Below are 224,715 nucleotides of genomic sequence, written 5' to 3' on the forward strand. Positions count from 1 at the left end.
TGGAGGCTGAAATACCTAGCCGAGTTGTTCGTAAAAGCTTAACCAATCGAAAAAGCACCAACTTCTGAGGGTTGCCCGAGGCGCGTTTGCGCACAATCTTCTTTGCGCAGCCAGAGCCATGGACAGAGCTGGGACTGCGCTCTGGCGTTTGTCGTGCTCGGCAACGTAGTGAGTGGGAACGGTTGGCATGCTCCTGAACCATCGCATCACGCGCATCACCGTCGGCATCCTGCTTCTGACGCTTGCTGTCGTCGTGGTCCTGCCTGGACTGACCGGCTTTACCAGCCTCGACGGCACCGTGAATGCCCGCTTTGCCGTCATCAACGCACCGATTGACGGGGAAATCGGACAAGCGCCGCCACGCATCGGCACGCCGGTCGCCGAAAACGAGACGCTTCTGACCATCCGCAACGAACGGGTTAATCGGGCGATCCTTGCTTCGCTTCAGGCGGAAGGAAAGACGGCCGCCGATCGCGTCACGGCGCTGGAGCGTGAACGGGACGAACTCGTCGCCTTGCGCAACCAACTCGCCCATCGGCTGGAGAAATTCAAGAACGCCACCATTGCCAGTCTGGAGCGCGAACTTCGCATAATGCAGAAGCGGGTGGAGGTGTCGCGTGCCCAGGACGTCGTTGCAAGGGTAGACCTAGATAGACGGCAGGAACTGGAATCTAAGGGGATATTCACGCGCAAGATGGTCGAGGCGGCAGCCGCCGCCGGCGCGGCCACGGGCGGCGAGGTCGAGATCAGCAATTTGTCGCTCGATCTTCTCGAACAACGGCTGATGGCCCTGCGTGAGGGGATATTCATCGTCGGCGATGGTCAAAACGACGTGCCCTATTCGCGCCAGCGTCAGGACGAGGTGATCGTTCGCATAAACGACATCAACACCCGCATTGTCGAAAACAGCACGCGCGCCGACCAGATTGAACGGCAGCTGGAGGAAGAGGGGAAGCGCGTTCGCAGTCTCGAACAGGCAGAAATAGCGTCGCCGTTCAGCGGGGTGGTGTGGACCCGCAACGTCGTCAACGGCTCCAATGTCATCCTCAACAACGAGCTGTTGCGTATCCTCGATTGCCGCGAACTGTTCGTCGATATTCTCGTTCCCGAAGTCGATTACGACGAGATCTATCCGGGCCGCGAAGCGGAAATCCGGCTTCTCGGCCGGAGCGAAGTCTTCAAGGGGAAGGTGCAGGCCGTAAAAGGCTCATCCGCCGTCGTCGAGAAAGACAATCTCGCCGCCAAGGAGCCGGAGGCCAAGGAGCGCGACGCGAGAATCCGCGTTCAACTCCTCCCCTCGGCTCTCAACACCGATTTCGGCAATTTTTGCCAGGTGGGGCGGTCCGCCCAGGTCCGCATCTCTCGGCACAATCTGCAATTGACACAGTGGATCAAAGGGCTGTGGTTCAACCTCTTCTAGCGCTCGCGCCCACATTGCTGGTGATCGCCTTCTTCCTGCTTGGGCCATCGAACTGGTCGCGGCATCAAAGCTGGGCGCGCACCATCACTTGCGCGGTCGTTGGGGCGGTCGCATTGCGCTACATGGTCTGGCGCCTCTTCGAAACCGTCCTTCCCTATCCCGCTGATGGCGCGAACGTCTGGTGGGTTTGGATCGTCTTTGTCATCGAGCTCCTTGCCTTCACGGAGGTCGTTCTTTTCCTCATCCTGATGAGCCGATACGTCGACCGCAGTCGCGAGGCGGACCGTTTGGGAAAGACGTTCTTCGCGCGCGAGGCGCAGGATCTGCCGACAGTCGATGTTTTCATTCCGACCTACAACGAGCCGCTCGATGTTCTGGAGCGCACGATTGTCGGGGCTTTGGCGCTCGACTATCCGAAGGACAAGTTCAACGTCTATGTCCTCGACGACGGCCGGCGTGATTGGCTGAAGACCTTTTGCGCAGAGCGGGGCGCGGTCCACCTGACCCGGACGGACAATGCGCACGCGAAAGCCGGGAACATGAACAATGGGCTGCGCGCAAGTTCGGGCGATTTCATCGCCATCTTCGACGCAGACTTTGTTCCCTATCGCCATTTTCTCAAGCGCACCTTGCCGTTCTTTTCGGACGAGGGGATCGGGATTGTCCAGACCCCGCAGCACTTCTTCAACGTCGATCCGGTGCAATCGAACCTGGGCCTGGAGAACATCTGGCCGGACGAGCAGCGCCTGTTCTTCGACGAGATCGCGCCCAGCCGCGACGTCTGGGACGTCAGCTTCTGCTGCGGTTCGTGCTCGATCGCCCGCCGCAAGGCCGTCGATGCGATCGGAGGCTTCCCGACGGAGTCGATCACCGAAGACCTGTTGACGACGCTGTCGATGCTGAACAAGGGATACAAGACCCGCTACCTCAACGAACGGCTGTCGATGGGATTGGCAGCCGAGAACCTGACGGGCTATTTTGTTCAGCGGGAACGATGGTGCCAGGGCGGCATCCAGACGCTCTATCTCCACAACGGTCCGTTGCGTGGACCGGGCCTGTCGTTGTTCCAGCGGATCATGTTTCTCCCCATGTCCTGGCTGGTTCAGTACGTGGTGCGCCTGATCGTGTTGATCGTGCCGATCGCCTATCTCTGGTTCGGCGCCTTGCCGCTGCACTTCACGGGCGTTGCCGACTATGTTTCAAATCAGCTTCCGGTGCTCGCGGCCTATTTCCTCCTGATGCTCTGGATAACGCCGACACGTTATCTGCCCGTGGTCTCCAGCGCGGTCGGGACCTTCGCGACGTTCCGCATGCTGCCGACGGTTCTCTCCAGCCTCGTGCGGCCCTTCGGCAAGCCGTTCAAGGTAACCCCGAAAGGCACCGGCAACGAGGCGAACAGTTTCGACGCCTACACGTTTACATGGATTGGCGCATTCATCGCCGTCACGGCGCTCGGACTTCTGATCAACCTCGTGCCGGAAACGGCGCAGGTCCAAGGGTCGTTCTCGGCGATCGGAGCCGTCTGGTCGGGGATCAACATCGTCGTCCTCGTCATCGCGTCGCTGATCTGTTTCGAAAAGCCGCGTCGACTTTTCCAGGCTTTCAAGCTCGATGAGCCCGCCAATGTCGACGGGACGCCGGGGCGCGTGGTCAGCCTCTCGCTCGACAAGGCGGTGGTCGCGGTTCCGCCGGAGGTGCGCTTCGAGTCTGCGCAGGTAATCCTCAGGCTCGACGGTTTCGAGCCGCTGCAGGCTGATCTGAGGCAAGTGACGCAGCGGCGCGGCGACATATCGCGTACCGGCGACAAGCGGCGCTTCTATCTTCACCTTTACTACGACCTCAACGGCAAGGAACGCGACAAGATGATCGTCAAGCTCTATACCGGCCGCTATTCCCAAGACATTCCTGATATCGATAAGGTCGCGGTTTCCGTGAACCTGTTGCTGCGTGCCTTCGGTCGCACCCGTACCGTTTCGTAACCGCAGCTCAATCGGTGCTTATGACTCGCGAATTGCGAAAGCCTCATCGGGCGGAAATGGCGCAGTGTTCATGTATGCGCTCGAATGATCGTATATTGTATCGACTGGCACCTGCCAGCTTCCCCGGGTCTCGCCGCTCTTTTGATGACTGAGTGTTGGTCGTTTAGCGCTAAGAATGGTGGTATGGTGGGCCCGGCCCGGCCCGACTCGAATCTGAAAGAACGAATTCGATCGTCCGGGGTTGAATGATTCGGGTCGTAATCGAGCGCATCAACGACGTTGCTCGCCTTGTCGATCGGGCTAATGGGGCGAGCTTAGACGGAATACCTTAGGCCGCCACTTCGCCGATCAGTGAACCAGCCGGGATGTTCCATTCTTTGCTGAGCTTTCTAATCTGATCCAGATTAATTTCCCGTTTTCCGTTCAGAAGATCGGCCGCCCGCGCTTTCGAACCAATGACCGCCACGAGATCGGCGCGCGTGTAGTTGTTCGCAGCCATCACGGACTTGACCACCTCAACAGGGCTCGCCGTCGGGATTGGATAATGCTTGCCCTCGTACTGTTCGATCAGAAGGACGAGCGCGTCAAAGTGCGCAGCTTCCTCAGAGCCTTCTTCGGGTTCGTCTTCGAAATATGGCCGGACTTCCTTCAGTGCGGCGTTGTACTCGGCCTCACTCTGAAGCGTCCGAAACCCTTTCAAATCCAACATGTCGACTTCCTTTCACGTCAGAATTCTTTGACGTCGATCGCATCGTACTGGGCGTGCGTCCCGACAAACAGGACGAAAATCCGCTTGGAACGAAATGCGACCAGCCCCACAATGCGGTACTTGTTGCCGCCGACGTCGAAGATAACCTTGTTGCCGGCCACCAGATCAGCTGAGTTAAATGTCTTCTTTAACTCGCTAAAATTACTCCAGCTTGCCTTCGATGCGGTAGTATACCATTCCGTCATTGCGGCTCGCGCGGTCTCTCTGGGGACGCCTTTCGGCAAGCTATTCCAAAAGCTGACCAGCGCAGATTTAGCGATAACGTTCACTTGAGTCCCTATTTTACGAATTCCCAATTTGGAAACAAGCACAAAGTTTCCATTTTGGGAATTTTGTTGCGAGTCATTTTTTGATAAGATCCAGTCAACGCTGAATGCAAATCTCGGCAGCACGTCTGGCATACCTCCGAATGCGGGTCCAACTCGGAAAACCCGCCATCCCTTTGGCCGCCAGCGATCAAGTTCACTTATGGGGCTTGGTCGCCTTCACCATCTTTGGGACCTTCCGCGAAACCTCCTCAAGCGTCGTCATAACCCGGTTCACCTGCGAGAGCGTGGACGTCAGCTCAGGAGCATATCGGACAATGAGATACTCTTGAGCTGAGGAGAGCGTTGCCACGTGCGCCAGCGTGCGCTTGCGCAAGACAAGTCCTGCGGCCCCCGCTCTTCGGGCCGGCTCGCCAAGGTCATGTTGTAAGTTGTGGATCGGCTCGTCATCGAGGCCTTTCGCCTGAAGAAGAGCATCGAGATAAAGCTCGATGGCATGAAGAGCCAGCAGCCTTTGCGGAAGATGGTTAGGACTGGATGGGTTCTCACCCAGCTTGACGGCGGCGGCTTTGTATTGCGTCGCCAGGTCCAAAACGTCTCGCACGCCCGTTGATTTGCCGAGGTCCATGTTGCTAGATCTCCCCCTCAGAGTGAAACTGCGGGCTGGGTTCCGACCGCGTCGGCAGTCGTTCGTGACGGTACTGATCGTCTCGCGCACCGTTGATCCGGATGAGGTCCTTCAACAGGGTTCGCAGCTGTGGCCAGGGGGCATCCTCAAGTTTGAGGTCCGGGTCGTGCGTAACGATCAGGCAGTGAAGCTTCGCGGCGACTTCGATCACCGAGGAGACCGGTGCAATCAACAGCACCCGCCCCACGACCCCGGTCTGCTCTGCCAGCTCCTGTTCTAGGGCGGCGACTGCGCTGTAGCCAAGGCGCTGATCAGCGTCCTTCCACCGTTTCCGACGCTCGTTCAGTTCCGACTGTCCGGCTACGACATTCAGCCGCGCGATACGATGGATGGCGGCCAACGAGCGGATCGCGACGGCGCCGTCGTCTCCAACGCTTTCAAATTCAGAAATCGGCAAAGCGCCGGCGGCATGCAGCATATTCGAAGCAAGCCGTTTCCTGAGACGACCGGATCGGATGCAGTGATGATGGTAGGCGTACCAGCGAGGCCACAGTTCCCGAACTGGCGTCGGACCGCTCTCCCTTCGCCCGTCAAGTTCTCCGATACGCGCGCTCAGCAGCTGTCCGGCAACAGGCAGAAGGTTGCGACGATTGATCCGGTAGGGCAGGTTTTTGGGGGCACCATCGTCCGCGTATCTATTTCTACGCGTAATTGCAGGCAAAGTTCTGCTAATCTCAGAATCAGCCATGATCCAAGCTCCAACAAGCTAGATTGTGGTTAGGCTGGTCTCGCGTGCTCCAACACGTGGGCCAGCCGATTGCAGCTTAGGAGGGTATCGTTGCCGAGCGAGATGATCAAGCCAAATCACAGCAGTGCTGTGAAATGAATGCTGTTCAGTGCAGACTCGCTCGAGTCGCCATGGGGTGGGGTATTCGGGATCTGGCCGCTGCTGCCGGCGTTTCGAGCCAGACAGTAAGTCGCTTTGAACGCGGTGAACAGCTGCGAACGCGCACTTTAGACCGGATGCGACAGGTGTTTGAAGCGGCTGGGATAGACTTCATCTGCGACGGAGATGGCTTTGGCATAATGATCAGGAGGCCGCACTTGCTGCCGCTGACGGACCCAGAAACGCGCTGACACGATCGGGGGCGCATGTCGCGCCTAGCCGCGCCGATGCCGGCCCAGTGGTTGGCGGCTCAGACCGTCCTGCCGTTTTCGGCTTGCGATTTTCCAGTGACGCCGTGGTCTGAGCTCGTCCCCCCCCCCCCGGCCAGCCGCTTCGGTACGCTCGGTAGACTGGTTGGTTGGCGAGAGAACCCCGGGCTTTCTCAAACCGGGCTTTTCGGAATAGAATCGCTAGCGCAACTCGAGGGGAAGTCCATGCTGGTTGAGTACGACGATCTGGATAGCTTCGGATTGGCGGAACTGGTGAAGGCGGGGGGCGTGTCAGCTCTTGAGCTGGTAGAGACAGCAATCGCAAGGATCGAAACTCGCAATCCGGCTTTAAACGCCGTTGTTCTCACAATGTTTAATCAGGCCCGGAGCGCAGCATCCACTGTGGATATCACTGCGCCGTTCGCGGGCGTTCCATTTTTGATGAAAGACCTGCTGTCAGCGGTTGAGAGTGTGCCCACATCTCATGGCAACCGCCATTGGGCGCAGCTTGCCGCCGGCGGCGATTCCGAAATCGTAAAGCGCTGGAAGAAGGCGGGGTTGATCATCCTCGGCAAGACCAACACCCCTGAGTTCGGGCTGACGCCTTATACAGAATCCGAAACCTTTGGGGCCGCTCGGAACCCATGGGACCTCGAGCGCACGCCGGGCGGCTCCAGCGGCGGATCAGGAGCGGCGGTCGCAGCTCGCATCGTGCCGCTCGCCTCCGGGGGTGACGGTGGCGGCTCGATCAGGATCCCGGCATCGGCCTGTGGGGTGTTCGGGATGAAGCCAACGCGCGGCCGCACCCCGTCTGGCCCCTATATCGGAGAGCCCTGGGCGGGCTTTGCCGTCGAGCATGTACTGACCCGGTCGGTGCGCGACTCGGCCGCTCTGCTCGACTATGTGCAGGGGGCCGACGTGGGTGCGCCTCACTATCTCCCCCCTTACTCGGGCTCATTCCTCGACGCCGTCAGAGGGCCGTCCCGAATACTACGTATCGCGGTTTCCTCAGCGCCGATGCTCGGTGGTAAAGTCGAACCGGAGGTCCTTGCCGCATTCGCCGATGCGACAAAGCTGCTCTCAGATCTTGGTCACGAAGTCGTCGAGGCAGCGCCCCAAGTCGACGCGGAGGCATTCTCACTATCGTTTCTCACCGTGCTCGCCGCGGAACTGCGTGTGGACATGGAAGACGCGGCTTATGCGGCCGGTGTTCCGATCAGGGTCGAGGATTTCGACGCTTCCACGATCGGCATGGGCCTGCTCGGACAGGCTTTCTCCGCAAGCGATCTTGCAAAGGCCCTGCGCTACCTCAAGCTGGCGGCGCGCGGCGTCAGTTCCTTCTTCGAGACCCGTGACGTGCTGATGACGCCAGTGCTTTCGCGCTTACCCCCGCCGATCGGGGCGCTCCAGCCTTCCCCTCAAGAGAAGACGATCATCCGTGCGATCGGCCGCGCCGAGGCCGGTTGGTTGCTTCGAAAGCTTGGGATTGCCGAACGACTTGCCGCAGACACGTTCGCCTTTATGCCCTGGACGCCGGTGTTCAACGTGACCGGACAGCCTGCAATGTCGGTACCGCTTTTCTGGACGGACGGCGGTTTGCCGATCGGCACGCATTTCGTCGGACGCTTCGGCGATGAGGCAACATTGTTCCAACTCGCTGGCGAACTTGAACGGGCGCGACCATGGTCTGACCGAAAGCCGCCTCTTTGCAGGTGAAGGATGACACGACCGCTCGACGAGATTGAAGGCGTATAATCGCATAAAATATCGTCTGGAGCACCTTTGCTAGCAGCGAGCGCGGCCAAGAGGCTCGATGCACCCGCATGTCGCTCGCCAAGAGGCTCGCATCGACGACCTATCAAGCCTCATTCAACTAAGTTGCAGACAATATTCTTGTGAAAAACCGTTCCTTGGGGCACAATTTATAAACGCAACTGAAACTGCGGCGCTCCCTGAATTCCGGCCATCAAGCGCCGCGGAATAGTTCGCGCGGGAGAGGCTGCGTCATGGGCCAGGGGTTCTTCCTTCTGTTTGCTGCGGGGGCCGTCGTTACCGCCCTTACGGTCGTCCTGGCACGGAACCCTGTTCATAGCGCATTGGCGCTGATGGCGTGTTTCTTGCAAATCTCGGCAATTTTCGTCCTGCTCGAAGCGCCGCTCCTCGCAGTCGTGCAGATCTTCGTCTATGTCGGCGCCATCATGGTCCTCTTCCTGTTCGTGATCATGATGATCGACGTGCGCGAAGCGGTACTGCAGCGTTTTGTGCCGGGGCGAAATCTGCCCGCACTGACCCTCCTCGTCCTGCTTGGGGTCGAGATGCTTGCGCTTGTGCTCTGGAGCGGTCGCTTTTCGGCGGTTGAGCCCGTCGCGTCGCGCGGCGGTGACCAGGTGAGGCAGCTGAGCACGGTCCTTTTCGCCGATTATCTCCTGCCGTTCGAAGTCGCTTCGATCATCCTTCTAGCGGCACTCGTTGGTGCCATCGTGCTCGCCCGGAAGGAGACCGGGTGATGGTTCCGCTCTGGTGGTACATTTCGCTCGCCGTGATCCTCTTCGTGATCGGAGCCGCGGGTGTGCTGCTGAGGCGCAACATCCTGGTCGTGCTGATGTCGCTGGAGCTTATGCTCAACTCGGTCAACATCAATTTCATCGCCTTTGGACGGTACTACGGTGACTTTCGCGGGCAGATCTTCGCGATCTTCGTCATCGCCATCACCGCGGCGGAAGTTGCCGTCGCCCTCGGCATTCTGGTCGCCCTCGTGAGGAACAAGCCCACCCTCAAGGTCGACGACGTGACGACGATGAAAGGATAGCGGCTTGGATCCGGTGCTTTCAATCCGGCCGCTACTTGCCGTCGCCGTCGCAGGGCTGGCGGCACTGGCAGTTCTCGTTTTGAACAAGCACGACAAAATCCGGGATGCCGTCTCGCCGCTTGCTGCGGTCGTCATGTTCGCGATCGTCATCTCGATGGCACCCACGGTGCTTTCGGGTGGTACGCTCGATCTCCGCCTGTTCGAGATCCTGCCGGGCATCGCCTTCGCCTTCCGCGTCGATGCGCTCGGCATGGTGTTTGCCACCGTTTCCTCGCTCCTTTGGATCGTCGCAGCGGTCTATTCCATCGGCTACATGCGGCACCTGAACGAGCACGCGCAGACCCGCTTCTTCGCCTGCTTTGCCACCAGTCTCGCCGCCGCCGTCGGGGGTGCTTTCGCGGCCAATCTGTTCACACTGGTGATCTTCTACGAGGTGCTGAGCCTCGTGACCTATCCGCTCGTCTACCACCACGAGGACGAAGAGGCCTGGGCAGGCAGCCGAAAGTATCTCGTCTACCTGATGGGCGCATCGAAAAGCGTGCTTCTTGCCGCGCTGGCGCTGACCTACCAGATTGCCGGATCGCTCGACTTTGTGCCCGGGGGCCTGATGGCGAGGGTGGACGCCTCGGCGCCGCTGCTGACGATTGTCTATTTCTGCTACCTTTTCGGCTTCGCCAAGGCCGCCGTGATGCCGATGCACGCCTGGCTGCCCGCCGCAATGGTTGCACCGACGCCGGTGAGCGCGCTCTTGCATGCAGTGGCCGTGGTCAAGATGGGCGTGTTTTGCGTGTTGCGCTTGGTGTTCGATGTCTTCGGCGTGGATCTGGTCGCAAGGCTGGGGCTCGGCATCGCAACGGCCTATCTCGTCTCCTTCACCATCCTTATGGCGTCGATCTATGCTCTGACCCGCGACGACCTGAAGGCGCGGCTTGCCTATTCGACGGTGAGCCAACTCTCCTACGTGGTGCTGGGTGCTGTGCTTTTGTCTCCGGTCGCGATGATCGGCGGCATCATTCATATCGCCGTGCACGCCTTCTCCAAGATCACGCTGTTCTTCTGCGCCGGATCGATCTACTGCGCCTCGGGAAAACGAAACATCAGCGACATGGCCGGCATCGGCCGCCGGCTGCCCTGGACGATGGGAGCCTTTTTCGTCGCTTCGCTGAGCATGATCGGCGTGCCGCCAACAGCGGGGTTCGTCAGCAAGTGGTATCTTGCGCTCGGCTCGGTCGAAGCCGGCGAGATGGCTTTCCTCGTCGTCCTCCTGGCAAGCTCGGTCCTCAACGCTGCCTACTTCCTGCCGGTGAGTTATATCGCCTTTTTCGGAACAGAGGCGCCGGGAGAGGCAGAACCTGTCCGGGAAATTCCGCTGGTAACGATCCCGCTGGTGGCGACCGCTGCCCTGTCGCTGCTGATGGGCATCTTCCCCGGTTATTTCATCGCCTTGGCGGAAGGAGTGGTCAGATGATCAGGAACATCGTCGATTTCTTTGGCGACGAGCGCTATGCGCGGTCTCGCCGCCGGTTGTTCTATCTCGTGCTCGTTCTGATCGTCGTCGCCGATTCCCTGGTTCCGCGCGACCACGCCGAATATCTGTGGGACCGCTTGCCCGGCTGGTCGGCGGCTTATGGTTTCGGCTCCTGCGCGCTCATCATTTTCGTCTCAAAGTTCCTCGGCCACCAAGTCGGCCTCATGCGGCGCGAGGACTACTATGATTGACTTCGTCCATCCCGGCATCCTGTTCATTCTCGGCGCCGTGCCAATCCCGTTCCTGAAGGGATCGGTCCGCAAGGTCTTTCTGGTGCTCGTTCCTGCTCTGGTCATCGTCGCGGTGTTGACGATGGAGCCAGGCAGTTATGGCGCGGCGCGCGTCTTCGGGCAGGAAATCCTGTTTGCAAAGGTCGACAAGCTCAGCATCGTCTTTGCCACCGTCTTCACCATCATGGCGCTGATCGGCATGGTTTACGCGCTGCATCTGCCGCGGGCAGGTCAGCATGTGGCGGCCTTCGTCTATGTCGGCAGTGCGCTCGGTGTGGTGTTTGCCGGTGACTATCTGACCCTCTACCTCTTCTGGGAGGGCATGGCGTTCGCCTCTGCCTATATGGTCTTTGCGCAAGGGGGCGAACGCGCGATCCGTGCGGCCTTCCGCTATCTGATGGTGCACGTCACGGGCGGCGTCGCTCTGCTTGGTGGCATCGTGCTCCACGGGTTCGCCGCCGGTTCATTGCTCTTCGGTCCGATCGCCGGAGGCGGTGCCGCGGGAGCAATGGATATTGGCGGCTATCTGATCCTTGCGGGCTTTTTGTTGAATGCCGCGGTGCCGCCGCTGAACGCCTGGCTGACGGACGCCTATCCCGAAGCGACCGTCACAGGGGCGGTGTTCATGAGCGCCTTCACCACCAAGACGGCCGTCTACGTGCTGGCGCGCGCATTCCCGGGGACCGAGCTTCTCGTCTGGCTCGGTGCTGTGATGGCACTCTACGGCGTCATCTACGCGGTGTTGGAAAACGACTGTCGGCGGCTGCTTGCCTATCACATCGTCAGCCAGGTGGGTTACATGGTGGCGGGCATCGGGATCGGCACTGAAATGGCGGTAAATGGAGCCACCAGCCATGCCTTCGCACACATCCTTTATAAGGCGCTTCTCTTCATGGGGGCAGGGGCGGTGATTGAGGTCACCGGACGGCGGAAACTGACCGAGCTCGGCGGGCTCTACAAAACCATGCCGCTGACGGTGGCGCTCTATATGGTTGGCGCCTTCGCGATCTCAGCCTTTCCGTTCTTCTCGGGTTTCGTCACCAAGTCGATGGTGATCGCCGCCGCCGGTCAGGATCACAGGGCACTCGTGGTTCTGGTACTCACGATGGCATCGGCAGGCACGTTCCTGCACACGGGCCTCAAGCTACCGTACTACATGTTTTTCGGGCCTGATCGAAAGCTGGAGGCGCGCGAGCCCCCCAGTAACATGCTGGTTGCGATGGGTATGGCGGCAGTGCTCTGCATCGCGATTGGCGTGTTCCCGGGACCGCTCTATGCGCTCCTTCCCTATCCGGTCGCCTTCGAGCCCTATACGGGCGCGCATGTCACCGAGAGCCTCGGTCTGCTGATGTTTACCGCACTGGGCTTCGTGCTGTTCCTGAAAGCGCTCGATCCGGAAAATACCATCAGCATCGATACGGACTGGTTCTACCGCAAGGGGGCGCGAGCCTTCCTGTGGTTCGCCGAGAGACCGCTGGCGCGATACGAAAAGGCAGTGAGCAATGTGTCCGACGCTCTGGTCCTGCCGCTCCTGCACGGGACGGCGCGCGCCGGACTGCGGGTGGATCTTAACGGCGTCGATGCGGCGGTGAACGGGCTTGCCCGCGCCATCCTTGCTGGCGGCGGCGCGTTGCGGCGGTTGCAGACCGGCATGGTCACCCACTACGCGTTGGCGATGATCGCCGGCGTGATCGCGGCGATCACTGTTTTTGCCGTCGTGTGGCAGTAGGGGGTGTGATGGCGTTCCCGCTCCTCAGCCTGATCGTCTTCATACCGGCCGCCGGGGCGGCGGTCTTGATGCTTCTGCGCAGCGACGAGGCGGTGCGGTGGGCAGCGCTCGCCTTCACCTTGCTCGACGTGGCGCTCGCCATTGCGATGCTGTCCGGTTTTAATACCGGGAGCCCAGAGATGCAGTTTGTCGAGAAGCACCCGTGGGTGCCGGCGCTCGGCATATCCTTTGCGCTCGGCGTCGACGGCATCAGTGCGCTCTTCGTGTTCCTGACCGCGCTTTTGGGCTCTGTCTCGGTGCTCGCCTCATGGGTCGCCATCGACCGCAAAGTGAAGCAGTTCATGGTCTGCCTGCTCGCCATGCAGACCCTGATGTTGGTCGTATTCACGGCCCTCGACCTGTTTCTGTTCTATGTCTGCTGGGAGGCGATGCTGATCCCGATGTATCTGATCATCGGGGTCTGGGGCGGCAATGGCCGGGTCTATGCGGCGTTCAAGTTCTTCCTCTACACCCTGGCGGGCAGCCTCCTGTTCCTGATCGGCGTCATCGTTCTTTACTTCGAGGGCGGCAGGACGTTCGACATCCTTGCCTTGATGGCACTCGACCTGCCGTTCGACATTCAATCCTGGCTGTTTTTTGCCTTCCTCGTCGCATTCGCGGTCAAGGTGCCGATGGTCCCGCTCCATACCTGGCTGCCGGACGCCCATGTGCAGGCTCCGACGGCCGGCAGCATCATCCTTGCCGGCGTACTCCTGAAGATGGGGGCCTATGGATTCCTGAGGTTCTCGCTGCCGATGCTGCCGGAGGCTTCAGTCTATTATTCGACCTTGATGATGGCGCTCTCGGCACTCGCGATCGTTTATGGCGGGCTGCTTGCCTTGGCGCAGGACGATTTGAAGAAGCTGGTGGCCTATTCCAGTATCAGCCATATGGGCTTCGTGACGCTTGGGATTTTTGCCCTCAACCCGCTCGGGCTTCAAGGCAGCATCCTGCAGATGTTCAATCACGGCGTGACGACCGGCGCGCTCTTTCTGTTCGTCGGCCTGATCTACGAGCGCACCCACACCCGCAGCATCGCCGACTATGGCGGCTTGATGAAGGTGGCTCCCGTTTACACCGGATTTCTGGCGCTGTTCGTGCTGTCGTCGATGGCGTTGCCGGGAACGAACGCGTTCGTGGGCGAGTTGCTGGTGCTGTCGGGCGGGTTTGCGGCCAACCTCACCCTTGGCGCAGTCGCCGTATCGGGCGCATTGCTGAGCGCGGCCTATCTGCTTGGCATGTACCGGAAAGTGGCGCTCGGTCCGGCAACCGTCGGCGCGCGGTTCAAGGTTCGTGACGTCAATGGCCGCGAACTGGTGGCGATCCTGCCGCTTGCCGTCTTCGTGCTTTGGGTCGGGTTCTACCCCAAGCCCTTTCTCGCCATCATCGACAGCTCGGTCACGCATCTTTTGCAGCAGGTCCACGACAGGGGGAACGGCCCATGACCGCCGCAACGCTCCTTGCGTCGATCCTTGTAAGCCTGCCCGAAATCATCGTGATTGTCGGGTCCTCAATCCTGTTGATTGGCGGGCAACTCTTGCCGAAGGGAAAGGACGCTCTTCTTGTCTGGGCGTCGGTCGCGGTCGTGCTGCTTGCCGTCCTGGCGACATTCACGCTGTCAGGAGAGGCGCAGCCGGCCTATGCGGGCATGTTCGTCACCGACCCCTTCTCCATCTTCTTCAAATCGCTGTTCTACCTGTCGATCCTGCTCACGTTCCTGCTCTCGCGAAACTATGCCAATATCGAAGGGATCGGCGGCAGCGAATACTATGTGCTGCTGCTGCTTGCGCTCGCCGGCATGATGATCATGGCGTCTGCGACCGATCTCCTGTCGATCTATGTCGGCCTCGAACTGATGGTGCTGTGCACCTACGTGCTGACCGGCTTCCTTCGGCGTGAACAACGCTCAAACGAGGCGGCGCTCAAATACGTCATCCTCGGCGCCGTCTCGACCGGGATTTTTCTTTACGGCGTCTCGCTGGTCTACGGCCTTACCGGCACGACGCAACTGGATCGGATGGCGGCGGCAGTCAGCAATGATCCGCTCGATCCGGGCTTGCTGCTTGCGGTGGTCTTCATCGTCGCGGGGCTGGTCTTCAAGATTGGCGCGGTGCCGTTCCACATGTGGGTGCCGGATGTCTACGAGGGTGCCCCGACGACGGTTACCGCCTTCATGTCCGTCGGGCCCAAGGCGGCAGGCTTTGCGGTAATCCTCAGGGTGTTCCTCAACCCGTTGGTCGCAAGCTCCAACGTCTGGATCATACTGGCCGTTATCGCGGTGGTGACGATGGCGCTCGGCAGCTTCGTGGCGCTGGTGCAGGATAACTTCAAGCGCCTGCTCGCCTATTCCAGCATCGCCCATGCCGGCTTTGCCATTTTGGGCATCGTTGCCGGCGGTGCAGACGGGATCGCCAGCGTAATGCTCTACCTTCTGATTTACACCTTCATGAACCTCGGCATCTTCGGCGCCGTCATCATGATGCGCAACGGCAATTTCTCGGGCGAAGTCATTGAGGACTATTCCGGCTTCGCCAAGCGGCATCCGGGGCTGGCGCTGTTGATGTTGCTCTATCTGTTTTCGCTGGCTGGCATTCCGCCGACGGCAGGCTTCTTTGCAAAGTTCTACGTTCTGGTCGCGCTCGTCGAGCGTGGTTTCGTCCTTTTGGCGGTGATCGCGGTGCTCCTGAGCGCCGTCGCCGCCTATTTTTACATTCGCATCGTCATGGTGATGTTCATGCGCGAACCGGAGCGGGCGTTCGAGCCGGCCCTGACGCCCCTCGTCGGTGCCGCACTCGCCGTCACCGCCGCCGGCACGATTGGCATCGGCCTGTTTCCGGCGTGGTTTCTGAAGCTCGCCCAGCAGTCGGCCTTCGGCGGCTGAGCGATCGCATTTGCATTGGCCTATCCGACAGAATAAACTAGCAGTTTAGGAAAGGAATGCCCTTAGCCGCCTACTGGGCGGCCGCGTTACCGGCCCGAAGGAGCCGATCGCGGCTTGACCAACGCCCCGATGGGTGACCGGGCTGCGCGATATGTCTGCAGCGGATTTCCTGCCGGTTCTTTTCATGATCGCCGGAATTGTTCTGGTGGTGGGGGCGACGCTTTTTGTTTCCTCGCTGTTGCGGCCGTCCAATCCCTATCCCGAAAAGAACATGCCCTATGAATGCGGAATGGACCCGGCAGGCGAGGCAGCCGGGGGACGCTTCAGGGTGCAGTTCTTCATCCTTGCGATCCTCCTGGTCGTCTTTGATGTCGAGGCGATGTTTCTCTTCCCCTGGGCAGTCGTCCTCAAAGAGATTGGTCTTGTCGCTTATCTCGAAATGTTCGTCTTCATCGTGCTGCTTCTCGTGGGTTTTGCCTACGCCTGGCTGAAGGGAGCGCTGGAATGGGAGGAGTAGGAAACACGATCCAAGACAGCGTGCTGTTCACCACGGCCGAGAGCGTCATCAATTGGAGCCGGAGATCGGCCTTGTGGCCCGAGACCTTTGGCATCGCCTGCTGTGCCATCGAAATGATCTCGGCCGGTTGCGCGCGCTACGATCTCGACCGGTTCGGCGTGGTGTTTCGCCCTTCGCCGCGGCAGTCCGACGTGATGATCATCGCCGGCACGGTGACCCGGAAGTTCGCCCCCGTCGTGCGCCGGCTCTATGACCAGATGCCGGAGCCGCGCTGGGTGATCGCCATGGGCACCTGCGCTATTTCGGGCGGCGTCTACAACACCTATGCCGTGGTGCAAGGGTCTGAAACCTTTGTGCCGGTCGATGTGCACGTGCCCGGCTGTCCGCCACGGCCCGAGGCGCTGATGCATGGCTTCCTGCTATTGCAAGAAAAGATCAAGAAGTCCCGCGCACTGGCCGGAACGCCTCTCGATCGGGTGGCGACATCATGAGTGTCGAGCCGTCTCTCAATCGCGCTTTGATCCTGGAGCGCTTCGGGGAAGCGATCGAGGATCTCGGAACTGCGCATGGCATCGATGTCTTCGTGGCTCCGCCCGAAAAGATCGTCGAATTCTGCCGGTTCCTGAAGGACCAACCCGAGTTCAGGTTCAACTTCCTTTCCGACATCTGCGGCGTTGACCATTATCCCGAAACGCCGCGCTTTGAGGCGGTGTACCATCTCTATTCGCTGCCCAACCGCTGGCGTGTCCGCATCAAGTGTCGACTTGGCGATCCGCCTGAGATTCCTTCGGTCACCGGAGTCTGGCGCACCGCCAACTGGCACGAGCGCGAAGCCTGGGACATGTATGGCATCCGGTTCCAGGGGCATCCCGACTTGCGCCGGATCTATATGTGGGAGGGCTTCGAGGGCTTTCCCCAGCGCAAGGACTTCCCGCTTAAGGGGTACAAGGACAAGCTGAACCCGTTTGGTGCCGAAGGGCCGCCGCCGACCCAGCCCGACCTCGCCACGCGGAACATTCCATAGGGGGGAGGGAGGAAGTGCGGGCGGTTTCCTTTTGGACCGACCCGAAACCACATGAACCACGGAGACCGATCGATACCGGAAAGTTGAGATGACCGAAGTCACCGAGCTCACGAGGCCGGAAGGAGAAGCGCTCAACAGCAAGGAAGTGCTTCTCAATCTCGGACCCCAACACCCCAGCACCCATGGGGTCCTCCGGCTCGTGCTCGAACTGGACGGCGAGTATGTCAAGCGGGTGGACCCCCATATCGGCTACCTGCATCGCGGCACGGAAAAACTGGCAGAAAGCTTTACCTATACGCAGATCTTCCCGCTGACCGACAGGCTCGACTATCTCTGCCCGCCATCGAACAACCTGGCCTTCGCGCTTGCAGTCGAGAAGCTGCTCGGCATCGAGGCCCCGATCCGGGCACAATATATCCGCGTGATGATGGCGGAACTCGCGCGCATCTCCGGTCATCTTTTGATCACCGGCGCGCTGCCGATGGATCTCGGCGCCATGACCGCGCTGCTTTATGTCATGCGCGAGCGCGAAATGATCATGGATCTCCTCGAAATGGTCACCGGTGCACGCATGCACACCTCCTTCTGCCGGGTCGGTGGGGTGCGCGAGGACCTGCCTGATGGGTTCTTCCCAAAGATCAGGGAGTTCTGCGACATCTTCCCAAACCGCATCCGCGACTATGAGCGGCTCCTCGAAGACAACAGGGTGTTCCTGAAACGCACCCAAGGGATCGGCGTCATCACTGCCGACGACGCCGTTGATCTCGGCCTCAGCGGTCCGAACCTGCGTGCTTCCGGCGTCGACTGGGACATCCGTCGTGACGAGCCCTACGAAATTTACGACCGGCTCGATTTCAATGTCATCACGCGCGACGAAGGCGATTGTTATGCGCGCTGGCGATGCCGGGTCGATGAGATGCGTGAAAGCATGCGCATCATCGAACAATGCATCGACCAGATGCCCGAGGGGCCGTTCCAGGTCGACATGCCGACGATTGCCTTCCCCGTCGACAAGGAACGGGTGCATTGCTCGATGGAGGCATTGATCCAGCATTTCGACCTGTCGGCCTATGGCTTCAGCGTGCCGAAGGGCGAGGTCTATTCGGCAATCGAAGCGCCCAAGGGGGAGCTCGGCTTCTACATCATCAGCGACGGATCGCCGAAACCGTTCCGCATGAAGGTCAGGGCACCCTCGTTCGTCAACCTTCAAGGCGTCTTCGGCGTCACGAACGCCCGCTATCTGGCGGACATGATCGCCGTGCTCGGCAGCCTCGATCCTGTGATGGCGGAGGTCGACAAGTAGCGGAGATTTGGACGTGATGGCGATGCGCGAGAAGATCGAACAGGCGGCGGCGCGGTATCCCGACCAGCGCTCGGCGATCATGCCCGCACTTTTGATCGCGCAGCGCGAACATGGCCATCTGCCCGGCCCGGTGCTGGAAGAGGTCGCCGAAATCCTCGGCGTCGAGCGGATCTGGGTCTACGAGCTCGCAACTTTCTACACGCTCTTCCATACCGAGCCGGTGGGCAAGTTCCACCTACAGCTCTGCGACAATGTCTCCTGCATGCTGCGGCGATCCGAGGATCTGCTGACGCATCTGGAGAACGTGCTCGGGATCAAGAAGGGAGGCACGACCGGGGATGGGCTGTTCACGCTCTCGACGGTCGAATGCCTAGGCGCCTGTGAAATGGCTCCGGTCATGCAGGTCGGCGACGACTATCACGGCAATCTCGACATCGAGCGGATCGACACACTCCTTGCCCGGCTGCGCGCCATGGTTCCGCACGCGGCCGGCGCCGATCTCGCTGCCGTCGAACCGCCGGGGGAATAACCATGTACGAACCGGTTCTTTTGAAGAATGTGAACGTGCAGGATGGGCATCTTCTTTCCACCTATGAGGCCGGCGGCGGCTACCGAGGGCTTCACAAAGCCCTCAAGGAACATACGCCCGACGACATCATCGATCTTATCAAGCGGTCGAACCTGCGTGGCCGCGGCGGAGCCGGGTTTCCGACCGGCATGAAGTGGAGTTTCGTCCCCAAGCGGGCCGACAAGCCGAAGTATCTCTGCTGTAACGCCGACGAAGGGGAGCCTGGCACCTTCAAGGACCGGATCGTCATGGAGCGCGACCCGCACCAATTGGTCGAAGGCATGGCGATCAGCGCCTATGCGATCGGAGCCGAGGTCGCCTATGTCTACATTCGCGGCGAGTATGTGCTGGCGATCAGGCGGCTGGAACAGGCGATTGCCGAGGCCAAAGCCAAAGGCTATCTCGGAACACGGATACTGGGCTCGGACTTCAATTTCGTCGTCCACGTCCATTGTGGTGCTGGTGCCTATATCTGTGGCGAAGAGACCGCCATGCTCGACTCGCTCGAGGGCAAGAGGGCGCAGCCGCGCCTGAAGCCGCCGTTCCCGGCGGTTGCGGGGCTCTATGCCAGCCCGACCGTCATCAACAATGTCGAGACGCTGGTCTGCGTGCCGCATATCGTGGCGCGGGGCCCTGACTGGTTCCGCGGTATCGGACCCGAAAAGAGCCCAGGCCCGAAGCTCTATTGCGTCAGCGGGCAAGTGCGCATGCCCGGCCTCTACGAGCTGCCGATGGGGATCCCGCTTCGAGAACTGGTCGAGGACCATGCCGGCGGGCCGCCGGCCGGTCGCAAGATCAAGGCGGTAATACCAGGTGGTGTTTCCGCCCCGGTGATCCCGGAGCCGGGCCTGGACGTCGGAATGGACTTTGACTCGCTTGCTGCTGCCGGCACGATGCTGGGTTCGGCAGGCGTGATCGTCGTCGACGACACGACCTGCATGGTCAAGGTCGCCACCCGCATCATCGAGTTCTTTCACCACGAGTCCTGCGGCAAGTGCACGCCTTGCCGTGAGGGGTTGAACTGGGTTGTGAAAGTGCTGCGCCGGATCGAGGCGGGCGAGGGCGCCCCCGGCGACATGGAGCAGCTGGATATGCTCTGCAAGGGCATTTTCGGCAATACGTTTTGTGCTTTGGGTGACGGTGCTGCGATGGGGTTGCGGGCCTCGCTTGCGCATTTCCGCGACGAATTCGTCGCCCATATCGAGGAGCGGAAGTGTCCATTCCACTGAGGAGCGCTCTAGCGCGGGCGAGTAAGTCATGGTGAGCGTTACGATCAATGGGCAAACACTGGAAGTTGCGGCCGGCTCCACTGTGTTGCAGGCCGCTCAGCGCTTGGGCATCGAAATTCCGACCTTCTGCTACCTGAAGCGCCTGCCGCCGCTTGCCTCCTGCCGCATGTGTCTCATCGAGATCGAGGGACTGCGGCGGCTACAGCCGTCCTGCGCCACAGCCGTCACTGAAGGCATGGTCGTGCGAACGGACACGCCGCTGATTGATGAAACACGTTCGTCCATGCTCGACATGCTGCTTGCCAACCACCCGCTCGATTGCCCGATCTGCGACAAGGGCGGCGAGTGTGAGCTTCAGGACATGGTGATGGCCTATGGCCCGGGGAGAAGTCGCTTTCACGATCCCAAGCGCGTCTTCCATTCTCGCGACATTCGCCTGAGCCCGGTCGTCATCATGAACGTCAACCGTTGTATCCAGTGCCAGCGCTGCGTGCGCATGTGCGAGGAGGTCGTCGGCGCGGTCGCCCTTGGCACTGTCGAGAAAGGCATGGATACGGCCGTCACCGGCTTTGAGGGCAGTCTTGCCAGTTGCGACCAGTGTGGCAACTGCATCGAAGTTTGTCCGGTCGGCGCGCTGATGAGCTTTCCCTATCGCTATAAGGCTCGGCCCTGGGATCTCGCCGAGGTCGACACGATCTGTCCGCATTGCGGCACGGGATGTCAGCTGACCGTCGGCGCGCGCAAGGGCGAATTCATGCGTGTCCGGTCCAAGGAGGAACACGGCGTCAACCGCGAAACGCTCTGCGCACGCGGCCGTTTCGGCCTAGACTTCATCGAAGGGCATGATCGGATCAAACGACCGATGATCCGCCGCGACGGCACTCTTGTGCCGGTCTCCTGGGACGAAGCAGGAGACTATCTGCGCCGGCGGCTAGCAGCGGTCGAAAGCAAGGCTTCCGGCGGACTTGTCTCGCCGCGCCTGCCCAATGAAGTTCTCTATCAATTCCAGAAGCTCATGCGCACGGTCTTTGCGACCAACAATATCGACTGCTCGTCGCGCTGGTCCACACCCTTCGACGCGCTTGCCCCGCTGATGGCGAGCTACAGTCGTGCACCTTTGACGGACGTGATCGGCGTCGACCACGTGCTTGTCATCGGCGGCAACGTGACCGAGGAAAACCCGGTTACCGAATATCTTCTAAGGGATGCCGCCAGGCGGCGCGGGACTGGATTACTGATGCTCTCGACGCGACCGTCCCGCCTCGACGCCGATGCTAAGGCTCTGGTTCGTGTGCCGCCCGGGGGAGAGGTCGCGAGCCTTGCAGCCGTGGTTGCCGGACTTGCTGCGGCCGCCGGTGACAAACTGTCAGGTGACGCTCTTGCGGAGATCGCACTGATAACCGCCGGTCCGGTAGCCAGCAATGGCGGCGATGGACCGGATCGTCTGGCCGCAGCACTCAACGAAGGCGGCACTGTCACCGTGCTTGTCAGTGTCGACCTCCTGAGATCGTCAGACGCGCGGGGAGCGTTGCAACAACTCACCAATCTCTTGCAACTGCTTCGCCTCCTCGGCAAGACCCCAGCATTGCAGGTCCTCTTCGACCGCGCCAACCAGCTGGGCGCCTTTGATATGGGGGCCCTGGCGGGCGGCTTGCCGGGGCTGCAGCCGGTTGTCGACGAGACGGCGCGCGCCGCTCTTGCCCGGAACTGGGGCGCCGAAATCCCTGATGGGCCGGGTGCTGATCTCGACGCGATGCTGGATCTCTGCGTGGCTGGGCAAATGGGGGCGCTCTACCTTGTCGGAACTGACCCCCTGATCGCCTATCCGGACAGGGAGTTCATGGCGCGGGCCCTTGGTGCTGCTGGCCTGTTGATCGTCCAGGACAGTTTCCTTACGGAGACGGCCGCACTGGCCGAGGTCGTCTTGCCAGCGGCGGGCTACGGTGAAGAGCCCGGCAGCTTTACCAACAACGAGGGTCGCATCCAGCAGGTCGCCAAGTTCCGGGAACCAGTCTTTGAGGCGCGGGGCAATCTCGCTATCTTCGATTTTGTCGCAGCTGAGCGCGGCCAAATATTGCAGCCTTCGACGCATGTCGCGATTTTCGATGAGATCGCCCGGCTGATACCGGCCTATCAGGTGCTCACCTGGACCGGACTTGGTGCCGACGGTGCCTTCACGAAAGAAGGCCCGACGCCACCGGCGGAAGCCTTCCATGCACCGCCGACCGTTTCGCAACCGCACGACGGGCTCGTGCTCGTCACCGGCAACTGTCTGTTCCACAATGGCTATCTGACCGAGCGTTCGGAGATCTTGAACACGGTCGCCAACGATCCTTATGTCGCGATGAGCGCTGAGGATGCGGCTAAGCTTGGCCTTTCGGACGGCGACCAGGTGGTCGTTTGTTCAACCCGCGGTGAACTGGTAGCGCAGCTCAAGGTCGAAAAGCCGTTTCCCAAGGGGCTCGTCTTTGTTCCCGAAAACTATCGGTCTCTTCGCCTCAACAGCTTGATGAGGCGAGGTGAATACCCGTGTCCGGTTAAGGTTCACAAGGCAGAAACAGCGCACGCAATCGAGGGCACGAACCGGGTCTGGCGAGGAGCATGAGGATCTGCGCGCGAGACGCCTGCACGGTCTCTTGTCCCCGCCAGTGGGTGCAAAGCCACTCTCAGTGGTAGCCGGCCCCGGCAATGTATTCGTGCAGGTGCCGCTCCGTGCGCTGCGCCTCGTCGAGCCGGTGCTTGACCACGTCGCCGATGCTGACGACGCCGACAATGGCCTCCTCCTCAATGACCAGCACATGACGTGTGCGTCTCTGGGTCATGATCGACATCACCAGGGGCAGCCCATCGACAGCCGCGCAAATCGCCACGTTGCGGTTCATGATGTCGGCGACCGGCATCAGCGCTGCCTCTGGCCCGTATTCCGCAAGCGCGTTGCAGCAATCCCGCTCCGATAGCGTGCCCAGATACCTTCCGGGCGCGTGGCTGACGACCACGAAGCCGATATTGTTGTCACGAAAGAGCCGCAGGATCTCCACCATCGTCTGGTCGGGAGCGACTGCGATCACCCCAGCACCCTTATCCTTCACGATTTCACCGACAAGCATTTGAGCCTCCTATCTGCGCGCCCCGGTTTGCTGCTCCTCACGTTCGCCGGATATTGCGCCACCAGTTGTATCCATGCGGCTCGCTCGTTTCGACCAGCACGCCCTCATCCGTATTCAGGCGTGCGGTGACGACACCACCGCCGGTCATTGCCTTTCCAGGTTTTTCGAGCAGATCGTCGCGTCCGATCACGAGGTCGCGTGACGAAAAACTCGAGAATTCGTACTGCTGGCCAAGTGCGATGGCGTCCGCAGGGCAGGCGTCTTCACAGAGGCCGCAGAACAGGCACCGGGCCGTGTCGATCTCGAATTTTGCCGGGTGTCGGTTGCCGTTTTCGTCCTCGTAGGGAACGACTTCGATGCAGTCGCAGGGGCAGATGCGAGCGCAAAGCTCGCACGCAACACACTTGATCTCGCCCTCTTCGTCGCGTTTGAGGAAGTGATGGCCGCGATAGCGAGAGTAGGGGAGCCATTTCTCCTTGTCCGGATACTGCATGGTCACCGGCTTGGAGAACATATAGCCAAAGGTCAGCGCAAAGGCGCTCGCCAGATCCGCAAAAAGCGCCCAGCCGATCCATGTTCCAGCTCTGTCGACTACGCGTGACATCGTCGCGCCGTTCTACAGCGGCGTGCGTCTCTTCCGACGCAGGAGGGTCGCTGTAGTCCCTTCGATTGCTGCACGCATCTTCATCAGATCGACATCGAACCTAGAAGGCGCGTGGAGAAGCCGCCCTGGCTCCTAAGTGAAAGCAATACCAGTGATAATTATGTTCGCCATTGACAGAGGAAGCAAGACTTTCCATCCGATCGCCATCAGTTGGTCATAGCGATAGCGGGGCAAGGTGAAACGGAACCACATAAACACATAAATGAAGAATGCCACTTTGAGCGCAAACCAGAGAAGCGGCGGCAGCGGAATGAGAATACCGTTCCAGCCGCCGAAAAACAGGATGACGGAGAGGACCGATACCAGGAGCACGATGACGTATTCGCTGACCATGAAGAACGCGAAACGGATACCGCTGTACTCGGTATGGAACCCTGCACCGAGATCCCCTTCCGCTTCGGCCAGGTCGAAGGGAATGCGCTGCGCTTCGGCCAATCCGGCAACGAAGAAGACGAAGAACCCGATCGGCTGATAGACGATGTTCCAGAGATCACTCTGGGCGCGCACGATGTCCACCAGGCTCATCGACTGTGCGAGCATCACGACGCCGACGACTGCGAAACCCATCGGGATTTCGTAGCTGATCATCTGTGCGCAGGTCCTCAGACTGCCGAGAACGGCGTATTTGCTGTTGGCGGCCCAGCCGCCGAAGATGACGCCATAGACCTCCAGACCGATCACCGCGAAGACGAAGAGCAATGCCACATTCAGGTTGGAAACGTAGAGCGTGATCTCTGCATTGAGCACTGAGACGGTCTCGCCGAAGGGGATTGCGACAAAAACCACAAAGGGCGGAGCGAGCGCCAGGATTGGCGCCAGCTTGAATAGGAAGCGATCTGCCTCTGCAGGGATATGATCTTCTTTCGTCAGGAGCTTGATACCGTCAGCCACCGGCTGCAGCAGGCCGTGCCACCCCACGCGCATCGGACCCATGCGCTGCTGCATGTGACCGGCAATCTTTCGTTCCAGCCAGGTCAGCGGCAAAGGCAAGAGTAGAAGCATTGCGATCAGCAATGCGATCTTGAGGGCGATAAGGCCAAGGGCGACGAGAAGTTCCATGATCCGCGGCCATCTATTCGACAGGCAGAAACGTGACTGGGCCCGACCTGGCTTACTCTTTAAGCGGGTCCTTCCAGCTTTCTCCATTTTCTCACGAAACGGCGGCCGTGGACAGGCTGCCGTTTCCTATTCTGGGCTTGGCGGCCAATGCCGAGTTCGTCAACGCGCCGACTGCGGGCAGGTATCGACATTCTCGTTGGACAGCAGGAATTGATCGTTCACGTTCGTGAAGCATTCATCGCCAGAAGCCGGGCATTGGGTCCGACGCCTGTATTCAAAGTTTGTCTGCCCCCATCAAACGGGATGCTGTGTAAGAATTCCCCAACTCGCACCGGGCGGATCACCGCTTTTACGGCCGCGCCGGTGACCTTCGTTTCGTGGGGAAAACAATGGATCTGCAAAAGATCAAGACGCTTCTCGATTTTGTCGGGCGATCGTGTGTCTCGGAGCTGACAGTCAGCGATGCAGACACGACTGTCGTCATTCGCAATCCGGCCCGTCAAGCCGCGGCCAGTCTGGAAATCTCGGCCCCGGTGCCCGCAAAGCCTTCGACCGCCGAGCCGGCAAAGTTGGATGATCAGGCGCAAGGGCAGCTTGTTCGCGCTTCGACCTCGGGCATCGTGCATCAGTCAAGCAGCCCGGGATCCGCTCCAATCGTGACGGAAGGCAACCAGGTGGAGGTGGGCCAGGCTCTGTGTATCGTGGAGGCGATGAAGGTCTTCACGACCATCTCGACCCCGTTCGGCGGTATCGTCAAACGCATCTTCTTCGAGGACGGTCAGGAGGTTGCCTTCGGCGACCCGCTCGTGGAGATCGGCTGATGGACGCGTCTTACGAAGCCGCCCGGAAAGTCGGCCGTCCATTCCAGTCCGTCCTCGTCGCCAACCGCGGAGAAATCGCCGTCCGGATCGAACGGGCCTGCAAGGAACTCGGCCTTCGTGCGATCCTTGTTGCCTCCGAGGCAGATAGGGCCGGCGCTGCGGCGGCGAGCGAAGGTGGTCCACTGTCGATCGGACCGCCGGCAGCAACAAGGAGCTACCTCAACCAGGCTGCAATCCTTCTTGCTGCACGCGTGACCGGGGCAGAGGCCATCCATCCGGGCTACGGGTTTCTCTCGGAGAATGCCGATTTCGCCGAAGCAGTTGAAAAGGCCGGCCTGGTTTTCGTCGGTCCACCGGCCTCGGCGATCCGCACTATGGGCGACAAGATCGCTGCGAAGCGCGCGATGATGATAGCCGGCGTCCCTTGCGTGCCAGGGCCAGGCGAACCTCTGCCTGACGATGTTGAAGCCGTCCGTGCCATCGCCGAGGCCATTGGCTACCCGGTCATCGTCAAGGCGGCCGGTGGCGGCGGCGGGCGGGGCATGCGGGTCGTGCGTGACGGCGCCGATATAGGCGATGCGGTTGCGATAACGCGAGAGGAGGCGCGCCGCGCCTTCGGCAACCCAGATCTCTACATGGAGAAGTTTCTGGAGCATCCGCGCCATGTCGAGTTCCAGGTGCTCTGCGACAATCATGGCCATGCCGTCTGGGTTGGTCATCGCGATTGCTCCGTCCAGCGGCGGCACCAGAAGGTCGTCGAGGAGGCGCCGGCACCCGGTATTGCGCCGGAACTCGCTGAGAGGATCGGCGCGCGTTGCGCGGAGGCCTGCCGGCAGATCGGCTATCGCGGGGTTGGAACCTTCGAGTTCCTTTACGAGCACGGCGAATTCTACTTCATCGAAATGAACACCCGACTGCAGGTCGAACATCCGGTTACAGAGACAACAACCGGTGTCGATCTCGTGCACGAGCAGTTGCGTTTGGCCCAGGGCGACGTCCTCGATACGGGCCGTTTTCGCGGCGAGGCGCGGGGGCACGCCTTCGAATGCCGCATCAATGCGGAGGATCCGACCACTTTCGTGGCCTCTCCCGGGCGCATCTCAGCGGTTCGTTTTCCAAGCGGACCAGGCATTCGCGTCGATACCCATGTCTCGGCTGGTTACCGCGTTTCCGCGTACTATGATTCCCTGATCGCCAAATTGATCGTCCATGCACCGACCCGCGACGAGGCGGTCCGGCGCATGCAGGTCGCCCTTTCGGAAACCAGGATCGAGGGCATCTCTACGAACCTTCCGCTGCACGAAAGGATCTTTGCCGATCCAGACTTCATCGAGGGCTGCGTCGATATCCATCATCTTGAAAAGCGTTTGAGGGAGGAAGCCGATGCCAAGGCGTGACCGCTCGTTGGGCAGATCCGATATCGGCGACTTCTCCGATCCGGCGCTCATCTCTACGTTGACCAAATGGCTTGGCGCATCTGGCGCGAGCGAGCTCGAGATTAGCACGAAGGACGGCCACACCCTGAAGATCGTGCTGCCCCTCGACGCGAGCCCGGCGAGGCCTCGTGAAGCGGCCAAGGACGTCACCTCTTCGGCGATGGAGGGATGGACGGTCAAGGCGCCGCTCGCCGGCGTTTTTCGTGATCGCCATCCCGGTGACGTCGATGCTTCACCACTCGCCTCCGAGGGCAGCACGGTTGAGGCGGGAAATGTCGTCGGTTTTGTCGAGGTCGGCCCCATCCTGATGCCGGTGATCGCGCCGGTGACCGCGAACGTGGCAGGCGTCCATGCCCGTGCCGGAGAACTGATCGGCTACGGCGATCCCGTTTTGACGATGGAAAACGCCCGATGACCCTCCTGCAACAGACCCCATTGCCGTTGCCTGCCTCGATCGTCCCGAACACCGACGGGCAGGCCAAGATCTCCTTCATCGGCACGCGGGCGTTTCTGCTCGAGGCGCCCGGCGCCTTCGACCTGCCAAGCCAGAGGCGCATCTGGGCGCTCTCCAGCGCGCTCGAGGCGCACGAAGACGTAGCCGAGATCGTTCCTGGTATGACGAACCTGCTGGTGATCTTGAAGCAGACCCCGGATGATCCCGAAGAGGTCGTCCGGCAGCTGCAGGACGAATGGCACCGAGCCCAGGGCATCGATCTGGCCGGTCGGCAAATTGAAGTCTCCGTCACCTATGGTGGCGAACACGCCAGCGACCTGCCGGCTCTGTGTGATCTCAGTGGTCTCAGCGATCGGGAAGTCGTGCGCATTCACTATGAAGGCATCTACCGCGTCTTCGCCCTCGGCAGCGCGCCGGGCTTCGGATACCTGCACGGGCTTGATCCCCGCATTCACATGCCTCGAAAAAACGTGCCCTCGCTCAAGATGGCGCGGGGCTGCGTCACGATCGGCGGCATGCAGACCGGTGTGGCTGTTCTGACCGGCCCGAACGGATGGAATTCCATCGGCTTTGCCGAACTTCAGATGTTTGATCCTGAGGCCGCAGCGCCAGCCTTGATGGCGCCCGGCGACACCGTGCGCTTCCGCCCCGAAAGGATCGAGCTTTGATCGAGATCGTCGAAACCGGCCCGCTGAACACTATTCAGGATCTGGGGCGTCCGGGCTATCGCAACATCGGGGTAACGGCCTCAGGCGCGATGGACCCTCTGGCCATGAAGATCGGCAACACTCTTCTCGGCAATCCCCAGGGTGCTGCCGTCCTCGAGGTCCAGACTTTTCCCTTCCGGCTGGTCTTTGCCAAAGGAGGCGCATTCGCGCTTACCGGCGCCGATTGCCGGGCGAAGCTCGACGGCGTCGCCCTGCCGCCCTGGTGGGCTGCGCAGGCCACGGCCGGTCAGGTGTTGGAGCTCTTCCCGCCGCTTCGCGATGCACGGGCCTATGTGAGCCTGGCTGGTGGGGTCGATGTGGCAGAGGTGATGGGATCGCGCAGCACATCGCTGCGTGGAAGCTTCGGCGGGCTCTCGGGCCGGACCCTTGCCGTCGGCGATGCCATTGTGACCGGCCCGGTAGAGCCTGCTTGCCTGCCGAAGGGCGGCTTCGGCGTTGTGCCGCCAGCGGCTGCCCTGAAGGATGTGTTTCCTGTCGATAAAGGCGGGGCGCTTCTCATTCGCGCACTGCCGGCCGGCGAACACGATCTCTTCGGGGCTGACGCGGACCGGTTCTGGCGCCAGCCGTGGAAGATCTCGGCGCGCAGCGACCGCACCGGATACCGCCTCAGCGGAGATCCGATCCATCCGGCGGAGGTGGTGGAGATGCGCTCGCACGGCGTCGTGCCCGGCGTCATCCAGGTGCCGCCTGCTGGCGAACCGATCGTCCAGATGAGCGATGCCAACACGGCCGGAGGATACCCGAAGATCGCCGGCGTCATCGAGGCGGATCTCTGGCGGATGGGACAGGCGCGCATTGGGTCGACTGTGCGCTTCGTGCCGGCCACGCACGCCGAGGCCAGAGCCATCGAGAAGGCGCTCGCTGCCTATGTCGAAGATATCAGAAATACCGCGCGCCTCGTAAGCAAGGCGCTCGCCGCCATGGCCTAGGAGACATTCATGAAGGTGGATCTCAATTCCGACATGGGCGAGGGTTTCGGACCCTATTCGCTCTGTGATGACGAGGCGATGATGGATGTGGTGACCTCCGCCAACGTCGCCTGCGGCTTTCATGCCGGCGACCCCGAGACGATGGCCCGGATGGTGCGTCTCGCGCGGACAAGGGGAGTGGACGTCGGTGCGCATCCGGGCTTGCCGGACCGGCAAGGTTTCGGGCGCCGGGAACTGCCCTTTGGCGCAGACGAACTGCGCCAGCAGATGCTCTACCAGCTGGGCGCGTTGATTGCGATCGCACGCGCAGAAGACGTGCGCGTCTCCCATGTCAGTTTTCATGCTGCAATGGGCAACATGGTCAATCGCGACCCGACGCTTGCGGCTGCGATGATGGCAGCGATCCGTACCGTCGATCCCGAACTGATCGTTTTCGCTACGGCTGACAGCATCATTGAACGGGCGGCAATTGCTGCCGGGCTGAAGACGTTGACCCTCTTCTTGGCAGACCGTGCCTATGATGCCGACGGCAAACTCGTGCCGCGTGGAAAGCCCGGTGCCCTCGTCAAGGAGGAGCCTCGGTTGCGTCAAAGGGTGCGGCAGTTCCTGATCGACGGCACAGTCACCGCCATCGACGGGACCGTCATCCCCATGCGAGCCCGTTCCATCCTCGTGCACAGCGATACGCCCGGCTCGCTTGAACTTGCCCGTACCGTCCGCAGCGAAATCGAGGCGGCCGGCGGCGTGGTCACGCCCGTCTCCAAGCTTCCGGCTTGAGCCCTCGCACCCTGCAAAACCTTATCCGTTCCTATCGAAAGCAACGATCATGCCCGCTATCGCCGACCGCCTGAAGAACGTTTCCGTTTCCGCTTCTGCCACGATGAGCCAGCGCGCCCGCGATCTCGCGGCAAGCGGCGTCAAAGTCATAAGCCTCTCCTCCGGCGAGCCGGATTTTCCGACGCCCGCCAACGCCGTCGAGGCGGCACATGCCGCAGCCCTTGCAGGCGACACGAAGTATCCCCCGCTCGATGGCACGCCGGCACTCCGCCAGGCGATCGCCCGCAAGTTCAAGCGGGACAATAACCTCGACTACGATCCTTCCGAGATCGTCGTTGCCGGCGGCGGCAAGCAGATCATCTTCAACGCGGTCCTTGCCACCTGCAATCCCGGCGATGAAGTCGTTATCCCGGCGCCCTCATGGATCAGCTATGCGGATATCGTGAAGTTCGCCGGTGCGGTGCCGGTACCGGTCGATTGCCCGCAACAGAACGGTTTCAAGCTCAGGGCCGAAGACCTCGAAGCGGCGATCACGCCGCGCACCAAGTGGCTGTTTTTGAACTTCCCGAACAACCCAACCGGTGCTGCCTGCTCGCGCGCCGAAATGAAGGCGATTGCCGAGGTGATGCTGCGACACCCGGATGTCTGGATCATGACCGACGACATGTACGAGCACCTGATCTACGACGACTTCGAATTCTGCACGATTGCCGAGGTCGAGCCGCGCCTTAAGGATCGCGTGCTGACGGTCAACGGTGCATCGAAGGCCTATGCGATGACGGGCTGGCGTCTCGGCTTCTGCGGCGGTCCGAAGGACCTGATCAAGGCGATCAGCAACGTCAACGGTCAAAACAGCGGCGGCACCTCAACCATCACCCAGGCCGCTGTTGCCGCCGTGCTCGACGGCCCACAGGACATTCTCAAGGAGCGGGCGGCGATTTACAGGAAGCGGCGCGACTTCGTGGTCGAGCGGCTGAGTTCAATCGAGGGCATCCGCTGCCATAAGCCGGAAGGCGCATTCTACGTTTTCCCGAACATTGCCAAACTCATCGGCCGGACCACGAAGAAGGGTCGCAGGATCGAGAACGACACCGATTTCGTGTTGGCGCTGCTCGACGAACATTATGTGACGACCGTGCAAGGCGCGGCCTACGGCATGAGCCCGTTCTTTCGTATTTCCTATGCAACCGGCATGGAACAGCTGAGCGAGGCTTGCGACCGCATTGCCGAATTCTGCGCCGGGCTGCGATAAGGCTCAGCCCTTAAACCTTCAGGCGGGCGGTGAGCTCCATGAGAATGGATTTCACCGCCAGTGCCGGCTCAGACAGTTCGCTCTGATCGGAAACGCAGAGCGACAGCGTCTCTTCGATTTTTGGCGTGACCATGCGCGAGACAAGAGGCTCGGAGGTCTCAGCGACGATCCTTTGCGCGATCGCGCGCGGCATGATGGTCGCGCCGACGCCACTTGAGACGGCGCGACCAAGTGTGCGGACGATCTCGACCTCGGCCACGACATTCAGGGACAGGCGTGCGCGTGTGAAAGAAAGGTCGATCGCCCGACGCACGAAGTTGTAGGGCGGCGGAAGAAGCAGCGGAACATCGTTTAGCGCGCTCAGCGGAAGCGGCGTATCGGAGGGTTCGATCCCGAAATCGCGATGCGCCACCAGGTGAAACTCTTCCACGAACACCGGCTCGAACCGAACACCCTTGATCGGGCCAGTGCCATGGATCAGCGCCATTTCCAGCCTGCCGTTCATGATCATCTGGCTGTAGGTCTGGCCGACGCTTTCGGTCAGATGCAGCAGGATGCCCGGATGCCGCTTGCGCGTCTCTGTCAACAGGTCGACCGAGAGCGTGGCAGCACTTGAAAATGGCACAAGACCGACCGAGACGCGCCCGACAAGGGAGGCGCCGGCTGCCTTCACGTCTGCCTGCGCCTGGTCCATCTGGCGAAGGACGATCTGGGCATGGCGGTAGACCGCCTTGCCGGCCTCCGTCATCGAGACCCCTTGCTGGCTGCGGATCAGGAGCTTCTGTCCGAAATGGTCCTCCAGGGCGGCAAGTTGCTGGCTGAGGGCCGGCTGGGCGATGTGAAGAACGTCGGCCGCACGGGTGATGCTGCCGGTGTCGACGATGACGATGAAGGATTTGAGACGCCTGGTATCCATGTGCCCTGCCTGCTGTTCCTCCCGAATGTTGCAGCCCGGCGGGTTCGCCGCAAGTCATAAGCCTTCGTTATCCATCCAGATTCAAACGGTCTTATTCAGAGCTGAAAACCTTCGCTACTCTCTCTTTCAACAACAGGGGAACCAAAATGTCCTTTTCCGATTACAGAACCGCACTGGTGACGGGCGCATCCTCCGGGATCGGTGCTGCGGTCGTCGAGCGGCTCCGCCGCGAGGGCCTTGAGGTGCACGCGGTTGCCCGTAGCGCCGATGCGCTGAAAGCCCTTGCCGAGCGCACGGGCTGTATTTCCCACGCTATCGATGTCACGGATCGCACCGCCCTTTCAAAGCTTGCAGGCGATGTCGAGTTCGACATTCTGGTGAACAATGCCGGCGTTGACCGTCCGAAGAAATTCCTTGAGGCGGAGGATGGCGACATCGATCTCCTCATCGACGTCAACCTGCGCGCGGTTCTCCATCTTTGCCGGCTGATCGTGCCAGGCATGGCCGAGCGTGACCGCGGCCATGTCATCAACATCTCCTCGATTGCCGGCAACTACAACTTCAACGGCAACTCCACCTATCACGCGACCAAGGCCGGCGTCAGCATGCTGTCCAACCAGCTGCGCATCGATACCTTCGGCAAGCGCGTGCGCGTCACCGAGATCTGCCCGGGCCGGGTCGCGACCGACATCTTCAACCATGTGCACGGCAACGACCCTTCCATCCGCGAGCGCTTCATCGACGGTTTTGAACTGCCGCAGGCGAGCGACATCGCCGATGCGATCGCTTTTGCGATCGCCGCACCCGTCGCCGTCAATATTGGGCACATGGAAATCACCCCGACGCTTCAGGTGATGGGCGGCCTGCAGACGGCCAAGCCGCAGACGGCAGGCAAACCGAAGGAACCACGGTCGTGAAGGGCTTCGAACTCGCCGCGATCCTCGGGAACCCGGAATACGTGGCCATGCTGGTGCATGGCATCGAAATGACCTTCATCATCGCCGTGTGCTCGTGGACCCTGGCGATGGCGCTCGCGGTCGTTCTGCTCGCCGTGCGTTTTTCTCCCGGCCGCATCGGCAATGCGGTGGTCGCAGCTTACGTTTCCTACCACCGGAATGTGCCGACGCTCGTGCAGCTCATGCTCTGGTATTTCGGGATCTACACCATCCTGCCGACCGGGCTTTCCGACTGGCTTTCCGCGCATTCGGCGGAAATGATCTTTGCGGTCGTCGGGCTCGGCCTCTGCCAGGCGGCCTACTTCAGCGAGGATCTGCGCTCCGGCCTGCGCTCGGTCAATCCGGGCCAGATGGAGGCCGCACGCGCCCTTGGGCACGGTTATCTCTCGGCGATGCGCTTCGTGCTGATCCCGCAGGGTGTTCGCAATGCCTTGCCGGCCCTCGTCAACCACAGCGTCTCGCTCTTCAAGAACAGCAGCCTTGCCATCGTGATCGGCGCTCCGGAGCTCACCCACGCCGTCAAGGAGATCGAGAACCTTTCCTTCCGAACCTTCGAAATCTACCTGATCGGTACGGTCCTCTATCTCTTCTTCACCCTGATAATCATGGCTGCTGGTGCCTACCTCACTTGGCGTGCTGATCCGGCGAATGGAGCGAGACGATGATCCATGACCTGATCGCCATCGTCGACCAATACTGGTTGCTGCTCCTGATCGGACAGTACCCGAACGGACCGCTCGGCGGCCTTGCCAACACGCTGATCCTTTCGGCGCTGAGCATCGCGATTGCCTTCCCGTTCGCGATCCTTCTGGCCTTTGCAAGGCTGTCGAAATACCGGATCCTGCGTTGGCCGGTGACCGTGCTCGTCTATGTGACGCGCGGCGTGCCGCTGCTGATGCTGGTGCTGTGGAGCTATTTCCTCGTGCCGCTTCTGACCGGCGCCGACGTGCCGAGCTTTCTCACCATGCTGACGACCCTGGTCGTCTACCAGGGTGCGTTCTTAAGCGAGATCATCCGCGCAGGCATTGTTGCCTTGGGGCAAGGGCAGATGGATGCGGCTCGCGCGCTCGGTCACAGCTACTTCAGCGCGATGCGCTATGTGATCCTGCCGCAGGCGCTTTACAACATGATCCCGAGCATGCTGTCGACCTTCGTCGCCACCATCAAGGACACGACGCTCGGCTATGTCATCAACGTGCCGGACCTGACCTTCGCTGCCAGCCAGGTCAACAACCAGCTCTTAACGCAGCCCTTCCAGGTCTTCCTCATCCTGGCGCTGACCTACTATGTGATCTGCTGGTCGCTCACCTGGCTCACCAACGTCGTCGAGCGGCGCATTACACGCCGGCGCGCTGGCCTTGTTGCCCCTAAGCGCCGCGGGCAGTTGCCGATTTCCCTGACACCGAACGCCACGGAGCAGCCATGACCGCGTCAACCTCCCCTATCGCAAAGGACCAGGCGATCCGGCTTGCCGATGTCCGCAAGAGCTATGGCGACTATGACGTCCTGAAAGGGATCGACGCGACCGTGGCGCGCGGGGAAGTGGTCGTCATCTGCGGTCCTTCCGGCTCGGGCAAATCAACCTTGATCCGCACGGTTAACCGGCTCGAGGAGATCAACAGTGGTTCGATCTTCTTCGAAGGGCAGGACGTGCACGCACAGATGAGCGGGCGAGATCTCAATCGACTGCGCAGCCGCATCGGCTTCGTCTTCCAGAGCTTCAACCTCTTTCCGCACTTGTCCGCGGTCGACAATGTCGCGATGTCGCCGATCCGGGTGAAGGGGGTGGCGCCGGCGGAGGCGCACGAGAAGGCTCTGAAGCTGCTCGATCGCGTGGGCCTTCGAGAAAAGGCAAATTCCTATCCGGGCCAATTGTCCGGCGGGCAGCAGCAGCGTGTCGCGATCGCGCGCGCGCTCGCCATGGAACCGCCCGTGATGCTGTTTGATGAGCCGACCAGCGCACTCGACCCTGAAATGGTCGGCGAAGTGCTGAACGTCATGAAGTCGCTCGCCGCCGAAGGCATGACCATGATGTGCGTCACCCACGAAATGGGTTTTGCCCGCGATGTCGCTGACCGCATCTGGTTCATCGATGCAGGCGAGATCATCGAGACCGCGACGCCTGAGGAGTTTTTCAAGAACCCCAGGCATCCGCGCGCTCAGCGCTTCCTCGCGGACCTGCGCCACTAGTGCATCCTGCCATCAAGTCGATCACTTGGGGGGCAGAAAGGTGCTCTGAAATCAAAGTGCTGGAGCGTCCTTTGTGCGTTCACGTGAACGCACAGCACTCTAGAGCAAGCAATGACCAACAACGAAGGAGAACAGCAATGAAGTGCAGGCATCTTATCCTCGGAATGACGGTTGCGGCAGCGGCGCTCGCAGGTCCGGCCAAGGCCGATCAGCTTGAAGACATCATCGCGAACAAGACATTGCGTTGTGCGACCTTCGCGGACGTACCGCCTTTTGCCGCTCCGGACGCAAAGACGCGCGAGATGGCCGGCTTCGACGTCGATCTTTGCGGCGCGATCGCCCGCGAACTTGGCGTGAAGGCAGAGATTAAGCCCGTTTCGGTCGAAGCTCGCGTGCCGGAGGTCAAACTCGGCCGGGTCGACATCACCGTTGCAAATCTTGCCTACACCCAGAGCCGTGCCGAACAGATCCAGTTCAGCGATCCCTATTATCTGGCCAAGGAAATGCTGATCGTGCCAGCGGACGATGCCGGTAAGGCAAAGACCGACTATGTCGGCCAGCGCCTGGCCTCCACCAAGGGCTCGACTTCAGAGATGTCGATCAAGCTCAACAAGTCTGATCCGCTCACCTTCCAGGACACGGCATCGGCCTATCTCGCCGTGCAGCAGGGCAAGGCGCGCGGCATGGTCGCCAACACGATGACGACCACCAAGCTGGTCAACGAATCGAAGACCCGCGGCAAGGCAATGCGCATGATCCCGGAGCCGATGCTGTTTCAGCCGATCGGTATCGGCATGGCAAAGGATCAGCCGGCACTGACGTCCAAGATCAACGAAGTGCTGCGCAAGCTCGACGATAGCGGCGAGATCAACAAGATCTGGGACAAGTGGCTCGGCCCGAACACCGAATACAAGATGGCTCGCACCGACAAGGTTGCACCGCTTTCCGAATTGAAGTTCGACCCGATCCCCTGATGGGGCCGGGCCGCGCCTAAGCGGCCCCGTTTTTTTCGAATGTCTTGAACAACACAAACGGCGGGCGTTGCGCCCGCCGCGACCACCCATGGGAAAAATCATGACGCATATCAAGAAAATGCCCATTCGCCCGAGTGCCGCCGAAGTGGACGCGGTGGCGAAGTTTTCGCCAGCAACGATCCATGAGGCGCAGGGGCGCCGCGGGGCACTGTCCTCCCGCATCAAGCCTGTTGACTACCGCATGAAGCTTTGCGGTCCGGCCTTCACGGTCCGTTGCGCGCCCCGCGACAACATCATGCTGCAGCTTGCGATCAATTACGCGCAGCCGGGCGACATCATCGTCGTTTCGGCGGGCGAATACGAAGAGGCCGGATCGTTCGGCGACGTGCTGGCCAACGCGTGCCTTGCCAAGGGCATCGGCGGTCTTGTGACTGACAGCGGCGTGCGCGACACGATGCAATTGCGCGAACTCGGCTTCCCGGTGTTTTCGCTCAGCGTCTGCATCAAGGGCACGGTCAAGGAAACCCTGACCGCAACCAACGACGCGATCATCATCGGTGGAGAGGTTGTCCATCCCGGCGACATCATCGTCGGCGACGCCGATGGCCTGGTCGTGGTGCGGCGCGAAGAAGCATTTGAGGTCGCCAAGCTGTCGCAAGCGCGAGAAGATGCTGAAGCCGAGTACATCGCCGCATACAAGGCAGGAAAATCGGTCATCGAAGTCAGCAATCTCGAGCCGGTGCTGAAGGCAAAGGGGCTCTTGGTCGAAGGCTGACCAAAGGCCGGGGCGTCTCCTTCGAGGCGCCCGGCGGTGAAGGAGAACAGGTTTGTCATTTCCACTTTTCGACCTCAAGGGCCGTCGCGCCCTGGTGACGGGCTCGTCGCAGGGTATCGGGCTTGCGCTGGCGCGCGGTCTCGCTGAACACGGAGCAGCACTCGTCCTCAACGGTCGCGACCGTTTAAAGCTCGAGGCGGCCGCCGCCGCATTGAAGGACGCTGGCCACCTGGTCGATGTCGCCGATTTCGATGTGACGGACGCGGAAGCCGTAAAACGTGGCGTCGATCAGATCGAGCAGGATATCGGCGCCATCGACATCCTCGTCAACAATGCCGGCATGCAGTTCCGCGCGCCGCTTGAGGATTTCCCGGTCGACCGCTTCGAACAACTGCTGAAGACCAATGTTTCGAGCGTCTTTTATGTCGGCCAGGCGGTCGCCCGGCACATGATCGGGCGCGGTTCTGGCAAGATCATCAACATCGCCTCGGTGCAGAGCGAGCTCGCCCGACCGTCGATCGCGCCTTACACAGCGACCAAGGGCGCGGTGAAGAACCTGACGCGCGGCATGTGCACCGACTGGGCAAAGTATGGCTTGCAAGTGAATGCGATTGCGCCCGGCTACTTCAAGACGCCGTTGAACCAGGCCTTGGTTGATAGCGCCGAGTTCTCATCCTGGCTGGAAAAGCGCACGCCGGCGGCCCGCTGGGGCGATGTCGAGGAACTCGTGGGGGCCGCGGTCTTCCTGGCGAGCAACGCCTCCTCTTTTGTTAACGGACACACGCTCTATGTCGATGGCGGCATCACCACAAGTCTCTGAGGTCTGCCGCGGCTTTGGCCCGGTCGTTGTCATGGGTGTGTCCGGCTGCGGCAAGTCCGCGGTCGGCGAGCGGCTCGCCAGCTATCTCGGCGCGCGCTTCATCGAGGGCGACAGCCTGCATTCGGTCGCCAATGTCGAAAAGATGCGCAGCGGCATTCCACTGACCGACGCCGATCGCTGGCCCTGGCTCGACGAGGTCGGCGGCCGGCTGGCCAGTCCGACGGCGACCGTAGTGTCGTGCTCGGCCCTGAAGCGCACTTACCGCGAACGCCTGCGGGAGGTCGCCTGGCAGCCGATCACCTTCGTCTTTCTGCAGGGAAGCCGGGCGCTGCTTGCGGCGCGGCTCGGTGAGCGAAAGGGCCATTACATGCCGCTGTCGCTGCTCGACAGCCAGCTTGCCACCCTCGAACTGCCATCGGGGGAGGCGGACGTCGTGACCATCGAAATCGATCAGTCGCTGGAGCGCATCGTTGCGCTGGCGATGAACACGCTGGCGATCCGCGCGGGTCGCGCCGCCAGTGAACCAACCACGGGAGGAAACTGATGACGAGACCGGACATTCTGCTGATGGGTCCTTATCCGGACTGGGACCTGGTGGAACTCGAAGCGCGCTATGCGGTCCACAAGATCTACGAGGCTGAAGATCGGGATGCCTTCCTGAGAGCGCATGGGCCAAAGATCCAGGCGATCGCCACCAGAGGCGAAATTGGCGCATCGGCGGATCTGATCGGCAGACTGCCGCAGGTCAAGATCGTCTCCGTCTATGGGGTCGGTTATGACGCCGTCGATCTTGCCGCCTGCCGCGAGCGCGGCATTCGCGTTACCAACACCCCGGACGTGCTGACCAATGACGTTGCCGATCTCGGCGTCGCGATGATGCTCTGCCAGTCGCGCGGCATGATCGGCGCGGAAAGCTGGGTCAAGGACGGAAGCTGGGCGGTGAAGGGCCTCTATCCGCTGAAGCGGCGGGTCTGGGGGCAGAAGGCCGGCGTGCTCGGCCTCGGCCGCATCGGTTTTGAGGTCGCCAAGCGCCTCAAGGGCTTCGACATGGATATCGCCTATAGCGACGTCTCCGAGAAACCCTATGCCGACGGCATGACCTTTGTCGCCGATCCGGTCGCATTGGCAGAACGCTCCGACGTGCTGTTCGTGACGCTCGCAGCCTCTGCCGCGACACGCTACATTGTCTCGAAGCAAGTGATCGAGGCACTCGGTCCGCAAGGCATGCTGATCAACATCTCGCGCGCCTCCAACATCGACGAGGATGCGCTGCTCGATGCGCTCGAAAGCGGCGCGCTGGGGTCGGCGGGGCTCGATGTCTTTGAAGGCGAGCCGAAGCTCAATCCCCGCTTCCTGAAGCTCGACAATGTCCTGCTGCAGCCGCACCACGCCTCCGGCACGATCGAAACCCGCAAGGCGATGGGCAAGCTGGTGCGTGACAATCTCGCCGCGCATTTTGCCGGCCAAGTTCTGCCCACCCCTGTCGTCTGAGGCCATAAGATGAAAGCCGTTGTCATTCACGCCGCCAAGGATCTTCGGATCGAGGATCGCGAGCCGGAGGCGCCGGGAACGAACCAGGTCGAAGTTCAGATCGAAGCTGGCGGTATCTGCGGGTCGGATCTCCACTATTATAACCATGGCGGCTTCGGCACGGTGCGGCTGCGCGAGCCGATGATCCTCGGCCACGAGGTCGCCGGCACGATCAAGGCGCTCGGATCAGGTGTCTCGGCCTTGGCTGTCGGCGACCGGGTGTCGGTGTCACCGAGCCGTCCTTGCGGGGCCTGCGACTATTGCCAGCGCGGTCAGCAGAACCATTGCCTCGACATGCGCTTTTACGGCAGCGCCATGCCGATGCCGCATATTCAGGGAGCGTTCCGGCAGCGGCTGGTTGCCGAGGCGTGGCAGTGCCACAAGATCGCTGACGGCGTCTCGATGAACGAGGCGGCGATGGCCGAGCCCTTCGCCGTCACCCTTCATGCCGTCTCGCGCGCGGGCTCTTTGCTCGGCAAGCGGGTTCTGGTCACCGGCTGCGGGCCGATCGGGGCGTTGGCGATCATCGCCGCGCGTGTTCACGGCGCGCGCGAGATCGTCGCTACAGACGTGATGGACGGAGTGCTCAACAAGGCACTCTCGATCGGTGCGGACAGGGTGATCAATGTTGCCAACAATCCCGATCAGCTCTCAGCCTACGCCGCCAACAAAGGCTATTTCGACGTTCAGTTCGAGGCCTCGGGAAATGCGCAGGCGGTGCGCTCGGGCCTCGACGTCCTGAAGCCGAGGTCAGTGCTCGTCCAGCTCGGGCTTGGAGGTGACGTTGCCATCCCGCAAAACCTTGTGGTGGCGAAAGAGATCGAGATGCGCGGGACGTTCCGGTTCCATGAGGAGTTTGGCCTGGCCGTCGATCTCATCAATGCGGGCCGGGTGGACCTGACCCAGCTGTTGACCGGGATCTTCCCGCTGGAGGATGCGGTGCGCGCCTTCGAGACCGCCGGCGACCGCAGTCGTTCGATGAAGGTGCAACTTGCCTTCTAGCCCAATCGCCCGCGCTGAATAACATCAAGCCCGCGTCCATTTCATCACGGAGGCAATCACGCGTCACAGGCGGAAATCGGCCTCGGCGTCATGGGCTCGAGCCCTCCGGGGATTGAAAGCGCGCCGTGGCGTCATCATTGGTGACGCCAGGTGGACTCGTCACGCGCATACAGCGAGGCCTTTTTGTGTGCCCAGATCGCAACTCTTCCGGTAGGGGAATGCCATGAAAAAAGTTGCACCAATGATCACGTAGAATGGCTCTCGAACCCCACGTCTGGGCCGGGTCTCTGCCCACTACGTCACAGATTTTCTGCCACGATTTTGCGCCCATTCCCTTCATCCGCAACGCGTCTGTCGTGGAAACATGCTTCATTTCGTCCACGGACTCGTACCCTCGCCGCTCGAGTTCAGCGAGAAGCTTTGGATTTCTCAAGTTCAAGTCTGAAACTTTCGTGAATGTTGAGCAGGTCTGCTCGCCATGCGCGATTATAAGAATCTACAATAATGGAAGGCAGGGGACCCTCGGTCGCCCGATTCATCCACCCCCGCGAAATTGTCCCCGGAAGGGATTGGCATTATGCCCGCCCTCCAGGCCCCGCTCTCCCGGACATGGGGGCGTTTTCTTTGAGCGGCTGCGCCTCGGACTTAGGTCCGGCGTGGTCGCGCAAAGGCCCGGGTTCCATTGCCGAATCCTAATTGCTCCGCCAATTGCCGGTTAAGCACCAGCGGTATCAGGAGCCGCTGCCGTTGCAGCCAGAGATCACCGAGCGCAGCTCCGCAAGCGTCGAGCCGGGACGGTTCAGCTGAGGTTCAGGCTTGAGGAGCCAAGCTGATGATAGAAAGGATGCGTCAAATGAAAATTCTAACATCCACCCTTGGCGCCGCCGTCCTGGCGGCATCCTTCGCGTTACCGGTAAACGCCGCGCCTATTTACGTGCCGAAACCGCAACAAGTGCAGACCGGCGATGTCGAACAGGTAAAGCACCGGAAACATCGTCATGAGCATGCGGATCGCCACTGGAAGCGGAAGTACGCCCACCGTCACTGCGGCTACTACGACAGGTGCTACCCCCGCTATTCCCGGTATTACGGCTATCGTGACCATTACCGATACGGCTATCGAGACTACTACCAGCGGCGGCAAGGCGTGACAGTCTATTTTAACTTTTAGCCGGCGACTCTCGCTTAACACCGCCCTTGGGAGACCCTGGGGCGGGCGTTCTCCTCGGCGGCGTTAATCGCCTTTTGGGGTCATCTTTTTTGGGGAGGACCGGGAACCCATTTGCGGTATCGGCGTTCCTGGCTTTGTGGAACCCTTTCCCCGATCAGGGTGACACCTTCACAATCCCTCCGGAAGTGAAGTCCGATAAGTGCCCATGGCCTCGTCGCTGCCCGACGGGGCCATTCCTTTCTGATAGCTTCGTGGTCATGCCCGCATCAGATAGGGCTTCCGCAAGCCGCGCAATTTGTAGGATTCTCAATGTAAGCGCGGAGCCAGTCGCCGCATATAAGCGGGCAGAGCTCTATCGGTCGCTCGTTGTTTTCTCACTTTAAATCGCGAGTGAAAGGAATTATATAGCTAGACAGTCTAGCCAACTTGGAGTGAAGCTATGGAATGGCAACTGCAGGACGCCAAGAACCAATTCTCGAAGGTGGTGCAGAAGGCGCGCCATGAGGGGCCGCAGATTGTCACGCTGCGCGGCGAGCGCGCAGCCGTTGTACTGTCCGCTCATGACTACGACGCCCTACGCGCTGGCCGGCCGACGTTGGTCGATGACCTGCTTGGAGGTCCCGCTTGGGACGACCAACTCGCTGATGCGGTGAATGTACGCATCAAGACGCCAAGCCGCGATGTGGCCTTCTAATGTATCTGGTTGACACAAACATTGTCTCAGAGGCGCGACGTGGTACGTCGCAAGCCGTGTCCTGGCTGCGCTCCGTCGATCCGCTCAGCATCCATTTGAGTGCGCTCACCCTCGGCGAAATCATGCGCGGCATTGCCCTCAAACAGAAGTCGGATCCGAAGACTGCCGCGCACCTAACCGAATGGCTGAGAAAACTGCGCCACGACCATGGCGACCGCATTTTGCCTATAACTGACCAAATCGCGGTCGAATGGGGCCGCATCGCCGCAATCCGGCCACGTGGCGATGTCGACGGGTTGATCGCCGCGACTGCCATCGTCCACGATCTCATCCTCGTCACACGCAACGTCAAGGATTTCGAAGACACAGATGCCTCCGTAATCAATCCTTGGGAAACGTCGGCGTGGGGATAGGTGGGCGACGAGCGTGTTATGAGAGGGCCTCGCGAGAGGAACGTTGCCTAATCCGTCTTGGACAGTGCGTGCAGGCCCAGCCTTTTTCGAAAGCCACTTCGGCCGGTAGTCCACAGAAATCACGTGATTTTAGCTAGATCTGACCCTCATTGGTCAAGACCGGGCTTTCTGTCCGTCGCACCCAGACGCAAAGCCGACCTGAGGTCGGCACTGTTAAGGTTCGTTCACGGCGAGATCCGACCGCCACCAGATCTTGCTTTGACAATCCACGGCAGAACCGCGGGAGCTTTCACGAGTATACCCTTCTTCTTCGCGAAGGCGCGGAGTGCGTCTCGAGCCACCTGAAGGGGCTTATGTCCGTCGTGGGCCAGGTAGCACGCCTTCAGGGTGGCGTCGTGAATGATGTCGCGGTCTCCTTTGGACCACTCCTCAAGGAAATCGATCGCATCGTCCAGGTTTGTGATTTCGAGGACCAGATCCTTCCTTTCACGCAGGTAAACTGGCCGGTCAAACATCTTCGAGTGCATTTCTACCTCACTGAATAGCTGCGGCACCAACACCAACCTGGGAGCTAGGAAGCCTACCCAGTCGGCGGGCTCGATCGGTCTCGGTCAGGCCCGCCCTTGAGGGAGCGAGCCTGAACCATCACGTTAGAAGTCCATGCCAGGTCCGGCGGGCAGAGGCGGAGCCATATCCTTCTTCGGCTTCTCGGCGATCATGGCTTCGGTCGTCACCAGGAGACCTGCGACGGAGGCCGCATCCTGAAGTGCGGTGCGCACGACCTTGGCCGGGTCGATTACCCCTTGAGCATAGAGGTCACCGTATTCTCCCGTCTGGGCGTTCCAGCCGTAGGAGAAGTCCGTCTTCTCGCGAAGTTTGCCGACAATGATCGAGCCTTCGGCACCAGCATTCTCGGCAATCTGGCGAACCGGGGCCTCGACCGCACGTCGCACGATCTCGATGCCAACCTTTTGGTCTCGATTGGCCGAAGGGAGATGGTCGAGCGCCTTGACGGCCCTTAGCAGCGCGACACCGCCGCCCGGAAGAATACCTTCCTCAACGGCCGCGCGGGTGGCGTGCAGCGCATCGTCGACGCGGTCTTTCTTTTCCTTCACCTCTACCTCAGTCGACCCGCCCACTCGAATGACAGCAACACCGCCGGCGAGTTTGGCCAGGCGCTCCTGGAGCTTCTCGCGATCGTAGTCGGACGTGGTTTCTTCGATCTGGGCGCGGATCTGTGCGACACGGCCGTCGATATCGGCTTTGGCGCCAACGCCGTCGATGATCATTGTGTTCTCCTTCTCGATCGCAACTTTCTTTGCCCGACCGAGCATGTCGAGGGTGACGTTCTCGAGCTTGATACCGACGTCGTCGGAGACAACCGTGCCGCCGGTGAGAACGGCGATATCTTCAAGCATGGCCTTGCGGCGATCGCCGAAGCCCGGAGCTTTGACCGCTGCAATCTTCAGGCCGCCGCGCAACTTGTTGACGACAAGTGTCGCAAGCGCTTCGCCCTCCACATCTTCAGCGATGATCAGCAACGGCTTGCTGGATTGCACTACCGCTTCGAGAACTGGCAGCATGGCCTGAAGGTTGGAAAGCTTCTTTTCGTGGATCAGGATGTAGGGATCGTCAAACTCAGTCCGCATCTTGTCCGCATTGGTTACGAAATACGGGCTGAGATAGCCGCGGTCGAACTGCATGCCTTCAACGACTTCGAGTTCGGTCTCTGCAGTCTTGGCCTCCTCGACGGTGATGACACCTTCATTGCCCACCTTCTGCATCGCCTCAGCCAGGTAGCGGCCGATCTCCTCGTCGCCGTTGGCCGAGATGGTGCCGACCTGGGCGATCTCCGAGTTGTTGGAGATCCTGCGGGCGTTGGTCTTGAGTTCCTTCACGATCGCGTCAACAGCAATGTCGATGCCCCGCTTAAGATCCATAGGGTTCATGCCCGATGCAACGGCCTTCGCGCCTTCCTTGACGATCGCTTGCGCAAGCACAGTGGCCGTGGTCGTCCCGTCACCGGCGAGATCGTTGGTTTTGGAGGCGACTTCGCGCAGCATCTGCGCGCCCATATTCTCGAACTTGTCTTCCAGCTCGATTTCCTTGGCGACCGAGACACCGTCCTTGGTGATGCGAGGGGCGCCAAAAGACTTGTCGATAACGACATTGCGCCCCTTTGGGCCGAGCGTCACCTTGACGGCATTGGCAAGAACATCGACCCCACGCAGCATGCGTTCACGGGCATCGATATGAAACTTGACTTCTTTCGCAGCCATTTCCTTAACTCCTCAATAGGCAGCTATTTGACTGATGGATTTATGGTGTCGTTGGCTCAAGCTGCCTGCTTGCGCTCGACCTGGGCTTCGAGGACACCGAGGACATCGCTTTCTTTCATGATAAGCAGATCTTCCCCATTTATCTTGATCTCGGTGCCTGACCACTTGCCGAACAGAATACGGTCGCCTGCCTTGACGTCCAGCGCCTGGACCTGGCCCGCTTCATTGCGTGCGCCAGGTCCGACGGCAACGACTTCGCCCTCCTGGGGTTTCTCCTTTGCCGTATCAGGAATGATGATACCGCCCCTGGTTTTCTCTTCTGAATCAACCCGGCGGACGAGAATGCGATCATGCAGCGGTCGGAAAGACATGTTTTCCTCCAATGGACAAACACTAGTGACGTTGTTCCCCCATCACGAGACCGGACAGTCCGGACGGGTGCAAAACCTCGAATGAGCGTCTTGCGGAAAATCATCTGGTTTCACAATTTTTCAAATTCAAGGGGTGAACTCAAAAAAATCAGCACTCGCATCGTGTGGCTGCTAACTTGCTGTAAAGTAACAAGAAAGCCTTCCTTGACGTTCAGAATTTCGTTGATGACCGCGAACAATTGCGCCAACTTGGTGCTTGTTGAGCAACGGAGATGAAACATGCGATATTCATCGGATCTCGAGCGTCAAATAAACGGCTACGGACTGACCACCGCGCATATCCTTTACCGCATTCCCGATTTCAGGTCCGTTCTGCAGACCTATATCTGGCAGGATTACGATCTTGCTCCCGACTTTCCTGAAATGCAGAAATTCCTCGATTTCTGGCAAGCCAATCTCGACGGTCCGCTGCATTCCGTTCGCTATACGCATCACCATCTGATCGGCCCAAATGAGTGGCGACGCGTGGATGGCGAGTTCCGACTGAACTGAGCCTTCGGCCGGGCTTTTGAGCCTGCAGATGCAGCCGTTTACGAACGTCGAAAAGCGCACGTGATTTTTTTGTTATGGGCCCTTGAAACTGAAGTCCACCCTAACCAAATCGCTTGCCGCCAGCCGCTCGTGTCAGGGTTGGCCTTGCTGGAAGCGTCGTCTTTCGGCGCTTCCATACCCATGTTGCTCAAGGAGGATATGGCTATGGCAACAACTTACGACTACGCACCCCTTTTCCGTTCGACCGTCGGGTTCGACCGGCTCTTCAATTTACTCGAAAACGCGCAGCGCGCTCGTTCGATGAGTGATTGGCCCCCCTACGACATTGCCAAGACAGGTGACGATAGCTATCGGATCTCGATTGCGGTGGCCGGCTTTACTCGCGACGATCTCGACATCACGTTTCAGACCAATCTTCTGACGGTCGTCGGCAAGAAGCAGGAGACCTCTTCCGAAGCCTATCTGCATCGCGGGATCGCCGGCCGACCGTTCGAGCATCGGTTCGAGCTTGCCGACCACGTCCGGGTGATGGGCGCGGATCTGAACAACGGCCTTCTAGAGATCGATCTCGTGCGGGAAATCCCGGAGGAGATGAAGCCACGCAAAATCGCGATCGAAACAGCTGCGGCGGTTGAGCAGTCAAAAGCTCAGATGCAAATCGAAGCATCGAATGCCGCGTAGCTGACGTAAATTGGGCGCCGGTTTCAAGGCGCCCATCGGCATTGCGGGTTGGAAAGGAGAGCACGATGAAACCCGATATGTTCGAGCGGCCTGTTAGCATCCTTGTTGGCATTGGTTTCCCCGGTGAAATCCGCTCCGTGATGGACGCTTATCGTCTCCTCGTCGATTGGCCAGCCCCGTCGGGGGATGCGGCGCATTCGGTGGCGATCAAGGCATGTCTGGCTGCATTACGGGGAGAGGTTGAAGCCGAGACGGTGCGGGGTCTTTTCGTCGCCTTCGCCGAAAGGCATCATCTTCTAGCGCCGGCGATGGACGCAAGCATCCCATTTGCGCAGCAGGCTTTTGAGACCGGCCCCGTGCCTGGCACGGCCGTTGGAGAGTCTTCGTATGGCATCAATGCGAAGGGAGGTCACCATGCTTAATCCCGAAATACTACTCATGGCACCCATCTCGGTTCAGATGAAGGACGGCACACGGCAGGTATTTGCGTCTGTCAACGACGCTCTCGATTTCCTGGAAGGCGAGTGGACTATTTATAGAGGCCGCAAGCACAGTAGGGCGGTTCAAACTTGTCGCCGGGCGCTTAACCGAATGACGCCGGTTGCCATCGCACGCGAAGCGTTCGTTGAAGCCTGTCGAGACGCTGGAATGTCGACAGATGCCGAGAGGCCGTTCGGCGCCAAACCTGATGCTGGTGGCCACCATTCCCCAATTTAGAATGCTATAATCCGAGAAACCCGAAGCGCCCGACTCCCCACTTCTCGAGGCCGCTCGTGCGCCAGATTGCTTTAGCCGCAGGGGCATGTGAGAGACGAGGGTCATCGACCCGGTCGCCGGCGCGACCGGGTAGGAGACGAGAAATCAACCTCCGTAGAAACCAGTCAGAACCCTCGTACGAGCGGAGTGGCTTGTGGGTACCTCTGCACGATCCCTTACCTCGCCCCTACAGCAGCTGGACGGGGCGACTTCGGTTGCAGAGCAGAGGCGTATCCGTCGCCGCTTGTCAAACCGCGTTGCGGAATAACTGGTTCCAGCCCTCGGCAAGCGACAGGTCGTTCGAGCAGAGAGGGGCGGCGAGGGTGGGCGGCGACCGCACCCTTCTTACATCGATTGACGACTCTGTTTGATCGACAGGTGAGGCCCAAGCAAGGAGCCTTTGGAGTTTGAGCCACGCATCCGTCATGTACGGTCGACGAATGCCGCTGGCTCAGACCCGAACCGCGTCGGTTCGAAATGAAACTGGCTGGATCGTCGCGTGGCTCGGAACGTCGACCGACGTCCACGAGATGCGGGAGTTGCAGGAACATCAGAAGGTCCTCGTCGCTGAGCTGCAACACGGTAATCACCTGGATGTGGTGCTTGCGATGTCAAGAAGACGTCAGGCCCCAGAGCGGACCTGCATACCTCCCGGGCTCGCTTCCGTGACCAGCTGTGTGGCCGTCCAAAATCTACTCTCTCAATTGATCTGACCGCGTTACATTTGATGAAATGAGCCATGCTGAACCTGCCGCGATGGATGGTTCGACGGACCGAGCGACGGAAGCGGCCGGGTGTTAGACAAGCACTTGGTTGTCGAAGCCATCGGCCTTTCAGCCGAGGGACGACCGATGAAAGCGTCAGCGAAGACTCTTTGAGAGGATTATCTTGTGCAAGCCTCAGCACTTCCTATCTCAGATTCCACCCTCGACATGGAGCCTCGAGATGGACCAGATGGCACGAAAAATCCCTACCGATCGCGTGATCGAAATCATCCCGCCTGCGCCCGTAAAGCGGGACGCGCGGAGCACTTTGACGTGTCAGTGTTGTCAAAAGCAGTTCCCAGCCTCACGTATGGACGTCGACGGTTGTGGCATATGCGAGGAATGTCTCGCCCCGTAGGCATCTGCAGGGCGAGTGGCGCGTTCAAACTGGCCTGACGTTTGCGGCTCGTACCAGACTACGTCCAAGCGAAGCGCAGGCCCGCGTTCCGCGGCTCGGATAAGACTGCATAAGAGCCAGTTCGGCCGGCAGAACGTTCCGGCGGTGCAGTAGGGGTCTGAGCGGGCGAGCGGCGCTGTCGCCGAAACGCACCAGCTGCTTGGCACTTGAGATGGGCACAGGCATGCGATCAGAGCAAGTGGTGTGAGATAATCGACGGCGCCGGTGCTACTCCGGAGATGCTTTATTGAAAGATTGTGAGGCTTGAGGGAGGTGGTGGCAGATCCTCTCCAGATAACACCGCCCGCAGATACGACAGAGCGTTTTGTAGGCCGTTGGCCGAGTAAGGTTTCTCGATAGCGCCGAGTGCACCCGCGAAGTCCGCCGGAATTCGTTTAAGGTTGCCTGAGACAAAAACGAAGGGGATGCCCCTCGAGGCCAAGTATCGACCGATATCAATACCAGTCGGACCATCGCGCAGGTGGATATCGACGAAAGCGAACTCTGGTTGTTCTCGCTCGACGAGCGCAATCGCTTCGCTTGCATCGCTTGCCAGGCCGATAACCCTGTAACCGCTGGACTCGACCTCATGTTCAAGTTCCAGGGCCAGGAGCATTTCGTCTTCGACAATCAGGGTTCGCAAATATCGGCCCTTCCTAATCTCCTACCGGCAGCGTTACACGAACTTCCGTGCGGTGACCGGAAACCTCTCGCTCGCTCGTTGCCCTTAGCTGCCTGATCGAGGCGTCAAGCATGGCGCGGCTGAAGGACTCTTGTTCTGAGTCGACCTCGACGGGAGTGACCGTATCCAGCACTCGTATGAGCAAGTGTCCGTTGAGCCTTCGGACTTCGAGGTGTATTTCGCCTCCGCCATCACTCAGGCCGCGTCGGACTGCATCACCAACGAGTTCGTTAACGATAAGGGCGAGCGCCGAAGCTTTCGACGCCGAGACTGTCACAGAATGAAGGTCGGTAGTTAAGATGATGTCCGGCTTTTTTAAAGAACCCACGATTTCGGTAACTAGGTCTCGACCGAAATCGGCCACATCGAACTGACCAACGCGGTTATCATTGAGAAGCTTCCTTTGCGCGGCACTCAGAGCCTCGACGCGGTCGAGTATTGATCTAAGTGTCTGTGCGACCGTAGGGTTGCTGGTCATCCGCATTTGCAATCTGATGATCGAGGCGATTGTCAGAAGGTTGTTTTTAACCCTGTGATCGACCTCGTGGACAAGGGCAGTTTTCACGCGCAGCGCTTCCATGAGCTCCGCAGTGCGACTTGAGACTTCCTCCTCCGCAAGCTGGCGCGCCTTGGCCAGCTCGGCTTCTTTGCTTTTGGTGCTCGTGAAGTCGAGTTGTGACGCGAAGAAGTAGATCACTGCGCCGCCCTGATCGCGGACGGGGCTGACAAACAGCGCGTTCCAGAAGCTGCCCCCGTCCTTACGGTAATTGAGGATATCGACCGAGACATCGCGCGCTTCTGAAATGGCATCCCTGATCTTAGCGATCGCCGCTTTGTCGGTGTCCGGCCCTTGGAGAAGGCGACAGTTCCGGCCGACCAACTCATTCTGACTGTAGCCGGTCAACTCCGTGAAGGCTCGGTTTGCAAAGATGATGGGATTATCGTCCTGCCTTGGATCGGTAATTAGCATCGGCATGCGTGTGGCCTTGAACGCAGCCGCGAATGGGTCTTCAGATGGGTGTGAAGCTAAGAGGCGGTCGCCCGCGTCACGGGCGTCACGAAGGTGGTTTTCGTCGGCCATTTTGCTCATCCAGGTCGGCTGTTGCGGGCCACCCAAACAACTGATTGCAGATGATAGGTATCTATCCGCGCGTTTTGTGTTTTCAAGGTTTTCCGAAATGGGCGCGCACACGGCATCTTATGAGGCCACGCAAACAGTCTTGGCGAGATTGCTCCTCAGTCTGTTAGACCGAGCTCGACTTGCGCGATAAAGTGCGTGCCTTCTGTTGACTTGTACTCAAATGAACCGCGCAACTGACTTACGACCCCTCGAATGATGCGGCTGCCCATGCCTTTGCGCACAGTCGAGGCATCAAAGCCAACGCCGTTGTCGCAGATGGTAAGCAGGGAGCGGCGCGAAGACACTTTGTGGAACGCTATTTCGAGCTTCCCTGGGCGGCCGTCCGGAAACGCGTATTTAAGACTGTTTGTCACGACCTCGTTCACAAGGAGCGCGACGGCCGTGGCCTGTTCGGGTGTCAGGTCAAACTCACCGATATCGTACCGTACGGATACGTTGTCAGAATAGGCGCTGACGAGTTTGTCCACGATCGACGGGATAAGATCACGGGCGGACAGGGCGTTGAACTGGTCGCGATCATATATTTGCTCATGGACCGCGATCATGGCGCCGATCCGGTCAAAGAGCGACTTCTGTGCCTCGGGCGGCAGTAGCTGCATGCGGATGACGCCCTGCACAGCCTGAAAGTTGTTTTTGACCCGATGATGGATTTCGCGCAGCAGAAGGCGATTGTCCTCAAGTGCGGCCTCAAGTTCGGCGGATTTCTTCACATCGCGCTTAACAAGGTGCCTGACCCATCCTCCTGCGGCAAGCGATGAAGCGGCAGCAAGTGCCATAACGGCGATCGCGATGAAGACGTCATTGCGGAAGGGGACCAGCCCGACACGGTAGTCAGCCGACGCGAGCGCAACGATGTCCGTTCCCTCAACAACCCGATAGGCGACCATACGGTGCTCGCCGTCCGCTGGAGATATTGCCTCGTAAGTCCCGTTGGGCGAGGAGGGAAGGTAGTCTGTAAACAGAACGTACTTGCTCATGTTCAACGGACCGTCGGGGGCGGGGTAGCGTGCGACGAGTTCTCCGTCCTTGCGGATCATGCTGATAGTCGAATTCGTGCCGAGAGAGACGGCCTCCCAAACATCTTTCAGCAGGTCGCTCCCTTGGAACGACACCATTGCAGCGCCGACGAACACGCCGTTCCGTTCCAGGCGCCGGCTGAACACGAATATCTGCTGATTGTTGAGTCTGCTGACCAGGAGTCCGGAAACGAAAGTTTTCGCTCCCTTCTCGACGGCGGCGAAGTATTCGCGGTCCCTTATGTCGATGGGCTTTATATCGGGATCGGTGGACAGAAGTGTCCGGCCGTTCCGGTCGACGACGTAGGCCTGAACCTGACCCGGAAGATTAGAAACCGCCTCGTTGATGTTCTTGACGTCATCCGTGGCAATGCCCAGCGTCGGTCCAAGAGCGTCATCAATTCGTTGAAGTGTCTGTGCCGAGAGCGCGCTTATCCATGAGGCGTTCGTGGATACAATTTTCGAGGCGGCAATTGCGCGCTCTTCGGTCCGCCGTATCGCGGCATGATAGCTCTCGTATAACCACAGGCTCAGTAGTACGACAAGCGCCGCAAACATTGCCGCAATGACAAACGTCGCGGCTCTGGACACCGTAACCGTCAGACTTCTCACCATGCCCCAGTCCCTAAAACCTGAGTACATATTAGAAGGCTTCTAATCCAATGCAAGAAACTCCACCCCTCGATCGGACGCCTTTCAGTCCTGGTCACCAAGCACCTGGGCATCATGGAAGCTCCGGCCGATAGATCCTCAAGAGTAGGGTAGGCTGGGAAGCGCCAAGCGACCAAGCAGTACGTGCCTCTCTCACTCTCGCCATTCCCTTGTACGGCCGGAGGATGCATATTCGGTAACTCCGTACGGGCTCTGGTTGAGTTGCTACACTCCTCTTTCATAGATAACTGCTATGGCCTTAGCCAGGTCACGCGCCAAATCATCTCGGGCGATCGTGGCGGCTGCTGGGTCGCCTGCACGCAGAATATAGGAAGGATGCCATGTCACGAGGACGGGGCCGCCGTGAAGACCGGTTTCAATCTCCCCCCGCCGCTCCCCCATTTGACGGTTGTCGCCTGTGAGGGCGAAGGCCGCGGAGGCGCCAAGCGCCACCGTCAACTTCGGTTTGACAAGGGTCAGTTCCAGTCCCAGCCACCAGCGACAATGAGCAATTTCGCCGCGGTCCGGATTGCGGTGCAGGCGCCGCTTGCCACGTGGGCTGAACTTGAAATGCTTGACGGCGTTCGTCAGCCACAGCGTCCTTGCGTCTATACCGGCGTCGGAAAGCAATGCCCGAAGCAACTGCCCGGCCGGCCCTGTAAACGGGCGGCCCTCGATATCTTCCCGGTCGCCAGGCTGTTCGCCGACGATCATGAGCTGCGCGTCAGCGGCACCTTCACCCCAGACGGTCTGCGTCGCGGATTCGCACAGGTCGCAACGCCGACATTGTGCCGCGGCCTTTGATGCCTGCTCCAGGGTGTCAATTTGCTCGGGCGGCTGCGGCATTGAAGCCCGATAGCGCTCGGACACCGGGGCTGCGCCCGTTCGCGGCGCGGAGATGCCGGTCTTGTGCATCTTTTGCACGCGTGCTTCAGCTCCGGCGAGCATCTCGGGGATCAGGCGCGTTTCCGGCAGGTTGTGCCAGTATTTCTTCGGCATTTCGGACTGCATGGCGTTGAGCTTGATGCGGGCCGGATTGAAGATGTTGACGAAATAGGCCGCCCAGAGGCTTTCCGCCGCATCGTCGGGCAGCGTAGGTTTTGTGCCGCCAGGGCCGAAGCTCAGCGTGCCGTCGACGAACCGCGCGGTCAGGCGAGGCGTTGCGATCATCCAATCCATGTCGCCGAAGCGCCTAGCGAAGAAAGCGCTTCCCGGCTCCAGGGTGTTGTGTGTCGGCTCGAACCATGCTGCGAAGCGACGGCGAGGTCCCTCTACCGGCATTTCCCGGAAGCGTACAAATGCATGCATCTTGTGAATGTCTCGCCCGACGGATTTCTGCATCAGCGACAGCCTTCGACCGAGTGGATCGACGGGCGAGAGCGGGTTGCCCTCGCGCCTGTCAAGGCGCCAAAGCGCGCGATAAAGAAGCGCCAGACGTTCTGGTGCCGAATGCCAAATCACCGACTGGGCGAGGTTCATGAAAGCTTGAGGGACGCGCGCGGCGTGATCGCCTGAAGTCTCCGGGAGAAAGGATGCGTCGAACAGGCCGGCCGAGCAATTCCAGTCGATCTGCTCGGGGGCGATCTGGTGGCTTATCGCGCGCCTGGCGGCATCGCGCCAGGCATCAAATGTTCCCTGCTCCGGAAGCGCGACCGCGTAAATCATAGGAGCTGAAGTTGCTTCGGGGGAGGCGCGAGGCGCGCGCGCAAATCGCCGCTGTCCGTCAAGCCGCCTGGGCTCCAGCCGGGCAGAACGATGAAAGGGCGGGCCTTGCGTGTCAGCGCTCCCATTCGCGCGAGATCCTCGACCCGCAGGTGGTGGTCGCGTCGCGCGATGATGATGCGGTCGACCACGCGCGTGCCGAATCCCGGCACACGCAAAAGCGTGTCGCGGGAGGCAACGTTGACGTCGACCGGGAAGATTTGCCGATTTTGCAGCGCCCAGGCTGTCTTCGGATCAAGCTCGAGATCCAGAAAGCCCCCTTGCGTGCCGGTCGCGATCTCGTCGGTCGTGAAACCATAAAACCGTAGCAGCCAATCAGCTTGATAAAGCCTGTGCTCCCGAACAAGCGGCGGCTGAACCAAGGGAAGCGCCGCGGAGGCGTCCGGGATCGGTGAGAAGGCCGAGTAATAAACGCGGCGCAGCTTATAGCCGCTATAAAGCCGCGTTGCGCAGGACAGGATGGCGGTATCGTCGGCGCCATCAGCGCCGACAATCATTTGCGTGCTCTGGCCGGCAGGGGCAAAGCGTTGCGGCTTGCGACCGGTGTGGGTCTTGTCTTGCGCGGCTTCCCCCTCGAGCCGAACCTGCGCCATGGCGGCGCGAATGGTTTCCGGCCGCTTCTCCGGCGCGAACTTCCTTACGCTCGAATCCCTTGGCAGTTCGACATTTATTGACAACCGGTCGGCCCAAAGGCCGGCCTCACGGATCAGCTCAGCCTGTGCGTCGGGGATGGTCTTGAGGTGAATATAGCCTTTGAAGCCGTGGACCTCTCTCAGCGTCCGGGCAATGCGGACCATATCGGCCATGGTCTGATCCGGCGAGCGGATAATGCCGGAGGAGAGAAACAAACCCTCGATGTAGTTGCGCCGATAAAACTCGAGCGTCAACGATACCACTTCTTCGACGCTAAACCGCGCGCGCTCGACATTGGAACTGACGCGATTGATGCAATAGGCACAGTCGAAGATGCAGAAGTTCGTCATCAGGATCTTTAATAGCGATATGCATCGCCCATCTGGCGTGTAGGCATGGCAAATACCGCTCCCACCGGAAGACCCGATTCCTCCTTTGCGTGAATCTCGCTTATCGCCGCCGCTCGAGGCGCATGAGGCGTCGTACTTGGCTGCGTCCGATAGGATCGCCAGCTTCTTTCCAAGTGCCGTAGGTGTCATGACGCGACTTTAAATGTTCACGTTATGTTCGTCAAGGTTTCGCGGAGAGCCGCAGGCGAATGTCGAAAGATGAACGGTCGCTTTGTTCCGTATCGGAGCTTTCAATGAAGAACGCTTTCCCTGGTCGCTTCAGGATTTTTCAGTCGCCGCTGATCCATCCCGCATTCCATGCGTATTTGATTGGGTTGATAAATGAAGAAGGATGCGATGCTCAAAAAACCTGCCAGTCACCCCAATATTAAACACGGCGGCATTGGAGTGCTGCTGGTCAATCTCGGCACGCCTGATGGCACCGATTACACCTCGATGCGCCGCTACCTGAAGGAGTTTCTGACCGACCGCCGGGTGATCGAGTGGTCACGACTGTTCTGGTACCCGATCCTGTTCGGCATCGTGCTCAGCACCCGCCCCGGCAAGGTCGGCAAGGCCTATGAGACGATCTGGAACAAGGATCTGAACGAGAGCTACCTGCGCACCTATACCCGCAACCAGTCCGAACTGATGGCGAAGTCCTTCGCCGACCAGCCTAACGTCATCGTCGACTGGGGCATGCGCTACGGCCAGCCGTCGATCGCCTCGCGCATGGACGCACTGCAGAAGGCCGGCTGTGAACGCATTCTCGTCTTCCCGCTCTATCCGCAATATGCCGCCGCCACCACCGCCACCGTTAATGACAAGGCCTTCGAGGCGCTTCTGAAGATGCGCTGGCAGCCGGCACTGCGCACCGTTCCGCCCTACCACGACGATCCCGTCTACATCGACGCTCTGGCAACCTCGATCGAGCGTCACCTGGCGACGCTCGGCTGGGAGCCGGAGGTGGTTCTGACCTCCTTCCACGGCATTCCGAAGAGCTATTTCGACAAGGGCGATCCCTACTACTGCCAGTGCCAGAAGACCGCGCGGCTTTTGCGCGAAAAGCTCGGCTGGTCGAAGGAGAAGCTGCAGGTCACCTTCCAGTCGCGCTTCGGGCCTGAGGAATGGCTGCAGCCCTATACCGACAAGACGGTCGAAAAACTTGCGCAGGACGGTGTCAAGCGCATTGCCGTCCTCAACCCGGGCTTCGTCTCCGACTGTCTGGAAACGTTGGAAGAGATCGCCGAGCAGGCGGCCGAAAGCTTCCATCACAATGGCGGCGAGAAGTTCACCCACATCCCCTGTCTGAACGACAGCGCCGAAGGCATGGCCGTGCTCGAACACGTCGTGCGCCGGGAGCTTGCCGGCTGGCTTTAAGCGGAACCGGCAAGAATAGCGGATAGGGCAATCCAAATTCATTTGGCCAAATTCATTCGGATTGCCTTTGCAGACGTCCAAGCAGCAACGCGATGTCTTCCTGGATGTCCAGGCATATTTCGCGATACTCGTCTACAAGGTCTTGCTCAGGAGACCGTTTCCTCAAAAGTTCGTCGACCCTCATCGCGGCAAGCGCGTAGGTCTCGAAAAGAAGATCGAATTGCTCGGCTTCCAGGGCGCGTAGCTGTTCACGTTGACGAGGCAACGCAAGGGCGACGCGAGCTCGCCCGATCTTAGCCAAAGACGTCTTCATGGAGCTAGCCGCCGAGCACATTTGAGCTGTCCAGAGCGTTGCATGCGTTAAAGCGAAAACACTTATGCCCTGCGCGCCAACGCCATCAATTGAGGAACCAGATTGCGAAATTCAGTACGGCCGCAAAGGAGACCCACGCTGCCAGCGGCACGAGGCAAAGTGCCGCTTTCTTGTCGACGCGCCAGGCCTGCACGATCGTTGTGAGGATAATCCCGATTTGAACGATGATGTTCACCAGGCCGGCGGCCGGACTTTGCATGGCGAAAAACATCCAGGACCACAACGCATTGAGGGCGAGCTGAACGTAAAATAGGGTCAGTGCAGCCAGCCTGCCCGGTGTCCTAGTTGGGAGGATTAAGAGCCGGAAGGCAGCGTAAGCCATGAGGATGTAAAGCGTTGTCCAGACTGGAGCAAACACCCAGTTCGGGGGATTAAAACTCGGCTTATCTAGCGCTGAATACCAGCTTGCGATGTTTGGATAGGTAGCCATTTGTCCTAGTATGGATGTTGCGGCGACCGGTACAATCGCAAGTGCCAGCGCTCGGACCCAATTCATTTTGTCATTGGAAGTTTGTTGCAACATTCTTCTACCCCTTAAGGCCGTGCCCTTCGTTGACCAGACCCGTCTCATTCGGTGAGGACTGCAGACCCGCGGGCGGCGCTGGCGAGTGGTTGCCGTCGAAGCGCCAGCCGACGCCTTATTTTCCCTTTTTACGTATGACCTTGCTGATTGGATCAGCGAATTGGAGATGGGATCTTGCGCGGCCCGGCGAGCACCAATCCAGCTCTCACTCGTTCACTACGGCAGCGACCCTGCATTGAGGCGGTTCGCCGCAACGTCCGGTCATATCGGACGCGACGGTGATCCAGATTGATGAAGGCGACGTATCGATGGTGCTGGACAACTCTGGCGAACATCGGTTGGGAACGCCCGCATGGCGCGGGCCATCAAGGAGGAATGCACGAATGAAACGGTCCCTAAGACGTACCGCCGCGATCGCGTCTATTTTCGCTCTCGTAGCCTTCGCTGCTAGTGCCGACAACCCCATGGTCGGTGGAGCGGCCATGTCCGAAAGTAAGAACATCGTCGAAAACGCTGCGAATTCGAAGGACCACACGACACTCGTTGCAGCAGTCAAAGCGGCCGGTCTCGTGGATACGCTCTCCGGTGATGGCCCGTTCACCGTGTTTGCGCCGACGAACGCAGCTTTCGATGCATTGCCTGCCGGCACTGTCGACACACTCCTGAAACCCGAGAACAAAGAAAAGCTAGCCAAAGTGCTGACTTGTCATGTCGTTGCTGCCAATGCGCTTTCCGATGCGGTCGGCAAGATGATTGCCGATGACGGAGGGAACCATTCAGTCAAGACCGTGGGCGGTTGCACGCTTTCGGCAAAGATGGATGGCGACAAGATCACACTCACTGACGAAACGGGTGGCATTGCCACCGTGACTATCGCCGACGTCAAGCAGTCGAACGGTGTCATTCATGTGATCGACAAAGTGCTGCTTCCGAAAGCGTAGAAAAACATAAGAACGGGTCGCGTTGACCACATGCGTTTGCCGCCGGATAGGTCGGCGGCAAACTAGCAACATTCTCTGCCGCCTAACAATGCTCACCACTCAACGGGCAGGCCATCATAGGCGAAGAACCCTCCGGTGTTTTCCGGCGTCAACCGATCAATAACCCGCAGCATTGCACATGCGCTCTCACTGGGATCCAACTTGCGATGATGGGTGGAATAGCTGGCGGTCATTTTCGTCGCCACGGTTCCTGGATGGAGCGCGACGACCACCGCGCGCGGATGGGTGCGGCTCAGTTCTACGGAAGCTGTGCGGACGATCTGGTTGAGCGCAGCCTTCGACGCCCGGTAGGAAATCCAGCCCCCCAGGCGATTGTCTCCGATCGACCCGACCCGGGCAGACAGGAAGGCGACTATGCTGCGGTCGCTGCGGGCGAGCTTCGGCGCGAAGTGTTTGAGAACGAGTGCCGGTCCAATCGCGTTCAGCGCGAATTGCCGCATCATCATATCGGGGTCGACTTGCTTGAGTGATTTTTCTGGACCCGCGCCGTCGACAACAAGTCCGCCGGTCGCACAAAATACAAGATGTAGCCCATCTCCAGTCTCCGCTGCTCCTGCTGCGACAGTCTCTTCGTCTGTGATATCGAAGGCATTGTCCCTACGCGAGAGCGTTACAAGCTGCAGGCAATTGGGATCGGACCGGAGTTCGCCGGCGATTGCGGATCCGATGCCGCCGCTGGCCCCCAAAACAACCGCGCGGTATCCTTTAGCAAGTGACGCGAGTGGCATCTTCCAATCCTCCTCTAAACATCAAGACCCTCGTCCAGACGCTGCAGGAAAGCCCTGGCGCTTTGCCGATACTCATTTCTCCGGTCCTGCGTCATGCGCCGCCAGGTGGCGTAGGAGTGTTGAAGCCTTCGGTTTGCCGAAAGGTCCTGCACATGGCGGTCCAAAAAGTCCCAATAGAGAAAATTGAAAGGGCAGGCGAATTTCCCCGTCTTGCTTCGCACATCGTATCTGCAGCCCTCGCAATAATCCGACATCCGGGAAATGTATGAGCCACTGGCGCAGTATGGCTTTGACCCCAGTGAGCCTCCGTCCGCGAATTGGCTCATGCCGATCACGTTTGGAAGCTCTACCCATTCTATGGCGTCCGCATACACTTCCAGGTACCATTCGTGGAGCGCAAATGGGTCGAGGCCCGCAAGCATTGCGAAGTTCCCGGTCACCATCAGGCGCTGTATGTGGTGCGCGTAGGCGTTGTCGATGGTGTCGCTGATCGTCGTCGCAAGGCACGCCATGGCCGTCTTTCCCGTCCAGAAAAAATCGGGAAGGGGACGCGATGCTTTGAAGAAGTTCGAGCTGGCGTATTCGGGCATGAAGCGCCAATACATTCCACGCACATATTCCCGCCATCCAATGATCTGCCTGATGAAGCCCTCAGCGGCATTGAGCGGCGCGTCGCCGTCGAGGTAAGCGCGTTCCGCAGATTTGCAAAGCTCGAGAGGGTCGAGCAAACCAAGGTTCAAGTACGGTGAAAGCACGGAATGATTGAGAAGGGCGTCGTCTCTGAGCATCGCATCCTGCGTCTCGCCAAAAAACGGCAGAAAATCACGATTGAAAACTTCAGCCGCATCTCGAGCATCAGAGCTAGTTACCGCGAAATTGAAATCTTTTGCCGTACCCATATGTCCAGCAAACCGTTGCTCCACGAGATCGATGACTTCGCGGGTGGTCGTGTCGGGTTTGAATTTCAGTCGAGCAGGGCGAAATAGATCCGGTTTGGCGGGGGCTCGGTTTTCTGAATCGAAGTTCCACCGGCCGCCGACGGGATCGTCTCCCCGCATGAGAAGCTTGGTTTTACGACGCATGCGCCGATAGAAGAACTCCATCGTAAGTGTGCGTCGTTCATCTGCCCAAGCCGTAAACTCCTCACGGGAGCATAAAAAACGGCGGTCCGGACGAATGCTCACCGGGACCCCGAACATAGATTGCCAGCGTGATACGTCCTGGCCGACGCGCCACTCTCCCGGCTCGGTCACGACGACACAGTCCGGTGAAAGAATAGCCACGGCCGCGCTCAGTTCCCCGGTGAATGATCCTGAATTATCCGCATCGTCGAGCTGCACGTAACGCACTGAAAATCCGCGGATACGCAATTCATCCGCGAAATGCCGCATGGCTGATAAGATCAGCACGATCTTCTTTTTATGATGCTTTACGTAGGTGGTTTCTTCGGCGACCTCGCACATCAAGACTATATCTCTCTGCGGATCAGCCCCATCCAGGCTTGAGATCCTGTGGGATAGATGGTCGCCAAAAATATAAATCAGTCTGCGACAACGTTTCATGGGAGAACACCGGTTGAAAACCCAAGAGCGTTTACGAGGGGAACGGCTCGTTGGATTATCGCATAGTGTGGCCGCGAAGGCTTTTCGGCGCAGCAGAGGGAGTTCGGCCTCGACAGAAGACCCACGCTTAGCATCGCCAAAAGTTTCCTCAGGCGACGGATATGCCCTGTCCAGCGGTCGCGACGGGAGGGAGGGCGTATTAGATAGGGCAAGGACGCGTGAGTGGACCCTCGGCAAGTTGACCTATGAGCGAGAGCACCGATGGCTACCCTTCGATCCTTCGTGGTTTAAGGGATGGTGGGCTCGTCAATCGCCTTCGGTCAGGTATGACGAAATAGCCTTTGCAAGCTGCTCTGCTCGCCTGACATTGTCAGGATCCGCCAGCATGAAGTCGGACGACAGGGCTTCGATGATTGCCATGGCCGGGACGTTTGTGGCCGAAAGAACCGGGTGTCTGGATGGCGCGAGAAGCAATCGGTCGGCGAATTGAGCCAGCGGAGCGGCTGGAGAATCTGTTATGGCGACAATTTTCGCCTTTTTGTCACGCGCATATCTGACGATCTCGACAACATCCCTGGAATACCTGGGCAAAGACATTGCCACCAGTACGTCGCCTTCTCCAATCGACATCACACGCGCGGCAGCGGACTCCGTTCCTCCGTATTGAGCGACATCTATAACTTCGTCGCGATAAGGTTGCAACGAAAGGACCAGCATTGCCGCGAGGTGCGCAGAAAGGCCAAAGCCTATCACGAATACCCTTCGAGCCGCTCTTATGTCACCGCAAGCTAGGCGTATGTATTCGGCGGTCTGCGGGCTCTTGAGTGCGTCGATGTTGGAGCCCGTCATCTCGATGCTGAGTTCAACACCCTGGCTACGTTTATCGAGGTCTCTTATCGAGGCATCGAGCTTGGCGACAGGTGCTATCAATTCGCTCACCATAGCGGCGATGGACGACCGAAACTCAGAAAAGCCCGCCAATCCGAGGTCTCGAACAAAACGGCTGACGCTCGAAGCCGAAGTTCCCGTTGCGGAAGCGAGTTCCTCGATACCGTGCGTTGCCACGAACATCGGGTCCCGGAGCACAAAACCGGCCAGTGCCCGCTGCGAAGCCGATCCGTCCCGCAGCAGCCTGCTGAGTTCGAGACCTAAAGCAGAGGTCGCGAAGCGTCGGTCGGCTTCTGCGTTCCAGGTGAGGGGTGTATGAAAATTATCTTTCATTTGTTGACTCTATGAAAATATCCTGCCATTGAGAAGCCAGCTTAGCTGATTTTGGGAGGAAATCGCATGCGAATGAAATTTCTCGCTTCAATCGTTGCCACAACGATGCTCGCCGGCACTGCGTTTGCGGAGGATCTGCGCATAGGCGTGGAAGGAAACTATCCGCCCTTCTCAGTAGTTGCGCCCGATGGAACGCTCTCCGGCTTCGATATCGACATCGCAAATGCGATCTGTGCGAAGATGAACAAGAACTGCGTGATGGTGCAGCAGGAATGGGATGGGATGATCCCGGCGCTCAATGCCAAGAAGTTCGATATCATCGTGGCTTCGATGACGATCAACGAAAAGCGCAAGAAGGTCGTCGACTTTTCCAACCCTTACTATGACGTCCCGTCGCGATGGGTGGCGCGCAAGGGTGACTACAAGAGCTGGTCGCCGGAAGAGCTAAAGGGCAAGACGATCATCGTCCTGCGCAACTCTCCGCGTGCCGAGTATGTTGCCAAGAACTACCCTGACAGCACCGTCCTGGCGGTGGACAAAGAGCCGGCCGTCTACCTGGAGCTGGCGGCGGGTCGCGGCGACATCGCCTTCGGATCGTCGGTAGTTTCGGCCGAATCTTTCCTGAAGAAGCCCGAAGGGAAGGATTTTGAGCAAGTCGGCGACACCCTCTTCTTGGGCGAGGACGCCGACGGCGGCGTCGGGATCGCCGTGCGTAAGTCGGAGGGCGCTCTGCGCGAGGAAGTAAATACCGCTCTGTCTTCCATCATGACCGACGGTACCTACAAGCAGCTGTCAGGCAAATACTTCGACTTCGACGTGACGCCGCAATCGGCAAAGAAGTAGTTCTTTTCCCGCGACCGGCGCCTGGGTGGCGCCGGTCGCAAGGGGTGCTGTTCCATGTTCCAAGGTTATCTACCGATGATTCTGGAGGGGCTTCGTGTGACCCTCAGCGTGGCGTCGGTCTCACTGGCGATCGCCTGTGTTATCGGCCTGATTGGCGCGTCCGCAAAGGTCTACGGCGGGAAGGCGGCAAGATTGTCGGCTGTCGCGTACACAACGACGGTGCGCGCTTTGCCGGATTTGCTTGTCATGCTCGTAGTCTTCTACGGCGGCCAAATCCTGCTCAATTCCATTTCTGAAACCTATGGGTGGGGTTATCTCGATGTCGATCCCTACATAGCCGGCGTTAGCACGATCGGCTTTGTATTCGGAGCTTACCTGACCGAGACGTTCAGGGGAGCGATCCTGAGCGTGCCGGCGGGGCAAATCGAGGCTGGCTTTGCATACGGTCTTTCACGCTGGCAGGTGGCCTCCTACATTCTGCTACCGCAGATGATACGGCATGCCGTGCCCGGCCTGACGAATACGTGGCTGGTCATGTTGAAGGCGACAGCGCTGGTGTCGATCATCGGACTCGACGATATGGTCCACCGGGCCGGGCTTGCGTCAGCGGCGACGCGGGAGCCATTTACCTTCTACGCGCTTATCGGCCTCATCTATCTCGCGGTCACCACATTTTCGGTTCTCCTCTTCGGAGCGCTTGAGAAGCTTTCTTCACGCGGCGTTCGCAGCGGAGGTGCTGCATGATCGACTGGGAAATCGTTGCCGATAACCTGCCGGCATTTGCGGGCGGTCTGGTAAACACTTTGATCCTGTTGGCAACCGTCGTCGTCAGCGGTTTTGCGGTCTCGGTGCCACTGGCGCTCGTGCGCTCAATGCGGTCGCCCTATTTTTCTCGCGCGGTTTGGCTGTTCACCTATATCATCCGTGGCACGCCGCTTCTTGTTCAGCTGTTTGTCATTTACTACGGAATGGCCCAGTTCGAATTCGTGCGCAGCAGCGCGATATGGCCGCTATTCCGCTCTCCGTGGTTTTGCGCGTGGCTTGCGCTGACGATCAACACTATCGCCTATACGACCGAGATATTCGCCGGCGCGATCCGAACCACGGCGCCAGGCGAAATCGAAGCGGCACGATCGATCGGCTTGAGCCGCGCCGCGGTTCTCAGGTACGTGATCTGGCCATCGGCCTGGCGTCGCGCACTGCCGCAATACGGCAACGAGGTGGTAATGATGATGCATGCCACCGCCCTTGCGAGCACGGTGACGATTGTCGAGGTGATGCGGGTCGCGCGCGACGTCTACACCAATTACCTCGTGCTGGCAGAATCCTTCGGCGTCGCCGCCGCGATTTATCTGTGTCTGACCATCGGTCTCACCACTTTGTTCCGCTGGCTCGAGACGCACTTTCTGCGGCATCTCTCCCGCTCGGACACCAGAGAGAAGCCAGCCGAGCATCTCAACCCGAAAGTTGCATGATGAAAGAGACAATCTTTGATATCGAAGGTCAGGGACCCGGCACGCGGCATAGCTTGAAATGTGTCGAATTCGGGCGGCCCGCAGACACGCCACTCGTCTATATCCAAGGTGGTCTCCATGCCGACGAGGCGCCCGGCATCATCGTCGCGCATGCGCTTTGCGAGACGTTGGCGGAGCTTGAGGCGGCCGACGCGATCATCGGCTGCGTTCGGGTCGTTCCGGTTGCCAATCCGGTCGGGCTGTCTCAGTTTTCCCTTGGTCAGCAGGAAGGCCGTTTCGATCTTTATGACGGACGGAACTTCAACCGGCATTATCCGGATTTCGGCCCCAAGCTGTCCGCCCGACTTTCCAACCGCTTGGGCAAAGATGCCGTCGCTAACGCGGCCGTCATCCGCGCCGAGTTGATGGCCCTGGTTGAGGAATGGGACGTCGTCACCCCCTCGGACAATGTTCGAAAATGCCTCATGAAACTTGCGATTGATGCCGATTATGTGCTGGATCTTCATTGTGATGGAGAGGCTGAGGTTCATCTCTACACGCAACCGCATTTCGCACGGAGATTCTCGTCGCTGGCGACGCGCCTTCACGCCCGAGCAGTGCTGCTTGCTGAGATCTCAGGACTCAATCCGTTCGACGAGGCCCTCGTGCGCCCATGGTTGGACCTGTCAAGAGCGCTGCCCGACGCGAACATCCCGCTTGGCTGCGCTTCGACCACCGTTGAGTTGCGCGGTCGTAGCGATGTGGATCGGCGACGCGCCCGGGGCGACGCCGAGGCGATCGTCGAGTTCCTACGCGATCTAGGGGTCGTCAAGGGTTCGGCCGCGCAGGCGCCGGCCAAGCTGTGCGAGCCCACCCCGCTCGCAGGTTCAGAAGCTGTCATTTCACCGTCTGCGGGGGTCGTGAGCTACGCACTCGACCTTGGCCATCAGGTAAGGGCTGGTGATGTGATAGCTGAGATCATCGACCCGCTTTCAGGAACGGTTACGGCCGTGAAGGCGCAGACATCAGGCGTGTTCTACGCACGCGCTGACAGCCGCATCGCCGAGCGCGGTAAACGCCTTGGCAAGATCGCCGGCAACGACGTGTTCCGCAACGGTCCACTTTTAAGCCCATGAGCGCCAAGGCGCGGAGACAGACTATGACAGCGATGCTCGAAGTGACCAACATCCGAAAGAGGTTCGGCACCGTTGAGGTGCTCAAAGGCATCTCGCTCAGCGCGAGGCGCGGAGATGTGATTTCCATGATCGGCGCGTCCGGGTCTGGAAAAAGCACGTTCTTGCGATGCCTCAATTTTCTGGAGCACCCGTGTGAGGGCAGCTATCGGTTTCGGGGAGAAAAACTTGACCTGAGAAAGGCGTCGAGCGGAGACCTGACGGTACATGACCCCAAGAAGCTCGCTTCGATGCGCTCGCGGTTATCAATGGTCTTTCAGCAATTTAACCTGTGGAGTCACATGACGGCGAAGGAGAACGTGATGCTGGGGCCGATGCGCGTACAGGGGATAAGCCGCGCTGAGGCAGCTGAACGAGCCGACGCATACTTGGCAAAGGTTGGCGTGTCGCACCGCCGCGATGCCTTTCCGGCATTTCTCTCGGGCGGAGAACAGCAGCGAGTTGCGATCGCCCGGGCGCTCGCGATGGAACCGGAGATCATGCTTTTCGACGAGCCGACCTCGGCGCTTGATCCGGAGCTTGTCGGCGAGGTGCTTCGGGTCATGCGGGGATTGGCCGAGGAGGGAAGGACCATGATCGTCGTCACCCACGAAATGGCATTTGCCCGCGACGTCGGCAATCATGTCATCTTTCTCAGCCAGGGTGTGATCGAGGAACAAGGCGATCCACGCGACGTTCTGAGCAATCCGAGTTCCGAACGTCTTCAAAGCTTTCTTTCTTCGCGGCACATGAATTGAGCGGCCCCTGGCCGCTTCAATCTCCGAGTTGGGGTCAAATCAACTTTTGTACGGCCGAAACGGAAAAATACCCGGCGAGAGCGGACGCCGTGGTGATGAAGACACCCCACACCATGTCCACCAAGCTTACCTCCAACGACCACCCCTTGATCGTTGCCAGATTTGTCATGTCGTAGGTGCCGAAAGCGACAAGGCCGAGCAGAGCTCCCGATACCAGTGCTGTCGTCCAACGTCCGGAGCCGAGCGCAGGTATGACGGCAAAATATGAAACACCGGTTACATAAATGACGTAAAATGCAGCTGCGGCAATGAGATTTGGATTCTCGAGCAGAAGCTCTCCAATTCGGCTGCGATAGAATTTCGACGACCCAGTCAGCCACAAAAAGTCCAAGCCGAGAAAGACGATCGCTGTCGCCACGTAGGATATCGCGTAGGTCATCCGGTCGCCTCCGATCAGATCCGAAGGACAGGTTGAAGCAAACGCATAAACCAGCTCCGGAACCTGAGCGGCGCGTCGGTTACCGCCAGACAGATACAATCTTGCTCAGGCGTTGCCAGGGGCTGATGTTCAACGCTCGTGTCTGCCTCCTCTATATCTCCGCGGGCGAACAAGAGTTCTCCGTCATTGAAGCTTCCGCTGAGCACGAGCGTCAATTCGCGCCCTCCATGGCTGTGTTCCGGCACGGGTTTTCCGGCCGGTATGCGAAGCAGACGCGCCGTTGTCGAACGATCGGCGAGCTTTATCGGAATATGATAGGCGCCACGTCCCAGAGACTTCCATTTCAGCTCCGCCAGATCCCCTCCAAGATAGGATCGCAACGGTTCCGGGATGGTTGGCGGCGAAACGGCTTTCACTACTCTCGCGGGTTGCTTCGGCGAGGCGCTTGGGGGAGATTCCGCGGTTCGTAGGCGCTCTTTCAACCGATCGAAGGACGAGACTTCTATTGGCACTGGCTCCATGCTCTCGAGCAGCTCTCCGGCCGTATTCTCCATCAAAGTCAGTCTTGTCCGGCAGTTCGGGCACAACGCAAGATGCGTAGCAACAGCAAGCCGCCAACCCTCTTCAAGCGTGCCGGATGCATATCCCACCAGCAATTCGTCGCTCACATGATGACGGATGTTCATTTTCCGTCCTCCAGCGCAGTCCGAAGCCTCGCAAAGGCAAGTCGGATTCTCGACTTCACCGTTCCGAGCGGCAGGTTCAGCTTGGTTGCAATCGCACTGTGAGAACAATCGTCGAAGAACGACAGCTTCAGCAATTGGATCTGTTCCTGAGGCAAGTCCTTCATGGCGTCCTTCAACCGGGTCGCATCCTGGCGTTCCGCCAGCTCGTTCTCCACGCTTTTTGCATCGTCTGCCACAAATGCGGGGTCATTGACGTCGAAATCCGGCCTCCGGTTCTTGCGGTAGGCGTCAATACGAAGGTTGCGGGCAATCGTAAAGATCCACGTACCTGCGTTACCGCGTGTCGCTTCGAACTGGCCCGCCTTGTTCCAAACGGTGATCATCACTTCCTGCATCAATTCCTCGGCGATGTTTGGATCACGCGTAAGGCGCGCCATATAGGCCTTTACGCGCGGAGCGTAGTAGCGGAACAGCGCCTCGAAAGATTCAATATCTCGCTTGCGACCGACTGCCTCGAGCAGAGAGCAGGCTTCATCTTTAGTCAGTTCCCCGGCCGGCTCTACCATGCGTCCACGCTTCTTATGCCTCCCAAGGTCGACCAGCGGCTCATGCCCAGATCGAACAAATGGGATATCTGGAACAGCGGTAGCGGAAATCGCAAGAATTGTCTCCATGGCACCGATTACGATGCGTCCTGCTTCTTGGATCATTGTTGTCCAAAATTTTGCAAGGTGATCAATCCGATCGGGAGATTTTTTCGTAGTGCGTTCGTAATTGTTCGTCAGATTGAGGGGATAACATGCGGTTTGATCGGGGTATGAGGGGTGAATTCGGGCAACGGCGTGTCGCTGTGATTGGCGCCGGTATCTCGGGAATGTCCGCGGCTTGGCTACTCGGTAAAAGCTTGGAGGTAGTTCTTTACGAATCCTCCGACAAGCCTGGCGGTCACGCCAACACCGTCGTCGCTCAGACGGCTGTTGGACCGGTTCCGGTCGATACCGGGTTCATTGTGTACAACGATCGCAACTATCCAAACCTTGTAGCGCTGTTTGACCACCTTGACGTCCCGACCCAAGCTTCGAATATGTCGTTCGCCGCTTCGTTGGATGGCGGGGCATTCGAATACTCGGGCTCTGGGTTGACAGGCTTGTTCGCTCAACCGTTAAACGCACTTCGTCCGCGCTTCTGGAGAATATTGTCCGACATTTTGCGCTTCTATCGAGAAGCTCCAAAAGCGCTTAATCGGCGCAATCTCGCTAGCAAGACGCTGGGGGAGTATCTCGACGAGAATGGCTACAGCAATGCCTTTGTTACCGATCATCTCCTTCCCATGGGCGCTGCGATCTGGTCCACAACGACCAACCGCATGCGTGATTATCCGCTGCATGCCTTCATTCGATTCTGCGACAGTCATGGTTTGCTTGCATTGACGGACAGACCTCGTTGGCGAACCGTAACCGGCGGAAGCCGAGAATATGTCAGCAGGCTGATGTCGGACTATTGCGGTGAGCTTCGAACAAGAAGGGCAGTCCGGGAGATCCGCCGCGAGGTGGGGACGGTGGTCATAACAGATCGTGATGGCAATCGTGACACTTTCACGGATGTGGTCATCGCAACTCACGCCGATCTAGCGCTGGCGATGCTTGCCGAGCCTGACGCACGTGAAAGAGAGCTGTTGTCCGCGATCAGCTACACGAGCAATAAGGCGGTTCTGCACTCAGATACTTCATTGATGCCCAGGCGGCGAAACGTGTGGTCGAGCTGGAACTACATTGGCGCGTCGGATGATTGCGGTGAGCGCCAGCTTTGTGTGACCTACTGGATGAACCGATTGCAAGGCATCGATCCGGCGGCACCACTTTTTGTGACGCTGAACCCGCATCAAAAGATAGCCAGTGAGCGGATAATCGCGACATTCGATTATGACCATCCTCTGTTCGATCAGCGAGCGTTGGCGTCTCAAAAGGAGCTTTGGCGTCTCCAGGGACGCGGCGGCGTCTGGTTTTGCGGGGCCTACTTCGGCAGCGGATTTCACGAGGACGGACTGCAGTCCGGGCTTGCGGTTGCCGAGGCCATCTCCGGCGAGCGGCGTCCATGGACGGTCCGCGACGATTCTGGCCGGCTCCCCTCCGAGATCGATTACGCGGCGGCTCAATGATGTCGAGGTCGGCTCTTTACAGCGGGCAGGTGTGGCACGTTCGGTTTAGACCCCGCCGGCATAGGCTTTCCTACAGGGTCTTTTCGCTGCTCCTCGATCTGGACGAGTTGGCTTCGCTGGACAGCAAGTTGCGCCTGTTCGGCCATAATCGCTGGGCTCTGTTCAGTTTTCGCGACAGCGATCACGGGGATGGCGAAGTAGGCGCGCTTCGCAGTTGGGTCGAACGGCAGCTTTCCGAGGCCGGAGTGGACGTGAAGCAGCTGCGTATCCGTGTTCTATGTTATCCCCGCATACTCGGCTACGTCTTCAACCCTTTGACCGTCTTTTACTGCGAAACAGACGATGGCCAAGTCCGGGCCGTTCTCTATGAGGTCTGCAACACGTTCCACGAACGTCACACCTATGTCATTCCGGTGAGCGACGGACACGTCGGAGCGATCCGCCAGTCGTGCGCCAAGGAACTTTACGTTTCTCCGTTTGTACCCATGGATTGCCGTTACGAATTCAACCTCACGCCGCCGGGGGAAAGTGTGCTCGTCGATATAACCGAAAACGATCGTGACGGACGACTTCTCAAGGCGGCGTTTTCAGGAAAAAGGGAAGAGATCTCGGACGCGAGGCTTCTTCTGACCTTCCTCAAACACCCCCTCATGACTGTGAAAGTAATGAGTGCGATCCACTGGGAGGCGCTCAAAATCTGGCTGAAGGGCATGCCGGTGCATCGCCATCGACCGGCGGACCTGCGGGTCGCCACAACGATTGTCTCCCGTTCGGAAGAGAAAGACCTGATGCATGAGCGAGCTTGACCGGGGTGCGGCGTTGCCAATGCCGGGCCGCCCGCTGTGGCAGAAAATAGTATGCGGTTGGCTTGCCCGTATCAACCGCGGGCAGCTGCGCGCGGAGTTCCCCTGCGGGGCAGTGCATCTGGTCAAAGGCAACGTCCCCGGTCCCACTGCAGCGATCGTCTTTACGAATGCAAGGCCGGTCTGGCGCATGCTCACGAGCGGCAGCCTTGGGTTTTCGCGATCCTATCTCGATGGGGACTGGGAGACGCCAGACTTGGGTGCGCTCATGGATCTGGCGCTTGCCAACGAAGAGACCCTCAAGCCTGCGCTCGCCTCTCGCCCGTTGCTAAGCCGCCTCGCTTATCTCCGGCATCTGTTCAGACGAAACTCCCGTGCCGGGAGCCGGCGAAACATCGCGTTCCATTACGACCTTGGAAACGCTTTCTACCGCACATGGCTCGACGAGACGATGACCTATTCCGCAGCCCTCTTTGAGCGGCAAGGGCAGTCACTCGGTGAGGCCCAACAAGCCAAGTACGACAGGATCCTAAGAGAGCTTCGAATCGGTCCGCTGGATCATGTTCTTGAGATCGGTTGCGGCTGGGGCGGGTTTATGGAGTACGCTGCCTCGCGCACGGGGTGTCGCATTACCGGGCTGACTTTGTCGAAAGAGCAGGCAGAATTTGCGACAACTCGGCTGGCAGGCAAGGGATTGTCTGCGTTGGCCGAGGTGCGGCTGCAGGATTATAGAGATTGCGAGGGACGTTTCACCAAGATCGTCTCGATAGAGATGTTCGAAGCAGTCGGAGAGGAGAATTGGCCGGTATACTTCGAGAAGCTGCGGACGAACCTCGCTCCTGGCGGACAAGCGCTGGTCCAGGTGATTACGATCGATGAGACGCGGTTTGAGCGGTATCGGCAAAACGCCGATTTTATCCAGACGTACGTGTTTCCCGGCGGCATGCTGCCTTCTGCGGCAGTTTTCAGGCAGAAGGCTGTCACTTCCGGTTTACTGGTGCGGGATGCATTTTCCTTCGGCCGTGACTACGAGAAAACCCTGCTCTTGTGGGAAGGTGCTTTCCTCAAAAGTTGGCACAAGATTGAATCCGCTGCATTCGACGAACGGTTCAAGCGCTTGTGGCGCTACTACCTTCACTACTGCGCCGCCGGCTTTCGCAACGGTACCATCGATGTCTACCAGTTCCGGCTCGAACCGACGTGACGGAGGTCAGGTGTGGTCCTCACGCAACATGCGGCGTGTCAAGGCGAACCGCAGGCTTGGAGGAAGCGCCTTCAATAGCTTCAAGACCACTTTCATCCTCCACGGGAATGCGATCTCGAACTTCCCCCGCTCAAGCCCGCGCATGATGTATTCCGCCGCACGTTCCGAAGAGATCAGGAACGGCATTGGAAAGTCATTGTGACGCGTCAAAGGCGTATCGACAAATCCTGGATTGATAATTGTCATCTGAACGCCTTGCCGTTCAAGTTCAGGATAAAGGGCTTCGCACATGTTGATCAAGGCGGCTTTCGTCGCGCCGTAGCCCGCGGCACCAGGAAGACCGGTATAGCCTGCCACAGATGCCATGACTGCAATCCGTCCCGACCGGCGCGCGGTCATTGCTGGCATGATCGCCTGCAAACAGTTCACGGTTCCCATGATGTTGAGCCTGACCATCTCTCCGATCGCCGCGGCGTCGAAGGTCGACAGGCTATCGCGCCGGTAAGTTCCTGCGCCGAAGACCGCAAGGCAAATCGGACCCAGGCGCATTTCAATGTCGCGTACGGTGATTTCTGTCGCTTCGCGGTCGGTCACATCGAGGGGAAAAGAATGGATCCTGTTCTCCAGCGATTGTGCGAGAGTATCGAGCTCCACCGAGTTGCGCGCGCTAACGGCGACGGTCCAGCCGTCAAGTGCCAAACGGATTGCAAGCGATTTCCCGATGCCGGAGCTTGCGCCGGTAACCCACGCTACCTTTCGACAATCCGTCTCGTGGAAGGCGTGATTGTTGATCAAATCGCGACCGATAGTCATGGAAACCTACCTCAGTGGGCGATGGGGAAAACGTGTCATCAACCTGGTAGCCGTAGACGAGCGTGATACCGTCAAATCCGGCCAATAAGCTCTCGTTGGGCCACACGATCGATCGGAAAGCCCCACATGAGCCCGATTGCTGCGAGCTTCGGGACGATCGGTGCCCAGGCGTAAAGCATCGAAAGACCCTTAAGAGCGTCGGGCGACGAACGATCTTGAGCCGGATCGAAGCCAAGCAGACTGAGCATGGGAAACGTTACCCCTAAGGCTGCCGCGAGCGAAAGCTTTGTTGCCAGCGCCCACGCAGCGAAATACATGCCGGAACGCTGAGAGCCTGAGACTGCTGTGTCGTTGTCGATTACGTCTGCCTGCATGGATGGAGGCAGGACAAGGTCGAAGCCGAGCAGAAGACCGGTGCATACGCATATCGCACCAAAGGCGATCAGGTCTCCGTCGCCGAGAAATCCTGATACCGCAAAGATAGAGCACGTCGCCAGCATAGCCCCACTCCAGGCCCTGTGCTTGCTCCAGCGCCTTGCGGCCTTTACTGCGAGCGGTACGCCAAGAACTGCGCATGCGAAATAGAGTAGGAGAAACGGACCGCGCCAATCCGGTGCGCCGAGACGATCGGAGACAAAGTACAGAAAAAGGGTAGCCGGCACTGCATTGGCGAATCCATTCAAAAGAAAAGCGGCAATGAGACGCAGGAAGGCCCGGTTCCTCGTCATGAGAAGCAGGCTTTGAACGATGTTAACGTCGCGGATTGATCGGTTGACCGGTTCGGGAACGAAAACGAAGGCCGCAAGACCTGTAATCGGAAGGAGGAGCGCGACCAGGACGGCTATCGTCTTTAGCCCCTCAACGCCTACGGTCACAGTCGACCCAACAACGAAGGGGAGGCTGATTGCCGTTAACGTCCCGAGTAGTGTCGACCCCTCGCGGAAAGCGGCAATACGTGTTCGCTCGACATAGTCGTTTGAAAGTTCTGCGCCCCAGGCTGTGTAGGGGAGCGAGGACCAGGTAAAGCCAAGTGACAAAAGCCCACCCCATAGGACCAGATAGCCAAGTCCGGCCGTTTGCGGTGGCCAGAAGAGCATAAATGCGGCGCAGGCAGTGAGCGGGATCGACGCGAGAAAAAAGCCGCGCCGGCGACCGCCGAAGGCATTCCACCGGTCGGCAAGCCAGCCGAATATCGGATCGCTAGCAGCATCAATAAGACGAATGGCAAAAAGTACGCCACCAACGGCCGCGACCGGTAGTCCCATGACTTCGGAGTAAAAGGTTGGAACGATAACGAAAAGCGGCAAAGCCAGCGCCGCCAACGGAAACGCAGGTAGCGCATAGATAACGAGTGTCGCGTCGCGCGTTCTCATTTTCACCGCCTCGTGAACTCGACACGTGTCCACGCGACCGGCAATCCAAACTTCGTCACATAGGCGGTATTAAGCACCCGACCGTCGTTATTCAACGTCATGGTGTCGTGGAAGCGGACCTTGTTCTTGCGGTTGTTGGAATCGAGGAAGACGAGATAACTGAAGCGCGCGACATTATCTCTAATCCGCACCTGTGTTTCTCCAATCACGTCCTCACGCCTACCTCTGTATTTGTCTGGTCCATCCTTTACGAACCGCCAAGTCTTGCGGTCACGAGTTCCGTCATCGAACGTGAAATCCTCCCTGAGCGTCAGGGTGCGGCCGTCCCATTTCCCCAGCAACTGAACATTGAAGGTTTTCTTGACCCCCGTTATGCTGCGAAAGCTGCCTTCGGCGCTAGACCTGCCTGTGAAGAACCCCTCAAGCGAAAAAGATCCGGCGGCCACGGGTGTAATCAACGCGAGGTTCATGGCGATGACCGTGAGAAGAACATTGAAGGTGCGCATGCTTGTCCTCCGTCAAATCGACTGCGCGGCATAAACATCAATTCCATCCCCCTTCCCGGTGCCACTTCAAAGCTCGGGACCTATTCGGGCGATGCCGGTCTTTCCGTCGTCGCGGATCCACTTCAATCTCCCTTCATCGACGCGATAAAGCTCGAAGCACATCGGGCGACCGGCGTACCAGGTGCGAAATCGCTGGCAAAGGAGGTCAGACTGTATCCACCAAGTGCCAGTGTCTTTGGGTTTGACGAACCGGCCGAGGCCCAAAGCTTCGCCGTCACCGTCGACCCCGCCACTTCTTCGATAGTTGAGCGGGAATTCCCCACCCAGTGGAGCTTCAAGAAAGATACGCCTGCCGACGATCTCCCCCTCGATCTCGTTTGCCTTGTATCGCTCCGCAGCAGCCCCTGAAGCTGTAGCCGCGGATAAAGCTGCGATTGCTATTGCAATTCGGAACATGGCTCGTTCGTCTGCTCTTGGTTGTTTTTGTCAGCGTTAGTTACGAGCAGGAGGTGGCGTTGGATCACTTCACGCGTTCTTGTTTGGAATTCGTGAGCTTCTGGCCGCTTAATCGAAGCCTACCGCTCGTCAGGAGCCGTTGGCGCGCTACTCTCACAACATACCTTTAGCAGGAGCACCCGCGCCCGAGCCGGCGGTGCCTCTACGGCGCAGGCGCGAGGTTCTGTTTGAAGCGCCAGCTTGGAATAAAACGTCAAGCTACAGTCGGATGAGATTTTTCCTCGGTGTGGCTGACCGAGACTTAGGGAATGCGCCCACCTACGGCCTAGCAAACTGGCCACGGCCTGCGTCTCATAGGGCCGCGCGAGAGGAGTGTTGCTCTTTTTGGGCTCGATGTCATCCGCGCGCAAGGTCTCAAAAAGAGCTTCCGAGCGTGTCCCTTCGCGACCGCGCCTGCTGTTTGCGCGTCCGCGCGACGTGTAAACGCACGCTGTAGTGGGGTCATTTCTGCCGTGATGATTAGCTTAAGCTAAATCACTCTGGCCGCTTTGTGGTATCCTGCAGCAAGGACACCGTGGGGGCTATGCGATGTTTCGCGTACTGGTGCTGATCCTTGCTCTCGTCGCAAATCCGTTGCGGCCCGCCGCAGCGCCTCCGGACGTCGATTTGGAACTCGTTCTGGCGGTCGACACATCGGGCTCGATCGACATGGGGGAGGCGCGCGTACAGCGCCTCGGCTATCTGGAAGCGCTCCGACACCCGGATTTCATCAACGCCGTCAAAAGCGGTTATCTTGGACGCATTGCCATCGGCTATTTTGAATGGGACGGGAAGGTGAGTGAATCGTCCGTCGTCGCCTGGCAGGTAATCGAAGTCGCCCAGGATGCCGAAGCCTTCGCCGCCAAGCTTGAAGCCCGCCCGATCGGCACGCGGCACGGCACCTCGATCTCGAGCGCAATCCTCTTCGGCACGAAATGGATCGAAACCAACGCCCATTTCGGAGCGCGCCGCATCCTCGACCTTTCCGGTGACGGGTACAACAACACGGGACTGCCAATCGCAGCCGCCCGCGATGAAGCTCTGGCGCGCGGGATCGTAATCAATGGATTGGTGCTCCTCATCAGGCCAGCTAATTCAACCGTTCCGCTTGACCGATACTATGCGGAATGTGTCATCGGCGGCCCCGGTTCGTTCATGATACCCGTGCGCAAGGCGGAGGACTTTGCGAGCGCCATCCGCCACAAGCTGCTGCTCGAAGTGAGCGGACTGACGCCTGGTTGGGTTCCCCAGCCAGCCGCCGTGACACCGCCAGTCGATTGTTTGATCGGCGAGAAATATCCGGGCTTTCTTGAACCGGCATTCCGAAACCTGTTCATCCAGCATTGAGGGAATTGGCGGCTTTGAAAAGAGCCTCATGGAAGGCATTAGAACGGGCTGCTATGGACCATCACATTTCTAAGGACAGGAGAACCGACCAATCACGTGGCGGCTGCATGGTGTCTTGAACCTTGACGCACCAGAGCGGTTCATCGCTAATCAAGGTGAACCAAGGAAGTTAGGTCCTATGACAGCTGCGTTTACCGTGCGTGTAAAAAATGAAACTGCGAACAAGCTGGATCAGCTTGCTGAGAAGCTGGATCGGTCCCGTTCTTATATGGCTGCCAAAGCCATCGAAGCTTTCGTTGAGCAACAGGAATGGCAGCTTGCCGAGATTGAAGTTGGGTTGGCCGAAGCCGACCGGGGTGAGTTCGCCAGCGATGAAGATGTGGCGAGAGTCGTCGGGAAGTACTTCAAGTCCGCCCGCCAATCATGAGTGGGAAGCGTATTCGCTGGACGCTGCGGGCGTTGCGGCGACTTGATGAGATACGGCGCGTATATCGAGAAAGACAATCAAGTGCATTACCGGGCTTGGCCGCCGTCACCATCTTTGGGACCTTCCGCGAAATCTCCTCGGCTGCAACTCGAGGACGGTTCCCAACGATGTTTAGGCCGAGCCGAACGATGCGCGCGAGAAGTTGAGGTTGGTCCTCGGTTGTTTGCCGATTGCCCCGGTTGGGCAGACGAACGCCTTCGTTCGCTTTCTGGAAGGCGAGGCGGCAGCCTTTTCTGGCGACGCCCCGATCCAATCTTCGATCACGGTTTCAAGGCGGCCAGGAGGGCTTTTGCCGTTTCGCCAGATGAGGCGGGATTCTGGCCGGTGATGAGCCGGCCATCGACGACCGTGTGGACGCCCCAGTCCTTCACCTTCGAGAAAACCGCGCCGAGACCGAGCAACTCGTCTTCCACCAGGAAGGGCACGACCTCCGTCAGGCCGACGGCCGCTTCCTCGGAATTCGTAAAGCCGGTGACCTTTCGCCCGTCTACGAAAGGCGTGCCGTCCGGGTTCTTGACGCGGTGCAGAACGCCGGGGGCGTGGCATACGAGGGCAATCGTCTTGCCCGCCGCGATGAAGGCTTCGAGCAGCTTGATCGAGTTTTCGTCCTCGGCGAGATCCCACATTGGACCGTGACCGCCGGGATAGAAGACGGTGTCGAAGTCCCCTTGGTTGACGCTGTCGAGGCGAACCGTCTCGGCGAGCTGAGCCTTGGCTGCCCGGTCTGCCTTGAAACGCCGAGTGAGGTCGGTCTCAAACATCGGTTCATCGCTCTTCGGATCAAGTGGCGGTTGGCCGCCCTTGGGCGATGCAAGGGTGATTTCGGCTCCGGCATCCCTAAAGACGTAATAGGGAGCCGCCAGCTCTTCGAGCCAGAACCCTGTCTTCTTGCCGGTGTTGCCGAGGGTGTCATGCGAAGTGAGGACCATTAGGACTTTCATGGATCATATCCTTTGCACTGGAGGAGTAGATTTGAAGTCCGATCAGCCGCGTCGGCTTCTCGATGCACTGATATTGGCGTCGCAACGATATTTGGGAGATCTAGGTCTCAGAATCCAGCTATCCATCTTGATGATGGACGAAGGAGCGAGAACTTCAACTCGCTCTCGGGCGGCGGTCAATCGCCGCCCAGGTGACCGAAAAGGCCGGTGCGCTCTTCAGGTCTGACCGTTGCGGGCGTCGACCGGCAGGTTGGCTGCAGTGCCATCCGCGCGCGCCAGGACGAAATTGTCGAAGTTGGCGATCGAGGCGCAGGAGTGGTTGGGGAACACGCGCACGCGACTGCCCAGCGGCAGGGGGCGCCCGGAATGGGGGACGAACCCGTGTTCCTCGGACAGTCGCTCGAGCGTCCACAGGCCGGTTTCGCCATCGCCTTCGGCGCTGACGACGGTGCCGAACCCTGCGCCACCCATGCCATGTGCGCCCCGATCGGAGCTCATGGACTTCGAACCCGCGTCGATGATGAAGTGCGCGTCGTTCGACGCGACGACGCGGGCGACGACTGAAAGCGCGAGGTCGTCGGCGGTACAGATGCCAAGCCGAAGGGCGGTGCCGTCCAGAAAGACGTAGTTTCCGGGACGGATGTAATCGACTTCCCGGGGCAGCGGTGCACCGAGGCAAGTCGGCGTTGCGCCGACGGAAATGCAATCGACGGCGAGCCCGCGTTGCCGAAGCCTCTCGGCGAGACCGGCGAGGGTCTCGGCCTCGTCGTGGGCGATCTTGGCCAGGGCATGGGGCTCCGGAGCCCCGTAGGCATGTCCGGCGTGCGAAAGCAGTCCGGCAAATCGCAAACCGGGGGCGCCGGCGATCCTCGCGCACAGTTCAGGCGCTGCCGGGTCAACGGGTTTGAGGCCGACGCGGCCGAGGCCAACGTCGACCTTGAGGAACACGCCGATCTCGACCCCGTGCCGGCTGGCGGCCTCCGACAGCGCATCGACACCTGTTTCGCTCGCCGCGATCGTGCGCAGTTCCACGCCACGCTTCTTGACCGCAGGCAGAAGGCGATCGAGCGACGCCGCGTGGACGATGGGATAGGCCAGGATGATCGACGCAATCCCGGCTTCGGCAAAGACCAGCGCTTCGCTGGGCTTGGAGGCGGTGATACCGCGCGCACCTGCGGCAAGCTGCTGCCGGGCGATGTGGAGGCTCTTGTGCGTCTTCACATGCGGAAACATCGCCACGCCGGCTGCATCGGCGCGTTGCTGCATGGCCTTGATATTGCGGGTGAGCCGTTTCTCGTCGACCTCGATATAGGGTGTCGGTCGCTCGGCGGCCGCTGGACGCAGGAACATTGCGGCCGTGGTCCCGCTTGCGCTGTCGCGGATATCTGTCGACGCCATGCCGGCAGCGCTCGCAGCCGGTTGCGTCACTTCGAAAGTGCTCATGTTGGGATACTCTGATCTGGAACGGGGTATAGCGGCTACTGTCAGGCGGTTGCGACCTGGCGCACGTAGTGGGTCGATGAGATCTGCCGCATCGGCAGTTCGCGAGGCACGAAGTCCGGCGCACGCACCGCACTCGGAATTTCGTCGGACATCGGCTGGCGCCCTTCCGGACGGCGCGTCGGATCGGCAATCGGCACGGTCGATAGCAGCTTGCGGGTATAGGGGTGCTGCGGATTGCTAAACACCGAGCGGCGATCGCCGATCTCGACGATTTCGCCGAGATACATGACCGCAACGCGGTGAGCGATGCGCTCCACCACCGCCATATCGTGGCTGATGAACAGAAGAGCGATCTGCATCTCGCGCTGCAGGTCCATGAGTAGGTTGATCACCTGCGCCTGGATCGTCACGTCGAGCGAAGCGACTGCTTCGTCGGCGACGATGAGACGCGGGTTGAGCGCAAGCGCCCGGGCGATACAGATGCGCTGGCGCTGCCCACCGGAAAATGCATGCGGATAGCGCTCGAGATGCTCAGGCGAAAGCTCGACCTTTGCCAGAAGTTCGGCAGCGCGGGCGCGCATGTCCCCGGTCGAACCAAGCTTGTGGACCCGCATCGGATCCATCAGCGATTGCTCGATCGTCATGCGCGGGTTGAGCGAAGAAAACGGATCCTGGAAGACCATCTGCGCTTCGCGCCGAAATTGCGCGAGGACAGGGCGCGGCGCGCCGATCAGTTCGGTTCCATCAAAGCGGATGGAGCCAGAGCGCGGTCGATCGAGCTGCATGAGCGAGCGGGCGACCGTCGACTTGCCGCAGCCGGATTCACCGACCAGCGCCAGGGTCTCACCGGGAAAAATGTCGAAGGAGACGTTCTCCACCGCGTGCACCCGACCGGAGACGTGGCCGAACAGCCCGGCCTTGAGATCGAAGCGCGTCACCAGGTTTCGCACCTCGACGAGTGGGCGAGGGGATTGCGTCATATGAGCCGGCGCGTTCATTCTGTCGCCTCCGCGGGCTGCCGCTCCGGTTCGAACACCAGCAGCGGAAATTTCTCCGGCGCATCCTTGTCGGCCATGCTGCCGAGGCGCGGCACGGCGGAAATCAGGGCGCGCGTGTAGGCATGCTTCGGCTTGGCGAAGATGTCGTAAACCGAACCCGTCTCGACGATTTCACCCTTGAGCATCACGCAGACCCGGTCTGCGACTTCCGCAACGACGCCCATGTCGTGGGTAATGAACAGCACCGACATGCCGATTTCGTGCTGCAGGGCGCGAACCAGATCGAGGATCTGCGCCTGAATGGTCACGTCGAGTGCAGTCGTCGGCTCGTCGAGGATCATCAGCGACGGGCGGCAGGCGAGCGCAATAGCGATCATGACGCGCTGGCGCATGCCGCCGGAGAGCTGGTGAGGATACTGGTCGAGCCTGCGTTCCGCATCGGGCACACGTACCAGCTTGAGGGTGTTGAGCGCGATCTGGCGCGCTTCCCCGGGTGTCTTGTGCTGGTGATGGATCACCGCTTCGGCAATCTGGTCGCCGACGGTAAAGACCGGGTTCAGGCTCGACATCGGGTCCTGGAAAACGATCGAGATGTCCGCGCCACGAAGGGCTTCGATCCGCTTTTCCGACAATGTCGCGAGGTCGGCGACCTTGCCGTCCTTCAAGCGCATCAGCACCCGCCCGCCGGTAATCGCCGCGCCATCATACTCGGTCAAACGCATGATCGTCATGGCGGTCACAGATTTGCCGGATCCGGACTCGCCGACCAGCGCAACTGTCTCGCCGCGCGCGATGCGGAAGGAGACGCCCCGCACCGCGCGCAGCTGTGAGCGGGTGCCGGCCGCGAAGGAAACCTCAAGGTCTTCGACGGATAGGATGACATCCTCGGGCAGTTCAGGGGGCGCGGATTTAGACAGGAACATCAGCACATGGACCCGATTTCGAGGGGACGTTGCCCTATCAGGTCTCGCAACGGGGTTGCATCCTGTCAATATGCTCGGGTGGCGGAGAACTCCCTGCGAGGCAGGCCGTCAGTGCCCGGGCGGCACGCAATCGGCTTCGGTCCGTGCCGCAAAACCGAGTGAAATCAATGTGTCGCGAATGTGGCAATCGAAACTATGCGCTTTCTGCATCGTGTCGCCTGTCTTCGCATATGGCCTCGGTCGGGCGATTTGGGTTATGACGGTGCTTCAGGCGGCGTCGATGCCGGCATCGAATCCGTTCTTGTACTGTGGCAATGCCGCACACTGCTTGAGATGCTGCCACAACCCATCGCTGTCGGCGCTGCCAGGGCCGGCGCGCCTGAAGATACGGATCTCCATTTCGAGCGACATCTGTGGTCCGCCGATCTGGACGAGGCGGCCTTGGCGCAGGGCTTCCGCCACACAGATCTGCGGCAGCCAGGCGACGCCACGCCCGGCGACGGCCATGTGCTTTAGGCCATCGGCGAGGCCCGACTGATAGACGATGCTGAGATTGAGCGGCCGGCGCCAGCGCGACTGGATCAAGGTCGCCAGCTTGCCGATGTAGCCGTCGCTCCAGGAATAGGCGAGATAAGGGATCTCCGTGCTTTCGGGCCCGTCGATGTCGAACAGCGGCCGGCCGCTCTCGTCGGTTCCCGACACCAGGATGAGCCTGTCCTTGCCGATTTGCAGGGATTCGAACGGACCACCTTCCAGCACCGGCGGGCCATCGGGATGCACATAGGTGATGGCAAAATCGCACTGGCCCGAACACAGATGATCGATGCTTTCAAGGAAGTCGGCGGCATGCATGCTGGTGCGAAGCGGTATCCGCGAGATCAGCGGCGAGCCGATCCATCTCGGGAAAAAATACATCGCCAGCGTATGCAGCGAGGTAAATGTCAGCATGGCCGAGCTTTCGCCCGCGACATTGCGGCAATCGGTGCGCAGCCTGTAGGCCTCACGCACGAGACGCTGGCAACCCGGAAGGAACATCGTTCCCGCCCGTGTCAATTGCACGGGATAGGTGCTGCGGTCGATCAAGTCCGTGCCGATCCAGTTCTCAAGCGATTTGATGCGGCGACTGAAGGCCGGCTGCGAAATGTTGCGCGCAGTCGCCGCCGTCGAAAAGTTCCGCGTGGCGGCGATTTCGAGAAAATCTTCAAGCCATTGCAGTTCCATGCCGGCCCTCATGCGTGATTTGCATAGTCTATCCTAATTACACATTGGACAGACCTGCAAGCGCTCTTCTAGCCTCCCCTATAACGAGAAGAAAACTTCCGCCTCCACCAAATGGGAACAACGATGAAACGCACCTTAGCCCTAGCTCTGTGCTTGGGGCTCGGCATCGCGGCTGCGCCCGCTATGGCCGAGACCAAGAACCCCGGCACTTTCGTCTTCATGTGGACCGACGACATCCAGTCGTTCGATCCGGCCTATATCGCCAACACGCCGAGCTCTTACGGCGCTCTCAACATCTACAGTCGCTTGTTGAACTTCAACGGCTCGAAGATCTCCGAGTTCGTGCCGTCGCTGTCGACCGAAGTACCGTCGCTCGAAAACGGCCTCATCAAGCAGGCGGCCGATGGCTCGGTGAGCTATACCTTCCCGATCCGCAAAGGCGTTCTCGCCCACAAGGTCGGGATCAAGGGCGCCGACGGCAAAGTCACCTGGGAATACTACGACAAGCTGACCGACGCCCAGAAGGCGACGATCGAGCCGGGTTACGGCCAGATCACGCCCGAAGACGTGCGCTATTCGCTGTTGCGCGCCATCCTTCAGGGGCAGTCGTGGATGTCGAACGCGATCACCGAGGTGATCACCGCCGGCAAATATACCGATATCGCCAAGTGGGTCGAAACCGAAGGCGAGGTCAAATCGATCGATGACGCCAGCCCCGAGGTTCTGCGCAAGGTCTATGACCAGCTCGCCTCGCAGATCGTCGTCGACGGCGACAATGTCACGCTGAAACTGCCGAAGTCGTTTCCGGCCACGCTTGGGGTGATCGCGCTGCCCTTCGGCACCTCGGTGCTCGACAAGGAATGGGTTGCCTCGGTCGGCGGCTGGGATGGGTCGGGCGACACCTGGAAGGCCCATTACCGTCCGGAACTCGGCGCCAATCCGCTGTTTGCGGAAGAAAATGGCACCGGGCCGTTCATGCTCGAGGAATGGGACCGAACCGACCGGCGCATCACGTTGAAGCGCTTCGACAACTACTTCATGGGCCCTGCAAAGCTTGAGCGGGTGGTGATGCGCACCGTTCCGGAATGGACGACGCGGCGTCTCCAGCTACTGTCCGGTGACGCCGATTTCGTCACGGCACCCGTCGAGTTCATCGACGAACTCAGCAAGACCGAAGGCGTCAAGGTCATTGACGGCCTGCAGAAGGTGTTCTCGCGCGGCATCTTCTTCGCCTGGCCGCTCGACGACAACGACAATCCGGCCATCGGCAGCGGCAAGCTCGACGGTGCCGGCATTCCGCCGGACTTCTTCGCCGACATCGACGTGCGCAAGGGCTTCAACTACGCCCAGAACTACGACGCGCTGCTTACCCAGGTGCTGCTCAACAAGACCGTGCAGTCTCGTGGGCCGACGGTTCGCGGCATCATGGGTTACCGCCCGGATTCACCTGTCTACAGCTACGATCCCGCCAAGGCCGAAGAACACTTCAAGAAGGCATTCGGCGGCAAGCTCTGGGATACCGGCTTTGCCTTCACCGCCTATGTGACCGAAGGCAACCCGCAGCTGACGGCGGCACTCTCGGCGCTGCAGCAGGGCCTGTCGCGCATCAATCCGAAGTTCAAGATGCAGATCCAGGCTCTGCCGTGGGCATCCGTTTCGGACAAGCTCAACAACCGCGAAAAGCCGGCAGCACCCTTGACGGTGATGGGTTGGGGTCCTGACTATTCCGACCCGGGCGGTCCGCTCGGTGCCGCCAGCTATTACCTCTCGCCCACGGGTCTCGTCGGCGGCATGGTCGGCCAAGGTTATCGCGACCTGATGGCGGAGAAGTTTAAGCCGCTCCTGGATGAAGCCTGGGCATCGGTCGATCCGGCGGTTCGCGAGCCGATCTACGCCAAGCTGCAGGAGATGTCGTACGAATACGCCACCACCCAGTTCCTCTGGGAGGACTTCGGCTACGTCGTCACCCGCAGCAACATCGATGGTTATGTCGACAACATGATCCTCTACGGCGCCTGGGACTTTTACCCGGTCACCAAGGCCAACGATTGATTGGCCAGGGCTGCCGGGTGGCAATCCCGCCCGGCAGCCAGTGTTTCATTTTCCCTGAAATCGGAACGTGTGAACCGTGCTGAATTACGCACTCAGACGACTGATGATGCTGCCGATCGTCCTCTTCGCGCTGTCGTTGATGATCTTCGCGCTGCAGATGTCGCTTTCGCCGACACAGAGACTGGCGGCCTATGCGCCGTCGCCCGACTATCTCAAGGGTGGTCAGGAGAGCATCCGTCGGATGATCGAGCAGTACGGGCTCAACGATCCCTTCTACATTCAGTACGGCCGCTGGATCGGCGGCGTTCTCAGCGGCAATCTCGGCTGGTCCGAGACCGCCCGCCAACCGGTGTCGACGGCGCTGATGTCGCTGTTTCCGGCGACGCTGGAGCTGGTCGTGCTCGCCTTCGTGCCCTGTCTGCTACTCGCCGTCTACCTCGGTTCGCGCGCCGGCATCTATCTCAACCGCTGGCCCGACCACGTCATCCGCATCTTCACCATTCTCGGCTGGTCCTTTCCGGTTTACGTCTTCGGCCTCTTGATGCTGCTGATCTTCTATTCGGCGCTTGACTGGTTTCCGCCCGGCCGGCTCAGCCAGTGGGCGCAAACCGTGGTCAGCTCCGGCGATTTCGTGCGCTACACCGGCGCCAATACTATCGACGCGCTGCTCAACGGCAACCTGGCGATCTTCGGCGATGCACTTCGTCACCTTGCGGCGCCCGTCATCACGCTGACCTATGTCAACGTCGCCAGCATGACGCGGGTGATGCGCACCTCGATGCTGGAAACGCTGCGCCAGGACTACGTACGCACCGCCCGCGCCAAGGGCCTGCCGCGTCGCGTCGTCGAATTGCATCACGCCAGGCGCAACGCGCTTCTGCCGCTCGCAACCATCGCCGGCATGGAACTCGCCGTGATGATGGGTGGCGTGGTCATCACCGAGACCATCTTTGACTACGCCGGGCTCGGCCAGTTCGCCGCCAAGACCGCTGCCAATCTCGACTTTCCCGCAGTCCTCGGCTTCGGCCTCTATTTCGCGGTCGTGCTGGTGCTGATGAACCTGGTCGTCGATCTCATCTATCCGTTGCTTGACCCGAGGGTGAAGACGCAATGAAGTTTCTTCGTTACCTCGCACGCAATCCGGTGTCGCTGTTTGGCGTCGTGATCCTGCTCGCTTTCGTGCTGATCGCCGTCTTCGCTCCCGTCTTGGCCCCGCCACAGAGCTTCCAGCTTTCGCCCTACGACACGCCGCGCGCCGGTTTCCTGGCGACGCCGCAACCGCCTTCGCCGGAGGCCGTGTTTGGCACGACCCAGGGCCAGTACGACATCTTCTATGGCGTCGTCTGGGGTACGCGCACGGCATTCAAGATCGGGCTCGGGGTCGTGGCGATCTCAGTGCTGATCGGCACGGTCGTCGGCGCTGTCGCGGCCTATTACGGCGGCGTCGTCGAGGAAGTGCTGATGCGCATCGTCGACGTGTTCATGGCCGTGCCCTTCCTGATCGCCGCCATGGTGCTGACGGCTTTGCTCGGCAAAGGCATCGTGCCCATCACGATCGCGCTGACGACGTTCGGCTGGATGAGTTATGCCCGCATCGTTCGAAGCGAGATCCTGAGGATCCGCGAGATGGATTACATCCACGCAGCCAGGAGCTACGGCGCCAGCGATCTCAGGCTGATCGTCCTGCATATCCTGCCCAACGCCATGTTCCCGGTGCTGGTTCTCGCGACGATGGCGACCGGTTCCATGGTGCTGTCCGCCTCAGCGCTCAGCTTCCTCGGCGTTGGCACCGAAGAAGGTTATGCCGACTGGGGCCAGTTCATCGCCTATTCGCGCAACTGGATCGTCGGTCAGCCCGGCAATCCCTTCCAGTTCTGGTACACGCTGGCCTTCCCCGGCGCGGCCGTCTTCCTCTTCGTACTGTCGTGGAACCTCGTCGGCGATGCGCTGCGCGACATGCTCGACCCACGCCACGCCCATTGAGACCTAATCCCTTTACGACCAAGGAGCATTTTCCATGTCCCCTCTGTCTGCTGCTTCCATCGAGCTGTTCGAGGATCTGATCCGGTACGAGGTCGAGGACAAGGCGATCCCGTCGATCTCCTACGCCCTCGTCGACCGAGACGGTGTGCTTGCCGAAGGCCATGTCCAGCGCCATGACCGCCATTTCGACATGGGCAAGGACACGTGCTTCCGTATCGGCTCGATCACCAAGACCTTCACCTCGCTGGCGATCATGCAACTGGTCGAAAAGGGCCTTGTCGATATCGATGTCGACGTCTCGACCTACCTGCCCGGATTCAAGCCGGTGAACCCGTTCGCCGGCGCTGAAGGCGGGCCCTACGGCTCGGTCATCAGCCTGCGCAAGCTGATGACCCATACGGCCGGGCTCGTGCGCGAACCGAAGAGTGGCCACTATCTCGACGCGACCCGTCCTCCGCTGGAGGACACGGTCGACGAGCTTGCCAGCTCGACCTTGAAGCAGGATCCGAGCCTCGGGGTGATGCATTACTCCAACGCCGGCATCGCCGTCGTCGGTCGGGTGATCGAGGTCGTCACTGGCCAGAGCTATTCCGACTATGTCGCTACCAACATTCTAAAGCCGCTCGGCATGGACAGTTCCTCCTGCGGCATGGCGCCCGGCATTCGCGAGCGGCTTGCGCCGGCCGACATGTGGACGCTCGACGGCGATACGCCGGCGCCGGTGTTCAGCCTTGGCGGCTCGCCGGCCGGCAACATCTTTTCCACCACCGGCGATATGGCACGCTACGCCCAGTGCCTGCTGCGCGGCGGCTTTGACGCTGCCGGCAATTCGATCATCTCGCCGGCGTCGCTGCGCGAGATGTGGACACCGTTCGGCAAACGTCCGGCCGGCCACGACAAGACGCTCAACGGGTATGGCCTGTGCTTTGGTTCCGGTGACGTCGACGGCTGGACCTCGGTCGGCCATGGTGGCGCTGTCTATGGTTATGCTTCGCAGATGATGCTTTTGCCTGCCGCCGGCGTCGGCGTGCTTATTTTTGCGACCCTTGATTTCGCCAACCAGATTGCCTCCCGGCTTGGGGTCGACGGCGTGCGCATCGTTCTTGCCGAGCGCAAGATGGGCACGATGCCGGAGCGGACACAGCGTCCGCCGGAGATCTCCGAAGCGCAGTTCAAGGCCTTGCCGGGCTATTACCGCGACGACGCCACGCAGGAGATCGTCGAGGTCAAATCCAAGGACGGCAAGGTCTACCTGATGGGCGAGGGCGTTCCGCATCGGATCCGTCCGGTGGCGGGCAACGATTTCGTCATCGACGGTCGCATCTACGGGCGCGGCGCGGACTATGCCCATATGAACCTCTCCTTCCCGGCAGCCGGCAAGCTCGCCTGGCGGGATACAAGCTGGACACGCATAGAGACGCCTGAAGACGAGACTGTGCCCGACGCCATTGCGCCGCATCTCGGCGAATACGGGCCGGACTTCAACATCACCTACCTGACCTACAGCCATGGCGGCCTGAAATGCCTGATCGAGTACTTCTGCACGCACACATGCGAGCCGGTGGAGGAGGGACGCTTCCGCATGCATGGACGGCTTTACGAAGACGAGATCCTCGAACTTGATGCCGTCGACGACAACGGCAAGCGCGGCATTCGCGTCGGGCCGATGTTCCTGGAGCGACGCAGCCCGTCCCAGGCCGAAGCGGCGTGACCATGACCGCTCCAATCAAGATGGAGTCACCTCTTGGCGCCCGCATGTTCATCGGCGGGCGCGAGGTCGACTATTATTGCGGTACGTCGTACTTCTGCCTGCATGGCCACTCCGAAGTGATCGAGGCGGCCTGCGAAGCGACGAGGCGCTACGGCATGGGGCCGGGGACGCTCGCCCATATGCAGGTCTATGCCGATTTGCAGGAGCGGTTGCGCGACTGGTTCGGCACAGACGAGGTCGTCTACATGATTTCCGGCTACACCAGCCCCATGGTGTTGCTGCAGGGGCTGCGCGACGAATTCGATGTCATCCTCATGGATTGCGCAACGCATTACAGCACCCGCGACGCGATCCCGACGCTCGGCAAACGGGTTCATGAATTTCGGCATGCCGATCCGGAGGATCTTGCTGCGCAACTGTCGTTGCATGTGAAGGCGGGCGAGCGGCCGGCAGTGCTGACCGACGGTGTCTTTCCGTCGTCCGGGCGGTTGGCGCCACTTGGGGATTACCGGCAGGCCATGGCCCCCTATGATGGTGCGCTGCTCTGCATCGACGATTCCCACGGTGTCGGCGTCCTTGGTGAGACCGGCCGCGGATCGCTGCAGCACGCGGGGCTCGAAGGCGAGGGCAACTATCTCGCGGGCACGATGAGCAAGGCGTTCGGCGCGCTCGGCGGCATCGTTCCCAGTAGTGCGGATCTGGCCGCCAACATCGCGGGCAATGCCATGATCATGCGTGGTGCCTCGCCGGCGCCACCGGGTCTTGCAGCCGCTGCAGCCGCATCGTTGCGCGTTCTGCAGGCCACACCGGAAAAGCGCGCCAACCTCGTTCGCAACGTCAAGCATATGCGCAGCGGGTTGCGGACCCTCGGGTTCGACGTTGCCGACACGCCGGTACCGATCGTCACCATCAAGGGCGTCACCGACCTCGAACAGCTGCGCGATCGTCTGGCGGAGCGCGACATCATCGTCAGGGTGCAGCAGCCTGGTGGTTATTCCGACGCGTCAGATGTTGCGACCATGCGGCTTGCGGTGTTTTCCGAGCACACGACCGATCAGATCGATCGGCTCCTCCAGTCGATGGGCGAACTTCTCTAGACCTGCGTGTGGAGTTCTCACCGACTTTGAGCGTCGGCGAGAACTCCGCGCTAGCGACCGTGCACGCACGCATGCTCCTCTCAGGCGTTAGGCGATTTTTGCATGGGGTTTTGCCCAAATTGAATTGGCCTGTGGCGGCGAGCTGCACCAATGTTCCGTGAAACGACATGCAAATCGCCGATCACCAGTCAGACGCGCCTCGCCGATAACTTGCCCAAGTGGCCGCGAAAGCCCCGCGGTCGGCGGCGCCGAACGCGCTCTGCTTGGCCTTCGCGATGCCTGCCTGAAACGACCGCATCTATCTCGCTTTTCCCGATTGACCGATAGAGGAACCACCCATGAAAGTCTTCATTTCCGCTGACATCGAAGGCACCGCAGGCATCGCGCAATGGGACGAAGCCGAGCGCACCCATGCCGACTGGACCGAATTTCGCGCCCTGATGACCGCCGAGGTGGTCGCCGCCTGCGAGGGCGCGCGTGCCGCCGGTGCGACCGAAGTCGTGGTGAAAGACGCCCATGACAGCGGTCGTAACCTCATTCTCGATCGCCTGCCGGACTACGTCCGCATCGTTCGCGGCTGGTCCGGCCATCCCGATGCGATGATGTTCGGCCTCGATGCCGGCTTCGCAGCCGCGATCTATACGGGCTACCACTCCAAAGCGGGCAGCGAGGCAAATCCGCTCGCCCATACCTCCACCATGCGCATCTCGCGCCTGATTCTGAACGGAGAGGTCGCCTCGGAATTTACCGTCAACGCGCTCTGTGCCGCCGGTTACGGTGTACCGTCGGTCTTCCTTGCCGGCGATGCCGGTATTTGCTCTGAGGCGCGGGCGATGGTGCCGGGGCTGAAGTCCGTGGAAACACTGGAGGGTAAAGGTCGTTCGACGACGTCGATCTCGCCTGCCTGGTCGCGCCGGCTTATTCGTGAAGGCGTGGCAGAAGCGCTGTCCGGCGATTTCGCTCAGGTGCTGCCGCCCAGGGCCGAGCGCTACGAAGTGGTGATCGAGTTCAACAATCCGACAGATGCCTATCGTGCCGGCTGGTATCCCGGTGCCTATGCGCACGGCCCTCGCGCCGTCGCCTTCAAGCATGCGGATTTTGCGGAGATCCTGCGAGCGCTGGTCTTCCTGAAAGCCTGATCAGGCGGGCTCCTGTGCCTGAGCATCGCGGGATAAAGCTACTTAGCCTTGATGGGTAGGAACGCGCCGAACGGGCGCATTCCTACCGTTGCGAAGCTGGCTCTACCTTGTTGCCGGGTTGTTCACGTTCTGGGCCAAGAGGATTGCATAATGTAACGTCGGGAACGCAGGCGAGACCGTGGCTCCGTGGGATTGCTTTGGCTTTCTACCGGTCTTGAGCAGGGCCGTCTCCGGAGGAACGTCAGACGGTTCCGAGATGCCGAAACCTAACGCATCCCCCTCCTCTGCCCGCACGGGACGCTTGCAACTTTCATGCGGCGTGTAGCTTCGCCTCGCATCGCAGGAGCATACCATAGAGATCCCGTGGTTCATCGGGATCGGCGAGCAAGTCGAGATCAGTGTAAAGCCCCGTTTCCTCCAGTTTGCTGCGTACGTAACGCAGGGCCGAGAAGTCCTCAATTGCAAACCCGACGCTGTCGAACAGCGTGATGGTCCTCTCCGACTGCCGACCTTGGCGCTTGCCTGCGATGACCTCCCAGAGTTCCTTTACGGGGTAATCAGCGTCGAGTTGCTGGATTTCACCCTCAATCCGGGTCTGCAGCGGATATTCGACGAAGATATCCGAGCGCAGCAGGATGTCCTTGTGCAGCTCGGTCTTGCCCGGGCAGTCGCCGCCGACGGCATTGATGTGAACGCCCGGTCCGACCATGTTGTCGGACAGGATCGTCGCGTATTGCTTGTCTGCGGTGACGGTCGTGATGATGTCTGAACCTTCCACGGCCTCCTGTGAGGATGCGCACGCCGTGATCGAGAAGCCTTTGCCTTCGAGGTTCCTTGCGCACCGTTCGGTGGCGGTCGGATCGAGGTCGCAGAGGCGCAAATCCGTCACGCCAAGGATCGCCTTGAAGGCAAGGGCCTGGAATTCGCTTTGCGCGCCATTGCCGATGATGGCCATGGTTTTCGAGTTCGGCCGAGCAAGGTGCTTTGCCGCCACAGCCGACATGGCGGCCGTGCGCAGGGCCGTGAGGATCGTCATTTCCGACAGCAGCATCGGATAACCGTTGCCGACGTCCGACAGCACGCCGAAGGCGGTGACGGTCTGGCGCCCTTCTTTCGTATTCTTGGGATGGCCATTGACGTACTTGAAGCCATAGAGCGTTCCGTCGCTTGTCGGCATCAGCTCGATCACACCCTCTGCGGAATGCGATGCGACACGTGGGGTCTTGTCGAACTGTTCCCAGCGGCGAAAATCTTCCTCTATCACCGCGGCAAGTTCGGTGAGAAACGTCTCGATGCCAATCTTCAGCACGAGGCGCATCATGTGATCGACGCTGACAAATGGGACAATGTTCAGGTTCGAATGAGTGCTCATTGAGCTCGTTTCCTCATGGGATGTTTCGGGTCGCCTAGATCCGACAGGGTGCAGGAGAGTTTAGCTTGCGCCGTGGCTGTCGGCGAGAAACGTTCTGGCGATTTCGGATACGAGGTCCGGCAAGACGCCAAAGGCGTAGGGCTCGTATACGCGTTCGAATTTCTGATGAAACTCGCGCCCCCAGGGGCCGAGATTGACTGCCGGGAACCGTAGCGCGTCTTCAGGCGGCTGGTCGATCAATCGTGAGATGGGTGTGTTGTCCGAAACGACCTGACTTCCGTCGGCCGAAAGACCCAGGAAGCTCATATCCGATATGCCCTGGAAATGGGGCTTCCATACGAGGCTGCGCTCGGGATCGTTGCCGAGGCCGGCGCGGGCTTTCTCGATCGCCTGGTGAAGCGATCGATCGTTTGCTTCAGCGAGGCGCAGGTGGCTCGACGGGTAGTGCAGACCCGAGAAACCGACGACGATCGCTGGACCGGACAAGCGGGCAATGCCGACCAACCATTCGGTCAGCTGACGTGTCAGGAGCAACGGATTGTCGATACCCGAAAGCGCCTTCTTCTGAGCCGTGTAAAGAGAGTTGAAATCCTCTCGGCAATTCTGCGCTGCCAGCGTTCGCAACTCCTGAAAGGTCAGCAGACGCGGTTTTGCGGGTGTCGCCCCGGCGCTTCGGCCGACAAGCTTGCCGAATTCGGAAGATTGGATGGCAAAGCGATCCACTGCCTCGGTCGCGCCGGTCAGCACCTCGCGCTTGAACCGGTCGAACAATTCTTCCGCTGTCATGGCATGGTAGAGCCAATTGAAAGCAATCCAGAAGCGCTCTGGTGTGGTGACTTCGTACCCGTCCCTGAGGTCCTTTGCTTCGAGGCAGATCGGCGGTGGCGAAACGTCGATTTCGTCGCGATCCGCCAGTGAAGCGTTGCCTTCGAGACGTGCCAAGATCCCTGCGGCCATCGCTTGGGCGCTGACACCCTCGAACGGATAACTGGCGTGAGAGCTGCAGCCGATTACCAGCGCAAAGGGAAGAAGCTTGCCGATCGTTCCGGCATAGACCGCTCGACCCTCGCGGCCGTCACCCTGATCGGAGGTCACGTCGAGATTGATGGCCGCCGCGATCTCGACGCCGAAATCCTGCACGAGACCCGGCAGCGCATCTCGAAATGATCGCATGCCGCGGCTTTCGCGTTCTTCGTCCGGCGTGGCGACCATCATCAAATTGCCCTGGCGCGCGGGGTCAGCTGCAAAACTCTCCAGGCAGGCGATGGCAACGGCGATACCGCTCTTCATGTCGAGCAGGCCGCGGCCGGGAAGGAAATCTCCGCTCTGCAGATCCAGCAGTGCTCGCTCTTCCTGCTCGGAGCGGTCGCTGCGTCCCGAAAGGCTTTCGATCAGCGCGTCTTTCAATTGGAGGCTGTCGCAGGCAAGTGGCTTGAGCTCATGATAGTTGTCGGTGGAAACGGTGTCGAAATGACCGGCCATCACGAGTGTTCGGGCACCAGTGCCCCGCACAAGTGCGACGACGTTGCGGGTCAACGGATCGCCGTGGCTGTCGACAAGTCGCAAGTCTTGCGGATGCTCACGGAAATAGGGAAGGTCACTCAAAAGGGCATGCAGCCGATCGGCGAACGACGCTTCGCCCGGTGTACCGCTTTCGCTGGGCCAGGACGTAAGGCGGATTGCCAGATCCTTCACGCGGTTCTGATCGATGCGCGTGCCCGATCTAGCAGCGGTGTCTTCTCGTGCGCTTGTCATCTGCTCTTTTTCCATTCTCAGTTCGACAGGTACTTGCGAAGGAACGCGCGGGTGCGTGCCTCCGTGGGATTGGAGAACACATGCTCCGGGGCCCCTTGCTCGACCACCACGCCACCGTCCATGAACATCACGTGATCGGACACTTCTGCGGCAAACCGCATTTCGTGTGTGACGATCAGCATGGTCATGTGTTCCGCCGCAAGCTGCTTCATCACCTGGTTGACCTCTTCGACGAGCTCGGGATCGAGGGCGGAGGTGGCCTCATCGAACAGCATGACCTTGGGCTGCATCGCCAGCGCCCGGGCGATGGCAACACGTTGCTTCTGTCCCCCCGACAGCCGCGCCGGATAGGCGTTCCCCTTTTCCGCTAGGCCAACTTTGGCCAGAAGCGCATTTGCACGCTCAAGTGCGGCTTCCTTCGTCAGGCCCTTGAGCCGCATCGGTCCGATCATGATGTTCTGGAGCACGGTCAGATGCGGAAACAGATTAAACTGCTGGAACACCATGCCCATCTCCTGACGGATATGGTTGATGTGGGTTTCGAATGCGCGGCCCTTGAGGGGACGGTTGACCTGTTGGCCATCGAGCCAGATCTCGCCGGAGGATGTCTCCTCGAGCATGTTGATGGATCGCAGCAGCGTACTCTTTCCCGATCCGCTCGGCCCGATGATGGAGATGATTTTGCCACGGGCCACGTGCAGGTCGATACCCTTGAGGACCTCATGGGAGCCGTAGGATTTGCGGATCTGCCGCAACTCGATCATGGGAGTGTGTTCTGTCATCGGATGGCCTCCGCTTTGCGGGCGGCCTTGCTCAGTACCAACTCCATCGCCAGGTTGACGATGTAGTAGAGAACAGCCGCGGTGAAATAGAATTCGAAGGGGCGATAGGTCTCGCTGATGGCGCGTTGGGCGTTCAAAACAAGCTCGGCGATGCCGAGCACGGAAAGAACGGCGGTATCCTTTAAAAGGATGATGCTGTTGTTGCCGACTTGGGGCAGGGCGGTCAGGATCGCTTGCGGTACGATAAAGTGACGCAAGGTCGAGCCCCGGCTGAACCCAAGCGATCGCGCCGCTTCTGTTTGTCCGGGATCGACCGTCTGCAGCGACGCGCGGAAAATATCCGCATTGTAGGCGGCGTAGTGCAGGCCCAGTCCGATCAGGCCGGTCCAGAAGGCTGGCAACATCAGGCCCACCTGCGACAGACCATAATAGAGCAAGTAGAGCTGCAGCAGCAGCGGCGTGCCCATGAAGAGAAACATGATGCTGCGAATGGGCAGGCTTACAAGCTTGGGACCGTAGAGCGTTGCGATTGCAATGACCACGCCGAGAACGACGCTCATGGTGCCGGCGAGAACGGTGATGATGATCGTCCAGGCCAGGCCGACCAGCAGGAGGCTCCAGTAGGGCGGTACGACGCTAAAATCGAATGTCATGCGACGGCCCTCCCGTTTGCGTCGAAGGCACGTTCGACTCCGCGGGCAACGAGCGAAACGACCGCGATAATGGCGAGGTAGGCCACTCCGGCAACGGTAAAGACCTCGAACGGCTTGTAGGTGGAGGTCACGAAACGCTGCGCCGAATAGGTCAGTTCGACGACGCCGATCGTGGATACCAGTGCGGTACTTTTCGACAGAATGACCGTATTGATGCCCAGCGAACGGACCATCAGTGGCGCAGACTGAGGCAAGATGAACAGCCGCAACGTGTCGAAACGGCCGAACCCGATCGATCGCGCTGCCTCGGCCTGTCCTTTGTCGACGGCCAGGATGGCTCCCTTGATCCCTTCGGACATGTAGGCGCCGATATTAAAGCCCATCGTCACGACACCGGCGACGAACGGTGTCAATTCCAGCCCGAATTGCGGCCCACCGAAATAGACGATGAACAGCTGCACGATTAAGGGCGTACCCCGCATGACGCTGACGTAAAATGTCGCGAGCCAGCGGATCGGTTCGATCTTCGAGAAACGCCCCATCGCAACGATGGCTGCGACCAGGAGCCCGATCGCCAGCGAACAGACCGTCAGGCCGATCGCCACCAGCGATGCTTCTGCGATGAAGGGCACTATTCGCCCAATCAGTTGAAAATCCATTCCGGGTCCTCCGGACCTTGCTCGCGGGCAATGCCCCGCCATCGTTCAGGTCGCATGGAACATGCGCCTCAACGCGGCAGGTCGCTGAGCTGCGAAATTCGAGGGCAACGGCATGGTGAGGCCTCCGCCGAACACACCCCTGCCGCCGGGGAAGACCAGGATGTCGTTTGACATCCCGGCCGATCGATTTAGCGGATGTCCTGGCCGATCCACTTCTTGGCGATCGTTTCATAGGTGCCGTCGGCCATCATGTCGTCGAGAGCCTTCTGCATTGCCGCAGCGAGTTCCGGATTGCTCTTGCGAATGGCGATGCCGGCGTCGTAGCGCGGCAGCGTGTCGTTCTTGACCTGCACGACCGGAGCGTTGCTCTTGGCAATCGCCACGAACACCGGAACGTCGTCGGCCACGATCGCGTCCACGCGGCCCGCAGCAACATCCAGAAGCATTTCGGGCAGCCCCTTGTAGGTGCGAACGTCGTAGGCGTTCTGCTCCCGCACCCATTTTTCAGCGGTCTCCCCGAGCGTCACGCCAACCGTCTTGCCATTCAGTTCTTCGACGCTCGCCACACCGGCGCCTTTGCGCACGAAGAAGGCCAAGCCCGATCGGTAGTATGGTCCGACGAAGTCGACGGCCTTCTTTCGCTCGTCGGTGACGCTCATCGAACCGATGATCGTATCGTAGCGGCCGGTGACCAGGCCGGCGATGATGCCATCCCATGCGGTCGTGACGATGTTCGGCTCGACCTTCAGGCGACGGGCGATTTCCGAGGCAACGTCCACGTCGAAACCAACCACCTTGTTGTTTTCATCCACGAAACTGAACGGGGGGAAGACGCCCGACAGCGCGACGGAGAGCTTGCCTGCCTTTTCGATCTCTTGCAGATCGTCGGCCTGCACGGACGAGAGGGGAAGCAGGAACGCGGCCGCAATAAGGGCTGCGGAAAGAGCCTTGTTCAGTTTCATCTATTCATCTCCCGATGCGATCCGTCAGGTCGGATCGACGCCTAGTCTATGAGGCGATTTCCAATTTCCCTGGATTGATCGACTGACAGTCAGGTCGGGTGATTGAGTGATCCCGCTATTGTTCCGGCCGGCTGTGTATCGATGGGAGAAAGTCGTAGTCCGATCGCGATGAACAAAAAAGAACACAAAGTGCTTGAATTTTCTCGTGCGTAACGAAATAGTAATTGAATTGACGATTTAGGAAGAAGCGGATGGATGATCTCGATAGGCGTTTGCTGGCGGAACTGCGGATTAATGGTAGGGCATCCGTTCCACAGCTCGCGCAGATCCTTGGGGTGGCTCGAGCAACGGCGCAAAAAAGGCTGGATCGGCTTGTCGCAGACGGAAACATCAAAGGCTTCACGGTTCGCGTGAAAGACGACATCAGCAAGGACCTGATCAGGGCGTTTATTCTGATCGAGATGACCGGGTCTCCGAGACATGCGGTCTCTGCCGTCAAACGCTTACCCGGCGTCGCCTCTCTTTCCAACACTAACGGCGTTTGGGACATGATCGCGGAAATCGAAGTCTCGACCATGTCGGAATTGAATGACCTCATCTCCACTGTGCGAGCCACCGACGGTGTAGCGAAGAGCGAGACTTTTATTATGTTGGGACCCGCCTGATCTTCGTCTCTCGCCGTGCAGTAAATCACTGGGAAGGCGGTTGGCGCCATGCGCCAATAACGTAGTTCAGCCCGTCCGCGCCACGTGCACGCCCGAAGCCGCCCGGTCGCGCGAGCGCTTGTCGAAAGGAAAAATGGTCCGCGGTTCCGTTCAGGCGTTCACTAGATTGTTCAAGAAAGCGACTAAGCTGCGCTGCTCATCGACCAAGAATGCGCTCCACGACTCTGCGAACGGTTTGACGTCCATGCGGACGCGTCAGAGGCGCCACTGACGGACCGGCGATCAAACGCCATTCGTTCTGGCTGTAACCAAAGGCGAAGGTGAACGCGAATAGACTGCCAAAAACAAACATAAGTTGCCCTAGACCGATCAGCCATTCGCGAACGATCGGGCCGAAAGCTTGGCAGAACACACGAACCGTCTTCATTTGACACCTAGCGCCTCTTTCAAATCCCACTTGCAAGCGACGGCGGCTTCAGGTGACGTTTCCTTGCGATGATCCATGTATCGAGCGTTGCAAGTCGCGTCGATTTCAGCGAGCGTGTCAGCTTTCCGCAGGATTTCTTCAATCACGGCGCGCTGACGTGTTGCTTCGCGATCCTGCAATGTCTTCAGCATCCTGTCGGCGGTATCATCGGCAAGCGCCTGACCGGCAAGCAGGGAAACAAGGGCGGTAATTGCAAAGTTCATGTGTGTCACTCCATTTTGATTTCCGGCGCCACTAAAACAGCAGTGCCACGCTTAGCGTCGCCGCGGTTGCACGGCATCCTGTCAACGCACGACCGTCCGCGCTCGACGCCACTTTTGCGCGTATGCGCGCCAAGGCCGGTCAAGCGTCCGTCCTGATGTGTCACGTTAGTTTATTGTCGCGCCGATGATGGCAATGACGAAAAATGCGGTAATGCCCAAGGCGATCTTTGCGCGGCGACGCTCGAAAAAGCCGGGCATTCGCGCCCAGTTAGCTCGACGGAAATGTAAATATCTAGGTCATGAATATTGCTTCACGCGATCAGTTGCCTTCCTCGATCACGGCCGCCTTCAGGTCGCCCTGATAGGAGCCTAGATCGCGAAAAGCGCGCGTCATTGCAAGGTGGCAAGTATTAGTTCTGCGTCTTTGGCAGAGGGCCCCAAAACACTGGCAGCGCGAAACAAGGCTAGATCGTTAGCCACTGTCTGCGAAAGTAAACTCTCGTCAGTTTTCTAGGCGGAGAGAAGCGGTCGCCCCCCGGAATTCCAATGGGCTTAGGCCCGTCCAACGCCGGCATGCATGGCTAAATGAACTGGGCTGATGGAACCCCAACAGCCAGGCGATCTGGGACGCTTGCAGGTTTTCCTCTTCGAGGTAGCGAACCGCCAGATCGCGTCGCAGCTCGTCAAGGATTTCGCCGAATCGCAAGTCTTCCTCCGCCAATCGGCGCGCGAAGGTCCGCTCGCTCAAACCGAGACGCCGAGCGACCGTCTTGGCTCGCGCCTCCGCATGCGGAAGAAGCGGGGCGATGGTGTTCTCGACAAGCGTGCGGAGGGGACTTGTGTTCGAAGTTCGCAGCGAGATTGCGTCCTCGCACATCTTCACCATCAGCTCGTTGAGGAACGGGTCCACCTTAACGAGTGGAAGCTCTAGGATCCTCCTGTCAAAGTGCATCTCGTCGGCAAGGGCACCGAACTCGATGTCGCAACCGAACAGTCGCCGTATCGCTCGCAAGTCGCCCGAACGGTGGTGAACGAAACTTACTCGAAGCGGAACAAGCTTTTGCCCGACAACCTGACGGCAAAGGCGCAACAGTACAACCGCCAGGCACTCCATCTGGTGTCGATCCAAATGACGGGGAACGCCGGTATAGGTCAGTCCGATACGGCAAGTCGGTTCTCTGTCAATCTGAATTGCGAGTGCCTCGTTCGCAATGCGAGAATATCGCTCCAGCCGCCGGAATGCGTCGTCCAGGCAACGTGACGAGGCGGCCACGTAGTATAGCATCCCGATTTCGCGAAGGTCGAAGTCCTGCGCCAGCGTGAGACCAATCCAGTTGTCCTTGGTGGCGCGCGAAACCCGTCCCAAAAACTCGATCTGCGAAATGACGCTGATCCGGTTATGGTTTGAGAGATCGGCCGCCGACAAGCGAGATTGCGACAGCAATGGTGCGGGATTTATTCCCAAGTGTTCGAGACGCGCCACGGCGAAGCGTACAGCCAAGCCGACCCCGGTCGGAACGGTCGCTAGCCTTCGAACGATAGGATCGTCGTGATGAGTAACCACCGCCTGCCTACCACCGCCAATTTTACAGCCAAACTATGATCTGCTTGGCAGCTTGGCGCAAGTGAGCAGTGATGCCCGCTGAGCCCGCGCGTATCGTCGTCCCGCAGAAGTTTGCGAGAGACCTCAGCATGCCGATCGCACTTTGACAAAGGTTTCAGCCATCAGAGATCGAGCGCCAAGATAGTTCTCTTCGCGACCCCAGTTCGGATTTCCATGTCCCTTGATCCGTGCCATTTGGTCTATTCGCGCTCGTGAAGCTTTTTCCAACCTTCCATTTCGGTGGAGAAGCAATTTGCCTGTGCCGCGAAACTGTCTGGATGTCTCTCGATGCAATAGCCACGTATACGATCTTCGGTTTGAAATCTTCCAGTCTTGTCGCCCATTTCAACGCACCATTCCCCTCTCCGCTTTTCGTCAGCGAGAAAGGGCCTCAAAGTATCTTTGAGATATGTGGCAACGTCGTTCTCAAATCGATTGCCGCTACTTGCTTTCCAGCGTTCGGTGACCTTACGGTCGCCGTCACTCAAATAGTCCTGAAACATTTCAAGGTTCTTGCAGACGAGTAATGCCTCTCGGAGATGCGCGACAGCGCGCACCCCTTTATCATAGTCAGCTGCGACCACTTGCGAGGGCGCCGCAATTGCAATGAGCAAACAGACACTAGCGGCTTTCATGTCGCGTTCGCTTCAGTTCTTCGCCGCGCAGTCCACAGTTGATTAAGCCTGAATGGGCCTCAGTGACCGGCGTTTCCAGGTCTTTGATCATTCTCTCCAAACCGGGCACGATATCCGCTTCACTATCCTTATTGCGCCACAGCGCCGGCAACTGGATGGTGTTTGTCATCTCCCTCTCCTTCGTTCACAAGCAACGCCGTCACCGTCACGGTCGAGCCTCGTCGAATAGCCGGGATTGCCCGCGTACAGCGGGGCAGCCCCGGCAGCGCGTGCTTCTGAGCAATTGCGATACGGTGCGCTGGTTATCATCAGCGGCGCAGCCAGGCCTTTCGGCCTGGCACCTTCCGTCTTCGGCTTGTCGAAACTGCCATTGAGTTGTGCGCCAGGTCCGCACCATGCGCGCAACCGTTCGAGTTTAGCATCAGCGCCGGGTCGGTAAGCCAGCGCATGGCCTTCTGCGAGCAACGTCGATCCGACGTTGATCCCACCAGCGAAGACGTGCGCGAGCGTACGATTGTAACGGTCGGTGCCAGCCGGCTCATAGGTTATGTTCCCGGCGTCGAGCAATTGTCGCAGCCGCTGTTTCGCCGCGTAGCCGAGCATGCGTTCGAGTTCGCAGCGCGGCTTGTAGGTCTCCGGGGCGTCGATTTCGACAATCCTGATGGTCCTGCCATTGATCCTGACAGTGTCGCCATCGATGAGGTTGACCGTGGCGGCTGAAACGGATGTGGCGGCAACGGCAGCGATTACTGCCGCGAAGAGCAGTCTCATCTGTCTTGTTCCTTGAGCAGACCGTCGTACACCACGGCCAGCACCATACAATCCGCGAGTGCCCGATGCAGCTGTACCTTGGTCGTGTCCAGATCAAAGTATCCAGCAAGATGCTCCAATTTATGCGAGGCCTGCTCTGGCAGCACTTCGCGGGCTAGTTCCAGCGAGCAGGCGAACCGCGACTTCGGAAGCGGTGGGCGGGCGAGCCGATCGAATTCCTGCCGCAGGAACCGGAATTCGAAATCCGCCGAATGAGCGATGATCTCATCGTCGCCGATGAATTCGAGCAGCGCATCCACGATGTCGCGGAACGTCGGCTGGCCTTGCAGCATCTCCGGCGTGATCTGGTGCTTGCGCTGCGCGAACCGATTGCTTTCCTTGCCTTCCGGATTGACCAGGGTGTGGAACGCCCTTTCGATCCGGCCATCCTCGAACAGTTCAAGCGCAGCAACCTCAATGATCCGGTCATCCTTCGCAACCCCGGTCGTTTCAAGGTCGAGGATGATCTTGCGCCCCGGTGGCTCGGCCGGAGGCGGAGCCATGGATGGCGGTCGCACTGGCTCGATTTGTGGCGGAATGCGGGTTTCGGTCGGGGTTGACACGAACTGAACGGCCTCGACGGCAGGTAAATCCGGCGCCAATCCAAGGAATTTCTTAATCAGTCTCAGCACGGTTGTTTCCTTGTGCAACAAACGTTAACGCCATCTCCTCATCATCGAAGTCATGGCGGACGAGATCGGCATCGATGACGAAAACAGTTCCGCGGGTCTCGTCGAATTCCACACTCAAGGATTGTTGGACGCAAGCTTCTTCGCTTGCGATCGAGGGGGTGATCGCATGGACCAGGCTCTTCATTCTTGGGCTTTCTCTCAGCGACGGAGGTGTTTAGTCATTGACAGCGCGAACAGCGGGAAATTGCGTGTTCTCTTCCTTCCAGTCCCTCTCGACACGGTTCGCAAACTGCCAGACCGGGCCAACTTCAATTCTTGTTTTCAACTGGGTTTTTGGCGGCCCCGAGGTCGCCTGATGAGTGCATAAATCACGAAGGAAGCCTCCGTTTGCAAGGCTGCAATGATCAGTTCGGAGACTTTGGCAGTCAAAGGCAAAACTTTGGCAGCGTAGAACAAGCTGGGCTGCAGGTTGCCGAAGCTTACTTTCTTGGTTTCACGAACCGAAAGTTTGAAGGGCTCTTACCTGTCCAGCGGCGGCATGCGTGGCTGAAAGAACTTGGCTTGGCAGTGCGTTACTTGGAGGAAACGTTCGGACCGGTCGCGCCGCTCTTCAAGTTCGAAACGGAAGAGGAAGTCGTAGCGCTTGCCAACGACACGGAGTTCGGACTGGCCTCGTACTTCTACGCCAAGGATCTCGCCAAAGTGTTTCGGGTGGCGGAAGTGCTGGAATACGGCATTGTTGGCGTCAACACGGGTTCGATTTCTACTGAACTGGCGCCATTCGGCGGGATCAAGCAATCCGGGCAAGGTAGAGAAGGCTGAAAGTACGGCATCGAGGATTACCTTGAACTCAAATATCTCTGTCTCGATGTCGGATGATGGCACCAGGATTTCCGCCGCACTGCAATAGTACGGGCGAGGATTGCGGGTTGGCTGTAGGATGCCCTTTCTCAAGCCAAACGGGAGGTTGTCATGAGTGATCACGTCTACAAGAAGGTGGAGCTTGTCGGCAGTTCGAAGACGTCGGTTACAGACGCGATCGAAGGGGCGATTTCACGCGCTTCGAAGACGATGAGAAATCTCGAATGGTTCGAAGTCGACCAGATCAGGGGGCACATCAAGGATGGCGTGGTGGCGCACTATCAGGTGGTCATTAAGGTCGGTTTCCGTATCGACGACTGATCGAGCAGCGGGCGGTCTATCGGACCGACAGTGTCATCCTTCGTGTCGCAATCGATCCAGGGGCAAGCGACGCCTCTAACTCCAGCGGACAAGGGGGAATTGGAACAACAGGTCGTTGGTTCGAACCCCTTCAAAGCGAAGCATAAGGTCGACCTTTACGGCTCTCGCATTCCCCAACAGCTTTTTGATGGAATTTTTTACGCTGCTGGGCGCCCTTTGACGGGCCATTCTCTCGCTCGACCAGGTGAATTCTGCTCGTGGGATGGGCGAAGGCGAAAGCGTTTGCTTCGGCTTGAGCATTCAGGAACTGGGCTGATCGGACCGTAGCGTGACGAAATGTTGAGGAGCTATCGGGACCGTCGACCACCGCCACCATTTCATATTCCGCAATAAAATCGAAACTATTGGCGCAATTGTGAGCGCCCCACGCTTGCGGCAGTATCAGGCCGTCAGACGAATTCAGTGTCGCCTGATGCCTCAACGAAGAAGCCGCAGGCAACCGAAATGACCCAGACCTTTTCTTCCATGACGCGCAGGAGCGCACTCCTTTCCGCCGGTGCCGCCGTCGCTGCCATGGCGATTTCGCCGTCTCTCAATCTAGCAGCCGAGGCTGTTTCAGCATCCAGCTCAACCGAAGGAACCAAGACAATGGCATTTGTAACCACCAAGGACGGCGTCGAAATATTCTACAAGGACTGGGGTCCGAAGGACGCTCAGCCGATCGTCTTCCACCACGGTTGGCCGCTGTCGTCGGACGATTGGGATGCCCAGATGCTGTTTTTCCTGTCGAAGGGGTATCGCGTCGTCGCCCATGACCGCCGTGGTCACGGACGTTCCGCTCAGGTTTCCGACGGCCATGATATGGATCACTACGCTGCGGATGCCTTCGCCGTCGTCGAAGCGCTCGATCTTAAGAATGCCGTCCACATCGGTCACTCCACCGGCGGCGGTGAGGTCGCTCGCTACGTCGCCAAGCACGGCCAGCCAGCCGGCCGCGTCGCGAAGGCGGTTCTCGTCTCCGCAGTTCCGCCACTGATGCTGAAGACCGAAGCCAACCCGGAAGGCCTGCCGATCGAAGTGTTCGACGGTTTCCGTTCGGCGCTTGCCTCCAATCGCGCGCAGTTCTTCCGCGAGGTTCCGGCCGGCCCGTTCTACGGCTTCAACCGCGATGGTGCCACAGTCCAGGAAGGCGTAATCCAGAATTGGTGGCGCCAGGGCATGATGGGTGGCGCGAAGGCCCATTACGACGGCATCAAGGCCTTCTCCGAAACTGACCAGACGGAAGACCTGAAGGCCATCGCCGTGCCGACGCTGGTGCTGCACGGCGAGGACGACCAGATCGTGCCGATCGCAGACTCTGCACTGAAGTCTTCCAAGCTCCTGAAGAATGGCACGCTCAAGACCTATCCCGGCTTCTCGCACGGCATGCTGACCGTCAACGCCGATGTCCTCAATGCCGATCTCCTTGCCTTCGTGAAGGCCTGATCGGTCCGGCGGCGGGTGCGGCCTCCCACGCATCCGTCGCCTCCATGAACCACAAGCGCCTACTGTGCGACCATCATTCAAGGAATCTATCATGACGAAGAGCAACCACCCGTCCAAGAAAGTAGAGAACCATGGCGTCGCCTGGGAGCGCGCCTTCGGATACGTTCAGGCCGTGCAGGTCAAGGACACGATCTATGTGTCGGGCCAGTTGAGCCACGATGAGAAAGGCAATCTCGTCGCTCCAGCGGAACTCGATGAGAATAATCGGCCTGCGGACTTCTCGCAGATGGAGAGCCAGGTCCGCCAGACCTACGTCAACGCAAAGACGCTGCTCGCCAGATATGATGCGACCCTCGATGATGTCGTTGAAGAAACACTCTACGTGCTGGACGTTCCTAGCGCGTTTGCGGCCGCATCCAAGGTCCGCAAGGAAATGTATGGTACGGATGTGCCTCAGTGCACCAGCAACCTGATCGGGGTGTCCGCGCTGGCTTTCCCCGAGCAGATCGTCGAAATCACGTTCCGGGCAATCATCAACCGACCCGCTAATTGATCGGGCGGCCGCTACTCCATTAGCTGCCTGAGGCGATGGGCCTCCGGCGGCAAACTCGTTGAACGGTTCACACGATGTCAAAGACACCGTCCGCCAAGGCGCCCGCACCTGCTACCATGGAACTTACCCCGGACCTCGTCGCCACGACCATCAGAATTGTCGAAGACGAGGGACCGGAACCCAATTGGAATCCGATCTCGTCCGAGCAGCTCGACGACCTCGTCAGCAGGGTTGAGGAAGAGGCTGGTGACGAGGAGATATGGGTGTTCGCGTACGGATCCTTGATGTGGAACCCGGGTTTCGAGGTGGCCGCCAGCGAAGAGGCGGTCGCTTACGGCTGGCACCGTGCATTCTCGTTGAGGATTGAGCGGCTCAGGGCCACCTCCGACGCGCCCGGTCTCATGCTCGCGCTTCGGCCGGGAGGAAGCTGTTCGGGTCTCATCCTCAAGCTTCCGTGCACTACCAAGAGGGAAGATTTGCGTACTCTTCTGGCACGAGAGATTCGGTACGCCGAAGTGTGCGACATGGTGCGTTGGATTGCGGTCAGGACACTGACCGGTGTGCGACGGGCGCTCACGTTCTGGGCGAGCGGCAGGCAATCTCCACTCACGCAGAAGATCCCCCTCGAAGAGGCGGCAGGGTTGATCGCCCAGGCATGTGGACCTGCCGGATCTTGCGCGGAGTACCTGCATCGGACAGTTTCAGATCTGGCGGATCGCAAAATCTACGATCGAAACCTGTGGCAGCTCCAACAAATAGTCGCAGCTAGGCTTCGAGCACTTAAACAGCATGATCGAATCTGAAACGGGTGTGCCAGATCATGGTGAAGGACATTTGCGTGCGTCAGTCCAACATGACCATCTTTGCCGCGACTTGCTCCTCGAAGAACTTGGAGAATGACGCAATCCTTGGCGGGAGGGCTTGGTAGGGCGGGTAGAACAGCGTCAGCCACAGGTCCGGCGGCGCCCAACCCTTGAAGACGTGGACAAGGCGACCGCTCGTGATGTGATCGGCGATGTTGAATCCTGGAAGCAGCGCGACACCCGCTCCGTCGGCGGCCATGTCCGCCAGAACCTCTCCGCTGTTCGCACTGAAGGCTCGGCCTGCCGAAATCGTGATGCTTGACCCACCGTCCGACAGCACCCAGTTCTCACGCCGGCTTTCGCCGCTGTATGCGAGGCAGTCGTCGGGCTTCAGTTCGTTCGGGTGCTGCATGTCGGCGAATCTGCTTCCGGGAGCGGCGACCAGGATGCGCGGCACCACCCGGATTTTCCTCCAGATCGTGAACTTGTCCGAAGGCTGCGACGAGATGCGGATCGCCAGATCGTAGTCGTCGTCGACGATGTTCACCAATCCATCGGACAGCGAGATCTCGAAGCTCATCTTCGGATAGCGTTCCTTGAACCCGGACAGGATCGGCGGCAGCACCGTCTTGCCGAACCACGTCGGCGCACTGATACGCAGCCGCCCCTCGTCCGACTTGTGTGCGTTCATTACTTCGCGCCGCGCGTCCTCCAGAGTCTTGACCGCTGGCTGGATCTGCGCAGCAAAGACTGCGCCGTCGGTTGTCAGCGATACCTGTCTCGTCGTTCGAACGAAGAGCTGCACGCCGAGTTCCGCCTCGAGGGCGGCGATTGCCCGTGTGACGGCTGCTGGCGTCATGTCCAGTTCGCGGGCGACCTGGGCAAAATTCCGCTTCTCAGCGGCGAGCAGAAAGGTTCGGAGAGCTTTGTAGTCGTTCATCTCATTGTTTCATAAATTGCAATTCAGTCAAAAGGAATATTGCAATTCCGGGCAGTGATCAACGGGTCTACATTCTTATCAACACCGGAACACAACCGAGAGGGTTCAAGATGATCAAGGACATCAAGGGACTGCACCACGTGACTTCGATGGCATCGGACGCGCGGCAGAACAACCGCTTCTTCACCGACACGCTTGGTCTTCGGCGTGTCAAGCAGACTGTTAACTTCGACGACCCGAGCGTCTATCACCTCTACTATGGTGACGAGACGGGCTCGGCCGGAACGGTGATGACCTACTTCCCGTTCTCGAACATGATGCTCGGCCGCCCCGGTGTCGGTGAAGTCGGCGAGACCCAGTTCTCCGTTCCCCAGGGATCGCTGAAGTTCTGGCAGGATCGCTTCACCACACAAGGCGTGGATGGTCTGGAACGTGACACTGTCTTCGGCGTCGACCGACTCCGCTTCATGGGACCGGACGGCGACAGTTTTGCGCTTGTCGAGTCCGCAGACGACAAGCGTGCTCCATGGCTGTCAGATGGAATTCCAGATGATGCGGCCATCCGCGGTTTCGCTGGCGCACGCTTCAGTCTGCACGACACCGCTGCAACGGAGGAACTGCTCGGCTTCATGGGCTACGAGCGCGCCGAGAAGGAGGGCGACGTTGTGCGCTTCATCATACCCAACGGTAACGGAGCGGACACGATCGATCTACTGGCATTGCCAAAGACACCGTTCGCGCGACAGGGCGCAGGTTCGGTGCACCATATCGCTTTCGCCGTCGACAACCGCGAGAAACAGCTCGAGGTGCGCAAGGCGCTGATGGACACCGGCTACCAAGTCACCCCTGTCATCGATCGCGATTATTTCTGGGCCATCTATTTCCGCACGCCGGGCGGTATCCTCTTCGAGGTCGCCACAAACGAACCCGGATTCAACCGCGACGAGGATACGGCCCATCTCGGGGAAGCCCTTAAGCTTCCGGTCAGATACGAAGAATACCGCGAACAGATTCAGGCAAACCTCGTGCCGCTGGCGGCATAAGCAGCAGTCAGCGAAAGTTTTGAAATGGCAGCGCCGTGATCCGATGGGATCGCGGCGTCTTCCGTTTCTAACGTGCTCTCCGACCAACGATTATTTCAAATAACGCAATTCAATCGAAATTCTTATTGCAATTCCTCGGATGGTGACGGCGCGGTAAGTTCGTTTTCAGCAGCCAAGACGACGAGTGCACCGGCCCGGAACCGAGCCAGCGACACTCAGAGATTTAAAGGACGAGTGTCGCTCGAGGGCGTCCGATCGACGGCTGCTGACCATTTTCTGGCACCGCACGCGGGCCGCAACCGTAGAGGAATGTACCATGTCCAAGCTTGAAGTCCTGACCCCGGCCAACAGCCAGCTCATCTTCATCGACCAGCAGCCGCAAATGGCCTTTGGTGTCCAGTCGATCGACCGCCAGACGCTGAAGAACAACGTCGTCGGCCTCGCCAGGGCCGCCAAGATCTTCAATATTCCGACCACGATCACCACGGTCGAGACGCAATCCTTCTCTGGCAACACCTTCCCCGAGCTGCTTGCCGTTTTCCCGGAGAACGACCTTCTCGAGCGCACCTCGATGAACTCCTGGGACGACCAGAACGTCCGTGACGCTCTGGCGAAGAATGCCTCCAGCGGTCGGAAGAAGATCGTCGTCTCCGGTCTCTGGACCGAGGTCTGCAACACCACGTTTGCTCTTTCCGCTCTCCATGATGTTCCGGAATACGAGATCTACATGGTCGCCGATGCTTCTGGCGGCACTTCCGCCGACGCGCACAAATACGCGATGGATCGGATGGTGCAGGCAGGCGTGATCCCGGTGACCTGGCAGCAAGTCCTGCTCGAATGGCAGCGCGATTGGGCGCGGAAGGAAACCTACGATGCGGTCACCACGCTGGTGAAGGAGTATTCCGGCGCGTACGGCATGGGCGTCGACTACGCCTACACAATGGTTCACGGCGCAGAGGAACGCGTCAAGCACGGCAAGCGCATCGGCCCGAACCCCGCAAAGTAAGGGCCTGATCAGGCCGCTCCGATAACCCCGTCGGCGCGGCTTTTTCTGCAACCGGAGAACATCCCATGAAAGTCTATCTCCTATCACTTGGCGCAGGCCTGCTTGTCGGCATCGTCTACAGTCTGCTCAATGTCCGATCACCCGCACCACCTGTCATTGCCCTGGTCGGCCTTCTCGGCATTCTGGTCGGCGAGCAGATCCTCCCGCTCGCAAGGTCGCTTTGGACAAAGGAGCCGGCGGCCATTTCCTGGATCCATCAGATCAAGCCGCACGTGTTCGGCCACCTGCCGAAGGGCACCGATCGTATTGAGATTGCCCATCAGGCGAAGGCGAATGCCGAGGAACGGAGCTGATGACGACGCGTCGATCCTTTCTTGGAGGCGCATCGAGCCTGGCGTTCTCGAACCTCTTCTCCCCGGCAAAAGCCGCCAATCCCAACCCGAACGGAGTAGACACCATGCATCCCGACCTGATCCTCCACAATGGCCGCGTGACGACCCTTGACCGGACCAATCCGAATGCGACGGCGATCGCCATCAAGGACGGGCTGTTTCTGGAAGTCGGATCCGACAGCGAGATCATCGCACTCGCAGGTTCCAGCACCAGGGTCGTCGATCTCAAGGGCAAGCGTGTCCTGCCCGGTCTCATTGACAACCACACCCACGTCGTGCGCGGCGGTCTGAACTACAACATGGAACTGCGCTGGGACGGCGTGCGCTCACTCGCCGACGCGATGGATATGCTGAAGCGGCAGGTGGCCATTACGCCTGCGCCGCAATGGGTGCGCGTGGTCGGCGGCTTCACCGAACACCAGTTCGCCGAAAAACGCCTCCCCACCATCGAGGAAATCAACGCAGTCGCGCCCGACACGCCTGTCTTCCTTCTTCATCTCTATGACCGCGCGCTGCTCAATGGCGCCGCCCTTCGTGCCGTCGGATACACCCGCGATACGCCGAACCCGCCTGGTGGGGAGATCACCCGCGATGCCAGTGGGAACCCGACAGGCATGCTTCTCGCCAAGCCGAATGCGGGTATTCTGTATTCGACACTTGCGAAGGGGCCGAAGCTTCCTCTCGACTATCAGATCAACTCGACCCGCCACTTCATGCGCGAACTCAATCGCCTCGGTGTGACAGGTGTCATCGATGCAGGCGGCGGCTTCCAGAACTATCCCGACGATTATGAAGTCATCCAGAAGCTCTCCGACGAGAACCAGATGACGGTGCGGCTGGCCTACAACCTCTTCACCCAGAAGCCGAAGGAAGAGAAGCAGGACTTCCTGAACTGGACGCAGTCAGTCAAATATAAGCAGGGCAATGACTACTTCCGTCACAACGGTGCTGGAGAGATGCTCGTCTTCTCGGCTGCCGACTTCGAGGATTTCCGCCAGCCGCGTCCGGAGATGGCCCCGGAAATGGAAGGCGAGCTTGAAGAGGTCGTCCGGGTCCTGGCGGAAAACCGCTGGCCCTGGCGTCTGCATGCCACCTACGACGAGACGATCTCTCGCGCCCTCGATGTGTTTGAGAAGGTCAACAAGGACATTCCGCTCGAAGGGCTGAACTGGTTCTTCGACCATGCCGAAACCATTTCGGACCGCTCTATCGACCGTATCGCCGCACTCGGCGGTGGCATCGCCACGCAGCACCGCATGGCCTACCAGGGCGAATACTTCGTTGAGCGGTACGGTCACGGCGTGGCCGAGGCTACGCCGCCGATCCGCCGCATGCTCGACAAGGGCGTCAACGTCTCGGCCGGCACAGACGCCACCCGCGTCGCCTCTTACAATCCTTGGGTTTCGCTGTCGTGGATGGTGACCGGCAAGACGGTCGGCGGCATGCAGCTCTACCCGCGCGCCAACTGCCTCGACCGTGAAACCGCGCTGCGGATGTGGACCGAGAAGGTCACCTGGTTCTCCAACGAGGAAGGCAAGAAGGGCCGCATCGAGAAAGGGCAGTTCGCCGACCTCGTGGTGCCGGACAAGGACTTCTTCTCCTGCGCCGAGGACGAGATCTCCTTCCTGGTATCGGAGCTGACCATGGTCGGCGGCAAGATCGTCTATGGCGCGGGCGACTTTAAGGTGCTGGACGAGAACGACATCCCGCCCGCGATGCCCGACTGGTCGCCTGTCCGCAAATTCGGCGGCTATGCGGCCTGGGGTGAACCGGAAGGGGCAGGCGCTCGTTCCCTGCGCCGCACCGCAATCTCCACATGCGGATGTGCGAGCGATTGCGGCGTTCACGGCCATGACCACGCCGGAGCCTGGACATCCAAGCTGCCGATCGCCGATCTCAAAGGTTTCTTCGGCGCTCTCGGCTGCTCGTGCTGGGCGGTCTGAGCAAACTTCAGTTCGGGTGGCCCGGTCACCCGAGCGTCACACCATAATTGCAGATTATGCAATTAAATCGAAACTTTTGCTGCAATTGTTGGCAAGGCTGCGCCCAGACAATATCGCTCCATCGAATGCAGCCGCTCGCGGCGAACACGCAGGAGTAGATATGACCTACCAATCTCTAAAATCCCACTCAGTCCGGAGTGGCTTGACACGCGTCGTCGCCTCGCCTGCCGTGCGGACGGTATCGCTGCTGGCGCTTTGCGCAGCCTATGTCCAGGGTCCGCTCACCAAGATCTTCGACTTCAATGGCGCGTTGGCGGAGATGGATCGTTTCGATCTGCAGCCGGCCGCGTACTTCGCGATCGCCGTTATCGCATTTGAACTGACGGCTTCCGCCCTGGTGATCTCCGGCTTCCTGCGGTGGGCGGGTTCCCTGGCGCTGGCCGGCTTCACGCTTCTGGCGACCTTTATCGCGTTGCGCTTCTGGGAGATGGCTCCGGGTCTGGACCGCATGATGGCGACCAACGCCTTCTTCGAACATCTCGGTCTCGCTGGCGCATTCCTCTTCGTCGCCGCATTCGACTTATCCAAGGGAGCTGGCAAATGAGCGCCGCAAAATCATCTGGGGGCACCTTCGCTCCCCTCGCGCAGCCCGTGTTCGCGGTCCTGTGGGTCGCAACCGTCCTTGGCAACACCGGAAGCTTCATGCGCGATGTCGCAAGCTCCTGGCTGATGACAGACCTGTCGGCATCCCCTGCCGCAGTCGCCATGGTTCAGGCGGCCGGAACCCTGCCGATCTTCCTGCTTGCAATCCCTGCGGGCGTTCTCACCGACATCCTCGATCGTCGCAAGTTCCTGATCGCCATCCAGGTGCTGTTGGCCTCCGTCAGTATCTCCCTGATGGTTCTCGCTCAGACAGGCATGCTCTCGGTCAGCGCGCTGATCGGCCTGACCTTCCTCGGCGGCATCGGTGCCGCGCTCATGGGACCGACGTGGCAGGCAATCGTTCCGGAACTGGTGAACCGCGAGAACGTGAAGAGTGCAGTTGCTCTCAATTCGCTCGGCATCAACATTGCCCGATCCATCGGTCCTGCCGCGGGCGGTCTCCTTCTAGCCGCCTTCGGAGCCGGGATCACCTATGGCGCGGACGTTGCCAGCTACATCGTGGTGATTGCTGCTCTCGTTTGGTGGCCTCGTGCGAAGAATGCCAATGACGCGCTTCAGGAAAACTTCTTCGGTGCCTTCCGGGCAGGACTTCGCTACACCCGCTCCAGCAGGCCGCTCCACGTCGTTCTCATACGTGCGGCCGTCTTCTTCGCCTTCGCCAGCGCTGCCTGGGCGCTCTTGCCACTCGTTGCCCGCCAATTGCTCGGTGGTGATGCCAGCTTCTACGGCATCCTCCTTGGTGCTGTCGGAGCAGGTGCGATCGGCGGTGCGCTGGTCATGCCAAAATTGCGCGAACGCCTGAGTTCCGACGGTCTTCTTCTCGGTGCAGCGGTGATCACTTCCATCGTCATGGGTGTTCTGTCGCTTGCTCCGCCTCGCCTCGCCGCGCTCGTCGGACTTCTTTTCCTCGGGGGCGCATGGATCATCGCCCTGACGACACTCAATGGCGCCGCGCAGTCCGTCCTACCAAACTGGGTGCGAGGTCGTGGTCTCGCCGTCTATCTGACGGTCTTCAACGGTGCGATGACAGCAGGAAGCCTCGGCTGGGGCGCTGTCGGTGAAGCCGTCGGCATTCAGTCCACCTTGGTCATCGGAGCCGTCGGCCTCCTAATCGCCGGGTTCGTCATGCATCGCGTGAAACTCCCGGCAGGCGATGCCGACATGGTGCCGTCGAACCACTGGCCGGAACCTCTCGTCGCCGAACCTGTCGCCCACGACCGTGGCCCGGTTCTGATACTGATCGAGTATCGTGTCGAGAAGCAGCACCGCAGCGCATTCCTGCACGCTCTCGACGATCTTTCCTACGAGCGTCGGCGCGATGGAGCCTACGGATGGGGTGTCACCGAAGACTCAGCCAACCCCGAGAAGATCGTTGAGTGGTTCATGGTTGAGTCCTGGGCTGAGCACCTTCGCCAGCACAGACGGGTGTCCAACGCCGACGCCGATCTGCAGGGCAAGACAGTTGCTTACCATGTCGGCCCCGACAAGCCTGTCGTTCGTCACTTCCTGACGATAAACCGACCCAGTGTCGCATAACGGATAGAGGAGTGGCGGCTGCGGCCGCCGCTTTCTTCCGAGGCGTCGGTGCGGAAGTCCGGGATTGGTCCGAAGCGGTCCTACGCAAATCAATATAGAAGCGCACCTTCGGCGCAGGTGACACACATACCGCCGACGCTCACGTTGCCATTCTCAGCGACGACCGAGATGCGACCGTCGCGGCCAACCTGCTTGCCCTGAGAGGCCATGTAGCTCAGTCCACCAACGGAAGCCGTCTCCCGACTGGCACGGAAGAAGCCAACGCTGCCGTTACCTGAGCCGCACACCGGGTCCTCCTCGACGCCACACGACGGTGCGAAAGAGCGCACCTCGATCTCAGCATCGCCGCCTTTGTGCTTGCCGAAGACGGAGAGGCCGGTAGCCCCGAGCTTTCTTTCAAACTCTGCTGAACGAGCGAAATCCGGCTTCAGTCCAAGCACCGTATCAGCGCTCTCAAGGCGAGCGACAATCCAGACCGCCCCAACGTCAATGATCGCAGGGGCTTCATCCTTAAAGACTGTGTGACCGAGAATTGCCTCAAGCTCGGACACCTCGTCGTCCGACAGTGTCCTGATCTTGGCGGGCGGCATCGAAAGGGTCAGCGTCCGTTCGGCTCCTTCCCCGTTTACGGCGATCTTCACGAGACCCGCGCCACACTCTTGCACCAGAAGGCCATCACGGGGGGAGTAGAGACCGGCCTCAAGGACTGCATGGGCGCTGCCCAGTGTGGGATGTCCGGCGAACGGCAGCTCGCTGCGGGGGGTAAAGATGCGGAGCCTGTAGTCTGCCTCAGGGGACGTTGCAGGTAGTAGAAAAGTGGTTTCGGAGAGATTTGTCCATCTGGCGATCGTCTGCATCTCAGCGTCCGTCAGCCCTTGGGCTTCGAGAACGACAGCAACAGGATTGCCCATGAAGGGCTTGTCGGAGAAGGCGTCAACGACTTTGTAGGCTCGCATCGTGGTGCTCCTGAAAAACTGGGCTGGTGCGGTCGTACTCCCAAACTTGCCGCCATAACAAACGCATTTGCGTGATGTTTTCCATCAACTTTGTCCGCTTCTGGTCCGAAGCAGTCGTTCCGCCTGTGAGGGCAATTCTTGCGAGGCGGACATCTTAGCAATTCACTCTCCTTCTAAAGCGTGTCGGCCGCGAGTAGGGCTTCAACGTGTATATCCATTGTGTCCAGCGTCCCGACCGGCGCGCGCCGGCAAGGTCGCCTTTTGCTCCACTCGACCTGGAAGGTAATGCGATCGCGACAGCAAAGCGCTTGATGCTTCGTCAAGCCAGAGTCCCCAATCGCGCTGCGCGCGCCCGAGGAAAAGAAAAGCGGAGCTGCAGGCCGTGTGATTTGCCCGCCGAGCAATGCGTCACGCCATGTCAGCCCGAAGATTGCGCCACGGTCGGCATTCGATCGCGAAAGACAAGCGGGGGGGTCGAGCGGGCCGCCAGACCCGTCCAAATTGATCGTGTTGTCCGTGGGGCACCCATTCCGCCTTCAACATGCGGCCCAGCAGCGCGGTTGAGTTCGATCCGACACTTGCGCTCTCTCCAAGGCGCTCACAAGCCCGGAAGGGTGCTGTTCGCCGCTCAAAGGCGAGGCGTAGGCCACAGGGTATGGCACGCATTGGGCTCGACATCCTTAGGGGATGATCTTTGCCGTTGCGACGATTGTCGCTCGCATCATATTTGCATGTGTAGTTATTGACATGTTATACCAGTTGAGGAATATATCTCCGGACGCCGGATGAACGGCAAGGAAAACTGCGCCTGACCGAAAAGGTGGTGCGGCACTCAGGGAGGTCTCTATGACATCGATCGCGCTATTCGGAGCGGGTGGCAAAATGGGCTATCGGCTCGCTTCGAACCTCAAGGGTTCGCGTTTCGATGTGCGGCATGTCGAAGTGAGCGACGCCGGTAAGGCTCGCCTCAAGAATGATCTCGACCTCGACTGCGTCCCGGTCGAGGCTGCGCTCAAAGGTGTTGACGTTGTCATTCTCGCGGTTCCCGACACGGCGATCGGCAGGGTGGCATCCGGCATCGTCGATGGCTTGGAGCCAGGCACGATGGTCATCGCCCTCGATGCAGCAGCACCCTTTGCCGGCCATCTGCCACAGCGCGCAGACCTCACTTATTTCGTCACGCATCCCTGCCATCCGCCGATCTTCAACGACGAGACGGCCCCGGCCGCCAAGCGCGATTTCTTCGGTGGCATCGCTGCCAAGCAGCACATCGTTTCCGCGCTGATGCAGGGTCCTGAAAGCGCCTACACTCTCGGAGAGGAGATCGCGAAGGTGATTTGGGCGCCGGTCATGCGCTCGCACCGGGTTACGGTCGAGCAGATGGCATTGCTTGAGCCAGGCCTTTCGGAAACTGTCTGCGCCTCCTTGCTCGTTGTGATGCGCGAGGCAATGGACGAGTGCGTTCGTCGTGGCGTTCCGAAGGAGGCTGCGCGCGATTTTCTTCTCGGTCATATGAACGTGCTTGGCGCCGTGATTTTCGAGGAGACCCCGGGTGTGTTCTCGGATGCCTGCAACAAGGCGATCGAATTCGGCAAGCCGGTCCTCATGAAGGACGACTGGAGACGTGTGTTCGAGCCTGCGGAAATCGCAGCGAGCATCCAACGCATCACGTGAGGTTTGGCGGCTACGCCGCCAGAAACAAGCGATCGCACCGGGGGCCACTTTCAATGGAGGGGTGGTCGAGGAAGTCCTGTGCCTAACTGGGAGGAGAACATGAAAGTTACCCGTAGACTGATGACTGTCGGCTTTGCCGCGGTCCTGGCAGCAAGTGCTGCTATGCCGGCTTTTGCCGCCGACCTCATCGCCATCATCACGCCAAGCCACGACAATCCGTTCTTTAAGGCCGAAGCGGTCGGCGCCGAGGCCAAGGCGAAAGAGCTCGGCTACGAAACACTGGTGCTTGTACACGACGACGACGCCAACAAGCAGTCGCAGCTGATCGATACGGCCATCGGCCGTGGCGCCAAGGCCATCATCCTCGACAACGCCGGTTCCGAAGCCTCGATTGCCGCCGTCAAGAAGGCGAAAGACGCTGGCGTTCCCTCGTTCCTGATCGACCGTGAAATCAACGCGACCGGCATTGCCGTCTCGCAGATTGTTTCGAACAACTATCAGGGCGCGCAGCTGGGTGCCGAAGAGTTCGTGAAGCTGATGGGCGAGAAGGGCAACTACGTTGAGCTGCTCGGCCGCGAGGCGGACCTCAATGCGGGCATCCGCTCCAAGGGCTACCACGATGTCATCGATGAGTATCCGGAGATGAAGATGGTCGCCCAGCAGTCGGCCAACTGGAGCCAGACCGAGGGCTACTCAAAGATGGAGACCATCCTCCAGGCCAATCCTGATATCCAGGGCGTGATCGCCGGCAACGACACGATGGCGATGGGCGCGATCGCAGCGCTCCAGGCGGCTGGCCGCAAGGATGTTATCGTCGTCGGCTTCGATGGCTCCAACGACGTGCGCGACTCCATCAATGCCGGTGGCATCAAGGCGACCGTCATGCAGCCGGCCTACGCCCAGGCCCAGCTCGCCGTCACCCAGGCGCACGAGTACATCACGACCGGCAAGGCGCCGGCCGAAGAAAAGCAGCTGATGGACTGCGTGCTGATTACGGCAGCCAACGCAGACAAGCTCGAGACGTTCGCGCTCTCCGAATAGTTTTCCCGCAACGACGCAAGGCGGCCGAGCCCGCCTTGCGTCCTATAGTCATGACGGAGAACGGGAATGCTTAAGGTTCAGGCTGCATGGGCGCTCATGCTTGCCGGCGCGCTTGCACTTGGCGGCTGCAAGCTCGTCAAGACGGAAGATGAGCAAAAGCAGGCAGCTGCCGGCGCGTTCAATCCCGACAAGCTGGTCGCCGACATCTGGGATGCCAAGGTCGTGCCCTACCTCGATGGGCGGGCCGGCGCGATCCAGGAGGTTACGGCGTTGACCGCGAACAACCTTGATGCCGCGGCTGAAAAATACGGCCACAAGGAAAAGCAGGGCAATGCGCCCTGGACGTTCGCAGCCAAGGTTGACGGCGTCATCGTGGCGGAAGAAACGAAGTCGCGTGCCGCCTATGTCGACGTGGACGTCGACGGTGACGGCAAGGCCGATGTGCGCGTCTCGATAGGCCCGGCTATCCGCGGCACGGCGCTGCGCGACAGTCTCGCCTTCGTCAATTTCAACGAATTCAAGAACCAGATCGAATGGGCGCAATACGGCAAGTCGTTCAACACCCATGTGAACGGCGCCCTGCTTGAAAAGCTGCCGCGCGAGGGCTTGACCGGCAAGAAGGTCAAGGCAACCGGCGCCTATCCGTTGCCGGCCAAGGGCCAGCTGCCGCAGTTCGTGCCGGCCACCATAACTGTTGGAGGTTGACCATGAACGGCATCGAGGACGGGGACGTCATCCTTGAACTGAAAGACATTACCAAGGCCTATTCCGGCATCGTGGCGCTGAAGAAGGCAGACCTCAAGCTCCGGCGTGGGGCCGTCAACGTGCTCGTCGGTGAAAACGGTGCCGGCAAGTCGACAATGATGCGCATCATTGCCGGTGTCGAGCGGCCGACGCTCGGGGAAATCCGGCTGGACGGCGAACGCATCCACCTCGAAAGCCCCGCTGACGCGGTGCGTCACGGTATCGGCATCGTCTTCCAGGAGCTGAACCTGTTCGGCAATCTTTCCGTCGCCGAGAACATCTTTGCGACCCGTGAGATCACCCGCGGCATTCGCGGCATCGATCATCGTGCGCAGGTCGAAAAGGCCAATGAATTCCTCAACCGCCTGGAGGCGGGAATCTCTGCCGACACGCTCGCCGAGGACCTGCCGATCGGGCAACAGCAGCTCGTCGAGATCGCGCGCGCCGTATCGCTCGACACCCGCATCCTGATCATGGACGAACCAACTTCGGCGCTGAGCGCTGCCGAGGTCGACGTCCTCTTCCGCGTGATCTCCGATCTGAAGGCGCGTGGTGTCGCGATCGTCTATATCTCGCATCGGCTGGAGGAGCTGATGCGCATCGGCGACTACATCACCGTGCTGAAGGATGGCCAGATCACCGGCCATGCCATGGTCAAGGACATCGACACGCGCTGGATCGTGCGCTCGATGATCGGGTCCGACGCCAAGGATTTCGCCAAAGCGGTCGATCACGAGCCGGGCGAAGAGGTCTTTCGCGCCGAAAACATCTGCCTCCCGCGAGCCCAGGGCGGGTTTGCTGTCGACCATGTTTCAATCGGCGTGCGCAGGGGCGAAATCCTCGGTATCTACGGCCTGATGGGTGCCGGTCGCTCGGAGCTTTTCGAATGCATTATGGGATGCCACGAACATTCCACGGGCAAGATCTATATCGAGGGTCAGGAACTCAAAGGCCGCGATCCGACGCGCCGCATTCGTCAGGGGTTGGCGCTCATCCCTGAGGACCGCCAGCGCGAAGGCCTGGTGCAAACCATGTCGATCGCCGACAACTTGACGATGGCGAGCCTCGGCCAGTTTCTGAGGGCGGGGTTTCACATCGACGTCGCGCGCGAAGCCAGGGCGATCAAGGAGGCCATCCGCAACCTCTCGATCAAGGCAAAGAACCCGGAATTCGACGTCACGTCGATGTCGGGAGGCAATCAGCAGAAGGTGGTGATCGGAAAGGCGCTCATAACCGGTCCGAAGGTCCTCCTGATGGACGAGCCGAGCCGCGGCATCGATGTCGGCGCAAAGGCCGACGTCTTTCTGACCATGCGACGGCTGGCGGGCGAGGGCCTCGCCATTCTCTTCTCCACATCCGACCTCGAGGAGGTCATGGCGCTTTCCGACCGCATCGCGGTCATGAGCAACGGTCGGCTCGTCACCGTCGTCGACCGAAGGCACGCGACGGATGAGTTGATCGTTTCGGCCTCCGCGGAGGGACATAAAACCAAAAGGATGCATGCGTGATGACGACAGCAACGCAAACTGCCGCCGCCGACAGCTTTTCCAGCGGCTCGGCGCTCCTCACGCTGATGAAGCTGAGGACCTTCATCGCGCTCTTTGCGGTGATCATCTTCTTCTCGATCGCCGCACCGAATTTCCTTTCGACCGGCAACATGATTCTGATGACGAAGCACGCGACGCAGAACGCGTTCCTGGCGATCGGCATGACCTTCGTCATCATCACCGGTGGCATCGATCTGTCGGTTGGCTCGATCGTCGGCCTGTGCGGCATGATCGCCGGCGGGCTGATCATGTACGGCGTGGTTCTGCCGCTCGGCTACACCATGTACTTCAACGTCATCGAGGTGGCACTCATCGTCGCGGTCGTCGGCATCCTGATCGGCGCGGTCAACGGCCTCTTGATCACAAGGCTGAACGTCGCACCTTTTATCGCGACGCTTGGTACACTCTATGTCGCGCGCGGAATGGCGTTGCTTTATTCGGATGGGCAGACATTGCCCAATCTCACTGGCCGTGAGGATCTCGGCAACCAGGGCTTCAGTTATCTCGGCTCCGGCACGATCCTCGGTCTGCCCGTCTCCGTGTGGATCCTCGTCGTCGTTGCGCTTGCGGCCGGCTACTTTGCCCGCTTCGTGCCGCTCGGCCGGCATATCTTTGCGGTCGGCGGCAACGAGCGCGCGTCGCGCATGTCGGGTATTCGCGTCAACCGCGTCAAAATGTTCGTCTACATGTTTTCCGGTTTCTGCGCGGCCATCGTCGGGCTGGTCATTTCGTCGGAACTCATGGCCTCGCACCCGGCGACGGGCACCAATCTCGAGCTCAACGCCATTGCGGCAGCCGTCCTTGGTGGTACATCGATGTCGGGTGGGCGCGGCACGATTGGTGGAACGATCATCGGCGCCTTTGTGATCGGGATTCTCTCGGACGGGTTGGTGATGATGGGTGTCAGTTCGTTCTGGCAGATGGTGATCAAGGGACTGGTGATCATCGTCGCCGTGGTGGTGGACCAAGCCCAACGGCGCCTTCAGCAGCGTGTCACCCTCATGCAGATGGCAAAGGCGGGTTGAACATGGCGAAGATCAAGGGTGCGTTGATCGGCTGTGGCTTCTTTGCCGTCAACCAGATGCACGGCTGGCAGGACCTGGCGGATGTCGAAATCGTCGCGCTATGCGATCGCGATCCGGAGCGCCTCAAGATCGTCGGGGACCAGTTTGCGGTGACGCGGCGCTACGCATCGGCGGAAGCGATGTTTGCCGATGGCGGTTTCGATTTCGTCGACATTGCCACCACTGTCGGCAGTCACCGGGCGCTTGTCGAGCTTGCGGCCTCCCACAAGGTACCGGCTATCTGCCAGAAGCCGTTCGCGCCGACGCTCGAAGACGCCAAAGCCATGGTCAAGGTGGCCGACGCGGCTGGTATCATTCTGATGATCCACGAGAACTTCCGATGGCAGACGCCGATCCTTGCGGTGAAGGCGGTGCTTGAGAGCGGTGCGATCGGCGTGCCGTTCTGGGGTCGCATCTCGTTTCGCTCGGGCTTCGACGTCTTTTCCGGCCAGCCCTACCTTGCCAAAGGCAAGCGCTTCATCATCGAGGATCTCGGCATCCATTCGCTTGATATCGCCCGTTTCCTGTTTGGCGAGGCGAGCCGCATGACCGCCCGCACGGCGCGCATCAACCCGGCCATTGCCGGCGAGGACGTTGCGACCATGCTGCTCGACCACGACAGCGGCATGACGTCGATCGTCGACGTCAGCTACGCAACCAAATTGCCGGACGAACCGTTTCCGGAAACCTTCGTCGAAGTCGACGGCAGCAAGGGCACGTTGCGCCTTTGCAAGAACTACAGGCTTACCGTCCATAGCGAGGAGGGTACGAAGGAAAGCGTCGTCGCGCCGCACTTGCTGCCCTGGGCGTCGCGCCCCTGGCACAACATCCAGGAAAGCGTCGCGCTCATTCAGAAACATTGGATCGAGCGGATGGCGTCAGGCAAGGAACCGCATACCTCAGGCCGGGACAACCTGAAGACCTTCGCGCTGGTCGAAGCCGCCTACCTCAGTGCCGAACGTGGCGAGTCCGTTGCCATTGGAGACCTTTTGGCATGAGCGAAGCGACGTTCCATCTATACGGAACGGCGGCGCGAGAGCCGGAAAGCCTTCTGCTCGCTGCCGGAGATGTGAGCGTGGACTTGCAGAACGGCAACCTGCGCGCTCTGCGGTTCCGGGGTCATGAGGTGCTGCGTGGGATCGCCTTCCTCGTTCGCGACAAGGATTGGGGCACCTGCACCGCGACGATCAGCGATCTTCACGTGGCGGAACGGGAGCACCACTTCGTTCTTCGCTATCGAGCTCGATTTACCGCACCGTCCGGCGCCAATCTCGATTGCGATATTTCGATCTCTGGTGATCCGCAGAGCGTGACCTTTTCAGCCGACTGCGTCAGTGACGCAGATTTCGAAACCGCGCGGGCGGGTTTCGTCGTCCTGCATCCCGTCGTTGGCATCGCTGGCGAGCCGGTCGAGGTCAGGCATAGCGACGGCAGCTTGGAGGATGCTCGATGGCCCGACGAGATCGAGCCCTGGCAACCCTTCAAGGATATCGCCGCGCTTACGCACTGCGTCGCGCCGGGCATCGTGGCGACGACGGAGTTCGTCGGCGACGTCTTCGAGATGGAAGACCAGCGGAACTGGACCGATGGTTCTTTCAAGACCTACGTGCGCCCGCTTGCCCTGCCGTGGCCCTATCTTGTGTGCAAGAACGAAGCGTTCAGCCAGCGGATAGCGGTGACGATCAAGGCCGACGGGGCGGCGGCGCCGGCGATTAAGAGTTCGGATCCGGTGACGATCAGCCTAGTGCCGACGAACATCCGGTTCCCGGCGCTCGGCATCGGGCTGCGGCCGGAATGCCTTGAGTATGAACTCGCTTCCCTCCCGGTGCTGAAGACTGTCGGCGCTGAGCATCTGATCGCTCATTTCGACCCAGGAGCCGGGGACGGGCTGGCGGCACTAGAAGGCTACGCGACGATCGCGGCGCGGTCTGGTCTCAAGGTGACACTGGAGCTCGCCGTTCCCTGCGCAATGCCGCTCGAAGAGGAGATGCGCGGCTTTGCAGCTCTCGTCGATCGTGCGGGCCTCAAGCTTGATACGCTTTTCGTCTGTCCGTCGGTCGATCGGCAGTCGACGCCGCCAGGGAGCGTCTGGCCGGAATGCCCCGATCTTTCCGATATCTATGCGGCCGCGCGTGCTGCCTTTCCTGGCCTTCGGATTGGCGGCGGGATGATGAGCTATTTCACCGAACTCAATCGCAAGCGCGTGCCTGCCGATCTCGTCGACTATATCAGCCACACAACAAGCCCGATTGTGCACGCGGCCGACGATCTCTCGGTCATGCAGAGCTTCGAGGCCCTGCGCTACGTCGTCGGTACGACCAGGGCGGTCTATGGCGACAAATCCTATCGCATCGGTCCGTCGACGATCGCCATGCGGCAGAACCCTTACGGCAGCGCGACGAAGGACAATCCGAGCGCCTCGCGTATCCCGATGGCAAACATCGACCCGCGGCACAACGGCCAGTTTGGCGCGGGCTTCACGCTCGCCTATGCCGCAACGGTCGCGTCCATGGGGCTCGACGTGCTGACGCTTTCGACCCTTGCCGGTTCGTTCGGTCTCATTGCCGGCAAGGGCGAGCCAACGCCTGAGGGCGAGCTGCGACCGCTGGCCCGCGTCTTATCCCGGCTCGGCGCCCTGGCAGGCCGAGAGGTCTCGGTCGTGGAGACGTCACGGCCGGACGCGGTGCTGGGATTGGCGGCGAAGGAACGGCTGTTGATGGTAAACATCACTCCCGATGCGCAGCGGGTCGCTCTGCCGGCAGTGCCGCGCGTGGTTTCGCTGATCACCACTGGCGATGAGTATCGGGTTCAGGATGAAGGGGTCGTTCTGCCGCCTTACGGATGCGTCGAAGTCGTGTTCTGAGCACTACTTCTGGCTCTTGAGGGCGTAAAGCGCACGGGAGCGTTCCAGGTGCTTGACCATGGCCTGCTCGGCGAAATCCGCGTCCCGGCTTTCGATGGCGCGAATGATTTCCTCATGCTCCGAGAGCGTAAAGTTCTCGCGGCCCGTCCAGATGAGCATTTCGGTATGATAGGATTTCAGCCATCCCAGCATAGCGCCGCTGACCGCGACGAAGATCGGGTTGCCGGAAATTCCGGCGATGCATTGGTGAAATTCCATATCCGCGTCGATGAAGTCGTCCGCATCGCCGAGGCTCTGTTTCTGTTTGTCGAGCAGGGCGCGCAGCTCGTCAATTTGTGCCGGGGTTGCCTTGGCCGCCGCCTCGCGCACCATGCCGCGCTCGAAGAAGATGCGCGCACTCTTCAGGTGCTCCAGCGTATCCGACGATCCCGACAACATCAGCTTTGCCGGCAGGTCGACCTGCCTGATGATGGATTCTGCCGTGATGCGCAGGACTTTGGCGCGCTCTCCTTGCGAGATTTCGACGAGGCCTTTGCCCGCAAGCGCCTGCATTGCCTCGCGTATGGCCGGACGGCCGACTCCGTAGCGTTCCATGAGTTCGCGTTCGGAAGGCATCTCGTCGCCGGCCTTCAGCTCACCGGTTTCGATCATCTGCTTCAGCCGCGCGAAAACTTCATCGGAGAGTTTCTTGCGGACGATCGGTTCGGAAATGGCGTTCATGAGTCACCTGGTTTGGACAGGTTTGAATATGCATCAAGTTCCATCGTCGCAATAGCCTTGCCGCAGATGGCTTGCAATAACATAAATACTCATTATACCAGTTGTTGCGCCTAAACAAGTGCTGCGACGCGGAAGGAATGATGACGTGATCCGCCTGACTTATCGGATAGAGACGCCTGGCTCGGTGGAAGCCATGGCAACAAAGATTGCCAGCGATCAGTCAACGGGCACCTTCGTTGACCTGCCTGGCGAGACCGAGGAACTCAAGGCACGGGTTGCCGCACGCGTCGTTGCGATCCGTCCTCTGCCGTCGTCCGACCATGCTTCCTTTCCCGATGAGGCTGATGGCAACACGCATTTCAATCGTGCCGATGTCGATATCGATTTTCCGATGGACGCGGTCGGTACCGATCTCGCCGCCCTGATGACCATTGCAATCGGCGGCGTCTTTTCGATCAAGGGCATGACCGGCATCCGCATCGTCGACATGAAGCTGCCGCAGGAATTTGCTGCCGCGCATCCGGGTCCGCAGTTCGGCGTGCCGGGCAGCTTCGCGCTCACCAGGGTGAAGGGCCGGCCGATCATCGGAACGATTGTCAAACCGGCATTGGGCTTGCGGCCGCACGAGACCGCCGAGATGGTTGGAGATCTCATCAAGGCTGGCGTTGACTTCGTCAAGGATGACGAAAAGCTGATGAGTCCGGCCTATTCGCCGCTGAAGGAACGGGTGGCGGCAATCATGCCGCTGATCCTTGATCACGAGCAGAAGACCGGCAAGAAGGTCATGTACGCGTTCGGCATCAGCCATGCCGACCCGGACGAGATGATGCGCAATCACGACATCGTTCTGGAAGCCGGCGGCAACTGCGCCGTCATCAATATCAATTCGATCGGCTTTGGCGGCCTTGCCTTCCTGCGCAAGCGCTCCGGCCTCGTCTTGCATGCCCATCGCAACGGCTGGGACATTCTCACCCGACATGCCGGCCTCGGCTTCGAGTTTTCCGTCTGGCAGCAATTCTGGCGCCTGCTTGGGGTCGACCAGTTTCAGATCAACGGTATTCGCGTGAAGTATTGGGAGCCGGATGAAAGCTTCGTGCGTTCATATAGGGCTGTCAGCACGCCCCTGTTTTCTGAAAAGGATGTGGCGCTCCCGGTAATCGGGTCTGGCCAGTGGGGCGGACAGGCGCCGGATACGATCAAGGCCACGGGCGGCTCCACCAATCTGCTCTATCTTTGCGGCGGCGGCATCGTCAGTCATCCCGGAGGTCCGGGCGCGGGGGTGAAGGCGGTCCGGCAGGCCTGGGAAGCTGCGGTCGCCGGCGTGCCGCTCGAAACCTATGCCAAGGATCACCCGGAGCTGGCCCAGTCGATCGAGAAGTTTGCAGACGGTAAGGGGGCCTGATCATGTCCCGCCCTTTGATCAGCTATTACGGCGACGACTTCACCGGTTCGACCGACGTCATGGAGGCGCTTGCCTCGAACGGTGTCGATACGGTCCTCTTTCTGAAGGTGCCAGACAATGAGCTTTTGTCGCGCTTTGACGGTGCACGCGCCTTCGGCCTTGCTGGCACAAGCCGCAGCGAAACGCCCGAATGGATGGACGAGCATCTGAGCGCGGCCTTCGCATGGCTGAAGTCGCTTGACGCCGAACTCTGCCATTACAAGGTCTGCTCGACCTTCGATTCCGCCCCGCATGTCGGCAACATCGGCCGAGCGATCGAGGTTGGGCGCAAGGTCTTCGGTAACGAGATCGTACCGCTTGTCGTCGGCGCGCCGCAGATCCGCCGCTATACTGCGTTCGGCGAACTTTTCGCCGCCTACCAGGGCCGCAACTACCGGATCGATCGGCATCCGGTGATGTGCCGCCATCCGGTCACGCCGATGGACGAGGCCAATCTCCTGCTGCATCTGGCAAGGCAGACGACGCTTTCATCGGCGCTGGTCGATCTGGTCTCGCTTCGCGGCGAGTTCCAGCCCGTGGAAGCCGACGTGCTCCTTCTCGATGTCCTCGACGACCAAACGCAGGTCGCTGCGGGTGCTCTGCTCTGGGATGAGCTTCGCCGGCAAAGCCGCTTCGTCTGCGGCTCCTCCGGCGTCGAATATGCGCTGATCCCTTCCTGGCGCCGACTGGGTCTCATCGACGACAAGCGCGCCTTCGCTCCGGCCGGCCCGGTCGACCGCATCGCCGTTGTCTCGGGCAGTGTTTCTCCGACGACCGAGCGACAGGTTCGCCATGCGATGGCCAATGGTTTCGGCGGCATTACGCTCGACCCGCTGGCTCTCTGCGGTGACAACCGCGCATCGGCCGTCGCGACGGCTGTAGAAGCCGGTCTGAAGGTGCTTGAGGGCGGCCGAAGCGTGGTTCTCTACACGGCGCTTGGTCCATCTGCCGACTGCGGTGGTGAGCTCGATGCATCCACTGGCGCGCGCCACCGGCTTGGCCGAGCACTCGGTCAAATCCAATCCGAACTGGTCGAGTGCGCCGGTCTCTCCCGTGCGGTAGTTGCCGGAGGCGATACCTCCAGTCATGCGCTCGGTGAAATGGGCATTTCCGCCCTGACACTGAGAATGCCGTTGCCGCAAACGCCCGGTTCGCCGCTGTGCATCGCTCATGGCGGCCCGGCGGATGGCCTCGAAATCGCACTAAAGGGCGGCCAGGTGGGGGGCGATGATTATTTTTCGATGATCCGGTCGGGTGAGGCGTAATTGCTGCTTTTGAATCACTTGGTCGCTGCGCTCCGGCGGCGTGGGGCTGCCTCCGCATCCGGCATTGTTCCCCCGAGCGCGATAAGGCGTTTTCCCGACTCAACACGAACAAGCGTCTCCAACGCCTGGCGGACCAGAGCGGCGGTTTCTTTCGTGCCGGTTAGGGACCTAGTCTCTCCATGAGGGTATCGTCGAGGTTGATAGTCGATCGCATTGCTTGGTTCCTAGTTCTCGTGCTTACAAATGGCACCATTTGGTGACGAAATCGCCTGGTCTCCACTCTGATACGTGCGTTGAAGGATGTGCAAGCCGGCAAAATGGGCATGTTTGTCCCGTCGTGGGCACCGCCAAGCGAAAGCGATTGCGCGGCCGAGCACTCAAAAACTGCAAGGAGCCGGGGGTTCGTATCCTCGTCCAGGGCCTCAAAAAGCAACGCGATCTGCGACCGAATCCGCTTGGTGTGCATATGTAACGGGCGCGCCCGAGATATTTCATGGTACGCGTGCCTACTCGCGCCGCGGCAATTAGAGCCTCTTCGTTCACGCGCAGCTGCGTCTCTCCCCGCACGTCGTCAAACTCGCTCGCATAGGCACTCGAACAGAGCATTGGTGCCATTGGACTTTCGTTGACGACCATAAGCGAACTCCAACCGGACAGTAGCAGGACATTCATCACTGAAGTTGGCAGCACTAGGCGCTTAACACTCAAAACGTCGGTGCGGCTCGCGATGGCGCATGCGGCTTTTGTTCGCATAGCTGGCCTCGAATCTCCCAAGCCCGTCGGCGTGTGTGAGGTACGGTTAACCGGAACCGACACCAAGGTTTGGTCTCTCTTTGAAAAACAGGGAAGAAAACCACACGCTCCCAGCGGTTCTTTCCACCGTAATGTAGACACGGTTCGACTCCACTAGCAATCCGGTGAACCTGACTTGTATGAGAAGACGACTGTACTTAGTCTGGACAATCGACTTTCGATCTTCTGGCACGTGTCTGCGGTTATAGGGTTCGCTGCAAGCGCGTACTTTAGGTCCGTCGGGCGACTGCGCCGAGCGCCGCACGACAAACCGATCAGCTGTCAAGGCCGAAGGATGAAGTTCGAGACCCACGCGCTCACCGGTAACATCGCTACAGCTGGCGACACCTTCTCGCTGCTGCGGCTCGTTTCCGCCGGTCTCGGTATCGGCTTTGCGCCAGAATGGAGGAAGGACCTGCCGAACCGCAACTTCAAGCTCAGGCCCGTGCGTAGTGTCGATCTGAAGACCGGGCTTGGCGTTGCCTGGAATAAGTCGGACCCAACGGCGTCGCGAGACGACATTCATCGACATTGCCCGATCACTAGCGCGACCGGGCAGGTGAGGTGCAGGGGGCTCATTGGCGATAGAGATCGGTAGAGTGAGGCGGCGTTAAGTTCAATGAAGGTGTTCCGTCTCATCGCCCGAAACGACTTGTTGGCAAACCGTGGGCGCCCGGCTGCAGCGCGAAGACCGCACCTTCATGTTGGTTGCGGGCAAGATAGTCGTCGCTCATCGTGAAGCGCGCCGACGTGACGAATAGAGTTTCGAACTGCGAACCGCCAAACGCGCAACTGGTCGGCCATGAACACGGTAGGTCGACAACGCGATCTATCCTACCATCGGGTGCAAATCGGACCACACATCCGCCCCCGGCGACGCGGCAATTCCAAATGAAGCCTTCAGTATCCACACAGGAGCCGTCCGGCAGACCTCGCTCAAAACCAGAAAGTATCGTTTGCCTGTCGTTCAACACCATGGCGTGGGCGTCGAGAGAATAGCTGTAGATCGCGTTGTCTTCGGTATCCGCCGTGATGAGCCGACCATCGTCGGTCCAGATCAGCGTATTGGTGATACCAAACCGATTCTCGGAAACCGGCCGTAATTTTCCTCGCGCGTAGCGGTAGAGCCTTCCGGTCTTTGCCGACATCGCGATCGGTGTGCCATCGGCAGCGATGTTGTCTTGCATCGTGCCTACCCAGAAGGCCCCATCCGGTGCAACGACGCCTTCATTCAACCGGTTGCCCGGCACTTCGGGCTCGACTTCCGCCACGAGACGGAGCTCACCTCCAAACTCCCATAAGGCGATGGATTTCCGCAATCCGACGATAGCGCCGCCGTCGTCGCGAAGGCCAATTGATGTGACGAGGTCCTGGAACCTCCACTTTTCATGATTGCCGGTGCTCGGGCAGAGCCGGTGGATCGATTTTCCGACGATGTCGACCCAGCAAAGCTTGTGCGTTCGATCATCCCAGACCGCACTCTCGCCAACGATGTTTTCCGCCGCGAATGCCACGTCAACTTCGATTTTCATAAGCCCTCCGAGCTGTTCTCAAGTTGGTTCTTGACACACAGCTTATCCATAAACTATGACTCAGTTCAATTCAACCTGTCCGACAGGTTTTATCAAACTGGGAGACGAAAATGAGTTTAACTCCGGTCGACGAAGAACAGTTTGCAGGAGGCAATCTCGTCAGCACCGCGATCGGCGCTATCACCCAGCACATTCGCGCGAACGAACTTGGTCCGGGCGATCGACTGCCGAGCGAGGCCACCTTGTCGAAGGAACTCAGCGTGTCCCGCTCGGTGGTGCGTGAAGCGTTCAGGTCGCTTGCGACGATGCGGCTGATTGATCTCAATGTCGGAAAGCGCGCGACGGTGGCCCAGCTCGACCACGGCGCAATGTCCTTAATGATCGAGCATGGCGTGCATACGGCCCAGATCAACATCAACCAGGTCTATGATGTACGCCGAACCATAGAAATGCGAACATCGACGCTGGCTGCGCTTCGTCGAAGCGACGCGGAAGCCCACACCATCCTTGCCCATGCAAGAGCGATGGAGACAAATTTCGCGGATGCGGACAAGGTTATGGAGAGTGATCTCGCCTTTCACCTGGAGATCGCTCGCGCCTCCAAGAACCCGATCTTCACGATCATTGTCGGCGCATTCCAGGGGGTCTCCCGCCAGACCTGGCCGATCGGGTGGCGCAGCCGCGCGTCCGACGCCGACCGGCACGCCATGAACCAGATACATATCGACTTGGCCGGGGCAATCCTGGCTGGCGACCCGCAAGCCGCCAGCCAGCTCATGGCCCGCCATTTCGACGAAAGCGCAAAAGCACTGCTCGCGGCTGGAATCGCATAGGGGAAAACCTGATGAAAATTACGAGACTTGAGACGGTCCGCATCGCGGAACGGCCGAACCTGCTTTGGCTGCTGGTCCATACCGACGAAGGGTTGACGGGGCTCGGAGAAACCTTCTTCGGCGCAGAAACCGTTGAGACCTACATCCACGAGTACGTCGCCCCTCGTGTCATCGGGCGAAACCCGCTGCAGATCGATCTTCTCGCATCTGATCTGGTCGGATATCTCGGGTTTCGCTCGTCCGGCGCCGAGGTGCGTGGAAATTCGGCATTCGACATTGCGCTCTGGGATATCTTCGGAAAGGCGACGGGTCAGCCGATCGCACAGTTGCTCGGCGGCTTTAGCCGCAATGAAATCCGCACCTACAACACCTGTGCGGGCACGGAGTACATCAAGAAGGCAACCGGTCAGACGACCGCAAACTACGATCTGTCGTCCGCCGGCGCACGCAACTACGACGACCTCAACGGCTTCCTGCATCGCGCCGACGAACTGGCACTTTCCCTCTTGGAAGAGGGCATTACGGCGATGAAGATCTGGCCGTTTGATATCGCGGCGGAAAAGTCGCGTGGTCAGTATATTTCGATGCCCGACCTGAAATCGGCGCTGGTGCCATTCCAGAAGATCCGCGACGCTGTTGGCGATCGCATGGACATCATGGTCGAGTTCCACTCGATGTGGCAGCTCTTGCCGGCAATGCAGATTGCCAAGGCGCTCGCACCGTACCAGACGTTCTGGCACGAGGATCCCATCAAGATGGACAGCCTCTCCAGCCTCAAGCGTTATGCAGCCGTCTCGCCTGCACCGATCTCTGCATCGGAAACATTGGGTTCGAGGTGGGCTTTCCGAGACCTCCTGGAGACCGACGCCGCTGGCGTGGTCATGCTGGATATCAGCTGGTGTGGCGGCTTGTCGGAGGCGCGCAAGATCGCGGCGATGGCGGAGGCGTGGCACCTTCCGGTGGCCCCCCACGACTGTACAGGTCCCGTCGTTCTTTGCGCATCGACGCATCTGTCACTGAACGCGCCTAACGCGCTGGTCCAGGAGAGCGTGCGGGCCTTCTACAAGACCTGGTATCGCGACCTCGTTACCGCGCTTCCGGAAGTTCGAAACGGGATGATCACGGTTCCGCCGGGGGCCGGTCTCGGCATGGAGCTTAATCCCGACCTCGAAAAGGCATTTACGGTGTCCCGTCGAACTTCGAGCGGGGACTAAGACCGGGTTCTTTCGCAATTCTGCAGCTTAAGGAGGAGCAAGCATGCGAACAGTATTGATTGGGAGTGCATTGGGGTTGGCGCTTTTTGGTTCGACCGCGCTTGGCGCGTCGGCGGAACCGTTGAAGATCGTCTTCACGCATCATTCGTCGGCTTCAAACACATTCTGGCAAGCGGTCAAAAAGGGTTACGATGACGCCTGCGAGAAGATCGGCGCAAGTTGCCAGATGGTGTTTACCCAGACAGAGGGCTCGGTTGAGCAGCAACTCTCGAATATGGAAGCTGCGTTGGCGAGCAAACCTGACGCCCTTCTGACCTCCATCGTCGATGACAAGGCCTTTGATGACGTCATCGCTCGGGCCACCAAGGACGGCGTGGAGGTCATCGGCGTCAACGTCGACGACAGCGAGGGGGCGAAAGGAAACGCGCGGGTTGCTTTCGTCGGACAGGGTTTCCGGCGCGCCGGATACTCCCTTGGGAAGGCCATGTCCGAGAATTTTCCGAAGGAGGGACCGATCAAAGTGTTGGTCGGAATTTCCGCGCCCGGCCAGAACTGGTCGGAGGCACGCGGGCAGGGCGTCATGGATTTCCTTACGGAATTCAAGGCCGCGAACCCCGGTCGAGAAGTGTCCTGGGAACGGATCGACAGTGGCACGGACCTTGCCGTCACATCAGATCGTGTCGGCGCCTATCTCAATGCGCACCCCGACACCACCGCCTATTTCGATACCGGATTCTGGCATGCCGCGGTGGCAAGAGTTCTGAAGGATCGTGGGGTCGCGCCAGGTCAGGTGCTTCTGGGTGGCTTCGATCTGGTGCCCGAAGTCGTCCAACAAATGCAGACGGGCTATGTTCAGGTCCAGGTCGATCAGCAGCCATACATGCAAGGCTTCATGCCTGTAATGCAGGTCTATCTTGCCAAGAATTTTGGCCTCGCCCCGGCTGACGTCGATACGGGGCAGGGGATCGTCCGACCGGCTGATGCCGACAACATCATGGACCTTTCAGCACAGGGCCTGCGGTAGACGCGTTTCTGCGAAAATCGGAGGTTTTTCGCAGAAAGAGCCTGTTGATGGAAGCATGTGCTTTGCGCGTCGAACACGGCGCGCAAAGCAATGAATTTGGCCGGCAGGCCCGCGAAATGCGCTGCCCTGCCGCACGGGAGTGCATGCGATGAAAAGAATGTTGAAAATCTACATGGAGAAGCCGGAACTCGCGGCGCTCCTTCTCCTCTTGCTGCTCGTAGTTCTCTTCCAGATCCGGTCGGGAGGCGTCTTCTTGAGCTTTGAAAACCTGCGAGGCTTCTTTGGGATCCTCCCGGAGATGGCACTGGTTGCGATCGGTGTCACTGTTTTGATGATTTGCGGAGAATTCGATCTTTCTGTCGGCGCCGTTTTCGCGCTGATGCCGATGACGATGGCTGTCTTGTTGGCCAGTGGGATCTCGTTCCCGATGGCACTAGTTGCGGGCCTTCTCGTTTGTGTGGCGATCGGACTGCTGAACGGCTATTTGACCATCCGTTTTGCGATCCCAAGCTTTATTACCACGCTTGGCATGATGTTTGTGGCCAGATCGCTCACGGTCGTCATCTCGGGGGGCTTTCCGCCGCTCTTGCCGGCCGATCTTCCCACGTGGCTCTTCACCAGTTTTGTTGGACCGGGCCAATTGTTTCGTATGTCGTTCATCTGGTTCCTGGTCATTGCCGTTCTGGTGTCGCTGCTCCTTAGCCGTACGAACTTTGGAAACTGGATCAGAGCGACAGGTGGCTTTCTGCCGGCGGCCGACGCCCTCGGCATTCCGACAGCACGCGTCAAGATCGCTTGCTTCATTCTTTGCTCGGTACTGAGTGGTTTGGCCGGGCTGATTCAGGTGCTTCGCCTCGGGTCGCCGCTGCCTTCGATCGGCGAGGGTATGGAACTCCAAGCGGTTGCTGCGGCTGTCATTGGTGGTACCGCGCTCAATGGTGGTGTTGGGGCCGTCTTCGGCGGCATCATTGGCGTCATTCTCATTCGCGTGATCGACAACGGTCTCATCCTCAGTCAGGTCGACGCCAATTGGTTCAAATTTGCGATCGGCTCGCTGACGATCTTCGCGGTCGTCGCCAACTCCTGGCTTCGCAAGCGGGCAAAATCGATCAAGGTGGAGGTCTGAGCCATGAACGGTCCTATCGTATCCGTCCGGAACCTGCACAAATGGTACTCAGGCGTTCATGCTCTGAGAGGCGTCTCAGTCGAATTCGCACGCAATGAGGCCGTTGGACTGATCGGCGACAACGGCGCCGGCAAGTCCACACTCATCAACATCCTTTCCGGCGTCCAGAAACAGGACGAGGGCAGTATCTTCGTCGAGGGAAAAGAGGCTGCGATATCGAGCCCGCGCGACTCCATGCGGCTCGGGATCGAGACCATCTATCAGTACAACTCCATGGTCCCGACGATGTCTATCGCGCGCAACCTGTTTATTGGTCGTGAGCCGGTGAAATATTCGCTCTTCGGCCTCGGGGTTCTGGATTTGCGCAAGATGCGCGAGGAAAGCGTCCAGGCCATCGCAGACGTCGATCTTCATCTGCGCTCACCTGACGCCTTGGTCGGTGAACTCTCAGGCGGGCAACGCCAGGGGGTGGCGATCGCCCGTGCCATGCATTTCAAGTCGAAGGTGATGATCCTCGACGAACCGACGAACCACTTGTCGGTCAAGGAAACAAACAAGGTCATCGGTTTCGTTCGTTCGTTGAAGGAACAGAATGTTACCGGCATCTTCATCAGTCATAACATGCATCACGTCTTCGAATCCTGTGACCGGGTGGTCGCCATGGCGCGTGGGCAGATTGTGCTCGACAAGCGTGTCAGCGAGACGTCGATCGACGAAGTCCAGTCCGTACTTTGAGGGGAACGCAGATGAAACCACTTCAGGGAAAAGTGGCGCTTGTCACGGGCGGCCTTGGCACACTCGGTCGAGCGCAGGCCCGTAAACTCACAGCGGAAGGCGCCACTGTCATCGTACTCGACCGTCCTGGCCTCCAGGTAGATCTGACGGAAAGTCTCGGCGAAAACGCGCGCTTTCTCGGATGCGATCTGAACGACCTCGCGCGAACCGAGGATCTCATCCGGTTGGAGGCCGAAGCCTCAGGCGGCATCGACATTCTGATCAACAATGCCGCCCTCATAATCAATAAGCCGTTCCAGGAGTTCAGTTTGGCGGAGTACGAGGACCAGATCCGCGTCAACTCGTCGGCTGCGTTTGCAGCTGTCCGAGCCTGTGCCGACCTGATGAAACGCAAAGGACGCGGCAAAATCCTCAACTTTGCCTCCATTACGCTCAATGGCCAATGGGACGGCTATGTGCCCTATGTCGCATCGAAGGGCGCAATGATCGGGCTGACGAAATCGTTGGCCCGCGAACTTGGACCATTCGGGATCAACGTCAACGCGATTTCGCCCGGAGCGGTGGTTTCTGAAGCAGAGAACCGCGTATTTGCCGATCGGCTGCAGGAATACAACGACTGGGTTCTCGAGCGGCAATGCCTGAAATCACGTGTTAAGCCCGAGGACGTCGCGGAACTCGTTTACTTCCTCGTCTCATCCGCCTCGGACATGATCACTGGACAGAATTTTGCCATCGACGGCGGTTGGTAGATGGTTGTCGAGTGGATCCATGTCGAAAACAGCAAGGTTCGCTTGCAGCTGATCCCGGCGCTTGGCGGCGGGATCGGACGCCTTGATGTGAGGCATCCATCAGCCGAGTGGATTCCGGTGCTCAGGCCGTGGAATGGCCGAGTGGAAGATGGTCCCTTTGAACTGGGCTGTAATGTGCTTGTTCCATTCTCCAACCGCATCTCACACGGCGGCTTCGAACATGGCGGCGCTTTTCATCCCATTCCACCTAACCTTGCCGGCCAGCCATTCCCTATACACGGGGACGGCTTTCAGCGGTGCTGGCGATTGCTTGCCCGCAACGGCGAGACCGTCGAACTGGAATGCGATGGGGCGATCGGCCCATTTCGCTATCGGGCAAGGCAGGTCTTCACTCTTTGGCCCGAAAAACTCGACATAAAGCTCACGGTTCACAACATGTCGGGACAACCACTCCCCTTTGGCATCGGATTCCACCCGTGGTTTCCGCGAAATGTGGGGACTCGACTGCAATTTAGCGCCGCGGAGGTCTGGCTGGAGGACAGAGAACACTTGCCGACAGGTCGCCGAAAGCTCTGCGAAGTTCCAGACTGGAATTTCGGCGACGGGCGGGCGTTGCCCGACCAGTGGATCAACAACGCTTTCGGCGGGTGGGCTGGAGAGGCGGTCATCATGCAAGGAGACGGCGCGGCCTCCGTCAGGATTTCGGCCTCCGATAATCTCGGCTATGCGCTGCTTTATACGCCGAACGCAGATGCGGACTTCTTTTGCTTTGAACCGGTTTCCCACCCGGTGGACGCACATAACCTCGCGGGCCGGCCAGGCCTGAGGATACTTGAAGATGGCCAGGAGTTGACTGGTTCGATGACTTTGGAATGGGAAGAGGCATATGGAACTCGATAAGAATGGCACGTTCGTTGGTCGTGTGTGGCTGTCGGAAGAAAAGGGGCCCATCCTGGTGACAGTCCGGGCCGGTGTGGTGTTCGACATCACCACAAAAGAAGCGCCAACAATGCGCGATCTCTTAGAGATGGATGATCCTGTCGAGTTCGTGCGGGCACGACAGGGAAGGGCGATTTGCGCCCTGACCGAGGTCCTCTCAGTGGCACCGAGGGCCTCCGAGGCGCCCCGGCTACTCGCACCATGTGACCTTCAGGCCATTAAAGCCTGCGGCGTGACATTCGCACGCTCGATGCTTGAACGGGTAATCGAGGAGCGTGCCGCAGGAAACCCAGACCTCGCCTCCAAGATCCGTGAACGCGTGACGGTGCTTGTCGGCGACAGCCTGCGCGACCTCAAGGCCGGCTCGCCGGAGGCGGCCAAGGTCAAGGAGGCCTTGATCGAGGAGGGCGTCTGGTCGCAATACCTCGAAGTCGGAATCGGTCCCGACGCCGAAGTCTTCACCAAAGGGCAGGTCATGTCGGCGGTTGGGTATGGAGACGAGGTAGGGCTGCACCCGATATCGAGATGGAACAACCCGGAGCCGGAGATCGTGCTGACTGTGGACAGCGAAGGCCGGGTGAAAGGAGCGACACTCGGCAACGATGTGAACTTGCGCGACGTTGAAGGCCGTTCGGCGCTTTTGCTTGGTAAAGCCAAGGACAACAATGCCTCCTGCGCGTTAGGGCCGTTCATTCGGCTGTTCGACGAGACCTACACGATCGACGACGTGCGCCATGCCGACCTCGATCTGCGGATCGAGGGCGAGGATGGCTATGTGCTGAAGGGCAGGAGCTCGATGAAGGAGATCAGTCGCGATCCACTCGATCTGGTATCGCAGACCATCGGCACCCATCACCAGTATCCCGATGGTTTCATGTTGTTCATGGGCACGCTGTTTGCGCCCGTCGACGATCGTGACGTCCCGGGTCAGGGCTTTACGCACAAGCTCGGGGATGTCGTGACAATCTCAAACGCCCAGCTGGGATCTCTTTTCAACACGGTGCGATTGTCAACCGAGTGCAGTCCCTGGACCTTTGGCACATCGCACCTGATGCGCAATCTCGCGGCGCGTCAGCTGATCTGAATGGAACCGACGATGGCATTGCACCAGAACCTGATTGCCGGCGAATGGGTCGGCGGTGACGGGGTCGCCAACATCAACCCGTCCGATACCAACGACGTGGTCGGCGAATACGCCCGCGCGTCGGCGGACGATGCGCGCGCAGCGATCGCTGCCGCCAAGGCGGCGTTTCCGGCCTGGTCGCGCTCCGGTATTCTCGAGCGCCACGCGATCCTGAGGAAGACCGCCGACGAGATCCTTGCGCGCAAGGACGAACTCGGGAAGCTCTTGTCGCGTGAGGAAGGCAAGACCTTGGCCGAAGGCATCGGCGAGACGGTGCGCGCCGGCCAGATCTTCGACTTCTTCGCCGGCGAGTGCCTGCGGTTGGCGGGCGAGGTGCTGCCGTCGGCAAGACCCAATATCGGCGTCGAGATCACCCGCGAGCCGGTCGGTGTCGTCGGCATCATCACGCCCTGGAACTTCCCGATCGCCATTCCCGCCTGGAAGATCGCGCCGGCGCTTTGCTACGGCAACACCGTCGTCTTCAAGCCGGCCGAACTGGTGCCCGGCAGTTCCTGGGCGATCGTCGACATTCTTCACCGCGCCGGTCTGCCGAAGGGCGTCTTGAACCTCGTGATGGGCAAGGGCTCGGTCGTCGGCCAGGCGATGCTCGACAGCCCCGACATTCACGCCATCACCTTCACCGGCTCGACCGGCACGGGCAAACGCGTGGCGCTCGCCTCCGTCGAACACAATCGCAAATACCAGCTGGAGATGGGCGGCAAGAACCCCTTCGTCGTGCTCGATGACGCCGACCTCAATGTTGCAGTGGAAGCCGCGGTCAACTCCGCCTTCTTCTCGACCGGCCAGCGTTGCACGGCGTCTTCGCGGCTCATCGTCACCGAGGGCATTCACGATCGCTTCGTGGCCGCCATGGGCGAACGGATGAAGGGGCTTGTGATCGACGACGCCTTGAAGGCCGGCACCCAGATCGGTCCGGTGGTCGATGAGAGCCAGCTCAACCAGGACACCGACTATATCGCCATCGGCCGACAGGAAGGCGCCAAGCTTGCCTTCGGCGGCGAGCTTCTGAAGCGCGACACGCCCGGCTTCTACCTGCAGCCGGCGCTGTTTACCGAAGCGACGAACGCCATGCGCATCAGCCGGGAAGAGATCTTCGGGCCGGTCGCATCCGTCATCCGCGTCAAGGACTACGATGAGGCGCTCACGGTCGCCAACGACACGCCCTTCGGTCTCTCCTCGGGCATTGCCACCACCAGCCTCAAGCACGCGACCCATTTCAAGCGCAATGCCGAAGCCGGCATGGTGATGGTCAACCTGCCGACGGCGGGCGTCGATTTCCACGTGCCCTTCGGCGGGCGCAAGGGCTCGTCCCACGGCTCACGCGAGCAGGGGCGCTACGCCGCCGAGTTCTACACCACCGTCAAGACGGCCTACACGCTCGCTTAGCTGACTGGTCCTTGCTGCCATAAAGCAAGTCGACGCTCTTGACGTCTGAGGTTAGAGAAGGCGGACGTCGCGGGGGATGAGATTGCAGGCCGCCATCGGGGAAAGCCGATGAGTATTGAGAGCGCGATCATAAATTTCGCGGTCCCGGTTCGCGGCCCTGAAGCCCGAACCACGATCAAATGTCGGCAACAGAGTTCTGACGTCTCTCGATCATCATTTTATTCGCATTAAGTTAGAAACGACTGGAATTTCATGCCCTCCGGCTGCGGTACACCAAGACGCGATAGCACTGTCGGAGCGAGTTGCAGCTGGTTAAGGAGCGTGTCAGTCGATGGACCTTCACCGCCGCCGAACCAATAAAATGCGAAGTCCTGCATTTCTTCGTCGGCTCCGCCGTGGTGTCCCCGGCTTGTCTGCCCGTGGTCGGCCGTTACGATGATCTCGTAGCCATTCTTGCGCCAACGGGGCAGGAATGCCGCAAGCTGCGCGTCAATTGTGAAGCAGGCGTGGTCCATCTGTGAACAATCGTGGCCGTAGCGATGCCCCATACTGTCAAGCGTGCAGGTGTGCAGGATGCCGTAGTCAATCGTGTAGCGCTCGGTCAGCATGGTCAGGGTCGCGAAGAGGTCGAGGTCGCTGGGCGTCATCTGGTTCTGATGATTGTAGCCCGCCATGGTATGGAAACGGCCATGATGAATGGGGCCTTCCGCATCGTCATATTCGATGTCGCGCACCATGTCGAAGGGCGCGCGCTGAAAGAAGATCGACCAGAAGGAATGGGTTACGGCGCCCGTCTTGCCGCCGGCCTTGGTCACTTCGGAAAAAATGTCCGGCTGCTCGACGCGAAACAGCGTTTCATTCGAAAGAACGCCATGTATCTGCGGCGGCACACCGGTATGGATCGACGCGTAGCAGGAGGCGGATGTCGATGGCAGAACCGAGCGCATCTTCCACACGCGCGCGTCGCCGGCCTCGACCCAGCCTTCCAGATTGCCCATCAGCCGGCGCGCGTCACGCCAGGGCTGGCCGTCAAGAATGATCAGCAGAAGTTTGTTGCGTAGCCGCATCTCGTGTCCTTGGCATGATGTGACGCGCCGCCGCCAGGGCGACGCGCTTGATCCTTGTGTTCGATCAGGCGCTGAGCCAGCAGCGAAGCGGCGCGTCGCCGTTCATGAGTTCGCCGGCGGGATTGTCCACCCAGCCCTGGATGTTCTGGCCGACGCCGTCGATGAAGTCGTTGAACATCGGCGCGATCAGGCCGCCTTCGTCGCGCATCATTTCCGACATGTCGCGATACATCGCCCGCCGCTTTGCCTCGTCCAGTTCCGCACGTGCGGCGACGACCAGCTTATCGAAGGCCTCGTTCTTGAACCGGGTGTCGTTCCAGTCCGCCGACGAGATGTAGCCCGTGGAATACATCTGATCCTGGGTGGGCCGGCCACCCCAGTAAGACGTCGCAAAGGGCTGAACATTCCAGACATTCGACCAGTAACCGTCACCAGGCTCGCGTTTGACCTCGATATCGATACCGGCCTTCCTGGCACTTTGCTGATAGAGGACGGCAGCATCAACCGCACCCGGAAACGCCACCTCCGACGTGCGCAGTACGATGCCGCCGCCATGTCCGGACTTCTTGAAGTGAAAGGCGGCCTTGTCCGGGTCGTAGGTCCGCTGCTCGATCTCCTCGTAAAGCGGATAGGCCTTGTTGATCGGTGCATCATTGCCGACCGAACCGTAGCCATGCAGGATGCGCGCAATCATCGCCTCGCGGTCCATCGCGAATTTGAGGGCGAGGCGCAGGTCGTTGTTGTTGAAGGGGACCGTGTCGCAGAACATGTTGAAAGGATAAAAGCCGCGGCCCGACACGTTCCGGATCGTCACCCGTGGCATGTTCTTGAGCAGCCCGACGGTTTTCGGCTCAATCCGGTTGATCATATGCACCTGGCCGCTCTGAAGGGCGGCGATGCGCGCCGTTGCGTCATTGATGACAACAACCTCGATCTGCTCGGCAAAGCCGATCGTTTCGCTGGCCCAATAGCCTTCAAAACGGGTCGCGTTGTAGCGCACGCCCGGTTCTCGGTCGGCCAGTTTGTAAGGGCCTGTGCCGATTGCCGCCTCGGGATTGTCCTTGCCGCCATTGGGCTGAATCACCAGATGATAGTCAGTCATCAGGAAGGGCATGTCGGCATTGGCTTCCTTCAAGGTGATGACGACAGCGTGACCGTCCGTCTTGACGGTATCGAGGCCCTTGAGGACGCCGAGCGCTCCCGACTTGGCGCTCGCATCCGAATGCCGCGCGATGGTCGCGACAACGTCGTCGGGCGTCAGCGTCTTGCCGTTTTGGAACTGCACGCCTTTGCGGATCTTGAACGTCCAGGTTTTGGCGTCCGACGAGGCGCTCCATTCTTCGGCAAGAACGGGAATTGGCGAACCGTCGGGCGCGAGCCAGACGAGGGTCTCGCCCCACAGATGATTGATCATCGCCGCGACCTGGTTGGTCGCAAGGCCGGGGTCGAGGCTGTCGGTCGATGCGCCGCCCTGCATGCCGATCTTGATCGTTCCGCCGCGCACCGGCCCTTCGGCCCTCACGGCTGTCGACAGCAAGGATCCCGCCGCAGCGAGGCTGACGCCGAACACGGCGCTGCGCCCGAGAAAGTCGCGGCGCGACATCCGGCCCTTCGCAACGAGGCCGGAGAGATAGTTGAGTTCATCCATCGATAGTCCCCCGATACGGCCGAAGTGGCCTGGCCCGCGTTCATACGGCGGTGCCTTTGCTTGATCCGGATGGACATTAATCGGCAAGAGTGCTGTATACATGTCCAGAAATGGCAAAAATGACCAGTCCACTTGTCGTGGCTGGGACACACAGGATGGAGGCGCAACATCGCCCGCACGATCGACGGATCCAGCCTGGATGGTTTGATACTGGACGCCGACAGTGCACGACCCCTGTACCTCCAGCTCTATGACGGCATGCGGGAGATGATCTTGTCGGGCACGCTTCCTGGCGGGATGCGCATCCCTTCATCACGCGTCCTGTCGGAAAGTCTCGGCATTTCCCGCTTCACGGTGGTGACCGCGCTCGACCAGCTTGTTGCGGAAGGCTATCTCAAATCTACGCGCGGCAGCGGCACCTATGTGGAGACGGTTCCTCGACGCCAATTGGGCAAGCCCGGCACATCCAGCGAAAGCGGTGTAGCGACGCCTGATCGGTTCGAAAAACTGCTTTCGAGGCGCGGCCAGGCGCTGACATGGCGCACGTCCCTGACGCTAAACGACGGGTCGCAACTTCTGCATATGGCGACCCCTGATCATCGGCTGTTTCCAGTGCAAATCTGGTCTCAGTTGACGAAGGAGGTCTATGCGCAGGGCGATTTCCGGATTGTCAACTATCGCGAGATCATGCGTCCATCCCTGCTCGAAGAACAGATTGCCCGACACATCGCCGTTAGCCGCGGCATCCGATGCGAGCCGGAGGAAGTGGTGACCACCCTCGGGGCGCATCATGCCGTTACGCTTTTGGCCGAGTTGCTGCTCGACCCCGGCGACACTGTTGCTTTCGAGGAGCCTGGGATGGCGGCAATCCGGTCGATCTTCCAGTCATCCGGTTGCAAGATCGAGCCAATGCATGTCGATGCGTCGGGGCCGGACCCGCATACGGTCGCCAGCCGCGACGTCAAGCTCGCCTTCGTCACGGCCGCCAAACAGCAGCCGATGACGGTTGCGATGCCGATGAAGCGGAAGCTGGAATTGCTGCATTGGGCGGCCGACCGCGAGACGCTGATCATCGAGGACGATCTGGGCAGCGAGTTTCGCTATCGGGGCGGTCCGATTCCACCGCTGAAAGCGCTCGATCAGGCCGGCCAGGTCATCTATATCGGCGCCTTCAGCATGACGCTGCTGCAATCCCTGCGCGTCGGTTACATGATCATGCCGAGGGCGCTAGCGGAAAGATGCCGCCGGCTGATTCAGGTTCGCTACCGGGCATTGCCGCAGTTCACCGAACAGATCGTTGGACGCTTTATCGAGGACGGTCATTACGTGCGTCATCTTCACCGGATGCGCCGGATCTACGCCAAGCGCCAGAACCGACTTCTGCAAATCCTGCGTTCCGATTTTGCCGACATCTTCGAGCCGCCCGAGTTCGCATCGGGGTTCTACAATCTCTGCTATTTCAGGGATCAGGCAGTGGACGAGGATGCGGTGCTAGTCCGTTGCAGGCACGCCAATCTCGGCATCGAACAACTGTCTTACTACTACGCAAACCGGATATCGCCGCGAAAGGCACTTCTTGTCGGTTTCGCAGCATCGACTGAGGAAGAAATCGCATTTGCTACGAAACTGCTGAGGCGCTGTTTGGACGCGCGCGCTGACCTTTCCGCGGCAATGCCCTGAGACAGCATCGCGAGTCCGTGTTTCCGCACGAAAGAGCGGTTTCAATGCGGAGCTGTTCGAATGCTCCTGTTCTGTGCTCCGAGATGGTGCAACGGGCGGAACCCGGCCCCGGCAACGATGGTTCGGCATAGGCTCCTCCGCGACCCTTAATGAGGAGCCGATCCGCACCAGCGAAAAGACCGCGCTCGGCGAGGCGATCCTCTACACCTCGGCCCTTGAGCAGTTCGACCGCGCGCGCCATGAGCGCTTCGACGCCTTGACTGCCAAGATGGCTGCAAACGCCGACCTCCATCGGGCCGCCGTGGAGATCCTTAGCCGGCTAGGATGAAATCCAGGCGAACGGGCCGCTTATCAACCCTGATTTGGAAGCCCTTGAACACAAGAGACAAAGCTATATAGAAGGCGCTCCAGGTATTGAAGGAGATTTGAAATCAAGAAGTTGGTTCAATTCGCTATTGTCATTTCCGTGGCGGTAGTGGTGATGTTTGGTGGGCGCTGGTACATGTATGTCGCGTTTGGCGAAAGCCCTTATGACGAAGTAGGGATCGCGCTGAACGGCTATATGCCGCAACCCTTGCGGAGCTGGGGCTGCCATAAAATACAGTCGAGGTTCGAAGGAAAACTTCCGCCCTACGGGTGCAGTGGACCTGATGGACGCAGCTGGCTCTGACTGAAAGTTTGGGCCCAAGGTTCCCGCGGTGCGGCTCGATCGTGGTCGCGCCGCTTCGACTAACGCACGCAGCCGATCGGCATCACGCCCGCTACGGCCACCACCAAGATTGCCGAGCCGAAACCTGTGCGAACTGGCGGCACTGCTCGGTCGACGACGTCGGTACAACCGATCCTGCCGTGAACAAGTAGGCCACGGCCTGAACACGAGCGTACAGAAAGCTGTCTGCCGCCGCGCGGGGCGCACCGGATCACTTGCTGAACAGCTACGAAGCTGACCCGTCGCCGCTGCGATGCTTGGCTTGGCAAATCGGCTGCTGCACACCCAAAAACAAGCAGACATGCGACGCGGCGGAGAAGTAGAAGGCCATTTCGCCCGGCCGTCGGTTCTGGGGCCGCGGATCGACCTAACCGATCCCGAAAAAGGCTCGTACTGTTGGTCGTTTCGATCCGATTCTTGTGCAGAAGTAAAAGGACTTCACGTTAATAAACGTAACTGCATTTTTGTTAATTAACGTGCTCGCCTAATTAACAATGAGCACGGGGAAGTTGGTTCGAACCCCTAGCGCGCAGCAGCGCCTGCAGGGTCAACGCCGATCCTCTTCGGCATGATCCCGTCAATCGTCGTGGCATGACGACAGATGCTATGGTTCGATAGCGCCTAGCAGAGGCGGCTTCCAGCACAGCGAAAACTCCATCCTGTTGCGTGATGAGAGCAACAGCTTTTCCCGTTTCGGGCAGCCAAAGAGAACGTCATTCCTATAATCTATAAAAATTATGTATTTAATGTATTGATGTCATCAACCGTGGTGGAACTGCAAACCATGCCCTATCTGCTCAGCCTTCTCGACAAGAGTCCGGTCGATCCTGGTGGCACGCCGACACAGGCGCTGCATGCGACGGCCAACCTTGCTGCCAAGGCTGAAGAATGGGGCTACCACCGCTTCTGGGTCGCCGAGCACCACAACATCGCCGGTCTCGCGAGTTCCGCACCGGAAATCTTGATCGCTCATCTCCTCGCCAGGACGTCGAAGATCCGTATCGGTTCCGGCGGCGTCATGCTGCAGCACTATAGTGCCTACAAGGTCGCCGAGACCTTCAACCTGCTTGCCAGTCTCGCACCGTCCCGGGTCGATCTCGGTGTCGGCAAGGCACCCGGTGGTTTTCCGTTCTCGACCAGAGCGTTGCAGGTTGGCGTTGATCCGGCTTTGCGGCCGAGCTTTCCCGAGCAACTAGCCGACCTCAACCGCTATTTGCTGGCAGAAGGTAGCGAAGCTCCGGAGCTGTTGGCGACGCCGCTGCCGCCGGTCGCGCCGGACCGTTTCTTGCTGGGAGCAAGCGTCGACAGCGCATTGCTCGCGGCCGAAAAGGGCTGGAAGCTCGTCTTTGCCGGTCACCTCAACGGTGATCCGGAAAACCTGCAGAGAACCTTCGACGCTTATGAGCGCGCAACGAACGGCGATCGGCCGCTTCTTGCTCTTGCAGCTTTCGCTGCCGAAAGCGAACAGCGGGCGCGCGAGCGCGTCGCAGACCTGAAAATCTTCAAGGTGCTGCTTGCAAATGGCCAGAGCGTCAATGTCGGCAGCGAGGAGCAAGCTGCCGAATTCGCCCGCCAGGCCGGCATCGCCGACTACCGCGTCGAGGAGAAGACGCCGAGCGTGCTCACCGGTACTGCGCGCCAGGTTCGCCAGGAACTCGATGATCTCCACCGACGCTACGGCATCAAGGAATTCGTCATCGACACCCCCGCTGTCAGCGCCAGCGAGCGCTTCGCCTCGATCGAACTCATCGCGCGCGAACGGGTTTCGCTCGCCGCCTGAATTTTCCCTGAAGGATCTGCCATGACCAAGAAGAACGTGACTTTCGGTATCATGCTGCAAGGGCCGGGCGGGCACATGAACGCCTGGAAGCATCCAAGCGGCCCGGCGGACGCAAGCGTCAACTTCGACTTCTTCGTCGAAACGGCGCGAAAGGCAGAGGCCGCCGGCATCGCCTTTGCCTTCGTTGCCGATGGCCTCTACATCAACGAGCAGTCGATCCCGCATTTCCTTAACCGCTTCGAGCCGCTGACCATCCTGTCGGCGCTCGCCGCTTCGACGTCTAAGATCGGCCTGGTCGGCACGGTTTCGACCTCCTACAGCGACCCGTTCACCATCGCCCGCCAGTTTGCCTCGCTCGACCTCATCAGCGGTGGCCGCGCCGGTTGGAATGCGGTGACATCGCCGCTCGAAGGCTCCGGCCGCAACTACGGACGCGAACATCCGCAACATGAGCTGCGCTACGAGATCGCCGACGAGTATCTCGATGCGATCAAGGGGCTGTGGGACAGTTGGGACGATGATGCCTTCGTGCGTGACCGGGCAACCGGCGTTTACGCCGACAAGACGAAGCTGCGTCGGCTCAACCACAACGGACGGTTCTTCCGGATCGAAGGGCCGCTCAACATCGAGCGCTCCAGGCAGGGACAGCCGGTGGTGTTTCAGGCAGGCGCCTCCGATTCCGGCGTCCGGCTTGCGGGTAAACATGCCGATGCCGTCTTCACCAATGGCGGCCCGATCGAGGACGCCAAGACATTCTACAAGCAGGTCAAGCAAAGTGCTGTGGCGCAGGGACGCAGTGCTGTCGAGATCGGCATCTTCCCGGGCATCGGCCCGATCGTCGGGGCTACGGCCGAGGAGGCGGAGGCGAAGTACCGCGCAATCCGCGATCTCGTGACGATCGAGGAGGCGTTGCTCTATCTCGGTCGCTTTTTCGATCAACACGACTTCAGCGCCTATCCGCTGGACGCGCCGTTTCCGGATATCGGGGATGTCGGCAAGAACAGTTTTCGGGCGACGACCGATCGCATCAAGAAGACGGCGCGCGAAACCGGAGCGACCCTGCGCGAGATCGCGCTCGATGTCGCAACGCCGAGAACTGCCTTCATCGGCACGGCCGAACATATCGCTAAGGAAATCATCCGCTGGATCGATGAGGATGCAGCCGACGGCTTCATCCTCGGCTTCCCGGTGATTGCCGAAGGTCTCGCCGATTTCGCCGCGCATGTGCTGCCGATCCTGGAACGTCGTGGCTATTTCAAGCCGAGGCTCGAAGGCGAAACACTGCGCGATCATCTGGGGCTCTCCTATCGCGAGAGCCGCTACGCCGCCCCGGCAGCGGATGTCGCGCGCGGAAGGGCCGTCGGGGCCTGACGGCGTCGGCGGAGACGGACCCATGAACCTCATCCTCACCGATACCCAGAGAGCTGCCGACGTCGAACGTGGCCTTGCCACCTTCATCGACGAGATCGTCGCGATAAGGCGCGACCTGCACCAGCACCCGGAACTCGCTTTCCAGGAAAAGCGCACCAGCAGCGTGGTCGGCGATCTACTCGCCTCCTGGGGGTATGAGGTCAGCCGCGGTATCGCCGGAACCGGTATCGTCGCCACGCTCCGGGGTGGACAAGGCGAGAAGGCGATCGGCCTGCGCGCGGACATGGACGCGCTGCCGATCGAGGAAGCGACCGGGCTAGCCTATGCCAGCCGCCACAAGGGGGTCATGCACGCCTGCGGCCATGATGGGCATACGGCGATCCTGCTCGCCGCTGCCCGGTTTCTCGCGACCGAGGGGCGTTTCGACGGCACGTTGAGGCTGATCTTCCAGCCGGCCGAGGAAATCGGTGCGGGCGCCCGCAAGATGCTGTCGGAGGGCCTGTTTGAACGCTTCCCCGTGGACGCGGTTTTCGGCCTGCACAACTGGCCGGGGGTGACGGCCGGCCGTTTCGGCTTCGTCGCCGGGCCGGCCATGGCCTCTGTCGATCAGGCAAACATTACCATCGTCGGCAAGGGGGGACATGGGGCCGAGCCGCATCTGACCGTCGATCCGGTGCTGGCGACGGCATCGCTGATCACTGCGTTGCAAAGCCTGGTGTCGCGCAATGTTGATCCGCAGGACATGGCCGTCGTCACGGTCGGCTCCATTCACGGTGGCCAGGCATCGAACGTCATTCCCGAGAGCGTTTCGCTGAAGCTCACCCTACGCGCCTTCAACGGCGATGTCCGGCGCCTGCTCGGGGAGCGTGTCCAGGCACTGGCGCGGGCACAGGCCGAGAGTTTCGGTGCAAAGGCTGAGGTCGACTACAAGCTGGGCTTTCCGGCGCTGGTCAACCACCCGGACGAAACGGCCTTCGCCCGCAACGTGGCGCTCCAGGCTCTTGGCCCCGAGGCGGTCGTCGCCGACTTCAGGCCGCGCACCGCCAGCGAAGACTTCGCATTCTTCCTGGAGGAGAAGGCCGGCAACTACGCCTTCGTCGGCAACGGCGACAGCGCGTCTCTCCACAGCGCTCAATACGACTTCAACGACGCGATCATCGCACCGGCGGCCCGCTACTGGGTTCGGCTGGTGGAAACCTTCCTCGCATGACGACCATGGGATGGCGAAAGACATGAGCGACACGTTTCTCTACACCACACCCCTCGATCCGCGCGCCAAGCCGCTGATCGACGAACTTATCTTTGAATATGACAGCCGCTACGGCACCTACTTCAGCGAAGAAGGGGCGGCCGCCGAGATGAATCGCTATCCGCCGGAAGATTTTGCGCCACCGTACGGCAACTTCGTGTTGTTGATCCGCGACGGGCAAGCGATCGGTGGCGGCGCCTTCAAGAACTACGACGACCGCACCGCCGAGTTCAAGCGCATCTGGACGCGGTCGGATTTGCGCCGCCAGGGCCTGGCGCGAAAGGTGCTGCTCGAGCTCGAAGCGCAGGCGGCGCGGCAAGGCTATTCACGCATCTATCTGACGACCGGATTTCGCCAGCCCGAAGCCGTCGGCCTCTACCTTGCAAACGGCTACACCGCGCTCTTTGACGTCAAGGCCGATCCCGAGGTCTACAAGACGCTGCCGTTCGAGAAGGACATCACGCATCTCCTCGTGTCGCTCGAGCTCATCGGCGACACGCCGCCGTCAAAGCCCCAAGCCGTGAACCACATCTAGCACCAACGGCCGCCTCAACAGATTTCAGGAGAGGAATCCATCATGGCAGTTCTGACCGATCTCGCCGGCGTACCCGGCACCAGGCGGAGCAGCGAGCCGAACCCCGGCTACGCCCACTACCGCATCGTGCCGGCGCGCCACCCGGGGCGTGCGCTCGGGACGCTCTTTGCGGCTCTCGTCATTGCTGGCGTGCTTTATTCGGTCTTGACCAATCCGCGCTGGGGATGGCCGGTCTTCGCGCAGTGGTTTTTTGCCGAACCGGTCCTGGCAGGCCTCGGCCGCACCCTGCTTCTGACGGCGCTTGCGACCGTTTCCGGCTCGCTGCTTGGAACGGCGCTGGCGCTCGCCCGCGTATCGCGGTCGCCGCTGCTGTCGGGTCTTTCCTTCGGCTACATCTGGCTTCTTCGTTCCATCCCGCTGATCGTGCTGCTGCTGGTGCTCAACAATCTCGGCTATCTCTACGAGACGATCAGCATCGGCGTGCCATTTACCGACGCCGTGTGGTTCAACTACCCGACGACGCAGCTTCTCACCCCCTTTGCCGCGGCTTTTCTGGGGCTGACCCTAAACCAGGCTGCCTTCTTCGCCGAGATCGTGCGCGGCGGCATACTGGCCGTCGACCAGGGACAGCATGAGGCGGCAGCAGCACTCGGCCTGCCTCGCCACCGCCAGGCCTTTCGCATCGTGCTCCCGCAGGCCATGCGCTCGATCCTGCCCACGGGCTTCAACGAGATCATCGGTCTGGCGAAGAGTACGTCGATGGTCTACGTCCTGGCGTTGCCCGAGCTCTTCTATACGGTCCAGGTCATCTACCGCCGCAATCTCGAAGTCATCCCGCTGCTGATGGTCGCGACCGTCTGGTACCTGGTTATCATGACCGGGCTTTCGATTGCCCAGCACTACATCGAGCGCTATTTTTCAAAGGGGGCTGTCCGCAATCCGGTGCCCCTGCCGTTCCAGGCGCTGATCGCACGTTTCCGCCGACCGTTGCCGGATGTCGCGCCCCAGACGACTGCGGTGGTCAAGACCGGCTTTCGCGACGCGCAGGCCTTCCGCTCCGGCGGTGCCGTGCATGTGCATGGCATCTCCAAGAGTTTCGGATCTCTCAAGGTTCTGGATGACGTCGAGCTGAACCTTAGGGCAGGCAGCGTCACCGCCATTCTCGGTCCCTCCGGTTCGGGCAAGTCCACGCTGCTTCGAACGATCAATCATCTCGAACGCGTCGACGACGGCTTCATCTCGATCGACGATGAACTCGTCGGCTACAACCAGAAGGGCGATACCCTCTACGAGCTCAAGGAAAAGGACATCCTGAAGCGTCGCGCCGATATCGGCATGGTGTTCCAGAATTTCAATCTTTTCCCACACTTGACCGTTCTCGAAAACCTGATTGAGGCGCCGCTCTACGTGCGCGGCCTTGGGCGAGACGAGGCGGTACGCATTGCCCAGGAACTGCTCGCTCGCATCGGCTTGAGCGACAAGATCAATGCCTATCCGCGACAGCTCTCGGGCGGGCAGCAACAGCGCGTCGCGATCGCCCGTGCCTTGGCCCTCAAACCGAAGGTGCTGCTCTTCGACGAGCCGACCTCCGCACTTGATCCGGAACTCGTCGGCGAAGTGCTGGATGTGATCAAGGAACTGTCGCGAACCGGCACGACGCTGGTGATTGTCACCCATGAAGTCGGCTTTGCCCGGGAGGTTGCCGACACCGTGGTCTTTATGGAGGCGGGCCGGGTGCTGGAAGCAGGTCCGCCGGCCGAGATCTTCACGCATGCGAAACATCAGCGCACCCGCGAGTTCCTAGCGCGCGTTCTCTAAAGGACCCTGGCTGCCTGTCCCATAGGCGAGGTGCGCCGAAATAATCAACCAAGGATTGAAAAGGAGCAGAAAATGAGAATGCTTGACACTGCAAAGTTGCTGCTTGCTGGCGTCGTCACCGCTGCGACGCTCGGTATCGCCACGGCCTATGCCGAGGAAAAGTTTGACCTCAGCCCCGATACCTCCAACCGCATTCGTACCGAAAAGAACGAGGTGGCGGTCAAGGCGATCGCTCCCGACTTCAAGTTCGTCAACCCTGGAAAGTTCACCGTTGCCGTCAACCCGTGGGATCCGCCGATTGCGACCTATGCCTCCGACTCCAAGACCGTGGTCGGTGCCGATCCGGATATCGCTTCGCTTCTCGCCGACTCGTTCGGGCTTGAGCTGGAGCTTGTTCCCGTCGCCTGGGCGGACTGGCCGCTCGGCGTCAGCTCAGGCAAGTACGATGCTGTCATCAGCAACGTCACGGTGACGGAGGAACGCAAGGAGAAGTTCGATTTCTCCACCTACCGCAAGGACGTGCTCGGTTTCTTCGTCAAGTCTGACAGCAAGATCAACGAGATCAAGGAACCGAAGGACGTTGCCGGGCTCAAGGTGATCACCGGTGCCGGTACCAACCAGGAGAAGATCATCCTGGAGTGGGATAGGCAGAACGTCGCCGCCGGGCTGAAGCCGATCGAGGTGCAGTATTACGACGACCGCGCCGCCGGCGACCTGGCGCTTCAATCCGGGCGTGCCGATGTCGAGTTCAATCCCAACGCGACGAGAGCCTATGCCGCTTCGATCAAGAACGACACCAAGGTGGTGGGCATCGCCAGCGGTGGCTGGCCGCTGACCGCCGAAATCGCCGTCACGACGCGAAAAGGGGCGGGCCTTGCCGATGCCGTCACCATCGCGCTCAACGATCTCATCAAGAGCGGCAAATACGGCGAAGTGCTGAAACGCTGGAGCGTCGGGGCCGAGGCCGTCAACGCGGCTCAGACCAACCCGCCCGGCTTGCCGAAGAGCGGTTCCTGATCCGACCTCAGCGGACCGGTGGCGTTGCCGCCGGTCCGGCTTCCGCACTTCATCCGGAGACCTACAGCATGAACGGCACGTCCCGCCTTCGCACTCTTCTTGCCGCCGCTGCGGCAGCTCTTCTTCATGTCGGCTCGGCGCAGGCCGATGCCGGTTTTGATCTCAGCCCCGAACAGCCCGGGCAAGTCCATGCCGTTCGCAATGAAACCGCGGTCGCGGCCATCCCCGCGGACTTCAAGTTCGTCACGCCAGGCAAGTTCACGGTCGCCGTCAGTCCGGGCGGGCCGCCGCTTGCCACCTATGCGACCGACGCACGCACGGTGATCGGCGCCGATCCGGAATATGCCGGTGCGGTCGCCAAAAGCCTGGGCCTCGAGCTTGAGCTTGTCCCCGTCGCCTGGATCGACTGGCCGCTTGGATTGACCTCCGGCAAATACGACGCAGTTATCTCCAATGTCGGCGTCACCGAGCAGCGCAAGGAGAAGTTCGACTTTTCGACCTATCGCCAGGGCCTGCATGGCTTCTTCGTCAAATCCGATAGCGGCATCACTTCGATCAAGGAGCCGAAGGATGCAGCGGGTCTCAGGATCATCGTCGGCGCCGGCACCAACCAGGAGCGCATCCTGCTCAAATGGAGCGACGAGAACGTTGCGGCCGGTCTGAAGCCGCTTGAGCTGCAATACTACGACGACGAGGCGACGAGCCTGGTGGCGCTTGCCTCCGGTCGCGCCGACGTCATCGTTCAGCCGCACGCGCAGCTCGTCTTCATTGCCGCCCGGGACAACAACATCAAGCGTGTCGGTACGCTGAGCGCTGGTTGGCCGGAGCGTTCGGACGTGGCGATCACAACGCGCAAGGGCAGTGGGCTCGCCAGCGCTCTGACGATCGCCACCAACGGTCTGATTGCGGATGGCACCTACGGCAAGGTTCTGGAGCGCTGGCACCTTCAGGAGGAAGCTTTGCCGAAATCCGAGACCAATCCACCCGGCCTTCCGAAATTCTAGGGAGCCTTGAAGTGACGCGAAACAAGATATCGATCAGTCATATCGGCTTCCTGAGCCCGGGCAATTACCCGGCGGACGACCCGTTGGATGGGCTGGAGAAGACCTTGGCGCTGCTGCAGTATGGCGAGGCGCTCGGTTTTGCCAGTGCCTGGGTGCGCCAGCGACACCTGGAGCCCGGCATATCGTCGGCGGCCGCTTTTCTCGCTGCCGCGACGCAAAGGACGAGCCGCATTGAGCTTGGCACTGCGGTTATTCCGATCGGCTATGAGAGCCCGTATCGGTTGGCAGAGGATCTCTCGACCGTCGATGTGCTCTCTCGCGGTCGTCTGAACATCGGTCTCAGTGCCGGCCGCCCCTTGCATGTCGATCTGATCGGCCGCCTCGTCTTCGACGATGGCTGGGAGAATTTCGACTTCACGCATGGGCGGGTTTTGCGCTTTGTCGATAATCTGCGCAGCCGACCGATCGGCGACGAAGACACCTTCATCAAGACGCCGTTCGGCCCGCAGCGCCCGCGGCTCCAGCCCCATGCCAAGGGACTGACGGACCGGATCTGGTATGGCGGCGGCTCGCTGAAGTCTGCTGGATGGGCAGGGCGCAGCGATCTCAACCTCCTGATCGGCAATGTCACGACCGGGGAAGGGACCGACGATTTCTTCCTCGCGCAGCGGCGGCAGCTCGAAACCTATCGCGCGGCGGGCGGTACGGAGAGGAGGGTCGCGCTTGGCCGGGTCATTGTTCCGTTGGATGGTGCGGACAAAAAAACGCGCAAGCGCTATCTCGACTACGCGGCCGGGCGCACCGAACGAACGCTGACGCCGCAGGGCGAGCGGCGCACGCTCTATGCCCGCGACCTTGTGGGCACGTCCGACGAGATCCTCGAACGGTTGTTTGCAGACCCGGTCCTGCCGCATGTCCGCGAACTCAGGCTCGAACTTCCCTACGAATTCGAGGACGAGGATTACCGCCAGATCGTCCATGACTTTGTTGCCCGCATCGCTCCGGAGCTCGGATGGTCGCCGGCCGACCAGAAAGCAGCCTAGAAACGGGGGCCTTCGATGTGGGGCCTCGCAATACAGGAACATATGAGTGCCAAAGACGATCGACTACTTCTTCTCCATCGGCTCGCCCTGGTCCTATATCGGATTTGACACCTTCGTTGGCCTTGCGAGCCGCAATGGCGCAGAGATCAGGCCGTACTTGACCACTGTCGTCGAAGAGAACGGGGGTATTTTCTCGCGAAATCGACCGGATGTCCGCCGCGCCTATGGGACGCGCGACCTCAAACGGTGGGCCCGTGTGCGCGGCAAGCCGCTCCTCCTGGAAAACCGACCGGTCCTCGCTGACCCGACGCCGTCATCGCTGATCGTGATTGCGGCCTTTCTCGATGGGAAGGACTGGATCGGCCTCACAAGGGCGCTGCAGCATGCCTTCTGGGCCGAGGCCAAGGACATCGGCAGTCCGGATGCACGCGAAGAGATTGCGCAGGCCGCGGGCCTTGACGGCGCGGCCCTCGCACGGCGCGAGGCAGATGACGATGTCAAGGCAAAGTGGGCTGAGGATCGTAATCACGCTGTTGCAAGCGGCGTGTTCGGGTTCCCGACCTATCGCTATGATGATGAGCTTTACTGGGGACAGGACAACCTGCCCTTCCTCGAGCGCCATCTGGCCGGTGATCGGCCATAGTATCCAAATCGAGCCTCCTTCCTTCAAAGGCATGCGATCATGAATGACAAAGCAAACGCCGGCGTCAAGCCAGGTCCGCAAACCCAGTTGATCAAGGCCGGATATGATCCGGCCAGCCAGCGCGGCTTTATCAATCCACCTGTCGTCCACGGGTCAACGGTGCTTTTTCCGGACGCGCTGACGATGGAAACGCACGGGCAGAAATACACCTATGGCACACGCGGCACGCCGACCACGGACGCGCTGTGCGATGCGATCAACGAACTGGAGGGGGCCGCTGGCACGATCCTCGTGCCATCAGGTCTTGCCGCCGTCACGGTGCCGCTGCTTGCCTATCTCTCTCCCGGCGATCATGCGCTGATTGTCGATTCCGTCTATGGCAATGTCCGCCAGTTCTGCGACGTCATGCTGGCACGCCTGAACATCGAAGTGGATTACTACGACCCCTCGTTAGGAGCGGACATCGAACCCCTTTTCAAGCCGAACACGCGTCTCGTGCACACTGAGGCGCCGGGCTCCAACACTTTCGAGATCCAGGACATTCCCGCCATCGTCGCCGTGGCCCACCGTCGCGGCGCGCTTGTCACGATGGATAACACCTGGGCGACACCGCTCTATTTCAGGCCGCTCGACTTTGGGGTCGATGTTTCCATCCAGGCCTCCACCAAATATCCGGCTGGCCACGCCGACATCCTGTTCGGAACGGTGTCGGCGAATGCCGAACATTGGCCACGCTTGAAGGAGGTAAACGGGTTGCTTGGTCTTTGTGCCGCACCCGATGATGCCTACCAGGTGCTTCGAGGCCTGCGGACACTGGGAATCCGACTGCAGCGACACCAGACGAGCGCCTTTGAGATCGCCAACTGGCTTGAAGATCGCAACGACGTCGCACGTGTACTGCATCCCGGCCTTCCGAGTTTTCCGGGGCACGAGATCTGGAAGCGTGATTTCAAGGGCGCGAGTGGTGTCTTTTCGTTTGTCCTTCGCGCAGAGCATGAAGACAGGTTTAAAGCGAAAGCCCAGGCATTTTTGGATGCCTTATCGATCTTCGGCTTGGGATACTCCTGGGGCGGATTTGCTTCTCTTGCGCTTCACGTCAATCTTGACGAGCGCAAGGTGACGCCCGTGCCGACCGACGGGCCGGTCCTGCGCCTTCAAATCGGACTGGAAGATGTCGACGACCTCAAGGCGGATCTGGAGCAGGCACTCGCGGCTGCTCGAGCAGCCTAGCTGGAGTGTTTTCATCCGAAATCGGAAGCGCCTCCGCTTCGGTGCGTTCAAAATCGCACAATGCATCGACCCCCACTTGAACAGCTTCCGCGCGACACATGAAGGCCCGGTACGAGAGCTTTATAGCCAACATCGGCGAGCGGATTGCAGCCGGCGAAGAGTAAATGTTCCTCTACCCTCTCCTGAGGGCAAAAGTTGAGACACCCGGCAACCGGGCCTGAGGTCCGGCTCCCTATTCAGGACGGACTACACGCCTGCCGGCCGCTCCACCGCTTGGAGAGATTGAGGGCTGGCCTTGCCTACCGTCGCGATTTGTGGCGCCATCAAAATCCGTGCTGCAACAATCCGGGGGATTCCAATGATAGACACGCAGCCCATTACTTTGGACCAGGACCTATCCGAATTGATCAGGGGTCAAATTGAGCAGCGCCACACAAACGAATTTCGGGCCATACTCTCAACCGGCAATGAGATCACGATGCACGGACCCTTTACCATTGGGCGCGACTTCATCATCTACAAAACCGCGAAGGATAACAGCGGCAAGTGGGCAATGACGCCCTTTGCTCATATCGTGCAGTTGGTAATTTGACGAAGACTTCGGCGCTTATCTAATTGCGACCGCACGGCGAGAAGTGTGCTATTCTTCTGGGGTTGCCATGCGGCGACCGGACACAACCGACCCTCCCTAACCGCACGGGCCGCGAGGCCTTAAACGGCGCTTGCGCGTCTCTTTGCCAGAAATGACGAACTGACAATGGCGACGAATGCATCAGCATTCACAGCACTCCAACGAGGAGGAAAGCGCCATGTCAAGTCGTCTCGTACTCTCGCTACTCATCGCGTCCATGGGCATCATTGTGGTTTGGGCCTTCAGACCCGCGCCGACGATCTTCACTGGTTATGAAACACCGCCCAGCGCAGCCAAAACCGACCGCATCGGCAGCGTACCTCGTTGATGCAATCGAACGGCGACCACCCTGCGACGGCGGCTCTCGCTGTTAGCAAAGACAGCATTATGACAATAAAAAAGGCCGGGCAAAACCCGACCTTCTACATAAGCCTCAACGGCCACTGCCAGTACATCCGTGGTCAATGGCCAGAAGCGAATTCTTAGACAGCAGCGAGGTTGTCGGCTGCGTTCTTCCCAGAACGAGCGTCCCGTACGATGTCGAAGGTGACCTTTTGGCCCTCTACGAGCGAACGCAGGCCTGCTCGTTCGACAGCAGACGCGTGGACGAATACGTCCGTTCCGCCGTTCTCTGGTTCGATAAAGCCGAAGCCCTTAGTGCTATTGAAGAACTTCACGGTTCCAGTGTTCATGACGATTCCTTTTCAAGATCATGATTGAAGTCCTCGGCTGACGGTGTGACAGCCAAGACAGATAGATCGATTTTGAGAGGAAAGGTCGGCTTGAACGCGAAAGGCGAGAAAACAAAGCTCAACAAGCAACATCGATGACCGTGTACCTATAGCCTCAATGTGTCCTTAACAAGTCGATTGCGGCTTTATCTTCATTGCATGATCGGCAACAGGCACTCGGGAATTTCGGCAAGATGCGGCGGTAGCGGGAGGCGGTGAAGTTCCCCCCAAGGCCCGGCGAGTGTTGCCTCTAATCGAGCCGCATATGCGTGCCGCGCGTTTTTTAGGACTGGCATTGATCCAACCTTGGAGAGTGGGAATGGCATTCAAGATGACCGAATTCGCTTGCTATTCCCCCGCCGTTGGCGGCTAGCTCTTTCGTCAACAGGAGACGCGCAAATGGCCAAGGGTCAGGTACGAAGCAATAAGGAAGCCAGAAAGCCCAAGAAGGACAAGGCCGCCGCGAAACCCGCTGCGCCGACGTTAGGATCTCAGGTGAAGGACACCAATAAGAAGTAACGCCAACGTCGACGTTCGCGCGGGCTGCGCGACCCATTTCAAGCGCAATGCCGAAGCCGGCATGGTGATGGTCAACCTGCCGACGGCGGGCGTCGATTTCCACGTGCCCTTCGGCGGCCGCAAGGGCTCGTCCCACGGCTCGCGCGAGCAGGGGCGCTATGCCGCCGAGTTCTACACCACCCTCAAAACGGCCTACGCGCTTGGCTGACTGGTCCTTGCTGCCATAAAGCAATTCGGCGTCTTGGCCGTGGGCGAAGCGTTTCGTTTGTGCGTCAGGGCGGCACGGATTGCTCACAAGGCGACGGAGGTTGACACGAAAATCATATCCGTTATTCTGGATATATGGATAGCAATACAGCAATCGCGGCGCTTGCCGCACTCGCCCAGTCTACCAGGCTCGAGACGTTTCGACTTCTCGTCCGACACGAACCCGATGGCATTCCTGCGGGCGAACTCGCCCGGCTTCTCGATGTGCCGCAAAACACCATGTCGGCGCACCTTGCGACGCTGTCGCGTGCGGGCCTGGTTTCAAGCGAGCGGCAGAGCCGTTCGATCATCTATCGGGCGGATCTTCAGGGGCTGCGCGACCTGACCCTCTTCCTGCTGAAAGACTGCTGCGGCGGCTCGGCGGAACTCTGCGCGCCGCTCATCGCAGAACTCACACCCTGCTGTGCTCCCGAGGTGAAGCTGTCATGAGCGACATCAGGCTGGAGCCAGTCACGGGGAGCGATCCCGAACTGAAACTGGCGCTGTCGGCTTCCGGTCTTCCAACCGAAGACCTCGAAGACACTGGGCGCTCGTTTTTCAGGGCGGTTTCCTCAGATCGCGGCACGGTTGGCTATGCTGGCATCGAGGCGTGCGGCGACGACGTGCTTCTCAGGTCGATAGTCATCTTGCCCGAGCATCGTGGCAAGGCGCTTGGAAAATCGCTGACCAGGGAAACCCTGAAGACCGTCAATGTGAGCTCGGCAGTCTTCCTGGCGACAACCTCCGCCGCACCGTTCTTTGAAAGCCTTGGCTTCGTTGTGGTCGAGCGGGCCGATGTGCCGCCCGCCGTTCTCGCAACCCGTCAACTGTCAGGCATCTGCCCGGCATCGGCCACGATCATGAAACTCGACAGACCTCCGACCTAACCACGGAACACGACCATGACCGACAAGACTTACAACGTGCTCTTCTTGTGCACGGGCAATTCCGCTCGTTCTATTCTCGCCGAATCCATCCTCAACAAGGAAGGCGGCGGGCGCTTCCGGGCGTTTTCCGCTGGCAGCCAGCCCAAGGGCGAAGTCAATCCACATGCCCTGAAGGAACTGGACGTCCTCGGCTATCCGGCGACCGGCTTCTCGTCGAAGAGCTGGGACGTTTTCGCACAGCCAGGCGCGCCCGAAATGGACTTCATCTTTACCGTCTGTGACAGCGCGCACGGCGAGGCCTGCCCGGTATGGATCGGGCATCCGATGACGGCGCATTGGGGCGTCGAAGACCCGGCTGCGGTTGTCGGCTCCGAGGTCGAAAACCAGCGCGCCTTTGCACAGGCCGCTCGCTTCCTCAAGAACCGCATCATGGCCTTCATCAATCTGCCTCTGGCCTCCATCGACCGCCTGGCGCTCGAGCAGCACGTCCGTCAGATCGGTTCGCTCGAAGGCGCTTCCGTCAAGTCCGCAAAGGTCGAGTGAAATGTCTACGTTCGAACGCTACCTCACCATCTGGGTCTTCCTTTGTATCATCGTCGGCGTCGCCCTCGGTCATCTGATGCCCGGTGTTTTCCAGGTCATCGGTGCGGCAGAGGTCGCGAAAGTGAACTTGCCCGTCGCCATCCTGATCTGGCTGATGATCATCCCGATGCTCATCAAGATCGACTTCCGCTCGTTGGCGCAGGTCAGCACGTATTGGCGTGGCATCGGCGTGACCCTGTTCATCAACTGGGCCATCAAACCGTTCTCCATGGCGCTGCTCGGCTGGCTGTTCGTGGGCTGGCTGTTCCGTCCTTATCTGCCGGCCGACCAGATCGACTCCTATATCGCTGGCCTCATCATCCTCGCGGCCGCCCCCTGTACCGCGATGGTGTTCGTCTGGAGCAACCTGACGCGCGGCGCGCCGCTGTTCACGCTGTCTCAGGTGGCACTCAACGATGCGATCATGGTCGTCGCCTTCGCGCCGATCGTCGGACTGCTTCTCGGACTGTCGGCTATCACCGTACCGTGGGACACGCTCGTTCTGTCGGTCGTCCTTTATATCGTCGTCCCGGTCATCATCGCTCAGGTCCTGAGAGCGCGGCTGACCGCCGATGGCACGGCGAACGCGCTGGACGCCATGCTGACGAAACTGCAGCCGCTTTCGCTCCTCGCCCTGCTCGCGACGCTCGTTCTCCTCTTTGGCTTCCAGGGCGAGCAGATCATCGCACAGCCGACGATCATCGCGCTGCTGGCCGTGCCCATCCTGATCCAGGTCTACTTCAACTCAGGCCTGGCCTATCTCCTGAACCGGATGTCGGGCGAGCGCCATTGCGTCGCCGGGCCTTCAGCACTGATCGGAGCCAGCAACTTCTTCGAACTTGCGGTTGCCGCGGCCATCAGCCTGTTCGGCTTCCAGTCAGGTGCTGCGCTGGCAACCGTCGTCGGCGTGCTCATCGAAGTTCCCGTGATGCTCACGGTCGTCTGGGCCGTGAACCGCACCAAGGGCTGGTACGAGGCAGCTCCCGCTGTCTCAAGGAACACCATCACTGAAAGGACATGACAATGGACGCCACCATCTATCACAACCCCGCCTGCGGCACGTCCCGCAACACGCTGGAGATGATCCGCGCAGCCGGGATCGAACCTGATATCATCGAGTATCTCAAGTCACCGCCGTCGCGCGACGAGTTGGCAAGGATGATCTCCGATGCCGGATTGACCGTCCGACAGGCGATCCGCGAGAAGGGTACGCCTTACGCGGTACTGGGTCTCGACGACCCGAACCTGACGGACGACCAGCTTCTCGACGCGATGCTGAAGGACCCGATCCTCATCAATCGTCCGTTCGTCGTCACGTCACTCGGCACCAGGCTTGCGCGACCCTCCGAGGCCGTGCTCGACATCCTGCCGGATGCCTTCAAGGGTGCCTTCTTCAAGGAAGACGGCGAGCAGGTTCTCGATCAGGAGGGCAAGCGCGTTGTCTGAGACTTTTCCCGCCTTGCAGGAGCGGCATCTTCGCCAACCTGACATCGACGCGTTGCGTCCGGCGTTCTCGACGCACAAGCCGCGCATCCTGATCCTCTACGGCTCGCTCCGGGAGGTTTCCTACAGTCGGCTGCTCGCGCACGAAGCCAGACGCCTTCTCGAGCGGTTGGGGTGCGAGGTGCGGATGTTCGATCCGAGGGGGCTGCCGCTTCCCGACGAGGCGCCGGTCAGCCATCCGAAAGTGCAGGAGCTGCGCGACCTGTCGCAATGGTCGGAAGGCCAGGTCTGGGTTAGCCCCGAGCGCCACGGCGCGATGACGGGCATCATGAAGGCCCAGATCGACTGGATTCCCCTGTCGCTGGGATCGATCCGGCCGACGCAAGGCAAGACGCTGGCGATCATGGAAGTCTCCGGCGGCAGCCAGTCCTTCAACGCCCTGAACCAGATGCGCGTGCTCGGCCGCTGGATGCGGATGATCACGATCCCCAACCAGTCGTCGGTCGCCAAGGCCTACCAGGAGTTCGACGCCGACGGCCGCATGAAGCCGTCGTCCTACTACGACCGCGTCGTGGATGTCTGCGAGGAACTGGTGAAGTTTACGCTGCTGACACGGGACGCCTCGGCCCACCTTACAGACCGCTACAGCGAGCGGAAGGAGCACGCGGCCGAGTTGGAGAAGCGGGTGTCACTGAGATCGATTTAGTCAAAGGCCATCGGCAATGTTCCGATAGCGGCCATCGCTGTTTGGCCAAAGCGAACCAACGCCTTGTCCGCTTATGGCGGCCCATTGCTGCCTTTCGAAAGACTGACCTAGCGCTCATGACGCAAAACTATGCACGAGGCGATATTTCAAATAGGCTATTTAGCAATGGATGACGGGCGTCATCTGAAAGCATTCGTTGCCGAGGCACAAAGTGTGACCATACAGCTTCGATCAACCCTCACCTGTCCCAATTGCGGCCAGCGGGCTACGGAAACGATGCCCACCGACGCCTGTCAGTTTTTCTATGATTGCCATGGATGCGGTATGATGCTCCGGCCAAAATCCGGGGACTGCTGTGTGTTCTGCTCCTTTGGCGACGTGCCTTGCCCGCCAATCCAGGAGGCCAAACATAACAACGGAGCCGCAACTTGTTGCGTCGGTTCCTAACGTGGGATGAGAGGCAAGGCTGACATCCGTATTCTACTGTGCCGGCGCATTCCGGGCGATAGACAAGCGCCCACGCTGCTCCCTCACGGACGCCGAGGAGTTCCACGATGAGCGAAGACGCCTTCAACATGTCGATCCGCAAGTTCCTGAAAGAAGTCGGTGTCACCTCGCAGCGTAAGATCGAAGAGGCGGTGCGCGGGGGGCAGTTCGGCGGCGAGAAGCTGAAGGTGCGCATGACGCTGACGGCGGAGGGCACTGGTCTCAACCACGTGGTGAACGGTGAGATCGAACTTCCATAGGTCCGGCGAAGCATGGATCGAAACGCCCAGGCCGATACCCATCAATGAGACCAAGATCGGTCAGGCATCGCGCCCGCACTGAGCCGGAAGCTTCTATCTCCCCACCGAGCCAAGCCTAGAGCCCGAGCACCACTGCGCCAAGGTCGTTCTCGACGAGCATGACGTTCGTCGGACGGACTTCACGTGCGCGACATGAGCAGAACAACTGGCATCCGCACGCCGACGCTGCAATAATTGAGCTTCATCGAGGGAGGCAATGATGCGGAAGAGTGCGCCGGATTTCAGCCTTGAGGGCAAGGTGACTTTGGTGACGGGCGCGAGCCGTGGCATTGGACGTGCCTGCGCACTTGCCTGTGCTGCAGCAGGCTCAGATATTGTCTTGGGGGTCCGCGATGTCGCAAGGTCAGCGGGCCTGATCGCCGAAATCGAGGGCGCGGGACGAAAGGTTCTCCCTGTTGAACTGGACATTCCAAAGAAGGCCCATATCGCACAAGCCGTAGACGCGGCGGTTTCTGCATTCGGTCGGATCGACGTCCTCGTCAACAATGTCGGCGTCGCCCCGGGCAATCTCGCGGAACTCGTTGAGGAAAAGGACCTTGACGAGATACTCGATGTCAACATCAAGGGCACCTTCCTGATGACACAGGCAGTGGGCCGTTACATGATCGCGCGAAATGGTGGCCGGATCATCAGCATTAGCTCACAGGCCGGTACGGTCGCACTGCGCGGCGAGGCAATCTATTGCATGAGCAAGGCGGCAATTAATCACCTCACGCGCTGCCTTGCAGCCGAATGGGCACGCTATAATGTCACCGTAAACACCGTATCGCCGACATTCATCCACACGGATGGTACAGCACCGTTTTTATCTGATGCCGAAAATCGCAAAGCGACGGTCGATCACATTCCACTCGGCCGGATCGGGGAAACCGATGATGTGGTGGGTGCCGTAGTCTTCCTTGCATCGCCGGCTGCGAGCCTGATCACCGGCGCGAACCTGCTGGTGGACGGCGGATGGTCCGTCGCCTGAGGCCACGGGGCCGAACTCGAAAAGCGCGTCAAATTGATCTGGGGAAGAAATCCTGTCAGCCGTGCCGCCAGACCTTCACGGCTGACAGCAACAAGATCACGGCGAGTGCGGGAAGGAGGATCGAATTCGGGACAATGCCGAGGAGTAGACCGCCGACAAACGTCCCCACCACCGATCCCGCGGCCATGATGAGGACGAACACCCTGTTGTGACCCAGAACCGAAAAGCTCTGGTCGCGGCTGTAGCGAGTAAAGCCTACCAGCATTGTGGGAATGCTCACCGCCAGTGAGAGGCTACCGGCGAGCTTGATGTCCGCGCCGAAGAGCAGAACCAACGTCGGAATGAGCAACTCGCCCCCGGCGACGCCCAATAGCGACGCAACGATGCCGATCACGAAGCCGGCGGATATACCGGCGACAATCTGCCAGTTTCCGGTCAGAAGCGGTTGACCCGCCGAGGTGCCGTGGCCAAGCACCAGCACGACGGCGATCGCGACAAGAAGAACGGATATCACCCTGTAGAGGGTCTCAGATTTCAACCGTGTGGCCCATCCTGCGCCGAACCAGGCACCGATCAGGCTTCCTGCAAGAAGGTTCAGTACGATCGGCCAATTCGATGCGATCTGACTGAAAGGGATCGTGCCGGCTCGAAACGGCAGGGCGGAAGACACGACGACAAGGCTCATTGCCTTGTTCAGGATCACCGCCTCGAGGGCCGCGAAATTAAATGCGCCGATGAGCAGCGGCAGACGGAATTCTGCCCCTCCAAGCCCTATCAACCCGCCGAGTGCGCCGATGATGGCGCCGCCGCCGAAAGCGGCCGGATGACTGCGTGACGTCGTCGATTTGATCGGAGTGTTCACGGAGGCTCGGCTTTCATGGCGATGATCCGCGGACTCTTATGTACGCTCTTCCATTATCAGGCAACGCGGTCGCGACGCACCGATGAGGCGACAGCGACGAACGCCAGGATCCCAAGCGTACCCAGCGCGGCGATCACGAAAAGCGAGAGGGTTGTCCCGAAGTGGTTCATAGCGGCTGCGAACGCAAACGGGGCGGCCGCGCCAGTCGCCAACCTTGCCGCAGCCATCTTGCCCGTGATCGCGCCATAGCCAGCGGACCCGAAGAGATAGAGGGGCAAGCTCCCCTGAGCGATGCTGTTGATCCCTGACCCAAGACCAAGACAGATGGCGAAAGCCACCGCACCTGGCAGCCAAGCACCTGACACCCCGAGTATTACCGCGCCAGTGACCATGAGAGCGCCAGAGACAATCGCAAGCGCGGGCGGCGACAGGCTCTTTCCGAAGACCATGTTGATCAGGCGGCTCATGACCTGGGCCGGACCAAACAAGGAACCGATCACGACCGCCGCACTGCCAAGTCCGATCGCGCCGAGCATCGGCACCATGTGGGCAAGGATCGCGGCGAGGGTGAAGCCCGAAAGAGAGAAGGCACAGGAGACCAGCAGCATGCCACGGCGACGCGCCTGGGGTTCGAGAGCGCCGACAACGACCTCGCGGGTTCTTGTCTCGTCCGTTTTGGAACTCAGCCTTCCGGCACGCATAATCCAGTAGTGCAGGGGCATGCAGACGATAAGGTTCAGGACGGCGAACACCAGATAGATTTCCCGCCAGGTCAGATATCCGGTCAGCGTCGCGGCGATCGGCCAGAAGATGGTGGAGGCAAAGCCGCCGATGAGTGTCAGATAGGTGATGCTGCGGGACGCGGTGCGAGGTTCGCTTTCGACCAGTGTTGCGAAGGCCGCCTGATACTGGACCATCCCGGAGGACACTTCGAGCAGGACAATCGCAAGGACAAAGAGCGACACAGACGGCGACCATGCACAAAGCACCAGCGTTAACGTCGCAAGGGCCGACCCCAGCGTCATCACCGTTGCCGCACCGATCTTGTCCATGTGCCTGCCGATGAACGGAGCAGACAGGCCGCCGATGAACAGCGAGACCGAGAAGACGGCGAAGACCCGCTCCAGGCTGATGCCAAGGTCTTTGGCCATTCCGGGTGCGAGGATGCTGAAGGAATAGTAGAGAGTGCCGTAGCCGATGATCTGCGTGACACCGAGAGCGGAGACGATGCCCGCCGGAACCTTGATCGTATGCAATGACGTGTTCCTTGACGGGCTATGCTTCGCTTGAACAGCAATTGGCGGATCGCTCGACGGACCCGCGGATGCCGGGATGCCCCGCGCAGCAGTCTTCCATCAGGAAAGTCACCAGATCGGCGAGCGTGTCGTAGCTTGCGTTATAGACGATCGAGCGCGACTCCCGGCGTTGGGAGATGAGGCCTGATCGTTCGAGTTCCTTGAGGTGGAACGAGACGTTTGATGGAGAGACGCCCATGCGTTCGGCAATCGCGCCGGCGGCCAGACCTTCAGGGCCGGCGATGACCAGGGTCCTCACGATGGAAAGTCGGGTTTCCTGTGAAAGCGCGGCGAAGGAGGAGAGGGCTTGACGATCATCCATATTTCAATAATCCTTGAATCATTGAAATTGAGGATAGCCACAAATGAGCGCGATCGACAATAGCCAATCCGACAAAACCGATATCTCGCTTGGGGAGTTGCTCGGCAGAGCCGCAGAGACACCGGACCTGCCCTTGGTCTTCCTGTATGACGGAAAGCCCGTGAAGCCCGGCTATCACGTGACCGAGGTCAAGTCTGGCCAGTTCTCCGCGCTTGATTGCGCGGCAAATCCGGAAGCCTGGTCGGAGATTTTCGTGCAGCTGTGGGACATCGAGGAGGGCGAGCGGACCCATATGACGGCCGGGAAGTTCTCGGCCATCGTCCGCAAGGTTTCCGAACACGTCCGTCTCGACGGCTCCGCAAAGCTGACCTTCGAAGTGAGCGATGGCGTCCGGCCGATGCAGTTGTTCTGCGCGAACGCTCCTGTCGCGGAAGACGGCACTCTCCAGGTCGCGTTGACGCCACGGCCTGCGAGCTGCAAGCCTCGGGACCGCTGGTTGGCCGAGAAAGCCGCTACGGAAGCCTCGTGCTGTAGTTCATCCGCTTCCAAATGCTGTGGCTGAAGTGGGAACCATCCCCAAACGAGATGCCGTCGCCAGCGAGCCGCTCTCAGGGGCGCCCGCCACCACGACAGCCGCAATCAAGTTTTCGTCGATCTCTGGGAGGCTATCTTGAGCGGATCTGACCCCAGGACGGCCCACCTGACGCAAAGGGACAGCGAACCGGCTTTCGCCGAGCCGTGGCATGCTCAGGCTTTCGCGATGGCAAGTTTGTTGGTTGCTTCGGGCGTCATATCAGGAGCGCATTGGTCTGAAACCCTGGGAGCGAAGTTGCGCGAGGCACAGCTCGCCGGGTCGGATGACACCGAGACCTATTATCGTGCCGTGTTGTCTGCACTCGAAAGCCTCCTCGATCAAGCTCGCGCGATTTCCGGCAATGAACTAATCCAGCGGCGAGACGCCTGGGAGCGCGCATATTTGCGGACGCCGCACGGACGGCCCGTCGTGCTGAATGGGGACTTGTGACTAATCGTTTCTGCTTCTAACAAGATGTCCGTCACCAGCTGTCGTACCACAAGGCCAAGAGGTGATCCTATTGGCCAGCACACGACAATTTCGCACGCTTGCCCGAGTGTCGCTTGGTAAACTGATGCGCGATCCATCGCGGAGGCCGCAGAACATAAGTGGGGTATATTGGTTGGGCCCGGCAGGACTCGAGCCTGCAACCAATCGATTTTGAGCCGACCGGCTCAGGCCCCCACGGGAAGGCAGTACTAACGACAGCAGAGCGGTTGATCAACGGCATCAAAGGGATAATGGCGCGCAGGCCTGCAACATCTTTCTCCGCCGGGAACCATGGCTTGGCTCTGCCGCGCGTTGGCCGGGTCCCAGAGGTGGGCGGTGAACTTTAAAAGGGCTTTCCGGCGCCGGCCAAGGCAGGGGGCACCGTTAGCGAGTAGGCACCGGGCCTTGAGGTAGCAAGGAAGCAAGAAACGTATTGTCGCCTATGCCCTCGCTGGCGAGGTTTCAGGGTCGCTACGTCATCGCGTTCCGGGACGACGGCCGTTGGTTACTTCCGGACCATATTTAATCTCTTGGTGACGTTGGCGTCTTGTAAAATTCCGTAAAGTACGTATTTTACGGAAAAATGGAGATGCATGATGACATCCACCGTCACCGCTGCTGCGGTCTCCAAGAACTTTGGAGCCTACCAGGACGCAGCCGTGCGCGAGCCGTTGATTATCACCAAGAACGGCCGACCGCGCACGGTTTTGATCGCCTATGAGGACTATCTTCGCTTGATGCGGCGCGAGCGCCGAGTCGAACTGACGAGCGCGTTGGAAGCGGACGACCTCGCCGCAGTCGAAACATCCACGATGGATCCTGGACTTGACCATCTCAATGCCGAATTGACGAAGGACAAGAATGCTGCCGACTGAGCCAAAGGTCGGCTGGGTCTTCCGGTATTCCTATCTTTGGCACTGGCAGCATTTGGAGGGACGAGAAGAGGGTGACAAGGATCGCCCGGCGCTCGTTCTTGCCATCGTTGCCACCTTGGAAGATGGAACGCCGGTGGTCCGCGTCCTTCCGATCACGCATACCCCGCCCTCCGATCCAGCCGAGGCAGTCGAGATCCCGCCGGCGACAAAACGTCGTTTGGGACTGGATGACGAACGCTCCTGGATTGTCTTGACGGAAAGCAACCGTTTTGCCTGGCCAGGGCCGGACGTCCGGCCGCTCGACACGGATAGCGGCTACCACGGCCCGTTGCCTCCGGCCCTGTTCGAAGAGGTGAAGCGTCGCTTTGTCGGGCTGGCGCGCAGCCAAAGACATCAGGCGACCCCGCGTAGCTCCTAAACGCGATTAGTTCCGGCGGTTTCTGCAAAATGGCGCATCGCGTGGCGTTCCGGAAAAGACGGGAACCCATTCCGGCATCATGCGGTTCGCCAGCATCTTGCGCTGGGATATTGATGCCGTAGAAAAATGCATCGAACTTCCGTGAAGCAACGGTCAAGCCGAAGGGCAGATCAACCCTGTACAAAGGCTTGTTGCGCGTATGTTCACGCTCGGGAGGGCCAAAATGATCGCATGATGTATCGTCGGGAACCGGCTATGCCGGTTGCTTCGGAGCGGATGCTAACGCTTCGATCAGCCTCCGTTCCGGTGAAGTAAGAGCCGTCAAAGTCGCCGGGGTGGCCGCGTCAAGGTTCCAGTTCTTCTGGGCCGTTGTAACCAGAAAAACCACGATGGTGTCGTCGGAAATACCCAACTCGTCGAGCGTGTCGAGGATCACCCCGAATCGCCAGCGAGTCTAACCGGGGCGCGCGCTTGCGAGGATCGCCTGGGCAAGCGTCTCGGCGGCACGCGAGGGCTTGTTGCGGGGATGGGCGATGTGGAACATGTCCTCGAACGTCATGCGCTCGGGGGCAAGCAGCCGCAGGCGACCGTTGCGTACCCATTCGTCGGCGTAGTGGTCGGGCAAGAAGCCGATATAGGCGCCGGAGAGGAGCAATAGCAGCGTGCCCTCCATGTGCGGCGTGGCCGCCGCCCATTGGAAGTTTACCCCACAGATCGTCTCGGTAAGCATGTAAGTGCGACCAGCAAAGGACTGCGCTTCCAGAACTGCATCGGTGAGCGCATCGTCGGGCAGGTCAAATAGCGGGTGACCCTGCGCGCAATAGAGTTTCTGCACCTCGGAAAAAACGGGCTGCGTGCGCAAATGCGGCGTCGCGCTGCCGACCGTCGGCATCAGCACGATCTGATAACCACCATTCAGAAGGCCCTGATGCAGCACCTGCGGCGCGGCGACGTCGATCTCCAGATGCACACGCGGCGCCTGTCGGTGGAAGGCGGCGAGCGCCCCCTGGAGATCGAGATCCCGGTTGGTGATCATCGCGTCGACAGTGCCGAAGGTCAGGCTGCCGGTCAGTTCCCCTTGCGCCTCGCCGACACGGCTCTGGAACTTTTCCAGCGAGCCGAAAAGATCCAGCGTCGCCTCATAAACGAGGCGTCCCTCGTCGGTCAGAAGGAAACCGCTGCGCCCGCGGCTGCAGAGGCGTAAGCCCAGCCGCTCCTCAAGGTGGCGCATATGGGTGGAGATGGTCGCCTGCGTCATCCCGAGTGATGATTGCGCGGCGGAAAACCCCCCATGCTGCACGACGGAGGCAAAGACACGCAACAATCTCAACTCTGCATCGCCGAGCGACAGATTGAGGATGCGATGGCGAACCTTGTTGATCATTCATTGATTAACTCACAACTAAACATCCAATCATAGATATTTTTAAGCGTATCGACCTTCCACACACTCCCTTCATCCTGAGGAGGAGAGACATGGCGGGTAATTCCTATGAAACCGGGCGGCTGAACCTGCCGTTCGTCGGCATCTGCACCTTCGGCAAATATCCCTACCAACCGGACTGGGATGCGATCGATGCGGATGTGGCGATCCTCGGCGCGCCGTTTGACTGCGGCACGCAATGGCGCGCCGGCACCCGCTTCGGGCCGCGGGCCATCCGCGAGGCATCGACGCTGTTTTCCTTCGGCCATGGGGGCGCCTACGATCACGAGGACGACGTCACCTACCTGCCGAGCGACAAGGTTTCGATCGTCGATATCGGTGACGCCGACATCGTCCACACCGACACGATGAAGAGCCATGCCAACATCGAATTCGGCGTGCGAAAGATCCTGGCCGCCGGCGCGCTTCCGGTGGTGCTCGGCGGTGACCATTCGGTCAACATCCCCTGCATCAACGCGTTTGAAGACGACTGTGCTGAACACGGCCCGATCCATATCGTTCAGATCGACGCGCATCTCGACTTCGTCGACGAGCGGCACGGGGTTCGCTACGGCCACGGCAATCCCATGCGCCGGGCCGCCGAGAAGCCCTATGTCTCCGGGCTCTCGCAGTTCGGCATCCGCAACGTTTCCTCGACGGCCAAGGAAGGCTACGAGGATGCGCGGTCAATGGGCTCGGATATCCTGTCCGTGCGCCAGATCCGCGCGCTCGGCACGGAGAAGGTTGCTTCGCGCGTGCCGGCCGGAGCCCGCTACTACGTCACGATCGATATCGACGGGTTCGATCCTTCGATTGCGCCGGGCACCGGCACGCCGTCCCATGGCGGCTTCATCTATTACGAGGTGCTGGAGATCCTCTCGATACTCGCCAGGCGCGGCACCATCGTCGGCATCGACCTGGTCGAGGTTGCGCCGGATTACGACCACTCAGGCTCGACCTCGATCCTCGCCGCCCAGGTGCTGATGAACCTCATCGGCCGCGTCATGCACGCCAAGAGAGGCTGAGACCATGGGTCGTATCGCTTACGATTTTTCCGGCGAACACGTGCTGGTGACGGGCGCCAGCCGCGGCATCGGCCGCGCGGTCGCGGAGGGTTTCGCCGCCGCCGGGGCAGAGGTCACAATTCTTTCCTCCGGCCGTGGAATTCACGAGGCCGCCCGCGAGATGTCTGAACGCTTCGGCCGCAGGATCGCGGCGCTCGAATGCGATATCACCGACAGTGCTGCCGTTAAGGCGACACTCGCGCCGCTTGGTCGCATCGATGTGCTCGTCAACAATGCCGGGCTCGAGCGCATTACGCCGGTGACCGACGAAGACGATAGCGTAGAAGACACGTTCCGACGCATCACCGATATCAACACCAACGGCACCTTTTATGTGACCCGCCATGCGCTGCCTCACATGCGCGAGGGGGGCCGCATCGTCGTTACCGCGTCGATCTGGAGCCGTGTCGCGGTGCCGGAGTTCTCCGCCTATATCGCCTCCAAGCACGCCAATCTTGGTTTCACCCGGGTGATGGCCAAGGAACTTGGGGGACGAGGCATTCGCGTCAATGCCGTCTGCCCCGGCTGGGTTCGCACCGAGGCGGCGATGCTCTCGCTGAAGAACATGTCGCTGCGCACCGGGCGCAGCGAGGAGGACCTGCTGGACGAGATCGTGGGAGCCCAGGTTCTGCCGGGCCTCCTGGAGCCGGAAGACCTCGCTGCACCCTATCTCTTCCTCGCTTCCGATGGCGCAAGGGACATGACGGGCCAAGCGCTGATGCTCGACCGCGGCGAGGTGATGGCATGAGTGCGCGCGTTCTTGTCACCGGCGCCTATCGCGGTATTGGGGCTGCTTGCGCCCTGGCGTTCGCAGCGACAGGAGCTCGGGTTGCGCTTGCCGATATTCGCAAACCGGACGAGACGGCGATTTCGGCCGTACAGGCAGGGGCTACGGAAACCCTGACGCTTGCCTGCGATGTCTCAGACGAAGGTTCGGTCGCCGCCATCGGCGAGGTGGTGCAACGGACGTTCGGCGGACTGGATATCGTCGTCCACTGCGCCGGCGTCATTCATGAAGCGCCCTTGCTTGAAACGCCCGTTGCGGATTTCGACCGGGTCATCGCCATCAACCTGCGTGGCAGCTTCCTCGTCGGCAAGATGGCATTGGGGCTGATGGGGGGAACGGCTGAGGAGCCCGCGCGGCTGATCATGATTGCCTCCGACATGGCCTATTACGGCCGCGAGACCTTTTCGCCCTATGTCGCGTCCAAGCACGGCGTGCTCGGTCTGGTGCGTTCCTGGGCAAAGGAATTTGCGCCGCGCGTGCTGGTCAATGCGATCTGCCCCGGTCCGATCGATACCGAGATGCTTGGGGCGGCGAACATGAGCGCCGAATGGCGTGCCAGGGAACTGGCGATACCGCTTGCGCGCTTCGGCAAGCCCGAGGAGATCGCCGAACTCGCACGGTTTCTCGCCGGCTCTGGCGGGCGCTACTTCACCGGCCAGGGGATCGGCAGCAACGGCGGGAGCATCATGCCATGATCGCCAATCCCATTCCCTGGCCGAACGGCGCCAAATGCGCCGCCTCCATCACCTTCGACATGGATGCCGACAGCCTCGTCCATATCGCCCATCCAAAGGATGGCCACAGCCGCGTATCGGCGATCTCGATGCTGCAATACGGGCCGAAGGTCGCGATCCCGCGCATTGTCGAGAGTTATCGGCAACTGGGCATCAAGCAGACCTTCTTCGTGCCGGCCTGGTGCATCGAGCGATATCCGCAGGCGATCGAGGCCATTCTGGAAGGCGGCCACGAGCTGGCGCATCACGGCTTCCTGCACGAGCACCCCCGCGAACTTTCGGACGAGCAAGAGGCGCACTGGCTCGACCGCGGCATCGAGGTGATCGTGAAGGCGAGCGGCAAGCGACCGCGTGGCTGGCGGGCGCCGCTTTACAACTTTTCCCACCGGTCCGCTGACCTCCTGGTGTCGCGGGGCTTTGCCTACGACGCCTCGTTGATGGGTGACGACATTCCCTATCTGCTTGAATGCGACGCCGGCACCCTCGTCGAGCTGCCGTCGCACTGGGGCCTCGACGATTGGCCGCAATATGTCCAGTCGATGGACCTCGACTACATGATGCCAATCCGCGCGCCGGAGCAGGGCTTTGCCGCCTTTTCGCAGGAGTTCGAGGCGGCCTATCGCCACGGCGCGCTCTGGGTGCCGGTCGTGCATCCCTTTGCCACCGGCCGGCTTGCCCGCTGGGAGGTGGTGCATCGCTTCCTCGAACAGGTTCTCACGCGCGGTGACGTCTGGTTCGCGCCGATGGAGGAGATTGCCGCCCATGTGCGGCGTGTTGTCGAAAACGGCAGCTGGTCGCCGAGGATTGACCGACTGCCCTTCTATTCCGAGCCCGTCACGGTTCGGTAGCCGGCAGCGGGTTTATCCGCTTCCGAAGATCGGCGGCTGATGGAGCCGCAATGGACTTCGCGGAAAGACGCCAGAAGGCGCGACGCGAAAAGGGGAACGACGATGGAAAACAACGATATCGCCTGGCAGAGCGAACTGGCGCGGCGCGCCCGCATCTATGAAGATATCGAGGCAGGCGACCGCTTCGAGGGCACGATGACTGTGCTCGACTACACCGGCATGACGGTATTGACGCTCCTGCTGGTCGTCGGCTTCTGGCTCTGGGGGGCTTGAGATGACCGATCATGTCGCACTCGAACATATCTCCACTTTGAAGACGGAACAGGAAGAGGCCGCCCGCAATCGTGCTGCCGCCGAGCGCGGCGATGCGCCCCTCTTGCCGTCTGAACGGCTCTGGGGCTTCTGGGAGTTCACCTATGCCAATTCGGCACTGGCGATTGCCACCTGGGCCTTTCTGATCGGCGGCTCTGTCGGCCTCTTCGTCGGGCCGAAGGAGGGTATCGCCGCCATTATCATCGGCAACATCGTCGGCGTCGTGCTGACGGCGCTCGCCACCACCACCATGACCGGCCGCTACGGCGTCGAGCAGTTCGTGGCGCTGCGCAGCCAATTTGGTTACAACGGCAGCCGCGTCGTCTATGTGCTCGCCGTCGTCATTCTCACCATGGGGTGGCTTGCGGTTCTCGCGATGATGTTCGGTCGCTCGATCGACGGGCTGATGGCGCTGAGCGCCGGTGAGGCCGCCAATCCGACGGGCGCGAAGATGATCATCGCCGCAATCGGCGCAATCCTGCTCACCTGGTTCATCGTCGCCAAGGGGCCGACCTCGATCAAGTTCTTCAACATGGTCGTGTCGCCGGCGCTGGTCCTCTTGATGGTGGCGATGCTCTACCTCATCCTCAGCCATCATTCGATCGGCGAGCTTCTGGCCTTGCCGGCCCTTGCGCCGCCTTTCGAGGACAAGACGCTGAACTTCATCGTCGCGGTCGAGGTCAATCTGGCAGCCGGCTTCTCCTGGTGGCCTTATATCGGCAATCTGGCGCGGCTGACGAAGAACGAGCGCACCGCCTTCTGGCCCAATGTTCTCGGTATCTTCGGGGCGGCGGCACTCGGCGAAATTGTCGGCCTGCTTGCAGCAGTCGCACTCGGCGAAAGCGATCCGACGATCTGGATGACGAAGATCGCCGGTCCGATGATCGGCATCGTCGCGCTGCTTTTCGTCGCCTTCGCCAACATGACCTCGATGGCAAACATCCTCTACACGTCGATCGTTGGCCTCAGGCAGGTCGGAACCGCATCGGTTCGCGCCATTTCCTGGGGCGCGATCCTGTTCCTCTTCTGCCTCATCCCGTTCGGGCTCGTGGTCTTCTACCCGCAGATGTATGACGGCTTCTTCATCTTCCTCGTCTGGACTTCGGCGCTGAATTCCGCGCTCGCCGGGATCGGGATCGCAGACTACTTCTTCCTGCGTGGCCAGAAGCTCGACATGCGCAGCCTGCACGGACCGCAGGAAAACGGACCCTATCGGTTCTGGGCGGGCTTCAACCCCATCGGGCTCTTTGCCCTTGCGGTCGGCTTCATCGTCTATGTCGCCGTCTTCAATCCGCAGACGCTGGCAAGCCTGCCGGCCTTCAAATACCTGACCGCCTCCGTGCCGTCCTGCCTTGCCGCAGGCGCTACCCACTACGTGCTCACGCGGCTTTTTGCCCGTGGCCGTGGTTGGGGCCAATACCCGTAACGCCTGGAGAAGACCGCCATGAGCGACACCTACGACTACATCATCATCGGCGCAGGATCGGCCGGCTGCGTGCTCGCCAACCGCCTTTCGGAGGACCCGTCGACCAGGGTGCTGGTTCTTGAATTCGGCGGCAGCGACAAGTCGATCTTCATCCAGATGCCGACGGCGCTTTCGATGCCGATGAACGGAACGAAGTACAATTGGAAATACATGACCCTGCCGGAGCCCGGTCTCGACGGCCGGCGCGTGCATTGCCCGCGCGGCAAGGTCATCGGCGGCTCGTCCTCGATCAACGGGCTCGTCTACATGCGCGGCCACGCCAGCGACTTCGACGAGTGGGAGGAACTGGGTGCGCGAGGCTGGCGCTACGCCAACTGCCTGCCCTATTTCCAGCGCGCCGAAAGCTGGCAGGACGGAGGCGACAGCTATCGCGGCGCCTCCGGGCCTCTTGCGACCAATGCCGGCAACGGGATGAAGAACCCGCTCTATGGCGCCTTCGTCGATGCCGGCCGCGAGGCGGGTTACATCACCACAGACGACCCGAACGGGCACATGCAGGAGGGCTTCGGCCCGATGCACATGACAGTCAAGGACGGGGTGCGCTGGTCGACGGCCAACGCCTATCTGAAGCCGGCGATGGAGAGGCCGAACCTCACGGTCATCACCCATGCGATGACGCGGCGCGTGCTTGTCGAAGGCAAGCGCGCCGTTGGCGTCGAGTACGAGCTCGGCGGCGAGCGTCATGTCGCGCGCGCCAACCGCGAGGTGCTGATTTCCTCCGGACCGATCGGATCGCCGCACCTGTTGCAGCGCTCCGGTATCGGGCCAGCCGCCGTGCTGCAGAAGGCCGGTGTTCCCGTGCTGCACGATCTGCCAGGGGTCGGCGAGAACCTGCAGGATCATTCCGAGGTCTACATCCAGTATGCCTGCAAGGAGCCGATCACGCTCAACGGCAAGATGGGGCTCTTCAGCAAGGCTTTGATCGGGGCCGAATGGCTCTTGTTCAAGAAGGGGCTTTCGGTCTCCAACCACTTCGAAAGCGGCGGCTTCATTCGCTCCGACGCGTCGCTGCAATGGCCGGACATCCAGTTCCACTTCCTGCCGGCCGCCATGCGCTACGACGGCAAGAAGCCGCTCGACGGCCACGGTTTCATGGTGCTGACTGGTCCGAACAAGCCGAAGAGCCGCGGCTATGTCCGGCTACGCTCTCCGGAAGCCCATGAGCAACCGGATATCCTTTTCAATTATCTCGACCGCGAGGAGGACCGCGAGGGCTTCCGCCGCTGCCTGCGGCTGACGCGCGAAATCATCGCCCAGCCGGCCTTCGATCGCTTCCGCGGCGAGGAAATGGCGCCCGGCAAGGATGTTCGAAGCAACGACGAGATCGACGCCTGGGTGCGCGAGACAATGGAAAGCACTTACCACCCTTGCGGCTCCTGCCGTATGGGTGAGGACGGAATGGCAGTCGTCGACAGCGAGCTCAAGGTCCGCGGTATCAACGGGCTGAGGGTGATCGACAGTTCCGTCTTTCCGTCAGAGCCCAACGCCAACCTCAATGCGCCGACGATCATGCTGGCGGAACGCGCCTCCGACATGGTGCGCGGCAAGCCACTGCTTGCGGCTTCCAACGCCGCAGTCGGCGTCGCCCCCGGCGTTGGCGTCACCCAGCGCAGTGGAAAGCCGCTTCGCGCCGTCCGGCAATAATGATCCTTGGAAAGGGCGGTGCGTCATGTTGCGCGGTATCGGTTACGTGGTTGCCCGGCGGCTTCGCGGCGATGACGAGGACCCGGAGGATTGGGCCATGGCGGTCGAAAGGCTCCTCAACCGCCTGATCGCCCGATGCGGCCTTGCGATCGGGCGATCGCATCGGCCAGCCGGAAAAGAAGAGGCCTCATTCGATCCGTCGGAACGCCGGCATAGCCCAAAATGAGCGCAGCCGGCTGAGGTGTCGCGATCGTGTAGTCGGACAGGGGATAGCATTGCAGTCCGGCATCGAGCACGGCGCGGTGGGAGGCCTGGTCTTCCCGGCTGCCCTCCAGCCAGGCGAGTGCATTGAGCCCGCTTTCGGAGCAGTCGATGCGGGCAAGTCCGGCAAGCGCATCCCGCCCGGCTAACATGAAAGCCTCGCGGCGCTCGGCGTAAAGGCCGCGCATCCGGCGCAGATGGCTGGCAAAGTGACCGCCGCCGATAAACTCGGCGAGTGCGAGCTGGGTTTCCACCGGGACGCTGCGGTGGATCAGCCCCGAGAGCGTGCGAAATGTCCCGACGAGTTGGGGTGGCAGGACGAGAAAGCCGACGCGGATGCCCGGATAGAGCGCCTTACTAAAACTGCCCGCGTAGATCACCCGGTCGTCGCTGTCGATGGAGCGCATCGAAGGCAAAGGCGCGCCGTCGTAGCGGAATTCGCTGTCGTAGTCATCCTCGATGATCCAGGCGTCGCTCGCGCGCGCCCATTCGAGCAGGGCAAGCCGGCGTGGCAGCGATAGGGTGATGCCGAGCGGGTGGTGGCGCGACGGCATCACGAAGGCGAGGCGCGCGTCGGGATAGCGAGCCATCGCAGCCTCGACATCCATGCCGTCTGCATCGACATCGGCCGGACACAGCCGCAGCCCAAGCGTGCGAAACAGGTTGCTGGTGGTCACCGGCCCCGGATCTTCGAACCAGATCCCGTCGCCAGGATCGGCAAGCGCCAAAGCCGAAAGCGTGAAGGCGGCGTGCCCCCCGGGCGTGATGACGATCTGATCGGGATCGCAAGGGTCGCGCCGGTGCAGGGCCAGATATTCGGCGATCCTCTGGCGAAGCACCAGTTCGCCCGCGACGTCGCCATAGCCCATGGCCACGGCCTTGCCGCCGCGCGTCACGGCGTTCCAGCATTTCCTCCACACAGCGAAGGGAAACCGGTCGAGCGCCGGACGGTTGGGGAGGAAAGGCCTGTCTTCCATTTGGCCGATATCGGCCGACATCCGGCATGACAAGTCGCCAATTCGCGATAGCCGCGGCGGGGCGCGGTCGGCGACATCGTGGCGGGTGGGCCTCGACAGCGGCTTTGCCGGTTGGCGCGGCAAGGCGGCCGAGACGAAAGTACCGGCACCCTGTCGTGCCTCCAGATAGCCCTCCGCCTTCAAGTTATCGAGCACCCGCACCAGCGTCTGGCGCGACAGGCCCAACTCCTCGGCAAGGATTCGGCTTGCAGGGAGCCGTGTTCCGGCGCGCAGGTGCCCTTTCAGGATCGCCATGCGCAATTGGTCCTGCACCTGGCGGAATTTCGGCAGGGCGACTGTCGCGTCGAGGCGAAGGAAAGGCAGGATTGGCCCTTCAAGCTGTTTGACCACCGGTGCGCCTCCAAAAATTGGTACAGTAGAATGCACCATAATGGACGTTTCTTCGTCGTCCAATTGTTACATCCTGTCCCTACACGAAAACGCACCGATGCAGCCCTTCGCAGGACGCAGACAAGGTGCGGGGGAACCGGGAAAGGCGGCGGTGCCGACGACCGGATGCAAGGACAAAAAGCAGCCATCGCCCACGATCCGTCGTCGACGGTCAACAGGAGGAATTCATGAACAAGCTTCTATCGCGTGCAACCAGCCACGCCTTCGTCTCCACACTCGCCCTGGCGGCGGCCCTGCCGGGTCTTGCCCAGGCTGAGGCATCGCAAGAGCTGGTCGCTGCCGCAACGAAGGAAGGCATGTTGACCGTCATTGCGCTTCCGCACGACTGGTGCAACTACGGAGACGTCATTGCCGGCTTCAAGGCGAAGTATCCGGGCATCGAGGTCAACGAACTGAACCCCGACGCCGGTACCGCCGACGAGCTCGAAGCCATCCGCGCGAACAAGGGCAACACGGGTTCGCAGGCGCCTGACGTCGTCGATCTTGGCCTGGCTTTTGCGCCGGCTGCCGCCAAGGAGGGCCTCCTTCAACCCTACAAGGTGGCGACTTGGGACGAAATTCCTCAAAACATCAAGGACGAGCAAGGCTATTGGTACGGCGACTACTACGGCGTCATGGCCTTCGGTGTGAACAAGGATCTGCTTGATACTGTACCGGCCGACTGGTCGGATCTGTCGAAGTCGGAGTACTCCGGGGCTGTCGCACTCACCGGCGATCCACGGTCTTCGGCACAGGCCATCCTGGCGCTGATGTCGGCAGGCATCTCGCGGGGCGCCAAGCCTGGAACGGAATCGGGCGGCAAGGGCCTGGAGCTCTTTGCGGAACTGAACAAATCCGGCAATTTCGTGCCTGTGCTCGGCAAGGCCGGCACGATCGCGCAGGGGCAGACCCCGATCGTCGCCGCCTGGGACTACAATCTGTTGGCCTGGCGTGACGCGTTGAAGGGCAACCCGCCGATGGACGTCGTCGTACCGGCAAGCGGTGTCGTCGCCGGGGTCTATGTTCAGGCAATCTCGGCCTACGCGCCACACCCGAACGCCGCCAAGCTCTGGATGGAATATCTCTATTCCGACGAAGGCCAGACCGGTTGGCTGAAGGGCTACTGCCACCCGGCGCGCTTCAATGCCATGTTGAAGGCCGGCAAGTTCCCGCAGGAGCTGCTCGACAAGCTGCCGCCTGCCGAAGCCTATGAAAAGGCGATCTTCCCGACGGTCGACGAGCTTTCCGCCAACAAGACGGCGATCGTCGAGGGTTGGGACAAGGTGGTCGGCGCCAACGTGAAGTAATCCTCCGCTTGAGAGAGAGGCTTCACTGGTCGTGACGCCTCTCGCCCCCTTTGGCGCAATTTTCCCAGGGACAAATCCGATGACGACAAGCGTCGCATCCCTGCCGGCCGTCTTCCGGCCACGACAGGTTCTCAGCTGGTTCGGGGTCGCCCCCTTCTTCGTCTTCGCCACGCTGTTCCTCATCCTGCCCACGCTCAACATCGTGCTCGGCGCGTTCCGCAACGCTGAGGGACAGATGACGCTGGAGAACCTCGGCAAGCTTCTTGCGCCATCCATACGATCGGCCTTCTGGATCTCGATCGAGCTCAGTCTGCTGACAGCGGCGCTCGGGTGTCTGTTCGGCTTCCTCATTGCCGCTGCCATCACGCTCGGCGGCCTTCCGCGCCCCCTTCGCAACGCCATCCTGACCTTCTCAGGCGTCGCTTCGAATTTTGCCGGCGTGCCGCTCGCCTTCGCCTTCATCGCAACCCTCGGCCGCCTTGGTTTCGTGACGATGCTGCTGCGCCACTGGTTCGGCATCAATCTTTATGGCGCCGGCTTCAACATTGTCTCCTTCCTCGGACTGGCGCTTACCTACCTCTATTTTCAGATCCCGCTGATGGTGCTGATCATCACGCCGGCACTCGAGGGGCTGCGCCGCGAATGGCGAGAGGCCGCCGAAAGTCTCGGCGCCAACGGTTTTCAGTACTGGCGCCTGGTGGCGTTGCCAGTGCTCTGGCCCTCGCTTCTCGGCACGCTGGCTTTGCTTTTCGCCAATGCCTTTGGAGCGGTTGCGACCGCCATTGCGCTGACCGGCTCATCGCTCTCGATCGCGCCGATCGTCCTGTTCGCCCAGATCCGCGGTGACGTGCTCAATGATCCGCACCTGGGTTATGCGATCGCCTTTGCCATGATCCTTCTCACCGCCATTGCCAACGCAATCTATATCCTCCTGCGCATGCGCGCGGAAAGGTGGGTCAAATGAGGGAACGGCGTCTCTGGTCCTGGCTCGCCGTCGCTTTGGGCGGGCTCTATTTCCTGCTTCCGCTCGTCGGCATGGTTGACTTCTCCATGCGCATGCAGCGCGATGGCTACAGCTTCGAAGCTTACCGCGTCGTGCTGGCCGATCCGCAGTTCCAGCAAACCTTCGGCTACTCCGTCGTTCTGGCCTTGCTCACGATCGTTCTTGGAATCCTGCTCATCGTGCCGACGGCCTATTTTGTCCGGCTGCGGTTTCCCGGGTTGCGCCCGGTCGTCGAGTTCCTGACGCTGCTGCCACTGGTCATTCCGCCGATCGTCATCGTCTTCGGCTACATCCGCATCTACAACACATCCTCGGTCCTGCCGCTCACAGGAAGCTGGTGGGGTACCAATCTCCTCCTTCTGTTCGGCTATGCGACACTGTCGCTGCCCTACATGTATCGCTCCGTCGACACGGGTCTGCGCACCATCGACGTCGGCAGCCTGACGGAGGCGGCCCAGAGCCTGGGGTCCGGCTGGACGCGGATCCTTGCCGTCGTCATCCTGCCAAACGTCTTTGTCTCGGTGCTATCCGGCGCCTTCCTGACCTTCGCGATCGTCATCGGCGAATATGTCTTTGCCGCCTTGCTCAACGTCGGCTCGTTCGGCCCTTACATGGTCTGGATGGGGGGAAACCGCGCCTACGAACCCTCGGCGCTCGCCGTTGTCGCTTTCGCCATCACCTGGGCCTGTATGGCGCTGATCCAGCTTGTCACCCGTTTCTCCAAATTCTCCACCGTGAGGCGTTGACCATGGCTTTCCTAGATATCCAGCACCTGGAAAAATCCTTTGGCCCGACCCGTGTTGTCAAGGATTTCAACCTCGACATCGAAAAAGGAGAGTTCGTCTCCTTCCTCGGCCCGTCTGGCTGCGGCAAGACCACGGTTTTGCGCATGGTCGCCGGCTTCGAGGCACCGACATCAGGCGCGATCCGCATCGACGGACGGGAGGTGACGGGGCTTGCCGCCAACCGGCGCAATATCGGCATGGTGTTCCAGTCCTATGCACTTTTCCCAAATTTGACGGTGGCGGAAAACATAGGCTTCGGCCTCAAGGTCGCGGGTGAGGGCAAGGCGGCCATTGCACGGCGCGTCGGTAAAATGCTGGATCTGATTGGCCTGCCTCAACTCGGGGGGCGCTATCCCTTCCAGCTCTCCGGCGGCCAGCAGCAGCGTGTGGCGCTTGCGCGCGCCCTGGCGCCGCGCCCGCAAGTGCTGCTGCTCGATGAGCCGCTATCGGCTCTGGATGCGAAGGTCCGCATTAGCCTGCGTGACGAGATCCGTCGGATCCAGCGCGATCTCGGCATCACCGCCATTTTCGTGACGCATGACCAGGAGGAGGCGCTGTCCATTTCGGATCGCGTCGTGGTCATGCACCAGGGCGTCGCCGACCAGGTCGGCACGCCGTTCGAGATCTACAACCGGCCGGCGACGCGCTTCGTTGCGCAATTCGTCGGTACGCTCAATCTTCTCGACGCCGACGTGTTGGATGCGACCACCGGCAAGGTGCGGCTTGGTGGTGTACCGGTGGCGCTGGACCAGCCGCTTGAAGGTCGGCCCGGCGAGCGCATCAGCCTGGCGATGCGTCCAGAATCGGTCGAACTGGGGCGCGGCGACTGCGATCGCGTCGTCCTTTCCGGCGAAATTGCAGCAGTGCATTTTCTCGGTTCAGTGATCCGCATCAAAGTGGCGGTCGCGGGCCAGTTCGTTTCGCTCGATACGTTCAACCAGCCCGACAGGCCGCCGCCCTCGGTTGGCACCACCGTAGAGGTCAGCCTGCCGCATCGCGATCTTCTGGTGCTTGCCGCCTGATGTTCCCTCAGCTTTGAAGTTGCCTGTGAAGGAGCCGGCTCTTTGACCGAAACGACGTTTGACGATCTGTCGTCGCCGGACTGGCGCGCGAAAATAGCCACCCTTTCCGGCCCGGCCCGCGCCCGGCTGGCGGAGCGGGCGCGCAACGCGCCGCTGTTTGCGCACGCCTATGCCTTTCATCTCAACATGCGTTTTGGCGGAGTGACACCGCTGCAGCTTGCCGAATTCGCCTATGAGCAGCGGCTCGTCGGCCTCAAGGTCCATGTCGAGGACGGCGAGGCAGCCAGTCTCGCCGGTATGTCAGACGCAGCGCTTTCTGATTATGGTGCCGCAGTCGAGCAGTTCGGACTGGAGCTCCATATCGAGACCAGCACGACGCAGGAGACAGGTCTCTCCGATGCGGTACGTATCGCGCTTGCCACTGGCGCGACGTCGCTGCGTTGCTATCCGCGCTACGAGGGACGCGTCTCGGAAATTGTCTCACAAACGATTGCTGATCTGCGACGACTGGAGACCTTCGATCCCGAGGGGCGGCTTCGCTACACGCTCGAACAGCACGAGGACCTGAAGTCGGAGGAGCTGATCGGCATCGTAAAGGCGGTCGCCAATCCGCGCCTCGGCCTGCTGTTCGACTTCGGCAACATGATCAATGCCTATGAGCTACCGTTGCCGGCGCTTGCCGCACAGGCACCCTATGTGACCGAAGTGCATGTCAAAGACTGCCTCGTCCAGCAAGATCGCGACGGCTGGGCGCACCTCGCCTGTCAAACAGGCACCGGCCATCTGCCGCTGCATGCGATGTTCGTGGACCTGCTTCTGCTTGGCCAGGACCGTCCGCAGGTCTTAAGCTTTGGGCTCGAGGAAGAGGAGGGCTATTTCGCGCCCGCCCTGCGCTTCCCCTCGGAGGAAAGCGACCCGTTCATCGCGGCTCGCTCCGCGAGTTTCACGGACATCGGGACCACCGACCTTGGCGCGCGGCTGCGCCAAGAGGCCATCGCCGCTCATCGGCAGCTCGAAACCGTAAGAACCATGCTCAATCAGATTGCTGCCGAAGCTTTGAGGATCGAACGATGAACCATGAGCCTGACTGCCCACCGCCCTACCTGGCACTTGCGCACGCCATGGCCGATGCCGCTGCCAGCGTCATCCGTCCGCACTTCCGCAAGCGTGTTGTCGTCGACGCCAAGGCAGACTCCAGCCCCGTCACCATTGCCGACCGCGACGCCGAGGTCACGATGCGGCGGATGATCGAAGCGCAGTATCCCAACCACGGGATCAGGGGCGAAGAATTCGGCGCATGCCGAACGGATGCCGAATGGGTGTGGGTGCTCGACCCGATCGACGGCACGAAGTCCTTCATCTCCGGCTCGCTCGCCTTCGGCACGCAGATTGCATTGCTCCATCGCGGCAAACCTGTCCTCGGCATGATCAATCAGCCGATCACCGGCGAACGATGGTTCGGCATAGGCTCCTCCGCGACCCTTAATGAGGAGCCGATCCGCACCAGCGAAAAGACCACGCTCGGCGAGGCGATCCTCTACACCTCGGCCCTTGAGCAGTTCGACCGCGCGCGCCATGAGCGCTTCGACGCCTTGACTGCCAAGGTACGCTTCACCCGCATATCTCATGATTGCTACGCGGCCGGGCTGCTGGCGCTGGGCGGCATCGACCTACTCGTCGAAAGCAATGTTTTCGACTACGACATCCTGCCACAGATGCCCATTATTCTGGCTGCAGGCGGCATCGTGACCGATTGGGATGGGCAGCCTCTTGCGGATGCGACACGGTACGACACCGTGCTGATGGCTGCAAACGCCGATCTCCATCGGGCCGCCGTGGAGATCCTTTGCCGGCCAGGATGAAATCCAGACGAACGGGCCATTTATCAATTGCCTGGACGTCGCGCGCTCGGCTTCTGGCAACACCCATCCTCGACGATCATTGTCGCGAACGAAGCGCAGTTAGTCAGAACTCGACGTTGCCGTAGCCGTACTCGCCTCGGTTCCGAATGTTCCGATCCGCCCGGTTCCAGCGCGGTGCGTTGTCATCGCATCGTACTTTCGCGTACCTTGAGCTCGAAGCCGAGGTCAACGATTGGCGATGCGACCGGCCGGCCGGCCAGTCGATCAAGCACCATCTGTACAGCCTGTCGGCCGATTTCATAGCGCGGCGTGCGGATGCTGGTGAGCGACGGATAGGCGACGTGCATCATGTCGAGGTCGTTGAAGCCGCAAATTGCCATGCGGTGCGGCACGGCGATGCCTGCCCTTTGGCACTCAAACAGCACGCCCATGGCCAAGTCGTCATTGTTGCAAAAGACAGCATCAATATCGGCAACCTTTGCCAATGCGTCGGCCAGGAGCTGCCCGCCGAGCGAGACGCGCGACGGCGTCAACGTGGTGGTCACCAGCTTGGGATCAAAGAGCTGTGCGGCCTCGAGCGCCGAGCGGTAGCCGGCGAGGCGGCGCTGCGAGCGTGGATCCATTCGGGCGCCGATGAAGCCTATCCGGCGGTATCCCGCCTCGATCAGATGATTGGTGGCCACCTTGCCGCCATCGAAGTGGGAGAAGCCGACCAGCATATCGACCGGATCCTCGCCATATTCCATGATCTGTACGATGGGGCAATCCGCGCTCTCGAGCAGTTTGCGGGTCGTTTCGGTCTGGTCGATACCGGACACGATCAACGCAGATGGCCGCTGGCCCAAAAACATCCGGATCAGCCGTTCCTCTTCCCGTGGAGAGTAGTGGGTGTTGCCCATCTGGATCTGCAGCGGGCCGTCGCCGAGCCCGTCATAGATGCCTCGAAGGGTGTCGGCGAAGACGATGTTCGTCAGCGACGGCACGAGAACGCCGATCACATCGGCTCGCGCGGACGCGAGCGCGCGAGCATTGGGATCGGGCGCATAGCCAAGCTGGATCACCGCCGTATCGATCTCGGCGCGCAGTTCGGCCGAAACGAGCGATGGGTCACGCAGCGCGCGCGAGACGGTGATCGCCGCGACGCCGGCCAGTTTGGCGACGTCGGCGATCGTCGGCCTGCCACTGCCGCGCCGGCTTGACTTGCGGCCCTGGTCTTTGGAGACTATGTCGTCCGTCACGTCGATCCCTGCCGGTTGCGCGCGCGCAAGGTCTCCACATCGGTGTTGCCGACATACCAGTTCCTTGCGTCGACCTCATCGAAGACGACGGAAATCTCACGCTCGGCAAGCCCGGTCGCTTCCGCAATCGCGGTTACGACCTTGCTTCCGATCGCAGCTTTCTTGACCGAAGGATCGTCGCCGAGGACCTCTCGCACGATGGTGATCCGCACGAACGGCATGATTGACCTCCTGCCTCAGTAGAGACGTGCGCCGTTGACCATCAGCCGAACGGCATAAAGCGAACTGGTCGCGCAGATGTAGAGGATGTTTCGCTTCGGCCCGCCGAACACGCAGTTGGCGGTGTTTTCAGGCACTCTGACCTTGCCGAGCAGAGTGCCGTCCGGGTGATAGCAGTGGATGCCGTCGCGGGCACTTGTCCAGATCCGGCCCTCGTCATCCAGACGGAAGCCGTCAAACAGCCCGGCGGTGCAATCGGCAAAGACCTCGCCGCCCGACACGGAGCCCGCTTCATCAACATTAAAGACACGCATATGCGCTGGAAGGTCAGGGCCGTGCGTCCGGCCGGTGTCGACGACGTAGAGCCGTCTTTCGTCAAGGGTGAAGGCAAGGCCGTTCGGCCGCACCATGTCTTTAATGGCCGCAGTGACCGCGCCCGTCGCCGGGTCGACGCGATAGACATGGCAGGCGCCGATTTCGCTTTCGGCCTTGTGGCCTTCGTAATCGCTCTCGATGCCGTAGGCAGGATCGGTAAACCAGACCGACCCGTCGGACCGCACGACGACATCGTTCGGTGAGTTGAGCCGCTTGCCGTTCCAGCGATCGGCGATGGTTGTGATGCTGCCGTCATGGTTCGTGCGGGTCACGCGGCGGCCGCCGTGCTCGCAGGTCACCAGGCGGCCTTGCCGGTCGGTGGTGTTGCCGTTTGAAAAGTTCGACGGCTGCCGGAAGACGCTCACATGCCCATCGGTTTCGTCATAGCGCAGCATCCGGTCGTTGGGGATGTCCGACCAGACGAGATAGCGCCCGGCGGCGAAATAGGCCGGCCCCTCGGCCCAGCGACACCCCGTATAAAGCTGCTCCACGCGGGCGCTGTGGTTGACCAGCCGGGCAAAGCGCGGGTCTACGATCTCGAAATCCTCGGCCATGGGGTCCCTCATGCGGCAAAGAACGCATTCTTGAGCGTCGCGATATGATAGCGCTATCATTGCGGAAGGGAATAGGCTTCCTTCGAAGACGTCGAAATCACGCCGATTTTGATCTTAAACCGGTGATATTCGGTTCTCAGTAATCCGCAAATGTTACTTTACAATCGCATGTGGTAGCGCTACCTAATTAAGAGACAGCGGTGTTTTCGGGAGGAGACCAGAGCGCCTCGTCAATGGTGAACGCAGGCATCCAGCGTGCCGGTGCCGCAGGAGTTCGTGCCGCTCGAGGGTGAGTTCATCCCCGGGCTGGAGAACAAACAAGTGGCGCGCCAATGGGAGGAAATGTCGATGGTGAAGTCACTCGCTGGCGGCATCGTTGCCGCCACTGCCTTTTTCATGCTGGGATCTGCTGCCTATGCAGATCCGGAAATCGTTTCAGGGCCTGCAGCCGAGCCGGAATGTTTCGCGCCGTGGTCGGCGGACACGAAATTCTTCAAGTTCCCGAAAAAGGACGGCCCGTATCGCATCGCACTTGCCAACGGCTACATCGCCAACACCTGGCGTATCCAGATGGTGCAGACCGCCAAGGCCTATGCCGCTCAACCCGACGTCGCAGCCAAACTGAAGGAGTTCAAGGTCGTTTCGACGGGCGAGGATGTGCCGGCCCAGATCTCGGCGATCAACAACTTCATCGACTCCGGCTATGACGCGATCGTCGTCAATGCCCAGAATCCGACGGCGTTTGCGCCGGTCATCAAGCGGGCGAAGGAAGCTGGCGTGGTGCTGGTCGCCTTCGACAACATCCTCGACACCGAGGACGCCATCAACGTCAACGTCGACCAGAAGGGGCTCGGGCAATTGTGGGGCGACTGGCTCGTCAAACATCTGCCTGATGGCGGCAAGGTGCTTGAGGTGCGCGGTGTCGCCGGCACGTCTGTCGATACCGACAGGCACGACGGCATCCATGAGAAGCTCCAGGCGTCGGGCAAGAAGTTCGAGGTCGTCGAGGTCATGGGCAAATGGGACGACGGCGTCGCCCAGAAGGTGACTGCGGACGCAATCGCAACCAGCGGCCCCTTCGACGGCATTACCGGTCAGGGCGGCGACACCGGCATCGTTCAGGCGATGATCGATGCAAAGCACCCCTTCGTGCCTTTCGGCGGCGAAACCGAAAACGGATTTCGCAAGTTCTGTGCGGCACATGCCGCCGACGGCCTGAAATGCTCGTCGGCTGGAACCGGACCCGCGCAAGTGGCCGTCGCCATCAAGACGGCGATTGCCGCGCTCGAGGGTCAGGTGGTGCCGCAGTCGGTCAAATTGCCCTTGGCCATCGTCGAAGATCCGAACTTCAAGGAAGGCCAGGATTATTTCCAGGCGGAGTCCGACAATTTCTTCGTCGGCAATTCGTTCCCCACCTGCGGGATCAATTTCTCCGCCCAGGAGATCATGAAGCAGAGCAAGGATAACCAGTAGTTCGATCAGGATCAGGGCACCGCACAGTTGTGCAGTGCCCTGTCGTCAACAACGGTTTTCCGGAGAGCGCAATGGAAAGCGGCGCACCGCTCTTTCGCATGGAAGGCATATCGAAACGCTACGGCGGGGTGCGGGCGCTTGAAAATGCCGAACTGTCCGTCAGGACCGGCGCCATTCACGCCGTTCTCGGCGAGAACGGTGCCGGAAAGTCGACGCTCATCAAGATCATGGCGGGCGTTGTAGCCGCCGACGAGGGGCAGATGACGCTCGATGGACAGCCGGTGACGTTTGCGTCACCGGCCGCCGCCAACGCCGCCGGCATCGCCTGCGTCTTCCAGGAGCTGTCGCTGATCCCGGAACTCAGCGTTGCCGACAACATCGTTATCTTCAATCCGCCGACCCGGTTCGGCATGATCGACCGAAAGGCCCAGCGGCGTCTGGCAGAAGAGGCGCTGGCGCGCGCCGGTGCGGCAGACATTCACCCTCTGGCGCTGGTTAAGGACCTGCCGCTGTCGCGCCAGCAGATCGTCGAGATCGCCAAGGCGCTCGCCCGCAGGCCGCGCATCCTCATTCTCGACGAGGCAACGTCGGCGCTGACGGCGGCCGATGTTTCCAAGGTCTTTGCCGTGTTGAAGCGGCTGCGCTCCGAGGGGCTGGCGCTTGTCTACATCTCGCACCGGATGAACGAGATTGCGGAACTGGCAGACGATTGCACCGTGTTTCGCAACGGCAGCAAGGTTGCAAGCTACCCGGCAGGGACAAGGAGCGACAGCGAGGTCATCGAGATGATGATCGGTCGTGAATATCATAGCGTCTATCCACCCAAGCCGGGCCCGCTTGCACCAGCGGCACCCGTCCTTGAGACGCGAAATCTGTCCTGGGCGAACCGCCTTCACGACATCTCGTTTTCATTGCGTGCAGGCGAAATCGTCGGTCTCGGCGGGCTGGACGGGCAGGGACAGCGCGACCTCCTCCTGGCGCTGTTCGGGGTCTTGCGCGGGCTGCGCGGCACGGTTCTCGTCGACGGCAGAGCGATCAGCATCGGCAGCCCTGCGCAGGCGCGCCGGCACGGCATCGGCATGGCGCTCATTCCCGAGGACCGCAAGACCGAGGGGCTGATGTTGCCGATGACGGTGCGTGACAATCTCTCGCTCGCCTCTCTCGACCGGCTGACGCGTGGCGGGATCATCGATCGCGCCAAAGAAGAGGGCGCTATCGACCGGATGATGACGTTGCTGTCCATCAAGGCGGGCAACATTGACGCGCCGGTCGGGGCGCTTTCGGGCGGCAACCAGCAGAAGGTCGTCATTGCGAAATGGCTGATGCGGCAGCCGCGCATCGTCCTTCTCAACGACCCCACGCGCGGCATTGACGTCGGCACCAAGCAGGAGATCTACCAGCTCTTGCGGCGTCTGGCGGACGAAGGCGCGGCTATCCTCTTTTATTCGACCGACTATGCCGAACTCATCGGCTGCTGCGACCGGGTCCTCGTGCTCTATGACGGGGCGGTAAAACGGGAGTTGGCGGGCCCTGAGATAACGGAGCGCGCGCTGATTGCGAGCGCACTCAACATTCCGTCCGCAGACCCAAGCCACCGGGAGCCCATCCAATGAACGACTGGCGGTACCGACTGACGGAGCATCGGGGCACGCTGGCGGCGGTTGCGATCTTCGTGGTGATGTTCATCATCTACACATCGAACCATCCGGCCGGCTTCACCGCCAACGTTATCCAGACGGCCGCCAACAAGGGCGTGCTGCTTGCCTTTGTTGCGATGGCCCAAACCATGGTGGTAATCACCGCCGGCATCGACCTCTCGGTCGGCATGATTTTCCTTCTCACCAACTGCCTGGCCTCGTGGCTGGTCGTTGGCTCGCCGCTTGAGACGGCCTTCGGCGTCTTCGTCGTCCTGAGTGTTGGGGCCTCCTGCGGCGCGATCAATGGCGCCATTGTCATCTATGGGCGGCTGCAGCCGATCGTGGCGACGATCGCAACGGGGGCGGTCTATTTCGGCTTTGCCCTGTTGCTGCGGCCTTTTCCCGGCGGATCCGTCAACGAGGGGCTCGCGGATGCCCTGACCGGCCGGATTTTCGCAGTTGTGCCGGCGAGCCTCGTCGCGCTTGCAGCGGTAGTCGTCGTGATATGGGTGCCCTTCAGCCGGTCGGTCTATGGGCGTGCAGCCTATGCCGTGGGCTCCTCCGAGACGGCCGCCTACATGTCCGGCATGCCGATCCGCCGCGGCAAGTTGCTCGCCTACACGCTTGCGGGTCTGGTCGCCGCTCTCGGGGGGCTGTTTCTCACCTTTTTTACCTATACCGGCGACGCAGCACTCGCCAGCGGCAACGCCTACACGCTGTTTTCGATCGCAGCCGTGGTGCTGGGAGGCGTTTCGCTGTTCGGCGGCAAGGGCAGCGCCATCGGCGCGGTCTTCGGTGCGCTGGCATTCCGCACGATCGGCGACCTGTTGTTCGTTTTCGATCTCGATCCGCTCTGGCAACCGCTGTTCCAGGGATTGATCCTGCTGGCGGCCATCAGCCTCGGGGCCCTTGCGCTCTTCAGGGTGCGCAATAGATTGGAGTGGTTCCTGTGAGCGAGACGGCAATGACTGGCGCAACCGGACGCAAATCGACCTTCATACGCAATCTCGACCCGGCGGTGGTCACTGCGTTCGGCTGCATCCTGCTGCTGCTTGTGCTCGGCAGCCTCTATTCGCGCAGCTTCCTGTCGCCGGAGTATCTGCTGCAACAATTGAAGGTGGCGTCCTTCCTCGGCATCATCGCCACCGGCATGATGCTCGTCATCCTGCTCGGCCAGATCGATCTTTCGGTGCCGTGGACTGTTGCCACGGGCGCGATGATGGCCTGTGCCGCCGCGGCCTACGGTCCGGTCGGGACAGCGCTTGCCATTCCCTTCGGCGTCCTGTGCGGCATCGGCATCGGGCTCATCAACGGCGTCGGGGTTGCCTATCTGCGCATCCCCTCGATGATCGTGACGCTGGCGACCAATGCCGTCGCCCAAGGCGTGATGGTGGTTTACACGGGCGGTTTCTCGCCACAGGATTCCGCCACCGCAGCCATGCGCTATCTCGCCACCGGTGCTCTGGTTCCCGGTATTCCGAACGTGGTTTTCATCTGGGCGCTGATCGGCGCGGCAATGGTCTTTCTTCTGCGCCGGACGGGCTTCGGGCGCGCGGTCTACGGCATCGGCAATCGCGAGCGTGCGGCCTATCTGTCCGGCATCAACACCCGCCGCATCGTCATGATTGCCTTTGCCGCCTCGGGGGGGCTTTCGGCCCTTGGCGGGGTGCTGCTCGCGGGCTATGCCTCTAAGGCCGCGCAATCCATGGGTGATGCCTATCTTCTTCCGGCCATTGCGGCGGTCGTCCTTGGAGGAACGTCAATCCTCGGCGGGAAGGGATCCTATCTCGGTACGGTCGCGGGCGTCATTCTGATCACGCTCCTGCAATCGATCCTTTCCGTTACGCAGATGCCCGAAGCCGGGCGCCAGATCATCTACGGTGTGGTGATTATCCTGATGCTTCTGCTCTATGGTCGCGCGCCGGCGAGCCGGTAGGAATGCGGGCTCGCGACACGTCACTCGGCATCGCACCTTGACGCTGTTCTCGGCGAAGCGACGGAGTTCCGCCGCATTGACGGTTGGATAGTGTTCGATGCTGTCGCGAACCACACCGGATTAGAGACCAAAACCGATTGCGCTTCTCACACGTATATTCCTGAAGGTCGCTATTCTTCAGGAACGTCATGAAAGCGCGCGCAAGATTTCAGGTAGTCCTAAGCCTGCTGATTTTGATCGGGACCATTTTCGAGCCGCTCAGGGCGATCGCGGACGAGGCGCGCCCGGTTCGCATCGATGTCGGCGGCTTCAGTCTGAACAGCGTACTTCTTAAAGCTGGCAAGCAGACGAGCCTGCCGCCGATCGTTTTCATCCACGGTGCCAGCGCCAGTCTTTACGACCCGATGTATGCCTTTCGCGGGAAGCTCGAAGGAAGAGCGACGCTTTTGTTCGTCGATCGGCCGGGACATGGCGGCTCGAATGTCGGCGGACCTGAAAACATGCTGCCTGACGGACAGGCGGACGCCATCGCAAGTCTTATGGCAAGGCGCGGGATTCCGAAGGCGATCATTGTCAGCCACTCCTTTGGCGGCGCGATCGCAGCGGCCCTTACGGTGCGTCATCCCGAAAGGGTTGTCGGTCTCGTCTTCCTGTCGCCAGCCGTCTACCCCTGGAACGGCGGCGTCGCCTGGTATTATGACGCAGCAGCCGTTCCTGTGTCGGGTGCGCTCTTCAGCACTCTGATCGCCCCGCCAATCGGCCTTCTTGCGATCGGCAGCGCGACCCGCGCGACATTTGCGCCGAACGAAATGCCGAAAAACTATCTGCGTGAAGCCCGGACACTGCAGGCCCTCAGGCCCGCAGCCTTCCGGCACAATGCCCAGGAAGTGGCGGCACTCAACGACTGGACCCGGACGGCAAGTCGGAAATACCGCAAGATCAAGGCGCCGACGGTCATCATCACCGGCGATGTCGACAGGATTGTCTCACCCAATGTGCATGCACGGCACCTGGCCCGGGATATCCGCGGCGCGAGGCTTATGGTCGTGCACAATCTCGGGCACAAGTCGGACTATGTCGCAAGCGATCTGGCCGTCGCGGCGATCGAAAAGATCAGTGGCCGGAAAGTCGATCTGAGCGCCGTGGCAAGGACGCTTGAAGAGCGGATCGCGGCAGATGGCGAGCGTTGATCTCTGGCGGTTGAGGTGCAGGGCAGGCATGGTCGCGCTCTATGGAACGGCGGGCGTTCTGCACGTGGCCTTTCCAGCGCCCTTTGTCGCCATCACCCCTTCGTGGGTGCCTGACGCGCCAGAGGTGATCTTGCTGACAGGACTTTGCGAGATCGCAGGAGCGATCGGTCTGCTGATCCCGGCTCTTCGCAAATATGCCGGCATTGCGCTCGCCCTTTATGCGGTGCTCGTCTTTCCGGCCAATATCAAGCATGCGCTGGACAGCCTTAGTGCGCCGGAAGTCGCTCCTTGGCAGTGGCTGTATCACGCCGTCAGGCTGCCGCTCCAACCGGTCGTCGTCTGGCTCGCTGTCTTTGCAGGAGGTGTCGTGACCTGGCCTCTGCGGTGCAATCGGCCGCGACGGCACGCGGGTGGCTGACGGCGCAGTGCTCGCATAGGTGGCCGAGAGGGGCTTCCGGCTCGGGCACCGACGTGCTAGTCAAGCTGCCATAGGGATAACCGAAGCTCTGCCTCGAAACCCGACATGTCCATTCCATGTCGGGGCGATCGCTGGTTCGTGCCCGCATGGGTCATCATGCAGGGAGAACGGGCGCATGAACCCTATTGTTGTCTTGCTCGCATTTGCGACATTTGCCACAGGAACCGCTGAAAACATCATAGTCGGCATCGTCTCCGATGTCGCCGGCGAGCTTGGCGTTTCGATCGCGCTTGCCGGGCAGTTGACGGCCGTTTTTTCGATCGTGTTTGCCTTGACGGCGCCCTTGGCGCTCGTCCTTACGATGAAGATCGAGCGCAGGCGCCTTCTTCTTTGTGCTCTGGGCCTGTTCGTCGTTAGCAATCTCTGTGCGGCAGCGAGCTCCAATTTCGCAACGCTTGTCGTCGCCCGCATCGGCATGGCCATGGCGAGCGCGACCGTCTGCCTTCTGGCAACGATGTTGGCGACCGAGCTGGTCGCGAAAGACATGAAAGGTCGAGCCATCGGCATCATTTTCATGGGGATCAGTGGCTCGCTGGTGCTCGGCGTTCCCGCGGGAATTTTCATCTGCGGACTTATCGGCTGGCGGGGCGTCTTCATCGCACTGTCCCTGCTTGCCGGCTTGGTGTGGTTGGCAAGCTGGCGGCATGTTCCGGTCTCCGCTCGCCGTAAAGCCGCCCTTCCAAGGTATCTGGACCACCTGCGAAAGCCGCCTCTCGTTGCGGGCCAGTTTGTCTCCATTCTGATGATTGGCGGGCACTTCGTGCTGTTCGCCTTTCTTGGCCCCTACCTCGTTGAGATTGCCAGCGTTGCAGCGGAAAACATCGCGATAGCCTTTGCGGTCCTTGGTATTGCCGGCGTGAGCGGTGGCTATCTCGGTGGTTGGCTTGCCGACCGGTTTTCGCCGCGCAACGTCCTTTTGCTCACGCCGACGGCCTACCTGCTCGCCCTTGTCACGATACCGTTGGTCGAGGGCAGCTCGTGGGTGATGTTTGGCGTGCTGATGATCTGGGCCTGCATCAGCTGGATGATCTCGCCGGTGGTACAAAGCTTCTTGATCTCAGCCGGGCCGGAGACGGCCGATACCGGCATAAGCCTGAACCTGTCGACAATGCACATCGGTGTAGGGCTCGGGACGGCAGTTGGGGGGATCGCGCTTGCAAACCTCTCAGTCCACGCCCTGCCGTGGGTTGGAGCGATCATTGCAGCGCTTGCCGTGGTCGCGAGTTTCTGCGCGTTCTGGTCGTCGAGGTTAGCAGAAAGACCACGAGAACGCATTCCAGGCCAAGCCAAAAGCCCTGCCGCATAATCGGAACTCATGGGATTTTGGAGTATCGCCTACGGATTTGGTCCTCTGTGGGCCGCGTTCAGCGCGTGTTGAGACGAGCCATGGCCATTCACGTCAAAACAGCTGGCTCTGTGGAGGCATGACCTGACGCAACTCGGGGCTTGAAAACTGCATGCTTGATGGTTGTCTTGACGGACCAACCTGCAGGTTGAGCCCAAGCCGGAGATCTTGCATCGGCGTCTTCAATTTGATCGGAGGTGTCCTCAACACGCCCGACCACGCCTCCCTTGGAAAGGGTGCGAGGTTTCCATCGCCGAGATCGAACGGAGCGAGCGCCTGCGACACCAGGCCCTCCGCCGCACCATCTTCCAGGATCAGCGAAATGTCCCGCCAGTCACCGTGCGCGGGCACTTCCACCTGGACGCTTGCCTGCACCCAGGTGCCGGCCGGCAGCGGACTAACGAAAGCGTCCGGCAGGAGATCCACGCGGCACCCCTCTATCGCCACACCGACCTCCTGCCAGTTCGCCATGCGGTCGGGCTGGCAGATGATCCGGCTTGCAGTCGTTCGACCGTGAGAAACGGCCAATCCTTCGGCCAACGGTCCGTTCCCGGCAAGAAGAGGATTTGGCAGGATGTTGCCGATCGGGTTGTTGACTGCATCGAAGCGGTCGTCCTGCGCCCATATTCGAGGAGCGGGTGGAGCGAGGAAGCCACTAAGATAGGCTGCCAACGCCTTGCCGACCGCGTAGCCGCCCGGAACCGAAAAGTGCGTGCCGTCGTCGGAGAAGCCATCGTGTGGCGCCCCATCGGCAGAATAAGGGTCCACCCAGACGGAATTCCAGTCGAAGACGTGGCAGTGCGGTCTCATGGCTGCAAAGGCGAGGCTCTTCTGGTTGATCCAGTGTGCTTTTGCCCGTTCCGATCCGCCGGCGACCCATTTCTGCGTGCCACGCGCCAGGATCGGCAGCAGGATCACCGTCTTTCCAGCCGCTATCAGTCGATCAACGACCGCTTCGCGGATAGACTGGATGACTTCCTTTGTCTCAACCATCATGTCGTTCGTGCCGGCATCGACGACGATCAGGTCAAAATCGAGCTTCAAGACCTCCTCGAGACGCTGTGCGATGTCCCGGGCCTTCTGGCCCGAAACGCCGGCGTTCAGTCCGCCGAAGCCACGGGTGACGCCGATCCTGCCGCTTGGCTCCCAGCCGGGAAATACGCGCGGATCGTGAAACACCGTAATGTCGAGCTGGCCGGCGGAGAGAACCTCCGCCCATGTCGCCCACCCGCGGGCGCAGGAGTGGATGTGCCTGTCGCCTGCGTGGTGGTTCTGCTGGACAAGCGACGTGCCGATCAGGGCGACGCGCTTGCCATGGATCGGAAATCGCACTGTCATGACCATATCAGGAAAACAGCGTGCCGCCGTTTACATCGTAGCAGGCGCCGGTGATGAACGACGCCTCATCGGAGACAAGGAAGGCGACCAGATTGGCGACCTCGTCCGATCGGCCCTCGCGCCTGACCGGCGTTGCGGCAGCGACACGCTCGCGCACTTCCGGCTTGGTGAACGTGTCGTGGAAGGTCGTAGAGATCATGCCCGGGCAAACCGAATTGACGCGGATCCTTGGTCCGAGTTCTTTTGCAAGACCACGCGTGAAGGTCATGACCGCCCCCTTCGAGGTGGCATAGGCCAACGCACCAGGGCCGCCGCCATCGCGGCCGGCCTGCGAGGCAAAGGTGACGATCGCGCCACCGTCGGCCATCGCCGGAACGGCCGCCTTGGATGCGTTGAAGAGTGAAGTGAGATTGACGTCGATCACCTGCCGGAAGAACGCCTCGTCCATGTCCTGCAAGGTCTTGCGCGCCAAAAGTCCGCCGGCGACATGCACCAGCCCATCGAGCCGACCGAACGCGGCAACTGCCCCGTCGACAGCCGCTTGTGCATCGGCGGTCACGGTCATGTCCGCCTTGATGGCGATCGCCTTGCCACCGGAAGCCGTTATCGCCCTCACGCACTCCTCGGCGCCAGCCGCCGAGCCAAGGTAGGTGATTGCGACCTTTGCGCCGTCGCTGGCAAGCCTCTCGGCGCAGGCCTTGCCGATGTCGCGGCCGCCGCCAGTTACTAAAATGACCTTGTCCTTCAGTCCGTTCATGACATTTCCTTTCCGATCAGAAGTTCTTGGGGATGATGATGCGCAACTGGTTGTCGTCGACATCAGTGAAATAGAGGTCGGCACTGAAGCCCTGGTCATCGACGAAGTGAAAGACCCGCCGGGGTTCGCTAAGGGCATAGGGAACGAGAAGCGTCACCAGGGTCTGCTTGGTGGACGCTGGAAGCGTTGCCTCGATGTGATATTGGGTGGCCAGGCCCTCGATTTCGGTTGGATCGACGCCCTCGAAACCTTCGATCATGCGTATCTGCGGCGGCCCTGCGGTTGAAAACACGAACTGCCCGTAGAGCCCCGCCCGTTCGCCGGTCAGACGAAAACTGTTGCTGCCCACGTCCATTTGATGGGCGGAGTGAAATAGCCATTTGAGGGGCTGTGGTTCGACGCATTCGACGCGGTCGACGATGACGAGGAAGTCGCTGCTGGCGAAATGGATGTCTCGCTCGACCCTGAGGACCAGCGGATTGTTCGCCCGATAGGCCGCCGTGGCATCACCGCTGATGAAGACATGCGTCGGCTCCTCGCGCACCGCCGTGATCCGACCTCCCGCCTTCTTGCCGATCGCCTTGTCGCCTTCGGCGTATTGCCCGCTGCCGCCTATGAGGACCGCGTTCTTGGATATGGTCTGCCGGCGCCAGTTGCGATGCATGGTCGAGTTGAAGGCGACATAGTAACCGCTCTGGATCGCCAGATCCTCGCCGAAGGCATAGAGCAGGAATGCGTTCTGGTCGCCGTGACTGTGGCTCAAGGAACCAAAGGGGCTGCTCTTGAACAGGAACTGGATGTGGCGATCGGGATCGTCCATGTGTTTCTGGATCGCAACCCAGCCGATCTCCCTGAACCACTTGACCGGCGGCAGGTCGGCAGGCGCCTTTGCCTCGACTTGCGGGTAATCGTGCCGATAGACAAGCTCGTCGAAATTGAGGTCCCACCAGCCGTAGTTATAGAATTCCATGGCGGTACCGGCGGCATCCGCCTTCAGCCGCTCGAAATACCACTGGTAATGGGCGTTGCCGGTGACGCCGGCAAACTGGCGGACATTGTAGCCAACCTTGAGACCAGGCGGATCGCCGAGGGTGGAGTCGTCTCCGAAGCATGCCCGCCTCGTACCCGGCGCCTTCGTGTAGAGCGGAAAATCACCGGTTTTCTGGAAGAACGGCCGCCGATAGAGATCGACCTTGAGGAAGTTTCGGATGAGATTGGCGGCTTCCGTCAGATAGGCGATGCCGGTCATCCAGTAGTGTGGACCCTCCGCCCACCCGCCGTCGCTGTCGCCCCAGGGCGAATAGAGGGTGAAAAGAAATTCGACCGTATAGTCCAGCCAGCACTCGGCTTCCTTTTCCTCACCGGCCAGCGCGATACAAGCGGCCGTGAGGGCCGCCGAAAGCGAGCGCACCGCGTGACTGTCATAGGGGAAAACATGGATGCGCGCACGCCAGATCACGTGGTCTGCGACTTCGCGTGTCCGCGCAAGGAGCACACGACGCACGCGCTCTCGCTCAACGTCATCGAGATGGTCGTATAGCCAATCATAGCCCCAGGCGAGCGCGGTCACTACGCGGAATGCCGCCTCGTCATTGTAGGAGCGGGCCGTTGCTCCCTGCGGATCCCAGGTCGCGACCGACAGCAGCCAGTCCTTGGCCCGCGCAATCATGTCTGCGTCATCCTGGATGACACCTGCAATCGCCAGGTGCCGGATGGCGTAGATCGCCTCCTGGCAGTCGATGTACATCTGCCGCCAGAGCTTGGCGGTGCGCACATTATCCGGGTAACGTTGCGGTTCGGCGATCAGGCTCCGCGAGAGCCACGGCTCCACCGAGTTCACGTAGAAGGTCTTCCAGCCGCAGCAATCAGGATCCTCCTGCAACCGGCTGCGGAAGTTGGTGATGCCATCCGGATTGAGCCACAGGCGGGGATGGCGAAGATCCATGATGTCGCGCCGCTTTGCCGCGCGCGGCAAGGCCGTCTCGGGAAGGCCCGGCTTGAGCGTAAATTCACGCACGCTGCTCCAATCGGAGGCCGCGCGCTTTTCGGCATCGTTCCAAAGGGCAAATGACCAGCAGTAGGAACCGCTTTCGAGCGCTGTATCCGGGGTGAAGAAGTTCCAGGCGATATTGTCGAAGACCAGCGTCCGCTCGGGCGCAAAGCCCGCATCGCTCGAGATCCGCACCACATAGCGCGCATCGTCGTTCAGGGCCGGCAGCCAGCTGAAACGGGGCGGATTTTCGACAGAGCTTTCGCCGGCCGGCTGATAGCCGATCGTCAGGGTCCCCGGTTTTGGCTCATCGAGATATTGCAGGCGGGGTGCTTCAGCGGTTTTGGGCATCGAAATGACGTCCTTTGAATACGTGATAGAGGCGGGCGCGACCCGGTCGCGCCCGATAATCGGGTCAGTTCTTTCCGTATTGGCGGTCATAGGCCGCCTGCATCACCTCGGTGACCTTGGCGTAGCCGAGTTGGTCGAGGCGGGCGACGTAGCCGTCCCAGGAGGCATCGACATCCTGGGCTCCGAGGACCCAGGTCTGCTGCATTTCCATCATGTAGGTGAGAAGGCTCGGCCAGTACTTGTCGTAAACGGCGCGCTCGTCGCTGTTCATCGAGACGCCGGTAAACTCAGGCTGCAGAAGCCCTGGTTCCTTCTCGTACATGGCGATCCCGTCGAGAGCCATCTTGTTCGTCCATTGCTCCTCGGAGGCATAGGCGGCCCAATAGCCACGCGGCACGCCGGCGCCGATTTCCCACATCTGGGCGTTCACCGGCTTGGGGTTGTGAAGGACGGTCTGCTTGTAGACGGGCTTGCCGTCGACCATGTCATAGGTCTCGCCCTCGATGCCCCAGTTCGACAGGATCCGGCCCTTTTCGGAGAACCAGAAGTCGAAGTACTTGATCGTCTCGACCGGGTGCTGGTTCGAATAGGAGATCGCCCAGCCTGCCGGCTGAACGGTCGCACGCCGGCTGTCCTCGAAGCGCCTCCCGGACACGGTCTTCGGCGGCAGCATCGGCGCGAAGTCGATGCCTGGAACGCTGTCCTTCAGAGCGTCGGTGTAGTTGGACGTGCTTGCGAACCAGTCGTGCGTCATGCCCCCGATATTGTTGCCGAGCATGTATTCACGCACCCGAGCTCCACGCGTGAACACCTCCGTATCGATCAAGCCCTCCTTGAACCACTGCGCAACTTTGGAAATGCCGGTCCTATAGTTCGGCGTTGTCCAGGGATGCACGACCTTGCCGTCTTCGATCATGAAGTCGCCGTAGCGTTCCGAGCCGGACACGCGGGCATCCCACATGTTGATCAGTCGGACTGCTTCGATCGGCTCGCGCGCGAAGTAGGGAACTTCATCCTTCTTGCCGTTGCCGTTCGGGTCTTTCTCGCGGAAAGCCTTGAGAACGGCATAGAGTTCGTCGACGTTTTCCGGAACCTTCAGGCCCAGTTTGTCGAGCCAGTCCCGGCGGATGAACCAGGCACGCGAGAACTCGCCTTCGGGCACGTAGGGGATGAAGTAGATGTGACCGTCAGGTGCGCTGATGGCCTGGCGCACGATAGGATGCTCATCAAAGAACTTCTTGAGGTTGGGGGCGTTCTCCTCGATCAGGTCATCCAGGGGCATGAAGGCGCCCTCCATGCCATAGCGAATGAAGTCGTCCTTCAGCCCGCCGGTGACGTCGCCGCCAACGATGTCCGGCAGGTTGCCGGAGGCCATCAGCAAGTTGAACGCATCCCGGCTGCTGCTGGTCGCAAGCGAGGCGACATTCTTCACGTGGATCCCGGTCCATTCGGCCGCCTTCTTCTCGACGGGCCAGTCTTCCGTGTAGACGTATTTGTCACGGAAATGGAAATGGATCGTCAGCTCGAGCGGGTCGTCCGTAATCTTCGTCGAAGCGTCTTGCGCATAGACAGGGCCCGATTGCAGCAACGCACAGGTGGCAAGCAGCGCCAACGTGTCTCGAATATATCTCATTCCATTCTCCTCCTTAAACAGAACTGACTGAGACGGCCGTTATTCCTTCACGCCGCCAAGGGTGATGCCCTTGTTGAAGTATTTCTGGATGCTTGGATAAATGAGCAGCACTGGGATGATCGAAGCGATCATGATCGCCGCGGTGACGGTCTCGAACGAATAACGAGACGTCAAAAGGCTGCTTGCGAACTCGTCGTTGGCGGTAAGATCGACGATGATCCGCTTGAGGTAGAGTTGAAGCGGGATCTTCTCCTCGCCGCGCAACAGCACCATGGCCCAGAAGTAGCTGTTCCACCTGGAAACGATGCAGAACAGCGCGACCGTGATGATCGCCGGTTTGGACAAGGGGATAAAAACCTTCCAAAGCAGCTGGAACTCGCTGGCGCCATCCATCTTGGCGGCCTCCTCGAAGGATTTCGGCACGGCCTCGAAGAAGTTGCGCAGCAAGATGACGTTGAAGGCGTTGCAGGCAAAACCGATGATGATGCCCAACCGAGAGTCGAGCAGCCCGAGATCCCGCATGTTGAGGAAGAATGGGATCATGCCGGCGTTGAACCACAGGGTGAACGCGACCATCATGTTGAGGACCTTGCGCCCCCTTAGGCGGGCACGCGACAGCGCATAGGCGCCGGGGATCATGATCGCGAGGCTGACCGCCGTGCCGCCGAAGGTGTAGATGAAGGTATTGCCGTAGGCGATCCAGAAGAGCCGATCCGAAAGAACGAATTCGTAGGCCGCAAGTGTCAGGTCCTTCGGCAACAGCACGACCTGACCCGAGGTGACTGCGGCACCCGACGAGATCGATACCGACAGGATGTAGATGAACGGGTAGAGCGTCGAAAGGACGAAGAGCCCGATCAGGGTCGCGTTCGCATATCCGAAGATCCGGTCGCCGCGAGAATAGAGATTGAAGCTAGCCATGACGATCACCAGAGCGAGGTTGTCGAAACCTTCCGGCTGATCCGGTTGGCTGCGAAGACGAGAGCGAAGGCGATGACCGCATTGAAGAGGCCGGCGGCGGTGGCAAGGTCGTACTGCGTACCCTGCAGACCCGTCCGGTAGACGTAGGTCGAGACGACGTCGGCGGTGCGGTAGGTTGCCGGCTGGTAGAGCAGGATGATGTATTCGAACCCGACCTCGACGAGGTTGCCGATGCGGATGATCAGCATGATGATGATCGTCGGAAGGATGCACGGAAGCGTGATGCGCCACATCATCTGCCAGCGCGATGCGCCATCGACCCGGGCCGATTCATAGAGCGTCGGGCTGATGCCGGCGATCGCCGCGAGATAGACGATCGATTCGAAGCCTGCTTCCTTCCAGATGTTCGATCCGATGAAAACGGTACGGAACCATTCCGGCTGGGTGAGGAAGTAGACCCGGTCAAGGCCGAGGCTCGACAGGATGAGGTTGACCACGCCTGTCGTGGGAGACAGCAGGTTGATCACAATGCCCGCGACGATCACCACGGAGATGAAGTGGGGCAGATAGACGATGGTCTGGGAAAACCTGCGGCCCAACTCGCTCTGGAGCTCGTTGAACATGATGGCGAGCACGATCGGTACGGGGAAGGCGAAGATCAGCCCGAGGCCGCTGATGGTGATCGTATTGACGAATGCGCGGATGAAGATCTGGTCGCCAAGAAGGGTGCGAAAGTTCTCAAGACCCACCCAGGGACTTCCGGCGATACCGCGGAACGGACTGAAATCCTTGAACGCAATCTGCAGCCCTTCCATGGGCTTGTAGAGGAAGAGCATAAACCAAAGGAGCATCGGAAGGATAAGCAGGTAAAGCTGCCAGTCTTTCCGGAGGTCCTCGCCAAGGCGCTTGAAATATCCGGCGATCATCGATGTCATCCTCGCCTCACGCATGACCGTTGACGGCTTTGCCGCTCTCGGCGTCGAAAACATGGAGACGGCCCACCGGTATCTGCAGCTTGCCGATCTGCGAGAGCGCCTCGACATCGGCGGGCGTTTCGATCTTGGCGACGATCGGCTGGCCGGAAATCCTGGTGTGCAGAAGAGCCTCGGACCCAAGCGGCTCCACGAGGTCGACTGTCGCGGCGATTTCCTGGACGTCCCCGCTCGCTTGCTTGCCGACCGCGACGTGCTCGGGCCGGAGGCCGACCAGGATACGTTGATCGGCGCGCAGGGATGTGCCGATTGCCTCCGGTAATCTGAGGAGGGCGGCTTCCGCGTCGGCAGCGTCTATGCGCGCCTGCAGTTCACCGTCCACGGAAACGACTGTGGCGCGCAGGAGGTTCATGGGTGGTGAACCGAGAAAGCTTGCAACGAAGGCATTGGCCGGCTTGAGGAAAAGCTCCATCGGTGTGCCGACCTGTTCGACGCGGCCGCCGTTCATGACGACGATGCGGTCTGCCAGCGTCATCGCCTCGATCTGGTCGTGGGTGACGTAGATGCTGGTGACGCCCATGCGTTTGTGAAGCCGCTTGATCTCTGCGCGCATCTGGGTGCGAAGCTTGGCATCGAGGTTCGACAAAGGTTCGTCGAACAGGAAGACTTGCGGCTTGCGGACGATCGCCCGCCCCATGGCAACGCGCTGCCGCTGGCCACCCGACAGGTCCGCGGGCTTGCGTGCAAGGTAGGGCGTGAGGTCGAGGATAGCCGCGGCTTCCTTGACGGCCGCTTCGATTGCGTCCTTCTTTTCACGCCTTACGCGCAGGCCGAAGGCGATGTTTTCAGCGACATTGAGGTGGGGATAAAGCGCGTAGTTCTGGAACACCATCGCTACGTCGCGGTCCTTTGGCGCGACCCGATTGACGAGCCGCCCGCCGATCGAGACCGTTCCGCCGGAAATCTCCTCCAGGCCCGCCACCATCCGCAAGGTCGTTGACTTGCCGCATCCCGACGGCCCGACGAGAACGACGAACTCCCCGCGTTCGACATTCAGGTTTACAGAGTGCACGACTTCGAGTGCGCCGTAGCGTTTCACTACGTCGTTCAATTCCACTGCAGACATTTCAGTTTTCCTCCCGACGGCGCCTACCTCAGGTCAGGCTGCGCCGTGGTTTCCGTTTTTCTGTTGTGGTTGCATTGATCGATTCGATGTAGCTCCACAGTTTCGGATCGCGTGAAAGCTCTGTGATCTTGGCTTCGAGAGAGCCAAGATGCCGGGTCATAGCGGCCACCGCTTCATCCGGAGATGCGGCCCTTATCGCATCGATGATGTCGCGGTGTTCGTGGATGACCTCGCCGGTCCTGCGCACGCCGAACACCATCTTCAGATGGCGCATCCGGTCAATCTCGCCTTTGGCCTGATTGACAAAGGCCCAGACGCCGCTCAGCCGCGCCGTCGAAAAGATCACCCGGTGAAAGTCCTCGTCCAGCTCGAAGAAGCGCGTGTAGTCCTCGCTTGCGACAGCCTCGATCTGCTGGTTGAGAGAGAGCTCCAATCGGCCAAGATCTTCCAGCGTATGCCGCTTGGCGGCCTCTGCCGCTGCGCCCGACTCGAGGCGAAAACGAATGAAGCAGGCCTCGATGTAGCGCTGCACCTCGATCGTCGCGACAAAGGTGCCGCCCTGTGGCACGACCTTGACCAAGCCCTCCTCGGATAGCCGGATGATCGCCTCACGCACCGGGGTCTTGGAGACGTTGAGGATCGCGGCCACTTCCTTTTCCGGTAACGCCCGTCCGGGCAGAAGCCTGACTTCGACGATCAATTGTCGAAGCAGCCGATAGACCTTGGCCGTGGTGTTGCCCGGTCCCTCCTTCGGAAAGGAACGAAGCAATTCTTCAAGGGGTAGGGCAGGAATTTCGACAATTTGAGACATATCATTCCGCAAACTGATATCTTAGTTGCGAGAGTGATGTCTCATGACGCGGTTGTCAAGGTGAAATCCACGTTGACAGTCGACTGCGTTAAATGAAGGCTCCTCCCAGGGTCTGACTATGGCTGTCCTTTTTCGTTCGACAAATTGGAAGAGGCGGCGTCGATCGGCCAGATTCATCTGTGAATAGCGTCGAGACATGCCAAAATCTCCAAGGGGAAGCCATTGAAATCATTGGCATGTCGCACATTCAAATTAGAATGTACCTACATTTGTCTGAGCGTCATAAGCGTTGGAAGTGAACACCTGCCACGCGTCCGTTCGCAGCGTCGCTCGAATACTCCGCGAATAGCGGACGTTTAAATGTCGCCAACTTGTCTGGACCCCGACATTGCCGAACCGGCTTACTGATTTCGATGGCCGCTCGACCTGATGACCAGCGGCAACGGATCAGGCGGTGTCAGTGCAATCAGGGCGACGGACTTGATCATTCATCGCGGTGGGGCTCCGACCGTTGGGTAGGCCATCCATATTTAAGCTCGGTCCTGCAATTCCTCTGCGACTGGCGCCTCAGCGCGTCAGTCGCAGTGCACGCCATCCTGAAGTTTGGCGACAAGGTCCCCAGCTCAAAACCCGGCGAACAAAAGAGTCGTGCTAGTCGGGCAGAGTCTGGGTGGACTAAATGTGCCCGGCCTGTCAAAAGTCCTCGGGGACGCGATCGCCGTTATTTTTAGAACGGGGTCGGGCGACCGATTGACGTCACGTTGCTGCCGCGAGATCACGCTGGCCGTCCTACTATTTATCAGCACTCGAGACTGGTTGAAATCAGCGGCCAATAGCGCGCGATGGCTTCTTTCGGCCCAAAGCGGCTACACTGCAGCACTTCGGATTGACGCCCAAGAGAGATCAATCGGGCGAGACCCAAAAAGCATGGACGGTGGACTTCGATCCTAAGGGCATGGTGAGCCCGGCAGGACTCTAACCTGCGACCCATTGAGCGGGCTCTAACCATCGAGCAACAGGTCCCGCCAGATTACTTCCAACGGCGGCGAACGAATTAACCAAGCTTGAGGGGCGACGAAGCGCTTCGCAAATCTCCGGCGTTCGGTGGGAGGCCGAGCCGTCCCGCTCTCCAAAAGTCCAAGCAGCAGGGCTCGAAACGAAATGACTTCGCCCTCGCTGGCCAGATGCTTGAGCGTGGCGACATCGTCGTTGGTTAGGAGGGCCGCAAGCCGACCGCGGCGATCGAAGGGCAGGATGGCGTCGAGCGCGTCGAGTTCTTCAGCGCGTTTGAGGACGGATTCTGAGGCGGGTTCGCTCATTTCGGCAGGCCGTTGATATAGAGATCGCCGTGTGCCGACATCACGCGGCGCTCCGAACCCGGAATGCCTTCTACGGCGCACAGCCGTATCTCGTCGATCAAGCAGGATTTTCCGCTCTGGCTCCGCTTGCCGCTTTGTGTGGTCGCCGACACGTCCGTGGGCGCTTTTGCTGGGCCGCTTCGAGCCACCATGAATTCGTCCTCACGCCGCCTCGATGTCGGTTTGCGAAAAATCGTTGCCCTTGTAGAGGAGCGGTTCTCCCGAAAGCGCCGCAAGAGCATAGGAAAAGCAGTCGCCGTAGTTTGAGGCTGGCCGGATGACGTCCCTTACCATAGCGCCGCCAGGCGCGCCGCGCACGATCGGAATGTTCGGCTGTAACTGGGACGATTTCGACTTCTGCCTTGTAGAGCCAGAGGTCGAGATCGGCGCCTGCGGCCTCCCCAAGTCGAGTTTCGATCACCATGGCAGCCTCTAGGACGGTCGCGGCGGAGATGAGCCTGACGGGGTCGTCTGCAATGCGCTCGCGGAAAGCCGCCGCTTCCGGTTCATTGAAGGCGATGGCGGCAAGGACGGAGGTATCGATGACCATCAGGATGGCAGTCCGTTCTCGTCGTAGCCGAGAATTTCGTCGGCTGTGCGGCTGTCGAGAACGGGCCGAGCGTTCCAGCGTCGCTGGATCGCTTCGAGGTCCTCGAGGAGAGCGGCTTTGCGCAAGTCAGAGCCAAGCCGTCGCAGGCGCTCTTCGAGCGCGCGCTTGGTTGCCAGTGTGATGCTTTCGCCGGTCCGTTCGGCAAGGGTGCGGGCCAGCTGTTCGGTGTCGTGGTCTTTGATGCTCAGCGCCATTCTTGTCGACCAAGGCTCCTAAATTTCTATATTCTACCTATAGCACCGTCGCGCCAGTCGACGCGACCTAATAGTCAATGGTCAATCAGCGATCTGCTACCGTGGAATGCCAATAATGGGCGCTAACTAGCCGATTGCGGCTCGCGCCTTATCGTCTTGCCTGGACCGCCGCTCCCCAAAGCAGGCTGAGTCCTGAATACCAGCAGCGCATCCATGATATGGCGAAAAGCCGCTGGCGTGAGGCGGAGAAGAAAAGGTTTCGCTATGAGGAATCTTCTGGGTATTAGGCAGACCTTTTCGGCCTCGTCCAGGCGGTGGATCGTCCGGATTTATTCTTGCTCGCCCACCGAGATAAAAATGGTCGATCTCCACCGTGCCATCGAGCATGTGTTCGCGCGCCGCCATGAGACGTAGCGCGTGTCCATCCGCTAGGCCGTCGGTTGGCTCACCCCCAGAGCCTCGGCCAGGCGCACCGAGGACAAACCTTTATCCGACTGCAGCATCAGCCACATGCCCTTCAGCCAGACGCTCAGAGGAAGCTTTGTGGAATGCAGCGGCGTGTGGGTCGTCACCGTAAACTGGAAGCGACAATCGCCGCTGGAGCATTGATAGAGACCCGGGCGCGCACGCCGCCTGCCCATATCGCGCCCGGCGATTGCGATCGAGCGCTTGTAACCACAGGCGGGGCAAACTCTTGCGGCCGGCCACACCATGCTTTCCAGCAATCGCCGACACTGCTCCTCATGGCGAAAGGCCACGACCATATCTTCCGCGGTCCGAATGTTGGTAAGCGCTGCAAGCATCTCCGACATTCTCATCTCCTTCGGATCATGCCCGAAGAATCGCACGGTAACCCTTGAGCATTTTTGCTGTCTTTGGTTGATAAAGGCCATGTATCGACTGGGACGGACGTTTCCGTTGGCGCTCAGGCGTTTACTCGACTTGCAATTCCGTCCTTCATTGTTATATGTAGGTAATTACCTACATGGAGGTGCGCCTCATGAGCATCACGACCCTCTCCAGCCGAGAACTGAATCATGACGTCAGCAGGGCCAAGAAGGCGGCAAAAAGCGGCCCGGTGATCATCACAGACCGCGGCAAGCCTTCGCATGTCCTCATGACCTATGATGAATTCGAGCGCTTGAGCGGCAAGCACCGTAGCCTTATCGAGGCTCTCGCTATGCCGGGTCTCTCGGCAATCGATTTCGAGCTGCGCCGTGTTGAAATCAGACCTCGCGAAGTGGATTTTTCTTGAAGTACTTGCTGGATACCAACGTTATCTCGGAACTACGCAAGGTCGGCGACGGCAAAGCTGATGCCAATGTCGTAGCGTGGATTGGGGCAGAAGATGCGGCTCGCTTCTTCATCTCGGCTATCACAGTCCTTGAATTGGAGCGAGGAGTGCTTAGCGTGCAGCGCCGGGATGCCGCACAAGGCGCGCGGCTGCGCTCTTGGCTCGACGGCCAGGTTCGACCCGAGTTCGCAGGTCGCATTCTGACGGTCGATGATGCGGTTGCGACTCGTTGCGCGCACTTGCATGTTCCCGACAGGCGCAACGAAGCAGACGCCTTGATTGCCGCGACTGCGTTGGTTCACGACATGGCAGTCGCGACTCGCAATGTCAGGGATTTCGAAGGCACCGGTGTTGTGGTTGTCGATCCATGGCAAGGCTGACGATCGTCTCAGCCGCCATACTACCTCCGAACTCAGTCCGCTTCAGTTCGAATCCTTTCAAGGCGAGGGATTGAAGTCGTACCCGCGTTAGCGGAGCGGGTATGACGTTATTGATCTTGTTATCACGCCAGCGCCGGCAGCAGTTGGTCGATGCTCTTCTTCGCGTCACCGTAGAACATGCGGGTGTTGTCCTTGTAGAATAGCGGGTTCTCGATGCCGGAGTAACCGGGGGGCATTTTGCGCGCGCTTGCGTGTTCCAGCGCCGATAGCGCAACGGCGTCCCATTGAGACAGGATGTGAGCCGCATCATAGCGCCGGACGTTGGCCTCGGCGTTCGCTGCAAGGCGGGCGCGCAAGGCCTCGTCGGCCATCAGGTTGGACAGCGCATCGGCGAGCGCGGCGATGTCGCCGTTCGGCACGAGGATGCCGTCCTCGCCGTCGGCGATCATGTCGGTCGGGCCCCAGTCGCAGGCAAACGAGACGACGGGGAGGCCGGCGGCCATGGCTTCGAGCAGCACGATGCCCCAGCCCTCGTAGCGGGATGAGAGAACGAAGGCGTCGGCGGTTTCGAGCCAGAGGCCGGGTTTTGCGGTGAGGCCCGGCATCTCCACCCGGTCGCGCAGGCCGAGCGCGTCGCGCTGGGCTTCCAGTTCTGTCCTCCCTTCGCCTTCCCCCCAGATGACGAGCTTCCAGTCAGGATGGGTGTCGGCGATCCTCGCGAAGGCCTCCAGCAGCAGATCAAAGCCTTTTTGTCGGGTCAGCCGGCCGACGGCCGTGAGCATCTTGTTGCCGCGTCTGTTTTCCCAGCCGGCGGGCAGGTTGATGGCGTTGGGGATTACTCTTCCGTGGCGGCGGACCTCAGGCGAGAAGTAGTCGAGCGCCCCTTTGGTCATCGTCACGAGAGCGAATGCGCGCGGATAAAGGCGAAGCTGCAGCCATTTCCAAAGGGGGCCGAAGGGCTGTACCGCCGGGTTGTTGCGCTCGGAGACGATCACGGGAAGCCCGAGGCCGCGTGTCGCGACCAGCGCCAGGACATTCGTCCGGGTCAGGAAGCTCAATACGAAGTCGGGACGGGAGCGGGTGATCGTCGAGCGCAGACGATAGAGCCGTCGAGCCACCAGCCATGCGGCACGCAACTTTGTGGCCTTCTCAGTCGGCACGTCGAGCCGCTCGATGGCGACGCGTGGATCGAACTTGTAGTAGGGTTCGGAGGCAGGCGCTTCGAGGGTAATCACGGTGACGGCGCAGCCGAGCCGCGCCCAGTGACTGGCGACAAGGCTGACGACGTGTTCAGTGCCGCCGGCGCCGAGTGCTGAAACGATGATGGTTATGCGCGCACCGGCGATGCCGGCTGCTCCGACGATGTCGGCACCCTTACCCCTATCCAATTTGGCTTGCCACCTCGCTTTCCCAGCTACTTTTGTTAACAACACCTTAAATTCGGGCGATCGGACTTTCGCAGCGTAGTAAACGCGCTACTGGAATAAGCGGTCTCGACGGGTCAGTGCCCGGGAGAGACACCAAAACTATCCCGCACGGGATAAGATATATCGTGACACGATATAAATAAAGCGGCGTTCGCTCCCTTGTACCCGTGGTCACGAGGCGGAACGGTCCAAATCAGGTCGCTGGAATGAGCAAGCTGTCGGCGGACGAGCGGTCAAGCCTCGGAAAAAGGGCCTTTCGTCTGCAGATTGCCGAGCAACTCTATCAGGCGCGGGGCCATATGACGGATTTCGGTCAGATGAATGGCGCTCAATCGCGTGAGGACGTCTTCAGCCTTGCCGGTAAGCGCCAACGTCTGGCGGCGCTTGTCGGACGGATCGGGCTCCCGCGTCACATAGCCTGCCCCCACGAGCCGCTCGACGAGTTCGGAAGCGGTGTGCCGAGCAACGACGAGGCGCTCGGACAAGACCCCGACTGTCATGGGCACTTCGCCGCGATGGCCTTTGATGGACAGCAGGGCTTGGTGTTGTTGACTGGGGAGCCCCTCCTGCTGCGCTGCGGACGTCGAGAAGTCCATAAAACGACGCAGGATGTAGCGCAGGTTAGCCAGCGCCTCGTAGTCGGCATCCGTAAGTGCGTCTTGTTTCTTGGCCACAGACTTTGACACCAGTACTGTTTCAGCTGGCTACGTCCATACCCGTCTAGGCACCGTCTGCCAACTCCGTCTTGATTTATATCGTATTACGACATATTAGCGCTGCGGTCGATCACACCCACCGTTCCGCCGGCTCAGCAGGTATACCGATGTCATCGAAATCTTCCCATCCGCATCAGCACGATTTCATGGGCGGCCTTGCACGCCGCGAAGCCGGCGACTTCACCACCGATAGGCGCGTGCTCCTGTTGATTGGAATGGCGCTTATCGTCGGAACGGGCGGCGCGTTTGCGGCCTGGTTCCTCGTCAATCTGATTGCGCTTGTCACCAACATCGTCTGGTTTGGGCGGGTGAGCACGCAGGAGGCGCGGATAGCCGACGTGATCTTCTCACCCTGGATGGTTTTGATCCCGGTGGTGGGTGGGCTCGTCATCGGCCTGATGGCGCGCTTCGGCTCGGAGAAGATCCGCGGGCACGGTATACCGGAAGCGATAGAGGCCATCCTGATCGGCGGCAGCCGTATGTCGGCAAAGGTCGCCGTGCTGAAGCCGTTGTCGTCAGCCCTTTCGATCGGCACGGGAGGACCGTTCGGAGCAGAGGGGCCAATCATCATGACCGGTGGCGCCATCGGCTCGCTGTTTGCCCAGTTTTTCCACATGAGTGCGGCAGAGCGAAAGACGCTGTTGGTCGCAGGGGCGGCGGCAGGCATGACGACGATCTTCGGCTCTCCAATCGCTGCCGTGATGCTCGCGGTCGAGCTTCTCCTGTTTGAATGGAAACCCCGCAGCTTCATTCCCGTCGCGGTCTCGGCCTGCGTCGCCATCTCCTGGCGCCCGCTGCTGTTCGGAAGTGGACCGCTGTTCCCGACGCATTTCCAGATCGATTTTCCGTGGTGGGGTATTCTGCTTTGTGCCGGAGTGGGGATTATTGCCGGCCTTCAGTCCGGGGTGCTCACGACTCTCCTCTACAAGATTGAAGATCTGTTCGAGCGCCTGCCGATCCACTGGATGTGGTGGCCGGCGCTCGGGGGACTTGCCGTTGGGCTTGGTGGCCTGATCGAACCCCGTGCTCTTGGTGTCGGCTACGATGTCATTGAAGGGTTGCTGAAAAACAGCCTGCCGACATCAACTGTGGTCGCTATCCTCTTGGTGAAGGCCACGATCTGGCTGATCGCTCTCTCGTCCGGTACATCAGGAGGTGTGCTGGCTCCCTTACTGATCCTTGGAGGCGCCCTTGGATGGCTGACGGGCTTGGTGCTTCCCGGAGATCCGGGATTCTGGGCGTTGCTCGGCATGGCGGCGATGATGGGTGGCACCATGCGCGCGCCGTTGACGGGAACGTTTTTCGCGATCGAGATCACCGGTGATCTCAACACGCTCATTCCCTTGCTGGCCGCCACGGTTGCCGCTTATGCGGTGACTGTTCTTCTCCTGCGACGGTCAATCCTGACGGAGAAAATTGCGCGGAGAGGCCAGCACATCAGCCGAGAATATGGTGTCGATCCATTCGAATTCGCGCGCGCTCGCGACATTATGGTCAGCACCGTCGCCACATTACCGGCGACAATGTCGGTGACCGAGGTCTGTGCGCATTTCGCCGCGGCGGACGATGCACACCGGACCTATCCGGTGGTTAACGAAGCCGGTGCGCTTGTCGGTATGGTTTCGCGTGCAGACGCGCTTCGGTGGCAGCGAGGTCCGGAGATCGGGGCCGACATCCTGGCTGACAAGGTATCGGACGCCTCGATCCCGATCGGGCACCCCGATGATACCGTTGGTCACATCGCGGACATCATGATTGCGACTGATGTTGCGAGGATCCCCATCACCGATCCGCTATTGGGGACCTTGGTCGGTCTTGTCACCCGCAAGGACCTGCTTCGCCTGAGGCAATCCCATAAATCCACTGAGCTGGAACGGCGGCCCTATCTTGGAAGGGTGCGGGGTCGTTGACTGATGTGGTCCGGCGGGGCGCTTGCACCCTGCTTGCCTGCGGCTAGCGGAAGGCCCCGGCTTTTTTTGGTGACCGGTTTACGTATGAAACGCGGCCAGGTGCGCGGGCAGTTGCTCGCCCTCAATGCCGCGTTCCCAACTCCTTAGCGCGACGAAAGAGCTGGTCGGCGAGCTCCAAGTCGCCCTTGAGCTGCGCCAGCAAGCCGAGATTGTAGTTTGCTTCCGGATCGTCCGGGCGGAGGCGGAGGGCAGTCAGGTAGTGTTGCTCCGCAGCAGCAAGTTCGCCGTTTTCGTGCAGCAGAACGGCCAGATTGTTGTGTGCCTCGGCATACTCCGGACACGCACGAATAGCGGCGCGGTAATGCTCCTCGGCCTTGGCCCCGTCTTCGCGTTCAAGCAGCATCGCGTAGTTGTAATGCGCTTCGGCGTAGTCAGGACGTAAATTGAGTGCTTGGGTGTAGTGGCGCTCCGCGCCCGACGTGTCTCCGTGTTTCTCCAGAAAGATACCGTAATTGTTATGCGCCTCGGCAAAGCCAGGTCGAAGGCGGATGGATTCATTGTAGTGTTGTTCGGCTCCAAACCTGTCACCAGCGATATCGAGGAGGCCGGCATACCGCAGCAATGCATCCACATAGTCGGGACGAAGTTTGATCGCCTGACCGTAATGGTTCGCAGCCTCGGCTCGGTTTCCCATGGTTTCAAGGAGAATGGCTAGATTGTAGTGTGCCTCGGGGTACTGCGACCAAAGGCGAAGCGCCTCGTGATAGTGCTGGATGGCCGCGTTTGGATCTCCGTTCGCCTTGGAGAGAATACCCAGATTGTTGTGAGCTTCCGGATAGTTGCTACGAAGCCGAAGGGCTTCTTGGTAGCATCGCAGTTCCTCTTGCGAAACGCTGCCATGTGGATCCGAAAGACCGACCCCTTTCAGAAACCAGTCCTCAGCCGTCAGCCTGTCTTCGGGCCGCGCTGCAAGCGCTGCCCTGTCAACTGATGACAGCCGATAGAGCAGTCTCGTCGGAAGAAAATCTCCTCTCAACTCAAAGTACCCAGCCTCGCTGAACTCGTAGATGGGAAGGTCGACGAGTTCGAGGATCGTCTGTGTGACGAAAAGCGAATCCGGCTCAGCGCTGGATTCCACACGCTTGGCGAGGTTGATCGCCCGTCCTACCCAGGCATCTTCTTCTTCCATCTGGGAGCATTCGCCGAAATGACAGCCAACTCTGACCGGCAGATCTTGCGCGCCCGGGACAGAGAACAGTGAGCGGCGGCGCTGCTTCCAGTAGGCGATGAGCTTCAACGCGAAATGGACGGCCACATCCGCAGACTCAAACAGATAGAGATGACCGTCACCGGTGAAGTTCTCGTGTCGGGGGCCATACTGGCCCGCGAGAGAGCGCGATAGATACCGATACTCGGTGATGACGTGGGTGACGGTGTCGCGAGATACCTTATTCCACACGGCGGAGTGTCGAACCAGGTCCGTGAATACAGCGGCGAAATAGATACTCATACCGTTCACCAGCGGAGCGCGCTATTATTTAGAGGATGCGCATATTGACGAGGGTTTGACAACGCCTTCGCTGAAGCTGAAAGGGAGCCTCATCATGCCACAATATATGGTCGAGCGACACTTGCCGGGCATCACACCAGAGCAGCTCATGGCCGCCGCTGGGCGCGCAAAGGCGGTGACCGCCGAGATGACGCAGCAGGGAAAGCCCGTGCGCTATCTGCGCTCGACGTTCGTGCCGTCGGAGGAAAAGTCCTTCTGCCTCTTTGACGCGCCCTCAGCCGAGCGAGTGCAGGAGGCGAATGAGCTCGCGCAAATTCCGCTGTTGAAGATCACCGAAGTGGCGCACATCGCCTCAGAAGATTTGGCCTGAAACCGAGGTTGGCGGCGTATGTCGCCGCAAGCCTCGAAGGCTGATCCGGGAGGCGTGGTCCTGAGGCTTTGTTTGGACACTCTCCCCACACAGCCGTAAAATGTGGCAAGATATTTGGCGGAGAGCAGGCATCAGCCATGGACCTTCGGCGAAGATTAGCTGCCATCGTAGTGGCCGACGTGGCTGGTTATAGTCGGCTGACCGGCCAGAACGAAGAGCTTACTCTTGCCACCTTGAAGGCTTATCGTGAGATCATTGATGGCCTGATCGCACGTCATGAAGGCCGCGTCTTTGGGAGCGCTGGCGACAGTGTTCTCGCGGAGTTTGCGAGCCCTGTCGAGGCAGTGCGCTGTGCCACCGAAATCCAACTGGAGATCGACGCCCGGAACACCAACTTGCCCGAGCCGAGCCGTATGCGATTTCGTATCGGCATCAACCTCGGTGACGTGGTGGCGGACGGCGACAATCTTCTGGGCGACGGAGTAAACGTCGCTGCACGCTTGGAGGCGCTTGCACCGGCCGGCGGGGTATGCGTCTCCGAGGCGATCCATGCCCAGGTTCGCGATCGGCTCGCCCTGGATTTTGTGGACCTTGGTGAGCACAAGGTGAAGAACATCGCTCGGCCTGTGCGTGCTTATCGTGTGCCTCTTGTGTCGGAGGAGCGTATCAATTCACCCTTCCGTGGCCTTGACGCCTTTGAGTTCGAACACGCCGATCTCTTCTTCGGCCGTACACACGCTATCTGCCTCTGCATCGACCGGCTGGAACAGCTAGCGGCGAACGGCAAGTCTTTCTTGCTGATCTATGGAATGAGCGGGTCAGGCAAATCCTCTCTCCTGCGTGCGGGGCTACTCCCTACGATCACACGACCTGGCGCGGTGGCGGGCATCGCTCTGTGGCGGCGTTGCCTGTTCCGGCCGTCAGAAGGAACCGACGCGATCGCGTCATTGGCCGCCGCATTGCTTCGTGAAGATGCTTTGCCGGAATTGGCGCAAGAGACAACGGTGACGGATTTGACGCAGTACCTTCGTAGCGCACCCGAGCGCGCCCTTGGGATGATCCGCGCCGCACTTGCCAAAGCTACTATGCCTGCGCACGCCAGTGCACAGGCGCGGTTGGTGGTCGCTTTAGATCAAATGGAGGAGTTGTTCACGACTGAGGCGGAGCCGATGTCCCACACGGAACTAGTGCGAGCGCTCGCGACGTTTGCAGGAAGCGGGTTCGTTTGGGTGATTGGCACGATCCGGTCTGATTTTTTTCACCGCTGCAGCGAGGTTCCCGGTTTCTGGACGCTGAAGGATGGGCTCAGCAGCTATGAACTGTTGCCCCCGACTGGCCCGGAAATCGCTCAGATCATCCGCGAGCCGGCACGCGCAGCCGGTTTGCGTTTTGAGGAGGACGCAGATCAGGGGCGGCTCGAGGACGTGCTGCAGGAGGCAGCGGTTGCAGATGCCAGATCATTGCCCCTTCTCGAATTCATGCTGGAAGCGCTCTTCCAGGCAGGCCGAGAGCGCCGTCTGCTCACATTCGCGGCGTATAGAGCGCTTGGCGGCCTTGAAGGCGCGATTGCACGTCGCGCCGACGAGGTAGTCGGGTCGCTTCCCCCTGACGTACAGGATGCCTTGCCTGCCGTGCTCACCGCTCTGACTACAGTACGCCTCGGCGAAGAGGCGATCACGGCGCGTCCTGCCTCGCTCTCGCAATGGAGCGGCCGGCCGGCGCAAATCGTTCTCGTCAACGCCATGATGGCCGCCCGGCTCCTGGCCAGCGACGAAAATCCTGCGGGCGATGCAGTTGTGCGCGTAACACATGAGGCGCTTCTCACTCGCTGGCCGCGAGCGCGGGACATTGCGTATGCGAACCGGAATTTCCTCGAGACACGTGAGCGCGTGCAGGCGGATGCTCGCCTATGGCTTTTTGACAACAAGAACCCAGACCTTCTGCTGCCCCCCGGCAAGCGGTTAGCAGAGGGCGAAGAACTTCTGTCGAGACGTGACGAGGTCGAAGACGAGATCGTCGCCTACGTCGAAGCCTCGTTGCAGATGCACCAGACCAGGCTGGAAAAAGAGCGTCAAGTTGAGCGCATGCGCATAGAGGCGGAAGAGACCACGAAGCGAGAGCGTTTGGAAAGTGAGGCTGAACGCCGAAGCTTGGCGGCCGAGGCCGCGATACGCCTTGCGCGGCGCACGCGTTACGCAGCCGTCATCGCGATAAGTTTGGGCGTCATCGCCGGTGCTGGTGCGATCGCCGGATTCCATGGGCAACACGAGGCGAGACGACAGGCTATGGTGGCGCAAGTCAATGCAGACCAAGCCCGTGCAGCGGAGCGGAAGGCCATAGAGGCGCGTAACCAGGCGCTCCGCAATCAATCCCTTTCCCTCTCGCTTCTTTCTCAGCAGACCGCTATGACCGGCGACACCGAAGCCGCCATTCTGTTGGCGCTGGAGGCGTTACCGAAGGACGTTGCTGCCCCGGAACGGCCCTATGTGAAAGAAGCGGAATTTGCCCTTTACCAGGCGCTGTTCCAGCACCATCAGACCATGATATTCCGCCATGATGCTGGCGTGACTTATGCCGCTTTCAATGCAGGCGGAGACCGTATCGTAACGTCGTCTTACGACCGGACCGCGCGCATCTGGAACGTTGCAAACGGGACGGAAATGGCCGTCTTGAGGGGCCACCAGGGCGCGGTCGAAAGCACTTCCTTCAATCCGGACGGCAGTCGTGTCGTGACGGCCAGCCGCGACGGCACGGCGCGAATCTGGGACGTCGCGGCAGGCAAACAGATCTTCGTCCTTCCCCAGCCTGGCCACGTTCACACCGCGATGTTCAGCCCTGCCGGCACGCGGGTGCTCACCGGATCGGATCAAGGAGCTTTGACTATCTGGGATACAAAGACCGGCGGAAGAACTGAAATCGCTGAGAGCTTCGGGACAACGTCGGCTGCGTTCAGCCCTGATGGTCTGAGTGTCGCGGCCGGCAACGGGCATGAACGTTCTGTTCGCATCTGGAGGATTGAGAACCGTCAGTTAATCAGAAGCCTGGACAACCAGTTTTGGCCCGATGAGGTCGTATTCAGTCCCGATGGCAGCAAGATCCTGGCAGCCTTATGGGGCACAATAACATGGACCATGGCGTCCCGCCTTTGGGATGTGCCGAGCGGAACCCTGATTGCGTCACTCCTCGGTCACACCAGCGATATTCATGGTGGCACCTTCAGCCATGACGGCCGCTATATTGCGACGGTCTCCCTCGATGGCACGGCGCGTCTTTGGGATGGCATATCCGGCAATATGCGTCGCGCGCTGGGGCAGGAAACCGGTGGACTCAAGCTGTCTGCTTTCCAAGCCGCGGATGGCGACCAGAAAATGAATTGCGCATTCAGCCCTGACGACCGGCTCCTCGCCACCGCTGCAAAGGAGAATGCGGTCCGCATATGGGATGTTGAGAGTGGCACTGAATTCGCGACTATCAGAGGACATCGTGGGCCAGTCACACACGTGGCTTTCCGTCCCGACGGTAGTGGTCTCCTTACGGCCTCGTACGACGGTACGGCCCGACTGTGGGACATCGATGGCGTCCTGGCGACTACCTTACGACACCAACACCGACCGGCGTTTGCTGTATTCAGCCCGGATGGAAAGCGCGTCATGACCGGGGATACCATCGCCCGCATTTGGGATGTGGCGAGCGGCCGCGAGACTACGAGACTTGAAACCGATGGCGATGCGGTCGAGTACGGGACCTTCAGTCCGGATGGCCGCGTCGTCGCGACCGCTTCTTCGTACGGCCGTATTACGCTCTGGGACGCCGAGAGCGGGCGCGCGACACGTCGGTTGGCCGTCAACGGCACGGCAGTCGTCCATATTCAGTTCAGCCCTCGCGGCGACCTGCTGGCATCGGCGTCCGCGGATGGAACGGCGCAGCTATGGAACACGTCGACGGGTGCCAAAGTGGCCGTTCTGACGGCAAGCGCGAACTTGCGGAAGGTTCTGTTCAGCCCCGATGGCAAGCTTGTAATCACAGCGTTGACAGACGGCACGGCGCGGCTGTGGAGGACGGATGGAACCGAGGTGGAAATTCTGGCTGGGCATCAGAAGCGGATCACGGCGGCCGTCTTCAGTCCCGATGGCGGTCTGGCTGCGACCAGCTCGCTGGATGGGACCGCCCGCGTCTGGTCCACTACAGATGGCAGTGTCGTCGCCACGTTGAGAGGCCATGGCGATGGGTTGACAGATATCGCTTTCAGCCAGGATGGACGATCAATCGTGACCGCTTCGCGCGATGGTACGGCCCGCATTTGGAATGTTCCCGATGGAACGGAGCGGCAAATCCTCAGAGGGCACGATGGCGCGCTTAACTACGCCGCATTCAGCCGGAATGGCTCATTCGTTGCAACGGCATCTTTTGAAGACCACACGGTGAGACTGTGGGACGTGGATGCGGGCCGTCAGGTGATGCTCCTTGACAATCAGCGGGATGCAACGGACACGGAACCAAGTTCAATGAGGCCAGCCTTTAGCTCTGGTGGAACCGAGATCGCAGTCGCTTCCGCGTACCGAAAGGTACAGATCATTCGGGTTTTTCCGACAACTGGGGAGCTCATCGCTTTTGCCCACAGCATCGTACTGCGCGACCTGACCCCCTGCGAGCGAAAGCGCTTCTTCTTGCCGGTTGACGGTCAACGGGCAGAATGCCGGAGCTAGGAGAACCGGGAGCAATGCAAGAAAGTTTCCGGTCGGAAAACAGATCGCTGCCGCTCATTAAATCCGGAACGACGCTCGGCGCAGCTGCAAAGATATTGACGAATTCCACCTAAGACACGGCTTTCGCCACCGACACGAACGGTCGCCGCATCGGACTGGTGACACTTCGCCAGATCACGTCAGCTCTGTCATCCGCTGTCGAGGAGCCACAGGCGGCCGTTGCTTAAGGGGACGGCCGTTCGTTTCTTTGCAGATCCACAGGGCTGAAGCCTTGTGGATCTGCACATGACCAACTTCCGTAGTGCCCGGCACGCATACGCCCGACGCCAGCTTTCTGATGAGTTCCATAAACCGGAAAGCGGCCGCCCCGGTCGAATTGAGGGAACGTGTGAGTTGGTAACTCCGCGCACACCCTACATCGCCGTCTACACGTTGACAGTCGACCGCGTTAAACTTGGGAAATGACTGCACGGGGACTATATTGCAGTCAATGAAGGCACCTGCGAGAGTCTGACTATGGCTATTCTGACAGTACGAAATGTACCTGATGAAGTGCACCGGGCTTTGCGCGTTCGGGCGGCGAATCACGGCCGTAGCACAGAGGCGGAAGTCCGCGAGATTCTGGAACGTGCGGTAAAAGCCCGAACAGCGTATTCGCATCGGCGATACCTTGGCTGAGTTGAGCGGGCGGCTTGGCTTGACCAATGATGATTTTGAAGTGTTCGACCAGATGCGAGACAAAGCGCCGGCGGAGCCAATGAGGTTTGAATGATCGTCCTGGACACGAATGTCGTCTTGGAGGCGATGAAGCCGGCTCCGGATTTGGCTGCGCGCAATTGGTTGAATGACCAGGTAGCCGAAACCTTGTACCTGTCCAGCGTAACGCTGCGGAACTGCTGTTTGGCATCGCTGCGCTACCGGAGGCATCAAGTTTCTAGGGCAGCAAAACCGACAGATCAATCGCGCGGCGGCTGCATAGTGCCTTGAACCTTGACGCACCAAAGCGGTTCTCCCATAATCAAGGTGAACCAAGGAAAGTCAGGCCTCATGACAGCTGCGTTTACCGTTCGTGTAAAAGATGAAACCGCGAGCAAGCTGGATCAACTCGCTGAGAAGCTGGATCGGTCTCGCTCTTATATGGCTGCCGAAGCCATCGAAGCTTTCGTTGAGCAACAGGAATGGCAGCTTGCCGAGATTGAAGCCGGGTTGGCGGAGGCCGATCGGGGTGAGTTCGCCAGCGAAGAAGATGTGGCGAAAGTCGTCGCGAAGTACGTCAAGTCCGCTCGGCAATCATGAGTCGGAAGCGTATTCGCTGGACGATAAGGGCGTTGCGGCGAATTGATGAGATCGGTGCGTATATCGAAAAAGACGATCCGGATGCGGCAGCTCGCGTCGTGGCGCGGATTGTCACTGCCGTGGATGCGTTAGCGGAGTACCCTGCCAGTGGGCGGCCCGGTCGTATCAAGAGCACGCGCGAGCTCGTGTTAGCCGACATTCCCTACATCATTCCCTACCGCGTAAGTCGCGACGTCGAGATCCTCACCGTCATGCACGCCCATCAGCAATGGCCGCGGGTACTCTAGTCACGACCAACCGTGCCGGGTTCGCTGGTCCGCCTTCGTCAGCGCGAACCCGCGCGTCTCGTCGTCGAAAATCGCCTCGAGCAGGAAACGACTGTCCACCGGCATGGTATCCGACTTCCCAATGCCATGGACGGCGTGCCTGGCCTGACGCAGCCGCCGATCAGGCCGGGAGAAAGCTTCATCTACGAGTTCACGCCGCCTGATGCCGGAACATTCTGGTATCACCCGCACGCCAACAGCCTCGAGCAACTCGGCCGCGGCCTCACCGCAGCGGTGATCGTGGAGGCACGCCAACCCGTCGCCGTCGACAGCGACCTCGTCTGGATGCTTTCGGACTGGCGGCTGACCGAGGACGGCGGCAACCGGATGGAGGCCGGGGTGTCCGGCCGCGTCGGCAATACGGTGTCACTTAACGGCCGGGTGTCGGAGGCTGAAGCTTTCCGGTCGGGCGAGCGCGTCTGTAGCAGCGCTTCAAGAGAAGGAGTAGACACCGTGGTCGACGCAACGGGTGCTGCTCCTTGCTATCGAGACGGTAGATCGCTCCACTCTTTTGGAACCGGCTTGCAAATGTGCTCTCCGCACGTGGAGCCGTCTTGAATGGGCCGATGATCAGCCGCGCATTTCTCGTGCAACAGTTTTCAGGCGGCCAAGATCTTCAAGGTGACGCGCCATGTAGCGCGACGCTTCTTCGTTTTTCCCCGCAAGGATGAGATCCAGGAGTTCGATGTGCTCCAGGCAACGCTCGCGTGCGCTGTTGCGATCGAGCATCTGGCGGTAATCGATCAGCCGGCGTAGGCGGTCGAGCCTGTTCAGCGCATCGATGAAGAAGCTGTTCTGGCAGCATTCGATGATCGCCTCGTGCATGCCGCTGTTTAGTCCAAACAGCTTTGCATCCGACACGGTCCAGATGCCGCCGTTGACGAGCCATTCCTGTTCCTCGCGGCAACGCAAAAGTGCGGGGCGGTTCAGCTTGAAGGTCGGCTCCAACAGTGCGGCGGGTTCTATCAACAGGCGAAATCGGTAGCTGTCCTCGTAGGCCTGGAGTGAGGTGAGCACCGGTAGAAATGCCCAGCCGTGGCCTGGCAGTCGCTCGATCCAACCCTCATTGGCCATGCGCAAAAGGATTTTTGAGAGCTGGCCTTTCGTGAGCTCGTAGCGACGAAGAAACTCGCTTTCCGTAATCTTTTCCGGAAGTCGGCCGTGCAGCCGGTCGTCGGCGATCGTCAGATAGATCTGTTCGTCATCCTCCGTTGAAGCCGATTCCCGAGACAGTTTCTCGGCCGCCCCGACATCGGCGATCATGTAGCCGCCGCCTTCGCCCTGTTTCAGGACACCTGCTTCGTGCAGGAGCTTCATGGCGTTTCGCACCGGCGAGCGTGATACGCGGAGCTGTTCGGCAAGCTTGCGTTCCACCAGGCGATCGCCCTCGGAAAGCTTGTCGGTGCGAATATGCGCGACGATCTGGTCGGCGAGGCTGACGATCAGCGGGGTGGTCTGCAAAGCTAAGCTCCCGATTTTGCTCATCTATGCCACAACGCCGCGGCGACGCCAAGAGTTTTTGGTTTTTCTCTATTGCAAAATACCAAGCGGGGGCGTATTTGGTATTTTAGAGGAGAAAAAGACCAAGGCGGTCTGGAGGACTCCAATTCGATTTTTGCTTGCTCGACGCCGACGCGAAGTCGGCGAACGATCTCGCGTGGCCTCCGCCATCTCCTGAACGGTGAGGAAGACATGACGATTAAACTTCTCGTACTGCCGGGTGATGGGATCGGTCCGGAGATCACGTCCGCGACCTTGGAGGTGCTGAAGGTCGCCGCGGCCGCAACGGGCGTGGGGCTCGACTTTGAGTTCAAAGACATTGGCCTCAAGTCCCTTGCCGAGCAGGGCACGACGCTTCCGGATGCGGTGATGAAGCGCGTGCCCGAGGTGGATGGGGTCATCCTTGGGCCGGTCTCGCATTACGAATATCCGTCGCGCGACAAAGGCGGCATCAATCCGTCCGGCGAACTCAGAACGAAATTCGAGCTTTACGCCAACATTCGGCCCTGTCGCTCACGCGACGGACTGACGATCCTGCGCAAGCCCATGGATCTGGTCCTGGTGCGCGAGAACACGGAGGGTTTTTACTCCGACCGCAATATGTATGCCGGTACAGGCGAATTCATGCCGGATCCGGATATGGCCTTTTCGATCCGCAAGGTGACTGCCAAGGCTTCCTCTCGTGTGGCCAAGGCGGCTTTCGAACTGGCACGCCACCGCCGCAAAAAGGTGACCGCGGTGCATAAGGCCAATGTGGTCAAGCTCTCCGACGGCCTGTTCCTGCGCGAAGTGCGGAAGGTCGCGGAAGCCTATCCGGATGTGCATTTGGAAGAGTTGATCGTCGATGCGGCGGCCGCCCATCTCATTCGCTCGCCGGATCGCTTCGACGTCATCGTCACCACCAACATGTTCGGGGATATCCTCTCGGATGAGGCATCGGAGCTTTCGGGAAGCCTTGGACTTGGTGGGTCCATCAACGCCGGTGACGACATTTGCGTCGCACAGGCACAGCATGGGTCGGCGCCAGACATTGCCGGCAGAAACGTGGCGAACCCGACCTCCCTCATTCTTTCGGCCGGCATGTTGCTTGATTGGCTCGCTCACCGTCGAAACGATCCGCGCCTCGCGCGCGCCGCGGCACTGATCGAAACAGCGACCGACGCCGTTTTGCGGGACCCGCATTCACGCACGCGCGACGTCGGGGGAGGCCTCGATACCGATGCCTTCACCGCGAAGGTGGTGGATGCCATTCGCGCCGCGGGTGCTTCGACATCGGCCGCTTGAGGACACCTGAAATCCCCGCAAGGGCAAGCCGGGACTGTGTTCCGGCGATCCTGGAGGAGGGGGCCGAATGGCGGCCCCAGGGATCGAACAACACAGAGACATGGATGGAGGAGTTTCCATGAAGAAGATCACACGACGCGCCTTTTCAACGCTGCTTGCCGCTGCCGCGACATTGGTTCTGGTCAACCAGGCGGCCGTTCCCGCCTTCGCGGACGAACAACTTAAATCCCTGCACATCATGGCGCCGAGCAGCCCGGGAAGCGGCTACGACCAGTTGGCCAGAACCATTCAAATGATACTGCAGGAAGACAAGCTGACGGGACCCGTTGAGGTTCAAAACGTGGCCGGTGGCGGCGGTACAGTCGGACTTTCGCAGTTTGTCACCACCAAACCGCGGCATCCGTCGGCTATGGTCATTGGCTTTGCGCTGGTCGGCGGCGTGTTGACGACCAAGTCGCCCGTGACGCTCGACCAGACTGTTCCGGTCGCAAGACTCATGGGCGAGGCCGATGCCATCGTGGTGCCGGCGAACTCCGATATCAAGACGATGGATGACCTGGTTGCACGTCTGAAGGCAGATCCGGCGAAGGTCTCCTGGGCCGGTGGTTCGATCGGCGGTATCGATCACGTCGCCGCAGGCTTGATCGCCAAGACCGTTGGCGTCGATCCGAAGAAGATCAACTACGTGGTGCATGCCGGTGGCGGCGAGGTGCTGGCCTCGACCCTTGGAGGCCATGCCACCGTTGGCATCAGCGGCTATGAGGAGTTCCGCGCGCAGGTCGAGGCCGGCCAACTTCGCGCCCTTGCCGTTACCGGTGACACTCGTATTCCGGGGCACGAGGTGCCGACGCTGAAGGAGGCAGGCGTTGATCTCGCCGTCATGAACTGGCGCGGAATCATGGCGCACCCGAAGCTTTCCGACGAAGACCGCGAAGGGCTTGAGAAGGCGATTGCCGCCCTCGTCAAGACGCCCGAATGGAAGGCTGCTCTCGAGAAGCGCGGCTGGATCGACACCTATCTACCGGCAGACGCTTTTGCTGCGTTCCTCGCCGACGAGCAGAAGCGCGTCGAGGGCGCATTGAAGGAAGTCGGGCTGCTCTGACCGGCGTCCACCTTGGGAGGTGTCATCATGTTGAAATCGGCCAATTTCCGTATCGGGGAGACAACCCTCGGACTTGCGTCGCTCAGTCTCGGTCTTTTCATCGGTTTCGAGACATGGTCGACGCCTCCCATCGCAGCGCAGACGGTGATCGGGCCAGGTCTGTTTCCTGCCCTCATCGCGACGGGACTGATCCTCGTTGGGCTGCAGCTTCTCTACGAGGCTTTCCTTCATCGCTTGCAGGCGGAGGAATTTCCAGAGCTCGACTGGAAAGCCGTCATCCTGGTGGCTGCTGCTTTCGCGTCACAGCTCGTGTTGCTTGAGAGGCTCGGCTGGATCGTCTCCGGCACCTTCCTCTTCGTCGTCTCGGCAATGGCCTTCGGCAGCCGGACCCATCTGCGCAATCTCATGATTGGACTGTTGCTGACCGCGCTGACGTATCTCGTGTTCGACTATGGGCTCGATCTCGATCTGCCGACTGGCAGCTACATCGAAGACCTGAGCGATCTTGCCCGCGGCTCCGTTTGAAGTCGCGCTCGGTTCGAATGTTGCAACCAGAGACCTAGCCCAATTCTCATAGCCCAAGGGCGGAATGAACATGGATACCCTAGCAGCACTCTTCCACGGCTTTGCCGTTGCCGCCACACCGTACAATCTGTTCTGGTCCCTCGTCGGCGTGACACTTGGAACGGCAATCGGCGTTCTTCCCGGTATCGGACCGGCGCTGACTGTCGCCTTGCTACTTCCCGTCACCTACGGGATGGAGCCGACGAGCGCCTTCATCATGTTTGCCGGCATCTACTATGGCGCCATGTACGGCGGATCGACCACCTCTATCCTGCTCAACACGCCGGGCGAGTCCGCGTCCATCGTCACGGCGCTCGACGGCCACGCCATGGCGCGCAAGGGCCGCGGTGCGCAGGCGCTGGCGACGGCCGCCATCGGCTCCTTTGTCGCCGGCACCATCGCGACGGTCGCGCTCACCTTTGTCGCGCCGCTGATGGTAAAGATGGCACTGCTTTTCGGCCCGACGGAATACTTCGCGCTGATGGTGCTTGCGCTCACCACGGTCACCGCGGTGCTCGGCGATTCGCTCTCTCGGGGTCTTGCGAGCCTGCTGTTCGGTCTCGCTCTCGGTCTTGTCGGGATCGATCTGCAGACGGGCCAGGCCCGCTTTACGCTCGGCATCTCGGAGCTGCTCGACGGCATCGACGTGGTTGTCGTCGCCGTCGGCCTCTTCGCGGTTGGCGAAACTCTCTTCACCGTTGCACGCCACTGTTTCGAGACCGAGGAACTCTATCAGCTCAAGGGCTCCAAGTGGATGAGCCGTGAGGACTGGCGTCGCTCCTGGAAGCCGTGGTTGCGTGGAACGGCGCTCGGTTTTCCGATCGGCGCGCTGCCGGCCGGCGGCAGCGAGATCCCGACCTTCCTGTCTTATCTGACGGAAAAACGCCTTTCGAAAAACCCGGAAGAGTTCGGTCATGGTGCGATCGAGGCGGTCGCCGGACCGGAAGCTGCCAACAACGCTTCAGCCGCAGGCGTGCTTGCGCCTCTTCTGGCGCTCGGTCTGCCGACGTCCGCGACCGCAGCGATCATGCTGGCTGCTTTCCAGCAGTACGGCATCCAGCCGGGTCCGCTGCTCTTTGATAACAATCCCGAGCTCGTCTGGGGACTGATTGCCAGCCTCTATATCGGCAACGTCATGCTGCTTTTGCTCAACCTGCCGCTTGCCGGGGTCTGGGTGAAGCTGCTCGCGATCCCGCGTCCGTGGCTTTACTCGGGCATCTTGCTGTTTGCGACGATGGGTGCCTATACGCTCAACAACAACATCGTCGATGTCGCGCTGCTCTGGATCATTGGCGTCATCGGCTTTGGTATGCGGGTGCTTAACGTCCCGGTCGCGCCTTGCATCGTTGGCTTGATCCTTGGACCGCTCGCCGAACAGCAGTTCCGTCGCGCCCTGACGATCAGTCAGGGGGATGCCAGCGTCTTCTTCACCCATCCGATCTCGCTCGCGCTGATTGTCATCGCTGTGACGCTTGTTCTCGTGCCCACCCTTTTGCGCTGGCGTGCTGCACGCCAGGCAGGCGAAGCCGCAAACCAAGCCTGAGCCTTGCCGTCGGTCACCGATCAACCAGGAACATCGCCATGTCGAAAGTCACATACTTCTCCGT

Annotated in this window: 222 protein-coding genes, 1 tRNA gene and 12 pseudogenes (1 of these 235 only partly in view); 154 read left to right on the top strand and 81 right to left on the bottom strand. The window is 60.3% G+C overall.

The features are described from left to right. The first annotated feature begins 187 nt into the window (after nt 1-187). Both IB277_RS19525 and IB277_RS19530 read left to right on the top strand, forming a co-directional pair. Nucleotides 188-1,420, top strand: a complete 1,233-nt coding sequence (locus IB277_RS19525) for an HlyD family secretion protein (protein ID WP_192371377.1) — start codon at nt 188-190, stop codon at nt 1,418-1,420. Further along, entirely contained in the window at nt 1,402-3,399 is a 1,998-nt protein-coding gene (locus IB277_RS19530; protein ID WP_192371378.1) for a glycosyltransferase, read from the top strand. The genes IB277_RS19525 and IB277_RS19530 overlap by 19 nt, the downstream gene beginning before the upstream one ends. Nucleotides 3,400-3,727: 328 nt before the next feature. On the opposite strand, the gene IB277_RS19535 is transcribed toward IB277_RS19530, so the two are convergent. The 4 genes from IB277_RS19535 to IB277_RS19550 all read right to left on the bottom strand — a co-directional run bounded on the left by IB277_RS19535 (nt 3,728) and on the right by IB277_RS19550 (nt 5,810). Further along, nucleotides 3,728-4,108: a type II toxin-antitoxin system HigA family antitoxin gene (locus tag IB277_RS19535; RefSeq protein ID WP_029742565.1), complete on the bottom strand. Its 381-nt coding sequence runs from the start codon at nt 4,106-4,108 to the stop codon at nt 3,728-3,730. A 17-nt stretch (nt 4,109-4,125) separates the two neighbouring features. Further along, nucleotides 4,126-4,569, bottom strand: coding sequence for a type II toxin-antitoxin system HigB family toxin (locus IB277_RS19540; protein ID WP_246812756.1), 444 nt, complete (start codon nt 4,567-4,569; stop codon nt 4,126-4,128). Nucleotides 4,570-4,630: 61 nt separating this feature from the next. After that, nucleotides 4,631-5,062 (bottom strand): hypothetical protein, encoded by a 432-nt coding sequence (locus IB277_RS19545; protein WP_192371379.1) that lies wholly within the window; start codon nt 5,060-5,062, stop codon nt 4,631-4,633. Nucleotides 5,063-5,066: 4 nt separating this feature from the next. Then, nucleotides 5,067-5,810, bottom strand: coding sequence for a hypothetical protein (locus IB277_RS19550; protein ID WP_192371380.1), 744 nt, complete (start codon nt 5,808-5,810; stop codon nt 5,067-5,069). A 134-nt stretch (nt 5,811-5,944) separates the two neighbouring features. On the opposite strand from IB277_RS19550, the gene IB277_RS19555 reads away from it, so the two are divergent. The 16 genes from IB277_RS19555 (at nt 5,945) to nuoG (ending at nt 22,679) form a co-directional block, all read left to right on the top strand. Next, a complete protein-coding gene (locus IB277_RS19555) occupies nt 5,945-6,199 on the top strand; it encodes a helix-turn-helix transcriptional regulator (RefSeq protein WP_192371381.1) in 255 nt (84 codons plus the stop codon). 243 nt (nt 6,200-6,442) lie between these two features. Beyond that, a complete protein-coding gene (locus IB277_RS19560) occupies nt 6,443-7,933 on the top strand; it encodes an amidase (RefSeq protein ID WP_192371382.1) in 1,491 nt (496 codons plus the stop codon). Nucleotides 7,934-8,223: 290 nt separating this feature from the next. Then, nucleotides 8,224-8,724, top strand: coding sequence for an NADH-quinone oxidoreductase subunit J (locus tag IB277_RS19565; RefSeq protein ID WP_034796791.1), 501 nt, complete (start codon nt 8,224-8,226; stop codon nt 8,722-8,724). Next, the gene (gene nuoK / locus IB277_RS19570) at nt 8,724-9,026 is read left to right on the top strand and encodes an NADH-quinone oxidoreductase subunit NuoK (protein ID WP_192371383.1); all 303 of its coding nucleotides are present in this window, start codon (nt 8,724-8,726) and stop codon (nt 9,024-9,026) included. Before IB277_RS19565 ends, nuoK begins: the two co-directional genes overlap by 1 nt. 4 nt (nt 9,027-9,030) lie before the next feature. Next, a complete protein-coding gene (locus tag IB277_RS19575; RefSeq protein WP_192371384.1) occupies nt 9,031-10,494 on the top strand; it encodes a monovalent cation/H+ antiporter subunit D family protein in 1,464 nt (487 codons plus the stop codon). Further along, on the top strand, nt 10,491-10,745 hold the full coding sequence (locus IB277_RS19580; protein WP_192371385.1) for a hypothetical protein: 255 nt from the start codon (nt 10,491-10,493) through the stop codon (nt 10,743-10,745). Before IB277_RS19575 ends, IB277_RS19580 begins: the two co-directional genes overlap by 4 nt. Beyond that, entirely contained in the window at nt 10,738-12,513 is a 1,776-nt protein-coding gene (locus IB277_RS19585) for a Na(+)/H(+) antiporter subunit D (protein ID WP_192371386.1), read from the top strand. The genes IB277_RS19580 and IB277_RS19585 overlap by 8 nt, the downstream gene beginning before the upstream one ends. A gap of 8 nt (nt 12,514-12,521) precedes the next feature. Then, on the top strand, nt 12,522-13,997 hold the full coding sequence (locus IB277_RS19590; RefSeq protein WP_192371387.1) for a NuoM family protein: 1,476 nt from the start codon (nt 12,522-12,524) through the stop codon (nt 13,995-13,997). Beyond that, nucleotides 13,994-15,433, top strand: coding sequence for an NADH-quinone oxidoreductase subunit N (locus IB277_RS19595; protein WP_192371388.1), 1,440 nt, complete (start codon nt 13,994-13,996; stop codon nt 15,431-15,433). Before IB277_RS19590 ends, IB277_RS19595 begins: the two co-directional genes overlap by 4 nt. Nucleotides 15,434-15,584: 151 nt before the next feature. Next, entirely contained in the window at nt 15,585-15,950 is a 366-nt protein-coding gene (locus IB277_RS19600) for an NADH-quinone oxidoreductase subunit A (protein ID WP_029742550.1), read from the top strand. Continuing rightward, nucleotides 15,938-16,441 (top strand): NADH-quinone oxidoreductase subunit B family protein, encoded by a 504-nt coding sequence (locus IB277_RS19605; RefSeq protein WP_192371389.1) that lies wholly within the window; start codon nt 15,938-15,940, stop codon nt 16,439-16,441. Before IB277_RS19600 ends, IB277_RS19605 begins: the two co-directional genes overlap by 13 nt. Continuing rightward, a complete protein-coding gene (locus tag IB277_RS19610; RefSeq protein ID WP_192371390.1) occupies nt 16,438-16,974 on the top strand; it encodes an NADH-quinone oxidoreductase subunit C in 537 nt (178 codons plus the stop codon). The genes IB277_RS19605 and IB277_RS19610 overlap by 4 nt, the downstream gene beginning before the upstream one ends. A gap of 88 nt (nt 16,975-17,062) precedes the next feature. After that, a complete protein-coding gene (nuoD, locus tag IB277_RS19615; protein ID WP_192371391.1) occupies nt 17,063-18,277 on the top strand; it encodes an NADH dehydrogenase (quinone) subunit D in 1,215 nt (404 codons plus the stop codon). A gap of 16 nt (nt 18,278-18,293) precedes the next feature. Continuing rightward, nucleotides 18,294-18,806: an NADH-quinone oxidoreductase subunit NuoE gene (gene nuoE, locus IB277_RS19620; protein ID WP_060517296.1), complete on the top strand. Its 513-nt coding sequence runs from the start codon at nt 18,294-18,296 to the stop codon at nt 18,804-18,806. Nucleotides 18,807-18,808: 2 nt separating this feature from the next. Further along, nucleotides 18,809-20,074, top strand: a complete 1,266-nt coding sequence (nuoF, locus tag IB277_RS19625) for an NADH-quinone oxidoreductase subunit NuoF (RefSeq protein WP_192371392.1) — start codon at nt 18,809-18,811, stop codon at nt 20,072-20,074. Between the two features lie 28 nt (nt 20,075-20,102). Further along, on the top strand, nt 20,103-22,679 hold the full coding sequence (gene nuoG, locus IB277_RS19630) for an NADH-quinone oxidoreductase subunit NuoG (RefSeq protein ID WP_192371393.1): 2,577 nt from the start codon (nt 20,103-20,105) through the stop codon (nt 22,677-22,679). 61 nt (nt 22,680-22,740) lie between these two features. Here the strand turns inward: nuoG and IB277_RS19635 are convergent, their stop codons facing one another. From IB277_RS19635 to nuoH, 3 genes are all read right to left on the bottom strand, one after another. Then, entirely contained in the window at nt 22,741-23,181 is a 441-nt protein-coding gene (locus IB277_RS19635) for a CBS domain-containing protein (protein ID WP_060583847.1), read from the bottom strand. 37 nt (nt 23,182-23,218) lie between these two features. Next, nucleotides 23,219-23,785, bottom strand: a complete 567-nt coding sequence (locus IB277_RS19640; RefSeq protein ID WP_192371394.1) for an NADH-quinone oxidoreductase subunit I — start codon at nt 23,783-23,785, stop codon at nt 23,219-23,221. A gap of 132 nt (nt 23,786-23,917) precedes the next feature. Continuing rightward, nucleotides 23,918-24,904 carry an NADH-quinone oxidoreductase subunit NuoH gene (gene nuoH, locus IB277_RS19645; protein ID WP_060583851.1) on the bottom strand — a complete coding sequence of 329 codons (987 nt, stop codon included), beginning with the start codon at nt 24,902-24,904 and terminating at the stop codon, nt 23,918-23,920. A 389-nt stretch (nt 24,905-25,293) separates the two neighbouring features. Here nuoH and IB277_RS19650 point away from each other — a divergent pair, with 389 nt between their 5' ends. From IB277_RS19650 to IB277_RS19680, 7 genes are read left to right on the top strand one after another with little or no spacing between them, the layout of a single operon-like run. Beyond that, a complete protein-coding gene (locus IB277_RS19650) occupies nt 25,294-25,725 on the top strand; it encodes a biotin/lipoyl-containing protein (protein ID WP_060583853.1) in 432 nt (143 codons plus the stop codon). Further along, entirely contained in the window at nt 25,725-27,122 is a 1,398-nt protein-coding gene (locus IB277_RS19655; RefSeq protein ID WP_192371395.1) for an acetyl/propionyl/methylcrotonyl-CoA carboxylase subunit alpha, read from the top strand. The genes IB277_RS19650 and IB277_RS19655 overlap by 1 nt, the downstream gene beginning before the upstream one ends. Beyond that, nucleotides 27,109-27,576 carry a hypothetical protein gene (locus IB277_RS19660; RefSeq protein ID WP_192371396.1) on the top strand — a complete coding sequence of 156 codons (468 nt, stop codon included), beginning with the start codon at nt 27,109-27,111 and terminating at the stop codon, nt 27,574-27,576. Before IB277_RS19655 ends, IB277_RS19660 begins: the two co-directional genes overlap by 14 nt. Continuing rightward, complete coding sequence (gene pxpB / locus IB277_RS19665) at nt 27,573-28,283, top strand: 5-oxoprolinase subunit PxpB (RefSeq protein WP_060583859.1); 711 nt, start codon at nt 27,573-27,575, stop codon at nt 28,281-28,283. The genes IB277_RS19660 and pxpB overlap by 4 nt, the downstream gene beginning before the upstream one ends. Further along, entirely contained in the window at nt 28,280-29,272 is a 993-nt protein-coding gene (locus IB277_RS19670; protein WP_192371397.1) for a biotin-dependent carboxyltransferase family protein, read from the top strand. Before pxpB ends, IB277_RS19670 begins: the two co-directional genes overlap by 4 nt. 9 nt (nt 29,273-29,281) lie before the next feature. After that, a complete protein-coding gene (locus tag IB277_RS19675) occupies nt 29,282-30,049 on the top strand; it encodes a LamB/YcsF family protein (protein WP_192371398.1) in 768 nt (255 codons plus the stop codon). Between the two features lie 49 nt (nt 30,050-30,098). After that, entirely contained in the window at nt 30,099-31,301 is a 1,203-nt protein-coding gene (locus IB277_RS19680; RefSeq protein ID WP_192371399.1) for a pyridoxal phosphate-dependent aminotransferase, read from the top strand. 10 nt (nt 31,302-31,311) lie between these two features. Here IB277_RS19680 and nac read toward each other — a convergent pair whose 3' ends face one another. Further along, entirely contained in the window at nt 31,312-32,217 is a 906-nt protein-coding gene (gene nac / locus IB277_RS19685) for a nitrogen assimilation transcriptional regulator NAC (protein WP_192371400.1), read from the bottom strand. Nucleotides 32,218-32,363: 146 nt separating this feature from the next. Here nac and IB277_RS19690 point away from each other — a divergent pair, with 146 nt between their 5' ends. The 13 genes from IB277_RS19690 to IB277_RS19750 all read left to right on the top strand — a co-directional run bounded on the left by IB277_RS19690 (nt 32,364) and on the right by IB277_RS19750 (nt 42,742). Further along, a complete protein-coding gene (locus IB277_RS19690; protein WP_192371401.1) occupies nt 32,364-33,134 on the top strand; it encodes an SDR family oxidoreductase in 771 nt (256 codons plus the stop codon). Then, entirely contained in the window at nt 33,131-33,838 is a 708-nt protein-coding gene (locus tag IB277_RS19695; protein ID WP_060583871.1) for an amino acid ABC transporter permease, read from the top strand. The genes IB277_RS19690 and IB277_RS19695 overlap by 4 nt, the downstream gene beginning before the upstream one ends. Then, entirely contained in the window at nt 33,835-34,599 is a 765-nt protein-coding gene (locus IB277_RS19700) for an amino acid ABC transporter permease (RefSeq protein ID WP_060583873.1), read from the top strand. The genes IB277_RS19695 and IB277_RS19700 overlap by 4 nt, the downstream gene beginning before the upstream one ends. Continuing rightward, entirely contained in the window at nt 34,596-35,363 is a 768-nt protein-coding gene (locus IB277_RS19705) for an amino acid ABC transporter ATP-binding protein (RefSeq protein ID WP_192371402.1), read from the top strand. The genes IB277_RS19700 and IB277_RS19705 overlap by 4 nt, the downstream gene beginning before the upstream one ends. A gap of 137 nt (nt 35,364-35,500) precedes the next feature. Beyond that, nucleotides 35,501-36,337 carry an ABC transporter substrate-binding protein gene (locus IB277_RS19710; RefSeq protein WP_060583876.1) on the top strand — a complete coding sequence of 279 codons (837 nt, stop codon included), beginning with the start codon at nt 35,501-35,503 and terminating at the stop codon, nt 36,335-36,337. A gap of 100 nt (nt 36,338-36,437) precedes the next feature. Further along, a complete protein-coding gene (locus IB277_RS19715) occupies nt 36,438-37,112 on the top strand; it encodes a 4-carboxy-4-hydroxy-2-oxoadipate aldolase/oxaloacetate decarboxylase (RefSeq protein ID WP_192371403.1) in 675 nt (224 codons plus the stop codon). Nucleotides 37,113-37,164: 52 nt separating this feature from the next. Further along, the gene (locus tag IB277_RS19720; protein ID WP_192371404.1) at nt 37,165-37,932 is read left to right on the top strand and encodes an SDR family oxidoreductase; all 768 of its coding nucleotides are present in this window, start codon (nt 37,165-37,167) and stop codon (nt 37,930-37,932) included. Further along, the gene (locus tag IB277_RS19725; protein ID WP_371813627.1) at nt 37,901-38,476 is read left to right on the top strand and encodes a gluconokinase; all 576 of its coding nucleotides are present in this window, start codon (nt 37,901-37,903) and stop codon (nt 38,474-38,476) included. The genes IB277_RS19720 and IB277_RS19725 overlap by 32 nt, the downstream gene beginning before the upstream one ends. Continuing rightward, complete coding sequence (locus IB277_RS19730; RefSeq protein WP_192371405.1) at nt 38,476-39,423, top strand: 2-hydroxyacid dehydrogenase; 948 nt, start codon at nt 38,476-38,478, stop codon at nt 39,421-39,423. Before IB277_RS19725 ends, IB277_RS19730 begins: the two co-directional genes overlap by 1 nt. 9 nt (nt 39,424-39,432) lie before the next feature. Beyond that, nucleotides 39,433-40,464, top strand: a complete 1,032-nt coding sequence (locus tag IB277_RS19735) for an L-idonate 5-dehydrogenase (RefSeq protein WP_192371406.1) — start codon at nt 39,433-39,435, stop codon at nt 40,462-40,464. Nucleotides 40,465-41,317: 853 nt separating this feature from the next. Continuing rightward, nucleotides 41,318-41,635, top strand: a complete 318-nt coding sequence (locus IB277_RS19740) for a hypothetical protein (RefSeq protein ID WP_192371407.1) — start codon at nt 41,318-41,320, stop codon at nt 41,633-41,635. 439 nt (nt 41,636-42,074) lie between these two features. Next, nucleotides 42,075-42,329 (top strand): type II toxin-antitoxin system Phd/YefM family antitoxin, encoded by a 255-nt coding sequence (locus tag IB277_RS19745; protein ID WP_192371408.1) that lies wholly within the window; start codon nt 42,075-42,077, stop codon nt 42,327-42,329. Further along, nucleotides 42,329-42,742 (top strand): type II toxin-antitoxin system VapC family toxin, encoded by a 414-nt coding sequence (locus tag IB277_RS19750; RefSeq protein WP_192371409.1) that lies wholly within the window; start codon nt 42,329-42,331, stop codon nt 42,740-42,742. Before IB277_RS19745 ends, IB277_RS19750 begins: the two co-directional genes overlap by 1 nt. A 224-nt stretch (nt 42,743-42,966) precedes the next feature. On the opposite strand, the gene IB277_RS19755 is transcribed toward IB277_RS19750, so the two are convergent. The 3 genes from IB277_RS19755 to groES all read right to left on the bottom strand — a co-directional run bounded on the left by IB277_RS19755 (nt 42,967) and on the right by groES (nt 45,392). Then, nucleotides 42,967-43,269, bottom strand: a complete 303-nt coding sequence (locus IB277_RS19755) for a DUF982 domain-containing protein (protein WP_192371410.1) — start codon at nt 43,267-43,269, stop codon at nt 42,967-42,969. A gap of 123 nt (nt 43,270-43,392) precedes the next feature. Next, entirely contained in the window at nt 43,393-45,021 is a 1,629-nt protein-coding gene (gene groL / locus IB277_RS19760) for a chaperonin GroEL (RefSeq protein WP_192371411.1), read from the bottom strand. Between the two features lie 56 nt (nt 45,022-45,077). Next, on the bottom strand, nt 45,078-45,392 hold the full coding sequence (groES, locus tag IB277_RS19765; RefSeq protein ID WP_192371558.1) for a co-chaperone GroES: 315 nt from the start codon (nt 45,390-45,392) through the stop codon (nt 45,078-45,080). Between the two features lie 279 nt (nt 45,393-45,671). Between groES and IB277_RS19770 the strand changes: the two genes are divergently transcribed. The 4 genes and pseudogenes from IB277_RS19770 (at nt 45,672) to IB277_RS19785 (ending at nt 47,342) form a co-directional block, all read left to right on the top strand. Further along, nucleotides 45,672-45,944, top strand: a complete 273-nt coding sequence (locus IB277_RS19770) for an usg protein (protein ID WP_192371412.1) — start codon at nt 45,672-45,674, stop codon at nt 45,942-45,944. A 204-nt stretch (nt 45,945-46,148) separates the two neighbouring features. Then, nucleotides 46,149-46,625: an Hsp20 family protein gene (locus IB277_RS19775; RefSeq protein WP_060583894.1), complete on the top strand. Its 477-nt coding sequence runs from the start codon at nt 46,149-46,151 to the stop codon at nt 46,623-46,625. 65 nt (nt 46,626-46,690) lie between these two features. Then, a pseudogene (locus IB277_RS19780) lies at nt 46,691-46,939 on the top strand (DUF982 domain-containing protein); the annotation flags it as partial. A 100-nt stretch (nt 46,940-47,039) separates the two neighbouring features. Beyond that, nucleotides 47,040-47,342, top strand: coding sequence for a DUF982 domain-containing protein (locus tag IB277_RS19785; protein ID WP_371813628.1), 303 nt, complete (start codon nt 47,040-47,042; stop codon nt 47,340-47,342). 1,444 nt (nt 47,343-48,786) lie between these two features. Here the strand turns inward: IB277_RS19785 and IB277_RS19790 are convergent. The 5 genes from IB277_RS19790 to IB277_RS19810 all read right to left on the bottom strand — a co-directional run bounded on the left by IB277_RS19790 (nt 48,787) and on the right by IB277_RS19810 (nt 54,926). Then, nucleotides 48,787-49,185 carry a response regulator gene (locus IB277_RS19790; RefSeq protein ID WP_060583902.1) on the bottom strand — a complete coding sequence of 133 codons (399 nt, stop codon included), beginning with the start codon at nt 49,183-49,185 and terminating at the stop codon, nt 48,787-48,789. A 13-nt stretch (nt 49,186-49,198) separates the two neighbouring features. Continuing rightward, the gene (locus IB277_RS19795; protein WP_060583903.1) at nt 49,199-50,305 is read right to left on the bottom strand and encodes a PAS domain-containing protein; all 1,107 of its coding nucleotides are present in this window, start codon (nt 50,303-50,305) and stop codon (nt 49,199-49,201) included. A 155-nt stretch (nt 50,306-50,460) separates the two neighbouring features. Then, nucleotides 50,461-51,996: a sensor histidine kinase gene (locus IB277_RS19800; RefSeq protein WP_192371414.1), complete on the bottom strand. Its 1,536-nt coding sequence runs from the start codon at nt 51,994-51,996 to the stop codon at nt 50,461-50,463. A 261-nt stretch (nt 51,997-52,257) separates the two neighbouring features. Next, nucleotides 52,258-53,697: a UdgX family uracil-DNA binding protein gene (locus IB277_RS19805; RefSeq protein ID WP_060583909.1), complete on the bottom strand. Its 1,440-nt coding sequence runs from the start codon at nt 53,695-53,697 to the stop codon at nt 52,258-52,260. Continuing rightward, a complete protein-coding gene (locus tag IB277_RS19810; RefSeq protein ID WP_192371415.1) occupies nt 53,694-54,926 on the bottom strand; it encodes a putative DNA modification/repair radical SAM protein in 1,233 nt (410 codons plus the stop codon). The genes IB277_RS19805 and IB277_RS19810 overlap by 4 nt, the downstream gene beginning before the upstream one ends. Before the next feature lie 207 nt (nt 54,927-55,133). On the opposite strand from IB277_RS19810, the gene hemH reads away from it, so the two are divergent. Next, nucleotides 55,134-56,156 carry a ferrochelatase gene (hemH, locus tag IB277_RS19815; protein WP_192371416.1) on the top strand — a complete coding sequence of 341 codons (1,023 nt, stop codon included), beginning with the start codon at nt 55,134-55,136 and terminating at the stop codon, nt 56,154-56,156. 52 nt (nt 56,157-56,208) lie between these two features. Here hemH and IB277_RS19820 read toward each other — a convergent pair whose 3' ends face one another. Next, nucleotides 56,209-56,469 (bottom strand): hypothetical protein, encoded by a 261-nt coding sequence (locus tag IB277_RS19820; protein WP_192371417.1) that lies wholly within the window; start codon nt 56,467-56,469, stop codon nt 56,209-56,211. Nucleotides 56,470-56,554: 85 nt separating this feature from the next. Then, nucleotides 56,555-57,052, bottom strand: coding sequence for a TspO/MBR family protein (locus IB277_RS19825; RefSeq protein WP_060583130.1), 498 nt, complete (start codon nt 57,050-57,052; stop codon nt 56,555-56,557). Nucleotides 57,053-57,435: 383 nt separating this feature from the next. On the opposite strand from IB277_RS19825, the gene IB277_RS19830 reads away from it, so the two are divergent. Continuing rightward, nucleotides 57,436-57,993: a fasciclin domain-containing protein gene (locus IB277_RS19830; protein ID WP_060583129.1), complete on the top strand. Its 558-nt coding sequence runs from the start codon at nt 57,436-57,438 to the stop codon at nt 57,991-57,993. Between the two features lie 92 nt (nt 57,994-58,085). Here IB277_RS19830 and IB277_RS19835 read toward each other — a convergent pair whose 3' ends face one another. The 3 genes from IB277_RS19835 to IB277_RS19845 all read right to left on the bottom strand — a co-directional run bounded on the left by IB277_RS19835 (nt 58,086) and on the right by IB277_RS19845 (nt 61,564). Beyond that, entirely contained in the window at nt 58,086-58,781 is a 696-nt protein-coding gene (locus tag IB277_RS19835; protein ID WP_192371418.1) for an SDR family NAD(P)-dependent oxidoreductase, read from the bottom strand. Between the two features lie 14 nt (nt 58,782-58,795). After that, the gene (locus IB277_RS19840; protein ID WP_192371419.1) at nt 58,796-60,343 is read right to left on the bottom strand and encodes a cryptochrome/photolyase family protein; all 1,548 of its coding nucleotides are present in this window, start codon (nt 60,341-60,343) and stop codon (nt 58,796-58,798) included. Nucleotides 60,344-60,649: 306 nt separating this feature from the next. Further along, complete coding sequence (locus tag IB277_RS19845) at nt 60,650-61,564, bottom strand: MurR/RpiR family transcriptional regulator (RefSeq protein WP_060583126.1); 915 nt, start codon at nt 61,562-61,564, stop codon at nt 60,650-60,652. A gap of 66 nt (nt 61,565-61,630) precedes the next feature. On the opposite strand from IB277_RS19845, the gene IB277_RS19850 reads away from it, so the two are divergent. From IB277_RS19850 to IB277_RS19870, 5 genes are read left to right on the top strand one after another with little or no spacing between them, the layout of a single operon-like run. Next, the gene (locus IB277_RS19850; protein WP_192371420.1) at nt 61,631-62,407 is read left to right on the top strand and encodes a transporter substrate-binding domain-containing protein; all 777 of its coding nucleotides are present in this window, start codon (nt 61,631-61,633) and stop codon (nt 62,405-62,407) included. Between the two features lie 54 nt (nt 62,408-62,461). Next, on the top strand, nt 62,462-63,151 hold the full coding sequence (locus IB277_RS19855; RefSeq protein ID WP_060583124.1) for an ABC transporter permease: 690 nt from the start codon (nt 62,462-62,464) through the stop codon (nt 63,149-63,151). Further along, nucleotides 63,148-63,882 carry an ABC transporter permease gene (locus IB277_RS19860; RefSeq protein WP_060583123.1) on the top strand — a complete coding sequence of 245 codons (735 nt, stop codon included), beginning with the start codon at nt 63,148-63,150 and terminating at the stop codon, nt 63,880-63,882. Before IB277_RS19855 ends, IB277_RS19860 begins: the two co-directional genes overlap by 4 nt. After that, complete coding sequence (locus tag IB277_RS19865; RefSeq protein WP_192371421.1) at nt 63,879-64,997, top strand: succinylglutamate desuccinylase/aspartoacylase family protein; 1,119 nt, start codon at nt 63,879-63,881, stop codon at nt 64,995-64,997. Before IB277_RS19860 ends, IB277_RS19865 begins: the two co-directional genes overlap by 4 nt. 23 nt (nt 64,998-65,020) lie before the next feature. After that, nucleotides 65,021-65,791: an ABC transporter ATP-binding protein gene (locus IB277_RS19870; protein ID WP_305853016.1), complete on the top strand. Its 771-nt coding sequence runs from the start codon at nt 65,021-65,023 to the stop codon at nt 65,789-65,791. A gap of 34 nt (nt 65,792-65,825) precedes the next feature. Here IB277_RS19870 and IB277_RS19875 read toward each other — a convergent pair whose 3' ends face one another. Genes IB277_RS19875 through IB277_RS19885 form a run of 3 tightly spaced genes read right to left on the bottom strand, consistent with a single transcriptional unit; the run spans nt 65,826 to nt 67,626 of the window. Next, the gene (locus IB277_RS19875; RefSeq protein ID WP_192371422.1) at nt 65,826-66,230 is read right to left on the bottom strand and encodes a DUF2177 family protein; all 405 of its coding nucleotides are present in this window, start codon (nt 66,228-66,230) and stop codon (nt 65,826-65,828) included. A 14-nt stretch (nt 66,231-66,244) separates the two neighbouring features. Then, complete coding sequence (locus tag IB277_RS19880; RefSeq protein WP_060583120.1) at nt 66,245-66,916, bottom strand: ChrR family anti-sigma-E factor; 672 nt, start codon at nt 66,914-66,916, stop codon at nt 66,245-66,247. Next, nucleotides 66,913-67,626: a sigma-70 family RNA polymerase sigma factor gene (locus tag IB277_RS19885; protein ID WP_371813629.1), complete on the bottom strand. Its 714-nt coding sequence runs from the start codon at nt 67,624-67,626 to the stop codon at nt 66,913-66,915. Before IB277_RS19885 ends, IB277_RS19880 begins: the two co-directional genes overlap by 4 nt. Before the next feature lie 89 nt (nt 67,627-67,715). Between IB277_RS19885 and IB277_RS19890 the strand changes: the two genes are divergently transcribed. The 3 genes from IB277_RS19890 to IB277_RS19900 are packed head-to-tail and all read left to right on the top strand — an operon-like array spanning nt 67,716 to nt 71,081. Next, the gene (locus IB277_RS19890) at nt 67,716-69,074 is read left to right on the top strand and encodes an NAD(P)/FAD-dependent oxidoreductase (protein WP_192371423.1); all 1,359 of its coding nucleotides are present in this window, start codon (nt 67,716-67,718) and stop codon (nt 69,072-69,074) included. Then, nucleotides 69,074-69,880 (top strand): DUF1365 domain-containing protein, encoded by an 807-nt coding sequence (locus IB277_RS19895; RefSeq protein ID WP_371813630.1) that lies wholly within the window; start codon nt 69,074-69,076, stop codon nt 69,878-69,880. Before IB277_RS19890 ends, IB277_RS19895 begins: the two co-directional genes overlap by 1 nt. Next, a complete protein-coding gene (locus tag IB277_RS19900) occupies nt 69,867-71,081 on the top strand; it encodes a cyclopropane-fatty-acyl-phospholipid synthase family protein (protein ID WP_192371425.1) in 1,215 nt (404 codons plus the stop codon). The genes IB277_RS19895 and IB277_RS19900 overlap by 14 nt, the downstream gene beginning before the upstream one ends. Before the next feature lie 6 nt (nt 71,082-71,087). On the opposite strand, the gene IB277_RS19905 is transcribed toward IB277_RS19900, so the two are convergent. The 4 genes from IB277_RS19905 to IB277_RS19920 form a co-directional block, all read right to left on the bottom strand. Beyond that, nucleotides 71,088-71,894: an SDR family oxidoreductase gene (locus IB277_RS19905; protein ID WP_192371426.1), complete on the bottom strand. Its 807-nt coding sequence runs from the start codon at nt 71,892-71,894 to the stop codon at nt 71,088-71,090. A gap of 71 nt (nt 71,895-71,965) precedes the next feature. Then, on the bottom strand, nt 71,966-73,267 hold the full coding sequence (locus tag IB277_RS19910; protein WP_192371427.1) for an MFS transporter: 1,302 nt from the start codon (nt 73,265-73,267) through the stop codon (nt 71,966-71,968). A 2-nt stretch (nt 73,268-73,269) separates the two neighbouring features. Further along, on the bottom strand, nt 73,270-73,773 hold the full coding sequence (locus IB277_RS19915) for a DUF3833 family protein (RefSeq protein ID WP_192371428.1): 504 nt from the start codon (nt 73,771-73,773) through the stop codon (nt 73,270-73,272). Between the two features lie 66 nt (nt 73,774-73,839). After that, the gene (locus tag IB277_RS19920) at nt 73,840-74,229 is read right to left on the bottom strand and encodes a hypothetical protein (RefSeq protein WP_060583112.1); all 390 of its coding nucleotides are present in this window, start codon (nt 74,227-74,229) and stop codon (nt 73,840-73,842) included. 588 nt (nt 74,230-74,817) lie between these two features. On the opposite strand from IB277_RS19920, the gene IB277_RS19925 reads away from it, so the two are divergent. Continuing rightward, nucleotides 74,818-75,615, top strand: a complete 798-nt coding sequence (locus IB277_RS19925) for a DUF1194 domain-containing protein (RefSeq protein WP_192371429.1) — start codon at nt 74,818-74,820, stop codon at nt 75,613-75,615. Between the two features lie 178 nt (nt 75,616-75,793). Continuing rightward, entirely contained in the window at nt 75,794-76,042 is a 249-nt protein-coding gene (locus IB277_RS19930) for a CopG family ribbon-helix-helix protein (RefSeq protein ID WP_192371430.1), read from the top strand. A 320-nt stretch (nt 76,043-76,362) separates the two neighbouring features. On the opposite strand, the gene IB277_RS19935 is transcribed toward IB277_RS19930, so the two are convergent. The 4 genes and pseudogenes from IB277_RS19935 to IB277_RS19955 form a co-directional block, all read right to left on the bottom strand. After that, nucleotides 76,363-77,043: a type 1 glutamine amidotransferase domain-containing protein gene (locus tag IB277_RS19935; protein WP_192371431.1), complete on the bottom strand. Its 681-nt coding sequence runs from the start codon at nt 77,041-77,043 to the stop codon at nt 76,363-76,365. Nucleotides 77,044-77,259: 216 nt separating this feature from the next. Next, nucleotides 77,260-78,486, bottom strand: coding sequence for an alanine racemase (locus IB277_RS19940; RefSeq protein WP_192371432.1), 1,227 nt, complete (start codon nt 78,484-78,486; stop codon nt 77,260-77,262). Between the two features lie 41 nt (nt 78,487-78,527). Continuing rightward, nucleotides 78,528-80,407 (bottom strand): annotated as a pseudogene (locus IB277_RS38940) (ABC transporter ATP-binding protein). A gap of 267 nt (nt 80,408-80,674) precedes the next feature. Beyond that, entirely contained in the window at nt 80,675-81,628 is a 954-nt protein-coding gene (locus IB277_RS19955) for a LysR family transcriptional regulator (protein WP_192371435.1), read from the bottom strand. A 123-nt stretch (nt 81,629-81,751) separates the two neighbouring features. Between IB277_RS19955 and IB277_RS19960 the strand changes: the two genes are divergently transcribed. From IB277_RS19960 to IB277_RS19985, 6 genes are all read left to right on the top strand, one after another. Then, nucleotides 81,752-83,680 carry an ABC transporter substrate-binding protein gene (locus IB277_RS19960; RefSeq protein WP_192371436.1) on the top strand — a complete coding sequence of 643 codons (1,929 nt, stop codon included), beginning with the start codon at nt 81,752-81,754 and terminating at the stop codon, nt 83,678-83,680. Between the two features lie 76 nt (nt 83,681-83,756). Further along, complete coding sequence (locus IB277_RS19965) at nt 83,757-84,794, top strand: ABC transporter permease (protein ID WP_029742576.1); 1,038 nt, start codon at nt 83,757-83,759, stop codon at nt 84,792-84,794. Then, nucleotides 84,791-85,663 carry an ABC transporter permease gene (locus IB277_RS19970; RefSeq protein ID WP_029742577.1) on the top strand — a complete coding sequence of 291 codons (873 nt, stop codon included), beginning with the start codon at nt 84,791-84,793 and terminating at the stop codon, nt 85,661-85,663. The genes IB277_RS19965 and IB277_RS19970 overlap by 4 nt, the downstream gene beginning before the upstream one ends. A gap of 34 nt (nt 85,664-85,697) precedes the next feature. Then, entirely contained in the window at nt 85,698-87,374 is a 1,677-nt protein-coding gene (locus IB277_RS19975; protein ID WP_192371437.1) for a serine hydrolase, read from the top strand. 2 nt (nt 87,375-87,376) lie between these two features. Beyond that, the gene (locus IB277_RS19980) at nt 87,377-88,471 is read left to right on the top strand and encodes a pyridoxal phosphate-dependent aminotransferase family protein (protein WP_192371438.1); all 1,095 of its coding nucleotides are present in this window, start codon (nt 87,377-87,379) and stop codon (nt 88,469-88,471) included. Between the two features lie 338 nt (nt 88,472-88,809). Beyond that, nucleotides 88,810-89,610: a M55 family metallopeptidase gene (locus IB277_RS19985; protein ID WP_192371439.1), complete on the top strand. Its 801-nt coding sequence runs from the start codon at nt 88,810-88,812 to the stop codon at nt 89,608-89,610. 310 nt (nt 89,611-89,920) lie between these two features. On the opposite strand, the gene IB277_RS19990 is transcribed toward IB277_RS19985, so the two are convergent. From IB277_RS19990 to IB277_RS20015, 6 genes are all read right to left on the bottom strand, one after another. Continuing rightward, nucleotides 89,921-90,982 carry an ornithine cyclodeaminase gene (locus IB277_RS19990; protein ID WP_192371440.1) on the bottom strand — a complete coding sequence of 354 codons (1,062 nt, stop codon included), beginning with the start codon at nt 90,980-90,982 and terminating at the stop codon, nt 89,921-89,923. A gap of 60 nt (nt 90,983-91,042) precedes the next feature. Then, the gene (locus IB277_RS19995) at nt 91,043-92,737 is read right to left on the bottom strand and encodes a M20/M25/M40 family metallo-hydrolase (RefSeq protein WP_192371441.1); all 1,695 of its coding nucleotides are present in this window, start codon (nt 92,735-92,737) and stop codon (nt 91,043-91,045) included. A 17-nt stretch (nt 92,738-92,754) separates the two neighbouring features. Beyond that, nucleotides 92,755-93,519 (bottom strand): amino acid ABC transporter ATP-binding protein, encoded by a 765-nt coding sequence (locus IB277_RS20000; protein ID WP_305853017.1) that lies wholly within the window; start codon nt 93,517-93,519, stop codon nt 92,755-92,757. After that, complete coding sequence (locus tag IB277_RS20005) at nt 93,516-94,172, bottom strand: amino acid ABC transporter permease (protein WP_192371442.1); 657 nt, start codon at nt 94,170-94,172, stop codon at nt 93,516-93,518. Before IB277_RS20005 ends, IB277_RS20000 begins: the two co-directional genes overlap by 4 nt. Continuing rightward, entirely contained in the window at nt 94,169-94,831 is a 663-nt protein-coding gene (locus tag IB277_RS20010; protein WP_192371443.1) for an amino acid ABC transporter permease, read from the bottom strand. The genes IB277_RS20005 and IB277_RS20010 overlap by 4 nt, the downstream gene beginning before the upstream one ends. Before the next feature lie 188 nt (nt 94,832-95,019). After that, nucleotides 95,020-95,793, bottom strand: coding sequence for a transporter substrate-binding domain-containing protein (locus IB277_RS20015; RefSeq protein WP_192371444.1), 774 nt, complete (start codon nt 95,791-95,793; stop codon nt 95,020-95,022). 251 nt (nt 95,794-96,044) lie between these two features. Here IB277_RS20015 and IB277_RS20020 point away from each other — a divergent pair, with 251 nt between their 5' ends. Next, on the top strand, nt 96,045-96,458 hold the full coding sequence (locus IB277_RS20020) for an Lrp/AsnC family transcriptional regulator (RefSeq protein ID WP_192371445.1): 414 nt from the start codon (nt 96,045-96,047) through the stop codon (nt 96,456-96,458). Between the two features lie 196 nt (nt 96,459-96,654). On the opposite strand, the gene IB277_RS20025 is transcribed toward IB277_RS20020, so the two are convergent. The 8 genes from IB277_RS20025 to IB277_RS20060 form a co-directional block, all read right to left on the bottom strand. Further along, the gene (locus tag IB277_RS20025; protein ID WP_192371446.1) at nt 96,655-96,885 is read right to left on the bottom strand and encodes a hypothetical protein; all 231 of its coding nucleotides are present in this window, start codon (nt 96,883-96,885) and stop codon (nt 96,655-96,657) included. Beyond that, a complete protein-coding gene (locus IB277_RS20030) occupies nt 96,882-97,148 on the bottom strand; it encodes a hypothetical protein (protein WP_192371447.1) in 267 nt (88 codons plus the stop codon). Before IB277_RS20030 ends, IB277_RS20025 begins: the two co-directional genes overlap by 4 nt. Nucleotides 97,149-97,650: 502 nt before the next feature. Next, entirely contained in the window at nt 97,651-98,649 is a 999-nt protein-coding gene (locus IB277_RS20035; protein ID WP_210339624.1) for an AraC family transcriptional regulator, read from the bottom strand. 302 nt (nt 98,650-98,951) lie between these two features. Then, the gene (locus IB277_RS20040; protein ID WP_192371449.1) at nt 98,952-99,386 is read right to left on the bottom strand and encodes a hypothetical protein; all 435 of its coding nucleotides are present in this window, start codon (nt 99,384-99,386) and stop codon (nt 98,952-98,954) included. Then, on the bottom strand, nt 99,373-99,555 hold the full coding sequence (locus tag IB277_RS20045; protein WP_192371450.1) for a hypothetical protein: 183 nt from the start codon (nt 99,553-99,555) through the stop codon (nt 99,373-99,375). The genes IB277_RS20040 and IB277_RS20045 overlap by 14 nt, the downstream gene beginning before the upstream one ends. Next, on the bottom strand, nt 99,552-100,157 hold the full coding sequence (locus tag IB277_RS20050) for a thermonuclease family protein (RefSeq protein ID WP_192371451.1): 606 nt from the start codon (nt 100,155-100,157) through the stop codon (nt 99,552-99,554). The genes IB277_RS20045 and IB277_RS20050 overlap by 4 nt, the downstream gene beginning before the upstream one ends. Beyond that, nucleotides 100,154-100,828: a 3'-5' exonuclease gene (locus IB277_RS20055; protein WP_192371452.1), complete on the bottom strand. Its 675-nt coding sequence runs from the start codon at nt 100,826-100,828 to the stop codon at nt 100,154-100,156. Before IB277_RS20055 ends, IB277_RS20050 begins: the two co-directional genes overlap by 4 nt. Continuing rightward, the gene (locus tag IB277_RS20060; RefSeq protein ID WP_192371453.1) at nt 100,812-101,012 is read right to left on the bottom strand and encodes a hypothetical protein; all 201 of its coding nucleotides are present in this window, start codon (nt 101,010-101,012) and stop codon (nt 100,812-100,814) included. Before IB277_RS20060 ends, IB277_RS20055 begins: the two co-directional genes overlap by 17 nt. Nucleotides 101,013-101,407: 395 nt before the next feature. On the opposite strand from IB277_RS20060, the pseudogene IB277_RS20065 reads away from it, so the two are divergent. After that, nucleotides 101,408-101,650: pseudogene (locus IB277_RS20065) on the top strand (aldehyde dehydrogenase family protein); the annotation flags it as partial. Nucleotides 101,651-101,800: 150 nt separating this feature from the next. Beyond that, a complete protein-coding gene (locus tag IB277_RS20070) occupies nt 101,801-102,010 on the top strand; it encodes a dodecin (protein ID WP_192371454.1) in 210 nt (69 codons plus the stop codon). Between the two features lie 449 nt (nt 102,011-102,459). On the opposite strand, the gene IB277_RS38690 is transcribed toward IB277_RS20070, so the two are convergent. After that, the gene (locus tag IB277_RS38690) at nt 102,460-102,585 is read right to left on the bottom strand and encodes a hypothetical protein (protein ID WP_256436324.1); all 126 of its coding nucleotides are present in this window, start codon (nt 102,583-102,585) and stop codon (nt 102,460-102,462) included. A 73-nt stretch (nt 102,586-102,658) separates the two neighbouring features. Here IB277_RS38690 and IB277_RS20075 point away from each other — a divergent pair, with 73 nt between their 5' ends. The 3 genes from IB277_RS20075 to IB277_RS20085 all read left to right on the top strand — a co-directional run bounded on the left by IB277_RS20075 (nt 102,659) and on the right by IB277_RS20085 (nt 104,851). Then, complete coding sequence (locus tag IB277_RS20075; protein ID WP_246812757.1) at nt 102,659-103,495, top strand: alpha/beta fold hydrolase; 837 nt, start codon at nt 102,659-102,661, stop codon at nt 103,493-103,495. 91 nt (nt 103,496-103,586) lie between these two features. Further along, the gene (locus IB277_RS20080; protein WP_192371456.1) at nt 103,587-104,048 is read left to right on the top strand and encodes a RidA family protein; all 462 of its coding nucleotides are present in this window, start codon (nt 103,587-103,589) and stop codon (nt 104,046-104,048) included. A 116-nt stretch (nt 104,049-104,164) separates the two neighbouring features. Then, nucleotides 104,165-104,851 carry a gamma-glutamylcyclotransferase gene (locus tag IB277_RS20085; protein ID WP_192371457.1) on the top strand — a complete coding sequence of 229 codons (687 nt, stop codon included), beginning with the start codon at nt 104,165-104,167 and terminating at the stop codon, nt 104,849-104,851. A 40-nt stretch (nt 104,852-104,891) separates the two neighbouring features. On the opposite strand, the gene IB277_RS20090 is transcribed toward IB277_RS20085, so the two are convergent. Further along, the gene (locus IB277_RS20090; protein ID WP_060583100.1) at nt 104,892-105,791 is read right to left on the bottom strand and encodes a LysR family transcriptional regulator; all 900 of its coding nucleotides are present in this window, start codon (nt 105,789-105,791) and stop codon (nt 104,892-104,894) included. A gap of 110 nt (nt 105,792-105,901) precedes the next feature. On the opposite strand from IB277_RS20090, the gene IB277_RS20095 reads away from it, so the two are divergent. From IB277_RS20095 to IB277_RS20120, 6 genes are all read left to right on the top strand, one after another. Then, complete coding sequence (locus IB277_RS20095) at nt 105,902-106,834, top strand: VOC family protein (RefSeq protein WP_192371458.1); 933 nt, start codon at nt 105,902-105,904, stop codon at nt 106,832-106,834. Between the two features lie 316 nt (nt 106,835-107,150). After that, nucleotides 107,151-107,840: a hydrolase gene (locus IB277_RS20100; RefSeq protein ID WP_060583098.1), complete on the top strand. Its 690-nt coding sequence runs from the start codon at nt 107,151-107,153 to the stop codon at nt 107,838-107,840. A gap of 65 nt (nt 107,841-107,905) precedes the next feature. Beyond that, on the top strand, nt 107,906-108,193 hold the full coding sequence (locus IB277_RS20105; RefSeq protein WP_192371459.1) for a XapX domain-containing protein: 288 nt from the start codon (nt 107,906-107,908) through the stop codon (nt 108,191-108,193). After that, on the top strand, nt 108,193-110,175 hold the full coding sequence (locus tag IB277_RS20110; RefSeq protein WP_192371460.1) for an amidohydrolase: 1,983 nt from the start codon (nt 108,193-108,195) through the stop codon (nt 110,173-110,175). The genes IB277_RS20105 and IB277_RS20110 overlap by 1 nt, the downstream gene beginning before the upstream one ends. Nucleotides 110,176-110,335: 160 nt before the next feature. Further along, on the top strand, nt 110,336-110,779 hold the full coding sequence (locus tag IB277_RS20115; protein WP_060583095.1) for a DoxX family protein: 444 nt from the start codon (nt 110,336-110,338) through the stop codon (nt 110,777-110,779). Beyond that, a complete protein-coding gene (locus tag IB277_RS20120) occupies nt 110,776-112,374 on the top strand; it encodes an MFS transporter (protein WP_192371461.1) in 1,599 nt (532 codons plus the stop codon). Before IB277_RS20115 ends, IB277_RS20120 begins: the two co-directional genes overlap by 4 nt. An 89-nt stretch (nt 112,375-112,463) precedes the next feature. On the opposite strand, the gene IB277_RS20125 is transcribed toward IB277_RS20120, so the two are convergent. Then, nucleotides 112,464-113,330: a PhzF family phenazine biosynthesis protein gene (locus tag IB277_RS20125; RefSeq protein ID WP_192371462.1), complete on the bottom strand. Its 867-nt coding sequence runs from the start codon at nt 113,328-113,330 to the stop codon at nt 112,464-112,466. Between the two features lie 846 nt (nt 113,331-114,176). On the opposite strand from IB277_RS20125, the gene IB277_RS20130 reads away from it, so the two are divergent. From IB277_RS20130 to IB277_RS20160, 7 genes are all read left to right on the top strand, one after another. Then, a complete protein-coding gene (locus tag IB277_RS20130; RefSeq protein ID WP_060583092.1) occupies nt 114,177-115,004 on the top strand; it encodes a phosphogluconate dehydrogenase C-terminal domain-containing protein in 828 nt (275 codons plus the stop codon). A 99-nt stretch (nt 115,005-115,103) separates the two neighbouring features. Next, nucleotides 115,104-116,045 carry a D-ribose ABC transporter substrate-binding protein gene (locus tag IB277_RS20135; RefSeq protein WP_060583091.1) on the top strand — a complete coding sequence of 314 codons (942 nt, stop codon included), beginning with the start codon at nt 115,104-115,106 and terminating at the stop codon, nt 116,043-116,045. A gap of 66 nt (nt 116,046-116,111) precedes the next feature. Beyond that, a complete protein-coding gene (locus IB277_RS20140) occupies nt 116,112-116,750 on the top strand; it encodes a DUF2291 family protein (RefSeq protein WP_192371463.1) in 639 nt (212 codons plus the stop codon). A gap of 2 nt (nt 116,751-116,752) precedes the next feature. Next, nucleotides 116,753-118,297: a sugar ABC transporter ATP-binding protein gene (locus tag IB277_RS20145; RefSeq protein ID WP_192371464.1), complete on the top strand. Its 1,545-nt coding sequence runs from the start codon at nt 116,753-116,755 to the stop codon at nt 118,295-118,297. Further along, nucleotides 118,297-119,361: an ABC transporter permease gene (locus IB277_RS20150; protein WP_192371465.1), complete on the top strand. Its 1,065-nt coding sequence runs from the start codon at nt 118,297-118,299 to the stop codon at nt 119,359-119,361. The genes IB277_RS20145 and IB277_RS20150 overlap by 1 nt, the downstream gene beginning before the upstream one ends. Nucleotides 119,362-119,363: 2 nt before the next feature. Then, the gene (locus tag IB277_RS20155) at nt 119,364-120,398 is read left to right on the top strand and encodes a Gfo/Idh/MocA family protein (protein ID WP_192371466.1); all 1,035 of its coding nucleotides are present in this window, start codon (nt 119,364-119,366) and stop codon (nt 120,396-120,398) included. Continuing rightward, complete coding sequence (locus tag IB277_RS20160) at nt 120,395-122,263, top strand: hypothetical protein (protein WP_192371467.1); 1,869 nt, start codon at nt 120,395-120,397, stop codon at nt 122,261-122,263. Before IB277_RS20155 ends, IB277_RS20160 begins: the two co-directional genes overlap by 4 nt. A 3-nt stretch (nt 122,264-122,266) precedes the next feature. Here the strand turns inward: IB277_RS20160 and IB277_RS20165 are convergent, their stop codons facing one another. Beyond that, nucleotides 122,267-122,983 (bottom strand): transcriptional regulator NanR, encoded by a 717-nt coding sequence (locus IB277_RS20165; RefSeq protein ID WP_192371468.1) that lies wholly within the window; start codon nt 122,981-122,983, stop codon nt 122,267-122,269. A 145-nt stretch (nt 122,984-123,128) separates the two neighbouring features. On the opposite strand from IB277_RS20165, the gene oiaX reads away from it, so the two are divergent. Both oiaX and IB277_RS20175 read left to right on the top strand, forming a co-directional pair. Continuing rightward, nucleotides 123,129-124,385 (top strand): 3-oxo-isoapionate-4-phosphate decarboxylase OiaX, encoded by a 1,257-nt coding sequence (gene oiaX, locus IB277_RS20170; protein ID WP_192371469.1) that lies wholly within the window; start codon nt 123,129-123,131, stop codon nt 124,383-124,385. 2 nt (nt 124,386-124,387) lie between these two features. Beyond that, nucleotides 124,388-125,689 carry a four-carbon acid sugar kinase family protein gene (locus IB277_RS20175; protein WP_192371470.1) on the top strand — a complete coding sequence of 434 codons (1,302 nt, stop codon included), beginning with the start codon at nt 124,388-124,390 and terminating at the stop codon, nt 125,687-125,689. A 14-nt stretch (nt 125,690-125,703) separates the two neighbouring features. Here IB277_RS20175 and IB277_RS20180 read toward each other — a convergent pair. After that, nucleotides 125,704-125,903, bottom strand: a pseudogene (locus tag IB277_RS20180) (type II toxin-antitoxin system VapB family antitoxin). Nucleotides 125,904-126,779: 876 nt separating this feature from the next. Here IB277_RS20180 and IB277_RS20185 point away from each other — a divergent pair. Then, nucleotides 126,780-127,044, top strand: a pseudogene (locus IB277_RS20185) (LysR substrate-binding domain-containing protein); the annotation flags it as partial. 72 nt (nt 127,045-127,116) lie between these two features. Here the strand turns inward: IB277_RS20185 and IB277_RS20190 are convergent. Beyond that, nucleotides 127,117-128,013 carry an SMP-30/gluconolactonase/LRE family protein gene (locus IB277_RS20190; RefSeq protein WP_192371471.1) on the bottom strand — a complete coding sequence of 299 codons (897 nt, stop codon included), beginning with the start codon at nt 128,011-128,013 and terminating at the stop codon, nt 127,117-127,119. 110 nt (nt 128,014-128,123) lie between these two features. Here IB277_RS20190 and IB277_RS20195 point away from each other — a divergent pair, with 110 nt between their 5' ends. The 9 genes from IB277_RS20195 (at nt 128,124) to IB277_RS20235 (ending at nt 137,163) form a co-directional block, all read left to right on the top strand. Beyond that, nucleotides 128,124-128,846 (top strand): FadR/GntR family transcriptional regulator, encoded by a 723-nt coding sequence (locus IB277_RS20195; protein ID WP_060583080.1) that lies wholly within the window; start codon nt 128,124-128,126, stop codon nt 128,844-128,846. An 11-nt stretch (nt 128,847-128,857) separates the two neighbouring features. After that, nucleotides 128,858-130,060 (top strand): mandelate racemase/muconate lactonizing enzyme family protein, encoded by a 1,203-nt coding sequence (locus tag IB277_RS20200; protein WP_060608592.1) that lies wholly within the window; start codon nt 128,858-128,860, stop codon nt 130,058-130,060. Between the two features lie 43 nt (nt 130,061-130,103). Beyond that, nucleotides 130,104-131,084, top strand: coding sequence for a sugar ABC transporter substrate-binding protein (locus IB277_RS20205; protein WP_090297638.1), 981 nt, complete (start codon nt 130,104-130,106; stop codon nt 131,082-131,084). Nucleotides 131,085-131,232: 148 nt separating this feature from the next. Then, nucleotides 131,233-132,210, top strand: coding sequence for an ABC transporter permease (locus IB277_RS20210; RefSeq protein WP_060583077.1), 978 nt, complete (start codon nt 131,233-131,235; stop codon nt 132,208-132,210). 3 nt (nt 132,211-132,213) lie between these two features. Continuing rightward, nucleotides 132,214-132,945: an ATP-binding cassette domain-containing protein gene (locus IB277_RS20215; RefSeq protein ID WP_060520100.1), complete on the top strand. Its 732-nt coding sequence runs from the start codon at nt 132,214-132,216 to the stop codon at nt 132,943-132,945. Between the two features lie 11 nt (nt 132,946-132,956). Continuing rightward, a complete protein-coding gene (locus IB277_RS20220; RefSeq protein ID WP_192371472.1) occupies nt 132,957-133,694 on the top strand; it encodes an SDR family oxidoreductase in 738 nt (245 codons plus the stop codon). Beyond that, entirely contained in the window at nt 133,695-134,594 is a 900-nt protein-coding gene (locus IB277_RS20225; protein ID WP_192371473.1) for an aldose 1-epimerase, read from the top strand. After that, entirely contained in the window at nt 134,581-135,717 is a 1,137-nt protein-coding gene (locus IB277_RS20230) for a fumarylacetoacetate hydrolase family protein (protein WP_192371474.1), read from the top strand. The genes IB277_RS20225 and IB277_RS20230 overlap by 14 nt, the downstream gene beginning before the upstream one ends. Nucleotides 135,718-135,729: 12 nt before the next feature. Beyond that, the gene (locus tag IB277_RS20235) at nt 135,730-137,163 is read left to right on the top strand and encodes an aldehyde dehydrogenase family protein (RefSeq protein WP_192371475.1); all 1,434 of its coding nucleotides are present in this window, start codon (nt 135,730-135,732) and stop codon (nt 137,161-137,163) included. Nucleotides 137,164-137,390: 227 nt separating this feature from the next. Here the strand turns inward: IB277_RS20235 and IB277_RS20240 are convergent, their stop codons facing one another. Both IB277_RS20240 and IB277_RS20245 read right to left on the bottom strand, forming a co-directional pair. Next, on the bottom strand, nt 137,391-138,230 hold the full coding sequence (locus IB277_RS20240; protein ID WP_192371476.1) for an alkaline phosphatase family protein: 840 nt from the start codon (nt 138,228-138,230) through the stop codon (nt 137,391-137,393). Nucleotides 138,231-138,294: 64 nt separating this feature from the next. Continuing rightward, nucleotides 138,295-139,878, bottom strand: a complete 1,584-nt coding sequence (locus tag IB277_RS20245) for an ABC transporter substrate-binding protein (RefSeq protein ID WP_192371477.1) — start codon at nt 139,876-139,878, stop codon at nt 138,295-138,297. Nucleotides 139,879-140,082: 204 nt separating this feature from the next. Between IB277_RS20245 and IB277_RS20250 the strand changes: the two genes are divergently transcribed. From IB277_RS20250 to IB277_RS20310, 13 genes are all read left to right on the top strand, one after another. After that, nucleotides 140,083-141,558 (top strand): PLP-dependent aminotransferase family protein, encoded by a 1,476-nt coding sequence (locus IB277_RS20250; protein WP_256436332.1) that lies wholly within the window; start codon nt 140,083-140,085, stop codon nt 141,556-141,558. Nucleotides 141,559-141,631: 73 nt separating this feature from the next. After that, nucleotides 141,632-141,886: a hypothetical protein gene (locus tag IB277_RS20255; RefSeq protein WP_113294839.1), complete on the top strand. Its 255-nt coding sequence runs from the start codon at nt 141,632-141,634 to the stop codon at nt 141,884-141,886. 1,165 nt (nt 141,887-143,051) lie between these two features. Continuing rightward, nucleotides 143,052-144,047 carry an MsnO8 family LLM class oxidoreductase gene (locus IB277_RS20260; protein WP_192371479.1) on the top strand — a complete coding sequence of 332 codons (996 nt, stop codon included), beginning with the start codon at nt 143,052-143,054 and terminating at the stop codon, nt 144,045-144,047. Between the two features lie 21 nt (nt 144,048-144,068). After that, nucleotides 144,069-145,418, top strand: a complete 1,350-nt coding sequence (locus tag IB277_RS20265) for an LLM class flavin-dependent oxidoreductase (protein ID WP_192371480.1) — start codon at nt 144,069-144,071, stop codon at nt 145,416-145,418. A 22-nt stretch (nt 145,419-145,440) separates the two neighbouring features. After that, nucleotides 145,441-146,628: a M20 aminoacylase family protein gene (locus IB277_RS20270; RefSeq protein WP_192371481.1), complete on the top strand. Its 1,188-nt coding sequence runs from the start codon at nt 145,441-145,443 to the stop codon at nt 146,626-146,628. A gap of 10 nt (nt 146,629-146,638) precedes the next feature. Continuing rightward, complete coding sequence (locus IB277_RS20275) at nt 146,639-147,202, top strand: GNAT family N-acetyltransferase (protein WP_192371482.1); 564 nt, start codon at nt 146,639-146,641, stop codon at nt 147,200-147,202. Nucleotides 147,203-147,244: 42 nt separating this feature from the next. Next, a complete protein-coding gene (locus IB277_RS38815) occupies nt 147,245-149,020 on the top strand; it encodes an amino acid ABC transporter permease/ATP-binding protein (RefSeq protein ID WP_077965898.1) in 1,776 nt (591 codons plus the stop codon). Between the two features lie 72 nt (nt 149,021-149,092). Continuing rightward, on the top strand, nt 149,093-150,037 hold the full coding sequence (locus tag IB277_RS20285) for an ABC transporter substrate-binding protein (RefSeq protein WP_192371483.1): 945 nt from the start codon (nt 149,093-149,095) through the stop codon (nt 150,035-150,037). Nucleotides 150,038-150,105: 68 nt separating this feature from the next. After that, entirely contained in the window at nt 150,106-151,041 is a 936-nt protein-coding gene (locus IB277_RS20290; protein WP_192371484.1) for an ABC transporter substrate-binding protein, read from the top strand. 11 nt (nt 151,042-151,052) lie between these two features. Next, complete coding sequence (locus IB277_RS20295) at nt 151,053-152,084, top strand: LLM class flavin-dependent oxidoreductase (protein ID WP_192371485.1); 1,032 nt, start codon at nt 151,053-151,055, stop codon at nt 152,082-152,084. A 46-nt stretch (nt 152,085-152,130) separates the two neighbouring features. Then, nucleotides 152,131-152,727 carry a DsbA family protein gene (locus IB277_RS20300; RefSeq protein WP_192371486.1) on the top strand — a complete coding sequence of 199 codons (597 nt, stop codon included), beginning with the start codon at nt 152,131-152,133 and terminating at the stop codon, nt 152,725-152,727. Nucleotides 152,728-152,766: 39 nt separating this feature from the next. Beyond that, nucleotides 152,767-153,957 carry a cystathionine beta-lyase gene (locus IB277_RS20305; protein WP_192371487.1) on the top strand — a complete coding sequence of 397 codons (1,191 nt, stop codon included), beginning with the start codon at nt 152,767-152,769 and terminating at the stop codon, nt 153,955-153,957. A 358-nt stretch (nt 153,958-154,315) separates the two neighbouring features. Beyond that, the gene (locus IB277_RS20310) at nt 154,316-154,549 is read left to right on the top strand and encodes a hypothetical protein (protein WP_113294829.1); all 234 of its coding nucleotides are present in this window, start codon (nt 154,316-154,318) and stop codon (nt 154,547-154,549) included. A gap of 521 nt (nt 154,550-155,070) precedes the next feature. Here IB277_RS20310 and IB277_RS20315 read toward each other — a convergent pair. Continuing rightward, nucleotides 155,071-155,280 carry a cold-shock protein gene (locus IB277_RS20315; protein ID WP_060583671.1) on the bottom strand — a complete coding sequence of 70 codons (210 nt, stop codon included), beginning with the start codon at nt 155,278-155,280 and terminating at the stop codon, nt 155,071-155,073. Nucleotides 155,281-155,866: 586 nt separating this feature from the next. Between IB277_RS20315 and IB277_RS20320 the strand changes: the two are divergent. From IB277_RS20320 to IB277_RS20360, 10 genes and pseudogenes are all read left to right on the top strand, one after another. Beyond that, nucleotides 155,867-156,046, top strand: a pseudogene (locus tag IB277_RS20320) (aldehyde dehydrogenase family protein); the annotation flags it as partial. Nucleotides 156,047-156,180: 134 nt separating this feature from the next. Next, nucleotides 156,181-156,534, top strand: coding sequence for a helix-turn-helix transcriptional regulator (locus IB277_RS20325; RefSeq protein ID WP_034801535.1), 354 nt, complete (start codon nt 156,181-156,183; stop codon nt 156,532-156,534). Beyond that, nucleotides 156,531-156,971: an arsenic resistance N-acetyltransferase ArsN2 gene (gene arsN2, locus IB277_RS20330; protein ID WP_110818995.1), complete on the top strand. Its 441-nt coding sequence runs from the start codon at nt 156,531-156,533 to the stop codon at nt 156,969-156,971. The genes IB277_RS20325 and arsN2 overlap by 4 nt, the downstream gene beginning before the upstream one ends. A 15-nt stretch (nt 156,972-156,986) precedes the next feature. Continuing rightward, a complete protein-coding gene (locus IB277_RS20335; protein ID WP_192371488.1) occupies nt 156,987-157,514 on the top strand; it encodes an arsenate reductase ArsC in 528 nt (175 codons plus the stop codon). Nucleotide 157,515: 1 nt separating this feature from the next. Then, nucleotides 157,516-158,574, top strand: a complete 1,059-nt coding sequence (gene arsB, locus IB277_RS20340; RefSeq protein ID WP_060610139.1) for an ACR3 family arsenite efflux transporter — start codon at nt 157,516-157,518, stop codon at nt 158,572-158,574. A 2-nt stretch (nt 158,575-158,576) separates the two neighbouring features. Then, on the top strand, nt 158,577-158,999 hold the full coding sequence (gene arsC, locus IB277_RS20345; RefSeq protein ID WP_060520388.1) for an arsenate reductase (glutaredoxin): 423 nt from the start codon (nt 158,577-158,579) through the stop codon (nt 158,997-158,999). Continuing rightward, nucleotides 158,974-159,702: an arsenical resistance protein ArsH gene (gene arsH / locus IB277_RS20350; RefSeq protein ID WP_060520408.1), complete on the top strand. Its 729-nt coding sequence runs from the start codon at nt 158,974-158,976 to the stop codon at nt 159,700-159,702. The genes arsC and arsH overlap by 26 nt, the downstream gene beginning before the upstream one ends. Before the next feature lie 219 nt (nt 159,703-159,921). Further along, entirely contained in the window at nt 159,922-160,149 is a 228-nt protein-coding gene (locus tag IB277_RS38125; protein ID WP_371813636.1) for a GDCCVxC domain-containing (seleno)protein, read from the top strand. A 107-nt stretch (nt 160,150-160,256) separates the two neighbouring features. Further along, entirely contained in the window at nt 160,257-160,448 is a 192-nt protein-coding gene (locus IB277_RS20355) for a DUF6494 family protein (protein ID WP_060520389.1), read from the top strand. Nucleotides 160,449-160,707: 259 nt separating this feature from the next. Then, the gene (locus IB277_RS20360; RefSeq protein ID WP_192371562.1) at nt 160,708-161,478 is read left to right on the top strand and encodes an SDR family NAD(P)-dependent oxidoreductase; all 771 of its coding nucleotides are present in this window, start codon (nt 160,708-160,710) and stop codon (nt 161,476-161,478) included. Nucleotides 161,479-161,533: 55 nt separating this feature from the next. Here IB277_RS20360 and IB277_RS20365 read toward each other — a convergent pair whose 3' ends face one another. Genes IB277_RS20365 through IB277_RS20375 form a run of 3 tightly spaced genes read right to left on the bottom strand, consistent with a single transcriptional unit; the run spans nt 161,534 to nt 163,957 of the window. Beyond that, complete coding sequence (locus tag IB277_RS20365; protein ID WP_371813632.1) at nt 161,534-162,340, bottom strand: sulfite exporter TauE/SafE family protein; 807 nt, start codon at nt 162,338-162,340, stop codon at nt 161,534-161,536. A gap of 56 nt (nt 162,341-162,396) precedes the next feature. After that, the gene (gene arsK, locus IB277_RS20370) at nt 162,397-163,596 is read right to left on the bottom strand and encodes an arsenite efflux MFS transporter ArsK (RefSeq protein WP_113295015.1); all 1,200 of its coding nucleotides are present in this window, start codon (nt 163,594-163,596) and stop codon (nt 162,397-162,399) included. A gap of 19 nt (nt 163,597-163,615) precedes the next feature. Next, nucleotides 163,616-163,957 carry a helix-turn-helix transcriptional regulator gene (locus IB277_RS20375; protein WP_192371489.1) on the bottom strand — a complete coding sequence of 114 codons (342 nt, stop codon included), beginning with the start codon at nt 163,955-163,957 and terminating at the stop codon, nt 163,616-163,618. A gap of 43 nt (nt 163,958-164,000) precedes the next feature. Between IB277_RS20375 and IB277_RS20380 the strand changes: the two genes are divergently transcribed. Together IB277_RS20380 and IB277_RS20385 are read left to right on the top strand one after the other, a co-directional pair. Further along, nucleotides 164,001-164,519 (top strand): DUF6428 family protein, encoded by a 519-nt coding sequence (locus IB277_RS20380; protein WP_192371490.1) that lies wholly within the window; start codon nt 164,001-164,003, stop codon nt 164,517-164,519. Between the two features lie 108 nt (nt 164,520-164,627). After that, a complete protein-coding gene (locus tag IB277_RS20385; RefSeq protein ID WP_210339625.1) occupies nt 164,628-164,981 on the top strand; it encodes a nitrile hydratase accessory protein in 354 nt (117 codons plus the stop codon). Between the two features lie 173 nt (nt 164,982-165,154). On the opposite strand, the gene IB277_RS20390 is transcribed toward IB277_RS20385, so the two are convergent. After that, nucleotides 165,155-165,220 (bottom strand) — tRNA-Leu (locus tag IB277_RS20390). A gap of 396 nt (nt 165,221-165,616) precedes the next feature. Here IB277_RS20390 and IB277_RS20395 point away from each other — a divergent pair. Both IB277_RS20395 and IB277_RS20400 read left to right on the top strand, forming a co-directional pair. Then, complete coding sequence (locus IB277_RS20395; protein ID WP_113295021.1) at nt 165,617-165,895, top strand: type II toxin-antitoxin system Phd/YefM family antitoxin; 279 nt, start codon at nt 165,617-165,619, stop codon at nt 165,893-165,895. Continuing rightward, the gene (locus IB277_RS20400; RefSeq protein ID WP_060520843.1) at nt 165,882-166,313 is read left to right on the top strand and encodes a hypothetical protein; all 432 of its coding nucleotides are present in this window, start codon (nt 165,882-165,884) and stop codon (nt 166,311-166,313) included. Before IB277_RS20395 ends, IB277_RS20400 begins: the two co-directional genes overlap by 14 nt. A 253-nt stretch (nt 166,314-166,566) precedes the next feature. Here IB277_RS20400 and IB277_RS20405 read toward each other — a convergent pair whose 3' ends face one another. Further along, complete coding sequence (locus IB277_RS20405) at nt 166,567-166,749, bottom strand: hypothetical protein (protein ID WP_113295017.1); 183 nt, start codon at nt 166,747-166,749, stop codon at nt 166,567-166,569. 18 nt (nt 166,750-166,767) lie between these two features. Further along, on the bottom strand, nt 166,768-167,697 hold the full coding sequence (locus tag IB277_RS20410) for a LysR family transcriptional regulator (protein WP_060520839.1): 930 nt from the start codon (nt 167,695-167,697) through the stop codon (nt 166,768-166,770). 92 nt (nt 167,698-167,789) lie between these two features. Here IB277_RS20410 and speB point away from each other — a divergent pair, with 92 nt between their 5' ends. The 7 genes from speB (at nt 167,790) to betA (ending at nt 174,611) form a co-directional block, all read left to right on the top strand. After that, on the top strand, nt 167,790-168,761 hold the full coding sequence (gene speB / locus IB277_RS20415) for an agmatinase (protein ID WP_060582008.1): 972 nt from the start codon (nt 167,790-167,792) through the stop codon (nt 168,759-168,761). Between the two features lie 4 nt (nt 168,762-168,765). Continuing rightward, the gene (locus IB277_RS20420) at nt 168,766-169,548 is read left to right on the top strand and encodes an SDR family NAD(P)-dependent oxidoreductase (protein WP_192371491.1); all 783 of its coding nucleotides are present in this window, start codon (nt 168,766-168,768) and stop codon (nt 169,546-169,548) included. Continuing rightward, nucleotides 169,545-170,282 (top strand): SDR family NAD(P)-dependent oxidoreductase, encoded by a 738-nt coding sequence (locus IB277_RS20425; protein ID WP_112772678.1) that lies wholly within the window; start codon nt 169,545-169,547, stop codon nt 170,280-170,282. The genes IB277_RS20420 and IB277_RS20425 overlap by 4 nt, the downstream gene beginning before the upstream one ends. Further along, the gene (locus IB277_RS20430) at nt 170,279-171,169 is read left to right on the top strand and encodes a polysaccharide deacetylase (protein WP_192371492.1); all 891 of its coding nucleotides are present in this window, start codon (nt 170,279-170,281) and stop codon (nt 171,167-171,169) included. Before IB277_RS20425 ends, IB277_RS20430 begins: the two co-directional genes overlap by 4 nt. A 102-nt stretch (nt 171,170-171,271) precedes the next feature. Beyond that, nucleotides 171,272-171,442 carry a hypothetical protein gene (locus IB277_RS20435; RefSeq protein WP_090297727.1) on the top strand — a complete coding sequence of 57 codons (171 nt, stop codon included), beginning with the start codon at nt 171,272-171,274 and terminating at the stop codon, nt 171,440-171,442. 1 nt (nt 171,443) lies between these two features. Next, complete coding sequence (locus tag IB277_RS20440; protein WP_060582004.1) at nt 171,444-172,907, top strand: cytosine permease; 1,464 nt, start codon at nt 171,444-171,446, stop codon at nt 172,905-172,907. An 18-nt stretch (nt 172,908-172,925) separates the two neighbouring features. Next, nucleotides 172,926-174,611, top strand: a complete 1,686-nt coding sequence (gene betA, locus IB277_RS20445) for a choline dehydrogenase (protein WP_192371493.1) — start codon at nt 172,926-172,928, stop codon at nt 174,609-174,611. Between the two features lie 116 nt (nt 174,612-174,727). On the opposite strand, the gene IB277_RS20450 is transcribed toward betA, so the two are convergent. After that, a complete protein-coding gene (locus tag IB277_RS20450; protein ID WP_192371494.1) occupies nt 174,728-176,239 on the bottom strand; it encodes a PLP-dependent aminotransferase family protein in 1,512 nt (503 codons plus the stop codon). Nucleotides 176,240-176,466: 227 nt separating this feature from the next. Here IB277_RS20450 and IB277_RS20455 point away from each other — a divergent pair, with 227 nt between their 5' ends. The 6 genes from IB277_RS20455 (at nt 176,467) to IB277_RS20480 (ending at nt 182,257) form a co-directional block, all read left to right on the top strand. Continuing rightward, nucleotides 176,467-177,585, top strand: coding sequence for an ABC transporter substrate-binding protein (locus IB277_RS20455; protein ID WP_192371495.1), 1,119 nt, complete (start codon nt 176,467-176,469; stop codon nt 177,583-177,585). Between the two features lie 79 nt (nt 177,586-177,664). After that, nucleotides 177,665-178,549, top strand: coding sequence for an ABC transporter permease subunit (locus tag IB277_RS20460; RefSeq protein WP_060520830.1), 885 nt, complete (start codon nt 177,665-177,667; stop codon nt 178,547-178,549). Beyond that, a complete protein-coding gene (locus IB277_RS20465) occupies nt 178,546-179,334 on the top strand; it encodes an ABC transporter permease (RefSeq protein ID WP_060605011.1) in 789 nt (262 codons plus the stop codon). Before IB277_RS20460 ends, IB277_RS20465 begins: the two co-directional genes overlap by 4 nt. Before the next feature lie 2 nt (nt 179,335-179,336). Beyond that, nucleotides 179,337-180,395 carry an ABC transporter ATP-binding protein gene (locus IB277_RS20470; RefSeq protein WP_192371496.1) on the top strand — a complete coding sequence of 353 codons (1,059 nt, stop codon included), beginning with the start codon at nt 179,337-179,339 and terminating at the stop codon, nt 180,393-180,395. A 42-nt stretch (nt 180,396-180,437) separates the two neighbouring features. Further along, nucleotides 180,438-181,469: a sugar phosphate isomerase/epimerase gene (locus IB277_RS20475; RefSeq protein ID WP_112975458.1), complete on the top strand. Its 1,032-nt coding sequence runs from the start codon at nt 180,438-180,440 to the stop codon at nt 181,467-181,469. Then, nucleotides 181,466-182,257 carry an inositol monophosphatase family protein gene (locus IB277_RS20480; protein ID WP_192371497.1) on the top strand — a complete coding sequence of 264 codons (792 nt, stop codon included), beginning with the start codon at nt 181,466-181,468 and terminating at the stop codon, nt 182,255-182,257. Before IB277_RS20475 ends, IB277_RS20480 begins: the two co-directional genes overlap by 4 nt. A 182-nt stretch (nt 182,258-182,439) precedes the next feature. Here the strand turns inward: IB277_RS20480 and IB277_RS20485 are convergent, their stop codons facing one another. Genes IB277_RS20485 through IB277_RS20495 form a run of 3 tightly spaced genes read right to left on the bottom strand, consistent with a single transcriptional unit; the run spans nt 182,440 to nt 184,643 of the window. After that, complete coding sequence (locus IB277_RS20485) at nt 182,440-183,495, bottom strand: LacI family DNA-binding transcriptional regulator (protein WP_371813633.1); 1,056 nt, start codon at nt 183,493-183,495, stop codon at nt 182,440-182,442. Then, on the bottom strand, nt 183,492-183,716 hold the full coding sequence (locus IB277_RS20490) for a tautomerase family protein (RefSeq protein ID WP_112975460.1): 225 nt from the start codon (nt 183,714-183,716) through the stop codon (nt 183,492-183,494). The genes IB277_RS20485 and IB277_RS20490 overlap by 4 nt, the downstream gene beginning before the upstream one ends. Nucleotides 183,717-183,731: 15 nt before the next feature. After that, entirely contained in the window at nt 183,732-184,643 is a 912-nt protein-coding gene (locus IB277_RS20495; RefSeq protein WP_192371498.1) for an SMP-30/gluconolactonase/LRE family protein, read from the bottom strand. A 348-nt stretch (nt 184,644-184,991) separates the two neighbouring features. Here IB277_RS20495 and IB277_RS20500 point away from each other — a divergent pair, with 348 nt between their 5' ends. The 7 genes from IB277_RS20500 to IB277_RS20530 all read left to right on the top strand — a co-directional run bounded on the left by IB277_RS20500 (nt 184,992) and on the right by IB277_RS20530 (nt 192,663). Then, nucleotides 184,992-186,116, top strand: a complete 1,125-nt coding sequence (locus IB277_RS20500) for a sugar ABC transporter substrate-binding protein (RefSeq protein ID WP_034798635.1) — start codon at nt 184,992-184,994, stop codon at nt 186,114-186,116. Between the two features lie 71 nt (nt 186,117-186,187). Next, the gene (locus IB277_RS20505; RefSeq protein ID WP_192371499.1) at nt 186,188-187,729 is read left to right on the top strand and encodes a sugar ABC transporter ATP-binding protein; all 1,542 of its coding nucleotides are present in this window, start codon (nt 186,188-186,190) and stop codon (nt 187,727-187,729) included. Next, a complete protein-coding gene (locus IB277_RS20510; RefSeq protein WP_192371500.1) occupies nt 187,726-188,706 on the top strand; it encodes an ABC transporter permease in 981 nt (326 codons plus the stop codon). Before IB277_RS20505 ends, IB277_RS20510 begins: the two co-directional genes overlap by 4 nt. Nucleotides 188,707-188,717: 11 nt before the next feature. Further along, nucleotides 188,718-189,689, top strand: coding sequence for an ABC transporter permease (locus tag IB277_RS20515; protein ID WP_110819009.1), 972 nt, complete (start codon nt 188,718-188,720; stop codon nt 189,687-189,689). 188 nt (nt 189,690-189,877) lie between these two features. Beyond that, nucleotides 189,878-190,879 carry an alpha/beta fold hydrolase gene (locus IB277_RS20520; RefSeq protein ID WP_192371501.1) on the top strand — a complete coding sequence of 334 codons (1,002 nt, stop codon included), beginning with the start codon at nt 189,878-189,880 and terminating at the stop codon, nt 190,877-190,879. Beyond that, nucleotides 190,866-191,297 (top strand): hypothetical protein, encoded by a 432-nt coding sequence (locus IB277_RS20525; protein WP_060529969.1) that lies wholly within the window; start codon nt 190,866-190,868, stop codon nt 191,295-191,297. Before IB277_RS20520 ends, IB277_RS20525 begins: the two co-directional genes overlap by 14 nt. Before the next feature lie 175 nt (nt 191,298-191,472). Continuing rightward, entirely contained in the window at nt 191,473-192,663 is a 1,191-nt protein-coding gene (locus IB277_RS20530) for an MFS transporter (RefSeq protein WP_192371502.1), read from the top strand. Nucleotides 192,664-192,756: 93 nt separating this feature from the next. On the opposite strand, the gene IB277_RS20535 is transcribed toward IB277_RS20530, so the two are convergent. The 12 genes and pseudogenes from IB277_RS20535 to IB277_RS20590 form a co-directional block, all read right to left on the bottom strand. Further along, nucleotides 192,757-194,040 (bottom strand): SGNH/GDSL hydrolase family protein, encoded by a 1,284-nt coding sequence (locus tag IB277_RS20535; RefSeq protein WP_060605055.1) that lies wholly within the window; start codon nt 194,038-194,040, stop codon nt 192,757-192,759. A gap of 7 nt (nt 194,041-194,047) precedes the next feature. Next, nucleotides 194,048-194,797, bottom strand: coding sequence for an SDR family NAD(P)-dependent oxidoreductase (locus IB277_RS20540; RefSeq protein ID WP_192371503.1), 750 nt, complete (start codon nt 194,795-194,797; stop codon nt 194,048-194,050). 16 nt (nt 194,798-194,813) lie between these two features. Beyond that, entirely contained in the window at nt 194,814-197,138 is a 2,325-nt protein-coding gene (locus IB277_RS20545; RefSeq protein WP_192371504.1) for a DUF4962 domain-containing protein, read from the bottom strand. Nucleotides 197,139-197,202: 64 nt separating this feature from the next. Then, a complete protein-coding gene (locus tag IB277_RS20550; protein WP_060604974.1) occupies nt 197,203-198,771 on the bottom strand; it encodes an extracellular solute-binding protein in 1,569 nt (522 codons plus the stop codon). A gap of 39 nt (nt 198,772-198,810) precedes the next feature. After that, nucleotides 198,811-199,692: a carbohydrate ABC transporter permease gene (locus tag IB277_RS20555; protein WP_192371505.1), complete on the bottom strand. Its 882-nt coding sequence runs from the start codon at nt 199,690-199,692 to the stop codon at nt 198,811-198,813. Between the two features lie 5 nt (nt 199,693-199,697). Beyond that, the gene (locus IB277_RS20560; protein ID WP_244496934.1) at nt 199,698-200,627 is read right to left on the bottom strand and encodes a sugar ABC transporter permease; all 930 of its coding nucleotides are present in this window, start codon (nt 200,625-200,627) and stop codon (nt 199,698-199,700) included. 7 nt (nt 200,628-200,634) lie between these two features. Next, nucleotides 200,635-201,750: an ABC transporter ATP-binding protein gene (locus tag IB277_RS20565; protein ID WP_192371506.1), complete on the bottom strand. Its 1,116-nt coding sequence runs from the start codon at nt 201,748-201,750 to the stop codon at nt 200,635-200,637. A gap of 28 nt (nt 201,751-201,778) precedes the next feature. Next, complete coding sequence (locus IB277_RS20570) at nt 201,779-202,519, bottom strand: GntR family transcriptional regulator (RefSeq protein WP_371813637.1); 741 nt, start codon at nt 202,517-202,519, stop codon at nt 201,779-201,781. Nucleotides 202,520-203,562: 1,043 nt separating this feature from the next. Continuing rightward, on the bottom strand, nt 203,563-203,880 hold the full coding sequence (locus tag IB277_RS38945) for a hypothetical protein (protein ID WP_371813634.1): 318 nt from the start codon (nt 203,878-203,880) through the stop codon (nt 203,563-203,565). A 201-nt stretch (nt 203,881-204,081) separates the two neighbouring features. Beyond that, nucleotides 204,082-204,469: pseudogene (locus tag IB277_RS20580) on the bottom strand (type II toxin-antitoxin system VapC family toxin). After that, a complete protein-coding gene (locus IB277_RS20585) occupies nt 204,469-204,723 on the bottom strand; it encodes a type II toxin-antitoxin system VapB family antitoxin (RefSeq protein WP_034798574.1) in 255 nt (84 codons plus the stop codon). The pseudogene IB277_RS20580 and the gene IB277_RS20585 overlap by 1 nt, the downstream one beginning before the upstream one ends. Nucleotides 204,724-204,989: 266 nt before the next feature. Beyond that, a pseudogene (locus IB277_RS20590) lies at nt 204,990-205,535 on the bottom strand (transposase); the annotation flags it as partial. Nucleotides 205,536-205,723: 188 nt separating this feature from the next. Here IB277_RS20590 and IB277_RS20595 point away from each other — a divergent pair. Together IB277_RS20595 and IB277_RS20600 are read left to right on the top strand one after the other, a co-directional pair. After that, a complete protein-coding gene (locus IB277_RS20595; RefSeq protein WP_192371507.1) occupies nt 205,724-205,978 on the top strand; it encodes a type II toxin-antitoxin system Phd/YefM family antitoxin in 255 nt (84 codons plus the stop codon). After that, nucleotides 205,975-206,397 (top strand): type II toxin-antitoxin system VapC family toxin, encoded by a 423-nt coding sequence (locus IB277_RS20600; RefSeq protein WP_113293813.1) that lies wholly within the window; start codon nt 205,975-205,977, stop codon nt 206,395-206,397. The genes IB277_RS20595 and IB277_RS20600 overlap by 4 nt, the downstream gene beginning before the upstream one ends. A gap of 122 nt (nt 206,398-206,519) precedes the next feature. Here the strand turns inward: IB277_RS20600 and IB277_RS20605 are convergent, their stop codons facing one another. Together IB277_RS20605 and IB277_RS20610 are read right to left on the bottom strand one after the other, a co-directional pair. Further along, nucleotides 206,520-207,785 (bottom strand): glycosyltransferase family 4 protein, encoded by a 1,266-nt coding sequence (locus IB277_RS20605; RefSeq protein WP_192371508.1) that lies wholly within the window; start codon nt 207,783-207,785, stop codon nt 206,520-206,522. Between the two features lie 272 nt (nt 207,786-208,057). Next, nucleotides 208,058-208,498 (bottom strand): MarR family winged helix-turn-helix transcriptional regulator, encoded by a 441-nt coding sequence (locus IB277_RS20610; RefSeq protein ID WP_371813635.1) that lies wholly within the window; start codon nt 208,496-208,498, stop codon nt 208,058-208,060. A gap of 149 nt (nt 208,499-208,647) precedes the next feature. Between IB277_RS20610 and IB277_RS20615 the strand changes: the two genes are divergently transcribed. Further along, on the top strand, nt 208,648-210,450 hold the full coding sequence (locus IB277_RS20615) for a chloride channel protein (protein WP_192371509.1): 1,803 nt from the start codon (nt 208,648-208,650) through the stop codon (nt 210,448-210,450). A gap of 121 nt (nt 210,451-210,571) precedes the next feature. On the opposite strand, the gene IB277_RS20620 is transcribed toward IB277_RS20615, so the two are convergent. Beyond that, entirely contained in the window at nt 210,572-211,960 is a 1,389-nt protein-coding gene (locus IB277_RS20620) for a tetratricopeptide repeat protein (protein WP_192371510.1), read from the bottom strand. A gap of 94 nt (nt 211,961-212,054) precedes the next feature. On the opposite strand from IB277_RS20620, the gene IB277_RS20625 reads away from it, so the two are divergent. The 8 genes and pseudogenes from IB277_RS20625 to IB277_RS20645 form a co-directional block, all read left to right on the top strand. Continuing rightward, complete coding sequence (locus IB277_RS20625) at nt 212,055-212,330, top strand: DUF4242 domain-containing protein (protein WP_060521340.1); 276 nt, start codon at nt 212,055-212,057, stop codon at nt 212,328-212,330. A gap of 137 nt (nt 212,331-212,467) precedes the next feature. After that, entirely contained in the window at nt 212,468-217,036 is a 4,569-nt protein-coding gene (locus tag IB277_RS20630) for an adenylate/guanylate cyclase domain-containing protein (protein WP_192371511.1), read from the top strand. A gap of 351 nt (nt 217,037-217,387) precedes the next feature. Beyond that, nucleotides 217,388-217,501: pseudogene (locus IB277_RS38130) on the top strand (type II toxin-antitoxin system mRNA interferase toxin, RelE/StbE family); the annotation flags it as partial. Between the two features lie 51 nt (nt 217,502-217,552). Further along, a pseudogene (locus IB277_RS38135) lies at nt 217,553-217,808 on the top strand (plasmid stabilization protein). Then, a pseudogene (locus IB277_RS38140) lies at nt 217,805-217,959 on the top strand (PIN domain-containing protein); the annotation flags it as partial. The pseudogenes IB277_RS38135 and IB277_RS38140, both read left to right, overlap by 4 nt. A gap of 124 nt (nt 217,960-218,083) precedes the next feature. Then, nucleotides 218,084-218,332, top strand: coding sequence for a CopG family ribbon-helix-helix protein (locus IB277_RS20635; RefSeq protein WP_060521339.1), 249 nt, complete (start codon nt 218,084-218,086; stop codon nt 218,330-218,332). Continuing rightward, on the top strand, nt 218,329-218,619 hold the full coding sequence (locus tag IB277_RS20640) for a type II toxin-antitoxin system RelE/ParE family toxin (RefSeq protein WP_060521288.1): 291 nt from the start codon (nt 218,329-218,331) through the stop codon (nt 218,617-218,619). Before IB277_RS20635 ends, IB277_RS20640 begins: the two co-directional genes overlap by 4 nt. 9 nt (nt 218,620-218,628) lie before the next feature. After that, nucleotides 218,629-219,078, top strand: a pseudogene (locus IB277_RS20645) (multicopper oxidase domain-containing protein); the annotation flags it as partial. Nucleotides 219,079-219,228: 150 nt separating this feature from the next. Here the strand turns inward: IB277_RS20645 and IB277_RS20650 are convergent. After that, entirely contained in the window at nt 219,229-220,119 is an 891-nt protein-coding gene (locus IB277_RS20650; RefSeq protein ID WP_246812758.1) for a GntR family transcriptional regulator, read from the bottom strand. A 231-nt stretch (nt 220,120-220,350) separates the two neighbouring features. Between IB277_RS20650 and IB277_RS20655 the strand changes: the two genes are divergently transcribed. The 5 genes from IB277_RS20655 to IB277_RS20675 all read left to right on the top strand — a co-directional run. Beyond that, nucleotides 220,351-221,442 (top strand): isocitrate/isopropylmalate dehydrogenase family protein, encoded by a 1,092-nt coding sequence (locus IB277_RS20655; protein WP_210339626.1) that lies wholly within the window; start codon nt 220,351-220,353, stop codon nt 221,440-221,442. A gap of 118 nt (nt 221,443-221,560) precedes the next feature. Beyond that, nucleotides 221,561-222,544: a tripartite tricarboxylate transporter substrate binding protein gene (locus tag IB277_RS20660; RefSeq protein WP_192371513.1), complete on the top strand. Its 984-nt coding sequence runs from the start codon at nt 221,561-221,563 to the stop codon at nt 222,542-222,544. Between the two features lie 27 nt (nt 222,545-222,571). Further along, nucleotides 222,572-223,069: a tripartite tricarboxylate transporter TctB family protein gene (locus IB277_RS20665; RefSeq protein WP_192371514.1), complete on the top strand. Its 498-nt coding sequence runs from the start codon at nt 222,572-222,574 to the stop codon at nt 223,067-223,069. Nucleotides 223,070-223,139: 70 nt separating this feature from the next. Beyond that, nucleotides 223,140-224,651: a tripartite tricarboxylate transporter permease gene (locus IB277_RS20670; protein ID WP_060581965.1), complete on the top strand. Its 1,512-nt coding sequence runs from the start codon at nt 223,140-223,142 to the stop codon at nt 224,649-224,651. 38 nt (nt 224,652-224,689) lie between these two features. After that, on the top strand, nt 224,690-224,715 hold the beginning of the coding sequence (locus tag IB277_RS20675; RefSeq protein WP_060581964.1) for an Ldh family oxidoreductase. Its footprint extends 1,051 nt past the window's final position; the window shows 26 of its 1,077 coding nt (coding positions 1-26); its start codon is at nt 224,690-224,692; the stop codon falls past the right edge of the window.

It is taken from the genome of Ensifer sp. ENS07, from assembly GCF_014852185.1.
GTDB classification, from domain to species: domain Bacteria; phylum Pseudomonadota; class Alphaproteobacteria; order Rhizobiales; family Rhizobiaceae; genus Ensifer; species Ensifer adhaerens.

What these genes read in the sequence shown, in the direction of transcription:
- IB277_RS20630 (WP_192371511.1), top strand. Translation starts at nt 212,468, where the DNA reads ATGGACCTTCGGCGAAGATTAGCTGCCATCGTAGTGGCCGACGTGGCT.
- IB277_RS20115 (WP_060583095.1), top strand. Translation starts at nt 110,336, where the DNA reads ATGACCTACCAATCTCTAAAATCCCACTCAGTCCGGAGTGGCTTGACA.
- IB277_RS19650 (WP_060583853.1), top strand. Translation starts at nt 25,294, where the DNA reads ATGGATCTGCAAAAGATCAAGACGCTTCTCGATTTTGTCGGGCGATCG.
- IB277_RS20260 (WP_192371479.1), top strand. Translation starts at nt 143,052, where the DNA reads ATGCCCTATCTGCTCAGCCTTCTCGACAAGAGTCCGGTCGATCCTGGT.
- IB277_RS20075 (WP_246812757.1), top strand. Translation starts at nt 102,659, where the DNA reads ATGGCATTTGTAACCACCAAGGACGGCGTCGAAATATTCTACAAGGAC.
- IB277_RS19705 (WP_192371402.1), top strand. Translation starts at nt 34,596, where the DNA reads ATGACCGCGTCAACCTCCCCTATCGCAAAGGACCAGGCGATCCGGCTT.
- IB277_RS19555 (WP_192371381.1), top strand. Translation starts at nt 5,945, where the DNA reads ATGAATGCTGTTCAGTGCAGACTCGCTCGAGTCGCCATGGGGTGGGGT.
- IB277_RS20130 (WP_060583092.1), top strand. Translation starts at nt 114,177, where the DNA reads ATGACATCGATCGCGCTATTCGGAGCGGGTGGCAAAATGGGCTATCGG.
- IB277_RS20030 (WP_192371447.1), bottom strand. Translation starts at nt 97,148, where the DNA reads ATGAACTTTGCAATTACCGCCCTTGTTTCCCTGCTTGCCGGTCAGGCG.
- IB277_RS19825 (WP_060583130.1), bottom strand. Translation starts at nt 57,052, where the DNA reads ATGTTGCAACAAACTTCCAATGACAAAATGAATTGGGTCCGAGCGCTG.
- IB277_RS19755 (WP_192371410.1), bottom strand. Translation starts at nt 43,269, where the DNA reads ATGCACTCGAAGATGTTTGACCGGCCAGTTTACCTGCGTGAAAGGAAG.
- IB277_RS19875 (WP_192371422.1), bottom strand. Translation starts at nt 66,230, where the DNA reads ATGACCTACGCGATATCCTACGTGGCGACAGCGATCGTCTTTCTCGGC.
- IB277_RS19885 (WP_371813629.1), bottom strand. Translation starts at nt 67,626, where the DNA reads ATGATCCAAGAAGCAGGACGCATCGTAATCGGTGCCATGGAGACAATT.
- IB277_RS20670 (WP_060581965.1), top strand. Translation starts at nt 223,140, where the DNA reads ATGGATACCCTAGCAGCACTCTTCCACGGCTTTGCCGTTGCCGCCACA.
- IB277_RS19930 (WP_192371430.1), top strand. Translation starts at nt 75,794, where the DNA reads ATGACAGCTGCGTTTACCGTGCGTGTAAAAAATGAAACTGCGAACAAG.
- IB277_RS38815 (WP_077965898.1), top strand. Translation starts at nt 147,245, where the DNA reads ATGGCAGTTCTGACCGATCTCGCCGGCGTACCCGGCACCAGGCGGAGC.
- IB277_RS19640 (WP_192371394.1), bottom strand. Translation starts at nt 23,785, where the DNA reads ATGTCACGCGTAGTCGACAGAGCTGGAACATGGATCGGCTGGGCGCTT.
- IB277_RS20380 (WP_192371490.1), top strand. Translation starts at nt 164,001, where the DNA reads ATGAGCGCGATCGACAATAGCCAATCCGACAAAACCGATATCTCGCTT.
- IB277_RS19995 (WP_192371441.1), bottom strand. Translation starts at nt 92,737, where the DNA reads ATGACAAGCGCACGAGAAGACACCGCTGCTAGATCGGGCACGCGCATC.
- IB277_RS20215 (WP_060520100.1), top strand. Translation starts at nt 132,214, where the DNA reads ATGAACGGTCCTATCGTATCCGTCCGGAACCTGCACAAATGGTACTCA.
- IB277_RS20110 (WP_192371460.1), top strand. Translation starts at nt 108,193, where the DNA reads ATGACGACGCGTCGATCCTTTCTTGGAGGCGCATCGAGCCTGGCGTTC.
- IB277_RS19860 (WP_060583123.1), top strand. Translation starts at nt 63,148, where the DNA reads ATGATCGACTGGGAAATCGTTGCCGATAACCTGCCGGCATTTGCGGGC.
- IB277_RS19975 (WP_192371437.1), top strand. Translation starts at nt 85,698, where the DNA reads ATGTCCCCTCTGTCTGCTGCTTCCATCGAGCTGTTCGAGGATCTGATC.
- IB277_RS20505 (WP_192371499.1), top strand. Translation starts at nt 186,188, where the DNA reads ATGGAAAGCGGCGCACCGCTCTTTCGCATGGAAGGCATATCGAAACGC.
- IB277_RS19990 (WP_192371440.1), bottom strand. Translation starts at nt 90,982, where the DNA reads ATGAGCACTCATTCGAACCTGAACATTGTCCCATTTGTCAGCGTCGAT.
- IB277_RS20460 (WP_060520830.1), top strand. Translation starts at nt 177,665, where the DNA reads ATGACGACAAGCGTCGCATCCCTGCCGGCCGTCTTCCGGCCACGACAG.
- IB277_RS20625 (WP_060521340.1), top strand. Translation starts at nt 212,055, where the DNA reads ATGCCACAATATATGGTCGAGCGACACTTGCCGGGCATCACACCAGAG.
- IB277_RS20135 (WP_060583091.1), top strand. Translation starts at nt 115,104, where the DNA reads ATGAAAGTTACCCGTAGACTGATGACTGTCGGCTTTGCCGCGGTCCTG.
- IB277_RS19750 (WP_192371409.1), top strand. Translation starts at nt 42,329, where the DNA reads ATGTATCTGGTTGACACAAACATTGTCTCAGAGGCGCGACGTGGTACG.
- IB277_RS20400 (WP_060520843.1), top strand. Translation starts at nt 165,882, where the DNA reads ATGCTGCCGACTGAGCCAAAGGTCGGCTGGGTCTTCCGGTATTCCTAT.
- IB277_RS20235 (WP_192371475.1), top strand. Translation starts at nt 135,730, where the DNA reads ATGGCATTGCACCAGAACCTGATTGCCGGCGAATGGGTCGGCGGTGAC.
- IB277_RS20000 (WP_305853017.1), bottom strand. Translation starts at nt 93,519, where the DNA reads ATGACAGAACACACTCCCATGATCGAGTTGCGGCAGATCCGCAAATCC.
- IB277_RS20360 (WP_192371562.1), top strand. Translation starts at nt 160,708, where the DNA reads ATGCGGAAGAGTGCGCCGGATTTCAGCCTTGAGGGCAAGGTGACTTTG.
- IB277_RS20490 (WP_112975460.1), bottom strand. Translation starts at nt 183,716, where the DNA reads ATGCCGTTCGTGCGGATCACCATCGTGCGAGAGGTCCTCGGCGACGAT.
- nuoD (WP_192371391.1), top strand. Translation starts at nt 17,063, where the DNA reads ATGACCGAAGTCACCGAGCTCACGAGGCCGGAAGGAGAAGCGCTCAAC.
- IB277_RS19800 (WP_192371414.1), bottom strand. Translation starts at nt 51,996, where the DNA reads ATGGTGAGAAGTCTGACGGTTACGGTGTCCAGAGCCGCGACGTTTGTC.
- IB277_RS20585 (WP_034798574.1), bottom strand. Translation starts at nt 204,723, where the DNA reads ATGGCGCTGAGCATCAAAGACCACGACACCGAACAGCTGGCCCGCACC.
- IB277_RS19915 (WP_192371428.1), bottom strand. Translation starts at nt 73,773, where the DNA reads ATGCGCACCTTCAATGTTCTTCTCACGGTCATCGCCATGAACCTCGCG.
- IB277_RS19905 (WP_192371426.1), bottom strand. Translation starts at nt 71,894, where the DNA reads ATGACTATCGGTCGCGATTTGATCAACAATCACGCCTTCCACGAGACG.
- IB277_RS20200 (WP_060608592.1), top strand. Translation starts at nt 128,858, where the DNA reads ATGAAAATTACGAGACTTGAGACGGTCCGCATCGCGGAACGGCCGAAC.
- IB277_RS19735 (WP_192371406.1), top strand. Translation starts at nt 39,433, where the DNA reads ATGAAAGCCGTTGTCATTCACGCCGCCAAGGATCTTCGGATCGAGGAT.
- IB277_RS20595 (WP_192371507.1), top strand. Translation starts at nt 205,724, where the DNA reads ATGAGCATCACGACCCTCTCCAGCCGAGAACTGAATCATGACGTCAGC.
- IB277_RS20500 (WP_034798635.1), top strand. Translation starts at nt 184,992, where the DNA reads ATGGTGAAGTCACTCGCTGGCGGCATCGTTGCCGCCACTGCCTTTTTC.
- IB277_RS20010 (WP_192371443.1), bottom strand. Translation starts at nt 94,831, where the DNA reads ATGGATTTTCAACTGATTGGGCGAATAGTGCCCTTCATCGCAGAAGCA.
- IB277_RS19605 (WP_192371389.1), top strand. Translation starts at nt 15,938, where the DNA reads ATGGGAGGAGTAGGAAACACGATCCAAGACAGCGTGCTGTTCACCACG.
- IB277_RS20620 (WP_192371510.1), bottom strand. Translation starts at nt 211,960, where the DNA reads ATGAGTATCTATTTCGCCGCTGTATTCACGGACCTGGTTCGACACTCC.
- nac (WP_192371400.1), bottom strand. Translation starts at nt 32,217, where the DNA reads ATGGATACCAGGCGTCTCAAATCCTTCATCGTCATCGTCGACACCGGC.
- IB277_RS20325 (WP_034801535.1), top strand. Translation starts at nt 156,181, where the DNA reads ATGGATAGCAATACAGCAATCGCGGCGCTTGCCGCACTCGCCCAGTCT.
- IB277_RS19715 (WP_192371403.1), top strand. Translation starts at nt 36,438, where the DNA reads ATGACGCATATCAAGAAAATGCCCATTCGCCCGAGTGCCGCCGAAGTG.
- IB277_RS20265 (WP_192371480.1), top strand. Translation starts at nt 144,069, where the DNA reads ATGACCAAGAAGAACGTGACTTTCGGTATCATGCTGCAAGGGCCGGGC.
- IB277_RS20660 (WP_192371513.1), top strand. Translation starts at nt 221,561, where the DNA reads ATGAAGAAGATCACACGACGCGCCTTTTCAACGCTGCTTGCCGCTGCC.
- IB277_RS19565 (WP_034796791.1), top strand. Translation starts at nt 8,224, where the DNA reads ATGGGCCAGGGGTTCTTCCTTCTGTTTGCTGCGGGGGCCGTCGTTACC.
- IB277_RS20205 (WP_090297638.1), top strand. Translation starts at nt 130,104, where the DNA reads ATGCGAACAGTATTGATTGGGAGTGCATTGGGGTTGGCGCTTTTTGGT.
- IB277_RS19590 (WP_192371387.1), top strand. Translation starts at nt 12,522, where the DNA reads ATGGCGTTCCCGCTCCTCAGCCTGATCGTCTTCATACCGGCCGCCGGG.
- IB277_RS20175 (WP_192371470.1), top strand. Translation starts at nt 124,388, where the DNA reads ATGTCCCGCCCTTTGATCAGCTATTACGGCGACGACTTCACCGGTTCG.
- IB277_RS19675 (WP_192371398.1), top strand. Translation starts at nt 29,282, where the DNA reads ATGAAGGTGGATCTCAATTCCGACATGGGCGAGGGTTTCGGACCCTAT.
- IB277_RS19540 (WP_246812756.1), bottom strand. Translation starts at nt 4,569, where the DNA reads ATGCCAGACGTGCTGCCGAGATTTGCATTCAGCGTTGACTGGATCTTA.
- IB277_RS19850 (WP_192371420.1), top strand. Translation starts at nt 61,631, where the DNA reads ATGCGAATGAAATTTCTCGCTTCAATCGTTGCCACAACGATGCTCGCC.
- IB277_RS20555 (WP_192371505.1), bottom strand. Translation starts at nt 199,692, where the DNA reads ATGGCTAGCTTCAATCTCTATTCTCGCGGCGACCGGATCTTCGGATAT.
- IB277_RS20305 (WP_192371487.1), top strand. Translation starts at nt 152,767, where the DNA reads ATGAATGACAAAGCAAACGCCGGCGTCAAGCCAGGTCCGCAAACCCAG.
- IB277_RS20440 (WP_060582004.1), top strand. Translation starts at nt 171,444, where the DNA reads ATGACCGATCATGTCGCACTCGAACATATCTCCACTTTGAAGACGGAA.
- IB277_RS20310 (WP_113294829.1), top strand. Translation starts at nt 154,316, where the DNA reads ATGATAGACACGCAGCCCATTACTTTGGACCAGGACCTATCCGAATTG.
- IB277_RS19585 (WP_192371386.1), top strand. Translation starts at nt 10,738, where the DNA reads ATGATTGACTTCGTCCATCCCGGCATCCTGTTCATTCTCGGCGCCGTG.
- IB277_RS20480 (WP_192371497.1), top strand. Translation starts at nt 181,466, where the DNA reads ATGAACCATGAGCCTGACTGCCCACCGCCCTACCTGGCACTTGCGCAC.
- IB277_RS19855 (WP_060583124.1), top strand. Translation starts at nt 62,462, where the DNA reads ATGTTCCAAGGTTATCTACCGATGATTCTGGAGGGGCTTCGTGTGACC.
- IB277_RS20430 (WP_192371492.1), top strand. Translation starts at nt 170,279, where the DNA reads ATGATCGCCAATCCCATTCCCTGGCCGAACGGCGCCAAATGCGCCGCC.
- IB277_RS20465 (WP_060605011.1), top strand. Translation starts at nt 178,546, where the DNA reads ATGAGGGAACGGCGTCTCTGGTCCTGGCTCGCCGTCGCTTTGGGCGGG.
- nuoF (WP_192371392.1), top strand. Translation starts at nt 18,809, where the DNA reads ATGTACGAACCGGTTCTTTTGAAGAATGTGAACGTGCAGGATGGGCAT.
- IB277_RS20290 (WP_192371484.1), top strand. Translation starts at nt 150,106, where the DNA reads ATGAACGGCACGTCCCGCCTTCGCACTCTTCTTGCCGCCGCTGCGGCA.
- IB277_RS19865 (WP_192371421.1), top strand. Translation starts at nt 63,879, where the DNA reads ATGATGAAAGAGACAATCTTTGATATCGAAGGTCAGGGACCCGGCACG.
- IB277_RS20635 (WP_060521339.1), top strand. Translation starts at nt 218,084, where the DNA reads ATGACAGCTGCGTTTACCGTTCGTGTAAAAGATGAAACCGCGAGCAAG.
- IB277_RS20510 (WP_192371500.1), top strand. Translation starts at nt 187,726, where the DNA reads ATGAACGACTGGCGGTACCGACTGACGGAGCATCGGGGCACGCTGGCG.
- IB277_RS19795 (WP_060583903.1), bottom strand. Translation starts at nt 50,305, where the DNA reads ATGGCCGACGAAAACCACCTTCGTGACGCCCGTGACGCGGGCGACCGC.
- IB277_RS20530 (WP_192371502.1), top strand. Translation starts at nt 191,473, where the DNA reads ATGAACCCTATTGTTGTCTTGCTCGCATTTGCGACATTTGCCACAGGA.
- IB277_RS20240 (WP_192371476.1), bottom strand. Translation starts at nt 138,230, where the DNA reads ATGCGGCTACGCAACAAACTTCTGCTGATCATTCTTGACGGCCAGCCC.
- IB277_RS20435 (WP_090297727.1), top strand. Translation starts at nt 171,272, where the DNA reads ATGGAAAACAACGATATCGCCTGGCAGAGCGAACTGGCGCGGCGCGCC.
- IB277_RS19805 (WP_060583909.1), bottom strand. Translation starts at nt 53,697, where the DNA reads ATGATTTACGCGGTCGCGCTTCCGGAGCAGGGAACATTTGATGCCTGG.
- IB277_RS20120 (WP_192371461.1), top strand. Translation starts at nt 110,776, where the DNA reads ATGAGCGCCGCAAAATCATCTGGGGGCACCTTCGCTCCCCTCGCGCAG.
- IB277_RS20615 (WP_192371509.1), top strand. Translation starts at nt 208,648, where the DNA reads ATGTCATCGAAATCTTCCCATCCGCATCAGCACGATTTCATGGGCGGC.
- arsC (WP_060520388.1), top strand. Translation starts at nt 158,577, where the DNA reads ATGGACGCCACCATCTATCACAACCCCGCCTGCGGCACGTCCCGCAAC.
- IB277_RS19580 (WP_192371385.1), top strand. Translation starts at nt 10,491, where the DNA reads ATGATCAGGAACATCGTCGATTTCTTTGGCGACGAGCGCTATGCGCGG.
- IB277_RS19785 (WP_371813628.1), top strand. Translation starts at nt 47,040, where the DNA reads ATGCTTAATCCCGAAATACTACTCATGGCACCCATCTCGGTTCAGATG.
- IB277_RS20210 (WP_060583077.1), top strand. Translation starts at nt 131,233, where the DNA reads ATGAAAAGAATGTTGAAAATCTACATGGAGAAGCCGGAACTCGCGGCG.
- IB277_RS20015 (WP_192371444.1), bottom strand. Translation starts at nt 95,793, where the DNA reads ATGAAACTGAACAAGGCTCTTTCCGCAGCCCTTATTGCGGCCGCGTTC.
- IB277_RS19820 (WP_192371417.1), bottom strand. Translation starts at nt 56,469, where the DNA reads ATGAAGACGTCTTTGGCTAAGATCGGGCGAGCTCGCGTCGCCCTTGCG.
- IB277_RS38945 (WP_371813634.1), bottom strand. Translation starts at nt 203,880, where the DNA reads ATGAGCGAACCCGCCTCAGAATCCGTCCTCAAACGCGCTGAAGAACTC.
- IB277_RS20100 (WP_060583098.1), top strand. Translation starts at nt 107,151, where the DNA reads ATGTCCAAGCTTGAAGTCCTGACCCCGGCCAACAGCCAGCTCATCTTC.
- IB277_RS19840 (WP_192371419.1), bottom strand. Translation starts at nt 60,343, where the DNA reads ATGAAACGTTGTCGCAGACTGATTTATATTTTTGGCGACCATCTATCC.
- IB277_RS19525 (WP_192371377.1), top strand. Translation starts at nt 188, where the DNA reads ATGCTCCTGAACCATCGCATCACGCGCATCACCGTCGGCATCCTGCTT.
- IB277_RS20080 (WP_192371456.1), top strand. Translation starts at nt 103,587, where the DNA reads ATGACGAAGAGCAACCACCCGTCCAAGAAAGTAGAGAACCATGGCGTC.
- IB277_RS20665 (WP_192371514.1), top strand. Translation starts at nt 222,572, where the DNA reads ATGTTGAAATCGGCCAATTTCCGTATCGGGGAGACAACCCTCGGACTT.
- arsB (WP_060610139.1), top strand. Translation starts at nt 157,516, where the DNA reads ATGTCTACGTTCGAACGCTACCTCACCATCTGGGTCTTCCTTTGTATC.
- IB277_RS20425 (WP_112772678.1), top strand. Translation starts at nt 169,545, where the DNA reads ATGAGTGCGCGCGTTCTTGTCACCGGCGCCTATCGCGGTATTGGGGCT.
- IB277_RS20375 (WP_192371489.1), bottom strand. Translation starts at nt 163,957, where the DNA reads ATGGATGATCGTCAAGCCCTCTCCTCCTTCGCCGCGCTTTCACAGGAA.
- IB277_RS19940 (WP_192371432.1), bottom strand. Translation starts at nt 78,486, where the DNA reads ATGAGCACTTTCGAAGTGACGCAACCGGCTGCGAGCGCTGCCGGCATG.
- IB277_RS20520 (WP_192371501.1), top strand. Translation starts at nt 189,878, where the DNA reads ATGAAAGCGCGCGCAAGATTTCAGGTAGTCCTAAGCCTGCTGATTTTG.
- IB277_RS19770 (WP_192371412.1), top strand. Translation starts at nt 45,672, where the DNA reads ATGCGATATTCATCGGATCTCGAGCGTCAAATAAACGGCTACGGACTG.
- groL (WP_192371411.1), bottom strand. Translation starts at nt 45,021, where the DNA reads ATGGCTGCGAAAGAAGTCAAGTTTCATATCGATGCCCGTGAACGCATG.
- IB277_RS19880 (WP_060583120.1), bottom strand. Translation starts at nt 66,916, where the DNA reads ATGAACATCCGTCATCATGTGAGCGACGAATTGCTGGTGGGATATGCA.
- nuoK (WP_192371383.1), top strand. Translation starts at nt 8,724, where the DNA reads ATGGTTCCGCTCTGGTGGTACATTTCGCTCGCCGTGATCCTCTTCGTG.
- IB277_RS19920 (WP_060583112.1), bottom strand. Translation starts at nt 74,229, where the DNA reads ATGTTCCGAATTGCAATAGCAATCGCAGCTTTATCCGCGGCTACAGCT.
- IB277_RS19895 (WP_371813630.1), top strand. Translation starts at nt 69,074, where the DNA reads ATGTCGAGGTCGGCTCTTTACAGCGGGCAGGTGTGGCACGTTCGGTTT.
- IB277_RS19830 (WP_060583129.1), top strand. Translation starts at nt 57,436, where the DNA reads ATGAAACGGTCCCTAAGACGTACCGCCGCGATCGCGTCTATTTTCGCT.
- IB277_RS19910 (WP_192371427.1), bottom strand. Translation starts at nt 73,267, where the DNA reads ATGAGAACGCGCGACGCGACACTCGTTATCTATGCGCTACCTGCGTTT.
- IB277_RS20125 (WP_192371462.1), bottom strand. Translation starts at nt 113,330, where the DNA reads ATGCGAGCCTACAAAGTCGTTGACGCCTTCTCCGACAAGCCCTTCATG.
- IB277_RS20020 (WP_192371445.1), top strand. Translation starts at nt 96,045, where the DNA reads ATGGATGATCTCGATAGGCGTTTGCTGGCGGAACTGCGGATTAATGGT.
- IB277_RS20525 (WP_060529969.1), top strand. Translation starts at nt 190,866, where the DNA reads ATGGCGAGCGTTGATCTCTGGCGGTTGAGGTGCAGGGCAGGCATGGTC.
- IB277_RS20230 (WP_192371474.1), top strand. Translation starts at nt 134,581, where the DNA reads ATGGAACTCGATAAGAATGGCACGTTCGTTGGTCGTGTGTGGCTGTCG.
- IB277_RS20315 (WP_060583671.1), bottom strand. Translation starts at nt 155,280, where the DNA reads ATGAACACTGGAACCGTGAAGTTCTTCAATAGCACTAAGGGCTTCGGC.
- IB277_RS20045 (WP_192371450.1), bottom strand. Translation starts at nt 99,555, where the DNA reads ATGACAAACACCATCCAGTTGCCGGCGCTGTGGCGCAATAAGGATAGT.
- IB277_RS20060 (WP_192371453.1), bottom strand. Translation starts at nt 101,012, where the DNA reads ATGAAGAGCCTGGTCCATGCGATCACCCCCTCGATCGCAAGCGAAGAA.
- IB277_RS20025 (WP_192371446.1), bottom strand. Translation starts at nt 96,885, where the DNA reads ATGAAGACGGTTCGTGTGTTCTGCCAAGCTTTCGGCCCGATCGTTCGC.
- IB277_RS19560 (WP_192371382.1), top strand. Translation starts at nt 6,443, where the DNA reads ATGCTGGTTGAGTACGACGATCTGGATAGCTTCGGATTGGCGGAACTG.
- groES (WP_192371558.1), bottom strand. Translation starts at nt 45,392, where the DNA reads ATGTCTTTCCGACCGCTGCATGATCGCATTCTCGTCCGCCGGGTTGAT.
- IB277_RS19535 (WP_029742565.1), bottom strand. Translation starts at nt 4,108, where the DNA reads ATGTTGGATTTGAAAGGGTTTCGGACGCTTCAGAGTGAGGCCGAGTAC.
- IB277_RS19710 (WP_060583876.1), top strand. Translation starts at nt 35,501, where the DNA reads ATGAAGTGCAGGCATCTTATCCTCGGAATGACGGTTGCGGCAGCGGCG.
- IB277_RS20225 (WP_192371473.1), top strand. Translation starts at nt 133,695, where the DNA reads ATGGTTGTCGAGTGGATCCATGTCGAAAACAGCAAGGTTCGCTTGCAG.
- IB277_RS19835 (WP_192371418.1), bottom strand. Translation starts at nt 58,781, where the DNA reads ATGCCACTCGCGTCACTTGCTAAAGGATACCGCGCGGTTGTTTTGGGG.
- IB277_RS38690 (WP_256436324.1), bottom strand. Translation starts at nt 102,585, where the DNA reads ATGGCAGCGACGGCGGCACCGGCGGAAAGGAGTGCGCTCCTGCGCGTC.
- IB277_RS20335 (WP_192371488.1), top strand. Translation starts at nt 156,987, where the DNA reads ATGACCGACAAGACTTACAACGTGCTCTTCTTGTGCACGGGCAATTCC.
- IB277_RS20140 (WP_192371463.1), top strand. Translation starts at nt 116,112, where the DNA reads ATGCTTAAGGTTCAGGCTGCATGGGCGCTCATGCTTGCCGGCGCGCTT.
- IB277_RS20150 (WP_192371465.1), top strand. Translation starts at nt 118,297, where the DNA reads ATGACGACAGCAACGCAAACTGCCGCCGCCGACAGCTTTTCCAGCGGC.
- IB277_RS20545 (WP_192371504.1), bottom strand. Translation starts at nt 197,138, where the DNA reads ATGCCCAAAACCGCTGAAGCACCCCGCCTGCAATATCTCGATGAGCCA.
- IB277_RS19845 (WP_060583126.1), bottom strand. Translation starts at nt 61,564, where the DNA reads ATGAAAGATAATTTTCATACACCCCTCACCTGGAACGCAGAAGCCGAC.
- IB277_RS20070 (WP_192371454.1), top strand. Translation starts at nt 101,801, where the DNA reads ATGAGTGATCACGTCTACAAGAAGGTGGAGCTTGTCGGCAGTTCGAAG.
- IB277_RS20160 (WP_192371467.1), top strand. Translation starts at nt 120,395, where the DNA reads ATGAGCGAAGCGACGTTCCATCTATACGGAACGGCGGCGCGAGAGCCG.
- IB277_RS20085 (WP_192371457.1), top strand. Translation starts at nt 104,165, where the DNA reads ATGGAACTTACCCCGGACCTCGTCGCCACGACCATCAGAATTGTCGAA.
- IB277_RS19740 (WP_192371407.1), top strand. Translation starts at nt 41,318, where the DNA reads ATGAAAATTCTAACATCCACCCTTGGCGCCGCCGTCCTGGCGGCATCC.
- IB277_RS20245 (WP_192371477.1), bottom strand. Translation starts at nt 139,878, where the DNA reads ATGGATGAACTCAACTATCTCTCCGGCCTCGTTGCGAAGGGCCGGATG.
- IB277_RS19775 (WP_060583894.1), top strand. Translation starts at nt 46,149, where the DNA reads ATGGCAACAACTTACGACTACGCACCCCTTTTCCGTTCGACCGTCGGG.
- IB277_RS20515 (WP_110819009.1), top strand. Translation starts at nt 188,718, where the DNA reads ATGACTGGCGCAACCGGACGCAAATCGACCTTCATACGCAATCTCGAC.
- IB277_RS20090 (WP_060583100.1), bottom strand. Translation starts at nt 105,791, where the DNA reads ATGAACGACTACAAAGCTCTCCGAACCTTTCTGCTCGCCGCTGAGAAG.
- IB277_RS20495 (WP_192371498.1), bottom strand. Translation starts at nt 184,643, where the DNA reads ATGGCCGAGGATTTCGAGATCGTAGACCCGCGCTTTGCCCGGCTGGTC.
- IB277_RS19660 (WP_192371396.1), top strand. Translation starts at nt 27,109, where the DNA reads ATGCCAAGGCGTGACCGCTCGTTGGGCAGATCCGATATCGGCGACTTC.
- IB277_RS20550 (WP_060604974.1), bottom strand. Translation starts at nt 198,771, where the DNA reads ATGAGATATATTCGAGACACGTTGGCGCTGCTTGCCACCTGTGCGTTG.
- IB277_RS20105 (WP_192371459.1), top strand. Translation starts at nt 107,906, where the DNA reads ATGAAAGTCTATCTCCTATCACTTGGCGCAGGCCTGCTTGTCGGCATC.
- IB277_RS19890 (WP_192371423.1), top strand. Translation starts at nt 67,716, where the DNA reads ATGCGGTTTGATCGGGGTATGAGGGGTGAATTCGGGCAACGGCGTGTC.
- IB277_RS20190 (WP_192371471.1), bottom strand. Translation starts at nt 128,013, where the DNA reads ATGAAAATCGAAGTTGACGTGGCATTCGCGGCGGAAAACATCGTTGGC.
- IB277_RS19600 (WP_029742550.1), top strand. Translation starts at nt 15,585, where the DNA reads ATGTCTGCAGCGGATTTCCTGCCGGTTCTTTTCATGATCGCCGGAATT.
- IB277_RS19935 (WP_192371431.1), bottom strand. Translation starts at nt 77,043, where the DNA reads ATGAAAGTCCTAATGGTCCTCACTTCGCATGACACCCTCGGCAACACC.
- IB277_RS20410 (WP_060520839.1), bottom strand. Translation starts at nt 167,697, where the DNA reads ATGATCAACAAGGTTCGCCATCGCATCCTCAATCTGTCGCTCGGCGAT.
- IB277_RS19545 (WP_192371379.1), bottom strand. Translation starts at nt 5,062, where the DNA reads ATGGACCTCGGCAAATCAACGGGCGTGCGAGACGTTTTGGACCTGGCG.
- IB277_RS19985 (WP_192371439.1), top strand. Translation starts at nt 88,810, where the DNA reads ATGAAAGTCTTCATTTCCGCTGACATCGAAGGCACCGCAGGCATCGCG.
- IB277_RS20470 (WP_192371496.1), top strand. Translation starts at nt 179,337, where the DNA reads ATGGCTTTCCTAGATATCCAGCACCTGGAAAAATCCTTTGGCCCGACC.
- arsN2 (WP_110818995.1), top strand. Translation starts at nt 156,531, where the DNA reads ATGAGCGACATCAGGCTGGAGCCAGTCACGGGGAGCGATCCCGAACTG.
- IB277_RS19870 (WP_305853016.1), top strand. Translation starts at nt 65,021, where the DNA reads ATGACAGCGATGCTCGAAGTGACCAACATCCGAAAGAGGTTCGGCACC.
- hemH (WP_192371416.1), top strand. Translation starts at nt 55,134, where the DNA reads ATGCTCAAAAAACCTGCCAGTCACCCCAATATTAAACACGGCGGCATT.
- IB277_RS19550 (WP_192371380.1), bottom strand. Translation starts at nt 5,810, where the DNA reads ATGGCTGATTCTGAGATTAGCAGAACTTTGCCTGCAATTACGCGTAGA.
- IB277_RS19810 (WP_192371415.1), bottom strand. Translation starts at nt 54,926, where the DNA reads ATGACACCTACGGCACTTGGAAAGAAGCTGGCGATCCTATCGGACGCA.
- betA (WP_192371493.1), top strand. Translation starts at nt 172,926, where the DNA reads ATGAGCGACACCTACGACTACATCATCATCGGCGCAGGATCGGCCGGC.
- IB277_RS19700 (WP_060583873.1), top strand. Translation starts at nt 33,835, where the DNA reads ATGATCCATGACCTGATCGCCATCGTCGACCAATACTGGTTGCTGCTC.
- IB277_RS20540 (WP_192371503.1), bottom strand. Translation starts at nt 194,797, where the DNA reads ATGAACGGACTGAAGGACAAGGTCATTTTAGTAACTGGCGGCGGCCGC.
- IB277_RS20270 (WP_192371481.1), top strand. Translation starts at nt 145,441, where the DNA reads ATGAACCTCATCCTCACCGATACCCAGAGAGCTGCCGACGTCGAACGT.
- IB277_RS19595 (WP_192371388.1), top strand. Translation starts at nt 13,994, where the DNA reads ATGACCGCCGCAACGCTCCTTGCGTCGATCCTTGTAAGCCTGCCCGAA.
- IB277_RS19730 (WP_192371405.1), top strand. Translation starts at nt 38,476, where the DNA reads ATGACGAGACCGGACATTCTGCTGATGGGTCCTTATCCGGACTGGGAC.
- IB277_RS20050 (WP_192371451.1), bottom strand. Translation starts at nt 100,157, where the DNA reads ATGAGACTGCTCTTCGCGGCAGTAATCGCTGCCGTTGCCGCCACATCC.
- IB277_RS20655 (WP_210339626.1), top strand. Translation starts at nt 220,351, where the DNA reads ATGACGATTAAACTTCTCGTACTGCCGGGTGATGGGATCGGTCCGGAG.
- IB277_RS20535 (WP_060605055.1), bottom strand. Translation starts at nt 194,040, where the DNA reads ATGACAGTGCGATTTCCGATCCATGGCAAGCGCGTCGCCCTGATCGGC.
- IB277_RS20355 (WP_060520389.1), top strand. Translation starts at nt 160,257, where the DNA reads ATGAGCGAAGACGCCTTCAACATGTCGATCCGCAAGTTCCTGAAAGAA.
- IB277_RS20165 (WP_192371468.1), bottom strand. Translation starts at nt 122,983, where the DNA reads ATGAACGCCATTTCCGAACCGATCGTCCGCAAGAAACTCTCCGATGAA.
- IB277_RS19960 (WP_192371436.1), top strand. Translation starts at nt 81,752, where the DNA reads ATGAAACGCACCTTAGCCCTAGCTCTGTGCTTGGGGCTCGGCATCGCG.
- IB277_RS20395 (WP_113295021.1), top strand. Translation starts at nt 165,617, where the DNA reads ATGACATCCACCGTCACCGCTGCTGCGGTCTCCAAGAACTTTGGAGCC.
- nuoH (WP_060583851.1), bottom strand. Translation starts at nt 24,904, where the DNA reads ATGGAACTTCTCGTCGCCCTTGGCCTTATCGCCCTCAAGATCGCATTG.
- IB277_RS19925 (WP_192371429.1), top strand. Translation starts at nt 74,818, where the DNA reads ATGTTTCGCGTACTGGTGCTGATCCTTGCTCTCGTCGCAAATCCGTTG.
- nuoE (WP_060517296.1), top strand. Translation starts at nt 18,294, where the DNA reads ATGGCGATGCGCGAGAAGATCGAACAGGCGGCGGCGCGGTATCCCGAC.
- IB277_RS20285 (WP_192371483.1), top strand. Translation starts at nt 149,093, where the DNA reads ATGAGAATGCTTGACACTGCAAAGTTGCTGCTTGCTGGCGTCGTCACC.
- IB277_RS20005 (WP_192371442.1), bottom strand. Translation starts at nt 94,172, where the DNA reads ATGACATTCGATTTTAGCGTCGTACCGCCCTACTGGAGCCTCCTGCTG.
- IB277_RS20275 (WP_192371482.1), top strand. Translation starts at nt 146,639, where the DNA reads ATGGCGAAAGACATGAGCGACACGTTTCTCTACACCACACCCCTCGAT.
- IB277_RS20095 (WP_192371458.1), top strand. Translation starts at nt 105,902, where the DNA reads ATGATCAAGGACATCAAGGGACTGCACCACGTGACTTCGATGGCATCG.
- IB277_RS20455 (WP_192371495.1), top strand. Translation starts at nt 176,467, where the DNA reads ATGAACAAGCTTCTATCGCGTGCAACCAGCCACGCCTTCGTCTCCACA.
- IB277_RS19690 (WP_192371401.1), top strand. Translation starts at nt 32,364, where the DNA reads ATGTCCTTTTCCGATTACAGAACCGCACTGGTGACGGGCGCATCCTCC.
- IB277_RS20640 (WP_060521288.1), top strand. Translation starts at nt 218,329, where the DNA reads ATGAGTCGGAAGCGTATTCGCTGGACGATAAGGGCGTTGCGGCGAATT.
- IB277_RS20220 (WP_192371472.1), top strand. Translation starts at nt 132,957, where the DNA reads ATGAAACCACTTCAGGGAAAAGTGGCGCTTGTCACGGGCGGCCTTGGC.
- IB277_RS20195 (WP_060583080.1), top strand. Translation starts at nt 128,124, where the DNA reads ATGAGTTTAACTCCGGTCGACGAAGAACAGTTTGCAGGAGGCAATCTC.
- IB277_RS19635 (WP_060583847.1), bottom strand. Translation starts at nt 23,181, where the DNA reads ATGCTTGTCGGTGAAATCGTGAAGGATAAGGGTGCTGGGGTGATCGCA.
- IB277_RS19980 (WP_192371438.1), top strand. Translation starts at nt 87,377, where the DNA reads ATGACCGCTCCAATCAAGATGGAGTCACCTCTTGGCGCCCGCATGTTC.
- IB277_RS20565 (WP_192371506.1), bottom strand. Translation starts at nt 201,750, where the DNA reads ATGTCTGCAGTGGAATTGAACGACGTAGTGAAACGCTACGGCGCACTC.
- IB277_RS19970 (WP_029742577.1), top strand. Translation starts at nt 84,791, where the DNA reads ATGAAGTTTCTTCGTTACCTCGCACGCAATCCGGTGTCGCTGTTTGGC.
- IB277_RS20560 (WP_244496934.1), bottom strand. Translation starts at nt 200,627, where the DNA reads ATGACATCGATGATCGCCGGATATTTCAAGCGCCTTGGCGAGGACCTC.
- IB277_RS20145 (WP_192371464.1), top strand. Translation starts at nt 116,753, where the DNA reads ATGAACGGCATCGAGGACGGGGACGTCATCCTTGAACTGAAAGACATT.
- IB277_RS20155 (WP_192371466.1), top strand. Translation starts at nt 119,364, where the DNA reads ATGGCGAAGATCAAGGGTGCGTTGATCGGCTGTGGCTTCTTTGCCGTC.
- IB277_RS19955 (WP_192371435.1), bottom strand. Translation starts at nt 81,628, where the DNA reads ATGGAACTGCAATGGCTTGAAGATTTTCTCGAAATCGCCGCCACGCGG.
- speB (WP_060582008.1), top strand. Translation starts at nt 167,790, where the DNA reads ATGGCGGGTAATTCCTATGAAACCGGGCGGCTGAACCTGCCGTTCGTC.
- IB277_RS19610 (WP_192371390.1), top strand. Translation starts at nt 16,438, where the DNA reads ATGAGTGTCGAGCCGTCTCTCAATCGCGCTTTGATCCTGGAGCGCTTC.
- nuoG (WP_192371393.1), top strand. Translation starts at nt 20,103, where the DNA reads ATGGTGAGCGTTACGATCAATGGGCAAACACTGGAAGTTGCGGCCGGC.
- IB277_RS19745 (WP_192371408.1), top strand. Translation starts at nt 42,075, where the DNA reads ATGGAATGGCAACTGCAGGACGCCAAGAACCAATTCTCGAAGGTGGTG.
- IB277_RS20420 (WP_192371491.1), top strand. Translation starts at nt 168,766, where the DNA reads ATGGGTCGTATCGCTTACGATTTTTCCGGCGAACACGTGCTGGTGACG.
- IB277_RS19655 (WP_192371395.1), top strand. Translation starts at nt 25,725, where the DNA reads ATGGACGCGTCTTACGAAGCCGCCCGGAAAGTCGGCCGTCCATTCCAG.
- IB277_RS19680 (WP_192371399.1), top strand. Translation starts at nt 30,099, where the DNA reads ATGCCCGCTATCGCCGACCGCCTGAAGAACGTTTCCGTTTCCGCTTCT.
- IB277_RS19900 (WP_192371425.1), top strand. Translation starts at nt 69,867, where the DNA reads ATGAGCGAGCTTGACCGGGGTGCGGCGTTGCCAATGCCGGGCCGCCCG.
- IB277_RS19725 (WP_371813627.1), top strand. Translation starts at nt 37,901, where the DNA reads ATGTCGATGGCGGCATCACCACAAGTCTCTGAGGTCTGCCGCGGCTTT.
- pxpB (WP_060583859.1), top strand. Translation starts at nt 27,573, where the DNA reads ATGACCCTCCTGCAACAGACCCCATTGCCGTTGCCTGCCTCGATCGTC.
- IB277_RS20040 (WP_192371449.1), bottom strand. Translation starts at nt 99,386, where the DNA reads ATGAAAGCCGCTAGTGTCTGTTTGCTCATTGCAATTGCGGCGCCCTCG.